Genomic DNA, 228,058 nt, shown 5'->3' with positions numbered 1-228,058 from the left:
GGGCGCAGACGTGGCGGATGGTCATGGTGCCATGTTGAAGTCGCAGGACTACCGCCAATTCGCAGCCCAGGACCATGCCCTGTTCACTCACCTCGAGCCGTAGGCTGGACATCTGCGCGGCGGATGTGACCCTTCTGAAGACGATCTGTCGGTCGCTGCCTTGGAGCGTGAAGCTCTTCTCCATCGGTGCCTGGCGTAGTCCCAGTTGCCAGGTGATCCATGGGCTGATGATTATCCCGCTTCCCCTCACCACGTCTTTGTCCACGGTGAGGCGGAATGCCAGCAGGCCCAGTTCCTCGTCGTGGACGGCGTTGTCGGGGCGCCGCGGTTCCTTCTCCTCCGTGCTGAGCGCGCCGTGTTCGACGAGGCCGATCCGTCCGTCGGGGGTGAGGCCGATTCGGGAGCTGATCAGGCATTGCTGGACTCGGGAGTAGCTGACGGGGTAGCGGCGGCGTACTTCGTTCGTCAGCTCGCGGCGCGGTAAGGGGCCCAGGTCGGCCAAGACCTGGATCATCACGTCTAGGGCGTTGGTGTGCTCGCTGACGCCATCGAGAGGCCAGTCCGTGAGCGCCCACGTGCCTTCGGGGCGGACCTGACGGAACCGGTTATCCCGCCGAAGCGCTTCGGCCGTCGCGTGCGAGTTCAGCGCGATGGCTTCGGCGATCGCCTCCGCTCGTCTCGGTTCGCCCTGGTCAGCAAGCCATAGGTAAGCGGCGTCCCTCTTCTTGGCGGTCCTTCGGACCCAGGAACCTGACTCGTCCAATACCAGCGGGCTCTTGCCGGCGGACATGATCGAGTCGATGTCGAGGGACTCGGGGAGTCCGATGTTCGCCGCGTGGTCACGCAGCTCGTCCTTTCTGCACGGGGCTTCTTCCGCCAGCTCACGCAGGAGACCGTCCAATGCCTCCGGGCTGAGCGACCAGTGATCGGTGAGTTCCTCCGACCATGCCTTGGGATGGCATAGGCCTTCCGCCATCAGCAATGACGCGCGTACGAGCCCGCTGTCGTCGCGAAGGGTTTCTGACAGGTAGTCGTCGGAGACAGCGGCCCGTGTCTCCAGGAGTTCGAAGATTCCCGTGGCCCACTCAGGTGCCGCGCACCGCGCCTTCTCGGACAGCTGACACTGGGCGTTCCTGATGACCTGCCGGGCCCTCTCGCGGCTGACACCGTACGCGCGACCGATGGAGTCGAGCGTACGGTTCTTCGCTCGCATCGTGAGCATGTCCCGTGAGCGCTGGTCGAGCGTTCGCCAAACGTCAACCAGCCAGTCGCCTTCCAGCGCTCCGTCGCCTGTCTTCTCCATCAGAGATCGTCCACGTGAACGATCTCCAGCTGGCAGCGCGCGCCGATACGGCGGTCTGCCGCCCGCTCGTCGGCCGGAATGGGCTTTTCGAAAGAACCCACCACACACAGCACCCATGGCCTGGCATCCCCGGATGCCTCAGCCTTTATCGCGACCCAGGCGAGGTGCTTGAGCTGCCCAGACGGCGCCCATGCGAAGTGGCGCTCATCCTCCCCGCGCCGGATGAGCACGCGCAGGGGCTTGATCTTCCGGCTTCCCGGAACGACCTCCCAGTTGGGCCCCAAGGCCCGTTCCACAAGATCTCTCGCACCCGCGGCGGGGTTCTCGACGTACTGAGCGTACTTGCCGACTCCGTATCGGGCGCGAGCATACTCCTTCATGGGCCCGTCCTTGATCCAGACGCGGGCCTTCTCGTTGCTCAGGAACTCGCGGAGGCGACCGCCCACCTCCGGGTCGTCCATCCACTGGCTGTAGGCCGCGCTGCGCTGGTCCCCGGTCAGGTATGACCAGCCGAGCGCCTCGGCGTCGGCGAACAGCTTCTTGGCGATCTTGTCTTCGAGGTCTTTGCTCATGGACATGTTGGGGGGTCCTATCATTCGGGGAATTGGAGGCGTACTTCGTCGGCGGCGGTCTCGAGGCTGGCCGCGTCCTGGATCCAGTGGTCAAGCAATGTGCCCGCGGTCTCGTCGCTGAACTCGATCCGGGATCCATGGGGGAGACGCATCCGAAGGTCTTCGTGTTCGATGGCCTCCAGCGTGCGCCGCAGGTCCAAAGTCGCCGCGACACGGCGGATATCGGTCACGAAGTCCAGAACCTTGAGGGCTCTCTTGCCTGGGCTGAGCCGCAGCCCACGGCCGAGTTGCTGGACGAAGATCCGTCGGCTGTGCGTCACCCGGAGGAATGCGATCAGGTTGACGTCCGGAACGTCGACGCCCTCGTTGAACACGTCGACGCAGGTGATGATCGGAACCCGTCCGAGCCGGAACTCGTTCAGGAGGATCTGACGGCGCTGGCGGGCAAGGCCGCTGTGGAGGTATGAAGCCCGCCGCCAGGCCCCGTCGGCGGTGGCCAGCATGGTGGCCATCCGCTCCGCGTGCTCGATCGTCTGGCAGAACAGGATCGCCCGAGGGTCGGGGGTCTCCCGCCAAGCCTCCCGTAGCCGCTCGATGATCTCCTCGTCCCGCTGGGGGAGGAACAGCGTCTTGTTCAGCTCCTTGATCGAATAACCATGCTTGCTGCTGTCACGGACGGTCTCCCAGTCGAGGTTGTCCACGAACAGCCGGTAGTCGACCGCGGAAAGGTAACCGGCGGCCATTCCTTCCGCGATCCCCATCGTGAAGCTCGGCCGACCGAACCTCGCGGTGATGTCGAACTTGTCCCCTCTCCAAGGCGTCGCCGTCACCCCGAACTGGCCAGCTTCGCCGCACAGGTCGAGCAACTCGGCGAAACGCCCGTTCTCGCCCACATGATGCGTCTCGTCGATCATCACGAGACCCGGAGACCATCCGGCGCGGACCGCGCCGAGCACCGACTCCACGGTGCCTACCAGGACGCCGTCCAACGACGCCGGCTTCGTGTCTCCCGTCAGTAGGCGCGTGGGAACCTTCTTGTCGAGGTGGCGCCATAGTGCTCGTTCGAGCTGCTCCACCAATTCCTTCATGTGCGCGGCTACCAGCACGCGGGCGCCGGGCTTGGCTTCCAGGAGCCGGCGGATCACTTCCCCACCCACCACTGTCTTACCGAGGCCGGTGGCGAGCACGAGCAGCGCGCGGCCGGTATTCGACAGGTCCGCCCACACGGCGTCCGCCGCCTTGAGCTGGTAGTCCCGAAGGGCGTATTCCGTTGGGGCCCGGTCGGGCATCCTCTCCCAGATCGCGGCCAGAGTGGGACCGTCCCACACCGTGATCTTGATACCGACCGATTCGAGGGCGCGCCGTCGCTCCTCCGCGGAGCGGTTCAGTCCGAGATTCGTCACCAGAACCGCGCGATCAGCCTTATAGCGAGTCCGGGCACGCTCGATGTCGTCGACTCCGCTGCGATCGATCGCTTTCCTGCTCGACCACTTGCATTGGAAGACCCACTGCTCCCGGTCCCTCACAGCCAGGAGATCAGCGCCTTGGTCGTTCGCGCCGTCCACCACGCGGACGTCCACGAATCCCAGGTGCCACAGTGCCCTTTCCACCGCGTGGGGGAGCCCGCTGGGTCCGCCATCGAGGAGTGCCCGCGCTGACAGAAAACCGCCGCTCATGTCTCGCTGGCGATCTCGTCGGAGAGCAGCTTGATGCTCAAGCGGGTCCGTAGCAACTGCTGAGGACCAGGATCGGCGGCGTTAAAGCTGACCAGGGTGGCGATGTCGGTCAGGTACCCGACCACCTTGGCGAGGCTGAGCCGGCGCGCCGACATCGACGACACTGAGGCGTACGGCCCGACGAACACGTTGCCGTCCATGAACGCTTCCGGCCACGACTCCAGAAGTTTCACCGTGAACAAGGGCGGGGCGTACAGGAGGAACTCGCTGGTCTCGCCCAGCTTCCCGGTCAGACCGACCTGGCCGTTGGCGATCATTTCGTTCTCGGTCGCGGTGAGTTCGTCCGGGGATAGGTATTGGTAAGCGCGCGCCGGATCGACGTCGACTCTGCTGGCCATCCGGACCCGCAAGTCGGCCAGCAGCTCTCTCGCCTGGCCAGCGACGACGTCGGCCTTCAGTGCGTGATCAGGAAGGCATCCCGCACGAAGATCGGCGACCAACTGGGCGTGTGTCAGCCCCGTCTCCGCCTTCACCTTCAGGATCGTGGCTAGCTCAACGAGCAACAGGTCGACTGGCTCGACTCCGAGCTTGGAGAAGACCTCATGACTCCCGTTGATGAAGGCGGTCGCCTTACCGCCCGCGCCCTGGACCACGAGCACCGGTGTGGGGAGCCCTTGGTCGTCGGTGAGCTGGCCGGCTTCCAGAAACCTGGTCTCGACGTGCAGGAAGCCCACTCTTGGAGATCCGAAGTCCCGCGACAGCTCGGGCATAGCCCGGGAATCCGCCCGATACCGCGCCAAACGATCCTGCGTGGTCTCCTTCTTGATCGTGGGGGTTACCCCGTCGGGAGAACCACTTACGTCGTCGTCCCCAGGGTTGGACGCGGAAGGCTGCGCGCCCTTCGGGGTGACGCCGAGTGCGTCGAGCACGGCCGCCTCGTCCGGTTGGATGGGGGAGTTGTTCTGAGCGACGTCGAGCTTGGCCTTCTTTCCCTGCGCGTCGTGAGCGACCACGGCGTCCCACCAGAGCTGATCGCTCTGGTACTCGGCGTCCCCCCGGTGGAACAAGTCCGCCCAGCGCCGAGTGGTGTCATGGATCGGCCGGGTACCGTCGCCAGGAACCAGGTAACGAAGTCCCGCGTCATTACGCCGGTAACCCTTGAACAGCTTGGCGAGTGGACTTGCGTTCTCCAGATATCCCAGGCGCTTGGCCTTCTCGGGCAGCAGAGGACCCGGACCCCTGAGGTAGTCCACGGCAGCCCTCCAGCTGCGGTCCCCGTACTCGAACGCGTTCTTCTGGTAGGTGACCGGAACATGGTCGAGATGGATCTCCCCGATGATTCGACCGCCCTGGTGCGCCATATCGACTGGGTACTCGATGTCGACAAGACCCTGCGGATCGTTGGGGTTGGACCATTCGAATAGTCGCTTGTCCCACTGAAGGATCTTGCGACCGTTCCTCAGGAAGTCGATGCCGTACTCGCGCTTGTGGAGGTGCCGCTGTATCCCCAGCCATCCGTGGATACGGCGCTCGCGCAGCGTCAGCCGCTGACTATCGCACTGCTCGCACTTGCCCTTGTTCGGGACCTGCCAGTTTCCGCAGTCGGCGCAGGCCTCTGCGGGCTCGAACCGCTCATCGATCTCGATGTATGCCGGGATCTTCTCCGAAGACGCCCCGCTCCCGAAGATCACATATCGGTCGTCGCCCCAGCGGCAGTGCCGCCGCGGCTTGACCCTCTGTCCGCCCACCCACAGCTCGTAGCCGTTGTTCTCCAGGATGTAGGAGTACGTGCGACCGAGTGTGGTGCGCAGATTGGCCGCGTTCCTGCGCAGCCAGTCCGCCCTCTCGGCGTGGAGCCGCGAGATCTCAATCTTGGTTCCGTGCTCGTTCGGGTCGGCCTTAGGCTCGACGATGTCTTCGGCCTCGAAATCATCCTTGATGCGATCAAGGTCGATCTCGACCCCGATCCAGTGAGGGTCGCCGGCGCGTGTCGTGAGCACCCTGGTTCGCCTGCCCAAGCGCGCGGTGCTGACGTTGAACCCCATCCCGAACAGGCCCAGCTTGTCGAACCGGTCGTTATTCGACCAGCCAGCCCGAACGGCCAGCTCCAGTTCCTCATAGCTCATCCCGCGACCGGTGTCCTGGATTACCACCTTCGCCTCGTGGGACTTCGCGCCATTTGACGGCAAGCTCACGCTCACCTTGAAGCCGCCAGCCCATGGCACCCCGGACTTCTTGATCTCCGTGAAGTCATCAAAAGCGTTGTCCACAAGCTCGGCGATGCACTGCCACTCATCGAACTCGATCTCGCCCAGCATCTTCAAGATGCGCGACGAAGGAGTGATCTTCAATATTCCTCCGTACCCGAATCTGCCAGCAGACGCGCCGAACTGGACGAGGTATCAACCTCGTCGCAGCGTGATGGCGCGCCCTTAACGCGGTGTTGATCACTTAACGACTCAGGGTACGTCGGGATGACATCTCGACGGCCCGAAACTTGCATATTTATGCAACTTGTGTTATGAGCGAGGCCTAGGGAATGCTGACGGGTGTGGCTCCCGCGGGAGGAGTCCGGCTTGTGGATCAGCTGACGGCCCTCTCTTAAGTATCAGTCGGGGACGGTGCGCCGGCTACCGTGTGCGGCACGACGGTCAGTACGGAGGAGTGTGAATGTCGGACGCTGGGAGTCATGTTCAGAGCTTGGGCGACATCCAGGTGTCGGAACTGGTCTGGGAAGCCGCTCGAGCCCGAGCCGCTGAGGACGGCATAGGGCTTGACGATGCGGTCCGGATTCTCCTACGGGCCTACGCCTATGGGCGGCTGTCCGTCGTCTCCGCAAGCAATGGAAAGCCCCATATCGTCGCAGCCGTCGAAGTTCCCTAACCGGGCCATCACCCCTGTTCGGAGTGTGACGGGTAGTTGTGGTGAACTGGGGAGACTGCACCGTCAACCGGCCGAGGGCTACAGCCGGCGACCTTCAGATTTGCGAATCCGTCCCGTAGTCCGCAAGTTCCACCTGGCCACTCGGGTTCGCGTACTTCGCCGCAGGCGCCCATCTCCCTGGAATGTGGCGCGATGGGAGTCACCCACGCTGCAGCAGGGCTGTGGAGGCTCTACCTTTCACTCTGAGAGCGGATGTTCCCGAGCCGGACACGCATCGCGGTAAGTTCTTCGTCGGGCATAGCCATCCACCCGACGCGGACCGCGTACACGATAAATCCCTCCACGGCCGCTATGCCTCGACGGACATCCTGAGTCTCCTTCTGTGACCCGTCATCGGAGTGCTTGAGCTTCTGCAACCGCCCTCGCGTAGCTACAAGACCCGCAGCCGCCATCTCGTTGAAGACGAACAGATCGTCGCCCGGTGCCCGCCCTCCGTACACAAAACAGAGGGTCTGGGCTCGCTTAGTTGGGCGAACGCGGCCCGAGTCCTTGTCCGCGTACAGCAAGTCGCCCTCCTCCGGGTGGGTGCTGTTCACCCAGTTGATCACGGTCCTATCGTCGTAGGCTTCTCGCAACAGGCGATCGATGAATTCGACGAGAGAGTTTGCAGCCTGCGACACACCGTCAGCGGAGTGGTCGAGGGCGTCACGCGCTCCGCGGACCTTCCGACTCAGTCGGCCACTGAGATCTAGGAGAACCTCGTTCGACTGGCCTGTGATCACTCCGTGAAGCTGGTCAGCGACGCGGGTGATGTCTGCAGCCGTGTCTTCGACCAGCGGCTCCAATTCTTCAATGCGTTCAGTGACGGACTCTACTGGAAGATCTAGATCGAACACCTTGTCCATCGCCTGATCCAGCAGCAGGACCATGCGAAGCAACGACTCATTGAACTGGGTGAAGCCCTTGATCTGGGAGAACTGCTCGGCGGTCACGAAGGTCATGCAGTTGTCGAGAGCAAGGGCGAGGGGCATCAATTTTCGAATGCCCCTGCGTGCGCCAACCGCGAGCACGGCACCGTCGGTCTTGATCGCGCTGCTGAGTCGGTGAAATGTTGCTTCTCCCAGAAGTCGGTGCGCGAAGTCCCGGAATCCGGGGGACTTGACTCTCCGGAGGACGGCGTCAGGGTCTCTGACCAGCTGTTCCATGCCTTCGAGAGCGTCAACTAGCTGTGGCTGCCATGCTTCAATCAGATCCTCTAAGTCAGAGAGGCGGTCAGGCCATGGCCGTTCGTCTGTGTCGTCAATCAGCAGGCGGGCGATGGCGATACAAAGATCCACGACAAGAATCGCGCCATCGAATACACCTAGAGCGCTTCTGAGCCGGGGGTCGAGCGTCGCCAACTCGTTGGCGAACTTGGACCTTCCCGACAGCATGAGAGTACTCGATCTTTGACGAACTTGCTCGGCGATGGTGCACCTCCAGACCCCGTCTCGCATTGTGCACGCACCAACCGACAATTCGCCCCCGTCGTGATCAACGCTCCGCCGAGGAGAGCCTCTAGGCGAATGGAACGGAGAACGGTCATGCCAGTGCAGCGTAGCCACAATCGAGGCGCATCGCCTCGCCGTAAGCAGGTCAGCGTTTTAGCTGCCGTCGACTTGATGGTCTCTACGATTGGCCCTATGCGGTGGGTTGGCGTGCACGGCTGGACGGTCGAGGGCCGTCCTGCCTGAACGGGCGCCAACTGCTGAGGGTGCGGCACATCGAGTACCACATCGCGTACTGCGCCAGCGTTTGAGAGGTGGCCCAGTTGGTAGACCTCGCCGACCTGGTCGAAGTGGTCACCTTGCCAGGGCGGTCATGACCCCAAGGCTCGACGAAGTTGGTCCCGCAACTCTACGATTTCCGTCTCGGTCACTTGCAGCGCCCGCGTACTCCTGACGAACCGGAAGTAGCGGAACAAGTCCCTGAAGGTGGGGTCCGGCTCCGGTAAGGTCTCCAGAAGACCCGAGTCCCCTCTCCTTACCTTCTGCACTGCATGATGGCGTGCAATTAGGTTGTCGCCGCCGATGCTGAACCGGTCGTACGACAAGGTGCTGACGGAGTTGCCCTGTAGGTCAAGGTGGGCATCCAGAAGGCCCTCACGCGACACCCTGACGATGGCAAGGTCCATTGGATGGCGGGCTGCAATTCTGAGGAAGACGTCGCCGCTCGGAAGGTCGACGTCCGTGGGGAGCCTTTCCGCCAGCACCCTAACCTCACGAAGCTCCTCCGAGTCCACGATGGTGTCGGTGCCGAGCATCATCACGCCGACTAGCCATATGAGGCCGATCAGGGCGCCAGCCACTCCTAGTGGTATCCAACTGTCGAGAGCATCTGCAACGACTGCGGCCAGGGCGAGTAGCGCAGCGCTAACGGTGGCCGCGCCTAGGAGCAGGCGCTTGTGGGGGTCCTTGGGCACAGCCACACTGTGCCTTCACCTCCGTATCTCCGGTAGGCGCCCGCCGGTGAGGAAAGTGTCAGGTCCTCGAGGCTCGCTTGAGCGCCGTGCCAGGGGCGTGGTGGTTGTCCACCAGAACGGGTGGCGGTGGAGTTCCTCGACGAGGCGGAGCCTCTCTGCTCTCGCGTCCTTCAGCACCTCGCGGTGCTCATCCCCCCCGATAGTTCCTGCACCTTGCCGTCGCCTGTTCATAGGCGCGCTGCAGCGCGAGCAGGTCGTCAGGGGTGTCGTTGCCGGCCATCAGTCCCCCGGGTGGTGCGCTGTCACGGGGCGATCCTAGGGACACGACCCGGGGAACCCGCCGTGGGCCCCGGGACGTCCCACCTGCATCAGCAACACCAGCGATGGGAGCGTCAGCGTGGACGCAGAGCAGATTAGGGACCGGGCTGAGGCCGCTCTCACGAAGGCCGGGTTCTTCGTACGGGAGAACGATGAGGGCATCCCCCGGGACACACCCTTCCCGGGAGGAGTCTGCCTCTTCGTGCAGCAGGACCAGGCCCGCGTGTATCTCTACCCGTTTGGGTTCTCCCTGGAGAAGAAGTCGGAGGCGGCCAAGCTCGCTGCGGAGGCTCTGACTGGCGAAGGGCTTCAGGTCCGGGCCCTTGCCGGTGAATCTCCGGAGAACGAACTGACTGCGGCCGACCGCCTGCTCGGGGGCACCTGCGCCCTTGAGGGTTAGAGTCCTGCCCTAGTGGGATGTCCACTTAGGTTCGCCGGGTGGCGACACACCGGGCCGCTTCCGGGCCTTTGATCGGGTTTGCCTCCACTGTCGGTACCAGTGATCGGTACCGACGGTAGGAGGAGCGGATGGCCGAGCCCGTACGAGCGCGGCGATTGACCGACCACGAGGGTCAGACGCTGCAACGTCTGGTCCGGCGGGGCAAGCACGGCTCGATCCGGGTCCGCCGGGCTCTGATCATTATGGCCTCGGCCAGCGGTACGCCGGTGCCGGCCATCGCCCAACTGGTGGCCGCCGATGAGGACACCGTGCGGGATGTCATTCACGCCTTCAACGACCGGGGGCTTGATGCGCTGGACCCTAAATGGGCGGGTGGCCGTCCCCGCCTGATCACCAGCGACGATGAGGCGTTCATCATCGCGACGGCCCGCACGCGCCCGGAGAAACTGGGCCGCCCGTTCACCCACTGGAGCCTGCGCAAGCTGGCCGGCTACCTGGAGGGCAACCCCGCCCACCGCGTCCGGATCGGGCGGGAGCGGCTGCGGCAGATCCTGCACCACCACAAGATCTCCTTCCAGCGGACCCGCACGTGGAAGGAGTCCGCCGACCCCGACCGCGAAGCCAAGCTGAACCGGATCGAGGAGGTCACCACCCGCTTCCCGACCCGGTGTTTCGCCTTCGACCAGTTCGGACCGTTGTCGATCCGGCCCTGCCACGGCACCGGTTGGGCGCAGCGGGGCCGGCCCGATCGACTGCCGGCTACCTACCGGCGCACGCACGGCATCCGCTACTTCCACGGCTGCTACAGCCTGGGCGATGACCTGCTGTGGGGCGTCACCCGCACGCGCAAGGGCGGTGACCACACTCTGGCTGCGCTGAAGTCCATCCGTGCCGCCCGCCCCGACGGCGCCCCGATCTACGTGATCCTGGACAACCTGTCGGCCAACAAGACCCCCGCGATCCGCGCCTGGGCCGCGGCTAACAAGGTCGAGTTGTGCCTCACCCCGACCTACGCCTCCTGGGCCAACCCCATCGAGGCGCAGTTCGGGCCGCTACGCAGCTTCGTGATGGGCAACTCCAACCATCCCAACCACACCGTGCTGGCCCGCAAGCTGCAGGCCTACCTGCGCTGGCGCAACGCCAACGCCCGCCACCCCGACGTGCTCGCCGCCCAGCGACGCGAACGCGCCCGCATCCGCAGCGAGAAACAACGCCGCTGGGGACGACCCGCCAACGAAGCCGCCTGACCAACCCGGCGAACGTTCGTGGTCACCGCACCTAGTACTACAGCCTGATTTCGTGATGTCTGAGCCAGCGTCGCCAGTAGTGGCTGTGGCGGGCGCGGGTCTGATGGTCGCGTCGGTGGGTTGACCAGGCCAATACAGACTCAAGAGCGCGTGCGGCAGGGACGATCACGTGTGCCAGGAGACGGCGGATTTCTGCTGGTGTGAGGCGGACCAGGCCGCCTGGGCTTTTGGGGAGTGTGCGGCGGTGACGGCGAGGTAGGCGTGGGCGAGCATCGCGAGGGTGATGTGGCGGTGCCAGGCATCGAACCGGCGGACCTGGTAATGGTCCAGGCCGGTCTCGTTCTTGGCGGTCTGGAAGCATTCCTCGATCGCCCAGCGCGCTCCGGCCACGCGGACCAGGTCGTCCATCGTCGTTCCCACCGGGCCGTAGCACAGGTAGTAGGCGATCTCCAGTTCACCTTTGGCGCCGGGGATCAGGGAGCGCCGGGCTAGCAGCCAGCGCTGGTAGCCGGGCTCGGTCTCGTAGTGCACGGTGGCCAGCGCCCAGTCATACAGCCGGGGCCCTTTTGCGCCATCGCCGCACGAGCGGCGCTTCCACGCCTCCGGCGGGGCGTCCGCGACGAGGGTATCGGCGCGTACGGTGGCACCCGCGACGATCTGACTCTTCGGGACGGCGACCACATAGCTGACACCGCGCCGCTCCAGGAAAGAGCGGAACTTGTAGTCCATGCCATAGGCCTCATCGGCCGTCGCCCAAGACACGGGCAGGCCAGCGTCCAAGGCCCGGGCCAGCATCTGCCGGGCGAGCATCGGCTTGGTGGCGAACTCCACCTCCTCAGGGATGCCGGCCTGCGCACACCGCTGGCGGTCGGCCAGCCAGGACTTCGGCAGGTACAACTCCGCATCGATCAACGCCCGGCCCAGCGGTGAGGCGTAGGCCAGGAACACACCGAGCTGGCAGTTCTCGATCCGGCCCGCCGTGCCGGAGTACTGACGCTGCACCCCGGCCGACTTCGTGCCCTTCTTGATGAAGCCGGTCTCGTCCACGATCAGCACCGCATCCCGGTGCCCGAGGCGTTCCACCACGTACGCCCGCAGATCCGCCCGTACCCCCAGGGAGTCCCAGCGGGCGCTGACCAGCAACCGCTGCATCCGATCCGGTGTCGCGTCCCCGGCCGCCTCGGCCAACTGCCAGCCGTTCTTCCGCTCCACCGGAGCCAGCAAACCGGTCAGATACGCCCGCGCTTGACGCCGCGGCTCCACCCGCCCGAACCGACCCGCCACCCGCGCGAACAACGCATCCAGCCCGGCCACCCACTCCTGAAGGTCGCCCGCAGTCACACCACCCGACATGATCCAGAACTATAGATCACAAAACCTGGCTGTAGTACTAGGGCGTGTATTTGGTTGTGATCAGGGGGTGGTCCGGGTGAGGTCTTTGATCCAGATCATCGCGGCGCGGAGGTGGAGGCCGGCGAGGTAGCTCGCGGGGGTTTTGTCGTAGCGGGTAGCGATGCCTCGCCAGGCCTTGAGCTTGTTGATCAGGCGCTCGACGGTGTTGCGCTCTTTGTACAGGTCGGCGTCGTGGCTGATGGGCCGGCCGCCCTTGCTGCCCTTCTTCTTCCGGTTGGCGGCCTGGTCCCTCTTTTCCGGGATGACCACCTTGATGCGACGTCTGCGTAGGTAGGCGCGGTTGCCGCGGGAGGAGTAGGCCTTGTCGCCGGCGACCGCGTCGGGCCGGGTGCGGGGACGGCCGACGGGCACCCGGACGCGTACTTTCTTGAGCACGGGGATGAACTGCGGGCTGTCGGCGGCCTGTCCCGCGGTCAAGACGAACGCCAGCGGGCGGCACTTGCGGTCGGCGGCAAGGTGAATCTTGCTGGTCTGCCCGCCCCTGGACCGTCCGAGCAGGGCGGCTTTCAACCGGAGCCTGCGCCGATGCCGGATATGTCGCCGTTCTTCTGCTCCGGGGTCGTTTACGGCGTTCTGCTCCTGTCGTCCCTCCGAGTCGCCCCCTTTTGCCGGGCCTTCTCCTCCTCGGCGGCCTTCTCCAGCGCGGTGAAAAGCTCGTGGCCGAGGTGCATCCCCGCAGCGTCGTGGTGCGCCCGGGCGGTGGTGGAGTCCACACTGACCAGGGACAAATCCACCTCGCCGCGCCTGCCGGCTTCCGCGATCGCCCCTTCCAGCAGGGCGTCGAAGACGCCGGCATCCCTCCACTGCCGGAAGCGGTTGTGGACGGTCGGCCAGGCTCCGAACTCCTGCGGCATCTCCCGCCACTGCCCGCCCGTCCTGAACCGCCAGATCACACCCTCAAACTGCTGCCGCAGCCGCTCGGGGTACGGGCCGAACCTGCCGATCGGCAGATAAGGCTTGATGAACTCCCACTCCTCATCCGTCAGTTGAGCACGCGTCATACACGCCGATCTACCGGATCAGGCCACGGCAGACAGGCGAATCCCACAGATTGATCACAACCCGATACGCGCCCTAGTCGCGCGAAACGCCGCCTTCCGGGTCGGGAGGCGGCTTTCCGGTTTCGAGGATCCTGCATACCGGATGGCGGGGCTCGCGTGGAGGCGTCAGGATGGCCGGCATGAGGAAGACCGCCGACGACCGCCTATACGCCGATCTGGTGTGAGTCACCCGGGAGCAGCGGCGGCGCAGGGACTGGGGGTATGACGAAAGCGCCATCCCCCGTGTGGGAGACGGCGCTGATGGGACCGAGCGGACCCAAGCCGGACAGCAGACCTAGTCACCGACAGAACGACGTAGAGGCCGATACCCCTACTTCTCCTTTTGCTCCTTTGTGTCCTTCGGCTCCTTCGACGACGCCCTGCCGCCCAGGAAGGATTTGATGAGCATCACGACAGGGAACGACAGGAAGACGCTGCCCGCGATCAAGTTGCCGATGGCGAAAAACGATGGACGCGGTCATCGCCACGAGGGTGAGAAGCCGGGCAATCGCCTGCCCGGTCTCCGCGGTCTCGATCTCCGCGTTGATCAGCTTCGGCTCGTTGCCGATGTGACCCGTCGCGACCTTCTCGGTCATAGCGAGAATGCGCTCGGCGGCTCCCGGAAGTACCGCCTCGTACCGGGCGAACACCTAAGGGGGCGGCAGCGGGCCCTGGAAGAATCTTTCCAAGACGAACTGACTGGCCTCGGGCTCTTCTACTTCGAGGCCCTTAGTCATAGGCGGTCGCTTTGCTACTAACGTCGGATAGCTGCGCGTCGCCTATAGGTCTCACCACGGCGAGGCCCTTGATGATCACTGAGCTACTGCTGGCCAGTGCGGCTACGAGCTTGCGCATGAGTGCCTCCGGCAGCTGTCCACGTTCCAGTCCGCTTATCTGGAGAATGCGCGTGAGAGCGACGGCGCCATTCTCTCCCAGCGACGTCGCGAATCCGGGGTGCCCGAGCAGTTCTCGGGCGGCATAGCCATCCTGGGACGCCACCACCCGCCTGATCAGTACGTCGGCCACCGCGCGTCCCTCCGGACATTCCACGCCGCCGAGGGCGTCGATTACTGACAGACCAAGCCGGGTACGGAACATGACCAGGCCGGGCGCAGCGTGGTCGAGCCTCCGATAGCGGTCCAGCAGCGTGGGGAGGACCTCGCTCTCCGAACCTTGAGGTCGGCAGAGCACGGCCAGGCATACGGTTACGGCGTCTTCCCATGGCTCGCCGGGCTGGGTGGCCTCCAGCAATTCCGTAGCCGGGACGAGCTCGCCGGTCATGGTGTGCGCGATGACGGCGACCTGGCGGCCGTCGAGCATGCGCTGGCCGATGCCGTTGCGGTGGCGCAGGTGATCGAGGGCGTCCTGCCATCGGCCTGCGGCCGTCAGGGCGCGAGTGCCGTCGGCGAGATGGACGGTCCACAGCCACTGGAGGAGCTCCCGATGATCGTTCGCTGTGGCGGTGAGCTCGGATATGGGCACGTGCAGCCCATCGATGACGGTGTCGGTGCTCGTCGTGACAGCTTCGTACAAGCTGTTGAGCATCTCGAACGCGTCGGTGCCTTCGCCGGCGCGGATGCGCAGACGGACGAGGTTGACGAGGGGTTCGAGGGCGTGGCGGGCGGCCGTACCGTCGAGTGGGCGCGCACGCAGGTAGATGTCGGCGTGCTGGTGGCACCAGTCCCGGGCCAGTTCGGGGAGGCCGAGGTCGCTGGCCAGGAGGGCGGCCTGGTTGAAGACGGTCGAGGCTGTCGATCGATCGTTGCTGCGTTCGGCTGAGCGGGCCAAATCGCACAGGTGCCGTACGCGTGCTTCGAGTGGGGCGCAGGCCGGGCGGGGCCGGGCGACGAGCGGAAACCGCGCGAAGGTCTCTGTCTGATTCATCCGTGCCTATCCCCGTCTCGGGAGAACCTGTTGAACACCGTGTGGATCGCGAGCGCGGCGATAGCGGATTGATCGCTGCTCGTTAGTCCCGCCCGGTTCGCATGGAAGATCACATGGTGGGCGAGGACAGCGCGGAGGCCGCGCAGCAGCCGGCCCTGAGCGGCGAGGTCGGCCAGGGCTTGCCCGGCTTCCTCGAAGGCGGTCACCCACAGGCGGTAGGCGGCCAGCGGAGCGTCCTCGGCGTCACACATAGCTTGCACGTCCGCGGTCAGTAAGCGGTGCATGGCCTGGGACAGTTCGGCCTTGCGCTCTGGCGGCCAGGACGCCTTGCCGGGCCGGTGCTCGGCGACCTTGGCCCAGACGTCGCCCTGCTCGTACCAGTCGAGGCCAGCGGCGCGCATCAGCACGGCGGACAGCAGAATCGCCGTCTCCCGACGTCCGAGTGCGGGGGAGGGGTGGGCGGCGCGAGCCAGTACGTGGCGGCTGTCGCGATGAAACAGCTCGTGGGCGACCTGCATGGCCTCTGGACCGCCGAAGGCGTGGGTTTCCGGTTCGTAGACGAGGTGCCTGACGTCGTCGATGTGCCGCTTGCTCTTGAGGTCCTCAAGACGACGACGCAGGTGGGCATCGGCCTGAGCAGCGTCACGGCCGGGTAGGTAGCGCACGCGCCAACAGGGTGCTTTGCGGATGAAGAACCAGGCGGTGATTAGCCCTTCGGTCTCCGCCTCGGTCATCAAGGGACCGAGGTGGGACACGGCGGTCTGCTCGGCTGTGGCCCAGTCTGGAAAGGCGACGTTGACCTGACGCCATGGGCAGAGGTCCATCGGGGTCAGCTCCTGTGTTCAGGCCAGCAAGAGGAAGGCGTCCCAGTCCGACGCGACGGCGTCGGAGCCGACGGTCTGCAGGGCGAGTGCGGCCCCCGCGGCCCCATCGAGGAGTTCGGGGTCGGACAGCGGACGGCTCAACTGAGCGGCGAGCTGGGTTGCCAGGCGGGGGAGTTCGGCAGCGATGTGTGGGGTGAGGGCGTCGGCGGCCATTCGCCAGGCGGCTTGAAGTAGCCCGGCCTTCCCGTGACAGAGCCCGATCTCGGGGAGCAGATCGAGTTGTGCAGGATCACGCATGGCGGCGAGCATCGCGTCCTCCGCGGTCTGCTGCCGCGTGGTGTCTCCGAGCGCCATGCCGGCCAGTTGCTGCGCGCGGGCGGTACCGGCGATCCCGTAGCACCACGAGGGCCGGGGGCGCAGCGACGGCTGAATGTGCTGCTCGCGGATCTGGTCGATGGTGATGAAGCCGGGCCACCACGGTCCCGCATCGTCTTGCTGTCGCCAGAGATCCGTCCACGCGCAGATCCGCTCGATCGCGTCGGTCATCGCCGCGACGGGCACGTTGCGCAGTACGGCCAGCGACAGTAGGGCCAGGACCGAGCCGATGCCGTGGGACAGGCCGAAGTTCCCGTGCCCTTGCGGGTATTCCGGGTTCGGCTTACCGTTGGGCGCGACGTTCGTCCACCATGGCGGAAGCTCAGTCCTCGAGGGCAGCGGTTCGGTCAGACGCACCAGGTAGGACAGTACGTCCTGGGTGATCGGGTGGTCCGGGTGGCGTCGCAGGTGGTAGGCGCCCAGACCGGCCAGTCCGCGGATCAGGTCGAACTCCTTCATCACGGGCTGGTCGCCTCGGTCGGTGCGTGCGTGCGCCGCCGCCAGGCGCGTACGGGTGATGGTGATGACCGCCTCGTCCAGGGTGGTCAGTGCCCGGCGGTATCTGCCCGACGAGCCGGCGGCTGCGTGAGTGACGAAGGCGAGGGCTGGGGCGCCGAAGAACAGGCCCGCGTTGGCCGCCGCGGTCAGCTCTTGGGAGGCGGCCACCGACAGCCAGGCGTGGGCAGTGCTCCAATCGCCGAGGCCGGAACGAGCGCGTTCGATGTGCAGCAGGGCGATGCCCGCCGCGCCACCGGCCAGCGACTGCGGCCACGCCCGCCCTCCGATCGGAGAGGAAGCGGTCCACACGTTCCCCGGGTCCGACAGCGCGTCGGCTACGGCCTCGCCCACGGCCATAACGTCGGAGTGGGTTCCAATCATGATCGTCTCCTTGCTCGGGCTGTCCAACTCAGGGCTGCGGCACGGGCCAGATGTAGGCAGACGCGCTCGTCCTGCAGGGAGGTCCCGGCCATGCGGACGTGGTGCAGATGCAGAAGCTCGGGCAGCAGAACGGCCGTTGGGCTCGTCCCGGTTTCCTCGAGTGCGCACCGGTAGGCGGCCAGCGCTTGCCGCCGCCGAGACCAGCAGGAGACGACCTGTACGCCTCCGGGCTGAGCGGCCAGGCCCCGGTGATCCTGTGGGTTGGCCAGCGCGAGGGCCTGGTCGTAGAGCGCGCGGGGCGGGGCAGAGGGCTCAGCCGCGGCGTGTTCGATCAGCCAGCGCAGCGACTCGGCAGTGTCGCCGATCATTGCGGTGACGATGTCGAACATGCTCGCCGCGGTCAGAGCGCGTACGTCGGGGTCGCCTCTCTCGGCGCTGGCGCTCAGTTGCGCGAGGGCCGCGGCCGAGTCCGCGGCGAAGTACGTCTCGGCCGCTGCCAGTGCCGCTTGGCCGCCAAAGCGGGCCGTCTCGGGGAAGTCGGTGTCCCACTGCACGCGCGCGATCAGCCCGGCGCGGCGAAGCGTACGAGTCCAGTCGCCTACAAGCGCGAAGCTGTCGGCGGGCACCGTCAGCCGCAGGCGCAGGTGCTTTTCCGGGTCCTGGTAGCGCAGGAACCACCATTGGGCCTGGTCACCCAGCTCTTCGAGCAAGCGCGGCAAGTGGTGGATGAGGATTCTGGCTTGCCGGTCCGGGTGACCGTACAGCTTGAGATAGAGGCGTCCCTCGTAGCCAGGAAGGTGGCCGTGGTCGCGAGTGACGACTTCTGCTCTGCCGAGCCATTCCGGCGTCCTCGCGGGCTTCCGAACGGAGACCAATGGCACGACGATCTCGTGCACATGACTGCCGATCCATCCCGCCGCGTCCGGGTGGGGGCTGGCTCGTAGCACCGCGGTGCCGGTTCGCTCCAGTTGGGCGCGCAGCAGTGACCGGTGGGCGGGTTCGGACAGGTCCAGGCTGAGGCGTTGATCGCCATCGCCGAGGTAAACCCTCTGCGGCAGGCCGACCTCGGATCGCCAGACCTTCAGAGCCGTCTCCCAGTCCCGCCCTTCGCGCAGGTCGGCGGCGGTGAGCAACCAGCGGGCGGGGGACAGGACCGTACGTCCGTAGCGCAGCGCTGGGAGGAACGGCAGGCCGGTGGCGGCTCCCCAGTCGAACGAGACGCACGGAACACTGAGCGCGTTCGTGACCTCGGTCAGGAACCGGACCAGCGGATGAGTGCGCTTGACCGGCTCCACCGCGTTCAGCACGAAAGGTTCCACCGGGCGACGCTGACAGCGAGAGACAAGGTAGAGACGGTGGATGTCCGCGGTGAGGGCGAGGTCCTCCAGCGCTATGAGCCCTTCGCGGTCGTCGTGGTACTCGCCCAGAGGGAGCAGATGTGTCGCTACGCGAGGGGCGCGGGCGACGTTCTCTGTCTCTATGTGTAGAGCGGGAGAAGAGATCTGCGCTCTGAGCGCGCCGCGGACCGCGGTGGGCAACTCCGTATAGAGCGCGCACATCCGCGCGCGTTCCTCGTCGTCGAACAGGTGCAGGAATCGCCCGGTCGTGGTGCCGGCCGTACGCGACACACCGATGATCGCGAGGGTGAACTCGCCTTCGCTCAGGGAGCGAACGCTTGGAGTGTGGACGCGAACGGTTAGTTCGGTAGTGGGCTGAATGGGCCCCTCAGAACCTGCGACCTCCAGATCTGCCACCGTCGACTCATCCAGCAGGATCTCGTGTTGGCCGCACAGCGCGGCCTTCTGCGCCAGCGTCAGCAGCTTCACGTCCCGCCCGGACAGCGCGGCCGAAGGCGGCGACGGTGCGCCCAGGTAGCCGGCCGGGTATCCGAGTCCGATATCCGGATCGACGGCGTCGAGGACGGGGACCAGGGCCCGCGGCCCGTAGCGCTCCAGGAAACGGCCATGCCAGGCGACCCAGCCGGGGCCGAGGTCTGGGCGACGGGCGAGCCGTACGAGCACGCCGGCGGCCTTCGCCGCCTCGGCGGCCATCGACTGCGGCACCGCAAGGTCCAGGTCCATCCGCAGATCGACGCCGAGTGCGGACCCCGTTACAGAGGAGACGGCGGCCATGTCGGCGGCAAGGCGCGAGCGATGGCTGCGCGCTATCGCTGAGGTGGGAGCATCGTCGTGCTGGGCCAATTCCGGAGCGAGCTGGCGTAGACGCCCGACAGTCTCGGCCACCTCAGCGAGCTCTCCGGCTGCCATCTCCTCGAGTTCAGACAGGAGATGGCCGAGGGGATCGGCTGCGGTCATCGGGGGGCGCAAGTTGGTGACGAGCAGGCGTTGTGCCACCAGGTCCGCCAGCAGGCGGTCCACGACAGTGGCAGGGACGCCCGGGAAGTCAGCCACAAGCTTCTCCGCCAGCTCCCCCAGCCGGATCGGGCTGCGGGACAGGCTCATAGCCGTCCGGATCGGCGCGGTGGCGCGTACGCTCACGTGGGTCGGCTGGTCGCGAGTCGCCTCGGCGGGACGGTGCTCCAACACCAGCTGGCCGTCACGCTCGGACACGAGATTGTTGGCCATCACCTTCACATGCGGTCGCAGCGCCGGTTCGGCCTCCAGGCGCTCGACGACACCCGCCAGCCACGTGGCGTCGACCCTGGTTACGGCGCGATGGGCGCCACCGACGTGGGCCATGGGTAAGGCGGCGATGCGAGCCGGGGCGATACCGGCGAACAGGCCGAACGGCGTCGCACGTCCTGAGGCACGAAGCAGGTAGCGCATAACCGAGAGCACCGCCCGGCGCATGGCAGGCTCAGAGACGTCCCGCCCCTCACAGATCTCGGTCACTCGGTGCGTCAGAACGGGGCTGGCCTGCTCCAACGCGGCCAGGAAGCCGGGCATCCGCATGGTCTCTCGCAACCACTGCCGCCAGGACTCTGGTCCGGCTGCTTTTCCATTCATGTCTGGCCATGAGCCGGGCGTGCGGTGCGCCGGCCAGACGGCGGCTCGCGCCACGACAGCGTCGAGATACTCGTACATGTGCCGCTCCCGGAGACGGAAAGCGCCCGGTCGGCGCGGCGACCGGGCGCCCGGGGTTCAGAGGGTCGAGGCGTCAGGCGCTTACGGGCAGGTGGTCGAGCAGGCGGACTGGCAGGTTGTCCCGCAGCCGTCGTCGGTCATCCGGATGAGCTTGTCGGCGGCCGGGCCGGACTCGACGATCGAGACGTCCAGGTCCCACTCCCCGAAGTCCTCCTCTCCGGCCTGCGTAGCCGGTGCGTTCTCGATCTGAATGGACATGAGAACCTCCTTCGTGGTGGTGCAAGATTCCCGGTTCTCCCTGCTGGGAGCCGGGCGCTTCAGGGCCAGGAGACGACGACGTCTCCGTGCCGCTTGCTGATGAGCCCTCGGGAGGGGAGGCTCGTACGGGCAGCCTTCGGGATGTACTGGATGCGCGCGGCGCCGCGGCGGCGGTAGTCGCTTGCCCATCGCCGCAGCAGTTCCAGGTACTTCGCCGCGACGGCCTCGGCTTCGGGGCCGTGAGCGAAGACGCCGCTTTCGAAACCGCCGGTCTCCTGGTTCGGCCGTTTCGTCCGGTAGGCGAAGCTGCCGCCGCTGATGAGGGCAGGAACGCCTCTCGTCGCCGAGGGGGCGAAACGCCCCTGTGCGACGAGTTCCTCGCTGGCGTGCAGCATGGCGACCTGCGGCGCGTTGGTGAGGAGGAACAGCTCCAGCTCGTCGGGCAGGTCGAAGGCCGCCCCTGACCAGCGTTCCAGCCTGGGGGAGTCGAGTGCCTGCCGCAGCGCCTCGACGTCGAACCGCTGTGGCTCTTCATCGACCTGTAGCACGACCCCTTCGGCGAGCTGCACGATGTGCTCGCTGAATGAACCGGACCCCTGCATCGGCACGAAGGCCGACAGGCAGTAGCTGCGGCTCACCAGGACGTCGTCGCTGCGGTCGAAGGCGATGGTGCGGGTCCGCCCTCTCACCCGCAGCGGGACGACGATCCTGCCGACTTTGGAGAGTTGGTCCACCCACGCCGGGGGAATGTCCCAGGCCCCCGCGGTGACGATGATCCGGTCGTACGGCGCTTGCTCCGGCACGCCGTTCTCGGCGTCGGCCAGCACCACCTCGACACGGCCGTAGCCGGCTGTCTTGAGGCAGGCGCGGGCGCGCTCGACGATGTCGGGGTCGATGTCGATCGAAACGACCTTTCCCTCGGCTCCGACGAGTTCCTGAATCAGAGCGGCGTTGTAACCGCCCGAGCCGATCTCCAGAACCCGCATGCCGGGTTCGATCTCGGCCTGCTGCAACATCACCGCCTGGATGTGGGCGGCCGACAGAGAGCTCAGAGCGAGGCCACTCGCGTCCCGCTTGATCACCAGGGCACTGTTCGCGGCGTACGCCGCCTCCAGCGGCTCCCCCAGGGCGAACAGGTGCCTGGGTACGGTGGCGAGGGCCGCGGCCACGGACTCCGATGTGACCGCGTCCATCTCACGCAGCTCGCGCACCATGGCGGCCCGCAGCGAGGCAGGGATATCGGCCGCGTCCATGTGCGGTGTAGTCATCAGCGCTTCCTTCGGAGGTTGACGAGGCGACGGGCTCGCCGCCCCGGTGATCGTGGTCCCTCGGCACAGGTCATGTGGCCTCCTCGCCAAACTTCTGAGGCCGTAGGCGGCCGGTCTTGCGGGGGCGCCGGTACGAGCTGACGCCACGTCGTCCACGGCCCGGCCCAGGCGTTGCATGCGGGTACGTTCTGGGCCGGGCCGGATGCTCGACGGTGCGGGAGACGGGGGCTGCCCCTGTGGGCGAGGGGCACTCGACCGCGCCGCCGAGGGCTATGGGGTGGCGATTCCGCTCGTCGGGGCTCGGCTGGATATCGACGCGATGTCGACGTTCACGCCGGCGAACTCCCAGCCAGTGTCAATGAGCTCCTGCACGCGCATGTCACACCACTGCATCGGGAGGTCGTCCATGAGGGCGGCTCCGTCATGCAGTACGTCGTCGCCCTGTGTCCAGCGTTCGCGTGTGCCGGTATCGGCGACACTCAACCGGTACTCCTGCGGCTGGCTGTCGGCCCCCACCCGTCGGAACCGCAGCGTCGTGGTGGCACCCGCCCGAGGTGGCCAGATGCCCTTGAGGCACAGCACAAGCCAGAGCAGCGACACGTTCACCCGATCCGTACCGCGTGAAGGCCAACGTGTCCGCGAAGTTCCCGGTAGCGCTGGGCGATCTTGACGGCCGCCTGTGCGGTCTCGTGCAGGAGGAAGGCGGTCGTCTGGGGCTTGCCGTCCGCACCGAGCTCTCCGGTGCTCCAGGAGATCTTCCCCGCACGGAACCAGACGGACAGGTCGCCGAGGCGGAGGAGCGCGACCCCTCGGTACGTGTGGATCTGCCCGCCACGGATGTTGTGCGTGGCCGCGAGGTGGGTGTCCACCTGCCGAGCGGCGGACTCTTCACGCCCCGGTGGTCTCGAGGCAGTCAGGTATGCCATGTAGTTCTCCTGAACAGGTACGGGCGGACGAGGCGAGGCCTTCGGGGGCGTCGGCTCCAGGCGCGCCGCCGGTGTTTCGGCCGACCTCGGCGAGGACGCGTTCGATGCGATCGGCCGCAGTCGGGATGTCGTCGACAGCAGCGATGAGCGCCGGCCACGGGAACCAGTAGTGCCAGGCTCCGTCTGAATCGGGCTTGGCGAGAACCTGCTCCGTAAGCGCCGGAGCCGCGGGGTTTATCACCTGAAGCCGGGGGATGCGATTGAGAGGGGCGACGAGTCGAGCGGAGAAGTTCCGGCTTCGCAACTCCTCAGCCAGCGCCTCCAAGGGCTCCGCCGCGGGGTGGGATGTTGACATAGACGATCTCCCATGGACGTGTCAGACGCCGGGGGCTGGCTCTGCTCCCATCAGGCCGAGGGGTGCGGATAGCGACGGGCCGGCTGAGCCCGTCGAGTGAACGGCAAGGGCGATGCCTCGCCGTTCTCGTCCAGCAGCGAACTGCTGTGCGTGTTGTCCATGACTCACAGCCAACCGCGCGGGAACGGCGCCCGGGAGCGCTCAGCGACTCTGCATCTGTGCAAACCGCTGTGCATTCGAGCTGCCCGCCACCAGGGCCTTACTGCAGGGACGGAGCCCCAACTACGCTGCGGCCTGTGGATCGTCAGTCCGGCACTCGGGCTCGCCGACGTCATCGAAATGGCTGGCGTCCCCACCTCGGCCTGGCCAGTCGCCGCGAGCAGTGCGTGCGGTGAGCGGAACGAAGGAAAGCATCTGATGGGTGGTCGCCCTGTTGTTCGCTGATATCGCTGTCAAGGCCGCGCGTGAGGCTGCCCGGCGCGCCGGGTTTGGTGATCAAGAACCAGAGGTTGTCCGTATCGGGGATCGCGCCGTGTTGCGGCTGGCCGACGGACACATCATCGCCCGCGTTGCCAGGAGCATCGATCGGCTGGATTCGTCTCGTCGTGAGGTTGAGGTCGCTCGGTGGCTGACGGCTGAGGGGCTCACGGTCACTCGGCCCCTGGAGGGTGAGCAACCGTACATCGCAGCCGGAACGGTGGTGTCTCTGTGGCACGCGGTGGAGGGCGACTGGACTGTCCCGGCTGACCTCGCCGCGGTGTTGCGACGCTTACACGCCCTTCGGCCTCCGCCTAACCTCGCGTTGCCCGAGTTGGAACCGCTCGAGCGAATGGATGAGCGCATAGAGTCCGCGCCCACTCTCACGGCAGCCGATCGTCTGACGTTGCGGACGCTGACCCGTACCCTTCGCGAGGATCTCGCCGATGTGACGTACGTGCTACCGCGAGCGGTGATCCACGGCGACGCCAACATCGGCAACGTGCTGAAGACGTCTTCCGGCGAGGTGGTGCTGTTCGACCTGGAAGGGCTGTGCTGGGGACCGCCTGAGTGGGACCTGGCGATCACGGCCGTTTACCGGGATCTGGGGTGGCACACCGACGCCGAGTACGAGCGGTTCTGCGAGGTGTACGGATTCGACGTGACGCGACTGCCCCGGTACCAGCTGCTGCGCGCTGTCCGAGAACTGCGCATGACATGCTGGTTGGCGCAGAAGGCCGGCGACGGCGAAGAGATCGCTACCGAGGTACGCCGCAGGATCGCCGACCTGAAGGAGCCGGACAGGCCGCGGCGCTGGCACCCTTACTGAGCTGCGCGCAGCCGACGACCTCGCAGCACAGGCCGAGCCTGCTCGGTGAATTCGATGACCGCTGGATGATCGGTGTGAGCACTCATGCGGTTATGCAGGTCACGAAGGTACGCAGTGCAGCGGACCGACGCGGTTTCTTGGATCCGGGGCAGGACTCGTACGGCGATGTGGCATGCCTGCTCCACGTCACCCTGATCGACGAGACTGGTGGCGAGCACGATCCGCGAGAAGATCCGGCTCCGTGCGTAGCCTCCGGCGGCTGGACTGGCTTCGGAGACGGACAGGCAGTGGGTGGCATGGCGGTATGACTCCCTGGCGTCCCCCAGGTCCCGGAAGCAGTGCGCGAACTCGTCGGCCAGCTCGGACTCGTCGAAGTACGCGATCCACTCAGGCTCCTCACCGGGCTTGTGCTCGTTGAACGCCCTGGCGGCGGTATCGAGAGCCGTGAGGCACTCCCCGGCTCCATCGGGGAGATTGGCGGCGGCGCGGGCTTCCATTGCGGCGAACTGCGCTCTGAGCAGTGCGGGAGCGCGGCCTTTCACATCGTGCTGCGCAGCGCGAGCAAGATGGAGGGCCTCTCGGTATTCGCCCAGGTAAGTGGCCTGATGGGACATCGCGGACAGGATGCTGGCACCGAGCATCCGATCGTCGGCGTGATGAGCCAGAGAAAGCGCCTGCAGGAAGTAGCGGCGGGCGAGGCCGTGCCAGCCACTGTCGTAGGCCATCCACGCCACGGACAGGCAGAATTCGGCGACCGCGCTGAACAGCGACCGTCCGACGGCGGTGGTGTACGTGCCGTTCAGCAGCGGGACGATCTGGTCGAGCAGGTATTGAAGGGCGGCCGAGCGAGCGTGCGCGCCGCCGAAACGGTTGTCCAGATCGGCGAACATGGTCGTGGTGGAGCGGATCGCTTCGACGTCGCTCATCCCCACCCTGTGACCCGCCGATCCACTCGGAGGCTGGGCCGAGGTGGACAGTAGCCATCCGAAGGCCGCCTGGGTGAGGGCCCCTACATTCACCGCGCTTCGCAGGAATTCTCGCCGCTGTGCGTCAGCGGTGACCAACTGAGCCAACGTGTCGACGAGGTCGGCGGGGACGTCAGAGAAGTTGAGCCCGATCTCCGGTGAGGTGGTGCTGCCTTCCAGCCCGATGTCCGCCAGGGTGACCCGGCGACCCAGCTTGCGGCTGAGCGCTTCAGCGATCAGAGCAGCGGTGACGCCTCGTGGCTTCTGGCCTTCGACCCATCGTGCGATCTGCGTATGGGAAGGCCGCACAGGCACGCGCCATTCCTTTGCGACCTGGCCGATACGGCTGGCCAGGCCGAGGTGAGAGACACCGGCCTGGTCGATGACGTCCGCGAGCCGCGTGTTGGGCTGACGCTCCATATAGCGCAGCGTAGTTGGGCGAGGTCTTTGCAGTAAGGCCATGACGGTGAGCAGGGCGAAATGCACAGCGCTTTGCACAGATGCAGACCAAGTGGGCGCTCCCCGATGGCGTCGCCGCGCGGTTGGCTGTCATGGACGGCACGGGCAGTAGCACTGCTGGACAAGAACGGCAGGCGTGCCGACCCTGCCGTTCACGCCAGGGCCCCACGCCATCAGCGCACAGGACCTGAGCGCCGAGCCGAGGGTGACCTCGAACCCATTGTTTCTCGGGCAGAGAGGCAGATGCACGATAGTTGACGGCATCGGCCGATAAGGACATTTTCCCTGGTAGAGGTCGCTCGCTGCGGCTACCTCAATGTGTCCTACTGGTTAGTTCTCTCCTCTGGCCTCGCTGAAATTCGCCATCTAGCCTGTAGCTCTCCGCAATGATCTGATTGCTCTGAGTAAATGGCGCTGGTGGTGGTGACAGTCTGTCGATATTCGAAACGGCTTGCGCTGGTTGTTCTCGCGCTGTCGGCTTCGGCTTGTGCGGCAGATGAGGGGGCAGTGCCGCAGCCGTCACCCACGGTTTCGACGACTGTCTCACCGCAGCCGGGTGCTACGCCTACCGGAAAGGCGGAGGAGGCGGTGCTTGCCGCCTACAAGGGCATTTACTCCGCGGGTCGGCGTGCCGAACATACCCCTGACGGGCAGCGCAAGCCGATGATCGCCCCGTTCGCGACCGAACCCCTGCTGAGCAGAATGCTCCGCGGCATCGTCGCCCTTCGGGCCGGCGGAAGATTCACATGGGGGACGCCGGTATTCCACCCCTTCGACATCAAGATCGAGGGGCAGAAGGCCACACTCCACGACTGCCAGGACAACCGCAATAGCGGACAGATGGACGAGAAGACCTCGAAGCGGGTCCTTCACGGGAGTGAGAACACCCATCTCGTCGCGACGCTGCTCTTGGTTGAGGGGGCGTGGAAGGTCTCGACTCTTGAGCATGTGAGGGAAGCGTGCTCAGTCGGAGCCTGATCGCGGGCGTGCTGCCCGCTGTGTCGATGCTCACGCCCTCGCCCCCGCTGGACAATAACGGGGTTCAGACATCGCCTTTGGGCTATGTCCTGACGGCCGACAAAGATCCGCACTCAGGACAGCAGGTCACAAGCGCCAGTGCGGCTCATCGTGGGTCCGGTGTGACCTGTTCCTACACGCCCTGGCATGCCGATGGCATGAAGAACGGCGGCCTGGAATGGGTCGATCCGGCGTCGAGCCCCGGAGGCGTACCGAAGGGCAAGGGCGCCTACTACCTGATCGAGTGTTCCGACGGCTTCCGCGACGTCCGCTGGGTTCCCGATCGCGCGCCCGGCGCTCCTCGCGTGACGCCCGCTCAACTGGCTCGGAAGGCGTGGGCGATGATCCCGGTGCGCGAGCCGAAGGTCCTCACCGCTCCGCCGCGCGGCTCCACCGGCCTCGTTGGCCTGGACGAGTGGGTCTACCTGGCCAAGGGAGAGTGGAGCCCGAAGCGTAAGCGGGTGGAGACGGCCGGCGTCTGGGCAGAGGCGACAGCGCGCCCTCAGAAGATGACCGTTGACCCGGGTGACGGTGGCAAACCCGTTACCTGCCAGGGGCCCGGCACGCCGTACAACCCGGAGCTCCCCGCGAGCCGCCAGAAGCCGACCTGCGCGGTGAGGTACCTCCAGCCGTCGCTCCGTCAGGGGCAGGGGAACGCCTATCGGGTCACGGTAACGGTCACGTGGAGCGGCACGTGGACCGGCTCGGGCGGGACCGGTGGCACGTTGCCGCCGATCACGCGATCGACCTCGTTCCCCCTCCGCGTCGCGGAAGCCCAGGCACTCATCACCAAGGACTGATGCATGCTCCAGCGATCTTTAGCGGCCACGAACAGCCCACCCACCGCACGGCCCGTGCCAGGTAAGCGCCGCCCCGCGATGGCCGTCGTCGGCGTTCTGGCGGTCGTGTTGAGCGCGGTCACGGTGCTGCAGGTGTATCAACTGGCCGCGCATCGCACGCAGGTCTTGGTCATGGCCCGTGACGTGCCGATCGGCCAGGTCATCGAGGCTCAGGACCTGTCGAGCCTCGGGGTGGGCGTGGTGCCGGGGATGCAGTGGATCCGCACAAGGGACCGAGACGGCGTGATCGGCAAGCGAGCCACAGCCGACCTCAAGGCTGGGACGCTCCTCGCACCCTCCCAGTTGGGCACGGCCCTCACCCCCGATGACGGCCAGCAGATCGTGCCGATCGCGCTCAAGGCGACTCAGCTCCCCGCACGCGGGCTCAAGCCCGGCGACCGGGTCGTCGCGGCAGCCGTTCCGGAGGAAGGGCGGCAAGGCGTTGAGTACCGCGCGCTGGTCGACAAGGTCGGGCAACCCGACGCCGATGGGACCGTGGTCGTGGACTTCCTGGTGCCGGCCACGACCGGTACGGCTCTGGCCCGCCTGGCGGCGGAGGGGAAGGTCGCGATGGTGCTCGCGTCGAGAGCCGCTCAAACTCGTACCCCCACCTGTCAGCCGGGGGCGCCGTGCTGACCGTGATGTGCTCGGGCGGGCATGCCGCCGGTACGACCACCAGCGCGCTCGCGCTCTTCCTTGAGTGGCCGCGCCCTGCGCTGCTGGCCGAGGCGGATCCCGGAGGCGGCACGATCCTGTCCGGCTACCTGGCAGGCACGCCGCGCGATCGCGGCCTGGCCGAGTGGGGTGTGAAGATTCGCAGGGGAGTCGCCGCAGCCGAGGCGCTGTGGGACCAGCTCTACGCCATTCAGGATGGCAGGCTGATTCTCCCCGGCCTTTCGGAGCCCAAGCAGGCTACGGCCCTCCAACCACTCTGGCCGGAGATCGCGGGTTGCCTGGCCGCCCTGGATGAGGATGTGGTCGTCGACCTGGGCCAGGTGGGCCGGCCGGACACGCCGAATGACCTGCTGGTCCGGGCCGACCGCGTGTTCGTCGTCACCCGGCCCACGCTGGTCCACCTGCACGCCACAACCTCCGCCATCCGCGATGTGCAGGAACTGCGCGGGCATCTGCCGGATGCCGAGCTCATCGTGGTGGGGGACGGCCAGTACCAGCTCAAGGAAATCGCCAAGACGCTCGGTGCCACGGTCGCGGCATGGTTGCCGGCCGACAAGTGGTCCGCGCCGGCGCTCGCGCACGGCGTCGGTCGCATCCGACCGATGTCGCCCCTGGTGCGTAGCGCACGGGCGTTCGCCGCCGCTCTCGTCGAGCAGAGTGAGCAGGTGATGGCGTGATGGACGACCAGGACTTCCGCCGTGCCGTACGCGAACTGCAGCAGCAGGTCAACAAGGCGCTGGATGAGTCGGGCGTCACGGGGGCGGAGGCGACCCTGCAGTACGGCAAGGCCGTCATCACGAACGTCGTCCGCACCTACGCCGACAACCTCGCCCTGCTCGGCCGGCCCGCTCCGACTCTGGACGAGGAGGAGCAGCTCAAGAAGGCCGTCGAGAACCGGATCTTCTACCTGGGTGATTTGCAGCCGCTCGTGGACGATCCCGCGGTCGAGAACATCGACGTCAACCGGTACGACCAGGTCTGGGTGACCTACACCGACGGACGCAAGGTGGCTGGCCCACCGGCCGCCGACAGCGAGGACGAGCTGATCGAGAACGTCCGCCGCTGGGGCATCTACCAAGGGCAGAACGCCAGGGACTTCTCCACCGCCAGGCCGATCCTGCACAAGGCGCTGTCCAACACCGTACGGCTGGCCGCGGCGACCGGTATCACCCCGCACACGGCGTTCTCCATCCGCAAGCACGGCATGCTCGACGCCACGATGTCGGACCTGGCTGCCCGGGGAACCATGTCCTGGCCCGTCCGGCATTTCCTGCACGCGGTGATGAACGTCCCGATGAACGTGATCGTCGCGGGCGCGATGAACTCGGGCAAGTCCACCCTGGTCCGCGCTCTTGCTGGCGATATCGACCCGTTCGAGCGGCTCATCACCGTCGAGAACGAGCGCGAGCTGTTCCTGCACCTGATGCCTGAGCGGCACCACGACGTGCTCAGCTTCGAGGCGCGCGCCGCCAACTCCGAGGGCGAGGGCGCGGTCACCATGCGCCAGCTGATCGACGACGCGTTCCGCTTCAACGGCCGCCGCATCCTCGTCGGCGAGGTCCGCAGCGACGAGTTGGTCCCGATGCTGGTCGCGATGAACTCCGGCGGTCGCGGGTCGATCTGCACCATGCACGCCGACTCGGCGGAGGAGATCTTCCCTCGGATGGAGATCCTCGCCGGGACCATGCCCGCTGACGCGCTGTTCCGTCTGGTCGGCAAGGCCGTCGATTTCATCGTCTACCTCCGGCACGAGGTGAGCCACGACCCCGACGCCCCGATAAACGTCCGGTACATCTCGGAGATCTTCGAGGTTCTGCCGCCGACTGACTCGGTCGTCCCGGCCGTCAACCGGGTCTTCGTACCAGGGCCGGACGGGCGGGCCGTACCGAACGTCACTCCCCAGTGCATGGACAAGCTGGTCAAGGCGGGCTTCGACGCCACCATGTTCGTCCCGAGAGCGGGTGGGCTGTGGAACTGATCGCAGCCCTCGCCGGAGGCGTGTTCGCCGCTGGGATCATTCTGGTGATCGTGGGCCTGCGCCGGGTGCCGGTACGGCAGTCCCGCCGCGCTCGGCGACGCGTGCCCAAGGTCGCCACCATTCCGCTTGCGCTGGCTCTTGGAGCCGCGGTCATCGTGTTCTGGCTGACGGGATGGCCGGTGGCCGCCTTCGCGGCCGGGGCCGCCGTGCTGCTTCTGCCGCGAGTCCTGTCCGGCCGGGAAGTGGCGCGGAGGATCGCCCGGCTGGAGGCCATCGAGACCTGGATCCGCCAGCTCGCCGACGCCCTGTCCGGGAGCGCGGGCATCGAAGAGGCCCTGGCCATCAGCGCCCGCAACGCACCGGAGCCGATCGCCGCCGAGGTCGCCGCGCTCGCCCGCCGACTGGCCCTTCGTGTGCCGGCCGACAGCGCCTTGCGCGCCTTCGCCGATGAGCTTGACGACCTGGTCGGCGACATGGCAGCCGCCTCCCTGATCCTCGCCGCGGAGTCCCGGGGTCGCGGTCTGCGGGAGGTGCTCCTGGGGCTCGCCCGGACCATCGGCATGGATGTGTCCGCTCAGCGTGAGGTCGAGGCCGAGCGGTCGCGGCATCGCACCACCGCCCGCTGGGTCATCGGCGCGCTGCTCGGCTACACCGGTTTCGCCCTGTTGAACCAGCAGTACGTGGCACCGTTCGGCAGCTTCTTCGGACAGCTCGTCCTCGCCGGGGTCGCCGGGCTGTACGCCGTGACGTTCTGGTGGATCCACCGCCTCGGCAGCGCCCCGGAGACGGACCGTTTCCTGAACGAGGAGGCCACGGGATGACCTGGGCGGTGCTCGCCGCCGGAGGCACGATGGGCCTCGGCCTGTTCCTGATCCTGCTCGCCGTACGGCCCGGCCCGCCCGAGCTGGCCGCCTCGCTGGCGCGCCTCCAGCCCGGCGGTGGCCCAGTTGAGGTGCACAGCGTGCCGGAGCGCGTCCGTCGTACGACCATCGGTGTGCTCGGCTCGTCCTGGCTGGGGAGCCGCGCGAAGAATTCCGACCTGGCGATCGTCGGCAGGAGCCGGGAGACCCACCTCGGCCGCAAGGCGCTGCTCATGGCAACCGGCTTGTGCGGGCCTGCTCTCCTGTGGACGTACGGCTGGCTGCTCGGCGTCACCTTCCCCGCGATCATTTTGTGGGCGGCGTCCGCAGTTTTCGGCGCTGTGATGTTCACCGCGCCCGAGCTGTCGCTGCGGGTGGAGGCCGCCACCGCGCGGCGGCGATTCCGCCGGGCGCTGGTCTGTTATCTGGACCTCGTCGCCCTGTGCCGGCTGGCCGGGCGCGGGCCGGCCGACGCGCTGGACTCCGCCGCCCGCGTCGGCAAGGGGCAGACATTCAAGCGGCTGTCGTCCGCGCTCGACCCGGCCTTCCGTGGCACCGGCTCCGCCTGGGACGAGCTCACCCGCCTGTCGCGGGAGCTCGACGTACCAGAGCTGGGCGAGGTCGCCGCGATCGCCAAGATGGCCGGCACTGAGGGCGCCAGCATCCTCGACACCCTCAAGGCCAAGGGGGCCAGCCTGCGCGAAAGCGAGATGGCCGCGCTGCTGGCGCGGGCGAAGAGCCGGACCGAGACCATGACCGTCCCCATGTCCCTGACCGTCGTCGGCTTCATGATCTTGCTGGGCTACCCGGCCCTGGCCCGGATGACCGGTGGTGGATGACCGTATGAGAGAAGGGTCCTTCGCATGCTGCACATCTACGGTCGCATGTTGGCGGTCGGCGCGTGGATCAACGCCAAGGTCCCGCTCCTTCGGCGGCTTCTCCCCAAGGCCGGGGCGGACGCAGGCGAGGGCCCGCTGGGCTTCATCGTCCTCGCCGCGGCGATATTCCTGCTCGCCGTCGCGGTCGCAGCCAAGATCACGCAGGTTGTCAACGACTACATGGGGAAAATCAAGTGACCGCGGGTCGGCGCCGTTGGAGGCGGCCATCCTCTACCCGGTGGTCCTCACCCTGACCCTGCTCCTGGTCAACACGGCGCTGTGGTTCCACGCCCGCAACGTCGCACTCGCCGCCGCCCAGGAGGGCGTACGGGTCGCCCGGGCGTACGGCTCCAACCTCTCGGCCAGCACGGTCGTCGCCGAGCGGTTCGCCCAGCGGGTCGGCGGGTCCTTCCTGCTCGCACCGCACGCCAGTGCCGGCCGTACGGGCGGCACCGTGTCGGTGACCGTGCAGGGGGAGGCGCTCGCGTTGGTGCCGCTGCTCAAGCTGACGGTGACCCAGGTCGCCCACGCTCCGATCGAACGATGGTCGACTCCCACCTGATGCGCGTTGGAGGCAGATCGCGAATGAGACCAGCCCGGCGCCGTGTCCATCGCGCCGAACTGGAAGACGTACGCGTGGGCCCCCGAGCCACCGCCGAGCGCGGGTCGATGACAGTAGAGCTGGCTGTTCTCGCACCCGCGCTGGTCCTGGTGCTCGTGGCGATGGTCGCTGCTGGGCGGATCGTCATCGCGCATGGCTCGGTGGAGGCGGCGGCCCGCGATGCCGCCCGGCAGGCGTCCATCTCGCGTGACCCCTCCTCGGCGCGCATCGCAGCGCTGACGAGCGCGCGAGCGGCACTCGCTCGTGAAGGGCTTGAATGCGCGCCGACGGTCTCGGTGGACACGGAAGGGTTCTCCGCTCCTTTGGGACGGCAAGCCACGGTGTCGGCGACGGTGACCTGCGAGGTACAACTCAGCGACCTCGCCCTACCCGGCATCCCCGGCTCCAAGGTCCTGACCAGCCGGTTTACCAGCAGCCTTGATCCGTTCCGCGCCCGAGGAGACCGGTGATGCTCGACGGCGACAGGGGATCGATCTCGGGATTCGTCGTGGTCGTCATGCTGGCCGCCCTCGTATGCCTGGGCCTGGTCGTGGACGGCGGGCAGAAGATCCGCGCCTATCGCGAGGCGTACGCGGTCGCGGAGGAGGCGGCACGAGCGGGGGCTGGCGCCCTCGACGTCGACCGCGCGTACGCCCAGGGCGGCCGGTTCGAGCTGGACACCGCCAGCGCGTTGGCTGCGGCCCGCGCGTACCTCGCCTCGGCGGGACATCAGGGGAGCGTCGCGATGGCGGGCGGACGGACGCTGCGGGTCACGGTGAACATGTCCCGGCCGACCGTGCTGTTGTCACTCATCGGCGTCGGCGACGTGACGGCCACCGCGAGCGCCTCCGCCCGGATGCTGCAGGGAATCGAGCAGGGAGAGTAGATGCACAGCCATCGCCCGACCGCTGCCGCCGTTTACTCGGCACTGGCTCTGGTGGCGCTGATCGTCGGGCCGCCCGTCGTCCTGCTCGGCTTCCTCGATCCGCCGCATATTCCTACCGGGGCGGAACTGGCCACGCCAGGCGATCCGGCTTTCCTCGTGAACGCGCTGCTGGCCACGGCATGGCTGTGCTGGCTGATGTTCACCTGGTCGGTGCTCGCCGAGGTGGTGCGCCGTCTGCGGAACGTGCATGAACGGGGTGTGCTCCGGACGCCGTTCCAGCGGCTCGCGGCGCATCTGATCACGACGATCGCGATCTCGGCTGTCGCCCCGGCTCCCCAGGCGGTCGCCGCCACGGTTACTGTCACCGCCACCCCCGTGGATGCTCCGAAGGCCGCGCAGGAGGGCGATACCTCTGAGGCTGTTCGGCACACGACGTACCGGGTCAAGCCGCACGACACCCTGTGGGAGATCGCCAAAACGCATCTGGGTGACCCCATGCGATACCGGGAGATCGTGAAGCTGAACGAAGGCCGGCAGATGGCGGACGGAGCCACCTTCACCTCCGACGGCTGGATCCGCCCCGGCTGGGTCATTCGGATGCCGTCGGATGCCAAGGAGCCGGAGCCGCGGCACGCGCGGGTCCACGTCGTACGGGAAGGCGAGAGCCTGTGGGACATCGCCGAACGACACTTGGGGGACGGCAAGCGCTACAAGGAGATCTTCAAGCTCAACAAGGGCCGACCCCAGCAAGACGGCGGGCGACTCACCCATCCAGGGGAGATCGAGACTGGCTGGCGGCTGCGGCTGCCGGAGCAGGCCCCGTCGGACAGGGCTGCCGAGCGGGCCAATGTCAGAGAGCCCGCTCCCGCGCCCCGAGAATCTGTGACACCGCATGCCATCGAAACCCCGGCGGCACTGCCAGCACACGCCGCACCGCGGGTGAGCATCGCCCTACCGGAGGGAGGAGTGGTCGGTCTGTCGTTCGCGGCGGGCATCGCCGTCGCCCTGGCCGCCGTACGGGTCCGGCAACGCGTCCGGCGACCGATCCCGGGGGCGTCGGAAGCCGTTCAGGTCGCGGCCCTGCCGAAGCCGGAGCCAGCGGTCCAGGCGGTTGACGGAGAGTTCCGGCAGGCCACCGACCCGGTTCCGGACGATTACGACCTGGTCAGGGATTCCTTCACCACCAAGCCCCCTGCCATGCTGGATGTCGGCGTACGCGCTGACCAGGTCGTCGCGGTGAACCTGCCCGGCCTGAACCTCTGCCTGAGCGGGGACGGCGCCGAAGACGTCGTCCGGGCGCTGTTCACGGCGCTCATCGCCCAGGCCGAAGCACATCGCGTCGAACTCGTCCTGCCCTCGGACGACGCGGCCGAGTTGTTCGGCGACGACTGGGACGCCCTTGCCATGCATCTGCCCGGCCTCACACTCACACCCACCTTCGACGACGCCGTCACGCACGTCGCCAGCGAGCACATCCACCGCACCGAACTGCTGCAAGATGCCGAGGTCGGCGACCTCGCCGCGTTTCGAGCCAGCAGGCCGGATGAGCTGGTCCCGGAGTTGGTGTTGGTCGGCCGGCTGGCGGGGCGGGACTCGTCGTACCTCGAGTCGTTCATGGAGTACGCCCCGCGCCTCGGAATCGGCGCGATCCTGCTCGGCGACCGGCTCGCGGAGGCCGGATGCGAGGTTGGGACGGATTTCCGAGCCGTCGGCGGCGACCTGGACGGCGCGGACCTGTTCCACCTCTCGCAGCAGGAAGCGATCGTCTTCCAACGCAGAATCGCGCTGCAGCACGATTATGAGGAGCCCGCTGAAGACGAGCCCGCGGTCGAGATTCCCGTCGTGGAGAACGCCCCGGCCACGACCCGCGTCTGCCTGCTCGTGCTGGGAGAGGTACGCATGGAGATCGACGGCGAGCCGGTCGACATCCCGACCGCCAAGGGCATGGAGATGTTCGTGCTCCTCGCGGTTCATCCCAACGGGCGGACCCGGGAGGAGATCTGCGCCGAGCTATGGCCCGATGTCGGCGAGCCCCAGGCCGGGTACCGCTTCCACGCCGCGCTCAGCGATCTGCGCAAGCGGCTCTGGGCCGCCACGGGCACGACCCGCAAGGAGACGAACTTCGTCGAAGCGGAAAGCGGAACGTACCGGATCGACCGTCAGCACGTCTGGATCGACCTTTGGGAGTTCCACCGCGCGCTCGCCGAAGCACGGAAAGCTACAGTCCCAGAGGCCAAGGCCGCCGCTCTGGACAGAGCCGCTGAGGTCTGCCGAGGTCACCTCGCAGATGGCACGCCTTATCCCTGGATCGACCTCGACCATAGAGACCCGCTCACCCTCGCCTCCGTACGAGCGCTCCTCCAACTCGGAGGCATCCATGAGAAGGCCGGAAGACCGAAGCGGGCTCTGGAAGTCATGGAACAGGCGCTGACGCTCGACCCCATCAACGAGGCCGCCGCGGCGGCCGTCATCCGCCTGCTCATCGGACTTGGCCGCCGAGACGAGGCACGCCTACGCGCCCAGCACCTCAACGCCCACCTCGCCAGCCTCGACCTCGAACCCGCCCCCGAGACCCAGACTGCCCTCCGGCAACTTCACACCCACCCCAGATCTTGACGGGAGACGAGAACTCACACATCACCACGTCCGGCGGCCGGTTGATCCCACATCTTCGCGGCCCCTGGCCGCGTCCATCCGCGACTCCATCGTCGTCGGCACCGATGAGGGCCTGGCCACCGCCGCGCACCAGCTTCTTGGCGCGGGGCACACTATGGGCGCAGCGCGGGAAGAGCTGTTGTCCGTTAAGACAAACGTTGTCAGGGATAGATAGGCGGATTTTGTCTATCCGAACTAGACTCTCCTCGTGCGATCACCTCACGAAGCGGTCTTCGAGGCCGTCGAGCCCGCCACCGACGTCGCCAGCCCTGACGAGTTCGCTCGCGTACAAGCCACCACCTACCACGGCACCGGTACCCGCACCGGCAAGCAGTGGACCGTCACCGTCCACGACCTCCCCGGCGGCCTCGTCAAGGCTCAAGGCGCCACGTGGCGCGACGCCCAGATCAACGCCCTTACCTGCGTCGTAGACCTGCTTCAGGCGGCGCCCGGCACCGTCTGCCTCGCCGTCACCCCCGACGACCCCCAGGCCGCCGCTGCTCTCGACGCCGTCACCGCAGCGCGCGTCGCCCGTGCCGAAGCCGAACAAGCGGAACGCGACGCCGTCCGCCGCGCCGCTCAGATCCTGACCGGGCAGGGCTGGACCTACCGCGACGCCGGTACGGCCCTTGGCCTATCCCACCAGCGCATCGGCCAGATCCTCGCCGACGCGTGATCCAGAGCGAACGCGATCGCGTGTGTGGATCGCGAGGGCGGTGCCTGCCCGAGAGCACGTCAACGGAGGGCGCAGGGCCACGACAGATCCCTCCTGATTCCACTCGATTCTTATTTCAGCTAGGTAGAATAAGGGCATGGAAGGTCTCCAACGCATCACCCAGCCCACGCTGGATGTGCTCGAAGTCCTCCTGCACGCTTTCAACGACGACACCCAGCTCCATGGCTGGGCGATCATGAAGGCCACCAAACGTGCAGGCCCTACCGTGTACAAAGTCCTCGACCGGCTCGAAGACGCCCGCTGGATAGTCGGCGAATGGGAAACGCTCGCCCCCGACCAGCCGGGCCCCCGCCGTCGCTTTTACCGGCTTACCGGAGAAGCCGCGCAGGCCGCCCGATCCCTTCTCGCCGAGAGACGCCCCGCCGCTGTCAAAGTGCGGCCAGCACTGGGGTTCTCGCTCGGCCGGCTCGGCGCCCTGCTGGCAGGTGACCGATGAGCAGCTCACAAATAGTCTCGATCATCGTGGGCCTGATCGTCGCCGAGTGCACCGACACAGCACCCTGGCTGGCGAAGAAGCTTGTGCGCTGGTCCGCTCGGCTGCACTACCTCGACGGTACGCGCGCCGCGATGCGCGCCGAGGAACTCGAAGCGGTCATCGAGAGCAGACCCGGCAAACTGTTCAAGCTTGTCACCGCACTGCTATTCACCCTGCAAGCGGGCATGTCCTGGACGCGCCGCGCTGTCCACTGGTGGTTGCTCGCTAGGGAGATCCGCAAGGGTTCCGCGAGCACTCCGACTAGATCCGAACAGACGACAGCAGAGCCTAGCCATCTCCAGACCGACAACGCCCCATCCAACCAAGCAGCCGCGGCTGCATCTCCCCCGCGTCCGCGCCGCCGCCCCGATGCCAGACTCGCTGGCATGGTGCTGCCTGAGCTGCAGAAGATGGCAACGGACCTGGGCATCACCGGGACCGGGCGCATGCGGAAGAGTCAGCTCATCGTCGCCATTCAGGAGAAGCAGGGTATAGAGGTTCCGACCGACCGGGCCACACCGTGGGGCGCCAATAGACCGACTCGGTAGCGTGACACCGCTCATCCGCACGCTAGTTCCCCGGTCCGTGAGAGACCGGGAACTAGCCTCGGGCTTTCGCGGCGTATTTGAGCGGGCTTGATCGTTTACATGAGAAAAGTGCCTTTGAGCTGGGAGGATTGGGCTTGTCTAGAGTCCTGTCCGCACCAGTTCAGAAGGCACTTTCCGAGTGAAGACTATCGCGTCGCAGCGCAAGATCGTGGTGTCCGCGGACGGGTCGGGACTCATCTCGCAGGCCGGTGGGCTGCTGTTGCTGGAGACGTTGCGGGTCACCGGCCTGGGCCGGGAGCTGTCGGCGCAGTTGGAGCGGTGGCGTCCGTCCCGAGCCGTGCACGATCCGGGCAAGGTCATCGCTGATCTGGCTCTCACGCTGGCGTTGGGCGGGGACTGCCTGGCCGACATCGCGATGCTCCGCGCCCAGCCCGAGGTGTTCGGTCCGATCGCCTCCGACCCGACCGTGTCCCGGCTGATCGACCGCCTGGCCGCCGACCCCGTCCGTGCACTGAAGGCGATCCGCACCGCCCGTGCCGCCGCCCGGCAGCGGGCCTGGACGCTGGCCGGCCCCCACGCCCCCGGCGCCGATGGGGAGCCGATCTGCCTGGACATCGACGCGACCATCGTCATCGCCCATTCCGACAAGGACCAGGCCGCGCCGATCTGGAAGAAGACCTTCGGGTTCCACCCGATGACGGTCTTCGCCGACCATGGAGCGGGCGGGGGCGGGGAACCTTTGGCCCTGCTGCTGCGGCCCGGCAACGCCGGGTCCAACACCGCCGCCGACCATATCGACGCGACCCGGCTGGCCTTGGCCCAGCTCCCCAAGCAGCAACGCCGGCAGGTGCTGATCCGCACCGACTCCGGCGGCGGCACCCACGAGTTTCTGTCCTGGCTGTCCCGGCCCGGGCGGCGGTTGTCGTACTCGATCGGATTTGCCCTCACCGAACAGGTCCAGACCGCGATCCAGGCTCTACCCGCCCACGCGTGGACACCCGCCTACGACGCCGACGGGCGGGTACGGCCCGGCGCCTGGGTGGCCGAGCTCACCGGCATGGTCACCTTGGAGGGCTGGCCCAAGGGGATGCGTCTGATCGTGCGCAAGGAGCGCCCGCACCCGGGCGCGCAGCTACGCTTCACCGACATCGACGGGCACCGCTTCACCTGCTTCGTCACCAACACCAAGCGGGGTCAGCTCGCCGACCTGGAGTTACGCCACCGCCGCCGCGCCCGGTGCGAGGACCGCATCCGCGGCGCCAAGGACACCGGGCTGCGAAACCTGCCGCTACACGACTTCACCCAGAACCAGATCTGGGTGGAGACCGTCGCCCTGGCGTGCGAGCTCATCGCCTGGATGCAGATGCTCGCCCTCGATGGACCGGCCCGCCGCTATGAGCCCAAACGCCTGCGGCTTCGCCTGTTCGCCGTCGCCGCCCGCCTGGCCCGCGGCGGGCGCCGGCTCCGCCTACGCCTGGCCGCATCCTGGCCCTGGGCCGGCCAACTCCTCGCCGCCATCACCCGGCTCCAGGCACTCCCGGCCCCGACCTGACCAGCGCCAAGCCGCCCCGACAACCAGGAAGGACACCCCGCGGGCCCGTGGAACCCCGCCCACCCGGCGCGACAGCCGGGCCGACGCGTTGACCACGACCCCAAAATCACACTCCAGCCGAATAGCTCAGCCAGCCACCGGATGGGCACGAAAGATCGAGGTTAGGACGTTGTGGCGGTCGGCGCCTGGCTCAAGGGCGGTCAGCATGGAGACAGGATGCACGGGTCAGTGCGTCGCCACCACCAGTTTCCCATCTCATATCGGATGTGCTACGTCTAGGCCAATCCGGTTCGCATCATCGTCAGCTCTGAGAAAAGGCGCGACTCTCGGAAGCCGGAGGGCCTGCGTTCATGCTCCGAGGCGTCTTCGGGGTCGCGCCATAGCGATAGGTGTGCTCACAGGGGGCGGCCAATCGTGTGGCCAATGCTCGACCAATGGTTCGCCACTTATGATTGGTCATGATCCCCATCGCGTTTCTCCTGGTCAGCGGCTTGCGGTGCGGCCTCTTGTCGACCCGACTGCATAGGCGATCCCTATGATCGAAGGGTTGGGAGGGGCGCCGTGCTGGTTGATTTGACACGGCGATATCTTTACAGCATTTGCTGGGCGCCATTTGTTTGATTGGATTTATCGCCCCCTTGTCGCTTCGGTGCGAGTTATTGTCTCCCTTTGGCATTCTCCTTGTCGCTCGCACGTTCCTCTTGGCGCTTTCTCAATGACCCACTCCCTCCTCTTGGCCAGGGAAAACATGGTAAAGGCGCGTGCGATTTCATTGCGCCGGTCTCCGCCTCGTGTTTCAATTGAATTGCCAAAAGAGAAGGGCGGCGCGAATGACGCGTCGCGGAGATCGGAGGAAACATGTCGAACGGAGTTCCCGGTAAGTGCGTCCCTTCCAACGTTCCGGGGGAGAAGCTCACGCCGGAAGACATGCCGCGCGTGACGCCGGACGATTGGGCGGAGATTCAGCGGCTCGCACGCGGCTACTGCCGTACGGTCGACGCCACCCGTTCCCGTAAGCGCATGGATGGAAGCGCGACCATCGTTAAGCAGGGGCACGCGCCGTACGGGACGGACGACGTGTCAGACGACGTCACGCAGGACGCGGTACTTCTGTTCGCTCAGCGTCTGCGCGACGTGCTCGCGTCCTGTGCCCCTACCCCTGACAGTGGCCCTACCCGGGACACTCAGGCGTGGGTATACGTCCGCAGGGACGGCGGAGAGTTGACCATCACGCGGACGACCCTGCAGCGGTGGGCGGTTCGCGATGCCGCCGCGCGCAACGGCTACCGGATCGATGTTCCGGCCGATGAGATCGACGCCACGCCGGGGGCTCAGCTCATGCGCGGTGTCCCGCGTACGGAGACGGTCACGGGGGCCGCCGTCGCGTTCTGTGTGTCTCAGCACAGCGCGGAGATGTTCCGTCAGGCGTTCGGGGATGGTCGGGACTTCCCGACCATCGGGCGCATGATCGATGTCGGGTCCAATGCCGAGGACCTCGGGCGGGCGGGCATCTTCAGCAGCGTTGCTCAGGCACGTTACGGGGGGGCGTACGGGTCGCGCCGGGCCGTGATCCGGGTGCGTGAGGCGGCGCGCGCGGAGTGGCGGGAACTGTCGGAGCGTCTTGACGACGTCAGGAGCACGATGGTCCACGGCGGCATATGCAGCGCAGAGGACTAAGGAAAGCTCGCGAGAGGGCCCCAGAGAGCGTTCTGGGGCCCTTTCTTATTGCCGTGAGAACGCATCATCGCCCACCTGAGACGACAAAGAATCTTGAGAGGAGTGGACGCTTGGACCGATGCGCGCCCCGTATTTAAGTGAGAACGGAATCCGCCGGTGCGTCTCTGACGCGTTCGGTGTGATGTTCGCTCTCACCTCTGTTCTTCGTTGTGCGCTGTCACATGCCAGAACGGTTGCGGGCCGGAGCCTGCCGACTGTTCGCACAGTGTGCGGTGACGTTGGTAAAACGTCGCCGGGCACGGACGGTCGGGCCCTTCCGGTCGCCGTATTTAGGTGAGAGCGAAATTCGCCGGTGCGTCTCTGACGCGTTCGGTGCGATGTTCGTTCTCGCAATGTCGTTCTGTGGCTCACGTAGCCGTGTCACAGGACGGCAAGGGGGCCGGAACGGTCGGGCTGTCGGTGCGGCGCGCGCGGCAATGCTGCGGAAATGTTGCCGCGTGCGGACGGTCGGGCCGTTCCGGCCACCGTATTGAAGTGAGAGTAATTCGCGCCGCGAGAGCGCCGGACACGGCGGAATCCGCCATACGTGGAAGCGCATCCTGATTCCCGCATCCGCCGGACCGTACGAAGGCCGCCGGACAGGCGCCGCGAAAAGGGAGGCAACCGTATGGAGGTGAATTCTGCCGTCCGGGCCGGCTGGTCCGTGGGAGACCTGACGGTCTGTGGCGGGGGTCGCGTGATGCGGGTGGCCGCGTTGGGTGAGGTTCGCCCGGACACCGCGACTTTGGTGCCCGCCACCGATCCCGGCGGCGCGCGTGAGTACGTGGTGACGGTGGCGCTCACGCCGATACCCAAGGGCGCCGAGGTCATCACCTGTCTTGGCTGTCTAGCCAAGACGCATCTGTGGATCGACGCCACGCACACCAACCGGGCATCGGGGGCGCGTGTGCGGCTGATCCGCTGCTCACGCTGCTACACCGATGCCCTGAATTTCCGGGACTGCGAGATCCACGTGGTCAGCGCGACCGTACGACCGCATCACCTGAGCCGCCGTCGCCGGTGCTGACGGCCGCCATTTCACCTTCCTGAACCTTTGGAGTCGCCATGGCGATGACGCATGCCCTGACCCTGCCGCCTGGATGGATCATCAGCTCACGGCTGGTGCCCGCATGGCAGATCGACGCGGATCACCTGTTGGAGGTGGAGGCCGCCGGGCGAACCGATGAGGGCCGGATCCGCTGGCGATACCGGCCGTCTCGGCGCCGCCGGACCATCTTCAGCGGGTCCGACATCTGCTCGGGCGTCGGCGCGGTTCTGACGCCTGATGAGCTGATCAGCGCGGCCCGGACGGTCCTGCACTACCTCACGCTGCGGCCGGGCGACACCGACGCCGACTATTTCGACTCCTACACCAGGGCGCAGCTGGAGTGGCGCGACCGGTACGCCGAGGAACTGTCGATCTACGCGATGGACGAGTGGTGCGGCTACTGCGGCGGCGACCACGCCTCGCCCGGCTGCCCATCCCGCTGCGGGGTATGAGCGTGGCGCGTTGGTACGGGCTCTGGCACGGCGGCAACGGGTACGGCCCACCACAGCCGGATGACCTGGAGGAGTTCTCTTCCCTAGCCGATGCCCGGCGCAAGCTGGTCGACCGGCACCGGTACGGCTACTGGCAGTGCTCGCACTTCGCGTTCACGCACCGCGCGCCTACCGACGTGCTCACCCCGTGCGTGGGTGACGACTGCGAGATCACGCTGTACAGCTCCGCCGACGGGCTCGACTATCCCGATCGGCGGATCTTCCTTGGACCGCGCGACGGCGTGCGCATCGAACGCTGCTGACTCCGCCCTTCTTCATCCCACTGCCCTCGGCTGACCGCGCCGGGGGTTTCTTCATTTCAGGAGGACACTTATGACCTCTGGTCTGGATCACACGGTACGGCTGAGCCGTCCGGCGGACTTCATCGCGATCGTGCCCTACATGCTGGGGTTCCATCCACAGCGCAGCATCGTCGCGATGGCGTTCGAACCCGCCGCCGACCCTGACAGCACCGCCCAAGGGCTGCGGTTCAGCATGCGTTTTGACCTGCCGGACAACTCCGAGGACACTCCCGACCTGGCCCGGCGCTTCGCCGAGTTGCTCACCCGCAACGGCACTGAGCGGGCGATCCTCATCGGCTACGGGCCCGGCTGGCACGTCACACCCGTGATGGACGCCATACGCGGCGTCCTGTCGGATGCGGGGATCGACACGATCGACGCACTGAGGGTCGAGGACGGCCGCTACTGGTCGTACACATGCCCCGATCCCGACTGCTGCTCACCCGACGGCGTCCCGTACGACGCGGGAACCAACCCGGCCGCCGCGGCGGCGGTGTTCGCCGGATACGTCGCCCGGCCCGACCGCCCAGCGCTCACGGCCATGCTCGCCCCGGTGGGCGGCGAGGACCGGGAACAGGTGCGGGGCACCACACGGGAGGCCTGTGCTCAGGCGCGGAGCCTGCTCGCGGCTGGGGGTGATCACGACTGGTATCACGAGGGCCTTGCACAGGTCGCCGCCGCACTGGACCGCACCCAGGCCGGACAGGACCTTTCCGCCGACGAGGTCGCCTGGCTCGGCGTGCGGCTCACCGCGATCTTCGTAAGAGACGCGGCCATGACCTTGATCGGCCGATACGACGACGACACCCACATCAGGCTGTGGACCCAACTCACCCGCAGGGTGGAACCGGACTTCGCCGCCCCTCCCGCCGCGCTGCTGGCGTTCCTCGCACTGCGCACCGGAGACGGGCCGCTGGCGCGCGTCGCCGTGGAACGGGCGCTGTCGGTCGATCCCCGCTACAGCCTGGCGCACCTGATCCGCACCGCCCTGGACTGCGGGCTACCGCCGGAGACCGTCTGCGGCATGGACTTCGCCGGGATGGCCGACGAGATCGCCGACAAGGCCGCTCAGCGCCCGGACGGGACCCGCCCGGTGCTGCCGGTGGGGTGGTGAGGCATGGGCTACGCCTCAACCCGGTCGCTCGCCCTGACCGGCCTCACCGCCCACATCGTTGACATCGAGGCCGATGCGGCACCAGGGGACTCGGAGTTGCATCTGGTCGGCCTGCCCGAGTTGTCGGTCTGGCCTGTCCGCGCACGGATCCGGGCCGCGATCCTCAACAGCGGAACGGCCTGGCCGGACGCGCGGATCACGGTGAGCGTGACACCGGTGATCCCGCCGGTCTACGACGCGGCGGCCGATCTCGCGCTGGCCGTAGCGGTGCTGGCCGCCGCCGGTGTCATCCCGCCCGAACGGATCGCCGGGCGGGTGTTCCTCGGTGAGCTGGCGCTGGACGGCGGGATACGCCCCATCAGAGGCGTCCTGCCGATGGTGGCTGCCGCTGTCCGGGCCGGAATCAGCAGCGTCGTCGTCCCCGCCGACTGCGCGCGGGAGGCGGCGCAGGTGCACGGCGCCGTGGTGATGCCCGCAACCCGGCTGGCCGACGTGGTAGATCAGCTCCGCCACGGGGCATTCCGCGATCATCACGAGCAGGAGCCGGAGCCTGCGCTGTCATCGTCATTCGCCGTGGACCTGGCCGACGTGCCCGGCAACCAGGCGGCCCGCCGCGCGCTGGAGGTCTGCGCGGCGGGCGGGCACCACCTGTTCCTGTCCGGCGACGGCCCGGCCACGATGCTCGCCGAATGCCTTCCGGTCATCCTGCCGCCGCTGACGGATGAGGCCGCCCGGGAGGTCGCCGAGATCTACTCGCTGGCCGGACGCTCCCACTGGGCGCCGGGGCTCATGCCTCCGCTGTCCGCGCCGCACCATTCGGAGACTCCCGCGGCGCTCTTCGGCAGTGTGGCGGGCAATCGCCCCGGTGCGGTCTCGCTCGCCCATCACGGTGTGCTGCATCTGGCCGACGCGCCGGAGTTCGCCCGCCCGGTCCTGGACGGCCTGTGCCGGCCAATGGACAGCGGACAGGTCCACCTCGCAGGCCCGGGCCGGAGTGTCCGCTACCCGGCGCGGTTCACTCTGATTCTCGACGCCTGCCCCTGCCCATGCCTCGAACAGCGGGAGTGTGCCTGCACACCGGAGGTCAGGCGCCGCTACCGGGCGCGTCTGGCTCTGCTCCTGTCCCGCTTCGCCGTGCGCGCGCCTGTCGAGTGGGGGGACCGGGGAGCGCGGACGGGTGAGCCGAGTGCGACGGTGGCCGCGCGGGTGCTCGCAGCTAGAGTGCGGGCGGCTCACCGGCTGGCCGACACACCGTGGCGGACCAACGCCGAGGTACCCGCGTCAGACCTGCGCACGCGCTTTCCCGTCGCACCGGAGGCCGCCGAGCTGCTCGGATCGGCGGTCAGCACCGGGCTCTGACGGCTGACGGGCTGCCTCGGCTGCTGCGCGTGGCGTGGACACTGGCGGACCTGCGTGGTGTCGACCGTCCGCAGCTCGACGATGCGGCGGGTGCCCTGGAGTTGTGGAAGGGGGCGAACGGCGATGGAGCCAGGTGACCGCGTCCTGGTCCGGCCCTCCTTCCACATCCCGGTGCGGCCGTGGTGGACGGAGTCTTATCAGTCTCCGTTCTACTACCCGGGCAGGGTGACCAAGGTCAACGAGCAGCGCGGACGCGTTCACGTGGAACTGGACGAGTCGCTCTATCCCACACCGTGGCAGGCCCGCGTCCAGGTTTTTCACATCAGTGACATCCACAGGTACGGCTGTCGCTGCCAGGAATGCGCCAAGCCAGGCCGAGACATCTACCGATTCCGCGCTGAGCAAGAACGTTTGCGCAACGAAGAGCAGCCATAAAGCCAACTTCGGGCCGGCGGGCGCTGTCCCGTTTCAAAGCGCTCGCCGAATCCGTTACATCCGTGCCGTCGCTGCAGACCAGCGCGGGTGACGGTCTCGGTGGGCGGACGTTCGGGCCGTACCGTCGCCCGTATTTAGATGTGAGCTTCGATCGAAGCGATAAAGCTCGGTCGGCAATCTCAAATGCTTCCTGCAGTGCCAGATTGCCCGCCTTCAACTCGTCAACCAATCATTTGAAAGGAGTCCGGGGTGAACGAATGGGAAGTCGAGGAATTGGTGATCGAGGTCGCCGAGCATTTGGAGGGCTACAGCCCTCTGGTGCGGCCCGGCCATCCGGCCTACCTCACGGGACCCGCCGGTGCCCGCCTCGTCGTACATCCGATCTGGAACCAGCGGGGACGGATCAGGGTGCTCGGTGTCTACCCCGGCGGCAGCAGGGGCATATGTCCTGAACTGCGACGGCATGAGATCACGGTGACAGCGGCGCGAGGGGCGAAGTTCGTCGCGAAGAGGATCGAGCGCCGCCTACTGCCCGACTACCGACGGGACCTGATCACCTGCTGCGAGCGGTTGGCGAAGAGGGCGACCGAGAGCGGCGCACGGGCCGAGATCGTCGAAACCCTGGTGGAACTGCTGCCGGAGGCCTCGCTCACCGAGAAAGAGCGAGAGACCGTCGTCCGGTGGCGACTGGAGGCCGCGTCCGGCTCGTTCACCGTTCACGGCGACAGCACGAGCACTATCGAAATTCGCGTAGCCGACCGTGAACTGATTGAACGCGTGGCCTACGCCGTACAGCAACGCTCCACATGAGCTCGCCCGAACTCCGGCGCTCTCGCTGGAGAATGCGGAAGATCTGGTAATTCTCCTTGCCAACATCACGCACGACATCGACGGCACCGGCTACGGCCGGTGCCTTTCTCATTTCCACGGAGGGGAGACAGGCATGTCCAGGGAGTCTCTGGAGTGGCTGAACGCCAACACCTTGATCGGCTTCACGGAGAAGCGCGGCACGGCCTGGCACTACCGCGCGAGCATGCAGGCCGAGGAGCCGAATCATTATCCCGGCCCGATCCCTGTGGACGACGTTAAGAGTCGGCTGTTCGACTGGGAAGCGCTCAGCAGCCCGGTCTACGTGGAAGACCCCCGGGGCGGGCTGGCCCAGGTGCCCGGACGACAGGCCATCCTGCGCAGCGACAACGGCCATGTCATGGGCGTCTTCTCCGATGGGTACGAGCCGCATCCATACGTCGAGTGGCTGATCAATACCGTCTCCAGGCTTCTGGACGCCGATCTGTCGATTGGATCCGCCGGGCTGCTCAAGGGGGGAGCGGTCGCCTGGGTGTCGGTCGAGGTACCCGAGAACGTCGTCACGCCGGAAGGTGTCGAGTTCCGGCCTCACCTGTTCGGGGCGACGTCGTTCGATGGCTCGCTGGCCACAACGTTCAAGCGGGCGGTGACCAACATCGTCTGCGACAATACGATGGCGGCCGGCCTTGCCGAGCGCGGACAACAGGTCAAGATCAAGCACTCCCGGCATTCGAAGTTCCGGCTCGCCGAGGCCCGCGAGGCGCTGCACATCGTGTACGCACTGGCCGACGAATTCTCGACGGCGGTACGCGACCTGTGCCGGGTCGAGGTCACCGAGCGGCAATGGCATGCGTTCATGGACGCCCACATACCGATGCCCAGCGCGCGAGGCCGCAGCCGCACCATGGCGGAGAACAAGCGAGACATCCTGGCCAAGCTCTGGAACCACGACCTACGGGTAGCGCCGTGGCGCGGCACGGCCTGGGGCGTGCTCCAGGCGGTGAACACCTTCACCCACCACGAGCAGAACGTACGCGGCGCCGAGCGAGCCGAACGCAACATGCACCGCGCGGTGACTGGCGGCATCGAGGAACTCGATAAAACAACCTTGCTCACTCTGTCCAAGGTGCTCGGCGAGAGGGCGCAAGCACAGATGGTGGATTAACCCGGATACCTGCGCGATCAGCCGTTCCACGCTCGCATCAAGCTGAGGGATCGTCTCGGTCTCTCGTACCACATCCCGCATCACAGCGCGCTCGTCGAAGGACGGGCGCCCGTCATCGATCTGCGACAACCCGGAGGTGATCCCACGATGCCAGCAGGGTTAGTCCAGAATCCTTCTGAATGCCTGCACCGGGCGGGTGCCGAGGACGATTTCGGTGGCGGCGCCGGGCCGCCTGGGCAGCAGGGAGTGTCGTAGGGGTGATTCTATGGCGGTGCCCTTCGGTGAGGCCAGGCCGGCCCTTTTGATCCTTGCGCGGTGTTTCCGTTCTCTGTCGCACATGATCGGCATCTTCACTCCCTGTCCAGACCGCAGAGTCGGGTCGCGCCGAGGTTGCGTTATCGAGGAATTTTCGGCCCATTGAGTACCCGATGGGCCCTATAAACGAATTTCTCTGACAGATTCTGGAATTATGTCCTGGGATCACACACTCCCGGCCAGTAGGCTTGGAAACCTCGGGCGGTCATCTACTTCTGGATACGTCGATGGCATTGGTGTCACGAAGGCTCAACACCGGCCTGAAACTGGTCTTCGTGAGCGGGTTGCTGCTGTTCGCGGTCGTGCCGCCTGCCATGCCCGTCGTGTTTCCTCCGCTCGCCTCGCCGGACGCGGCCGTGGAGGTCACCGACGAGGGGTCGGTTGCCGGGCGCCTCGGCGAGACCGTGCTGTGGACGACCGACATTGGGACGTCCCCGGACACCGTGCGAGTGACCACGCGAACCGGCTCATACGTCGTGACTGAATCCCTGCCCGACGAGGCCACGGCGCCCACCGGCAACGGCAGGCGGGTGATCAGCGCACGCAGCGTGCTGACGGGCCTGCCTGCCTGGCGCATCATCTCGGGGCATCCGGACGACGGATCCTTCGATCCCTTCTACTACCTGCTCGGAGCGGTAGCGCAACGAGTGATCATCGATATCCCCTCCCTGCGTATCGTTCGGGGATTGGATGTCGCCACTGGCCGAATCGGATGGGAGACGCGTTTGCCCGACGGGTGTCTCAGCCTGAGAACGACGAACGAGATATCCGACAGCGACACTGATGCGTATGGCAATGGAAAGACCTGGGGGCCCGTCACCGAGCGGATCGCGGGGCTGCTGACCCGCTGCGCGGACACCGGGACGACGTTGCTGGGATTCGACGTTCTCACCGGGGCACTCCGATGGAGGCGAGCCGCCGATCCCGCCGATGAGGTGGCGCTGGGCCTCCATAAGGGCGTCTTCGTGGTCGACGGGCAGACCTCGCTCACCGTCGTTGGAGACGACGGCCGCGTGCTGTTCGACGAAGCCGCGTGGTACCCCGAGGTCACCGTCATGGAACACGCTGTGGCCATCTACATCGGGACGAGCGACAACGAGCTGCGCTCGATCGACCGGCGTACCGGCCGGATCCTGTGGCGGCGGCCGGCCCCGGCAAGATTCAGCGGGATCAGCGAGTCAGATGGGCACGTCGTCGTGAGCCAGTATCTGAACTTTCCGCTCACGGGCCAGGGCGTGCCCAGCCTGGAAACGGTCATCGACCCGATGACGGGCCGGACTCTGCCCAGCCCGACCTGGGTCGAACGGGGGATCATCGATCCCGACGCGTGGCCCGACCCCTGCGCTCTGGTCACGGAGGCCGACCTCCGGTCGAGATCGGCGAGATCGTACTCGGTGACCACGGCCCCGGCGCCGCCGCAGTTCGGGCTGCCCACCCCCGAAATCTGCCGGATCGGCTTCGACTCCGGGATATCGATCAGCATCCGGCTGGTCTGGGCCGCCCGCAGCGAGCACGCAGCCAAGGCCCTGCTGGGGCAGTTGCACGGCGTGATGGGCGAGAGCGAGGCGCACGGGATCGCCGACACGGCGTACTTCTACGACGGCAACCGGGACGGGATCCTCCTGCGTCAGGGAACGGTCATCCTGAGCGTCCGCGCCTCCGGGGACGCGCCGCTCGCACAGTGGGCGGCCAAGACGGTGGCCCGTCATCTACGTGGGACGGAGGACGGATGACGGCGGAGTCCGCGACCCGGGAAACCGGCGAGAGGGAACCGGAGGAGCAATCGCCCCGGAACCCGGTCATAGGTGTCCTGAAGAAGCCGATGACGTGGGTGGTCACCACAGTGGCGGGCGCGCTGGCCACGATTCTCAGCGGTGGAGTGGCGGATCTGTGGTCGCGGTCGCAGGACACATGGGCCGACGTGCGGGACAGGCCGGTCATCGAGGGAGTGGCTTACTCGCCGATCAACGGCGGTCAACGCTACGCGTTCACCGAGGCGATCTCCGGCGGTCCCGGCAGGCGGCTCCTCCGCGAAGACGCCGGCCGGGACGACCTCATCGCGCTGGTCAAGGCGAAGAAGGGATACCGCCTGGGGCAGATGGACATCAGCATCGTCGTACGTGGCATGCGACACGAGCCCGTGCGCATCCTGGACGTGCGACCGCACATCATCTCCGTCAAGCCCCCGCCGTCCGGCACCTGCTTCAGCATCCCGACCGCGGGCGGAGACGGGGTCTTTCCCATCGATGTGGATCTTGACCATCCCTCTCCCGGGTACGGGACCAAGCACCCGCGTGACAGGTTCCTCAAGAAGAACATCAACCTGGTGTACGGCGAGCGCGCCACGATCGAAGTGACGGCTCACGCCGAGAAGCGTTCGTACGATTGGGAGATCCAGATCGACTACCTTCAGGGCGACGGGACGAGCGTCGAGCACGCCTACGTCCGTGACGAGCGGGGGGAGCCGTTTCGGTTGTCCGGCTGGGCGCGCCGATACCGGTATATCTATGAGGCCGCGGTGCTGACGGAGGACTTCCGCCTCAGCCGCAGCCACACCAAATGCTGACCGGGGTCCGGCCGCTGGCCGCGTTCGCACTCCTGGCCGCCGTGCTGACGGCGGCGGCGCCGGACGCGACCACGGGCCGGGAGTTCACCCGCGCCTGGGTGACGGACGTTCCCGCGGGCTTCGCCGCGCCTGGGGTCCTGGCCGTGGACGACGATCTGTTGCTGCGCGACGGCACGTCGGTGTCGGCACTGGATCCCCGGACCGGGGCCGCCCGGTGGCGGCACGTCTTCACGCGCTCCATCCCCACCGATTGGGTCGCCTCGGGAGCGGCGCTCGTCTCGCGTTCCGGCGGGCCGACCCCGAAGGGTGACACCACGTACCTCACCGGGCTCTCGCGCGCTGATGGAACGGTTCGCTGGGAACGCGCCGGGATCGACGGCGCCGGCACGTGGCGCGGGCCGTACGGCGGCGGGCGGGTCGCGGCCATCCCGGCATGGGACGGGACACGTCGGGAAATCGTCGGGCTGTCCCCAGAATCCGGATCCTCAAAATGGACGGCGAGACTACCCGGCGGGTGTGACCGCGTCATGTCTTCGGGCTCCGCCACCGTGGCGGTCGTGTTCTTGGCCCGTTGCGCGGACGGGGACAGGCTCCTGGCGCGGGATCCGGAGACAGGGGCACCCCGCTGGAGCGCGGAGGTCGGCCACGGGACAGATCTCCAGGTGGACGGGAACAGCGTGGTGCAAGTGCACGACTACCGGCTGACCGTCTACGATGCCACGACCGGACGGACGGTGGTCGAGCGCGCCGGATGCTGGGACGCCTGCGCCTACGCCGTTGTCGCCGATCTGCTCGTGCTCGCTTACAGCGCCGGTTCCGACGAGGTGATCGAGGCGTTCGACCCGACCCGCGGGTCGACGAGATGGGTCCATCGCCAGCCGGGCTCCGCTGGCCGCTATACGCGTCTCCTCATCGCCGGGGATCGCCTCTACGGCGTGCTCGACGCCGGCCAGCCCGCTGCCGTGGACATCATCGATCCAAAGTCCGGAACAGGCCGGCGGTCGCGGCTTCCGCTCCCCGGCGACCCGGTCGCCGCTGTCGGGTCCCTTCTTCTGACGGCCCGGTACGCCGACGGGGTCGGGCAGGCGGCCCGGTTGCGCGTCGCCGCCTTCGAGCGTGATGACGGCGCCATGGAGCACGGTCCAACGGATGGTTGGCGGGCCAGGTCCGCGTGCGATCTGTTGGCCGCTGAGGATCTCACGACGCTCGGTCCCGCCTACCGCTCGATACCGGACGACCTGCCGTCGGCGGCAGGATGCCGCTACGCCGGGAAAGGCATGGAGATCGAGGTACGCGTCTGGACCGAGCCCTCAGCCCGCTTGGCGGAGGAGTTGTTGGGTGAGTTCAAGAACATGACGGGCGGCGTGCGTACATCGGCCCTGGCCGACGGCAACTTCACCTCGGGGGCGGACACTCGGGCGGTCTACGCGCGGGAGGGCCGCACCGTCATCCGGGTGAGCTCCGCGTACATTCCCCTGCGCGGCCATCTACGGGCCATGGCGAGAGCGGCCGTCGGACGCGTGGACGGCAGCGCGGTCACCTACGAGCCGTCCCCACTCGCATGGCGGGCGGACACGGCCGCCGCCCCCGCCGGCGACGTGTTCGTCACGTTGCCGGGAACCTCCGTGACCATTCACGAACCGCCTGGGTCGCCGCTGACCTTGGCCGCCTACAACCCCTTTTTCGATGGCCCCACCCGGCTCCGGCAGAATCCGGGCGGGGTGTTCTCCTCTACCGCCAGCCGGTATACCAGCCTGTCCCCAAACGGCCGTTGGGGGCTGATCTTGCCGGACCACCCGCCCAAGAAGGGCGGATATGCGGTGTCGCTGACCGATTTGCGGACGGGCAGGATCCTCAAGAGGACCCTTCCGGTTGCCGCGTCAAGGCGGGTGACCGCACCATTCTGGTCCAGCGACAGCGGCAGGCTACTGTTCACCGTCCGGAGCACGGACGCGCAAGTCGGCTTCGTCACGATGGACGTTCCTTCGGGGAAATCGACGTTCGTCTCCACATACGCCGACGAGGACGTTGGCGAGTTCGACGTCTTCTGGAGCCGGGACGAGACTGGAGTCGTGTCGGCCTTCGGCGTTGAGGAGTCGGAGAACCAAGACGAGGATGACACGTCCTACGACACCTACGCGTTGCGTCTGATGGACATGTCCGGCAGGTCGACAGGAACCATCGACAACGTGGGCGACCCGGACCTCGGCATGCCAGATCCGTACTCCCCCTCGCGTTCCCGGTTCGTGACGCACTGCCCACGCCGCTGGGATGCGCTGTGCGTCACCGACGCTGTGACCGGGACGCCCTTGATTCGTATCGACCTGTACACCGAGCGGCTCCTCGGCTGGTACGACGACGATCACCTGGTGGTCTGGCGGCGGGAGAACGGGGGCTATCGGGCCGATGTCGTCGATTTCAGCGGAGCGGTTGTCGGCCGACTCGCCGACTCCACGTCGGAACGCGAAAGCGACGCCGAGCTGTTCTACATCCGCCAGCCGCCCCTGTAAAACGCGATCAGATGTGATGCCCGCTCTGGCTCCGTTCCGGCCCTTGGAAGCGCCGCCTCGACACGGGGCACGGAGACCCTCGCCCTGGATAGGGCTGTCAGGACCGAGTCGGTCGTAGGGTGTTCTTGGCGGTGGTCCGCGTGTACATAACGGGAGGACAAACGGGTGAACTCCGAGACGGCGAACCTGCTCTTCGACGTGGTTGAGCGCCTGGAGAAGAGCATCGTCGCTCGTGACTGCCCTGCAGTCGTCCTGCTGGATGGAGAGCGCCGTCTCGTCCTCAGCGACTACGACTACCTGCGCGATCGTAAGACCGCCGTCGCCTTCGAGCGTAGAGCCGCCGCGAAGGCCGGTGAGATCGGCGTGAGGCGCTGGGTCCTCGCGGTGCCGCAGGTGTGGATCTTCGAGCCGCCGAGCACCGTGGCCACGCGCGCGGTCTCGAACCATGCACTGCGCGAAGGCGAGCAAGAGGCGATCACCTGGATGAGCTTCGACCGTGATGACGGCGTCGACTACGGCCGCGTGGCCTATGTGCGCCGCCCCAGCGGGGAACCGGTCTTCGAAGAGCCGGAGATGTTCGAGGTCGGCGTACGGCCAAGGGAGATTATGCCGGGGTTCACGCTGCTGCGGGAACTCCTCAACGAGTAGCGGGGCCGCCCCCGAAAGGGAACGGCCCCTGACCGGTTTCACTTCCTTCGCCAAAAGAGAAGGTGAGATCGGCCATGTCCAGCCTACGGCCCCAGCGTCGGCGGTGGAGAACATTCGGCGGTCACGTCGCGAGGACAGCCACAAGGCAGCCGGCGAACATGAACGGTCCATACGGTATGAGGGTGGATACGGAGCCCCTCCGGCTGATCAGCATGGCCACCGCGTATAGCGCCGCCAGTATGAGCCCCGCGCCGATGCCGACGACCCACGCGTGTACGCCGATGGTCCCAAGGATCCCGCCGACAAGACCGGACGCCTTGACGTCCCCCGGCCCAAGGGCGGCGTTCATCCGCCGGAAGCACCAGTAGAGCGAGAAGGCGCCCAGCGCACCGAGGACCAGGCCCACGGTGACCGCTTCGTCCCTGCTCACTATCCCGCCAACGGCCACGAGCGCCAGGAGGACGACGTACGAGGGCAGCGTGAGCGCGTCCGGCAGTCGTCGCGTCCGCAGGTCGATCACGCTCAGCGCTACTCCAGCAGCGGCCATATAGAGGTATGCGAAGAGAAGCGGAGCAAGACCGATCCGCCAGCCGAGCAGCCCGAACACCGCCGCAGTGATGATCTCGGTTGAGTACGGCGTGACTTTCCGGGAGGTGAAGTGGCCGACGATGATCCGGACAACTCGTCCGGTGAGGAGGCCGACGGCAGCAGTTACCAGGGCAACGCCGATCGTCGACACAACACCCCCCTCAACAGTGCTCGTATGAACTGCTCTGTCAACGCAGCGAGAGCAAAGAATAGCTATGGGTGATCAGGCGTGGCCAAGTTATTTGCTGAGACGGTCGTACAGCACCGACGTAGTCGCTGCGGGGCATCGTGCGATCTGCACGTGGCTGCCGGTGTGCGGGGCGTGGACCATCGTCCCTTGCCGATGTAGAGGCCCACGTGGTGAATTTGACTCGGGTGCCAACCGGTCGTGTTCTTGCTAAGGTCTAACCAGGCAGAATCTGTCGGACGAGGGTCCGCTGCGGTATGCCGTCAAACATCCGCGGTTCCTGGTCCCCGGAATAGCAGATGTAAAGCTCTCCGCGCGTCCTCGTGACGAGCACGTAGTACTTCATCTTTAAATCCGCGCTGGACGGATCGTCCGTGTCGAGATGCGCATCCGGGACGATCACAGTGTCGAAATCCAGGCCCTTGACGCTCGCCCGATTCACCAGTCGGAGACCCGAACGATCTGGGTCGACTTTCCGGTACCTCGCGTCTCCCGCGGCACTGACATAGATCTGCGGTCGCAGGCCGGGGCGCACCCGCTCGATCTCCGCCAGCAACTCTCCCTGCTCGCTGCTGTGCTTGACCACCACTCCGATCTTGAGTGTGCGATGGGTCTCGGCATAGTGGGCAAGCCAGCGTGCGAATGGACGGCGCGCTTCCGGGCGCCGCAGCAGCACCGGAACCGGCCCGTCCCGGTGCGGCAGCGGCGGCTGGTGCAGCCCCGGGTAGAAGTGGCGGGCGAGTTCCGCGACCGGGCGAGGGTTCCTCAGATTGGTGCTGATTTCCAGCCGTCCGCACCCGCCGAGGGCCTTCTCGATTTCATCGAGCGTGGATTGGGTACTGGTGATCCGCTGGCACTCGTCGGCGAACGCGACCACGTCCATTCCGAGGACTCTGCACAGGCCGAAGAACTCCTGCGGGAGGTCCTGCGCTTCGTCGACGACGAGAACATGTCCTCGTCGTCCGGTGTCGTGCAGGGCCGCAGACATCAAGCGGGTCCAGTCGAAGGCGCCGATCCTCGCTCCGCCGAGTGGCGAGCCGGTGGCCTCCCGGTACCAGGCGTGCACCCAGCCGTGAAAGGTCATGATCGGCAACGACACGCCGAGTTGCGCACCGCCGGCAGTCAGATGCTGTCCGAGCAGCTTCGAATGCGCGATCAGCGTCACGGGACGGCCGACGATCTCCAGCGCGGCGGCGTGGTGGATCGCGAGCAGGCTCTTGCCGGACCCGGGTGGTCCGCTGACCAGGTGATGGCCGGGCTTGGCGAGTTGGTCCAGCACGTGGCGCTGCTCGGGGTGCAGGTCGAGATAGCCGATGGTCACCATGCACCGACCCGGTGCGCCGCCTCTTCCCGAGCCGACTGGACAACGGGCTCGAAGAACCCCGGAACCCCTGAGCCGCCGACCACCATCACCCGGTCGAGCAGGATGTTGCCCACCTCGCAACTAGTCTCGGGGATGAGCGCGCAGGCGTGGCACGCCGCCCGGTTCAGATTGCCGTACCCTTGGCCGCCGTGCTCCGAGCACAGCGGGTCGGCCGAGCACCAGGCGGCCTGTTCCAGGAGCCGTAGCAGAAGCTCGGGAAGCAGGTCGGGTTCGCCTTGACGCGCGAGACCGCCCAGGGTGCCCTCCGCATCGCCGGAGGCGGTATAGACGAGCAGTCCGTACTGGTGATCATCGCCCTCCACAGAACGCGCGTACACCCGCTCGCGCAGTGACGCGGCGCTGTACCCGGACTCGAAGGACAGTTGCCGGACGAGAAGATGCCCCAGTGTGTGCAGTAAAGGGAGCCGGGGCAGCAGCCGGGGACCGGCGAAGGCTTCGATCCGGTCCCGCTGGAACGACTTTGCCAGGTCTGCCTGCATTCCCGCGGTGCGGGTGCGAACTTGCGGAAGGGCCTCCCACTGCCTGAGCAGTTCCTCGTTCAGCGTCAGGAAAATCCCTTCGCCGAACACCTCGATGGCGGGCAGCCAGCGTCGGCGTCCCGATGGGTCCACCGGAATCATCCGGCCCTCCGGGGAGACCCGGCTGAAACCCTGGAGCGCACGGACCTCACGGATTCGTTCGGCCACGACGACCCGCGCAATCCTCGCCTCCAGCTCAGTCCACGGAAGCTCTCGTGACGAGCCCAGGTTGACCTCGCGGGTGACGAAATGGGCGCTGCGCGCGGGTTTGGTCGCGGTGAAGGCGGCCCACTCGCCCCTGCTTAGATCGGGCCCCTCCCCGGTGGGCGCTGCCTCGGGGCTAGCGGCCCGCCCGGTTTCCTCCTCCACCAGCCGTTTGACGAGCGATGGGTCGGCCTCGGTCACCTCCGCGATGAGCACGATGAGCCCGTCCGCTCCCGGTGCGTCGGGCGACTGGCACAGCATGCCGAAGTATGGGTGCTCCCGAATCCGCCGCGTTGCCTCGTCGTCGGCCACCACGGGCGCTGCGGGGGCTGGAATGTCGAGCGCCGAATGGACGACGGGATAGTAGACGTTGCCTGCGGTCCGCTGCACGATCTGGATTTGCTCCCCGCAGTCCTTCCGTTCGCTGAACCGTTCCCAGGGATTGCGCCCGCAGCAGCGCATCTTCTGCGTGCCCAGGATGTCGAGCAGGTCTCTCTGGGCCGCCGCGCACTCCTCGTGCCGGCATCGCACCGTCAACGCCTCAAGCCCGGTGGCGTTCTCTCCTGCCTCGAAGCTCAGCGCTGTCGACCCTGGGCATCTGTCGCGTTCCTCGGGCGTGAGCTGGGAGTGCGCCCAGTACCACCAGTCGACGTCCCCCAGGTGCCCGGCCTCGCAGATCTGGACGAACCGCATCGGGGTGAGTTTGTGCCGCGGACTACAGAAGGCGCAGTAAGGCGGATGCCCGAACTTCTCGTCCTGGATCCGCCAGTGCGTCATCCGACGGCACGATCCGCAGAAGAGCCAGGCCGGGAAGCGGATAAACGCCGGCCCCGACGCGTCGGGGACGTCGTAGTCGGCAACCGGTGCTTGCAATGGCGCCCACAGGCCCGTGACCTTCAGCTTCCGCTCCAGCCGGGGCGCGTGGATCGGTTCCAGGTTCCGTGGCGACGGCCAGTCGGCGATGCCGGCTGCGACGAATGATTCGCCTTGGACGTCGAACACCGCGCCCACTCCGAAAGGTACGACCGTCTGTGCCTGCCGGACGCGTAGCTTGCGGCTGCTCATTCCCCGGCCCCCTTCACGACGACCTGGCATTCACGGTCGACGCTCCGCATGGAATGCTGCGTCTCCCACATGCCGCCGGGCCGGTCGAAGTTCTTGAGCAGGCTCGCCTGCGCCTTTCCCGCGGGTTTGTAGTACAGGCGTTTGCCCGCCTGCCTCGCATGCTCCGCCGCGTCCAGCCAGGCCCGGCGGAGTCCGTCGAGGTCGGCGCGCACCTCATTGACAGCGGACGGGTCCGCCTTGGCCACCCAGCGGACCAGCCGGGACGTGGCCTCGGCCAGTTCGCCGGCGTGGTGGAGGACGTCGCCGGCTTGATCGTCCGCCGACAGCCCGAGGCCGTGCCGGACAAGGATCACCAGCGCGGCGTGCAGCGCCCGGCGGCGGGACGGGATCGACCACGGGGTCACGCTGGTCGGCTCGACATGCTGGTAGAGCGCCTTATGGAATATGCCGAACGTCTCGTAGTGCGAGCGGTCACGCGACCGGGTCGCGTTGAGGAAGGTGACCACGAGCCCGGGGACGCCGTGCCGCCCGACACGGCTGCTCGCCTGGATGTATTCCGCTGTCGCCTTCGGCTGGCCGAGCATCAGCATCAGCGCAAGCCGCTTCACGTCCACTCCGACCGACAGCATGTTGGTGCAGACGACCATGGAGACGCTGTCAAGATCCTCGTAACTCAGCTCAAGGCGGTCCAGCAGTTTTGGCTGCTCGGATCTGTCGAGGTTGCTGGACAGTTCCTCCACCTGGCGTTCTGTCAGCACACGACGGCGTCCCGGCGAGCCGAGGCCGCGCAGATGCGCGGGGATCTCGTCACCGGCGGCAGTACGGGTCCGGCCAAGCTCCCGCATGCTGTGGTGGTAGGCGACGAGCGTCCAGTAGTCGTCGCGGCGCTCCTCGGGCAGCTCCATGGGCGCGTGCAACATGGCGGCCGCCGTCACCGCCGTTGCGCGGCCCGCGGTGTGGCCCTGCGCCATGACGCCGACGTACTTACGCCCGGGGACGGTGTCATCCGGTTCGGCGAAGTATGAGTAGCGGGCGTCCAGGCCCGCCGAGGGAAACAGCTGAACGTCCCGGCCGTACAGCGCGCGGATCTGCTCGCTCGCGCGCCGGATAGTGGCGGTCGACGCGACGACCTTCGGCCCGTGGGCTCCACTCCACGAGCACAGTTCGAGCACGGCTGCCTCGTACAGACCCACGGTGGTTCCGAGCGGGCCGGTGAGCAGGTGCAGCTCGTCCTGGATCACCAAGGACGGGGGCAGGTACTCACCGCCGAACAGCCGTCCCGCGTCGGGCTCCCAGGCCAGCCGGGCGAACTTGTCCACGGTCCCGAGGACGAATGTCGGCGGGTCCGCATAGAGGTGCTCGTCGACCACCGCGACCGGCAGCCGTTCGTGGAAGTGGCACTCCTCCCTAGGGCACAGGAACTGGAAGGACGTCTCGGTCGTCCGCACCCCGTAGTCGCCGATGTCGGGGGACTTGGCGGTAGGCATTATCTGCGTGCCGCACCAAGGGCAGCGGTCGAGGATGAAGACGTCCTTCGGCCTGGCGGCCTCGCGCTGCTGCCGGAACATCTCGTGCGCCTCGGCGTACTTGTTGGGGGTGGTGCCGCCGCCGACCCACAGCCCGATGCTGAACGGGCCGCCCGGAATCACCGGGTCCTCCTTTAGGCGGAGGTACTCCAAGGCGCAGACGGTGGTCGCGGCGCGCTGGAACTGCTGCGTCGTCAGCAGGCTCAGCGTGTACCGGCTGAGCACGGCGGTTCCGCCGCCGTCGTCTCCATGCCGCAGCCTACGCAGGATCATCTCGAAGGCGGCAAGGAAGAGGTACGCCTCCGTCTTGCCGCCGCCCGTGGGGAACCAGAGCAGGTCCACCACCTCGCGGTCAGGGTGTGACTCGTCGATCAGCCCGCAGACCGACAGCAGGAAGAACCCGAGCTGGAACGGGTGCCATGCCGCGTCGGGCGAGGGATCCGGGTCCAGCGTGACGGCCTCGGAACGCTTACGGCGCCGTCCCCCGAGGTCTCGCCCCGAGTGCCGCATCTGGAGTGCCATTGCCCGGTTGGCCAACCGGAAGGCACGAAGTGCGTGGCCGGAGGAATCAGCGAACAACGCATCGGCCCCGAGTTCCATCCTGCGAACGGCGGTGTCCAACCTGTCGAGGATGCGCTCGGCCGCTTCATGCGCTCCTGGGGGCAGGTCGGCCGTGCGCTGCCCTTGGCACCAATTTCGATAGCCGCGGATGAAGTCCATGATTTCCCTGTGCAGCCGGGAATCCGCCACGTCCGGATCGGACAGGTATGCGAGCTTCAGCACGGGTAGCCCGGACGGCCCGGCGGGCCTGATCGCCGGCACCTCGGCCTCCGGCATCATCTGGGTCCGGAGCCCAACCACCCGGCCGTCCTCGGCGATCTCGTCCACCGCGCAGCTGTGGCCGACGGCGTGTGTCACCACGTGTCGGTACTGCAGGCGCAGCTCCTGCTCTTCCAGGTCGCGGCTGGTCAGCCGGATGCTCGGGTACCGCAGCAACTCACCGTCGACCGGCCTGACCTCCAGCGAGACCTGAAAGAGCATGTCGTCCCATTGGGACCCGTGGTCCCCCATGGCCTTCTTGGTGTTGACCAGCGCGACAGTCACCAGCCGGTTACCCGCGAACGAACGCCACCGCAGGCGTATCTGCGCACGGCTGTCCCAGATGTCCCTCTCGACCTCTCCGGCCTTGAAGGTCTCCTCGAAGTCCTCCAGCGGGATGCGCTGCCAATTTCTGACCTTGCCCCGCCGCGTCTCGTAGCGGGCGCCTCGGCAGATCAGCGTCAGCTCTTCAGCGTCGGTGTAGAAGGAGATCCCCATCGAGGACGGCAGCCAGGCGTTGGCGTCCGGGACGGTGTCGTCCGCGAAGCGCGTCTCCTCGGACGGATCCTCAGGAGCGGCGCCCGGCTCGGTGTCCTCGGCACCCTTGGTCAGGCTCTGCTGCCGGTCGGTGTCCTGTGGGTAGAGCGTGCCCATGAGGTAACGCCGGTTGGGTGGTTCCTCGATTAGCTCTGTGAGTTCCCCGACTGGCCCGATCAGTTGCTGACGGAGGTACCCCAGTAGCTTCTCGCGTGGCGACATTCGCCCCTCCCGCTCCATCCGGACACCCGGATGCTAACAACGCTCAAGGACACAGACGCTTGCCCCGGAAATTTGGTTGTCTTGAATGTCGGTGGCTTATGGGAACGTTCTAATCATGACCGTTGACACGCCATTGGCACGCCTGGGCGAGCCGGGCCTCCACCAAGTCGTGGCACGCGTCCTGCGGCAGCTCAGGAGCAGCGCCGTCAACGGCGCCGTGCCCCCCGGGGTCTTCGAGGATGCCGCCGAGCAGATGAGGCTGACCCCGGAAGCGCGCGAGCGCGTCGTGGCGGCGCTGGCCGATATGGGCCTTCGGGTCGTCGTCACCAGGCCCACTGCGACAGTCGCGCGGTCCGAGCGGTCGGAGCGCGCGCTGGCGCTGGTACGCCAGCACATCCCCACAGGCCATGTCACGCGAGAGCAACTGAGTCGTTTCGGCAGACTGGCCGGGCTGGACGCCGAAGAGATCGCGTCACTCCCCGAGCGCGCGAAGATGGCCGGCATCGTCGTCCTGCACGACGAACCGGTTTCCTCGAGGCCAGAACCAGCGTCCCCTCCAGGACGTGAGCCCGAACCCGCCCCCGAGTCCGACGGCAGGACGTACGACTTCCCGCAGGCCGTCGCAGTGGCCCGCCACCTCATCAACGGCGACCGGCTCCGCACCAACCCCGGTAGGCGCCTCCTGAGCGCGACTGAGGAGGTGGGGCTGAGCATCCTGCTGCGCGGCGGCGTCGACCGCGCGGGGGTCGAACCGACTGACGAGGAACTCTCCGCATTGCCCGCCGACGACATCCGCAGGGTCGCTCGCAACGCCTTCGTCCTGCACAACACGCGGCTGGTGTACAGCATCATCGTGGGTTACCTGGGGCAGGGGCTCGAGGAAGAAGACCTCGTCCAGCACGGGATCCTCGGTCTCATCCGCGCCGCCCGGAAGTTCGACCCACGGAAGGGCCACAAGTTCTCCACCTATGCCACGTGGTGGATCAGACAGACAGTCATCCGGGCGATCGCCGACGAGGGCGCGGCCATCCGCATCCCCGTTCACATGCACGAGAAGATGCGCATGGTCGCGGCCACGGAGTCAGCGCTGCGCCGGGCCGGCAAGTCCGCCACCGCGGTCGATGTGGCGCTGGCCACCGGCCTGGACGTCCGAGCGGTGGAGGAGGCGCGCGCCCTGAGCAAGGTCACCGACTCACTGGACCGAATCATCGGGGACGGGGCCAACCTGGGCGATTTCCTGTCCCTGCCCGACCCCACGCCGGGGCCGGAGGAGAGGCTGCAGGAGATGCTCTCCGAGGAGGCCGTCGAGGAGTGGCTGGCCCCTCTTTCGGAAAAAGAAGCCGACATCCTCCGCAGGCACCTGGGCCTCGATGATGACGAACCCCAGACCCTTGAACAGATCGGCCACCACTACGGCGTGACCCGTGAGCGCATCCGGCAAATAGAGGCGAAGGCCCTGGAGCAGATCCGCGAGCGACTCCCCGAGGAACTCCGGGAGCGAATCCCCGCGCACCTTCGCAAGCGTTCCAAGAAGAAGGCATAGAAGAGCCCGTGGGTAGATACAAGTAACCGGTCAAGAGGAGCACGAATCGTTCCGCTACGAAGGCCGCACGGCTCCGGCGTAGTCGCTTCGCGACATTGGGGCGACCTGCACGTGGCTGCCGGTATGCGGGGCGTGGACCATCTTCCCCTTGCCGATGTAGAGGCCCACATGGTGGATCGTGTCGGGATCTCCGGGGTTGTAAGCGAAGAAGACCAGGTCGCCTGGTTGGAGCTGGGAGCGGTCGACGTGCTTGCCCGAGTGCCACTGGGGGTCGGTGGAAGAGCCGATGCTGACTCCTGCCTTGCTCCATGCGTACTCGGTGAGGCCGCTGCAGTCGAAGCCCTTGGTCCCGGCCCCGCGGCCGGTGCCGAAGCTCGGCCCGCCCGGCCCGCCGCCACCCCAGGAGTAGGGCACGCCGATCATGCGCAGCGCGGCTCCGACAGCGATCGCACCTCGCCCAGCGGGGCCCTCGATCAGCGCGTTTCCGTCAGAGGTCGTCTCGTCGGCAGGGTTGTTCGCCCTGAGTTTCAGTTCCTTGCAGAGCTGGCCCGCGACCGTGGTCACGATGTCGTCGGCGCGCTTCCTGATCTCGTTAGGGTCGAATTGCTCGCCTGAGTTCTGGCCGGCCAGGTCCGCCGCGATGTCGGCCACCAGTGCGTCACGCGGTACGCCGAGCCCGGCGGCGGCTTGAATGCTGACCCGCATGTCGTCGCTCGTGGCCGTGTCCACGGCCGCTCGCCTGGGCGATCCGCCCTTCCACAGCAGGGCGACCAGTGCCTTGGCGCGCGGTTCGTGCTTGGCGTAGGCGTCGCGCAGGTCCCCACGGGGGCGCTGGACGAGCGCCGCGGCCTGGGTGAGTGGCATGTGCTCCCAGCCGGGGATCTCGACCAGGCGCGTGTAGAAGGAACGAGCCGCGTGGGACGGGTCGGTGACCTGCTGCTTGGTCCCCCAGCCTTGCGACGGTTGCTGCTGAAACAGCCCGTACGACCCGGTGCCGGTCCTTAAATTGGCAAGACCGCTTTCCTGAATCGCGGCGGCGAGGGCAATCTCGGCGGCTCGCCTGGGCAGCGCCAGCTTGGCAGCGACGTTCACGATCTCCCGGGCGTTCGCGATCTGCTGGGAGGAGAGCCCGAAGGGGGCAGCGGGCAGCGGCCGTATCGCGCCAGGTGGAGCGGCGTAGACGCAGATCGCAGCTCGGAGCTTGGCCGTGTCGCGGGCGGTGAAGGCGTACTTGGCTCCGCCGCCGATCCCGGCGATGACGACGACGCCGCATACCAGGCAACCGCCGGTCGCGATGAACTTGCCGACCCCGAGCTCTGCGATCAAGGGCGCGCCTCCTGGCCGAAATGGCGCGCGAGTTCGGCGAGGCGGAGCCGTCCTTCCGTCCGGTTGCCCGGTAGCCACATCGCCTCGTGCGGTTCCTGGCCCTCGGTGGCGGTCGCGACGGGTACCGACACGAGAGCCCCTCGGAGGCGCAGCCGGTCATGCAGGTTGGCTTCGCGCCGCGAGGTGCTGGTCAGGAACAGGACGGGGGTATCGATCCCGCTGGCGGCGGCCAGTGAGGCGTACCCGCCGAGTTTCGCGGCGACTCGGTCGAGTGTTTCGGTGCCGGTGTCGTATTCGAGGAAGAAGTCCAGGGTGAGGCCATTGTCGGTCCATCGGCCGTAGGCGTCGGGCCGCACGTGCTTGCCCCAGATGGCCTTGCACTGGGCCTCGGTCCACCAGGCGTCCAGGCGGCATTCAGCCGAACGGCGGGCGTGGCCGGAGAGGGCGGCGAAGACGCCGTTCACGCCGATGGTGTGTGCGAGCCGCTGGCCGTAGGCGATGGACAGGGCCTGGCCGCGCCGGTATCCGAACTCCGACAGGGTGACCCCGTCTTCCAGGGCCAGGACGGCGGCGCCGGCCTCTCCCAGGACGTAGTGCCAGGGTGCGGAGCCGAGAGGGGGCCGGGGACGGAAGCGGTCGAGCGCGCCGAGGCGGTTCAGCTTGACCAGGCGGTGGCGGCCGGTGTGGTCGTTGTCGAACGCAGCCTGGAGGAGCTGGTGGGTGGTCAGGACCTCGTGGGTCCAGACCATGCGGAGCAGGCGCCGGTCGTGGCTCGTGAGCCGCATGACAAGCGAGTCGAGGACGCGAGGCGTGTAGTGCTGGTTCATTCGTCTCCTTTTGGTTGGGTGCGGGGGTCTCCTTCCGGCAGGGGGTCACTCGCTGCGGGGTGCCGGCCGTGGGCGCGGGCGGCGGCGAGCCGTACGCGCGCGGCGAGGTCGGCATCGGGCTCGGGCAGCGGGCGGGTGCGCAGGGTGAAGGGCGGGGCCTCCGCGGAGCGCACCACGAGCCGGGCGGCGGCCTGGAAGGCGCCGAGATTGGCCAGGTCGTGCCGGGTCAGGTACGGGCTGAAGTGGTGCTCGACCTCGCGGGCGTCCTCCGGTGATAGCGAGAAGTAGACCTTGTTGCGGGCATCGGAGCTGATGGCCTGGCACAGGTCCCGGGGGAGCTGGGCCAGATGCTGGTGAGCGAGCACCATCGACAGCCGGTACGCGCGGGCCTCGGCGAGCATGTCCGCCAGCGCGTGCGGAAGGTTGAGGAAGTTCTGCGTCTCGTCCACGTACAGCGCGGAGGGCGAGCGGGCGTGTCCGAGCCGGGCGCGGTGGGAGGCGGCCTGCCAGACCTGGGCCAGTAGGAGCGAGCCGAGCAGGCGGGCGGTGTCGTCGCCGAGGACGCCCTTGGGTAGCCGGGCGAGCAGGATCTTGCCGTCCAGGACGTCGCCGACGTCGAAGGTGGACCGGGCGGAGCCGAGGATGTCCCGGACGAACGGGCGGAGCAGGAACGCGCGCAGCTTGTTCATGATGGGCGCGGTGACGTGTGCCTGGGCCTGCTCGGACAGGTGCTCGTACCAGTTCCAGAACCCCAGCAGGAAGGGATCGTCGAGCCGTTCGGTGAGGTCCTTGCGGAAGAGGGGATTGCTGAGCAAGGCCGGGATGTCGGCCAGGGTCCCGCCGTTGCGGGAGAGTGTGAGGGCGCAGCCGCGCAGGATGTCGTCGCTGCGCGGGCCCCAGGAGTCGGCGTAAATCTTGTGGAAGATGCCGACGAGGTTGTCCGCGAGGGTTTCCCGGTCGGGGCCGCTTAGCACGTTGAGCGCCGGCCGGGGATGGCGGTCATCCGGGTCGATCAGAGCTACGCGCTCGCCCGCTTCTTCGGGGATGAGGCCGAGCAGGTCGGTAACCAGGTCGCCCTTCGCGTCGACGACGGCGACGCCATGGCCGGCCTCGATGTCGGACAGGATCATCTGGGCCAACAGCGTGCTTTTGCCGGTGCCGTTCGGGCCGAGGACGTGCACGTGGTGGAAGGAGTCGGCCACGCGCAGCGCGACCGGCCGCACGTGCCCGGCGTCGCAGAAGCCGAGCACCTTGCCCTTCGCGGCGACCTGCGGCGCGGGCGGCACCGACCTGGCCCCGGCACGGCTCAGACCCGGTACGGCGGCGTCGAGGGGAAGGTGTGCGAGAGCGGCGATCTCGGGCACCGACAGCAGGAACCCGCGCCGGAGCATCCGGGAGGCCACCCGCTCGGCGGGCAGCGCGAGCCGGTGCCGTTCCAACCGGTTGTGTCCGGCGAACAGGGCGAACGATGAGGCGATCGCGTGCGCCCGGCCTCGGATGGCGCTGCGCCGGGCCTCGCGGGCCTGCTTGCGGTCGCGCTCGTCCCCCGATGTGGGGTCGTCTGCCTGTACGGCGTAGCGGATCGCGACCTCGTACCGTGGACGCTGGGCCTTGTCGCGAATGGCCCGTGCTTCGGCCGATTCCTCCAGCCGGGCGGCACGATTGGTGGGGTTGAGATGCGCTGGATGGAGCCGGGGGTGCATCGGGCCGGGGGTGACGAAGTCCAGAAAGGCGCGCACCAGCCCGAGCGGTACGGCCAGCCCGCCCCTCGTGGTCGCTCCGGTGGGGCCTCCGCTGATCAGCTGCGCGAGGCGGCGGCCGGTCGCGGGCCGGGCGAGGATCTGGATGGCGGCGTGCTGCCAGGCGGGCATGCCCACGGCGGCTCCGAGCAGGGCGCGGAGCGGGTCGTGGTCATGGGAGTGGCGGATCGGCAGCAGCTCGCTTCGGGCGATCACCAGGTGCCCGCCGGTCGCCTGCCCGGTCAGCGGGACCGACGGGGCCGCCTCCACGACCGCCGTGCGCGCCGACGGCCAGGCCGACTCGATCGCGTGCTCCACCAGGTGCTGCGGGACGGTGCCCGGAACCCACAGCCGGATCCGTACGCCGCCGACGCCGAAGACGTACTCGAAGGCCAGGTGCGGCTGACCGAACAGGGCACGCTTCCAGGCCGGGCGCAGCAGCCCCATCAAGTTGGTCCACAGCGCCTCCGACCCCGCCATGTCCGCCACTGGAGGCGCGAGGATCTCCACGCACCGCGCCCCTTTGGCCGCGGCGCGGTGGCGCAGCCGTACGACCAGGGCGCTGAGCAGTTCAAGCACGATCGCAGCGGCCGAAACCCCGAAGGTGAGCCACCAGACATGGGTGCTCACCCAGGTCAGGAGCATCTCGATGAAGGCATCGGGGCCATAGGGAAGGTTCTGGAGCATCAGAACTCGTCCTCCTCGTCTGCCGTGAGGTCTCCATAGGCGGCCAGCTCGGAGGGTGATGACGTGGCCAGGCGGTGTTCCTGCTCGCTGGCCAGGACCTGGAAGGTGACTCGCGACGCGCCGGAGTCGGCGGCCAGGAGCCCGAAACCGCGCTCGGCCGACAGCAGGAGCTGGCGTTCGCCATCGGACAGGCGGAAGGCCTCGGCGACTCTGTCGATCGCCTGGGGTGCCTGGCGGAGCAGGATCTGGGTGGCGGAGTTGGCGATGATCGCCTGCCCGATGTCGGAGCCGAGCAGGTCGGCGGCGTCCTGGGTGACCACCGACAGCCCGGCCCAGTGCTTGCGGGCGCTCTTGGCCATCCGCAGCAGGAACTTCGCACCCTCCGGGTCACGCATGAGCAGCCACGCCTCGTCGACCACAACGAGACGAGGGCGGCGATTGCCCGGGTCGGAGATCCGCCGCCACACCGCATCCAGGGTCAGCAGCGTGCCGACCGCCTTGAGCTCGTCCGGCAGATCCCGCAAGGAGAACACGATGAGGTGGGAGTCGGGCCGCGTGGTGGTGTGGCCGTCGAAGAGCCGGCGGTGGCTTCCGGTGACGTACGGCGCGAGCCCGGCGGCCAGCTCCCCGGCCTTGGGGTCGTCGTCGATGGCCAGCGCGTCGGCGAGATTGCGCATGAGCGGCGGGCGACGTTTCCAGGTCCGCCGGTCGAAGGTGATCCCCGCGCTCTTGTAGGCGGCGATGATGGCCCGGTCGAGCGCGGCCTTGCTGGCCTTGTCGAGCGGCTCTCCGAGCATGACCGCGACCAGGGTATGCAGGAACAGCGAGCGTCTGGTGAGCGCGTCGCCCTCCCGCTGATCCGGAGGCGGCAGGTCGAAGGGGTTGAGCCGGACGTTCGCCGCGCCGAGCTGCAGGTAGGCGCCGCCGACGGCCGCGCACAGGCGGGCGTACTCGTCTTCGGGGTCGATGACGGCGACCTCGACGCCGGTGTAGAGCGAGCGCAGTGCTTCCAGCTTGGCCAGGTAGGACTTGCCGCCGCCGGAACAGCCCAGGATTGTCGAGTTGTGGTTGGGCTGGGCGAACCGGTCCCAGGCCACGAGAGAGGAGCTGGCCGCGTTCGCGCCGTACAGAACCGTGGTGGGTCCAAGGTCGGCGGTCAGGTCGGGAGAGGTGAAAGGGAAGGCCGCCGCGAGCGCCGGGGTGTCGAAGGTGCGGCGCATCTGCAGGTTGTCGTACGCCATAGGCAGCGCCGACACCCAGCCCTGGAGTTGCCGGAAGGTCACCACACGCGCGTCCAGCAGGAGCGACCCGGCCAGGGCCCGGACCTGGGCGCAGGCGTCCTCCAATTCCTCGGCTGTCGTGGCGTGAACGGTGAGGTAGATCGAGGTGCGGAACAGCTTGGCCTGTCCTCGCGCGATGCGTGAGGCCAGCTCCTGGGCGTCTTCGGCGGCGACCTCTGCGCTGGGGTCGATGAGCCGGCCGTGCTGCTGGTCGCTGCGCAGGCCGGATTCCAGGCGGGCGAGCTGTTTGCGGAGCCGGTCGGAGGCGACCAGGGACGGCACCGGGTCGACGTGGAAGGACACATCCAGCCGCCCGGGGTAGGTGAGCAGGGGTTCCAGCCAGCCGGGTGTGACCTCGCGCGGGTAGCCGGTGACGGCGAGCGTCGCGCAGTGGTTGTCGCTGACCTGCAGTTGCCGGGGCCGGACTTCGACCGCGTCGGGGCCGAATCCATGCCCAAGTCGTGAGTTACGGCGCGAACTGAGTTTCACCAGTTTTCTCCCCTCGTAATGACCTGATCCGGGGCCGCCATTTGGGCGCCGGGCAGCGGCGGCGCCGCAGGGTCGAAGCAGGCGGTCAGCAGGCGGGAGGCTGCCGCCTCGTCCAGGAGCCGTACGGTCAGCCCGCATGCGGACAGCAGCCGGGATGCCTCTTCCAGTCGCCGCAGGGCACGGGCTGCCGCGGCCTCCCGCGCCTTTCCTGTCGCGGACTCGCGCACGATCAGGAGGACCTGGCGGCGCAGCAGGTCGTGCCGCTCGGCGAGGCCGGCGAGGAAGTAGGCGTGCTGGAGCGCGGCAGCCGACAGTGCCGGGTGTGGGAGTTGGCGGGCGTTGTGCTCGAGGGAGGTGATCGTCTCGGCGAGGTCGAGCCGTTCGGCGCGTACGAGGATCTGGACCGGACCCGAAAGCGAGTTGAGCCAGCGCCCGAACACCGCGACCAGCGCGCCCTGCTCTTCGGGGGCTCGCAGGGCGAAGCTGACCGTGGACACGTCCGCGATGGCCGCGATGCCGTCCGGGCCGAGGTCGAGTAGCCCGTCCCCGGCCATCCCCTGGACGGGAAGGCGTAGCTGCGCAGGAGCAGGGCCGGGCCTGGCGCCGATCCAGGTGGGAAGCGGTGGCACCTCCTGCGAAGCGGAGACGAGGCGTTTGGGTGCGCGCAGGTGGCGGACGACGGCGAGCAGGTAGCGGTCGAGCGACAAACCGTCGTGTCGGGCGGTCGCGAGTAGGATCCCGGCCACCGCGATCGGCAGCGCCACCGCGGCGCAGACCACGAGCGGCACCCGGTCACCGACGAGCACGTACGCGGCGTAGAGCAGAGCGCCGGTGCCGACCAGGATGACCACCTGGCGGGCGGTGAACCCCGCGACGATTTTGTCTTCCTGGTCCACGTCGGCGGGGATGCGAACCGGCTGCACCCAGCTCATCGGCCCTCATCTCCTGTGGGGTTGGGGGGCGGAGTACGGCGATCCGCTGCGTCGTGCGCGCCTCTGGCGACGCCCTGCGAGGGGTAGACGGGAGGCCGGAACATCACCGGCGGGACCGGTGGGCGGGCAGGCCGTGATGGGCTGTTCTGGGTGCGGAGCCGGTACATTTGGGCCAGCCCGGCCGGGCCGTTTGCGTAGTAGGTCTCGCGCGGGTGGCCGTACACCGGCGTCGTCGGGGGAACCGGACCGGACGGCCGCGGCGGCCTCCGGTACTTGCCCTGGACGGCAGGAGCGGACGGAGCGTGCTTGACCGGGGCGGCCTCCCAATCCGCCGGGTTCACCGGACGGCGGGCGGCCACGGGCGCGTGTTTGGCAGGGCCGGGCCCACCTCGGGCCGCAGAGGCGGCGGTTCCGGTCACTGCAGTCGCGCCGGCAGCGGTAGCCGTACCAGCAGGACCGGCGGCGAGCGCCGGAAGCGCTCGGCTGGCCATCGTTCTCCCGGCCATCGCGTGGGCGGCGGCCATGTGCCCGGCGGCCCGAGGCGTGCTGCTCCGGCGTCCACCCGGGCGGAGGTGCAGGGCGGCCAGGACGGGCGAGGTGAGCTTGTAGGCCAGGGCGTACTTGACCATCCGGCCGATCGTCGAGTGGCCGCCGACCCCGGCGAAGATCCGGCGAGAGATCCAGCCAGGAATGCGGATCAAGATGATCAGCAGGCACAGGGCGAGCACCAGGTTGACGAGCTGGCCGGTCGGGACGATGCCGAGCAGTAGTCGGCCGTCCTGGTTGAAGAAGATCCGCACAGCCAGGACGAGCGTGAGCGACTGGGTGACCTGGATAAGCAGGAGCCCGGTGAAGGCCCGCCACCAGAACCGGGCCAGCCCCTCCGTGTACGGCAGGGCCAGGCAGGCCAGCGCGAGCGGCGAGGCGACCGTCAGCAACAGCACCAGCGCCGCCCGCATGACGAACGTGATGAGCAACAGCAGCAGCAAGACGACCGCGACCAGGGCGAGCAGGACGTAGAAGATCTGCTGCGAGGCGCCCGGCGCGACGATCAGCAGCTGGAGGGTGGCGGCGGCGCGGCGGCCGTCGAAGTCCTGCCCGAGCAGGGCCTTGGACAGGGCGTTTGCGATCTCGATGACCTTCCCGCACAGCAGGAAGCTGGTGTTGGCGGCCAGGACGGCGATGAACAGCCGGGGCAGGACCTCCTTGACCGCGTAGCGCGTCTGCACGGTCTGGTGGCCCATCGCGCTGATCGCACCGATGGTGGCCAGCAGGACGAACCCGGTGTTGGCGATCGCGGCGGTCGCCTTCCACAGGTCGAAGACCCGGCCGCTGCCGGACACGTCCGGGGTGGCCAGCAGCGTCACCGCCAGCAGGTCCAGCAGCGGCTTGATCGCCAGGTACACCAGGCCGGCGAACCAGGAGTTGATCTGGCCGGTGATCCAGTCCCCGATGCCGAAGCCGACCCCCGTCCCCTCCGGCACCGGCAGATCACCGGGAGCGGACGGGGACGCCCCAGGAACAGGGGAGGGCAGGGGAGTCGGCGTCGCATGAGCCGAGGCCGCGGTGACGACCACCACGGCGCACAAGCCGATGGTCACGCCGGCAGCGGCAACGACACGCATTGCCACCCGGGAAGGAGTCCCAACCGGTCGCCTTGCCGCGCTGTCGACCGACGCGGCGTGCCGCGCAGGTGCGGCTGCCGCGTGCGGTCGGTCCCGGTCAGCTACGGCGAACTGTTCGTAGCTCGGGGTCATGTGGTTCACCCCACGATGCGCTTGAGGATGCTCACGAACAGCGGGGCCAGGATGGCCAGCGCGTAGCCGAAGGCGGCGGCCTTCAACGCCGCCTTGGCCTTCTGGACCTCGCCGGGGTCGCCGCCCGCCACCAGGTAGCGGAGCCCGCCGAGGGTCAGCATCAGCGTGGCCAGCGTCGCCAGCAGGCCGATCAGCCAGTTCCGCAGGTTGGTGAAGACCGTGTTCAGATCCGACGGAGCGGCGATGACCGACGAGGCCAGGGCGCTGGTTGCCGCGGCGGCAACGAACGGCACCGCGCCGGCCAGCATCGGCAGGACGCGGAAACCGATCACTCGTGCCGCCCGCTGCCGCAACCTGCCGTACGGCAGCACATTCCAGCGGCGAGCGGCCGGGGTGGTACCGCGAGCGGCAGAAGGCTGAGGGCGGGAGGAAATCCGCGCGGAGCCAGGGGTAGTGTCCCTGCCTCCCTTCGGGTCGGTTGCGGTTGATGCATCCGGAGTTCCCTGGCTCCGCGCGGAAGCCGTAGGCGCTTCCTCAACCACTGAGGAAGCAGGGGGAGGGGGAGTCGCGCCGGGCGGTTGCCGCAGCGGCATGCCGCCCAGCCGGGTCAGGAGGATCAGTTCGGCGTCCTGCTCGCTGAGCACGCCGAGGGCCACCGAGTCGGCCAGCACGAGCTCGGGACAGGGCTGGGGACGTTGGCGCGGAGGAGACTCCTCCGGTAGTCGCCGCCGCTCGGCCGCCGAGACGATGTGCCGTACGGCGCGCTCGCCCGCGCATCGCGCGGCCTGGCACAGCCGGGCGCGTACGTCCGTGGTGTCCAGGTCCAGCCGGCGGAGGGCACGCAGGTAGCCGGACAGGACTTCGGAGTCGACGTCGGCAGGGTCCCCGTAGGGAAGGTCACGGGTGAGCGCCGCGGCGATCACGCGCAGGGCGGGCATCGCCATGCCGACGGCGGCGACCGTCCACGCTCCCTTACGCACCCGTGCTCGTGTGACCAGCTCCCGCCAGACGGCGTCACGCGTCTCGCCGCTGACATGCCGGCTGGTGAGCAGCATCCGCAGCTCCGCGAGGTTCATTTCGCCTCTGGGGAGTGCGGGGGCGAGCGTGGTGCAGTTCAGGGACAGCGCGCCCGGCCCTGTCGTAAGCAGCCGGAACGAGGTCTCCGCGGTGTCCAGCGGGGAAGCGGTGACGGGATGGGTGCTCATTTCTTGCTCCAGTCCGAGCGGAACCGTTGGTCTCGAAAACTGGTCTACGCACCGCCTCAGAATTTGCTCATAGCTGATTCAGGGTTCCGCCGCAGAGTTTTCGCATAATCCGCCGCCCGGGACCTCTGAGTTGTTCAGTGTCGGCGTCTCCCGGCTCAGATCCGGCTCTGAGGGATCGCCATCTGAGGGCTCTCTGAGCCGCTGGTTATCCCTAGTCATGCGCCTCGGACCGCCCGGCGGACCGGTGGCGTACGCATCCGGAGAAACGTGTTCCGACTAGACGATGGAAAGCAGGAATGACAAGAAGACAATCGCCAACGAGTGCGAGGGCCTGAACAGCCCGGAGCGTCTGGAGAATCGCGGGCTGGTGATTTCGCCGGTGCCAATTCAGACCGCGCGGGCATTCATCGCCTGGACCCAGCCCCACCTCGCTTCGCCGGCCGGTGCCGCGTTCGTTCTCGGTGCCCAGAGCGGTGACGGCACGCTCATTGGTGTCGTGCTCATCGGCTGGCCCACTGCGTGGGCCTTCGACGACGGCGACACCGCCGAGGTCCTCGCCCTGGCCACCGACGGCACATCCGATGCCAGTCGAGCGCTGCTCGGTGCCGTCTGGCCTCTGGTCCGCGAGATGGGTTACCGGCGCCTGATCGCCTACACCCATATCGAGGAGTCCGGCACCGACCTGTGGGACGCCGGGTTCCGCGTCGTTCCCAGGCCCTTCGGGTGGTGGGACACCGCCGGTCGAGCCGGTGACGTCGCCCGCGTCCTGTGGGCGATCCGGGCCGTCGGGGGACGCCGATGAGCGGGCTACGTGAGCCGTACTGGCATGACGGGCACGCGGCGCTCTACCACGGGGACGCGCGCGAGGTGCTGGCCGAGATGGACGAGGGCTCGGTGGACTGCATCGTCACCAGCCCGCCCTACTGGGGCCTGCGGAACTACTGCGAGGGCCAGTACAGGCAGGAGCCCACGCCGGAGGACTACGTCGACACCCTGCGGGCCACCTGCGCCGAGGCCCGCCGGGTACTGGCCGAGGACGGCACCTTCTGGCTGAACCTTGGAGACTGCTACGCGGCCAACTCCGATGGGTGGTCCCGCGGCAAGGACTACAACCCGCGCCAGCCCGAGGTACGACCCAAGGCCCGGCTGACCGTGCCGCCGAAGAACCTGCTCGGCATGCCGTGGCGGGTCGCCTTCGCCCTGCAGGAGGGCGGCTGGATCCTTCGCAACGCGATCGTGTGGAGTAAGCCGAACGCGATGCCGCAGTCCGTCCGCGACCGGGTGTCCAACCGGTACGAGCTGATCTTCCTGCTCGTCAAGCAGCAGCGGTACTGGTTCGACCTAGATCCAGTCCGTCAGCCCTACACCGGCGACCGCCCGGTCAGCAGACGGGCACGAGCCGGGGGCAACAAGCCGAACAGCATCACAACGGCCTGGCCCCCGACGGGCAAGTACGGGGAAGACTCGGCCGGCCCGCAGCATGGCACGGCGATGCGGCCCACGGGTGAGCGGCATGCCGTGGCGCACCCCAACGGCAGGAACCCCGGGGACGTCTGGTCGCTCCCCACCCGGCCACTGCGGGCGGCGCACTTCGCGGCATTCCCGATCGACATCCCGTTGACGGCGATTGCCGCCGGCTGCCGTCCTGGCGGCACCGTCCTGGACCCGTTCACCGGCAGCGGCACCACCGGCATTGCCGCCCGGCAACTCGGCCGGAAGTTCGCCGGTATCGAACTGCACGCACCGTTCATCCAACTTGCTGGCGCGAGGATCCGAGAGGCTGGAGCGGCATCGGGAGGCATGCGATGAAGTCGATGACATTCCGCGATCTACAGGACCTGCCGCCCACGATCGACCTGATGACCGCTGCCCGTGCCCTCGGCATCGGCCGGTCGAAGGCCTACCAACTTGCACGTGACGGAGAGTTCCCCGTTCGCATCATCCGTATCGGCGACCTCTACCGTGTCTGCACCGCCGACCTCATGAAAGTTCTCGGGGCGGAGACGGGCGATCGAGTCAGTTGATCTTGGGAGTCGCGTCCATGCCGGCGCGCATGGACGCGACTCCCATGCATCGTGGCCGCACCCGCGCAGGTTGCAGAGCTGCGTGCTGGGGCCGGGTGCTACGGCTCCTGAACTCCGTTGAGTTGCCGGTACACCAGTGTCTCCAGTGCTTCCCGAAAGTCCTCATAGTCTGCGATCGGCTCGATCGGTTCGTCGTCGAGTTCGAACTGGCGCCGTATCTTCCGGATCTGCCCTTTGACTTCCTCGGCTTCTGCCGAGTTGTCGAGTCCCGCCTCGATATCCTCAAGCAAAAGCGCGGCCTGCTCGCGGGTAGCACCTGTTGGGTGATCTATCAGGAATGACCGTTTTAGGCGTTTGATCTTGGCGCTGATCCGCTCTGTAGCGATCTCTCGCGTCGCCTGTCGTTGCCGACGGCCGAGTTCACGAAAGAGGACCCGGAAATTGCCGTCCATAATTGCTGCCGCTTCGGCGAGCTTGTCGTCGTGGCCGATGACGTCCACGACACTTCGGGCGAAGCCAACCTTGTCTAGGTGAAATCCTTCGACCCTCGCTGCAGCCGCCTTCTCCAAAGCGTCGTGGGTTCCGGAACAGTCCTCGAAGATCACGTCATCGGGATCAAGGCTCCCCAACGCAGCCGCCTCCTTGGAGTCCAAGAACTCCTCGGCATAGTGCTTGACCGCCGCGATGGCGATGGGAAGTGGAACGAGGTCCTCAATCGCCACCACACCACTTGGGAACGTGCTCGTGAGAGCCTCCTGCGGCAGCTCGCCCAGCTGCAGGATGAATCTGTCATCAATTACCGGTTTGCCGTTAGGGCCCTTCTTGAGCGCCTTAACCGCCTGATCCCCGGAAGCGTCGCTGTCAAGCATGACAATCACTGCGGGCCGATCAACATCCCGGCCCCGAGCGAGATACACGAGGTAAGGGATGTGAGGGGCTGACCCAGCCGGTACGAGCGTCAACGTGTTGAGGTCGAGGTTGTCCATTGACGTAGTCGTCTGCCGGCGCAGCCGCGCGGACATACCAGCCAATATGACCTGATCAGACATGCCCTCCAGCATCAGATTACAGTTGCTGATGAAGGTCGTCTCAGCCACAAAGCTGCCAAACGCCGAGCGCAGTGGCTCGTAGTGATTTCGGGCGGCGTTGCGTACGACACGGGTACCCTCGTCGCCCTCGCCTTTCTCGAGAACACGGATACGCTCACCATGATTTTTATCGATCAGAAACGGCGAGTGCGTCACGTAGACGACTTGGCACGGTTGACGATCGGGATTTTGAGGGTTGGCGAAGTCCTCGAAGATGCGCAGTAGATCCTGTTGACCGGTGCTCGACAGATAGGCATCCGGCTCATCCATCAGAAGTATCTCGCGGACGCCCGACTTCGGCGGCTCGTGGGCGAGATACTGCACGAAGTAGCTCAGGAAGTATTTCAGTCCGCCGCTGCGCTCGTCGGCAGAGTACTCCGTGCCGGTGCGGTCCCGGATAGTGAAGACGAGATCTTGGTCCCGTAGGGTGAGCAGCAGTCGGAAGTGATGGTCCTGGGACCACCACTTGGGAAAGTTGAGCGATGCGGCTAACGCACGGTTCATCTGCTCGACGACGCCGTTGGCGAAGCCGTCTCGACCGGCTTCAACGGCCTTCATGAGCTCCTGGAAGGCCGTTCGGTTGATTTTGGCTACCTTCAGCAGTAGGTCGTCTGCAAGGGCGAGTTGACGATCATGCTCATCGGTCGGCTCGCTCGCAGCTGCGAAAGCGGTCGTGAGCGCGGGCGGGGCTGGGGCGACCTGCTCGACGGAGCCGCCGAACAATGATTGGGCATTCTCCATAACCAGGTTGAGGAACGAATAGCGCTGCTTGCGTGGTCCGGTCTGCACCGAGGTTTTTGCCTCGGCTAGGTACTTGATTGGTACGCTCTCTGGCAGTGCGACACTCGCGTCAATTTCGAACCATCGAGGCAAGATAGCGTTGAATGCCTTACGGTCCTGAACGGGGTGCAGAGCCCACTTGCCATCCTGGGGGATGTAGACGACCGGATCTTTGCCGTTGATCCGAAACATCGTGAAGGTGTTAACTTCTTCATCGAATGTTGTCTTGCAAGACTTGGCCAACGTGTCCCGTTCGTTCTGGTTCAGTCCCTTGAATTCGAGTCCGAAGTCGGGAAATGCCATTGACTTGTTCACGGTAAAAAACTGCGAGTAACGGCAGAAGTCTCCGCGCTCAATTCCTTGCCCGGTGAGCGCGTGTTTGATCGCGGAGAGCAATTGACTCTTGCCTGACTCGTTGGCTCCGACCACGGTGGTGACAGTCGCTTCGAGCGGCACCTTCACGAAGGGGTACTGCAAGTCATCTGACTCCAGGGCATCCCATGGATCTGGGCTGAAGCCCTCGTGAGCCTTGCGCAGGTAGTCGAAGTTGAACGAGCGGAAGAAGCGGATGAAGACGGCGGTGATGAGCATCCATTGCCTCTTTCCGACTGGAAGCACTGTCGGCCATGGTAATGCTCAGGTACGACATTATGCCGGTCTCCACCTACGTCAGTTGGATGAGCTGGAAGCGCGCTCGGCCGGTCAATCCAGGATCCAGGCTGAGAGCAGGCTTGATGGTGCCGTCGCCTGGGTCGTTTAGAGGAACCGTCGTCATGGACGAGCACGTCCTTCAGCAGACGTACGGCAGAGTGTCTGATCTTGCTTGAGGGACAGCGATCTTGTTTGGGGCCTGTTCAGATCGACCTGGGAAGCCATATCGCCGCTGTTCCGCACGCGGTCCCCTGCGCCCGGCTGGAGCGAAGGTGGGCAGGCTCCGGGACAGCTGCCAGACAACAGCGTAGACCGTACGTCCCACAAAGACGTCGGCGACGAGGATCTATCCACCTGCGAGTTGGGTCGGGCAGCGCCGGCATGACCGGGCGGCGCGGGCAGGCCTGTAGAGCTAACGGATCTCGCATCGGAGGCCTGGGAGCCGAGGTTCAATCGGGCGTAGGGCCGGATGATTCTTAGGGCTGCCTGGGGTTGCTAACGGCTACGTGATCGGGTTCAAACCACTAACGCCACGCTAACGAACGATCAAGGGCCTGATCGCTATCTCCAGCGATCAGGCCCTTGACCTGCAACTACATGGTCGGGGTGGCGGGATTTGAACCCACGGCCTCTTCGTCCCGAACGAAGCGCGCTGCCAAGCTGCGCTACACCCCGGTCGCTTGGACTTTTCGTCCTGCGCCTCGGCAAGTCTAGCGGACTTTGCGGCTGCTTGTGTCATCCGGCACGACAGGGCGGCGGGGGACGAGCGTCAGCAGGGTCGCCTCGGGCGGGCAGGCGAAGCGAGCGGGCGCGTACGGCGAGGTTCCGAGTCCCGCCGAGACGTGCAGCCAGGCGCTCTCGTGCCTGCTCAAGCCCTTGACGCGGGCGCGGTCGATGCCGCAGTTGGTCACCAGGGCGCCGTAGAACGGAATGCACAGCTGTCCGCCGTGGGTGTGCCCGGCCAGCAGCACTTGATACCCGTCCTGGGCGAAGCGGGACATGTTGCGCGGCTCGGGCGAGTGCATGACGCCGAGCCGCAGGTCGGCGTCCACGGGAGCCTGGCCCGCGATCTCGTCGTATCGGTCCCGGTCGATGTGGGAGTCGTGGATGCCGCCCACATGGACGTCGAGATCGGCCACCTTAAGGCGGGCCGTCGCGTTGTTCATGTCCAGCCAGCCGGCCTCCCGCATCGCCGCGCCCAGCTCATCCCATGGCAGGTTCGGCACGTGCTGCCGGGGGTCCCCCTTGGACGTGCGCCACAAATAGCGGACGGGGTTCTTCGGCCGGGGGGCGTACATGTCGTTGGAGCCGTAGACGAACAGACCCGGCCGGTCGAGCAATGGCTCCACGGCGTACATGTACGACTCGACCGCGTCGGGGTGTGCCAGCGTGTCGCCCGTGTTCACGACGAGATCGGGGTCGAGGGAGGCCAGCGAACGCACCCACTCGATCAGCCGGTGGCGCCGGGGGGTGAGGTGCAGGTCGGAGATCTGCAGGATCCGGACCGGCCGCTGGCCGGGAGCCAGGACGGGGACGTCGAACCGGCGCAGCCGGAACCAGTTTCGCTCGATCACCGAGGCGTAGCCGATACCGGCCACGCCGAGGCCGAGGATGGACAGGGGAATCGCGGCTGCTTTCCTCACACAGCCATGATGCCCGACGTACGGCCCGTCTCCCGCACAACCTGGCGAAGACGGGAGCCCGGGCACGGCAAGATGGACGCATGAGTGCGTTGAAGGACAAGCTGAAGGTCGACCTCGCGACCTCGATGAAGGCTCGTGACGAGGTACGGGTCCGGACCATCCGGATGGCTCTGGCCGCCGTCAACGTCGAGGAGGTCGCCGGCAAGGAGGCCCGCGAGCTCTCCGACGACGAGGTGATCAAGGTGCTGACCCGTGAGGCCAAGAAGCGCCGGGAGGCGTCCGAGGCGTTCGCGGGCGCCGGGCGGGCCGCGCAGGCCCAGGCGGAGCTGGACGAGCAGGCGGTCCTGGAGGAGTACCTCCCCGCCCAGATGAGCGACGAGGAGCTGAACGTGCTCGTCGACGAGGCGATCGCCGAGAGCGGCGCGCAGGGCCCCAAGGCCATGGGTCAGGTCATGAAGATCCTGAACCCGAAGGTCGCGGGCCGCGCCGAGGGCGGCCGCATCGCCCAGGCCGTACGCGCCCGCCTGTCCGCCTGACGGCCGCGGCTGTCCGGCCGAGGCCGGGAACTCAGCCTGACGGCGGAGGGCTGAAACGCCGATGGGCCGCTCCTCGGCGAGAGGAGCGGCCCATCGGGAGAAGGATCATCCAAACGGGTTGAAGGGCGCGTCACCGCCACCGTGGCCGCCGCCCCGGCCGCCACCGTGTCCGCCACCGGGGCCACCGCCCCTGCCACCACCGGGGCCGTCCCCACCGGGACCGCCGTCAGGGCCGTCTCCGTCGCCCCGGTCGGACTTCGGCTTCGGCGGGGGAGCGCACTGGTGGGCGCAGCCGCCGAATCTCGACATGTCCGGCTTGGTGAACGACGAGGCGTCGACGCCCTTGAGCGCTGACAGGAAGGTCGCCTTCCAGATCGGGCCCGGGATGCTGGCGCCGAAGACCGAGCCGTACGACCGGCCGCCGATCACGCGGTTGCTGAGCGGGTAGCGGACCGGGCCGCGCGGGTCGCCGAGGCTGACCGCACCCGCCAGGTCGGGGGTGAAACCGGCGAACCAGACGGTCCGGGAGACGTCGCCCGTGCCGGTCTTGCCGGCCGCGTCCCTGCCGATGCCGCCGACGGCCGACATGGTGCCCTTGGTGAACACCCCTGACAGGATGTTCGTGGCCGCGTTGGCGACCTCTTCCTCGACGACCTGCTTGCACTTCGGCTTGAACGAGGTCACCTTGTTGAAGCGGTCGGTGATCTCGGTGATGGCCATCGGTGTGCAGTACTTGCCGCGGGCGCCCAGCGTCGCGTACGCCGTGGCGACGGTGACCGGGTCCATCTCGTTGAAGCCGAGCGTGAACGGCTCGAACTCCTGGAGCTTGCCGCCGTCGGCGCGCTTGATGCCGAAGTCCTTGGCGGTCTTCACGACGTCGCAGAGGCCGACCTTCTGCTCAAGGGTGAGGAAGAAGGTGTTCACCGAGCCCCAGGTGCCGGTCTGCAGGGTCAGGAACCCGCCGTGGCCCTCCGCGTTGTGCAGCGGGGTCTTGATGTCGCCGACGTTGTTGCCCTTGCAGTCCTTGAACGCGGAGTAGCTGGGCGCCGTGTATGTGCTGCCGACGTTGAAGCCGTCGTTGAACTTGTAGCCTTCCTTCAGCGCCGTCACCAGCGTGAACATCTTGAAGGTCGATCCGGCCTGGAAGCCCGTGCCGCCGCCGTGCAGTCCGTCCGCGACGACGTTGATCGACATCTCGTTCTTCTTCCTGCTGGTGCCGAACTTCCGGCTGGAGGCCATCGCCCTGATGGCTCCCGTGCCGGGCTCGACGAGCGCCTCGGAGGCGACCGGCTTGTCGCTCGGGAAGACGTACTTCTTGATGGCCTTCTCGGCGGATGTCTGCATCTTCCGGCTCAGCGTGGTGCGGATCGTCAGGCCGCCGCGGGCCAGGAAGTCCTGACGGGCCTTCTTGGTCTTGCCGAACTGCTGGTCGTTGAGGATCTCGTTGCGCACGTACAGGCAGAAGTACGGGTAGTCGCTCTCCTCGCAGCCGCCGGGGATCTCCTTGTCCTTCCACCCCAGCTTCTTCTTCTTGGCCGCGTCGCGCTCTGCCTCGGTGATGATGTGCAGCTGCTGCATGCGGTCGAGCACGACGTTGCGCCGGCTCAGCAGCCGGTCGCGGAACTCCTTGCCCCGGTTGGGGTCGGTGGCGTTCGGGTCCTGTACGGCTCCCGCCAGCGTCGCGGCCTCGCTCAGGCTCAGCTCGGAGGCGTGCTTGCCGAAAAAGCGCTTGGACGCCGCCTCGATGCCGTACGCGCTGGCGCCGAAGTAGGCGATGTTGAGGTAACGATTGAGGATCTCGTCCTTGCTGTACTTCTGCTCGATCCCCATCGCGTAGCGGATCTCGTTGAGCTTGCGACCGACGGTCGGCGCGACGGCGGCGGCCTTCTGCTCGTCGGTCTCCGCCTTGTTGTACAGCACCTGCTTCACGTACTGCTGGGTGATGGACGAGCCGCCCTGGGTCACCCCGCCCGTGGTGAGGTTCCTGACCAGGGCGCGGGTGGTGCCCTCGACGTCGAGCGGACCGTGCTCGTAGAAGCGGAAGTCCTCGATCGCCACGATCGCCTTGAGCATGATCGGCGCGATACGGTCCATCGGGACCGATTCCCGGTTCTCGAAGTAGAACTGGGCGATCTGCTTGCCGTCCGCGTCCAGCAGGACCGTCTTCTCGGGCAGCGGCGGTTCGTCGAGCTTCGCCGGCTTGAGGCTCAGAGTGTCGATGCTCGACTTGACCGTCACGCCGGCCCCGCCAACGGCGGGTAGTGCAATCGCCGCCGCCAGCACTCCCGCGACGCCTGACGCGCCGATGAGGCGCAGGGCCGCACCTGTCCGGGATGCCAGAGTTTTGCCGTGAGCTTGCACGGAACCAAGGGTACGTCCGTTTGGCGGCTCTCCCGGCATCGACGTCACGGGTCGGCATTACCCGCCGGAGGGGGGGACTAGTCATTCCCGGCCACATGGCCTGACATGACCATGCAAGAATTTGGTCCCCCCGGGGTATGTCGGTTCGATCGTTTCGTTGCGTACTTTCTCCTCTGCGGCTACTGCAAACCAGGAGGCCCGACGCCCGCGCCCGTCGGCCGAAACGACGACTGACCACCTAAGGGGAGTGGGGTCGAACATGTGGATCACGGATTGGACCTCCCGTGCCGCCTGCCGAGGTGCGGATCCTGACGCACTCTTCGTGCAAGGCGCCGCCCAGAACCGGGCCAAGCTCATCTGTCGTGGATGCCCCGTCCGTACCGAATGCCTCGCCGATGCGCTGGACAATCGCATCGAGTTCGGGGTGTGGGGCGGGATGACGGAAAGGGAAAGGCGTGCACTGCTCAGGCGCAGGCCGGACGTGGAGTCCTGGCGCGACCTGCTGGAGTCCGCCAAGGAAGAGTACGAGCGGACCAACGAGTTGATCGCCGGCTGAGCCGGGCGCGGCGTCCCGCGGCGAAGCGGGACGCCGGATGTCGCGTCTTCAGGACACGGGTCGCGTCTTCAGGACACGGAGCGCGTCTTCAGGACACGGAGCGCGTCTTCAGGACACGGAGCGCGTCTTCAGGACACGGAGCGCGTCTTCAGGACACGAGTCATGTCTTCAGGACGCGAGGAGTCGCCCGATCTGGCGCAGTCCGGCCAGATCGTGCACATCCTCGGGCATCGCGGGCACCTGCGCGATGGGCACCGTCGGGTGGGCCGAGGTGAAGTGCTCCTGCTGGCGCTGCTCCCGGGAGGCGAGCTGCATCCTTCCGGCGTGCAACCGCAGCACGGCCGCGGTGAGCTCGTGCTCGCCTCTGGCGTCCAGGTCCTCGGCGGCGGCGGAGCTGCGCGCCGCCGACAACGACGGCGCCAGCGGCCGGTGTACGCGGTTGACGACGAGCCCGGCCAGCGGCATGCGCTCGTCGGCCAGCCGCTCCACGAAGTAGGACGCCTCGCGCATCGCGTCGCGCTCCGGCGCGGCGACGACGACGAACGCCGTGCCGGGGGCCTGCAGCAGCCGGTACGTCTGCTCGGCGCGCTGGCGGAAACCGCCGAACACCGCGTCGAGGGCGGTGACGAACATCTGGATGTCCCGGAGCACCTGGGCCCCGATCACCTTGGTCAGGATGCCCGCGACCATCCCGAAGCCGGCGTTGAGCAGCTTGAACGCGCTGCGCCCGCCGGCCTTGGCCGGTGCCGTGAGGATGCGGATCAGCCTGCCGTCGAGGAACCGGCCGAGGCGTTCGGGAGCGTCGAGGAAGTCGAGCGCCGACCGTGACGGCGGGGTGTCCACCACGATCAGGTCCCACTCGTTCGAGCGGCGCAACTGGCCCAGTTTCTCCATGGCCATGTATTCCTGGGTGCCGGAGAAGCTGGACGACAGCGACTGGTAGAAGGGGTTCGTCAGGATCTGCTGGGCACGCTCGGGGTCGGCGTGGGCCTCGATGATCTCGTCGAAGGTCCGCTTCATGTCGAGCATCATCGCGTGCAGCTCGCCGCCGGCCTCCCCGGCGCCGTCCACACCGTGTACGCGCCTGGGGGTGTTGTCGAGCTCGGTCAGGCCCATGGCCTGGGCCAGCCGCCTGGCGGGGTCCACGGTCAGGACGACCGCCGAGCGGCCCCGCTCGGCGGCGCGCAGCCCGAGAGCCGCGGCCGTCGTGGTCTTGCCGACACCGCCCGAGCCGCAGCACACGATGATCCGGGTGTCCGGATCATCCAAGATCGCGTCCATGTCCAGCGCGGGCGCCGTCCTCGTCACAGCTCAGCCTCTCACTCGGTCGAAGTTCACACCGCACCGTCCACACCGCATCGGTCCGCGCCGCACCGTCCGCGCCGCACCGGTCCACGCCGCACCGGTCCACGCCGCACCGTCCGCGCCGCACCGTTCACGCCACACACTGGGCCCGCAGCGCGTCGGCCAGCTCGTAGAGACCGGCCAGGTCGGCGCCGTCGGGCAGCAGCGGCAGGTCGTACCGCGGCACGCCGGCCTCCTCCAGCGCGACGCGCTCGCGCTTTTCCAGCTCGGTCCGCAGGGCGTGCTCGGTCACCTCACGGGCGAGCGCCTCGGCGACCGCCGTGGTGTCGGCCGTGGCGTCGGTCAGCCCGGCCGTCTTGAGGCCGAGCGCGAGCTCGGCGGAGTCGAACCGCCCCCGGGCGGCGGCTTCGAGCACGCTGCCGGGCAGCCCGGCAGGGCGCACCATGTTGACGAACACGCCGCCCACCGGCAGGCCGGTCGTGCGCAGCTCGTCGATGCCGTCCAGCGTCTCCTGGACGGGCATCTCCTCAAGCAGCGTCACGAAGTGGACCACGGTCTCCGGGGAGGTGAGGACGCCTCGCACCAGGTCGGCATGGTTCTTGATGGGCCCGACCCGGGCCAGCCCGGCGACCTCCTGCGTCACGTTCAGGAAGCGGGCGATCCTGCCGGTCGGGGGGGCGTCCATGACGATCGCGTCGTACACCCTCCGGCCCGACTTGTCGCGGCGCCGTACGGCCTCGCTGGTCTTTCCGGTGACCAGGACGTCCCGCAGGCCGGGGGCGATGGTCGTGGCGAAGTCGACCACACCCATGCGGGTCAGCGCCTTGCCCATGCGCCTGATGCCGTAGAACATGTCGAGATATTCGAGCATGGCCTCTTCGGGGTCGACGGCCAGCGCGTACACGTCCCCGCCGCCGGGCGCCACGGCGATCTTGCGTTCCTCGTACGGCAGCGGTGGCAGGTCGAACGCCTGGGCGATGCCCTGCCGTCCCTCGACCTCGACGAGCAGCACCTTGCGCCCGCCCGCCGCCAGAGCCAGCGCGAGCGCGGCGGCGACCGTCGTCTTCCCGGTGCCGCCCTTGCCGCTCATTATGTGCAGGCGCACGCCGTCCCAGTCGGTGTCACGGGCCTCCCCGTTGCTCCCGCCGCGACTGCTGGTCGGCTGACTCACCGTGCCTCCTCGGGACGGCCGGCGAGATCGCGTGCGCGGGTCGTCGCGCGGTGGTTCCCGTCGGCGTGCCTGCTCCACTCGCCCACGTGAGGAAGGCTACCCAAGGGTCACCTGCCGATTCGCGGGGGTCGTCCGGAGTCGCAACCAGAGGTACGGCTTGCGCGTCGATCGGGTAAGGGTTCGCCGATGTGCGTTTGCCCGATCCGGCCGGCGGAGGAGGCGCCGGCCGTGGAGCCGGTGCTGTTGACGCCGGTCTGCAGCTGATCGTGCCGATCGTCGAACCGGATACAAAAAGTGAACATTCGGATCGTCAGGATGGGGGTGCCCGCGCAGGAGGGCATCACCGGGGCGACGTTTCCGTCCGCGCGCCCCGGCCGGAACCGCGTTCCTGAGCATCCCCGGCGGGCCGTGCCTCGATAGCCTTTGCCCATGACCAAGTGGGAATACGTCACGGTGCCGTTGCTCACGCACGCCACGAAGCAGATTCTGGACAATTGGGGCGAGGACGGGTGGGAGCTCGTCTCGGTCATCCCGGGGCCCAACCCCGAGCAGCTGGTCGCCTACATGAAGCGGCCGAAGTGATGGCCACCCCGGAGGAGCGGCTCGCCGAGCTCGGGATCACGCTGCCCGAGGTCGTGCCCCCGCTGGCCGCGTACGTGCCCGCCGTGCGGACGGGCGGCCACGTCTACACCTCCGGCCAGCTTCCGCTGGTGAAGGGTGAGCTGGCCGTCGCCGGCAAGGTCGGCGCGGAGGTGTCGGCCGAGGAGGCCAAGGAACAGGCGCGCATCTGCGCGGTCAACGCCCTGGCGGCCATCAAGGCGCTGGTGGGCGACCTGTCGCAGGTCGTGCGGATCGTGAAGGTGGTCGGGTTCGTCGCGAGCGCTCCCGGCTTCACGGGGCAGCCGCAGGTCGTCAACGGCGCCAGCGAGCTGCTCGGCGAGGTGTTCGGCGAGGCGGGCAAGCACGCGAGGAGCGCGGTCGGCGTGGCGGTCCTCCCGCTCGACGCGCCGGTCGAGGTGGAGGTCGTCGCGGAGGTCCGCTGACCGTCCGCAAGGCCGGAACCGGTGTTTGCGGTTCCGCCAACGCGTGGGGGAGCATGGGGGCCGGTTGACCCGATCCTTGTTCTGGAGGGCCTCATGGGGTTTCCACTGCCCGGCGAGGTCGGCGAGCGGGCGCGGGAGATCCTGGCCGGCCGCCTGGCTCCCGTCCCCGCCAGGGACGCGGCCACGGTGGTGCTGCTGCGCGACGACCCCCTGGAGGCGTACCTCCTCAGGCGCAAGGCCACGATGGCCTTCGCCGCCGGCGCCTACGTCTTCCCCGGCGGATCGGTCGACCCGCGGGACGCCGACCACACCGTGGCCTGGGCGGGCCCGCCGCCCGCCGCGTGGGGCGAGGTCTTCCGGGCCGACGAGAACACGGCCCGGGGCCTCGTCTGCGCCGCCGTACGGGAGACGTTCGAGGAGTCGGGCGTGCTCCTGGCCGGGCCGGACGGGGACACGGTGGTGACGGACACGACGGGCCCGGACTGGGAGGCCGACCGCCTCGCCCTGATCGCGCGCGCGCTGTCGTTCGCCGAGTTCCTCGACCGGCGCGGTCTCGTGCTCAGGTCCGACCTGCTCAAGGCGTGGGCACACTGGATCACGCCGGTCGTGGAGCCCCGGCGCTTCGACACCCGGTTCTTCGTGGCGGCGCTGCCCGCCGGGCAGCGTACGCGTGACGTGGGCGGGGAGGCATCCGGGGTGGCCTGGATGCGCCCGAGTGCGGCGCTGGCCGCCGCGAGGGCGGGAGCGGCGCACCTGCTGCCGCCCACCTTCCGGACGCTGGCCGAGATGGCGGCGTTCGAGTCGGCCGGCGACGTGTTCGCCTGCCCCCGGTCGATCACGACCGTCCTGCCGGAGCCCGCCGAGGTGGACGGGCAGATGGTGCTGATGATCCCCGAGACAGGAAAGGCAGCCGAGTGAGCGGCCTGCGCATCCCCGGACCGGACGGCGTCGTCGGTGGTGACGGCGTCAACGGTGGCGTCAAGAGTGGCGTCAACGGTGACAGCCGCGGCGGCCTTGACGGCGCGGGCACGGCGAGCGCCGTGAACGTGCTGGCGCCCAACCCGTCGCCGATGACCCTCGACGGCACCAACACGTGGATCGTCGGCGGGGCGGACGCCGTACTGGTGGTGGATCCCGGCCCGGACGACGAGGCGCACCTGCGGCGGGTCGCCGAGCGGGTGGACGGCCGCCGGGTGACCGCCGTCCTGCTCACGCACGGCCACCCCGATCACAGCGAGGGCGCGGCGGCTCTCGCGCGGATGCTCGGCGCGCCGGTGCGGGCACTCGACCCGCGCCTGCGCCTGGGCGAGGAGGGCCTGGCCGACGGCGACGTGGTGGCGGCGGGAGACACGGAGGTGCGGGTCGTCGGCACGCCCGGCCACTCGTTCGACTCGCTGTGCTTCTGGCTGCCCGGCGACCGGGCGATGCTGACCGGCGACACGATCCTCGGCCGGGGGACGACCGTCATCGCCCCCGACGGGGACCTCGGCGACTACCTGCGCAGCCTGGACAGGCTCAGGCAGGGCGCCGAGATGCTGGAGGCCACGGTGCTGCTGCCGGGGCACGGGCCGGTCCTGCCCGATCCGTCCGGGGTGCTCGACGCGTACATCGCGCACCGGCGCGTGCGGCTGGAGCAGGTCCGCGAGGCGATCCGCAGGGGTGCCAGGGACGCGCGCGAGATCGTCGAGATGGTGTACGCCGAGGTGGACCGGTCGCTGTGGCCCGCCGCCGAGATGTCGGTGGCGGCCCAGCTCAACTACCTCAAGACGCTCTAGCGCCGCTTCAGCGGGAGCGGTTGAAGAGCCGCTCCCTGTCCATGATCACCACGGCCTTGGCCTCGATGCGCAGCCAGCCGCGCTGGGCGAAGTCGGCCAGGGCCTTGTTGACCGTCTCCCGCGAGGCGCCCACGAGCTGGGCGAGCTCCTCCTGGGTGAGGTCGTGATGCACCCGGATGCCGTCGTCGGTCTTCTGCCCGAAGCGGTCGGCCAGGTCGAGGAGCTGCTTGGCGACGCGGCCGGGCACGTCCGTGAAGACGAGGTCCGCGAGCACGTCGTTGGTGCGGCGCAGCCGCTGGGCCAGGGCGCGCAGCAGGTGCAGCGCCACTTCGGGCCGTCCGGTCAGCCACGGCCGCAGGTCGTCGTGCCCCAGGCCGGCGAGCCGTACGTCGGTCAGCGCGATGGCCGAGGCCGTACGCGGACGGGGGTCGAACAGCGACAGCTCACCGAACATCTCGCCGGGGCCGAGCACGCTGAGCAGGTTCTCCCGGCCGTCCGGGGCGGTGCGCGCCAGCTTGATCTTGCCTTCGAGCACCACGTAGAGCCGGTCGCCCGTCTCGTTCTCACTGAAGAGGGTGCGGCCCTTGGGCAGCTCCACCTCGGTGATGCTCGTCCGCAGAGCCGCGGCGCTCTCGCGGTCGAGCGCGGAGAAGAGCGGCGCCTTGCTCAGTACTTCTTCGGTGCTCACGGTGCCTCCTTGCTGCGGGCGCGCTCGGTCGCCGGCTCCGTGCTAGCCATTGTGACCCACGCCTTCCACGACGCATTGCGGGGTGTCCCGTTACGTCGCATGGGCGTAGGCTCCCGGCTCGCACTCGTCTGTGTCGTGCCTCGCGAAACAACACAATCTTGGCGGAAACCCATCCTTACGCCCACTGCGCGCTCGACCGGCTCGGGCAGCCGGTCGTCCCCCTATGGGCACAGTGTATTGCGCAGCGTAGGGACAAATTGGCAAATACAGGCTGGATATGTGGCATGTGTGGCAAGCCATGACCTGGGAGCGGGCCAGGGATGCGAGGCCCTACGCTTGCGGCATGGCGACGAACACGGCCGCTCCCCGACGGCGACAGCGCCAGGCCGAGACCCGCCTGGGGCTCGTGCGCCGGGCGAGGCGAATCAACCGGATCCTGGCCGAGACCTACCCCGACGCCCACTGCGAACTCGACTTCGGCAACCCCCTGGAGCTGCTGGTCGCCACGATCCTGTCGGCGCAGTGCACCGACAAGAGGGTCAACATGGTCACTCCGGTGCTCTTCGCGAAGTACCGCACCGCGGCCGACTACGCCGGAGCCGACCGCGCCGAACTCGAGGAGATCATCAAGTCGACCGGGTTCTTCCGGGCGAAGGCCAACAGCATCATCGGCATGGCGCAGGGTCTCTGCGAACACCACAAGGGGGAGGTCCCGGGCAGGCTGGCCGACCTGGTCAAGCTCCCCGGCGTGGGCCGCAAGACCGCGAACGTCGTGCTCGGCAACGCCTTCGACGTCCCCGGCATCACCGTCGACACGCACTTCCAGCGGCTGACGAGGCGCTTCGGCTGGACGACCGAGACCGACCCCGTGAAGATCGAGCACGAGGTCGGCGAGCTGATCCCCAAGTCCGAGTGGACGATGCTGTCGCATCGGCTGATCTGGCACGGCCGGCGCATCTGCCACGCCAGGAAGCCCGCCTGCGGCGTGTGCCCGCTCGCCGCGCTCTGCCCGTCGTACGGCACCGGCCCCACGGACGCGGACGCGGCGCGCGCACTGGTGCGGCCGGGTCCGTTCTCGTGACCATGCGGTGATCGGGAAGCTCGGGCGCACTTTCGTGGTTGTAGGGCACGCCTGGGCCCGCGCGTGCCGGGTGGGACGATGCGGTGTGACGATGTGGAGGTGGTCGTGACTCCCCCTTGGTTGACGGAGCTGGCCGCGAAGGCCGCGCACAGTCCTGTTCCCACCGCGTTGCGGCCGCCCGCGAACGGCGCCGGCCGTTCGGCCGCGGTGCTGCTGCTGTTCGGCGATGGGCCCGAAGGGCCCGACATCCTGCTCATCCAGCGCAGTTCGAAGGGCCGGGTGCACGCCGGCCAGCCCGCCTTCCCCGGCGGCGGCGTCGATCCCGGCGACGACGGCCCGATCGGCGCGGCCCTGCGCGAGGCCCGGGAGGAGACCGGGCTCGACCCCTCGGGCGTCGAGGTCGTCGGGACCATGCCCGAGCTCTACGTCTGGCGCAGCGACAACCGGGTGACTCCCGTGCTCGGCTGGTGGCACACGCCCTGCGCCGTGCACGCCGCGTCTCCCGACGAGGTCGAGACCGTCGAGCGGGTCCCGGTCGCGGAGCTGGTGGACCCGGCCAACCGGTTGCGGCTGCGCCACCCGCGCGGCATCGTCCCCTCCGTGGCGTTCCGCGTACGCGGCCTGCTCGTGTGGGGATTCACCGCCGGCGTGCTGGACGGCGTGCTGACCGCGGCCGGCTTCGAGCGTCCCTGGGACCGCTCACGGATCGAGGATCTTCCTCCCGAAGTCCTCGACCTGGCCGCGCGGGGCTGAGCCGGCGGGGTGCCCGTACGCCGCGTATGGCGGCGAGACCCGGCAGACGCCCGCACACGACGAGTGGCATGCCTATACCGTGGAAACTGTGCGCGGCGATCTTCTGGATCTCATCCTGATCGGCCTGGTGATGGCCTTTGCGGTATCCGGTTACCGGCAGGGCTTCATCATCGGGGCTTTCAGCTTCATCGGATTCATCGGCGGGGCCCTCCTGGGCCTGTTCATCGCGCCGCCACTGGCCGGAGCGATCGTCAGCGGCGACATCGAGAGGGCCCTGTTAGCCATCGTCATCGTCTTCCTGGCGGCGACGATCGGGCAGTTCGCGTCCTCGACGATCGGCGCGGTGGCCCGCAGCCACGTCACGTGGGAGCCGGCCAAGGCCGTCGACGCCTTCGGCGGCTCGGTCGCCAGCGGTCTGTCGGTTCTGGCCATCGCCTGGCTGATCGGCTCCCTGATGGTCTCGATGAGCATCGGCCAGCCGCTGGTCAAGGACCAGATCAACGGATCAGTCGTGTGGCAGACGGTCGACGACGCCATCCCGGACGGTGTAGGGGCGCTGCAGAAGCAGTTCAGGGACTTCGTCAACACCTCGGAGTGGCCGCAGGTCATCACCTCCATCGGCGGCCAGAACGTCCCCCCGCCGGACCAGACCCTGATCAACGGCAGCCCCGCCCTCGTCCGGGCCCGCAGGGCGATCGTCAAGGTGCAGGGCACGGCCCCGAGCTGCCGCAAGCGCATCGAGGGGACCGGGTTCGTCTACGCGCGGGAGCGCATCATGACCAACGCCCACGTCGTGGCCGGGGTCACCGAGGGGCTGCGGGTCACCGACTACGCGGGCAACGAGTACGACGCCCGGGTCGTCCTGTACAACCCCGAGCGCGACATCGCCGTCCTGTTCGTCCAGGGCCTCCCGATCAACGCGCTGCGCTTCGACATGAACGCCGACAAGGGCGACAGCGCGATCATCGCCGGTTACCCGAAGGGACACCCCTTCACGCCGCTCGCCGCCCGCGTCAGGATCAAGCAGCGCGCCGAGTCGTACGACATCTACAACCAGCGCAGGGTGGAGCGTGAGGTCTACGCCATCCGGGGCAAAGTCCAGCCGGGCAACTCGGGCGGGCCGCTGCTGAGCCCGGATGGCCGGGTGTTCGGAGTGATCTTCGCGGCCGCCACGGACCAGGCCGAGACGGGCTACGCCCTCACGGCGAAGGAGGTCATGCCCGACGCCAACGACGGCAGCAGCACCGTCGCCCGCGTGGACACCCAGGACTGCGACTAGGGTGCCGAGCCCAGACCCGGTGCAGGCCCGGTGCAGGCCCGGCGGCGGCCCTGAGGCGGCCTGTGACAGGCGCGGGGAGGGCCGCGCGAGCAGCAGCGGCACGGGTCGGGGGGCCACGGCGAGCCCAGCAGCGGCACGGGGGCCGCGCGAGCAGCGGCGGCACGGGGGCCACGGCGAGCCCGAGCGCGCCGCCGCTGACTAGCCTGCGGGGGTCAGGCGGGCCAGGATGGCGGCGATGGCGGAGCCGGCGTCGGCGTTCCCCTCGTCGATGGCGGTCGTGACCGCGTCGGCCTCGACGGCCAGGGCCCGCAGGTCCAGCCGGTAGGGCCGGGTGGAGCCGTACGCGCCGAGCCTGGCGGACCCACGGGTCAACAGGGCGGCGGCGCCGGAGAGGTTGCCGCGCTGGATGTGCGTCAGACCGACGCACATCTGGGCGAGCCCCTGCCACAACTCGCGTTCCTCGGCCGGGCCGGTCTTCCACCGGGCCTCCAGCACCTCGTGGGCGTGGAACGGCCGGCCTGCCGCGAGCAGCTTCCTGGCCTCCTCCAGCGCCTCCTCGGCGGAGGGGGCGTAGTCGTCGGGCACCCGGGGCACTCCCTCTGTGCCTCGTGGGAGCGGCCTGCCGTACTCGTCGCGAGGGCGTGCATTGCGGGGGCGACCCGCTTCGTCACGGTCACGCATGGTTTCTCCGCAGGGCGCGTGGGCGGTTCGGAGCGGCCGGAACGCCGGTGATCTCCCGGATCCACTCGGAGATCAGCCAGGAAGTCAGGCCACTCCAGGGCACATTTCTACTACCTACTGCGAGATCACGGGTACCGATCCGGCAGCCGGGGCGGTCGCACTGGGGCGACCCAGGTGTGTGAGGCGGGTATGTGAGGCCGATGTGTGAGACCGGTGTGTGAAGCCGGCGACGGCGGGCCACGCCCGGCGCCGGGCGGCACGTCATCGGCCGGGTTCATCGGTCGTTCATCGATTGTTCATCGGTCGGGTCAGCGGTGGCGTTCCGGGGCTGGGTTGAGCGGTCGGGTCAGCGGTCGGGTTCCGGGGCAGGGTTCATCGGTTGGGTTCCGGGCTGGGTTCATCGGTCGGGTTCGGGGTCGGAGAGCCAGGAGATGAGCTCGGCGTTGAACTGCTCGGGGCGCTCCTCATGCGGAAAATGCCCGGCGCCCTCGATCAGCCGCCACCGGTACGGCGCGGCCACGAACCTGCTGGAGCCCTGGGCGGTCCGCGGCAGGATGCACGGGTCGAGCGCGCCGTGCAGTTGCAGCGTCGGCGCCTCGATCTCCGCGCGCATCTGACGGGCGTAGCGGAAACCGTCGGGGCGGAGCTGGGACCGGGCGAACCAGCGGTAGTACTCCAGTGCGCAGTGCGCCACGGTCGGAAGCCGCATCGCCTCCCGGTACACCCGCGTCACGCCGTCGCCCGGCCACTGCGGGCCGGCCCACCTCTCGACCAGCCTGCCGACCGCGGCGCCGCCCTTGCGGGTCAGCTTCCGCTCCGGCAGGAAGGGGAGCTGGTATCCCAGGGCGTAACGGCTGGCCTTGAGCTGCCCGAGCGGATCGGTGAACAGCGCGGAGCGCAAGCGCAGCGGATGCGGCGCCGACACCGGCACCAGCCGCCGCACCACCTTCGGATCGAGGACGCTCATCGTCCAGCCCAGCAGGCCCCCCCAGTCATGGCCCACCACGATCGCGCTCGTCTCACCAAGCGCGCGCACCAGCCCCGCCGCGTCGACGGCCAGCGCGGGCAGGTCGTAGCCGCGTGGCGGCTTGTCGCTGGTTCCGTAACCGCGCAGGTCGACGGCGACGGCGCGGTAACCGGCCTCCGTCAGTGCCGCGAGCTGGTGCCGCCAGGTCCACCAGAACTGGGGGAACCCGTGCAGCAGCAGGACCAGCGGCCCGTCCCCGGCCTCGGCCACGTGGAACCGGACACCGCCCGCGTGCACCGTCCGGTGTGTCCAGGGGCCGTCGACCTCGATCAGCGTCTCGTCAACCGGCATCGCTCACGGACTCCCGGTGGGCGCCCACCTGCCCGGCGGTCGGGCCCGTGTACGGCGGCGGCGCCGGGGCCGCGGACCGCGGTGCGGTGCCGGCCGGGATCCTCTCCGGCAGCTCCTCCTCCGCCTCCTCCGGGCCCGCCAGGCCGCGCAGGCTCCGCCTAGTGCGCTTCATTCCGGTCAGTCCCTTGAGCCGGCGGTAGCCGACGAGGACCAGCAACCCGGCCATCAGGAGGTAGAACACCGTGACGATCGTGAACGCGAGCCAGGTGGCCAGCCCCACGGCCACGAGGGCGTACGCGATCGCGAACGAGGCCAGGATCAGGCACAGGTGCCCCATGAAGGCCGCGGCGCCGAACAGCCCGGCGGCCACGCCGACCCGCTTCGCGTCGAACTTGAGCTCGGCCTTCGCCAGCTCGATCTCCGACCGTACGAGGGTCGAGATGTGATGGCTCGCCTGGGCGACCAGCGCACCGAGCGATTCGTCCTCGGGCATGAGCGATCTCCTATCTGCGACTATCAAACATCATCCCGTGCCCGTCCGCGCGCGTGCACGGAAGCCCCGCGCCTGTGGATAACCGGTTCGAAGAACGCGACACGCGGAGACCTGCCCCCCGACGGCCCGAATATGACGGCTCAGGCGATCCGTACGCGCCGCGACCCGCCCTCGGCCGGCGCGGAGACGCGGAAGGCGTGGACGCCGTTCGTCCACGCCTTCCTCACGAGATCGGGCGGCTCGTGATCAGTCGTCGCTCTTGGCGCTGGGCAGCTTCTCCGCGATCAGGTTCATGACCGAGCTGTCGGTCAGCGTGGTGACGTCGCCGAGCGAGCGGTTCTCCGCCACATCGCGCAGCAGCCGGCGCATGATCTTGCCGGAGCGGGTCTTCGGCAGCTCGGGCACGACCAGGATCTGCCGCGGCTTGGCGATCGGGCCGAGCGTCTTGGCCACGTGAGCGCGCAGCTCGGCGGCGACGTCGTCGCTCTCCTCCGCGCTGCCGCGCAGGATCACGAAGGCCACGATGGCCTGGCCAGTCAACGGGTCGGTGGCGCCCACGACGGCCGCCTCGGCCACCTTCGGGTGGCTGACCAGCGCGCTTTCGACCTCGGTCGTGGAGATGTTGTGCCCCGAGACGAGCATGACGTCGTCCACCCGGCCGAGCAGCCACAGGTCGCCGTCCTCGTCGCGCTTGGCGCCGTCGCCGGGGAAGTACATCCCCTCGAACCGCGACCAGTAGGTGTCGACGTAGCGCTTGTCGTCGCCCCAGATGGTCCGGAGCATGGACGGCCACGGCTCGCGGACCACGAGGAAGCCGCCGCCGCCGTTCGGCACCGAGTTGCCCTGGTCGTCGACCACGTCGGCGGAGATTCCCGGCAGCGGCTGCATGGCGGCGCCGGGCTTGGCGGCCGTGACGCCTGGAAGCGGGCTGATCATGATGCCGCCGGTCTCCGTCTGCCACCACGTGTCCACCACCGGGCAGCGGCTGGCGCCGATGTGCTCGCGATACCAGACGTACGCCTCGGGGTTGATGGGCTCGCCGACCGAGCCGAGCACTCGCAGGGACGACATGTCGTACTTCGCGGGGATGTCGTCGCCCCACTTCATGAACGTACGGATCGCGGTGGGGGCGGTGTAGAGGATCGTGACCTTGTACTTCTGCACGATCTCCCAGAAACGCCCGCGGTGCGGGGTGTCAGGAGTGCCCTCGTAGATCACGCTGGTCGCACCGTTGGCGAGCGGGCCGTACACGATGTAGGAGTGCCCGGTGACCCAGCCGATGTCGGCCGTGCACCAGTAGATGTCGCTGTCGGGCTTGAGGTCGAAGACCGCGTCGTGGGTCCAGGCGACCTGGGCGAGGTAGCCGCCGGTTGTGTGCAGGATGCCCTTCGGTTTCCCGGTCGTGCCGCTGGTGTAGAGGATGTACAGCGGGTCCTCGGCGTCGTGCGGCACCGGCTCGTGCTCTGCGGGCTGGCGGTCGACGAGGTCGTGCCACCAGACGTCCCGCTCGGTGACGGCGACGTCCTGGCCGGTCCTACGCACCACGACGACGTGCTCGACGCCGGGGCACTCGGCGACCGCCTCGTCGACCGTCGGCTTCAGCGCGCTGGGCGCGCCGCGGCGGAAGCCGCCGTCGGCGGTGACGACGACCTTCGCGTCCGCGTCGTGGATGCGGCTCTTCAGAGCGGAGGCGGAGAAGCCGCCGAAGACCACCGAGTGGATCGCCCCGATTCGGGCGCAGGCCAGCAGGGTGATCGGCAGCTCGGGGATCATCGGCATGTAGACCGCGACCCGGTCGCCCTTGCGCACTCCCAGCTCCTGCAGCGCGTTGGCGGCCTTCGAGACCTCTTTCTGCAGGTCGGAGTAGGTGATCGTACGGCTGTCGCCGTCCGGCTCGCCCTCCCAGTAGTAGGCGACCTTGTCGCCCCGGCCGGCCTCCACGTGGCGGTCGACGCAGTTGTAGGCGACGTTCAGCTTGCCGCCGACGAACCACTTGGCGAAGGGCGGCTCCCACTCAAGCGTGGTGTCCCAGCGCTCCGCCCACGTCAGCCGCTCCGCGACGCGCTCCCAGAACGCGAGCCGGTCCTGTGCGGCCTCCTCGTAGGCCTCCGCCGTGACGTTCGCGGCCGAGGCCAGGTCCGCAGGGGGTTCGAACCGGCGCGTCTCGCTCAGCAGGTTCGACAGCGTCTCCTGGGTTTCCTGACCGGGGGTCTCGGTGGCCACTCCGTACTCCTTCACAGCGTCTAAAAGGTTGTCTCTCGTTCGGCCGCCTCGGCCAAGCTGGGGTATGTCGTGTCCCACTTCACCAGGCGAGCGGTGTCAAGTACAAGTAATCGGGGTGGGGGCGTTTTGTCCGGTTACCGCCTATAACTTGCCAACTTAACGATAGGTGAGGAACTGACCGAGACCGGCGTCGTCTTTGTGCGCTGAACGGCCGTACCTCCTCGGCGAACGACCTTCAACGTGGCAGGTATGGTCGGGGGCTGTGAGCGATCCCCTGGCCGTCATCGCCGGGTTGCCCGGCGTGCCCGAGGCCGTACAGGAGGCCCGAGAGGCCGTCGACCGGCTCTACCGGCACCGGGTGCTGCGCCGGCGCAGTCCCGAGGTGTCGGCCGAGTCGGCCCTGCGCGGCGCGCGCGCCTCCGCCGCGATCGAGGGCGTCGACGTGCCGCTCGAGTCGCTGCGCGGGGGCGAGGTGACCGATCCCGTCGTGCAGGGCGCGCTGCGAGCCTCGGCCGAGGTCGGCCGGCTGGCCCCGACGTGGCGCTCGGCGCCCCGGCAGGTCCTTGCCCGGCTGCACGCGCTGGCGGCGGCAGGGATGACCGTCGACCCCGGCAGGCCCCGGACCGCGTCCACGACCACCGATCCGCTGGGGCTCGGCCCCGCGCCCGGGCCGGAGGAGACCGCCGCCCGCATGTCGGCCCTTGCCGGGCTCGTCACGGGTTCCACCGCGGCGCCCGCCCTCGTGCTCGCCGCGATCGTGCACGCGGAGCTGGCGGTGCTGCGTCCGTTCGGCGTGGCCGACGGCCTGGTCGCCCGCGCCGCCGAGCGGCTCACGCTGGTCGACCTCGGCCTCGATCCGAAGTCGCTCGCCGTCGTCGAGGTGGGGCACGCCGACCTCGGCGACGCGTACGCCGAGGGCCTCAGGGCGTATCTCAAGGGGACGAGTGAGGGCGTCGGCACCTGGGTGAGGCACTGCGCCTCGGCGGTCGTCCACGGTGTCCGCGAGACGACGGCGATCTGCGAGGCCATGTCCCGCTGATCCGCCCCTGCGCGCCACCGTACGCGGTGCCTGGGTGTGGTCCGCTGGGCCGAGCCGCCGGGTCTGTGGTCCGCGGGGCGCGTGCCGGTCTGCCGGGCCTGCACGGGCGGATGTGGTGCGCTGCGCCGTGGCCGGGCCGCCATGTGCGGCAGCGGTGTGCGCGGCAGCGGTGTGCGCGGCAGTGGTGTGCGCTGCGGTGGTGCGCGCGGCGCCTGTTGTGAACAAAGCAGACGGCGTCCCTGGTGTGGGACGCCGTCGCCGGTACGTGTCATCGGGCTACCAAGCGTGCACCCTGATTTGTCGGACGGGTCAAGCCCGTCTCGACACGCCTCCCGCGGCTGGTCGCGCGTGGGTACCCGATGCCGTACGTACACGGACCCGCAGGTCCGTAATCCCTTTTTACGTCCGTTTCCCCGAGATGGAAACCCCCAAGGCCAAGAGCTTTACCGAGTCGCATGGGTCATTCCTATGCTTATGTCCCCATTGGTGCCGTATGTCGGCATGGGGAAGTGGGGACGGTGACTCCTCGTGGCCCGCTCCACTACCCGTTGCGACGGTGTCTGTCGACATGCCACACTGACTCTGGGGAAAAGTTTTACTCAGATTGGTGAGAGTGCTCGACGTACCTCTCGTGATCAGGCAAGATACGGGTGTGTCTCTCGATACGGAACGGCGTGCGCGGCTTGATGGCGCAGGAGCCCTTGCCATGTCCTGGTCCGTTGTTTAAAGCTTTCTTGTTATAGGGGACCGGCTCTACCCCCCCAGAGCCGGACCGCTAGGCGACCCCCGCTCTCCCCCCCCCGGCGGGGGTCGCCCTTTTTCATTGATCAACCTGCCTGTGGCCAATAGTGGACAACCCGAACTATCCGGTCTTGTCCACAGGCCGGGCTTCGTCCACAGAACGCGGTTCGCTCGCCCGCCCCGGTCGCGGCCTCTCGCATCGTGGTCCTCCCGAACACCGAGTCGTCCGGGACGACAGGGAGACACCGATGCCACGCCCACTGGCCATAACCGACGATCAGGAACTCCTCGACGATCTGCTCCGCATAGCCGCCGCCGCGGGCGTCGAACTCGACGTCGCCCACGCGGCGGCCCACGCCCGGCCGTACTGGATCCGGGCCCCGCTGGTCGTGGTCGGCAGTGACCTGGCCGACGACCTGGCCGCCACGGGCCCGCCGCCCCGGCAGAACGTGGTCGTCGTGACACGGACGACCGACGACCCCGACATGTGGCGCAGATGCGTCGCGGTCGGGGCGCACACCGTGCTGGAACTGCCCGAGGCGGAGCGGCTCCTCGTGGAGGAGTTCGGCGACACCGCCGAGCCCGTGACCCGGGCAGGCACGGTCCTGTGCGTCGCAGGAGGGAAGGGCGGCGCCGGTGCCACCGTCCTCGCGGCGTCCCTGGCGCTGACGGCGTCCCGCGGCGGGCTGCGCACGCTCCTCGTCGACGCCGACCCGCTCGGCGGCGGCATCGACGTGCTGCTCGGTCAGGAGGATGCCCTGGGCGCCCGCTGGCCCGACGTCGTCGGGAGGGAGGGCAGGGTGAGCTTCGCCGCCCTCCAGGAGGCGCTGCCCACCTTCGGGGAGCTGACGGTGTTGTCGGCGCATCGCGGCGAGCCGGTGCGCATCCCCCGCGAGGCGATGCGCGTCGTGCTCGACGCCGCGCAGCGCGGCTGCGACCTGGTCGTGGTCGACCTGCCCCGGCACGTCGGCGAGGGCGAGGCCGAGGCCCTCGCCAGGGCCGCCGCGACGATCGTCGTCGTTCCCGCGGACCTGCGGGGAGCGCTCGCGGCGGCCCAGACGGTGACGCTGCTCCGGCCGGGGACCGGCGACCTGCGCCTGGTGATGCGCGCCGGGACGCTCGATCCGGAGGTCGTCGCGGCCTCTCTGTCGGTGCCGTGCGCGGGTGTGCTCCCGGAGACGCGCGGACTCGTGGAGACGGTGGACCGGGGAGACCCGCCGCCGCTGCGCCGGTCCCCGTTGGGCCGCTTCTGCGGTGAGCTGCTCGAGTCTCTCTTGGGCGGGCTCTCCCAGAGCGGCAGGTCCGGCCGTTCGTCCGCCGGGGCAGGTGGCCCGTGACGCGCCCAGGACCGGCGACCGTTCCCGGGGTCGGCGCGGAGCTGGTCGAGGCGGTGCGCGTACGGCTGTCGCATACCGGCGCCGCCCCCAGCGAGGCCCAGGTGGCGGCCGCCCTGCGCGCGGAGCGGGCCGTGCTCGGCGACTCCGAGATCCTGGCCGTCGCTCGGACGCTGCGCGCCCATCTCATCGGCGCGGGCCCGCTCGAAGCCCTGCTGGCCGAGCCGGGTGTCACGGACGTCCTGGTCAACGGGCCGCGCGAGGTGTGGGTGGACGACGGGGACGGCCTGCGCAGGACGAGCGTGACCTTTCCGGGAGACGACGAGGTCCGCAGACTCGCTCAGCGTCTGGCCGCGGCGGCCGGGCGTCGTCTCGACGACGCCTGCCCCTATGTGGACGCCCGGCTCGCCGGCGGCGTGCGCCTGCACGCGGTCCTCCCGCCGATCGCGGCGGAGGGGACCTGCCTGTCCCTGCGGCTGCCGTCACGCCGGGCGTTCGCGGTGGAGGAGCTCGCCGCGGAGGGCGGAGCCGCCGTGCTCCGCGCGATCATGGCGGCCCGGCTGGCGTTCCTGGTCACGGGCGGCACCGGCACTGGAAAAACGACGATGTTGAGTGCCATGCTCTCCCTCGCCGGCCCGGCGGAGCGTCTGCTGCTGGTCGAGGACTCCGCCGAGTTGCAGCCTCTGCACCCCCACGTCGTACGGCTGGAGGCCCGGCCGCCGAACCTGGAAGGCGCGGGCGGGGTCGGGCTGCGCGATCTCGTACGGCAGGCCCTCCGGATGCGACCCGACCGTCTGGTGGTGGGCGAGGTGCGCGGAGCGGAAGTCGTCGACTTGCTGGCGGCGCTCAACACCGGTCACGAGGGCGGCTGCGGCACGCTGCACGCCAACAACGCCGCCGACGTGCCGGCGCGGCTGGAGGCTCTGGCCTGTGCGGCGGGGCTGACGCGGGAGGCGGTGCACAGCCAGATCGCCGCCGCGCTCGATCTCGTCATCCACCTCGTGCGGGAGGCCGGTGGCGGCCGTCGCCGCGTCGCGGAGATCTGCGTGCTCGAGCGCGGCCCGTCCGGCCTGGTGACGGCGGCTCCGGCCCTGACCTTCGCTGCGGACGGCCGGGCGCGCCGCGGCCCGTCCTTCGAGGCGCTACGAGCACGTTGCCCGGTCTCGTGGCCGTCATGACGCCGCCGGGCGGACCGGTGGCGGGGCTGGTCGCGATGCTTGCCGCCGCCCTCGCCGGCTGGATGTGGGCCGGGCCGGATGCCGGGACGACACGGCTGGCGTCGCTCACACGGAACCGGCGGTCAAAGGACGCACGCAGGTCCTTGGTTGTGCTGGCCCGCCGCCCACGGCCAGGGGCGACGGCGGCGGCCTGGCGTGCGGCGTCCGTGGAGCTGTGCCAGAGCCTGGCAGCCGAGCTGTCGGCGGGCAGGACCCCCGGCGACGCCCTCGCTCGGGCGGTCTCCTCGGTCAGCCCACCCGATCCGGCCGCGCTCGCCCCGGTGGTCGCCGCCGCCCGGGATGGCGGCGACGTCGCCGCGGCCCTGATGAAGGCCGCGCCCGCGCGCGGCGGCGAGGGATTGGTCCGGCTGGCCGCGTGCTGGCGGGTGAGCGTGGCCGTGGGCGGCGGCCTGATCGCAGTGGTGGAACGGGTATGCGCATCTCTGCGGGAGGCGCAGGCACATCGAGAGGACGTGGCCGCCCAGCTTTCCGGACCCCGGGCAACCGCCCGGATGCTGGCGGGCCTGCCCGTGCTCGGCCTGCTGATGGCCACAGGACTCGGCATGGATCCGCTGGCGTTCCTGTTCGGCGACCCGGCGGGGTTCGTCTGCCTGGTCGTCGGGCTCGCCCTCGACGCCGCAGGTGTCTGGTGGACCCACAGGCTCGTCACCCGGGCGGAGGAGCTGACGGTGCCGTGATCGGGCCGCGCCTGGATCGGGCGGTGCCGTCATCGACCGGACGGCCGTCGTCGTGGGGAGACGCCGCCGACTGTCCTACTGCGGCTGTCCTGCTGCAGACGGTTGTCCTACTGAAAGGGGGCGAGGCATGATCGCCGTACTGGCCGGGCTCCTGACCACACTGGCGATGCTGACGTGGCCGGTTGCCCGTTCGCCGGCCGTGCGGCTGAATGCCGTCGCGGTGTCGGCGGCACCGGCCCGGGGATCACCAGGCGCCGCGCCGATGGGCGCGAGCGCGTCACGTCGAGGGGTGGCCGTCGCGGCACCCGTGGGAGTCGCGCTGTTCCTGCTTCTCGGTGGTCTGGTGGGGGCGTGTGCGGGGACGGCGACGGCCATCGGCCTGTTCGTCGCCGTTCGCAGGCGGGAACCGGCCGAGGTCAGGCGCCGCCGGGAGCGTATGGGCGCAGACCTTCCGTTCGCCGTCGATCTGATCGTCGCCTGTCTCCGAGCAGGGCAACCGATGAGCGGGGCCGTCGAGACGACCGCCGACGCGATCGGGGGTCCGATGGGCGAGCGCCTCTCGTGGGCCGGTGCTCAGATGCGCCTGGGCGCTCCTCCTGAGGAGGCGTGGGCCGCTCTGTCCGATGAACCGGCGCTCGCCGCTCTGGCCAGAACGATGATTCGGGCCGCCCAGAGCGGCGCGCCGGTCGCCGACGTCCTCACCCGGCTCGCCGACGACGCCCGGCGTGCGGCTCAGGCGACGGCCTCGGCTGCGGCGCGCAGGGTAGGTGTCCACGCCGTCGCACCGCTCGGGCTCTGTTTCCTGCCGGCCTTCGTCTTCCTGGGGATCATCCCCATGGTCGCGGGTCTGGCGGGCCAGATCCTCCTGCCATGAACAACCTGTGGACAGCCTCATCCACAACTGTGGACAGCAGGCGGGGCAAAGGGTACAGACGCTCAACAATCGCTGATCGTCGATCCACAGACGAGAGCGCTGTAGTTGTGGAAAACCGCGGTGGCAGGGCTCTTGTGCACAGAACCGCGCTCGGCCCGAATTCCTCCGTCCGTGATCCCGCAGTCTGGCCCCAGCACGGGCGGAGGGGCCGCCCGAGCGGGTCAGGAGGACCGATGAGCAAGCACGCCGCGACCGGCCGGAGGAATCAGACGGGCGCGACTCTCCGGCGGCGAGACGGTGACGCCGTGGGCCGTCACAGGGCGCGGCCGTCACGATGGGGGGCGCTCGTGCGCTCGGCACGCAGGGCGCTACTCGGCCGCTCCGGGCGCACATCCGTGTTCACCCGCTTCGGACGGTGGGCAGGATTCGGCGCTTCCACGGCCTCGGGGTCGTCGTCGCTGTCCGGGTGGGAGCCGAAGCCCGGCAGCCCGCCACAGCGCTCGATCGTCGGCCCGCGCCCGATCGTCGGCCCGCACTCGATCGCCGGCCTGCGCTCGATCGTCGGCCCGCACTCGATCGCCGGCCTGCGCCCGATCGTCGGCCCGCGCGCGATCGCGGGCCGGTGGGCGGTTGTGGGCCACGGGGCGGGAGGCAGGCTGTGGACGGAAGATCGTCGCCGCCGATCCAGTGTGAGCGCACTGGGAAGCGTCCTCGCTCTCAGCGCCCTGGCCGGCTTCCCAAAGGCGGGCGCGCTGCGGAGGTCGCCCGCCGCGCTGGGGCGATCGGCCGCCCGGGCCTCGTGCCGAGTTCGAGAGCTGAGCGTTCAGTGGGCGGTGCAGGCCAAAACGAGGGCCGACGCGGGCATGTCCACCGCGGAGTACGCCGTCGGCACGATAGCCGCCTGCGCGTTCGCGGCGCTGCTCTGGAAGGTGGTCACCAGCGGAGAAGTGAGGTCGATGCTCGCCGCGCTCATCCAAAAGGCGCTGAAGCTGGCCGCCTGAGGCCTGCGGTGGTGCGCTGCTGTGCCTGGATGTCGCGTCGGGTGGTGGACGTGCCGCCCCCGCGGGAGCGAGGCTCCGTGACCGCGGAGACCGCTGTCGCACTTCCGGCCCTCGTGGTCGTGCTGATCGCCTCACTGTGGGCGGTGACGGTCGTGGGCGCGCAACTGCGATGCGTCGACGCGGCCCGGGCCGGCGCACGCGCCGCCGCACGGGGCGAGGCGGCCGAGGAGGTGAGCGCGGCGGTCCTGCGACTGGCTCCCGAGGGTGCCACGGTGTCCATTCGCGTGGGAGCGGACACCACCCGGGTCGAGGTCGTCGCGACCGTCCGGCCGCCCTTCAGATCGCCGCTCCCGCCTGCTCGCCTCCGGGCCGCCGCCGTCTCCGCCACCGAACCCGGCGTTCTTCCGGCGATGTCGGCGGGTTGCGGAGGCGACCCGCTCTGCGGGCCTCGGGCGGACCTCGTCGCTCCGGCACCAGGCGGACGCGAATGACGAGCGGTTCGGAAGCGATATGAACGCGGCCGGCAGTCGCACTGAACACGGTCGCACTGAACGCGGTCGCACTGAACGCGGTCGCCCTGAGTCCGGAGGAGCGGGAGGAACGGGGGATCGCGGGAGCGGGGCACGCGAATGAGGAATCATTCCCGGCCGGCAGGCGCGGGAGCGGTGCATCCGGCGGGACATCCCGCGGGAGTCGGGTGAGCACGGCCGCCGGACGGGCCCGGAGCCGGTTGAGCGCCGGGACCACTCCGAACAGCCAGGACGTGTCATGGCTGATCGTCGCGGACATGAGGGCAGGCAGAATGAGGAGATTTCAGGCATGCGAAGGTGGAGCGTGCTCCAGTCAGGAGCGCGGCTCGGCGACAATCTGGACGATCGCCCTCATGACCGCCGTTTGGGCCGTGGCGATGGTGGCCGTCCAGGTGGGTGTCGCTCGCGTCGCGCGGCACCGGGCACAGAGCGCCGCCGACCTCGGCGCGCTCGGGGCCGCTCGCGTGGCGCTGGCGGTCCCGGATGAGGCGTGTGACCGTGCCCAGGCGATCACGGCCGCCAACGGGGCTTCGCTGCGGTCGTGCTCGCTGTCGGACGGTGTCGCCGAGGTCGCGGTAGCGGTGCGGTTCGTGGTCCCCCTCCTCGGTCCCGCGACGGCCACCGCCTCCGCATCGGCCGGTCCCGTCGGCGCCGCCGCATGAGGGGGTGGTCGCGGCGGGCGGATCATTCCGGCGGAGAAGGACACGGCAGATCCCGCCGCCGACCCCCGTCGAGCCGGGATGAGTATTACCGGCCGCTGCGGGCGCGACCGGGCAAATGGCGTATTTCTGATCTTCCGCAATGTGAGACTACTTCTGTCGCAATAGAATCACGACTTCTTAGACATTCGGTCCAAGAGTGGACGGCTGGCGTAAAGTGCCGCGTACTCTCAGTCGCCGTACGTGTTCCGCCGAGGCGGCCGGGGGCGGACGGTTCTCCACGAAGGGATACGTCGTGACCAGGGTTCGTCGGCTGGGCACAACGGCCATGATCGTTCTGATGGCTCTGGCGTCCACGCCGATGATCGGTGTCACACCCGCGAACGCGGCCGACGCCGAGATCCTGTCCCCCGCGGACGGGGAGGTCGTCAAGTCATCCGGTGCGGTCGCCGTCTCCGCGAAGACGGACTGGTACCAGATCAGCATGGCCCTGTACGTCGAAGGCCCCTCCGTATCCCGGCAGAAGATCGCGTCCGGCGGCGCGAACCAGACGATCAGCGGATCCTTCGACCCCCGCGACGCCCCCAACGGCACACTCACGGTCAGTTTGTTCGGTGAGGTCACACACAAGACCTACGCCACCTCCACCTTCGTGCTCAGCCGTCCGCCGGAGGCTCCCTCAGGGGTCGAGGCACGGCTCAAGAACCCCTCGACGATCCTGGTCGGCTGGGCGAAGGGCGCAGAGCCCGATCTGCAGTCGTACGAGATCACCTCGGTCAAGGCCGGCAAGTCCTGGTCCATGTCCGCCGACTCCGCCTGCTCCGGTTCCACCTGTCAGACGAGCCTCGCGCTTCCGGCCGGTATGGGTGGACAGAAGGTGGACGTCTCCGTTCGCGCGTTCCGATCGGACGGCACCGGCGGCTCCGTGGCATCTCAACGGTCCGCGGCCGCGTACGTGACCGTTCCCGCCCCGAAGGCGTCCGCGAGCCCATCTCCGTCTCCGTCGCGGAAACCGGCCGCCCAGTCGGTGGGCAAGTCGCGCGCCGCCGAAACTCCGAAGACGCATCGGTCCACCGCCGTGCCGAACGCGGAACCGGCACTGCCGCAGAACGCCACGCTGCCCAAGGACACCGAGCTGCCGAAGGACACCGAGCTCACGCTGCCGCAGGCGAACGGTGGCAGTGACCAGACCGAGCCGGTGGTCGCCCCGGACAAGACCGACGATCCGAAGATGACGGCGCAGTCCTCTTTCCTGCCGCTCGGCGGGCTGAGCTTCGGCGTGTACGTCGCGCTTGCCGTCGTCCTGCTGCTCACGGGCGCGAATCTGGGCGCCTGGCTGCGGCGCAAGGGCCTGACGAGCGACAGCGCGGGTGAGGGACGATCCGGGAGCTCGCAGCCGCAGCCGGTGACAGGAAGGACAGGCGCCTCGCCCGAGGCTGCGACGGTGGCGAGCGGCGCGGCCGCGTTCAGCGGCACCGCCACGGCGAAGGCCAGAGGGAACGCGCCGCTACGACGTCCCTCCGTGATCCTGGCCAGGCCGAAGGCCCGCGAGAATCTCCCGGATCCGGAGGCCGACACCGAGATCCGCCTGGGCGCCGTCTCCCCGACGACCGAGGACACGACCACGGACACGGGCGCGAGCGTGTCCGCGAACTCGAATACAGACGCGGGCGTGATCAAGGGCGCGAGCGTGGCCGCGACGACGGATACAGACGCGAGCGTGGACGCGACTACAGGCATGGCCACGACCTCGAATACGGACACGGGCGTGACCACGGACACGGGCATGGCCGCGACCACGGATACAGACGCGGGCGTGATCGCCGACACGGGCGCGGGCGCGACCACGGACACGCGTACGGGGACCAGGTTGTCCGATCAGGAGCCGGCTGCTTTCCTCGACCGGCCGGACCAGCAGGAGCCGCTGCCGGCAACCGCGCAAATCGGCCCTACCGCTGACATCGGGTCCACCGGCGAGATGCCGTCTTCGGGGGCGCTGCCCGGACAGATGCCGGCGGTTGTGGCGCCGGCGAGGCTCGCGGGTAGGGCGCCGGCGGGGCCTGCGGGTGCGGCGATCAACGGCCAGATGCCGGAACGGCCGCTTCGGCAGCCCGAGCCGGACGTCTGGACGGAGGACGACGAGAGCCTCCGCTCCGCCCGCCGGCCCGACCTCTGACGGCCGCGTGGTCCCGGCAAGGGCCGGGTGGTCCCAGCATTGGCCGGGTGGTCCCAGCATGGGCCGGGTGGTCCCGGCATGGGACCCGTGTTTCCCCACAAGGGACTTGTGCCTGCGGCGCCTGCCCGCTCCGTCTGCCTCTGTTCGGCCTCCCTTTGTTCGGCTCGCAGGTGTCCGGCCTGCCTCCGTCCGGCCTGCCTCCGTCCGGCTCGCGGGGCGGTGGGATGAGGGCGCACGCCTGCCCGCCTGCCCGCCTGTCGGGAGGGGCCCGTAGCCGGCCTGACGTTCCGCGCGCCGGATCGGGTGTTCAGCCGGATCAGGCGCGCAGGAGGATGTCGAGGAGGCGGATCGCCCCGGCCTTGTCGAGCGGCTCGTTGCCGTTTCCGCACTTGGGGGACTGGATGCAGGACGGACAACCGCGTTCGCATTCGCACGAGGCGATCGCCTCCCGCGTCGCCGTCAGCCAGTCGGACGCCCGGGCGTACCCGCGCTCGGCGAAGCCCGCGCCTCCGTCGTGGCCGTCGTAGACGAAGACCGTGAGCAGACCCGTGTCGGGGTGGAGTTCGGTGGACACGCCGCCGATGTCCCAGCGGTCGCAGGTGGCGAACAGGGGCAGCAGGCCGATCGAGGCGTGCTCGGCCGCGTGCGCCGCCCCGCCGAGATCCGCGGGGTGTCCGGGCTCGATGAGCTCGGCGAGTGCGGGCGTGGGCAGGGTCCACCAGACCGCACGTGTGCAGAGCGTGCGCGGCGGCAGGTCGAGGGGCTCCTCGCCGAGGACCTCCCCGGTCTGGGCGCGCCGTTTGAGGTACGAGACGACCTGCCGGGTGACCTCCACCGAGCCGAAGTGAATGGTCCCCGGCCCGAAGGGCCGCGAACGCAGCGACTCCATCACCCGGATGTCGGTGACGTCCCGCGCGAAGGTCGCGTAGTCCGGTTCGGCGGCGGTGACCAAAGCGACCCCCGCGTCCAGATCGAGCACGTCGACCACGAACGTCTCGCTCTGGTGCAGATAGACGGCTCCGTGATGGACCATGGTGTGCGCCGACGGCTCGTCGACCGTGCCCAGCAGGCGGCCGGTGGACGCCTCCACGACCTGCACCGGGGCGCCGCCCGAGCCACGGATGTCGGCCAGATCGGCCGCGCGGTCCCGGCTCGTCCAGAACCACCCCGTGGAGCGCCTTCGCAGCAGTCCCCGGCTCACGAGGTCGTCGAGCACGCCGCGGGCCGCCGGGCCGAAGATCTCCACGTCGCCCTCGGTGAGCGGGATCTCCGCGGCGGCGGCGCACAGGTGGGGCGCCAGCACGTACGGGTTGTCGGGGTCGAGGACGATGGCCTCCACCGGCCGTCCGAACACCGCCTCCGGATGATGGACGATGTAGGTGTCGAGCGGGTCGTCCCGCGCGATCAGCACGGCCAGCGCGTCCTGGCCCGCGCGGCCGGCCCGGCCCGCCTGCTGCCACAACGATGCGCGGGTGCCGGGCCATCCGGCGATGAGCACCGCGTCGAGACCTGAGACGTCGACACCGAGTTCGAGCGCGTTGGTGGTGGCCAGGCCGGTCAGTTCGCCCGAGCGCAGGGCCTTTTCGAGCACCCGCCGGTCGTCGGACAGGTAGCCCGCCCGGTAGGCCGCCACCCGGTCGGACAGCCGCCCTCCTCCGCGATCTGTCCGGCCTCCCGCGTCGATCTCAGCCGGCTCTCCGGCCTCCGTGGCCTTCGCGGGGGACCGCCCCCGCCCGCCGTTTCCGTCGAGGGCCTCGTCCGGAACGCCGCCGAAGGCGTCGCGAAGAGCTCCGCCGTCGTCCGGTCCGCTCACTTCCTCCGGCCCGCCCTCGGCGTACTCCCCGTACGGCACGGGCTCCTCGTCGAGAAGGGCCTCGACCTCCTCCAAGGTGCGGCGGGCGGTGAGGGCCACGGCCTCCGCGGCGCGGCGGGAGCGGACGAACGCGAGAGTGCGCACGTCCTCGATCACGAGGTCCGCCAGGAGGTCGGCCGCCTCGGCCGTGGCCGTACGGCGGACCGGGGCCCCGCTCTCCCCGCGTAAATCGGTCAGGGGCGGCTCCCACAGGGCGAAGGTGGTCGAACCCCTGGGAGAGGCGTCCGTGGTCACCTCGGCCATTTCAAGGCCGGTCAGACGCACTCCCGCGGCGGCGGGGTCGCTCGCGGTGGCCGACGCCAGCAGGAACACCGGGGAGGAGCCGTACCTGGCGGCGACCCGGCGCAGCCGGCGCAGGATCTGGGCGACGTGGGAGCCGAAGACGCCCCGGTAGCCATGGCACTCGTCCACGACCACCAACTGCAGCCGTCGCCAGAATGACGACCAGGACGAGTGCCGGGGCAGGATCGACCTGTGCAGCATGTCCGGGTTGGTCAGCACGTAGTTGGCGTTCTGGCGGACCCATCGGCGTTCCTCGGGCGGTGTGTCGCCGTCGTAGGTCGCGGCGCGCACCTGCGTCAGCCGCAGCGTGCGCAGGGCCCTGAGCTGGTCGGCGGCGAGCGCCTTGGTCGGGGTGAGATACAGCACGGTGCCACCGGAGAAGATCTCCGTGACGGCCGGCACCAGGTAGGCCAGGGATTTTCCGGACGCGGTTCCTGTGGCAATGATCACGTTTTGGCCACGTTTAACCAGCTCGGCGGCCATAAGCTGGTGTTCCCACAGGCCGGAGACCCCCTGTGCGCGCAGCCGCGAGACCAGCAGATCAGGGGCCCATTCCGGCCACCGTGTCTCACCTGCCTGACGTGCTGGAACATGCTCCACGTGAGTCACGCGCCCCCGGCGTGCGGGAACGGCGAGCAGACGGGTGAGAAGGTCGCCTGTTCGGGCAGAGGACGAAGAAGTCGGAGTCACTGGTTTCCAGTTTGGCATCTGCGGGGAGAGTCGCCCGGAGTCGTGATTTCGTATAGACACGGAGTCGTAGCGTGGTTGAATGCCGCGCATCGGGTCGTGCCTCTGGACTACCAGGATGCATGACCTGTATCGAGACCTACGCAAGTAAGGCGCTGGAGGATCTGTGGATCTGAAGTTGGACCACCATTCCGAGGACAATCTCACCATCGTCGATGTCGAGGGTGAGATCGACGTCTACACCGCGCCCCGACTGCGTGAGCTGCTGATCGACCTGGTCAACAAGGGCAACTTCCACCTGCTCGTGAACATGGAGAAGGTGGACTTCCTCGACTCGACCGGCCTTGGCGTGCTGGTCGGCGGCCTCAAGCGGGTGCGGGCGCACGACGGCTCCCTGGAGCTCGTCTGCACACAGGAGCGCATCCTGAAGATCTTCCGTATCACCGGTTTGACGAAGGTCTTCGGGATCTACGCCTCGGTCGAGGAGGCCAAGGAAGCCCACGGCCGGGACAAGTGACGGTCGAGGATTCAGCCACATGGCCACCGTCGAGCTGACGTTCAGCGCTCTGCCCGCCCACGTGCGTACGGCACGGCTGGTCGCCACGGCCATCGCCCGGCGCACGGGAGTGGCGGAGGCGATCCTGGACGAGGTGCGGCTCGCCGTCGGAGAGGCGTGCTCGCGGGCTGTGGAGGCGCACCGCCTCCACTGCCCGGGGGAGCCGGTTCGCATCGAGTTACGCGACGACGCGGGGCGTTTCGAGGTAACGGTCACCGACGCCGCCCCGGGTGAGGACGTGACGCCCCAGGTGCTGGAGGCGGACGGCAGCCTCATGCCCGAGATGGACAACCTGGGCATCGCGGTGATCGCGGGACTGGCCGACGACGTCGAGGTGCTCCCCGGGCCGAAGGGCATGCGCATCCGCATGAGCTGGCCCGCGTCGCCCCACGGCATCGCCGCCCTCTGACCTCCGGGAGCCTCCGAGAACCTCCGAGGAGATCAAAAGGACCTCCGAAGAGATCAGGAGCCTCCCAAGAGATCCCTGAGCCTTGCCAGATGTCCCTCAGCCTCCGAAGACGGCCCCCAGAGCCTTCGGAGCCTCCCGGGGGCATCCGAGGAGGACCTTCAAGGACCCCCGACGACTCCGACGCCCCTTTGGCGCGAGGTCTTCGAGGGGAGACTTCGAGCAGATCGAGTGTCGCCCCCAGCGTGACACTCGATCTTTTGCTGTGCCCAGCCTAATTTCGGGGAGACCGAAACTAAGGACAAGGGAGTACCGTAACCAGGGCGACCCTTGCCGCCGTGCCCCTGACTGTGCTGGTCAAACCACCTTCATAGCGCCGCAAATGTTCGCTCATTACTGGACGCCGCCTCGATTGCGAGGCACGAGGGCCTTCATATCCGTGGCATCGCTGCGTAGACTCCCGGCACCGGCCAAGGTATTGCGGATGCAACCGGAAGCGGCACTTGCCAACCGCCCGGAAGTGCGCCGCACGGCCAGTCGGATCGTCGGCGCCGTCCGGGCAGGACCGAAACCCCGTCTGGCCGAGGAGGACGGATGTCTGCCTATCACGCCGCTGGCGAGAGCGCAGCGGTAGCTTTGAATGGTTCCCATCTCACCCTTGTCATAGTCGTCGCCGTAGTGGCGTTGCTCGCTCTTGCCGTCGCGGGCGGCCTGGTGCGCGAGGTGCTCGCCGCCGGGCAGGGCACCGAGCGAATGCAGAACATCTCGCGTGCCGTGCAGGAGGGCGCCGCCGCGTATCTCACGCGGCAGTTCCGGACGCTTGCGATATTCGTCGTCATCATTCCGTTCCTGCTCCTGCTGCTCCCGGCGGGCTCGACCGGCGAGAGAATCGGCCGGTCCGTCTTCTTCGTGGTCGGCGCGGTGTTCTCCGCACTGACCGGTTTCATCGGCATGTGGCTCGCCGTACGCGGAAACGTCCGAGTCGCGGCCGCCGCCCGCGAGTCGGGTGAGAAGACCGCGATGCGCATCGCGTTCCGCACGGGCGGCGTGGCCGGCATGTTCACGGTCGGCCTGGGCCTGCTGGGCGCCGCGATCGTCGTGCTGGTCTACAAGGGCGACGCGCCGAACGTCCTCGAGGGGTTCGGCTTCGGCGCCGCGCTGCTCGCCATGTTCATGCGTGTCGGCGGCGGCATCTTCACCAAGGCCGCCGACGTCGGCGCCGACCTGGTCGGCAAGGTCGAGCAGGGCATCCCCGAGGACGACCCGCGCAACGCCGCCACCATCGCCGACAACGTGGGTGACAACGTCGGCGACTGCGCCGGCATGGCCGCCGACCTGTTCGAGTCGTACGCGGTCACCCTGGTCGCGAGCCTGATCCTGGGCAAGGCCGCGTTCGGCACCGAGGGCCTGGTCTTCCCGCTGATCGTCCCGATGATCGGCGTGATCACGGCGGTCGTCGGCATCTTCACCACGGCTCCCCGCTCCGGCGACCGGTCCGGCATGGCCGCCATCAACCGCGGCTTCTTCATCTCCGCCGCGATCTCGGCCGTGCTGGTGGCCGTCGCGGCGTTCGCCTACCTCCCGTCGAGCTTCGCCGAACTGTCCGGCGCCTCCGCGAACGTCGCCGGGCTCGCCGCCGACCCGCGCCTGATCGCCATCGGCGCGGTGCTCGTGGGCCTGGTCCTGGCCAGCGCCATCCAGGTCCTCACCGGCTACTTCACCGAGACCAACCGGCGCCCGGTGCGGGAGATCGGCGAGAGCTCGCTCACCGGACCCGCCACCGTCATCCTGTCCGGCATCTCGGTCGGCCTGGAGTCCGCGGTCTACTCGGCGCTGCTGATCGGCGGCGCGGTCTACGGCGCCTTCCTGCTCGGCTTCGGCAACGTGACCGTGGCGCTGTTCGCCGTGGCCCTCGCCGGCACCGGCCTGCTGACCACGGTCGGCGTGATCGTGTCGATGGACACCTTTGGCCCGGTCTCCGACAACGCCCAGGGCATCGCCGAGATGTCGGGCGACGTCGAGGGCGAGGGCGCCCGGGTCCTCACCTCCCTGGACGCGGTCGGCAACACCACCAAGGCCATCACCAAGGGCATCGCGATCGCGACCGCCGTGCTCGCGGCGACCGCGCTGTTCGGCTCGTTCCGCACCGCGGTCGAGAGTGAGCTCGCCAAGGCGACGCAGGGCGTGAAGGACGCCCTGGGCTCGTTCGCCGACTTCAGCCTGTCGGTGGACGCCCCGAACGTCCTGGTCGGCCTCATCATCGGCGCGGCCGTGGTGTTCCTGTTCTCCGGCCTCGCGATCAGCGCCGTCGGCCGCGCCGCCGGCCGTGTCGTGTACGAGGTGCGCGAGCAGTTCCGCACCAAGCCCGGGATCATGGACGGCACCGAGCTGCCGGACTACGGCCGTGTGGTGGACATCTGCACCCGCGACTCGCTGCGCGAGCTCGCGACCCCCGGCCTGCTCGCCGTGCTGACCCCGATCGCGGTCGGCTTCGCGCTCGGCTACGCACCGCTCGGGGCCTACCTGGCCGGTGCCATCGCGGCCGGAACGCTGATGGCGGTGTTCCTCGCCAACTCCGGTGGCGCCTGGGACAACGCCAAGAAGCTGGTCGAGGACGGCCACCACGGCGGCAAGGGCTCGGAGGCGCACGCCGCCACCGTGATCGGCGACACCGTCGGCGACCCGTTCAAGGACACCGCCGGTCCGGCCATCAACCCGCTGATCAAGGTGATGAACCTGGTCGCACTGCTGATCGCCCCGGCCGTCGTCACGTACGCCGACAACGTCGCGGTGCGCGTCACCGCGACGGTCGTCGCGGTGGCGGTCGTGGTCGGCGCCGTTGTGGTCTCCAAGCGCCGCGCCACGGGCATCGCCCCGTCCGGCGAGGCCGACGAGGCCTCCCGTGCCACGGAGCCCGTCGCCCACTGACGCGGCCCGCACCACGGCCCGAAGGTCCCTCGCTCGTGGAGCGGGGGACCTTCTCCATACACTGAGCACTTATGGACAAGCCGAACGGGGGCAGGACGCTGGCGCTGATCCTGCTGACCATGGCGGTGATGATCGCCGTGATCGTGGGTCTCGCTGTCTGGGCCATGCCGTGAGCGCCCGGACGCTCGTCGTGGTCAGGCACGCCAAGGCCGGTCACGCGCCCGGCCTTCCGGACGGCGAACGTCCGCTCACTGCCGGCGGTGAACGGGACGCCCGGGCGGCCGGGGAGGAAATCCGGCGAATCGTCCCCGGGCTCACCACAGGGCTCACCACAGGGCTCACCACAGGGCTCACCGCAGGGCCCACCTCGGCGCTCGTCCTGTGCTCGCCGTCGGTCCGCACCCGCAGGACCGCCGAGCTGCTCGGCCTCGACGCCCCCCTTGAGATCGAACGTGACATCTACGAGGCCTACCCCGACGACCTGCTCGGCGTGCTGCGCCGTACGGACGGCGAGATCGCGTCGGTGGTGCTCGTCGGCCACAACCCGGGCGTGCACGAGCTCGTCGCCGCCCTGACCGGCACCAGAGTCGACGGCTTCCCACCCGGCGCGTACGCGGTGATCGAGCTGGACGTGCCGTGGGAGGACGTCGTCCCCGGCACCGGACGGCTGGTCCACGTGAGCCGCACCTGATTGCGGCCCGGCACGGCGGGTAGTAAGGGCGCCTGCCGCTCAGGAACGTCGTGCTCGCCAGGGCGCCGAGGCTGGAGGATCCACGGCTCGCGCTCGGTTTCGGCCTGACCGGGGCCGCCTGCCTGCTGATCCCGCTGCTCGTGGGCCTGCTCACCGGGCACCCCGCGGGCGGGGCGACGGTCGGCCTCGGCGCGTGGCTGGTCGCGGCGCGGGCCATCACGAACCCCGCGGGCGTGCGCACGCTGTACATGCTCGGCGTCGTGCTGTCGGTCGGCGTGGGGACGTCGCTGGGGATCCTGCTGTCGGGCAGCGGCGGGGCCATGGTTCTGGTCGCCTCGGCCCTGGCCGGGCTGGGCGGCCTGGTGCGCCCGATCGGCGTCACCCCGGCGCTCACGCTGCTGCTGACCGCCGCCAACCCGCTGCCGCTCGATCCCGTGCCGCACGCGGGCCTGCAACTGCTCGGCGGTCTGCTGGCGGCCGTCCTGCTCACCCTGCCCTGGCCGTGGCGGCGCACCCGCCCCATCGTCGCGATGCTGGGGGAGACCGCCGACACCCTGGCCGGGTTGGTCGGGGCCGTGGCCGATCCCGCGGTGGGTCAGGACGAGTGGGACGAGCGCCGCAGGAAGGCCGCCGACGCCATCGCCGAGGTCCGCACGGCCCGAGCCCGCCGTGTCTGGTGGGAGCGGTCGCGGGCGGCAGGGGACGTCGCGCTCGCGCTGCGCCGGGTGTTCCACGAGATCATCGCGTTGCGCGGGCTGTGCGACACGCTGGCCCGGCGTGCGCCCGGCGGGGCGGACGAGGCGGGGCTCGGCGACCTCGTGGCCTCGCTGTCCGCGGCGCTGAGCGCCTACCTGGCCGACTGCCCGCCCACGCACGTCCCCGTCATGGATTTCGGCGATCGGGTCGACCGGCTGCGCGACCGGGCCGCGGGCGGCGAGCGCGAGATGGTCGTGCTCGTCCTCCTCCGGCAGATCGCCCACAGCGTCACGCGGATCCAGGAGGCGCTCGACGGCTCCACCGAGGCGGCCCGCCGTCTGTGCACGCACGGCCTCGATCTGACCACGCTGGCGGCTCCCCCGTCGCTCGCCTTCGACGATCCGCGCGTACGGCACGCCCTGCGGGTCGTGCTCGGCACGGCCTTCGCCTCGATCATCATCGTGCTGGTCAAGCCAGCGTTCCCGCACTGGCTGGTGATCGCGGTGCTGGTCACCATCCAGCCGACGTACGGGGAGACGCGGGCCAAGGTGTGGGCTCGGGTGAGCGGCAGCACGGCCGGGGGTCTGGTCTCGGCCGCCGTCCTGACCGTCGCGCCGGGTCACTGGACGCTCGTCGCGCTGATCGGGGTGTCGGCCGCGCTGGCGTTCGGCCTGGCCCCGACGCACCAGGCCTACTGGGCGACGTTCATGACGATGTGCGTGCTCCTGCTGCTCGACTTCCAGATGCCGCAGACCGCACGGATCGCCGAGTCGCGGGTCGTGCTGACGGTCGTGGGCGGCGTCATCGCCATCGCCTGCGCGCGACTGCTGTGGCCGCGGGGGGAAACGGAACGGCTGGCCGAGCGGGTCGGCCGGATGATCGACTCGCACGCGGCGATCGCCCGGACGCTGGCGCAGCTGGCCAGGGGGAAGGCGGGTGTGGAACGCGCCGAGGAGCGGGTCAGGAAGGCCGCGGTGGACGCCGAGATGGTCGCGGAGGCGCTCGGCTACATCGCCGAGGAACCCGGCGGCACGGCGCCCGAGGCCGTCGGCGAGGCCCTGGACGCCGCCCAGCGGGTCCGCGACGACCTGCTGACGCTGATCTCGGTGCTGCGCGACGAGCCCGCGGGCGGCGGGCCGGTCCCCGACGTCCTGGACGCCGTGGCCGGCCACCTGCGGACCGCCGCCCGGGGCGTGCGGGGGCGGGAGCCGTACGAGCCGGCGGCGGAGGTGAGCCGGGGGCTCGCGGACAACGCCGTGTGGGTCGGCGCCCAGGCCGAGCGCCGCCTCAGCGAACTGGAGGCGGACGTGACCGAGCCGGGCTCGGGGCGGGCGCTGCTGCGCACCGCCGCCGTCGACCAGGCGCTGCGGTCGCTGGGCGCCGACGCCGTACGGCTGTGCGCGGCGGCGGCCGGCGCCTTCGCGAACCGGCCCTGAGGTCTCAGGTCATGGTGGGCGGCATGCCGTCCTCGGCGTCGGCCGCCTCCACGTCCTCGCGGGAGATGCCGAGCAGGTAGAGGATCGAGTCGAGGTAGGGCACGTTGACCGCGGTGTCGGCGGCCTGCCGCACGATGGGCTTGGCGTTGAACGCGATGCCGAGCCCGGCGACGGCGAACATGTCGAGGTCGTTGGCGCCGTCGCCGATCGCGACGGTCTGGCTCAGCGGGATGCCCGACTCGGCGGCGAAGCGCTCGAGCGCGCGGGCCTTGCCCGGCCGGTCCACGATCTCGCCGACGACCCGGCCGGTGAGCCGGCCGTCGACGACCTCAAGGGTGTTGGCGGCCGAGTAGTCGATGCCGAGGTCGGCCACCAGGGAGTCGGTGATCTGGGTGAAGCCGCCGCTGACGATGGCGAAGCGGTAGTCGAGCCGTTTGAGGGTCCGCACCAGCGTGCGCGCGCCGGGGGTGAGGACGACCTCCTTGACGACCTTCTCGAAGACCTCCTCCGACAGCCCTTCGAGCAGCGCGACCCGCCTGACCAGCGACTCGGCGAAGTCGAGCTCGCCGCGCATGGCCTCGTCGGTGACCCGGGCGACCTCGTCGAGACACCCGGCGTGCCGGGCAAGCAGCTCGATGACCTCGTTCTGGATCAGCGTCGAGTCGACGTCCATCACGATGAGGCGCTTGGCGCGGCGATGCAGGCCGCTGCGCTGCACGGCCACGTCCACCTGCTGCGCCGCCGCCTCCGCGGCCAGCTCCGCGCGCATCGCCTGCGGGTCGGCGCCGGACACGGCGAGCTCGATGCATGTCACCGGATAGCTCGACAGTCGCTCGATCCTGTCGATGTTCGCGCCGCTCGCCGCGATCCGGGCGGAGATCCCGGCCATGGCGGCGGGCAGCAGCGGCGCGCCCAGGACGGTGACGTGCAGCCGTCCGCGTCGCCGCTTCTCCTTGGAGATCGTGCCGGTGGCGATCTCCAGGTCCATGTCGAGGTCGGCGGCGACCTGCTCGACGGCCGTCCACAGACCGCCGAGCGTGCCCCCGGTGCCGGTGGGCGGACCCCCGGCGTAGGCGACGAGGACACCCAGGGTGAGGCGGCCTCGGATTACGACCTGCTCCACGTCGGCCACGACGACCGGGAACCCGGCCAGCACGGAAAACAGCCGCGAGGTGACGCCCGGGCGATCCGGACCGGTCAGCGTGATCAGAAGCGTGCGCTGGTTCACGTTGTTTGAGGTTACTGCGCCGCTTGTCGTGAGCGCGCACGAGGTTCACGATGCGGACGCCTTCATGCCCCCGCTCCGAGGCTCCGCTGTCATTTCCGCATGTCGTCATGGTGGTGGGCCCCGAAGAAGGCCAGGCCGGGACATCCTGCGCCGTCCGCCTCATCGTGGCCGGCACCCCCCGGAGGAAGGACGCGACGCGCATGACGATCTCTCTGCAGTCTCAACACTCCCTTGGCTCAGGCCGCTACACCGTCGGGTTCGCCGAGAGCGCCGCGGACCTGCGCGCCGCCCAGCGCCTGCGCTACGAGGTGTTCGCCGGGGAGATGGGCGCCCGGCTCGACTCCCCCCTGAGCGGGCTCGACGCCGACCCGCTCGACGCGTACTGCGACCACCTCCTCGTCCGCGAGGGTGACACGGTGGTCGGCACCTACCGCCTGCTGCCGCCCCGCCGCTCCGACCGGCTCTACGCCGACTCCGAGTTCGACCTCGGCGGGTTGAAGGGCCTGCGCGGCGACCTGGTCGAGGCCGGGCGCACGTGCGTGCACCCCGACCACCGCGGCGGCGCGGTCGTCGCCCTGATGTGGGCGGGGATCGCGCACTACATGACCAGTCGCGGCCACGCGTGGCTGGCGGGCTGCTGCTCGGTGCCTCTGGACGACGGGGGTGCGGTCGCCGCCGGAGTCGTCGACCGGGTCCGGCTGGGGCCCGAGGAGTATCGCGTCACGCCGCACACGCCCTGGCGGGACGCCGGGGTCCCCCGGCCCGGCAGGTTCGTGCTGCCGCCGCTGCTGCGCGGTTACCTGCGGCTCGGCGCGTGGATCTGCGGCGCTCCCGCCCACGATCCGGACTTCGGCACCGCGGACTTCTTCGTGCTGCTCTCCGTGGCCGACGCCGACCCCCGCTACCTGCGGCACTTCCTCGGGCAGACGCGGTGAGCGCCGTCACGCACCTGCCGGCGGCCTCCTCCGCCTGGCTGCCGACGTCTCCCTGCGTGCCGGATGTCTGCCTGCGCGCGCAGGCCCGCAGGGCCGGCCCCCTGCGGCGGGCCGCCCGTATGGCGGGCGCGGCCGCCGTGCTGCTCGCCGGTCTGCCGATCGCGCTCGCGCTGGGCCGTACGGCACGGCGCGGGGTGGCCACCATGCTGTGGTCGCGGCTGCTGTTGCGGGCCCTCGGCGTCAGGATCGTGACGCACCGGGGGTTCTCCTTCATCGGGGGCTCGGCGCGGGTGCGGGCCGTGCCCGGGGAGGACGGGCCGGCCCTGCTCGTCGCCAACCACGTCTCCTGGCTCGATCCCCTGGTCATCACGGCGACCGCCGCCTGCCGCCCGCTGGCCAAGGCGGAGGTGGGCAGATGGCCGATCATCCGTACGCTCGCCGGCCGGGGCGGCGCGCTGTTCATCGATAGGGACAGGCTGTCGGCTCTACCGGGGGTCGTGGCGGACATGACCGCCGCGCTGCGGCGCGGCGAGAGCGTGGCCGCGTTCCCCGAGGGCACGACCTGGTGCGGACGCGAGATGGGGCGTTTCCGGCCCGCGGTGTTCCAGGCCGCGCTCGACGCGGGGGTGCCCGTACGGCCGGTGGCGCTGCGTTTCCTGGAGGGCGCTGGAGCCGGCCGAAACGCTGGCCGAAACACGGGGGCCGGCCGAAACACTGGGGCCGGGCGATTGACCGGGGAGCGGGCCGCCCTCTCCACCCGGCCGTCGTACGTCGGGGACGACACTCTGCTCGCGTCCGTCCTGCGGATCGTCGCCACCAGGGACCTCGTCGCGGAGGTGACGGTCTTCCCCGCCGTACGGCCGGTCGGCCCGGTCGCGCTCGGCGGGCCGGTTCAGCGCAGGCAGGCGCGGACGGCGCTGGCGCGGATCGCGGAGGCTCAGGTCAGGACGGGGCTCGTGACGGGGCTCGTGGAACCCGGGGAGCAGGTCGTGGCGGCCTGAGCGGGGACTGCCGGACACGATCGCCGGCGTCTGCCCGGCGCCGGACGGACGCCGGACGGACGCAGTGGATGACGGACGGAACTCAGCGGGTGATCGTGCTCTTCGACTTCACCCAGCCGATGCGCTCGCCGAACTCGGTGAACAGCTCCCTGGGGTCGGTGTTCGTCGACGTGTCGATGACCGCGCCGCCGAAGTAGCCGTAGAGCTTGCCGCGGGCGGACCCGCTCACCTGGGCCTTCGCCCAGAACGTGTAGCTCCCGCCCTTCTTGAGGCCGGGCAGCACGCACAGCGCGCGGGTCCGCTCCCGCGTGCAGTGCTCGTGGTACTTGGAGCCGTGCGGCACGTAGACCCGGGTCTTGGTGACGTTCTTGGGGAACTTGACCGCCAGGAAGATCTCGTCGGTCCTGGTCTTGAGGTTGTTGACGAGCTTGACCTTGTACGACACCACGCGCCCGGCGCGGACGCCGTAGGGGTAACTGACCTGGATGCGGACGGGCGCCGAGGCCGCCGTGTTCGCCGTGGTCGCCGCGGACGAGGTGGTCGCGGCCGACGACGCGGCGGAGGCGGGCGCGCCGGACGCGACCAGCGCGCCCGCGGCCAGTGGCAGTGCCAGCAGCGCGGTCGGCTTGCCGATGAGGGTACGCATGCGATCAGCCTTGACGATCGAGATCACAGTTGGATCACGTATCAGAGGATGAGATGGCTGTCGCCGAACTCGTGCCAGAGGTAACCCTCCTCCAGCGCGGCCTCGTACGCGCGGGCCAGCACGCCGGTCCCGGTGATCGACGACAGCATCATCAGGTGGCTGGAGCGGGGCTCGTGCAGGCCCGTGACGAGGCCGTCCACCGCTCGCACGCCTTCCGCCGGCGTGACGACGTGTGAGGTCCAGCCCGACGTCGCCCGCACCGTGCCCGGGGCGGGGGCGTCGAGGGCGGCGGTCTCCAGAGCCCGTACGACGGTCGTGCCGACGGCGATCACCCGGCCCCCGTGCTCGCGGGTGATGTTCACCAGCCGTGCCGTCCACGGGGAGACCGAGAACCACTCGGGATAGGGCGGTTCGTCCTTCTCCGGAGACGCGACCCCGGTGTGCAGCGTGATCGGCGCGACGCCGATCCCCCGGCGGACCAGGTCGGTGACGAGCTCCGGGGTGAACGGCCGGCCGGCGCTGGGCATCTCCGCGCTGCCCGGCTCGACCCCGAAGACCGTCTGGTAGTCGGCGAGCGGCCAGTCGCGTCTCACGTGGCCGTACCGGATGGGCACGCCGTGCACGGCGAGGTAGGACAGCACGTCGCGGTCCAGGTGGGCACGCCACAGGCGCGGCGTCTCCTGCGCCGGCAGGCGCAGCGTGGCCCCTCCCGGGAGCGGCAGCCACTCGCCGGGCGCGACGCCGGAATAGGGCTCCGTCGCCGTCGCCGTACGGCGGCGCAGCTCGACCAGCCACTCGCCGGACGCGAGGCGGCCGGAGAAGTGGACGGCCAGCCGGTCGAGCCGCACCGCCGCGGGCAGGGTGGCGGAGTTGTTGACCACCAGCAGGTCGCCGGGGGACAGCAGCGACGGCAGGTCGGCGAAGACGTGGTGGGTGACCTCGCCGGTGACTTCGCCGGTGTCTCGGCGGGACACCAGCAACCTGACCTCGTCGCGGCGCAGGCCGCGCGCCTCCGGCGGTTCGTGCGCCTCCAGCGGCGCCGCCAGCGCGAACTCGAACGATTCCCCCGCGCCGTACGGCCTGACCCCGGCCGGCGTCGCGTCCACCCCGTCCGCCCGGCCGGGGGCGGTCTTCGCGGGGGGCTCGGTCCGGGGCGGGACGGCGGTGTGCGGGTTCCGGGCGGTCATTCCAGTTCTCCTCGCGTGAAGCGGCCGGGGGCGGGGCGGGCGCCCACGAGGTGCAGCAGCGCCGGGACCACGCTCTCGGGCGGCGGCGCCGCCGCGGCCTCCTCCGGCCCCACGGCGTCCGCCAGCATGCGGGTGCGCATCTCGCCCGGGTCCACCCACCAGACCGCCACGTCGGGCTCCTCGGCGGCGAGAACGTTCGACATCTGGTCGAGGGCGGCCTTGGTCGCGCCGTAGCCGCCCCAGCCCTCGTACGCCTCGACGGCGGCGTCGGAGGTGATGTTGAGGATCGCGCCCCGCCGCTTGCGCAGCGCGGGCAGCGTCGCCTGCGCCAGCGCGAGCGGCGCGATCACATTCGTCTCGAACAGCGCGCGCAGCGCGTCCGGCGGATAGTCGGCGAGCCTCGGCAGCGGGGCGGGGCCGAGCCCGCTCGCATTGTTGATCAGCAGGTCCAGCTCGGGCGCGGACTCGGCGAGCCTGGCCACGTGCGCTGGGTCGGCGACGTCTCCGGGGATGGCCAGGGCGCCGAGGTCGAAGGCCGCCGACATCAGGTCCTCCTCGCCGCGAGCGGTGAGGAGGAGCGACCAGCCGTCGCCGGCGAGCGCCTTGGCGAGAGCGAGTCCCAGCCCTCGCGACGCTCCGGTGATGAGTGCGTGCTTCATGTGCTTCACGCTAGAAATCAGCACGTCGGGCGCGCATCGGACCGAGGTCCGGCCGCCGCTCGGCAGTTGGGTCTAGGTCCTGCGGCCGACGCGGAGCGTTCGGCGGTGGACCTACTCTGTGTCCGTGCCCGAGCCTGCCGACCCCGCCGCCGACCCGGCCGCCGGCCCCGCCACCTCTGCGCGGGACCGCGACGCGGTGCTGCACGCGGTCAGCTCGGCCGTGCTCGCCGTCACCCGCCACCTGTCGGTCCGCGAGGTCCTCCAGGTGATCGTGCGGTCGGCGGCGCGGCTGCTCGACGCGAGATACGCCGCGCTCGGCGTGCCGGATGACGACGGCGCTTTCGCCGAGTTCGTGGCCGAGGGCATCTCCGACCAGCAGTGGGCGGCCATCGGGCCCACCCCCCGCCAGCACGGCATGCTGGGCGCGATGCTCCGCGAGGGGACGCCGGTGCGGCTGCCCGACATCCGCAGGGATCCCCGGTTCGGGTGGTGGCCGAAGGCCCACCCCATCCTCAAGGACTTCCTCGGTGTGCCGATCACGGACGGCGACACGGTCCTCGGGATCATCTTCCTGTCCAACAAGCGGACGCCCGGGGGGTTCGGCGAGGCCGACGAGGAACTGCTGACGTTGTTCGCGGCGCACGCCGCCATCGCGATCACCAACGCCCGGCTGTACGAGCGGGGGCGCGAGCTCACGGTCGTCGAGGAACGCACCCGGATGGCCCGCGAGCTGCACGACGCCGTCAGCCAGAAGCTGTTCTCGCTGCGGCTGACCGCGCGGGCCGCCGCCGCGCTCACGCGTACGGACCCCGAGCGGGCGGCCGAGGCGATCGAGCGGGTCGAGCGGATGGCGGGAGAGGCGCTGACCGAGCTGCGCGCGGTGATCGTGGAGCTGCGCCCGGCCGAGCTGGACCGGCACGGCCTGGTGGAGAGCCTGCGCAAGCAGGCGGCCCTCCTCAACCGCCTGCACCCCATGACGGTCGCGTTCTCCGCCGAGGGCGACCCGCCGGGCGACCGCGGCCTCGGCGGTGCCCCCGATCCGGCGCCCGAGATCGAGGTCGCCGTGCTCCGGGTCGCCCAGGAGGCGCTGCACAACGCCGTACGGCACGCCAGGGCCGCCCGCATCGACGTACGGCTCGCGCATCGGGAGGACGCGCTGGTGCTGGAGGTGACCGACGACGGCGCCGGATTCGACAGCGCCGGGCCCAACGGTGCGGGCGTGCACGGCTTGGGCCTGCCGTCGATGACCGACAGGGCCCAGGCCGTCGGCGGCACGCTGACGGTCTCCTCCGCGCCCGGCCGCGGCACGACCGTGCGACTGGAGGTGCCCGCGTGATCCGCGTGCTCATCGCCGACGACCACCCCGTCGTACGGCAGGGCCTGCGTACGTTCCTGGAGATCCAGGAGGACATCGACGTCGTGGGGGAGGCGGCCGACGGCGCCGAGGCGGTCGAGCTGGCCGGAGCGCTCACCCCCGACGTGCTGCTGCTCGACCTGAAGATGCCGGTGCTCGACGGCCTCGGCGCGCTCGCGGAGCTGTCCGGCCGGGACGTGCGGGTGATCGTCCTCACCTCGGTCAGCGACCGCGGCGACGTGGCTCCGGCCATGCGGGCGGGCGCGGCGGGCTTCCTCTACAAGGACGTGGACCCCGGCGCCCTCGTCCAGGCGATCCGGGCCGTGCACGGCGGGCAGGTCCTGCTCGCGCCGGAGGCCGCCGAGGCGATGCTGGCCGGTCCGGCGGACCGCGAGCGGGACGCGGCGGGGTCCGCGCTGACCGACCGGGAACGCGAGGTGCTGCGACTGCTCGCCGCCGGCCGTTCCAACCGCGAGATCGCCCGCGAGCTCACGGTGGCGGAGAAGACCGTGAAGACGCACGTCTCCAACGTGCTCATGAAGCTCGCCGTGCAGGACCGGACCCAGGCCGCGCTTTACGCGGTGCGCCACGGCCTGTCCTGACGGGACGGTAGTTCGTCTCGCGAATTGGTTATTCTGGACCGGTGAGCAAGGATGCCGGCGGCCGGATCGGGACGGTGGCCGCACTGGTGCGGTCCACGTTCCTGGTGAACGCCGTGTATGCGAATTCCGCCCGCGAGTACGGCCTCACCCAGCAACAGGGCCAGTTGTTGTGCGTCCTGATGGCGCAGCCCTACGGCATGAGCGAGTTGGGCGCGGTGCTCGGCCTGGCCAAGTCGAGCCTGACCGGTCTGGTGGACCGCAGTGAGCGCAACGGTCTGGTCCGGCGCACCTCCGACCCTCAGGACTCCCGCGCGGTGCGGGTGTCGCTCACCGGGCAGGGCGCCAAGCTGGCCGACGAGTTCTACGCCGAGACCTGCCGCCGCGTGGAGGAACTGGCCTCGGGTCTGGCGCCGGCGGAGCGCGACACGCTCGCCGCCCTGCTCGGCCGCGTCGTGACGGACAACAAGGTCCCCAGCGTCTTCGTGGAACCGGATTCGATGCGCTGAACCCCGAAGGAATTGTGGTTCGCAATACGAACTAATATGGTTCGTAGTGCGAACGTTTGTCCCTGTGGAAAGGCGGAACGTTGTCAGCACATGACGTCGTCTTCGGGTTTGGCGCGCACTCCGGCATCGAGGACCTACCCGAGCTGCTGCCGATGGTCCAGCAGGCCGACCGCGACGGGCTCGACATCTTCACGTTGTCGGACCATCCCTACCTCGGCGGACGTGTGGACGCCTATGCGGCCCTCGGCTTCATCCTCGGGCGTACGCAGCACATCGCCGGCTTCGCCAACGTCACCAACCTGCCGACCCGGCCCGCGCCCATGCTGGCCAGGACGGTGACGTCGTTGTCGGCGCTGTCGGGCGGCCGGATCGTGCTCGGCATGGGCGCGGGCGGGTTGTGGGATCGCATCGCCGACATGGGGGTGCCGCTCCTTTCGCCCGGCGACGCCGTGGACGCCTTCGAGGAGGCGATCGTGCTGGTCAAGCTGCTGTCCGGCGGCGGCCCTCCGGTCACCTACCAGGGCAAGCACTACCAGGTGAACCAGATCGAGCCCGCCCCCGTGCCCGCGCCGCCCGTGTGGACCGGATCGGTCGGCCGCAAGTCCCTGGCCGCCACCGGCCGGGTGGCGGACGGCTGGATCCCCGGCCACGCGGCCGACTGGCTGAGCCGGCGCTACCGCACGTCGCGGCCGGTCATCGACGAGGCGGCGGCGTCCGCCGGGCGTGATCCGCGCGAGATCCGCACGATCTTCAACTTCCCCGGCCGCATCACCGACCGGCCGATGCCCGCCACCCGTGACGCGGAGGGCCGCTGGATCGGCGGCTCCGTCGGCCAGTGGGTCGAGGAGCTGACCGGGGCCGTGGTGGAGCACGGCGCGTCGGGCTTCACGATCTTCTCCGCCGACCAGGGCGCCCCCGGCCGCACCCTCCTGGCCCGCTGGGCCCAGGACGTCGTGCCGGCCGTCCGCGAGGCCGTCGCGAAGCAGTGAGCCCGGTCCGGGCCCGGCAGACTGGGCGCGTGCGGCGGACCGGTGCGCGTGTCACACCGGTCGCGCGTCGGACCGCTCGCGTGTCGGACTGGTCGCGGGTCAGACCTGGGACTCCGCGATCGCGTTGTGCGCGGCCACCCTGGCCCGCCGTACGGCGCGGTCGAGGTCGCGCAGGGCCTGCCCGCGCGCGGCGACCTGCCCGGAGGTGAGTCCCCGCTCGTCGGCCAGGCGCAGTGCGGCCGTCAGCCGGGCGGCGAGGGCGCCGACCCGGTGCGCCCTGCCGGGATAGCCGGGGGCGAGGGCCTCGCCCGCGCGGTCGAGCGTGTCCGGGGTGGGGAAGCCCTGCGCCGGGCCGCCCACGCCCAGCAGCGCCTCGGTGGCGGCCATCATGGCGGTCCGCAGCGCCTGCTCCGCCTCGGCCAGCGACGGCACGTCGGGCGGGACGGCCGACGCCTCGGCCACGGTCCAGCGGATTCCGGAGTACGACGAGCCGCGCCGGTCGGCGGACGGCACGAGACCGAGGCACCGGCCGGACAGCACGGCCACGACGGCCTGGCCCGCGTCGATCGCGGCGCCGTTGAAGGCGGGCGGGCCGGTGAGCCCGAGCGGGTCGCCGGGCACCGGCAGGGCCAGCCGGAACGCGTCGAGGCCCTCGATCCGCCGGTCGACGAGGTAGGCGAGCAGGGGGGTCTCGACGCCATCCGCCGCCACCACCTGGGGCCCGGCCTCGCGCTCGACGCGGTCGAGGGCGTGCTCCAGGCTCACGTGTCCCCCGAGCCAGGCATTGCCCCAGGCGACGAGCGTGGCGGAGATCGGTGAATCGATGCGCACCCGATCCACGATATGTGGTCGGACTGCCATAGTTTTATCTCAGCGAACCACGGAGGGGGACCACATGGGCGGTCAGGTGCTTCAGCTTCAGGACGTGACCGTCCGTAAGGACGGCGCTGCCTTGCTGCGCGGCATCGACTGGAGCGTCAGGGAAGACGAGCGCTGGGTGGTGATCGGGCCCAACGGCGCGGGGAAGACGACACTGCTCCAGGTGGCCGCGTCGCTGCTGTTCCCGTCCGAGGGCTCGGTGGAGATCCTCGGCGAGCGGCTCGGCCAGACGGACGTGTTCGACCTGCGGCCCCGGATCGGCCTGGCCAGCGCGGCCCTGTCGGAGCGCATCCCGCCGGACGAGAAGGTCATCGACCTCGTGCTCACCGCGTCGTACGCGATCCTGGGCCGGTGGACGGAGGAGTACGACTCCCACGACGTCACCCGGGCGGTCGAGCTCATCGACCAGCTCGGCTGCGCCCACCTGATCCGGCGGCGTTTCGGCACGCTGTCGGAGGGCGAGCGCAAGCGGGTGCAGATCGCCCGGGCGCTCATGCCGGACCCCGAGCTGCTGCTGCTCGACGAGCCCGCCGCCGGGCTCGACGTGGCGGGCCGCGAGGACCTCGTACGCCGCCTCGGCGCGCTGGCCCAGGACCCGAAGTCGCCCACGATGGTGCTGGTCACCCACCACGTCGAGGAGATCCCGGCCGGGTTCACCCATGTGCTGCTGCTGCGGCACGGCTCGGTGGTCGACCAGGGGCCGATCGACTCGGTGATGACGCCGGAGAACCTGTCCGCGACCTTCGGCGTGCCGCTGCATCTCGACCGCGGCCAGCAGGGCCGCTGGTACGCCCGTCCCCTCTGATCCCCACGCGGAGCCCGGCGCCTACCCTTGGCGGATAGCCGTACGAAGGAGATGTGCGAGTGACGCCGTGGGAGGCGGTCGCGGTCTTCGCGGCCGGTATCGGGGCCGGGGCCATCAACGCGGTCGTGGGATCGGGTTCGCTCATCACGTTCCCGACGATGCTGGCCGTCGGCTTCCCTCCGATCGTCGCGAACGTGTCCAACAACGTCGGGCTCGTGCCGGGCGGCGTGACCGGGGTGCTCGGCTACCGCGCCGAGCTCAAGGGCCAGCGCGAGCGGCTGCTCCGGCTCGGCGTCGCGTCCGTGATCGGCTCGCTCGCCGGTGGAGTGCTGCTCCTGCGCCTGCCCGCGGAGGCGTTCAAGGTCATCGTTCCGGTGCTCATCGCGGTCGCCTGCCTCCTCGTGGTGTTCCAGCCGAGGATCAACGAGTGGCTGGCCGCACGGCGCAGGCCGCACCCGCACGGCGGGCCGTGGCTGTGGCTGGGCGTCCTGGGCGCGGGCATGTACGGCGGCTACTTCGGCGCCGCCCAGGGCATTGTGCTGATCGGCCTGCTCGGCAGCTTCCTCGACGAGGACCTGCAACGGGTGAACGCGGCGAAGAACCTGCTGTCGCTGCTGGTCAACGCCACGGCGGCGGTGCTGTTCGCGTTCATCGCGCCGGTGGACTGGGCCGCCGTGCTGATGGTCGCGCTCGGTTCGGCCGTCGGCGGCTTCCTCGGCGCCCGCCTCGGCCGCCGGCTGCCCGCACCCTTGCTGCGGGGATTCATTGTTGTCGTGGGAATCGTGGCGATAGTGAAGCTGGTGTCCTGAAAGGGTATGTCTGCCCTTGTGAAGGGCGACCGGGTGGAGATCGTCATCGATGCGGGGGGCACCCCGCGCACCTACGAAGTCATCGCGACCAGGGCGGGCCGCCGGATCGAGATCACGACGGGCCGGGGAGTGGTCGAGGTCACCGAGGTCACGCGGGCGGGCACTCCTGTCCGCACCGCGAGGTTCATGTCCAACCGTGTCCTCGCCCTGGTCGAATATCCCGCCGACGACCGCGCCCCGGACACCGGCTGACCCGGGCCCGGGCGCGGGACGCGCCGCAGTGGTGGAGTCACTGTGGTGGAGTCCCTCTGGTGGAGTCGTCGTGGTGGAGCCGCTGCGGGATCACTCCGCGGGGCGGACCTGGATGACGCCGTCCTGCCGCAGCCGGGTTTGGAAGGCCGGCTGTCGCGACGTCGCGGGACCGTGCATGACCCGGCCGTCGGAGATGCGGAAGGCGCTGCCGTGCCACGGGCAGACGATGCAGGCCTGGCCTTCCTCCATGGCGACCCGCCCCTGGTGGAGAGGGCCGGCGAGGTGGGAACAGTTGTCCGCGAGCACGCTCACGTCGTCGCCGAGGCGCAGGACGAACAGGTCGATGTAGCCGAGCCGCCGCCGCACCGGCCGCCCGTTGGGCAGGTCCTTGAGCGCGCACAGGTCGTGCCAGCCGAGCGGCATGAGGTGGCCGACCGACTCCGCGTGGTTGGCCCCGGCGGCCTGGCGATAGGACATGTGGCCGCCGAGGTTCGCACCCGCGGAGGCCGCCGCCAGTCCCGCGTACCCCAGCATGCGTCCGGCGCGTTCGCGTCCCGTCACCCGTAAGAAGACAGAGCCCGAGTAGCAGAGCGCCGCTACGGCGTTCGTCATGGCGTGCACCAGGCCCACGCGCTGCTGCTCGCGATGGAGGGTGGACCAGTCGGTGAGGCCGGCCGCCACCGTGGGAACGGCGCTGCCCAGTCCCACCAGGATCAGCGTCCGCGCCGCGCGTGAGCCCGTCCTGGTCATGTCCACCACGCTCGCCGACAGCCAGCAGCCGAAGGTCGTCATGGCGAGGGCCGGGTGCAGCGGGTGTCCCATGGGCACGCCGTGCAGGACGTCTCGGAGCTTGCCTGGGCCGAGTCTGCGGCGGACCTTCTTGGATATGACGGCGATCGGCCGGTCGAGCGCGGTGGCCCGCTCGAGCCCGTCGAGGAGCTCTGCCGAGGGGACCCTCCGTGCCGTCCGGCCCGCATGCGGCCTGGTCGTCTCTTCCATTTCTCGCCCCCTAACACGGGATCACGTACCCCCGCGTCACAGGTGTGAACATGGACAGGCATGAGACGGTATGTGCGAGTTTCGGCCGGGACGTTCCCGGTCAGGGCGCCAGATGCCCCTGGGCGACCGAGCCGGCGACCAGCCGCGCGGCGTACTCGCCGAGTGTGGGCGACCCCTCCTCGATGAGCCGCACCTTCTCCATGACCTGGCGGGCCGTCACCTTGTAGAGCGGCCAGGTGCCGCCCTCGTTGTGGTGGTTGGCGATGATCGGTGCGAGCCGGTCGAGCGCCCTGGCGAACCTCGCCTCGGGTGTGCGCCGCTCCTCGAACTCGTCCCACAGCCCGCGCAGCCGCGCCCCCTGGTCCTCCGGCAGCAGCCCGAAGATCCGGTCGGCCGCCGCGCGTTCGAGGGCGGCCTGCCCCTCGACCGCGACGGGATCGTAGATGAAGGTGTCGCCGGCGTCGACCTCCACGATGTCGTGCACGAGCAGCATCGCGACCACCCTGGAGATGTCGGTTTCCGGGGGCGCGTGCTCGGCCAGCGTCATCGCCATCATGGCCAGATGCCAGGAGTGCTCGGCGTCGTTCTCGCGGCGCGAGCCGTCGATCAGCGAGTTCCGGCGGATGACGCGCTTCAGCTTGTCGATCTCTGTGTGGAAGGCGAGCTGGGACTGCAGCCGTTCGTGGATGAGCGCGGTCGTCACCCGTGCAAGCCTAACCGGTCACGATCAGTTCGTCCCCGATCCGGCGCCGCGTGCCGTCCAGGTCATGAGACGCACGCCCTTCTCCCGTCCGGCCCCTGGACCTGTTTCCCGGAGGCGAAGAGGGCGCCGAACGGTGAGCCGGGCGTCAGACGGTGAAGAGGCGGCCGACCTCCTCCAGCTCGCGTACGAGGTCGAAGCGGGGGTCGCGATAGTGGCGGGCGCCGAAGCCGGTGCGGCTCACGGTCCACTTCAGCTCACGCGCCCACCGGTCCTGGTCGGCGCACAGCGCCATATCGGCCATCGTCATCCGGATTTTGATCAGTGATAACCAGGCGGCACCGGGGGGATTCACCAAGAGACTCCTTTCGGAGGGGTGCCAAGCGGAGATCTCGTCGTCCTGAATTCGTCGTACGGAGGGCGCGTTCCATCGCCGGAACGGCCTATTCGATGTTCGCTTCTTGTGCGATGCGAGCGTTGTGACGCCCGCCGAATGTCGAAATCCCGCTGGCCCGGATGCCTCCCGTTGTCACGCACACCCGAAGCGGCCGGCGCCCTCGCCGGGCGCGTGCCTCGGATGGGGAAGCGGGTCCGGAGTATTTCGCCGGCGATCGCCGGCGCCCCCACTCTCCAGAAGACCCTTCCCGTATCGATCGTGACTCAGGACGCAATGCCCTGCAATACTTGACGAAAAGAAATCCGCAAGAATCTTGTGCCGATACGCTGCAAATCGCGGTGCAAGTTGCACGAGCGGGCGCGGTAATCTTCGAACAGGGCGCCCCTCACCCGTGCGCCCGGTCCGCCAGGGCGCGCCCATCGTCCGTGCGTCCACCGCAACCACCGGATTCACCGGATGAAGGAGGTCGGCAGGGGTGCCCGAGCACGGCAGTCCCACCGTCCGCCGCCGTCGGCTGGGGCAGGAACTGCGCCGGTTACGCGAGCGCGCCGATCTGACGGGCGACCAGGTCGCCGTCCGGCTCGGCTGGTCCGCAGCGAAGATCAGCAGGATCGAGACGGCGCGCACCTCGCCTCGCACGAGCGATGTTGAGGCACTTTTATTGATCTACATGGTAGATTCCCGCCAACGCCAAGAGCTGCTCGCCCTGCACCGGGACGCGACCCGGAAGGGCTGGTGGGAGGATTACCGCGACTCCCTGCCCAAGGAATACACGACGTTCCTTGGCCTGGAGGCCGAGGCCACGGCGGCACGCGACTGGGAACCCCAGGTCGTGCCGGGTCTGTTCCAGACAGAGGCGTACGTCCGAGCCATGATGGAGAGCGGACAACGGAGCACCCTTGAGGCGCCGGGCGGCGTCCGCAGCCGGATCGAGGTCCGGATGGCGCGCCAGCAGGCGGTTCTCAGGACGGACAGCCCGCTGGCCATCTCGGCTGTTCTGGAGGAGTCGGTCCTGCTGCGCCGGTTCGGCGACCACGAGGTGATGCGGGAACAGCTCAGGCGGTTGATCGAGGTTTCAGAGAGGCCGAACGTCGAGTTGCGGATCCTGCCGCTCGACGCGGACCATCCGATCAACACCGGGGCGTTCTGCCACCTCAAGGTGCCCGAGTTCCATGACGTCGTGTACCTGGAGGCACTCCTGGGCGGGCGTCTGGTCGAGGACGAGGCGATCGTCTACCGGTACGAGGTGGCATTCGACTACCTGGAGACGAAGGCCCTCGACGTGGACGACTCCCGCCGGTTCTTGGAGAAAACTGTCCGTCACTGGCGTTAGCCAGCTCTAGACCGCCCCGGAAACCCGCGCGACATGATTTCCGGGGGGAGAGAAACATTGTCCAAGAACTCGAGTGACCTGTCCGGCGCCATCTGGTGGAAGAGCAGCCGGAGCGCCAACAACTGCGCCTGTGTTGAAGTGGCCGTGCTGTCAGACGGCCACGTGGGTGTGCGCGACAGCAAAAACCAGGACGGTCCCGCTCTCGTCTTCACTCCCGCGGAGTGGGACGCGTTCATCGGTGGCGTGAAGGACGGCGAGTTCGACCTTTAGTCCTTGGCCTGGCCGACCTGTCCGGCGGCCAGGCTCTTCTTTTTCCTGGACATCCCTGTCGCCCAGCAGATGGCGGTGGCGGCCACAACAGCTCTGTATTCCTCGCCCAGGATCTTCCGGAATCGGCGCCGACGTGCGTTGTTCGCGACCGCGAGGCGATCCGTGCGTACGTCCGTCCAGAAGTCGTATCCCCATCGCTTTTTTCCTGCCGCGCGGCCTGCCTGGCCTGTGGCATCAGGGTGGCTGCGACTCCCGGTCCACGTACGCGGAGGCGGCGATCGTGAGACAACAGGCGCGTACGGCCCGCGCCTGAAAGGGGCGCGAGCCGTACGCGAGGGGAAGGGGGTCAGGCGACGCCGAGCCCCTGCGCGACGCGCTGTCCGAGGTCCTTGTGAATGTTGGTCCAGTAGTCGACCACGCGCTTCTTCATGTCGGCGGTGACCTCGGGAGCCGAGGCGTGGCCGACGATGTTGCTCACCATGTGATCGCGATCGACGTCCGAGAGCACGTTCTCCCACAGCGCGCGCGGCTGGACGTAGTCGTCGTCCTCGCGGTGCCTGACGTAGGCGCTCCGGATGATCTCACCGGTGACCTGGTAGTTCTCGCCCTCGTAAAGCGACGGGTCGGCCGCGGGGCCGTTGACGCTGTTCGGCGCGTAGACCGGGTCACCCGGGTTGCGGTAGCGCATGTGACCGTCGACGTTGTAGCTGTGCACCGGCACCTTCGGAGTGTTGACCGGAAGCTGCAGGTAGTTCGGCCCGATGCGGTAGCGGTGGGCGTCCGGGTAGGAGAACAGGCGGCCCTGGAGCATCTTGTCGGGGGAGGGCCCGACGCCCGGCACCAGGTTCGCCGGCTCGAAGCTCGCCTGCTCGACCTCGGCGAAGTAGTTCTCCGGGTTGCGGTTCAGCACGAACCGGCCAATGGTGATCTCCGGGTAGTCGGAGTGCGGCCAGACCTTGGTGAGGTCGAACGGATTGAACCGGTAGTCCGCCGCGTCCTCGAACGGCATGATCTGGATGTTGACCTTCCACGCCGGATGGTCGCCGTTCCTGATGGCGGTCTGCAGGTCGCGAAGATGGAAGTCCGGGTCCTCCGCCACCAGCGCCCTGGCATCGGCGTCGGTGAAGTTCTCGATGCCCTGCTCGGTCTTGAAGTGGTACTTGACCCAGAACTTCTCGCCGGCGGCGTTGTACCAGAGGAAGGTGTGCGACCCGAAGCCGTGCATGTGCCGCCACGAACGCGGCGTGCCGCGGTCGGTCATGAGGAACGCCACCTGGTGGGCCGACTCGGGCGACAGCGTCCAGAAGTCCCACTGCATGTTGTGGTCGCGCGTGTGGGTGTCGGCGCGGCGCTTCTGCGAGTGGATGAAGTCGGAGAACTTCGACGGGTCGCGGATGAAGAAGATCGGCGTGTTGTTGCCGACGATGTCGTAGTTGCCGTCCTCCGTGTAGAACTTGATCGCGAAGCCGCGGGGGTCGCGTACGGTGTCGGCGCTGCCCCGCTCTCCGGCGACGGTCGAGAACCGCAGGAAGAGCCCGGTCTCCTGGCCCTTCTGGAACAGCTTGGCCTTGGTGTACCGGCTGACGTCCTCGGTGATCCGGAGCACGCCGTACGCGCCGCCGCCCTTGGCGTGCACCACCCGCTCGGGGACCCGCTCCCGGTTGAAGGCGGCCATCTTCTGGATCAGGTAGTGGTCCTGCAGCAGCAGCGGGCCGTTGGGGCCGACCGACAGGGAGAACTCGTCGCTGGGAGCGGGAATCCCGGCGTCAGTGGTGGTGATGGGCCTGTCGGTCATGGGGTTGCCTCCGGGGTCACTTCATGGAACTGCGTGCGGAAAGCGATGGAACAAGCACGGGACTCAGACGCGGGCGGAGTCGGGCTGGGCGCTGCCGGCTTCGGCCCGGCATGGGGGGCACAGGCCCCAGTAGATGACGTCCGCCTCGTCCACCAGGTAGCCGGCGTCCGACGCCGGCTCCAGGCAGGGCGCGTGTCCCACCGCGCAGTCGACGTCCGCGACTCTTCCGCAACTGCGGCAGACGAGGTGGTGGTGGTTGTCGCCCACCCGCGTCTCGTACCGCGTCGGGCTGCCCGCGGGCTCGATGCGGCGGAGGAGTCCGCCGCGCTGCAACGCGTTCAGCGAATCGTAGACGGCTTGCAGGGACACCTGGCCGACCCGTTCGCACACACCGCGATGGATGGCTTCCACGTCGAGGTGGTCGCCCCCGCTCACGGTCTGCATGATCGCCAGCCGCGCCGCGGTCACCCGCAGTCCGGCCTCGCGAAGGCGCCCGGGGTCGTTCACAACCCCCACGTTAGCAGCAAACTTGAATGATTCAAGTAAAGGAACTCTCCCAGTTATTTGCCCCAGGATCTCCCACAGCCTCCCCGTCCGCCGACGGAGATGGCATGCTCGGGTGCCGTGAGACGTCAGCCCCTCGCCCTGTCCCTGTTCGCCCTCCTCGCGGCTCCCCTTCTCGTCGCGGGGTGCAGCCCGGCGGAGAGTGAGCCCGTCCCCGGCGCGTCGCAGTTGGAGGTCAAGACCGCGAAGCCGTCTCCCAAACCGCCGCAGCGGCGGCCCTTCACGATCTCCTTCGCCGGCGACGTGCACTTCGAGGGCGTCCTGCGGAGCCGGCTCGACGCCGACCCGCGTACGGCGCTCGGCCCGATCGCCGCCGTCCTGCGCAGGTCCAACCTCACGGCGCTCAACCTTGAGACGGCCATCACCACCGCCGGCACGCCCGCGCCGGGCAAGCAGTTCACCTTCCGCGCCCCCGCCACGGCGTTCGCCGCGCTCAAGGCCGCCGGGGTGGACGTCGTCACGATGGCCAACAACCACGGCATGGACTACATGGAGAGCGGCCTGGCCGACACGCTCAAGGCGATCAGGTCCTCGAAGTTCCCCGTCATCGGCATCGGCGCGAACGAGACCGAGGCATTCCGTCCCTATCGCAGGACGGTCAACGGCAACCGGGTGTCGATCATCGGCGCCACCCAGGTGCTCGACTCGCAGTTCATCCAGTCCTGGACCGCCTCCGGCAGCAAGGGCGGGCTCGCCTCCGCCAAGAACGAGCCCCGCCTCATCCGGGCCGTACGGCAGGCTCGAAAGAACTCCGACACCGTTATCGTGTTCCTGCACTGGGGCACCGAGCTGGTCAAGTGCCCGACGCCGGTGCAGCGGAGCCTGGCGGACAAGCTCGTGGCCGCGGGGGCCGACGTCATCGTGGGCAGCCACGCGCACATCCTGCTGGGCGGCGGTTTCTCCGGTCAGGCGTACGTGCAGTACGGCCTGGGCAACTTCGCCTTCTACAACTGGGGCCCGGACACCGGGACGACCGGCGTGCTCACCCTGACGATCAACGGCAGGAAGGTGCTCAAGGACCAGTGGACCCCCGCCCGGATCAACGGCGGCGTGCCCATTCCCGTGACGGGCGGCGCCAAGCAGCAGGCGCTCGGCGCGTACCGCGCGCTGCGCGGCTGCACCGGCCTGTCGGCCGCACCCGCCGACTCCTGAGGGCGGTGCGACGGGATTCTTGACAGCGGTGCGACGGGATTTCTTGCTGTAAATCAGACGACTGGTCGATAAGCGCTGACCGCGGCGCGTGAAACAGGCAAGATGAGTGGGTGTCCAGCTGGTATGTGAGGGAAGCAGACGGCCCCGCTTTCGCCGTCGAGCACTGTGCTGCCATTGAGACCCGTGCCGCCGTCGAGAAATGGGGCAATGGGGGTGGTGAGGGAATGCCGCCGCGCTCGTCGCATCCCGGTGAGCCGCTGCGGCGGCGTCCTTCGCAGCGTCGCAGCGCCCGCAGGGTGGAGCGGATGCTCGACGCCTGCGCCGAGCTGCTCGACGAGGGCGGGTACGACGCACTGACGACCACCCGGGTGGCCGAGCGGGCCGGGGTGGCGATCGGCTCGGTCTACCAGTTCTTCCCGGACAAGCGGGCGCTCAGCCAGGCCCTGACGCGGCGCAACGTCGAGTTGTTCGTCGCGCGTGTCGGGCGTCGCTTCATCGCCGAGGACTACGCGGGCTGGTGGGACGCCGTCGACGCCATCATCGACGAGTACGTCGAGATGCACCGCAGCGTGCCCGGGTTCCGCTCGCTGCACTTCGGTGAGGTCTTCGATCTCGACCTTCTCGATTCCGTGGCCGACAACAACACCGTGATCGCCGGTCGGCTGCGCGCGTTGCTGCTCACCGAATTCGGGCTGGCTGACAGTGAGGATTTGGATCGTGCCATTCTCGTCGCCGTCGAGGCCGGGGACGCGGTGCTGAAGCTCGCCTTCCGGCACGACCCGAACGGCGACCCCGGAATCGTGGCCGAAGCCAAACAGCTCGTCCGCGGATATCTGTCCCGGCAACTCGCCTCCGCCGTCTCGCGCCGCGCGTGACGGCGGGCGTGTTCGCGCCGGGCGGTTCACTCGTGCGGGTGGCGGAGATCGCCCGGCGCCTGCGGGCCGGGTACGGCATGGGGGACGCCGATCGAGGGCCACAACCCCGGTGCGGTGCTCCGGACGTAGGCGGTGTTCTGCCAGGACCTGGTGCGGGTGCGCGGCGGGATCGTCAGCTCCCGCGTGTCGTCCTCGTCGGTCAGGCTCGGCTGTCGCTGCCCGCTCGTGTCGGCGCGGCATCGCAGATCCGCCGCCGGCTCGACTCTCAGCTCCATCATCTGCAGCTTGGTCTGCAGCCGGGACAGTTCGGCTCGGGCCCGGTCGAGCGCCTCGTACTGGGCCGTGACGAAGCCGGCGAACCCCGGAACCACGGCGGCGAGCACTGTTGTGGAGGCGAGAGTCAGTATCACCCGCTTGGACATGCTGTAACGCTCCTCGCCGAGCTTCGATTGGCACAGGCATGGTGCGATATGCCCGACTATCTGCCGAGAAAAGCGTATGGTAGTCAAACGTGTACTAACTGTTGCTTCGGCAATGCCTGGTGTTGTCCTGCGAAAACAGACCGGGATCGGTAGCCTCGGCTCTGTGGCACATGTGACAAATGAGCAGGTGGACCGACTGCTCGAACAGGCCCTGCTGCTCGATGACCACGGTGCCCTCGCCCGCCGCCTCGACGCGCTGGCCCAGGGGTACGAGTCGGGAGAGATGTCCAGGGCGGCGATCCTCGTGCTCGCCGCGGAGGAGTGGCGCCAGGCCGGTCAGCCCGCGACCGCCCTCGACCGCTACCAGAGCGCTCTGGAGGACGGCGGGGAGGTGCCGGTGGACCCGCGTGCGGGCATCGCCGACACGCTGTTCGAGCTCGACCGGCCCGAGGAGGCCAGGGCGCTGATCGCCGCGGTCGGGTCGGGAGACTGGAACCCGGCCACCGCGCTGACCGTCGCCGAGACGCTCATGGCGTACGGAGACCTCGACGCGGCGCACGAGTGGGCCACCGACGGCGCCCGCGCCTGCGGCGCGGTGGGGTCGGGCATCCGCGACTCGCTGCTGCGCACCCGCTACCGCATCCGGGTCGATCTCGGCCTGCCGGAGGACGACCTCGACGCCCTCCTCGACGCTTCCCGCTGAGCCCTCTCGGCACTTCGGGCACGGCTGAGGGCCTCCACCCGGCGAGATGGTGTGCGGGCATGGAAAAAGGGGCCGTGGATCACGGCCCCTTGGTCACATCGTCTTCGGTTCTGTTGTCTTCGGTTTCGTTGCCTTCGGTCTCGTCGTCTTCGCAGTCTTCGTCTTCGCTGTCTTCGGTGTTCCGGCGGACGAGACCGGATGCCGACCCCGGGGGAGCGGGGCGTCGTACGGCGGGGTTACGGCAGGAGCTTCTTGCCGGCCGCGGCGGCGAAATCGGTCACCGCGCGCGTGCCCGTCGCCTTGGTGAGGGCCGCCGGAGCGGTGATGTCACCGTTCTGCCGGTGCGATGCCGCCTTGGGGTACTCGCGCAGCCGCGGCACGTGCCGGCCGTCCGCCGCGTCGGGCAGCACGCCCATGGCGGTTCCCTGCCCGCTCGCGCCGTCGTTGCGCTGACGCTTGTCCTTGGCCCCCTTCTTGCGCTCGCCCTCCGGCAGGGAGGCGTTGCGCGTGCCGGTCAGGGGCCGGCCGGCCTGGCCGGCACTCTGGTTGGCGGCCTGGCCAGGCGCCATGGCCCCGGGCTGCTTGCGAGGGTGGTGCGCCTTGCGGTGGCGGCGGTCCTTCACCGGGAAGGTCTTGGTGCTCTGCTCCTGGCCCGACGCGCCGCTCTGCGAACTGTGGCTGTGGGACTCGCCCTGGGACGCGAGAGAGCCCTGGGCGCCCTGGTTCGGCGCTCCCGGGTTCCGCGCCTCGGGGTTCCGTGCCTCCGGGTTACGCGCTCCCGGATTCCGTGCCTCCGGGTTTCGCGCGCCCGGGTTCTGTACGCCCGGGTTCTGTGCGCCCGGGTTCTGCGGCACCGAACCCTGGGCGGAGTCGCCTCGCGACGCCGAGCCCGCCGGTTGGTCCTGCGGCTTGGGGTTCCGGTGGCTCTTCTTCTGATGTCCCTGCGCCTCGGGGTGCTTGCGCTCCTGGGCGGCCGGCGCGGTCCGCAGTGCCTGCGGCGCACATGCGTTCGCGGTGCCGGGCTTGGCCGGTGCGGTGGCGAGGAGGGGCACGGTGCTCCTGGCCGGGAACAGGGTCCTGGCGTCCGCCGCGGGAGCGGCGGGCGCGCGGCGCGGTTCGGAGACGGCCGTGGCGCCCGCCACGGCGTTCTGCACCGGGGTGGAGATCGCCTTCGCGGGCGCCGAGAGGGTCGTGGCGTCGGCGGGAAGCGTCTTGACGCCCGCCGGTGCGGGCAGTGCCGTCGTGGTGCGGGGAGCGGCGGGAGCGGCCTTGGCCACGCTGGGAGCCGCGCCGGCTGCCGCACCGGATGCCGCGCCGGGCATCGTGCCCGGCAGCGCACGGGGGCCGGGCACGGCCGGCAGCGCCGTGGGCCCCGGGATGGTCCTGGTGAGCACGGCCGGGCCGGTGGGAAGCGAGTTGTGCCCCTGCCCGGCGGCCGCTCCGGCCGCGTCGGCGATGCTCAGCACACCCGCCGCCGGCAAGGTGGTCACTCCTCCCGACAGGTCGCGGCCGGTGACGTCGTGGCTGGTGACGTCGCGGCTCTGGGCCCGGCAGGCGTCGGCGAGCGCGCCGTCCTTCGCCATCGCCGGGCCCCCGGTCAGCCAGCTCACTCCCGCAGTGACCGCCGCCAGCGCGACGCACCGCCCTCGAATACTTCGTGATGTCCTGGACATCCACGTCCCCCTGATCGCGTACGGTAGTCCGACGAACGCCGAACGTAGCAGCGAGGGAAAAGGGCGGGGCGCGCTTGCCCCAATGGTGGAGAAGACCTTACCGAGCGGGCCGGATCGTCAACGTGTCACCTGCCTCGTCAAAGTCGACGATTACCTCGTCGCCGTCCCTGATGGTCCCCGACAGCAGCTCCTTGGCGAGCTTGTCGCCGATGGCCGACTGGATCAGGCGGCGCAGCGGGCGGGCGCCGTACAGCGGGTCGTAGCCGGTCAGCGCGAGCCAGTCGCGGGCGGCGGGCGTGACGGTCAGCTTCAGCCGCCGGTCCGACAGGCGCCGCGCGAGCCGGGCGACCTGCAGGTCCACGATCTGCGACAGCTCCTCGGTGCCCAGCGCGTCGAACACGATGATGTCATCGAGCCGGTTGAGGAACTCGGGCTTGAACGACGCCCGCACCGCGTTCATGACCGCCTGGCGCTTGGCCTCGTTCTCCATCGTGGGGTCCACGAGGAACTGCGAGCCGATGTTCGAGGTGAGGATCAGGATCGTGTTGCGGAAGTCGACCGTGCGGCCCTGCCCGTCGGTGAGCCGGCCGTCGTCGAGCACCTGCAGCAGGATGTCGAAGACCTCGGGATGGGCCTTCTCGATCTCGTCGAGCAGCACCACGGTGTACGGCCTGCGCCGCACGGCCTCGGTGAGCTGGCCGCCCTCCTCGTAGCCGACGTAGCCGGGTGGCGCGCCGACCAGACGGGCCACGCTGTGCTTCTCGCTGTACTCGCTCATGTCGATGCGGGTCATGGCCCGCTCGTCGTCGAACAGGAACTCCGCGAGCGCCTTGGCCAGCTCGGTCTTGCCGACACCGGTCGGGCCGAGGAAGAGGAACGAGCCGGTCGGCCGGTCAGGGTCGGCGATGCCCGCCCGGGCACGCCGTACGGCGTCGGAGACGGCCTGGACGGCCTGGCGCTGGCCGATCAGGCGCTCGCCCAGCTCGTCCTCCATCCGCAGCAGCTTGGCGGTCTCGCCCTCCAGCAGCCGCCCGGCGGGGATGCCGGTCCACGAGGAGATGACCTCGGCGATGTCGTCGGGGCCGACCTCCTCCTTCACCATCGGCTCGGCCTCGGCCTCCGCCGTCTCGGCGGCCTTGGTGGCCTCGGCGAGCTCCTTCTCCAGGCGGGGGACGTCGCCGTACATGAGCCGCGACGCGGCCTCGAAGTCGCCGTCGCGCTGGGCCCGCTCGGCCGCGCCGCGCGCCTCGTCGAGCCGCTTCTTCAGCTCACCGACCTTGTTGAGGCCGGCCTTCTCCCGCTCCCACCGGCTGACCAGGGCGTTGAGGTCCTCCTGCCGGTTGGCCAGCTCCTCGCGGAGCTTCTCCAGGCGCTGCCGGCTGGCCTCGTCGGTCTCCTTGGCGAGCGCGAGCTCCTCCATCTTCAGGCGGTCCACGCTGCGCTGGAGCTGGTCGATCTCCACCGGCCGAGAGTCGATCTCCATCCGCAGCCGCGACATCGACTCGTCCACCAGGTCGATCGCCTTGTCGGGAAGGAAACGAGCCGTGATGTAGCGGTCGGAGAGCGTCGCGGCGGCGACCAGGGCGCTGTCGGAGATCTGCACCTGGTGGTGCGCCTCGTATCGGCCCTTGAGCCCGCGCAGGATCGCGATCGTGTCCTCGACGGTGGGCTCGCCGACGTAGACCTGCTGGAACCGCCGCTCCAGGGCCGGGTCCTTCTCGATGCGCTCGCGATACTCGTCGAGCGTGGTGGCGCCGATCATGCGCAGCTCGCCGCGGGCCAGCATGGGCTTGAGCATGTTGCCCGCGTCCATCGCGCCCTCGGCGGCGCCCGCGCCGACCATCGTGTGCAGCTCGTCGATGAACGTCACGACCTGGCCGTTGCTCTCCTTGATCTCGTTGAGCACGGCCTTGAGGCGTTCCTCGAACTCGCCGCGATACTTCGCGCCCGCGACCATCGCGCCGAGGTCGAGCGCGACCAGGCGCTTGTTGCGCAGGCTCTCGGGCACGTCGCCCGCGACGATCCGCTGGGCGAGGCCGTCGACCACGGCGGTCTTGCCGACGCCGGGCTCGCCGATCAGCACGGGGTTGTTCTTGGTGCGGCGCGACAGCACCTGGATGACCCGGCGGATCTCGCTGTCGCGGCCGATCACCGGGTCGAGCTTGCCGGCACGCGCCTGCTCGGTGAGGTCGACGCCGTACTTCTCCAGCGCCTGGTAGGTGTCCTCGGGCGTCTCGCTGGTCACCCTGGCGTGCCCGCGGACCTTCTCGAACGCCTCAAGCAGTGCGTTAGGGGAGGCGCCCGCGGCCTTCAGCAGGTCGGCGACCTGCCCGCCGTCGGTGGCGAGCCCGACGAGCAGGTGCTCGGTCGAGACGTACTCGTCCTCAAGCTGCTTGGCCCGCTGCGCCGCGGTGTTGAGCACGGTCAGCAACTGGCGGGAGCTCGACGGCGCGCTCACGGTGGAGCCCTGCGCCTTCGGCAGCCGGCCGAGCAGCTCCTCGGCCTGCGTGCGCAACTGCCGGGGGTCCGCGCCGACGGCCTGCAGCAGCGACCCGGCGATGCCGCCGTTCTGCGCCAGCAGGGTCGTCAGCAGATGCGCGGGCGCGACCTCGGGGTTGCCGTCGGCCGCGGCGCGCCGGACGGCCGCGGACAGAGCCTCCTGGCTCTTCTGAGTGAACTTGTAGTCCATATGTGAATGCCTCGTTTCGCCGATCAGGCAGGTGGCAGTTCGTAGCGGACCAGTGCCCGCAGCATGGCGAGCTCACCCCTGAGCCGGGTGACCTCCTCGTGCAGGCGCATGTTCTCGGTTTCGAGTTCGAGGATGCGCTTGATGCCGGCGAGGTTGATGCCGTGCTCCTGGGAGAGCCGCTGGACCTCGCGCAGAAGCACGATGTCCCTTGTCGAGTACAGCCGCCCCCGCCCTGCCGTACGGCCGGGGCTGACGAGCCCGAGCCGGTCGTACTGGCGGAGCGTCTGCGGGTGCAGCCCGGACAGCTGGGCGGCTACGGAGATCACATAGACGGGGGTGTCGTCGGAGATGTCGAAAAACCTGGCATCCATCGGCTCACTCGCTTCTGGCCTGCTTGATCAGCTCTTCGCGAAGGTCCTGGCCCTCCGTGGCGTTCCTGAACTCCTCAAGGGCCGCGCGGGCCTTGTCGTCGAGGGTCTGGGGCACCGTGACCTGGACGGTGACCAGCAGGTCGCCCTTCGTGCCGTCTTTGCGGGAGGCCCCTCGGCCGCGCACCCGGAACGTCCGTCCGTTGGGCGTTCCCTCCGGGATGCGCAGGGTCACCGGCATCCCCCCGAGCGTTGGCACCTTGATCTCGGCGCCGAGCGCGGCCTCGGGGAAGGTGACGGGGACCGTGACGGTCAGGTTCTCCCCGCTGCGCCCGAACACGGGGTGCGGCTTGACGTGGACCAGCACGTAGAGGTCGCCGGCAGGACCGCCGTTCTCACCGGGCGCGCCCTTGCCCTTGATCCTGATGCGCTGGCCGTCGCCGACCCCGGCGGGGATGCGGGCCTGGATCGTACGGGTGCTCTTGCCGCGCCCGCTGCCCTCGCAGACGGGGCAGGGGTCGTCGACCACCAGGCCCCGGCCGCGGCAGTCGCGGCACGGCTCGGAAAAGGCGAAGTTGCCGAGGTTGCGGCTGGCCGCCCCGGTTCCCTCGCAGGTCGGGCAGACCCGTGGGGTGGTGCCCGCCTTCGCCCCCGTGCCGCCGCAGGCGGTGCAGGCGGCCGAACTGGTGAGCCGGAGTGACACGGTGGTGCCGTCGACCGCCTCGCCGAAGGCGAGCGTCACCTCCGACTCGACGTCCTGGCCGCGCCGTGGGCGGGCGGTGGTCGTGCGCGTGCCCGCTCCGCCCCGGTTGAACAACCCCCCGAACAGGTCCCCGATCCGCTCACCCGACCCCGAGCCGCCGAACAGGTCGCCGAGGTCGAAGTTGAAGTTGCCGCCGGCCCGGGTCCCGCCCGCGCCCGCGTAACCGCCGAGCCCCGACCCGAAGAGCGTGCGCGCCTCGTCGTACTCCTTGCGCCGCTTGGCGTCGGAGAGCACGTCGTACGCCTCGGAGACCTCCTTGAACTTCTCCTCGGTCTCCTTGTTCCCCGGGTTGGCGTCGGGGTGGTACTGGCGGGCGAGCTTGCGGTAGGCCTTCTTGATCTCCTCCGCGCTCGCGGTCTTGGGCACACCAAGGACGGCGTAGTAGTCCTTTTCCAAGTAGTCCTTGGTGCTCATCTATTGCTTCCTTCGCACGAAAGGGGAGTGATTCAGTGTGCCCGCGGCTGTCGTCGCGGGCGCCCTCGCGGGTCTCTCCCGATCTTCGCCGATCGGGAGAGACCTCCGCGCTTTCAGTTCTGGTCCGGTCCGCCGGACTCGCCGGAGCCGGCCGCCGTCTCCTCCGTCGCCGTCTCCTCGCTCGGCTCGGCGACGGCGACGCGGGCGGCGCGCAGGATCCGCTCGTTGATCCGGTAGCCCGGCTGGAGGATCTCGACGCACGTCGGCTCGGTCACCTCCGCCGAGTAGCTGTGCAGCAGGGCCTCGTGGACGGTCGGGTCGAAGGGGTCGCCCTTCGCGCCGTACGCGGTCAGACCCAGCTTGCCGACGGCTGCCTCCAGCGACTCGCTCACCTTCGCGAAGCCGCCGGTGAGCTCGCCGTGGTCGCGGGCTCGGCCGATGTCGTCGAGCACCGGCAGCAGCTCGGTGAGCACGCTCGCGACGGCCTGTTCCCTGACGGCGATCCGGTCGCGCTCGACCCGCTTGCGGTAGTTGCTGAACTCCGCTTGGAGCCGCTGCAGATCGGCGGTGCGCTCGGCGAGCAGGTCCGTCGCGGACCCGTCGGCGGCCGCCGCCGTCGTCTGCGTGCCCGGGTCGCCGGGGGCGCCCTCGGGCGCGTCCCCGGCGGAGTCGCGGGCCTGGCCGGTCTCCGGGTCGATCTTGCGGTTGTCGCGGATCACCGGCTCCTCCTCGGAGCCGTTCTCACGCGGGCTCACTTGCGGCCGCCCTCCCGCTCATCGTCGACGATCTCGGCCTCGACCACGTCCTCGTCGGCCTTCGCCTGCGCGCTGTCCGCGTCCGCGCCGGCCGGGGCGCCCTCGGCGCCGGCCTGCGACTGGGCGTAGATGGCCGAGCCCATCTTCTGGCTGACCGTGGCGAGCTTCTCCGCGGCGGTGCGGATGGCCGGGATGTCGGTGCCCTCCAGCTCCTTCTTCAGCTCGGCGAGCGAGTCGTTGACCTCGGTCTTCACGTCGGCCGGGACCTTCTCGTCGTTCTCGCGGAGGAACTTCTCCGTCTGGTAGGCCAGCGCGTCCGCGTTGTTGCGGACCTCGGCCTCCTCGCGGCGCCGCTTGTCCTCCTCGGCGTAGGAATCCGCCTCGCGCATCATGCGCTCGATGTCGTCCTTGCCCAGGGCCGAGCCGCCGGTGATGGTCATCGACTGCTCCTTGCCCGTGCCGAGGTCCTTCGCCGAGACGTTCACGATGCCGTTGGCGTCGATGTCGAAGGTGACCTCGATCTGCGGGATGCCGCGCGGGGCCGGGGCGATGCCGGTCAGCTCGAAGGTGGCCAGCTTCTTGTTGTACGCCGCGATCTCACGCTCGCCCTGGTAGACCTGGATCTGCACCGACGGCTGGTTGTCCTCGGCCGTGGTGAAGACCTCCGAACGCTTGGTCGGGATCGTCGTGTTGCGCTCGATGATCTTGGTGAAGATCCCGCCCTTGGTCTCGATGCCCAGGCTGAGCGGGGTGACGTCGAGCAGCAGGACGTCCTTGACCTCGCCCTTGAGGACACCGGCCTGGAGCGCGGCGCCGATGGCGACGACCTCGTCCGGGTTCACGCCCTTGTTGGGCTCCTTGCCGCCGGTCAGCTCCTTGACCAGGTCGGACACGGCCGGCATACGAGTGGAGCCGCCGACCATGACCACGTGGGCGATGTCGGAGATCTTGACCCCCGCGTCCTTGATGACCTGGTGGAAGGGGCCCTTGCAGCGCTCGAGCAGGTCGGCGGTGATCCGCTGGAACTCCGCCCGGGTCAGCTTCTCCTCGAGGTGCAGCGGGCCCTCGGAGGAGGCGGTGATGTAGGGCAGGTTGATCGAGGTCTCGGTCTGGGCCGACAGCTCGATCTTGGCCTTCTCGGCCGCCTCGCGCAGGCGCTGGAGGGCCATCTTGTCCTTGGCCAGGTCCACGCCGTGCGCGTTCTTGAAGCGGGTCACCAGCTCGTCGACGACCCGCTGGTCCCAGTCGTCGCCGCCGAGGTGGTTGTCACCGCTCGTGGCCTTGACCTCGACGAACCCGTGCCCGTCCTCCTGCCCGACGTCGAGCAGGGACACGTCGAAGGTGCCGCCGCCGAGGTCGAAGACCAGGATGGTCTGGTCCTTCTCCTTGTCGAGGCCGTAGGCCAGCGCCGCGGAGGTGGGCTCGTTGATGATGCGCAGCACGTTGAGGCCCGCGATCTGGCCGGCCTCCTTGGTGGCCTGCCGCTGGGCGTCGTTGAAGTACGCCGGGACGGTGATCACCGCGTCGGTGATCTTCTCGCCCAGGTACGCCTCCGCGTCCTGCTTGAGCTTCTGCAGGACGAACGCGCTGATCTGCTGAGGCGTGAACTTCTTGCCGTCGATCTCGATCGACCAGTTCGTGCCCATGTGGCGCTTGACCGAGCGGATGGTCCGGTCGACGTTGGTCACCGCCTGCCGCTTGGCGACCTCGCCGACGAGAACCTCCCCGTTCTTCGCGAACGCGACCACGGACGGCGTGGTCCGCGAGCCCTGAGCGTTCGCGATGACCGTGGGCTCGCCGCCCTCGAGAATCGAGACGACGGAGTTGGTCGTCCCCAGGTCGATACCTACCGCACGTGCCATGAGTACGTCCTTGTAGTCAAAGTTGAGTCGGTCAGACTCAAATACTAGCCCCGCCGAGGGGTCTGTCAAACAGCTTGAGTCTATGGGGCTCAACCCTGGAGCGCGCGGATTTCATCCCGTCGTCGCGACTTGTGTGGACTGTTTTGTCTGCCTCGTCCGGGGCCGGAGCCCGGGCGGTGGGCGTGCCCCCCGGCCGCGGCCGCATCCGGCTCGGTTCGGCTCGGTGGCCTACTTCGCGCCGTCCACGACCTTCCGGCCGCCGAGGGGGGCCTTGAGGTGCACCTTCGTGGTCTTCAGGACGGCGATCGCGATGCAGACGGCGTCGGGCGAACGCCGGTCCTGTCCCTCGTACAGGGTGACGGTGACCTCGCGCGCGGTCTCGGTCACCTCGACGTGGTCGAGCACGTTGCAGGGCTCCACCCCGGACCACCACACGACGTCGAGGGACCGGCCGTCGCCGGCGGGGGTGGCGCTCTCCCACGGGACCGTGTGCGGGTTCAGCGTGGGCCCCGCCGGGGTCACGGGAGACGGGGTGCCGCTCGGCGCGCCGGACGGGGCCGCCGGTGCGCCGGTGGCCGTACCCGGCGACTGGGCCGGCGGACGGGAGGGGTGGTCGACCCCGGCGCCGGAGGGGGAGCCCTCGGGCTGCTCGGGTGAGGCCGAGGTGGAGGAGGTCCCTCCGCAGGCGACCACCAGGAAGAGGAGGGCCACGAGCCAGAGCTTTCTCATGCCCCTTACACGGCTGTGAAGGCTCTCCGGTTCACCCGCCGTGATCGCCCTGGGCGCCGCTCCCGGGTCCCGCTTCCGAGGCCCCTTTACGCGGTCGGACGGGTACGTGATCATGTGGGGAGCCGCTGGACGGGCCGCATGCCACGGCACGGATTCGAGAGGGACGCGGATGCGCAAGGCCACGGGGGCCGCAGCTCTGCTCGCAGGGCTGGCCGCCGTCGTCCTCGCCGCGCGCTGGATTGACGTTCCCGGCCTTCTCGCGCGCCTACCGCCCGGCGGCGTGCTCGCCCTCGGCGGGCTGGTCCTGTTGCTGGCCGGGCTCGTACTGCTGGCCACGAACTCGAGGTCCACGCGGACGTCGCCCTCCCCGATGCGGGTGCTGTCGGTCTGGTGGATCGTCGGCGGCCTCATCGGCGTCGCGGTCTCGACCTGGATCGCCACGACCGCCCTCACGGCGATCGCGGGAGCGGATCCCGCACTTCGGCTGGACGCGATCAAGAGCGGCTTGACGGTGGGCGCGGGAGCTGCCGGAGGCGTGGCGCTCCTCCTCGCCGTCCGCCGCCAGTGGCTGGGTGAGCGCACGCAGGTCTACCAGGAGTACGACGCGACGGAGAAGCGGGTCACCGAGCTCTACTCGAAGGCCGTGGACCAGCTCGGCTCCGGCAACCCGGGCGTGCGCATCGCAGCCATGTACGCCCTGGAGCGGCTGGGCCGGAACAACCCTGAGCACCGCCAGGCCGTCATGGATGTGCTCTGCGCGTACCTGCGGGCCCCCCTGCCGGGAGGCGCGGCGGGTGACGCGGCGGACCGGGCACGCGAGCCGGCCGGGGGCGCGGGCGACATCGGGGACCACGCCCCGGGCCAGGAGCACTCGCCGGACCTGGAGGCCCGTCTCACCGCACAGCGGATCGTCGTCCGCCATCTGAAGTCCTCCGGTGGCGCGTCCGGCGAAGGCGACGACGGCGATCACTGGCCGGGCGTCGCCGTCGACCTCACGAGAGCGTCTCTGGTCGACTTCGACGTGAGCGGCAGCGAGGTCGAGGCGGCGAGCTTCGAGCAGGCGGTCTTCTCCGGCAGGACGGACTTCACCGGCTGCCGCTTCCGCAGCAGGGCGGTCTTCACCGGCGCCGAGTTCCGGGGCTTCGCCGACTTCGGCGCCGCGGCGTTTTTCGGAGCGGACTTCACGGGAGCCGAGTTCCGGGGCGGGGCGGGCTTCGCGTACGCGTTGTTCAGGTTCGACACCGACTTCCGTGAAGCGACGTTCACGGACGCCGACTTCAGCGGGGCCCGCTTCGGCACGGCGAGGTTCACCGACGCGAGCTTCGATGGCGGCCTCACGAGCTTCGAAGACAGCGAGTTCTTCCTGGGGCACTTCGAAGGCGTGGCCTTCGAAGGCAGCTTGAACTTCGGCTTCGCGATCTTCCGCTGCGGTGTTCGTTTCCGCTATTCGGACTTCGCCGGTCCCGCCTCCTTCGAAGGGACGTTCTTCGGCCGGGCCGGTTTCCGGCACTGCGCGTTCCTCGACGACGCGTCCTTCGCCGGTACGGCGTCGCGCGGCATCGCGTACAAGACCGACCCCGGGGCGGCCGCCGTGCATTTCGAAGCGGAGCACGAAGGCGTGTCAGTCGTCCGGCGCAGCATCAGAGCGCTTACGGTTCGGGTTCAGGGAAGGGAACCGCGCGGCCTCCAACGTCTGGACGTGGCGGACACGCACTTCAAGGGCTCTGTGAATTTCGACGGCGCCGACATCGGCGGCGGTGACCTGTCCGGTGTCACCTTTCCGCGCACCACCGCGGTCGCGCGCGTCTGGCCTCCGGCATGGTGCGAGATACCGGATCCGGCGGACCCCACCCGTGGCACTGTGGCCCGATCCGCCGGTGCGCCGCGACCGTAGCCGGACTCCTCGCGATCGACGGCCCTCACCGGTGTGATCCGGTCGGCAGAGGAGGCTTCTCGACCGGGCGCCGATGATCCCGTGCGCCGCCACCGAGCAGCCGATCACGCGTTGACGCGCCCCTGTCGCGGGTCTAATTTCATCACATGATGAATTTATCGGATCCCGCGATCGCCGTACGGGATCTGCGGGTGGTCAGGGGCGGGGCGGAGGTCCTGCACGGCCTCACCTTCGAGGTGCCCCGAGGGCAGGTCACCGGCCTGCTCGGGCCGAGCGGCTGCGGCAAGACGACGCTCATGCGGGCGATCGTGGGCGTCCAGATCGTGTCCGGCGGCGAGGCGAGGGTGCTCGGCGAGCCGGCCGGGAGCGCGGGCCTGCGCCGCAGGATCGGCTACTCGACGCAGAGCCCGGCGGTCTACCGGGACCTGACCGTGCTGGAGAACCTGCGCTACTTCGCCGCCGTGCTCGGCGCGCCGAAGGACGACCCCGAGCGGGTGCTGGCCGAGGTGGGGCTCGCCGGTGCCGCCCGCCAGCTCGGGTCCACGCTGTCCGGCGGCCAGCTGGGCCGCGCCGGGCTCGCCGTGGCGCTGCTCGGCCGTCCGGAACTGCTCGTGCTGGACGAGCCGACGGTCGGGCTCGACCCCGTGCTGCGGCAGGAGCTGTGGACGCTCTTCCACCGCCTGGCAGAGGGCGGCACCACGATCCTGGTCTCCAGCCACGTCATGGACGAGGCCGCGCGGTGCGAGCGGCTGATCGTGCTGCGCCAGGGGGAGATCCTCGCCGACGAGACCCCCGGTGCCCTGCGCGCGCACACGGGCACGGCCGACCTGGAGGAGGCGTTCCTGCGCCTGATCGAGGAGAGGGCGGCGGCATGAGTGTCGCGATCACCCTCGCCACCGCAAGGCGGATCATGACCCAGCTCCGCCACGACCGGCGGACGGTGGCGCTGATGGTCCTGGTGCCCACGCTGGTGATGATCCTGCTCTACTACGTGATGGACGACGAGCGGTCGTTCGGCCGCTGGGCGCCGATCCTGCTGTGCGTCTTCCCCTTCCTGGTGATGTTCCTCATCACCTCGATCGCGACCCTGCGCGAGCGCACGTCGGGCACGCTGGAGCGGCTCATGGCGATGCCGCTCGGCCGGCTCGACCTCCTCCTCGGCTACGGCCTCGCGTTCGGGCTGGCGGCGTGTGCCCAGGTGGCGCTGGCACTGGCCGTCTCCCTCACCTGGCTGGGCCTGGACCTGCCGGGCCCGCTGTGGCCGCTGGTGCTCGTCGCCCTGCTCAACGCCCTGCTCGGCACCGCGCTCGGCCTGCTGTGCAGCGCGTTCGCCCGTACGGAGTTCCAGGCCGTGCAGTTCATGCCGATCGTGATGATCCCCCAGATCCTGCTCGGTGGGATCCTCGTGCCGCGCGGGCAGATGGCGACCGTGCTGGAGTGGATCTCGGACGTGCTGCCCATGTCGTACGCGATCGAGGCGATGGCGCACGCGGTCGCGGACGCCGACCCGGGCGGCGAGTTCTGGCGCGACGTCGTCGTGGTGGCGGGGTCGGCCGTGCTGGCCCTTCTGCTCGGCGCCGCCACGCTGCGCCGCCGGACCTCCTGACCGAATCCCCTTGAGCGCCGCCGTACGCCTCAGGTAACGAGGCTCAGCTAACGAGGCTCAGCGCGTTCGACGGCGCCAGGCCGAGGGGCTGGTTCCGTGGGCGCGCTTGAACGCCACGCTGAAGGCGAACGCGTCCTCGTAGCCGACCTCGCGGGCCACGGCGGCGACGGTGGCGTCGGTGTCGCTGAGCAGATCGGCTCCCAGGGCCATCCGCCAGCCGGTGAGGTAGGTGAGCGGGGGCTCGCCCACCATGCTCCTGAAGCGCGCGGCGAAGGCGGCGCGGGACATGCCGGCCCCGGCCGCCAGCTCGGCGACCGTCCACCGATGAGCGGGACGGTCGTGCAGCAGGCGCAGCGCCTCGCCGACGGCGGGATCGGCCAGCGCCCCGTGCCAGGAGGGGAGCGGAGCCTCGGGCCCGGCGCACCAGGCCCGCAACGCCAGCACGAGCACGAGGTCGAGCAGCCGGTGGAGGACGGCGTCCTGGCCCGGTTCGTCGCGGGCGACCTCGGTGGCGAGCAGGTCCAGGGCCGCCCGGGTGCGCGGCCCGGACGGCACGACCGCCAGCGGCGGCAGCATGCGCAGCAGCCGGACGCCGGCCTCGCCGCGCACTTCGCAGGCGCCCCTGAGCATGATCGTGGCCCCGGGCAGGCCGTCGCCGTAGGTGCGCGGGCCCAGACTCCGCTGCGCCCCGACCGCCCCCACCCCGGCCGCCCCCTCGCCGCCGACGACGTGTTTCCTGTCCCCGTGGATCACGGCCTGCGGCGGGGTGGCCGGACTGTCGGCGATCGTGTGCGCGTGCGGGCCGCCGATGAGGGCGATGTCGCCCGGGGCCAGGCGCACCGGGGTGACGCCGGCGTCGTCGAGCCGGACCGACGCGTGGCCGCCGAGCGCGGCCACGACGGTGAGGGGAGGGGCACCGGTGAAGGCCAGCGCCCACGGCGGCCGCTGGATCAACTGCCTGACCGTGGCGTTCCTGGCGTGAGCCCGGTGGAGCAGATCGCTCAGCACGTCCATGCCGTCACGGTAGACGATCACAAATGGATGATGGATGTTCTCCCATGGATCGTCTTGGCTTCCCCCGGTTTGCTTGAGGCATGGAGAAGATCCTCGTTCTCGGCGGCACCGGCAAGACCGGTCGTCGCCTCGTCCGGCGCCTGAAGGCCGCCGGTATGCGGGCCCGTACGGCATCCCGCACCGGCGGGGACGTGCCCTTCGATCTGGGCAGACCGGAGACCTGGGGTCCCGCGCTCGGCGGGGCCGCCGCCGTCTACATCGTCGAGCCCGACCTGCGGCCGGGCCTGGACCGCCGGGCGCGCGTCCCCGCTCTCGTGGCCGAGGCGGTGGCCGCGGGCGCACGGCGGCTGGTGCTGCTGTCCGCCCGCGGTGTGGGCGAGGCCGGTGACGATCACCCTCTGAAGTCCGCGGAGCAGGCCGTGCGCGACTCGGGCGTCGGCTGGACCATCCTGCGGCCCGACTGGTTCGCGCAGAACTTCAGCGAGGCCTTCTGGCGGCAGGGCATCCTCGCCGGGGCCCTGGCCCTGCCCACCGGCGACGGGCGCACCCCGTTCGTCGACGCCGAGGACATCGCCGAGGTCGCCTCGGCGGCGCTGACGCACGAGCGCCACAGCGGCCGGATCTACTGTCTGACCGGCCCGCGGGCCATCGCCTTCGGCGAGGCGGCCGGCCTCATCGGCAGGGCCACGGGGCGCACGATCCGGCACGTCGACGTCGATCCCGAGGTCTTCGTGGAGCGTCAGGTCGCGAACGGCGTCCCGTCCGACGTCGCGCGGCTGCTCACGGGCCTCCTCCTCGACATCCGCGACGGGCGGGGCGCCGCGCCTTCCGACGGCGTGGAACACGCCCTCGGCCGGCCGCCCAGGCGGTTCGAGGACTACGTCGCCGAGACCGCCGCAGCGGGACACTGGGACTGACCCTTTCGGCCGGCGCGTGGCGCAGCGCGTTCGGCTCCGCGAGGCAGGGTCGGTAAGCTGCGGGCAGATCCCGGCAGATCCCGGCACAGCCCAGAAGAGGTGCAGCAATGATCGCGATTCTCGGGACCGGAAAGATGGGCGAGGCCCTGCTCTCCGGGCTGGTACGCGCCGGTCTGCGGCCGGACGAGATCGTGGCGACGGCCCGCAGGCCAGAGCGGGCCGAGGCGCTGCGCGAGCGGTACGGCGTGCGGGTCGCGAGCAACGCCGAGGCCGCCAAGCTGGCCGACACGGTGATCCTCGCGGTCAAGCCGCAGGACATGGGCGCACTGCTGACCGAGATCTCCCCGCACGTGGCCGCCGACCGGCTGGTCATCTCGGTGGCGGCAGGCATCACGACCGCGTTCGTGGAGGCGAGGCTCGGGGACGGCGTGGCGGTCGTCCGCGTCATGTCCAACACGCCCGTCCTGGTGGACGAGGCCATGAGCGTCATCTCGGCCGGGGCGCACGCCTTCGAGGAGCACCTCAAGCGCACCGAGGAACTGCTCAGCCCGGTGGGCAAGGTGCTGCGCATCCCCGAGTCGCAGCAGGACGCCGCCACCGCCCTGTCCGGCAGCGGCCCGGCGTACTTCTTCTATCTGGTCGAGGCCATGGTCGACGCCGGGATCCTGCTGGGCATGCCGCGCGCCGCCGCCCTCGACATGGTCACCCAGTCGATCGTCGGCGCCGCGATCATGCTGCGCGACTCGGGGGAGCACCCGGTGATCCTGCGCGAGGCCGTGACCTCGCCGGGAGGCACCACGATCTCCGCCATCGCCGAGCTGGAGCGCCACAAGGTGCGGGCCGCGTTCCTCGACGCGATCGAGGCGGCCTGCGAGCGCAGCCGGCGTCTCGCCGCCGGCTGACCTCGGCGCTCCCTCCCGGAGCCGCCCCGGTTGCCGCACTATGCCCTGCGGTGACCGGCGTTCCCGGGACGGCGGATGACCACCGCTTTACGATTGGCGGGTGACGTCTCGTCGCGGGGTCGTCCCCCTTCTCGCCGTCCTGCTCGCCGCCGGATGCACGTCCTCGGAACCACAGAAGGCCCCGGTGGCCGAGGTCACCAGAACCACCGTCAGCGAGGTCGTCGAGGCCCCGGCGACGGTGGGCGCGCGTGCGACGGCGACCCTGACCGCCCCCGCCTCCGGCACGGTCGCCCGCCTGTACGTCCAGGACGGCGACACGGTGAAGAAGGGCCAGATCCTCGCCAGGATCAGCTCTCCGCAGGCCAGACAGCAGCTTTCGGCCGCGCGGAAGGCCGACAGGCAGGCCGCCCGGCCGGTGTCCTTCGGCAGCGGCGCTCCGGTCGGCGTACGGCTGCCGCGCCTGCGGCTGCCGAGCTCGCTCGACGCGCACGTCGCCCGGTCGTTCGCGCAGGCGAGGAAGGCGGCCAGGTCGATCGGCGACCGCACGGCCAGGGCCCGGCTGCTGGCCGCCGTCGACGCCGCGGACAAGGGTCAGCGGGCCCGGCGGCGGGCGCTCGACGAGGTGCTCGACGGGCTGACCCGCTCGCTCGACCAGACGCTGTCGCAGGTGAGCGGCCAGGTGAGCGCGGGGATGAGCGGGCTGAGCGCGTCCATGGCGTCCCTGCGGGCCGCGTCGAGGTCGCAGACCAGGGCGGCCGTGCACGCGGCCGAGCGGGCCGTGGACGCCCTGGTCGTCAGGGCGCCGTTCGGCGGCGTGGTCACGCTCGGCGGCGCGTCCTCCGCCGCGGGCGCGGGCGGCCTCGGCGCGCTGGTCTCGCAACTGCCGGCCGGGCCGGCGAGCCAGGCGGCCGCCGCGGCCGCCGCTCCCGCCGGCCGTTCCGGGGGGACGATCGCCACCGGGGTCCCGGTGGCCGCCGGCGATCCGATCGTCACGGTGACCGACGTGTCGGTGCTCACGTTGTCCGCCGACGTGGACGAGACCGACGTGCTGCTGGTGCGCAGGGGCACACCGGCCGAGGTCGAGTTCGACGCGGTGACCGGCGCGACGTACACCGGCAGCGTGACGGGCGTGGGGGTCACCCCCAAGGAGGGCGCGACCGGCGGGGTCAGCTATCCCGTACGGCTGCGCCTGGGCCGGGGCGCCTACGACGACGGCGGCGCGGCCCCCGCGCCCAAGCCGGGGATGAGCGCCGTGGTGCGGCTGGCCGTGCGCCGCTCGGAGAACGCCGTCGCCGTGCCCGCGTCGGCGATCGTGACGAGCGGCAGGGAGACGATCGTGTGGGCGGTGCGCGGCGGCAGGGCCGAGCGGCGGGTCGTCCGGCTGGGCGCGCAGGGCGACGCGGTCGTGGAGATCCTCAGCGGGGTGTCCCCCGGTGAGCGGGTGGTCGTCAGGGGCGCCGACGCCGTACGCCCCGGTCAGTCGCTGTCGTGAGCCGCGACGAGCGCGCCGCCGGGCCCGCCGGCGCGTCCACCGGCGCGTCTGCCGCCGGGCCGGCCGCGGCGGCGACGCCGGGGGCGACCGGCGAACCCGTCCCGGCGTTCGAGGCGATCGGCCTCACCCGCTCCTACCGCCTGGACGGCGGGGTGCTGGTCGACGCGCTGCGCGGGGTGAGCCTGCGCATCGGGCAGGGGGAGTTCGCGGCGATCGCAGGCCCGTCGGGCTCGGGCAAGTCCACACTGATGCACCTGCTGGGCTGCCTCGACCGGCCGACCTCCGGCACGCTGCGGGTGAACGGGGTGGACGTCGCGACGCTCGACGACGCCGGACTGGCCGAGCTGCGCAACCGCACGATCGGCTTTGTGTTCCAGTCCTTCCATCTGCTGGCCCGCACGTCCGCGCTCGACAATGTTGCGCTGCCGCTGGTCTATCGGAGCGTGTCCCGCGCCGAGCGCAGGGAGCGGGCCGGGGCGGCGCTGGAGGCGGTCGGGCTCGGCCACCGGCTCACGCACCGGCCGTCCCAGATGTCCGGCGGTGAGCAGCAGCGGGTGGCGATCGCCCGGGCGCTGGTGGGCGATCCCCGGGTGCTGCTGGCCGACGAGCCCACCGGCAACCTCGACACCCGCAACGGCGAGGAGGTGATGGGCCTGCTCGAACGGCTCAACGAGGGCGGCGTCGCCGTCGTCCTCGTCACCCATGACGCCGAGGTCGCCGCCCGGGCCCGTCGCCGGATCCACGTACGCGACGGCCGGATCGAGCGCGACACATGAGGACGGCGTCATGAGGACCGCCGAGGCGCTGCGGATGGCGGTGGAGGCGCTACGGGTCAACCGGCTGCGCAGCACGCTGACCATGCTCGGTGTGATCATCGGCGTGTTCTCGGTCGTGATCCTCGTCGCCATCGGCACCGGGGCCAAGAACGCCGTCGAAAAGGAGATCTCGGGGCTCGGCAGCAACATCATCCTCGTGGTCCCCGGCCAGGTGGGGCTGGGCGCGGCCCCCACGCAGAGCCGCCTCGACCTGTCGGACGTCGCGTACGTGCGGCGCGTGGTGGGCGACCCGTCGAGGGTGACGGTCGCGGTGAACTCCGGCGAGCCGGTCCGGGTGGGCCGCGTGGAGGTGTTCGCCACGCTCACCGGGACCGACGAGAACATGCCCCACGTCTTCGACCGGCCGCTGCGCCGGGGCCGCTATCTCAGCGAGACCGACGTGGACACGCGGCGGCGCGTGGTGATCCTCGGCTCGGAGGTCGCGGCCAAGCTGTTCGGGGACGTCGATCCGATCGGCCGCCAGGTCACGATCGCGGGGGTGCGGTTCCGGGTGATCGGCGTCTACGAGACCGTCGGATCCACGTTCGGGGTGGCTCGGGACCAGGAGGTGCACCTGCCGGTCACCACCGCCCAGCGGCTGATCGGGCTGCCGAGGATCAACGGCATCGCCGTCGGCGCCTCCGGCCCGGACGAGATCGAATCGCTGCGGCAGCGGGTCGTGGCCGCTCTGGACGCCCGCTACCCGGGCGAGACGTTCTCGGCCGTCACACAGACCCAGCTCCTCGGCACGATCGGCACGGTCCTCGGCATGCTGACCGGCGTGCTGGCCGCCATCGCGGGGATCTCCCTGCTGGTCGGCGGCGTCGGGGTGTCCAACATCATGCTGGTCGGAGTCAGGGAGCGCACCAAGGAGGTCGGCCTGCGCAAGGCCCTCGGCGCCCGTGGCCGCGACATCCTCGGGCAGTTCCTCATCGAGGCCGTGCTGCTGACCACGATCGGCGGTGTGATCGGCATCCTGACCGGGGTCGGCGGGGCGCTGCTGATCCAGGCGGTCTCGCCGGTGCCCGCGTCGATCACGTGGTGGTCGATCGTGCTCGCCTTCGGGGTCTCCGCGGCCGTCGGCGTCTTCTTCGGCGTGGCCCCCGCCCGGCGGGCGGCCAGGCTCGATCCCGTCGTCGCCCTGCGTACGGACTGATCGGGGCACGGACTGATCGGGGCACGGACCGAACGGCCGGGTGAACGCCGGTGACGGCCTTTGCGGTACCGTCGCCGCATGAGTCAGGCGGTGCGGGTCGTCTGGGACGACGCTCTGGTTTCGTACGATTTCGGGCCCGGCCATCCGCTCGCGCCCGTACGCGTGGAGCTCACCATGGCGCTCGCCCGCGACCTGGGCGTGCTCGACGGCACTGAGACGACCGGCTGCGCCCCCGCCACCGAGGACGAGATCGCGCTGGTGCACAACCGGGACTACATCGAGGCGGTCAAGAACGTCTCGAAGGACGGCCGCCCGGACCTGCGCTACGGGCTCGGCACCGAGGACAACCCCGCCTTCGTGGGCGTTCACGAGGCGTCCGCCCTGGTCACCGGCGCGTCGCTGGCCGCCGCCAGGGCGGTGTGGACGGGTGAGGCCGAGCACGCGGTCAACGTCGCGGGCGGGCTGCACCACGCCATGCCCGGCGCCGCCAGCGGCTTCTGCGTCTACAACGACCCGGCGGTCGCCATCGCGTGGCTGCTGTCGCAGGGCGCGACGAGGATCGCGTACGTGGACGTGGACGTCCACCACGGCGACGGCGTGCAGGCCGCGTTCTACGACGACCCGAGGGTGCTCACGATCAGCCTGCACGAGAGCCCGCGCACGCTGTTCCCCGGCACCGGTTTCCCGCAGGAGACGGGGGCGGAGGGCACCGCGGTCAACGTGGCGCTGCCGGCCGGATGCGGCGACACCGGGTGGCTGCGCGCCTTCCACGCGGTGGTCCCGCCGCTGCTGCACGCCTTCGCGCCGCAGATCCTGGTCACCCAGCAGGGCTGCGACAGCCACGCCCTCGACCCGCTGGCCCATCTCATGCTGAGCCTGGACGGGCAGCGAACGGCGTACGCCGCGCTGCACCGGCTGGCCCACGAGACCGCCGGCGGCCGGTGGGTCGCGGTGGGCGGCGGGGGATACGAGCTGGTCCAGGTCGTGCCGCGGGCGTGGACGCATCTGATCGCCGAGGCGCTGGGGCGCCCGGTCGAGCCGTCGACCGCCACGCCGGACACCTGGCGGACGTACGTGGGCAAGCGCACCGGGGAGGTGCCCCCTCTGACCATGACCGATGGGCGGCACCCGCAATGGCGGGACATTTCGGAGGGGTACGATCCAGCCGACGCCGTCGACCGGGCCGTCATCGCGACGAGGAAGGCGGTGTTCCCCTTCCACGGCCTGGACCCCATGCCCTGAGAAGTACGGAATCACGCCGAGCAGAGGAGCGCTGTACCTGCCGTGACCCCTCCCAACCGAGCCGAGTTGCGCGAACATCTCGTCCGGACCGCCATCGCGGGTGACGTGGCGACCAGCCGCGAGAACAACCTCGATCACTACCGGTCGCTCGCGCTGCGCGACCCGCACTACCTCTTCGGGCTCACCTTCGAGGGCGAGTGGTCCTACCGCGAGGTGCTGGCGCTGATGGCCGACAAGGTGGGGGTGGCGGCCGACCCCGGCCACCGCGAGGGCCCCGACACCATCGACCCCGAGCGGACGATCGACGCCGTCGAGGAGATGGGCGAGCGGATCGCCAAGGTGCTGCGGCGCGGCGCGCCCCGGATCGTGCTGGCCACCGGTCACCCGACCGGCCTGCTCACCGTCCACCTCGCGCTGGCGCGGTTCCTCGCGGACAACGGGGCGACCCTGCTCTTCCCGGCCGAGGGGTGGACGTACGTCGGCGGTCTCGGCCGCCGCAGGGAGATCCGCTACCTCGACGGCGTGGCGATGCTGGAGGACCGGGGCACGTTCGTGCACACCCACGAGGCGGCGCCGATGGAGGCGATGCTCGCCGAGGAGCGGCCCGACTTCGTGATCGCCGACCACGGCTGGGCGGGGGCGGCGGGCGAGGCCGGGATCGAGACCGTGGGCTTCGCCGACAGCAACGACCCCGCACTGTTCGTGGGCGAGGCGGAGGGGAAGATCGCCGTCGCCGTGCCTCTGGATGACAATGTGCTTCCCCGCTTCTACGCTCCGTTGACGGCGTACCTGATCGGCCGGGTCGCCCGCAGCCTCTGACCCCCCTTCCGGACCTCCCAAACCGGGATTTTCGCGCCCGTTTTTGCGCGGGTGTGTCGACCGTTTGCCAACTTTTTCGTGTGCCTGGGCGACTCTAATGTGAGAGAAGTTGGTCCGTTCCAAGGTTGAGGCGAGGGGCACGGTCCGGCTGCTGCCAGCGACTTTCCCGATTTTCGGGGGATACGGCTCCGTTGGTTGACCGAATGAGGGGTTTGCCTACTCGGAGTCCGGACTTACGCTGACGGCAGTACACGTGCGTGAGCAATGGCACCAGTGGGGATAACCCGGAAACACGTGCGGAAGAGGCGTCCGATGGCTGCAGGCGAAAGACCTCTCAGCGAGGTGAAGTTCTTGACGGTGGCCGAAGTCGCGACCGTCATGCGGGTGTCCAAGATGACCGTGTACCGGCTGGTGCACTCCGGGGAGTTACCGGCCATCCGTGTCGGCCGGTCCTTCAGAGTGCCCGAGCAGGCGGTCCACGACTACTTACGGGACGCGTTCATCGAAGCAGGGTGAACGCGCCCGGGTGACCACGCTTGACGGCGGCGTGGCCGACTCCCGGTCGACGCGGGGTCCCCCGGGGGAGCGATCTACCACGGATCGCCGGTAGTCTGTTGTGCCGGTGTGCGCTCGCGCGCCGATTTGACAGACACACCTTCACCTGGGGGTCCCGTGGGCTCTGTGATCAAGAAGCGCCGCAAGCGTATGGCCAAGAAGAAGCACCGCAAGCTGCTGAAGAAGACCCGCATCCAGCGGCGTAACAAGAAGTAGCCGAGACGGAGCGCGCACCGGTCCTCAGGGACCGGGCGACCGTGAACACGCACACCCCCGGCGAGGCGTCGATGGCTCGTACTGTGCTGGTCACCGGTGTCTCCGGTCACATCGGCGCTCGTGTGGCGATCGCGCTCACGGCCGACCCGGAGATCGACCGGGTCATCGGCGTGGACACGGCGCCGCCGCCATCCCCTGCCGGGGAGGACGGCGCGGTGCTCGGCCGCACGGAGTTCGTCCGGGTCGCGTTGCGCAGTCCCGACCTGGTCCAGGTCATCAGGGACGCCGACGTCGACACCGTCGTGCACCTCAGTCTGGTCAGCGGCCCCGGCGGCGGCAGGCCGGCCATGAAGGAGCACAACGTCATCGGGACGATGCAGCTGCTCGCGGCGTGTCAGCGCTCCGCCACGGTGCGCCGGGTGGTCGTGCGGTCGACCACGGCCGTGTACGGCTCCTCGCCGCACGCTCCCGCCGTGTTCACGGAGGACACCGAGCCCGTCGAGGTGTCGCACTCCGGGTACGCCAGGGATGCCACCGAGGTCGAGACGTACGTGCGGGGCTTCGCCCGGCGCCGGCCCGACGTGACGACGACGACGCTCCGGTTCGCCACCTTCATGGGGCCGGGCGTCGACTCACCGCTGACGAGTTACTTCTCGCAGCCGGTGCTGCCCACCGTGCTCGGCTTCGATCCACGCCTGCAGTTCGTCCACGAGGACGACGCGGTCGAGGTGCTGTGCCGTACGGCGGGGGCCGACCACCCGGGCGTGTTCAACGTCGCGGGCGACGGCGTCCTGCTGCTGTCGCAGTGCGCGCGGCGCACGGGCCGGCCGGTGATCCCGATGCCGTCCCCCGCCTTCCGCTTCGTCAGCGGGCTCGCCCGGGGCGCGCGGCTGGTGGACTTCTCGCCCGAGCAGCTCGCGCTCATGAGCCACGGCCGGGCGGTGGACACCACCAGGCTCGCCGCCGAGCTCGGCTGGCGGCCGAAATACAGCACCGCGGCGGCGTTCGACGACTTCCTCAGGTCGCGCGGCGGTCCCGGCGACCTGCCGCGCGCTCTGGTCGACTGGCTGGCCGACTTCGTCCGGCCGATTTCGTGACGGGACGTTGATGGACGACTTCCAGGGCCGGCGTACGGGCGAAAGCGCGAGCGAACGCATGGGCGAAGGCACCGACGGGAGCGCGGGAGGAAGCACGGACGGGAGCGCGGGGGGAAGCACGGCCGACGAGCGGCTCGCCGAGCTGTTCGCGTTCCTGCGGCGCAGGGTCACCGGCGAGTACGAGGTCGACGAGTTCGGCTTCGACCCCGAGCTCAACGAGAAGGTGCTGCTCGAGGCGCTGCGCCCGCTCTACCGGCGCTGGTTCAGGACCGAGACCCTCGGGCTCGGCAACGTGCCGGCCGACAGGGGCGCGCTGATCGTGGCCAACCACTCCGGCACGCTGCCCGTGGACGCGCTCATGCTGCAGGTCGCGGTGCACGACGAGCTGGGCAGGCCGCTGCGCCTGCTCGGGGCGCACCTGGTCTATCAGCTTCCCGTGCTCGGGCACCTGGCCCGCAAGTCCGGGCACACGCTCGCCTGCCCGGAGGACGCCGACCGGTTGCTGCGCAAGGGCGAGGTCGTCGGCGTCTTCCCCGAGGGCTTCAAGGGCATCGGCAAGCCGTTCTCCGAGCGTTACCGGCTCCAGCGGTTCGGCCGGGGCGGGTTCGTCGCGTCGGCGATCAGAGCCGGTGTGCCGATCATCCCGTGCACCATCGTGGGGGCGGAGGAGATCTACCCCAAGATCGGCGACATTCCGGCGCTCGCCCGGCTGCTCGGCCTGCCCTACCTGCCGATCACGCCGCTGTTCCCCTGGCTCGGTCCGCTCGGCCTGCTTCCGCTGCCGTCCAAGTGGCTGATCGAGTTCGGCGAGCCGATCCGGACCGACGAGTACGCCCCGGAGGAGGCCGACGACCCCATGGTGGTCTTCGACCTGACCGACCATGTCCGGGAGACCGTGCAGCGGCAGCTCGACGCGCTGCGGCTGCGCCGGGGCCCGGCGTTCCCCCCGATCGTGCTGTGACACCACGCTGCCCCACGGCGGAGCCGTAGAGCGGAGCCGTGGGGTCGTAGAGCGGACCGGCGGTGCCTGTAGGCGGAGCGGCGGAGCCAGGGGCCGGAGCGGCGGCGTCAGAGCGCGGAGCGGCGGTGCCGGAGACCGGAGCGGCGGCGTCTCAGAGGGCGGAGCGGTAGTGGCGGCGCAGGGCGATCCCGGCGGCGACGCCGCCCGCGATGGCCCCCGCGGTCGCGGCGATCGGCAGACCGATCATCGTCGCCTTCCTGCCCGTGCGGAAGTCGCGGACGTCCCAGCCGTTCTCCCTGGCGTGCTCGCGCAGCTCGCTGTCGGGGTTGATGGCGTGCGGGTGCCCTACGAGGGAGAGCATCGGCAGGTCGTTGGCCGAGTCGCTGTAGGCCGTGCAGCGCGCCAGGTCGAGGCCCTCGCGGCGCGCCAGCGCCCGGACGGCCTCGGCCTTGGCCGGGCCGTGCAGCAGGTCGCCGACGAGCCTTCCGGTGTAGGCGCCGTCGGCGGTCTCGGCGACCGTGCCGAGCGCGCCGGTGAGCCCGAGCCGCTGCGCGATGACGCGGGCCAGCTCCACCGGCGTGGCGGTGACCAGCCACACCCGCTGCCCGGCGTCCAGGTGCGCCTGGGCCAGCGCGCGGGTGCCCTGCCACACGCGGTCGGCCATCACGTCGTCGTAGATCTCCTCGCCCAGCCGGACGACCTCGTCCACCTTCAGCCCGGCGACGAAGGCGAGGGCCATGTCCTTGGCCTTGGCGATGTGCTCGGGGTTCTCGTTGCCCCGCACGCGGAACCAGGCCTGCCCGAGCGCGAACTTCATGAGGTCACGGCTGGTGAACAGGCCGCGCGCCGCCAGTCCCCGGGCGAAGTGGTAGATCGAGGCGCCGCGCATCATGGTGTTGTCGACGTCGAAGAACGCCGCCGCCGTGAGGTCGGGGACGACCTCGGGGACGGACACCGCCGCGGCGGCCGCCACCTCGCCGGCGATCTCCGCCTCTTCCCGCCGTCGCAATAGCCGCCTCATGACTCATCAGCTTAACCGCCGGAGAGTGCACGGAACGGGAGCAGGACATGACGTGTCAACGTCCGGAACCGGTGAACGACTCGATGTAACTCAGGTATTGGTTGGCCTTGTCGCGATTTTCCCGGTCGAGCTTCGGCAGCAGCGGCTCCACGAGATTGCGCTGCTCACGGGCGAACTCGCGCGCCCCGCCGTCGGTGCGCCCCTGCCGCGTCACCCGGCTCAGCGCGGCCCTGGTGGTCGTCTCCATGTCGTCGAGCGTCTGCCCGATGAGCCGGCGGCGCTCCGGGGTCGCCTTGTCCACCAGCGAGGCGGTCTCGGCCGCCCGCTGCCGCGCCGCGACCATCTGCCGCTTCGCCCGCTCCTCCTCGTCGTGCGCGAGATCGAGCACCGTCGACTCCGCCATCCTCTTCAACGGGTACAGCACCTCGCCCGGTACGGCGTGGTAGGTGCGCACACCGGTGCCGAACATCCCCGCCAGCAGCGCGCAGAAGACCATCAGGGGGCGCAGCCGCACGAGCAGGGACCGGCGGGGCCGCGGCGGCGCGGCGGGGGGCGCCGCGTGCTTTCCCGCCGTGTGCCTGCCCGCGGCGCGCTCGGCGGCGTGGGCCCCCATCAGCTCGGCTCGCAGCTTTTCGCGGAACTCCGGTCTCGGGCCGCCGCCCAGCAGGGAGCGCAGGCCGGCCACGCGCGCGGCGACCCCGCGGGCGCGGGCCGACGCCCGCCGGCGCAGCAGGAAGCGGCGAACGGCGTCCCAGCGGGTGTGGGCCGACGCCGGGCCGCCCGCGCGGCGCGAGGGTCGCCACCAGCCCATCACGCTCCCGCCATCCCCCCGCCTGACGCGCAGCGGAGATCCGTTCGCGGGGCCCTGGAAGCCTTCGCCGCCTCCCGGCCGGCCCGCGAGATCCGCCTGAAGATCCAACCTGCCACATGCCCAACGATGGGGTACGGGTAATGGTTACGGGGGGTCAGCCGAGATCGTCGGGTAACGCCCGGGCGAGCGCCCTGATCGCCCGGAACTGGAGCGCCTTGATCGCCCCGGATTTCTTGCCCATGATCACCGCCGTCTCCTCCAGCGACATCCCGTGCAGGAAGCGCAGGATCACGCATTCCTGCTGCTCCGCGCCGAGTTGCTTGATCGCGAGCATCACGTGCTCGTTGACCATGTTGGCGACGACCGCGTTCTCGGGGATGTGCGGGCCGTCCAGGGGCGTGTCGAGTATCTCGGCGGTGGTCACCTCAAGGCGGTTGCGGCCCGACTTGTAGTGGTCGGTGACGAGGTTGCGGGCGATCGTGACGAGCCAGGCGCCGAAGTCGCGGCCCTGCCAGGTGAACTCAGCGATGCCCCTCAGCGCCCGCAGGAACGTCTCGCTCGTCAGGTCCTCGGCGAGCGCGTGACCGCCGACCCGGAAGTAGACGTACCGGTAGATCAGCTCCAGGTAGTGGTCGTAGAGCACGCCGAACGCCTCGCTGTCGCCGGTCTTGGCGCGCAGCACGAGGTTTCGCATCTCGTCGTGCTCGTGCTCGCGGTCGGTGAGATCGGCAGAACGCGCGGCTTGCGCTGCTCCTGCTACGACCGGAGGGGAAAGCCCGGTTAACGGCCACGTGTTCGGCATCCGTTATCCCATGGGGGAAGGGGAGTCGGCGTGCTCGAACACTCTAGAAATCAACGGGAGATAACACAATCCGTTCGGGTGGAGGAATCCATTTCAAGAGTGGAGACGGGGGTGGTGGCATTCCCGGACAGGGCGACCGGCTACCGGTGGGAAGCAGATGTCCGGCAGCATGGGAGCCACCATGGAAGTCCTCGTCGCTCTCCTCGCGTTCGCCGGCGCACTGCTCGCCGGCATCACCACCGGCGTCCTCGTCGGGCGTCTCCGTGACGAGCCGGCCGGTTGGCTGATCGCGTGGAGCATCGCCACAGGCGCGCTCGCGCTGTCGCTCGGAGCCATCGCCGTCGGCCACCTCACCGGGTTCGGGCCCGTGACGTTCCGGGTCTACCAGATCACCGGCTCGCTGCTGGCGCCGCTCTGGCTGTCGATCGGCGTCATCCAGCTCCTCGCGGAGAAGGGCGGCGCCCGCTTCGCCGGCTGGCTCCTCGGCGCCGCGCTGACGGTCGTAGGCACGGTGATCATGGTGCTCGACCCCGTCGTCACCGCCGGCTTCGGCAAGTCGCTGCCCGATGGGCCGGCCCACTGGGACCTGTGGCCGGAGTGGCTGCTGCGTGGCGTCCACGGCCTGGTGATCTTCATGCTCCTGCTCCTGCTCGCCATGGCCGTGATGGCCTGGCGGGACGGCGACGAGTACGACGTCGACAACATGAACGCGACCGTCGTGCTCGCCCCGGCGGGAATGGCGATGTCGGGTGTGCTCGAGTTCGGGCTTCCCGGGCTGATCGTCGTCGTGGTGCTGGCCGCCTCCGCCGGAGGCGTCTGGTACGCCGTGGCCCGGCCGCTCGCGCCGTACGACGACGAGGGCGAGGACGACGAGGTCCCGGAGGAGGAGTGGCAGGGGAGGCGCGCCGGACGGGCCGGCGGCGCCCTGCGGGCCGAGACCCGCGTGCCCTCCGCGCCCTCCGGGCCGCCCGCGCCGCCGCGTGGAGCTCCGGGCGGCCGCCCCGGCGGACCGGGCGCGGTTCCTCCCGGGATGCCGGGAGCGGCCGGCACTCAAGGAGCTGGGGGTCCGGGAGCCGGGATTCCGGGAGCCGGGGGTCCGGGAGCTGGGATTCCGGGAGCCGGGGGTCCGGGGGCTGGAGGTCCGGGAGCGCCGCGCCGTTCCGGGCTCGGCGATCTGGTGGCCGAATACCGGGCGGGAGAGCAGGGCGAGGTCGACTACGCCGCGCGCATGCGGCCCTCGGACGTCCCCTCGCACGCCGACGGGTTCGGCGGGCCCGCCACCGGCCAGCTTCTCGCCGCGGACCAGTACGGCCAGCCCCGCCGGCCCGAGTACGGAATGCCCGCGTCCCCGGTCGAGCCCGACCGGGCGATGCCCGCCACGGGAGCCCTCTATCCCGGCGCCGAGATCTCCGACCCGGCCGACCTCGCCGCCAGCTTCGGCGTGGGGTTCGGCGGCAGGTCCCGGCCCGTCATGGGCCGCGAGGGCGGCGGGCAGGCGGGCCGGCCCGCAGGCCAGGGGAGTTCGGTGAAGCCGGCCCCCGGCATCTACGGCCTGCTGACCGTCTTCACGCTGCTCGACGGCTCGGGCGAGGCGTTCGACAAGCTGGCGGAGGAGACGGTGGAGGCCGTTCAGCGCAACGAGCCCGACACGCTGCTGTTCGTCTGCCACGCGGTCAAGTCGGCCCCGCTCCAGCGCATCGTCTACGAGCTCTACCGCGACGAGGTCGGCTACGGCGAGCACCAGCGGCAGCCGCACATGGAGCGGTTCACGACCGAGCGGGTGAGGTACGTGCTGGCGGCCAACGTGATCGAGCTCAGCGTCAACGCCGCCAAGGTGGCCCCCCTCCCCACCCGCCAGATCCGCTAGCCGGACTCCGGCCGCATCGGCTCCGGCCGCGACCTCAGCGCCGCAGGGCCTCGCGGAGGCGGTTCTCGTTGACCCGCCAGTAGTCGTGCTGCACGCCGTCGATCAGGACGACGGGGATCATCTCCCCGTACTCGGCCTGGTCCTCCGGTGAGGCGGTGATGTCGCGTTCCTCCCAAGGAACGCCCAGCTCTGCGGCCACGCGCTCGATCACCGCGCGGGCGTCGTCGCACAGGTGGCAGCCGGGCTTGCCGAGCAGCGTGATCCGGTGGTCTTGAGGCGCCATGCTCTCGATTATCGCGATCCCTCCGGCCCGGAATGGAGACCGCCGCCCCCTCCTGGGACCCTTGAACACGAGGAAGCCGAACACGATCGACTTTGTGCATTGCTTCACAAAGGCACTAACCTGGTACTCATCCGTCGCATCCGCTGTGCGGCCGGGGGCGCAACCGGCCGTCCGTCCCCCTGGAGCCCCGGCAAGTGATCCGTCGTATCCCGCAGGCCCGCGATCGCGGCATTCCCGACGCCACCGTGGCGAGGTTGCCGCTCTATCTGCGTGCGCTCAACGGGATGGCCGAACGAGGCACGGCGACGGTGAGCTCGGAGGATCTCGCGCTCGCCGCCGGGGTGAACTCCGCCAAGCTCCGCAAGGACCTGTCCCACCTCGGGTCGTACGGCACCCGGGGCGTGGGCTACGACGTGCAGTACCTCATCTACCAAATATCGCGTGAGCTTGGTCTCACTCAGGATTGGGCCGTGGCCATCGTCGGCGTGGGAAACCTCGGCCGGGCGCTGGCCAACTACGGCGGGTTCGCCTCCCGCGGGTTCCGGATCGCGGGCCTGCTGGACGCGGATCCGCACGTCGTGGGCGATCGAATCGCGGGTCTCGTCGTCGAGCACGCCGACGAGCTGGAGTCGGTGATCAGCAAGCGCGGAGTCTCGATCGTGGTGATCGCCACCCCTGCGACGGCGGCGCAGCGGGTCTGCGATCGTGTCATCGCGGCCGGCGTCACCAGTATTTTGAACTTCGCCCCCGTCGTCCTGGCTGTGCCTGACGGCGTGGATGTCCGTAAAGTCGATTTATCCATCGAACTGCAGATACTTGCGTTCCACGAGCAGCGCAAGGCTAATGGAGGGCCCATCATGGCCGAGGAGTGGCCGGACGGGGTGGTCATGTGAGTGAGCCATCGATCGGAGCGAGCTCATGAGTGTCCTCGTCGTCGGCCTGAGCCACCGGACCACACCGGTCGCGCTGCTCGAACGCGTCACGGTCAGCGGGGACGCCCTCGTCAAGCTGCTGCACGACGTGCAGTCCGACGAGAACGTGTCCGAGGCGCTGGTCGTCTCGACGTGCAATCGCGTCGAGGTCTACGCCGTGGTCGACCGGTTCCACGGCGGGGTGATCGCGGTGACGAACATGCTCGCCGCGCACTCGGGGCTGCCGCAGGAGACGCTCGCCCGGCACCTGTACGTGCACTACGAGGACCGGGCGGTCCAGCACCTGCTGAGCGTCGCCTGCGGGCTCGACTCCATGGTGATCGGCGAGGGGCAGATCCTCGGCCAGATCCGGGCCGCGCTGCGCCTGGCGCAGGAGGAGGGCACGGCCGGGACCACGCTCAACGAGCTGGCCCAGCACGCGCTGCGCGTGGGCAAGCGCGCGCATGCCGACACGGACATCGACCGGGCCGGCGCGTCGCTGGTCGGGGTGGGGCTGACGCTCGCCGAGCGGGTGCTCGGCCCGATCACCGGCAGGCGGGCCCTGGTCGTGGGCGCCGGCTCGATGAGCTCGCTGTCCGCCGCGACGCTGTCCCGCGCGGGCGTGACCGACATCGTCATCGCCAACCGCACCCGCGAGCGGGCGGAACGGCTCGCGGAGGCGGTCGGCGGGCGGGCCGCGGACCTGGCCGACGTCCCCGCCGAGCTGGCGGAGGCCGACCTGGTCATCTCCTGCGTCGGCGCGGGAACCCGCACCATCACCGCGGAGACGATCGGGGACCGCGGCAGGCCGCTGTTCGTCCTCGACCTCGCGCTGCCCCACGACGTGGACCCCGGCGTACGGGACCTGCCCGGCGTGACGCTGGTCGACCTGAAGTCGATGCAGCAGGACGGCGTGGGCGACGACGTCTCCGACGGCGGCAGGGCCGAGGCGATCCGCGAGGTCAGGCGCATCGTGGCCGAGGAGGTCGCCGCCTACCTCGACGCCGCGCGGGCCGCGCTCGTCACCCCCACGGTCGTGGCCCTGCGCAGCAAGGCCGCCGGGGTGGTCGACGCGGAGATGGGCCGGCTGCTGTCCCGCCTGCCGGACCTCGACGGGCGGATGCGGGACGAGATCACCCAGACTGTTCGGCGGGTCGTGGACAAGCTGCTCCACGAGCCGACCGTACGGGTCAAGCGACTGGCCGCATCCCCGGGCGGCGACCAGTACGCGGAGGCGCTGCGCGAGCTGTTCGGCCTCGACCCGAAGACGCCCGAAGCCGTCGCGAGCCTGGAGGTGGAACAGTGACCGTCCCCCTGCGGCTCGGCACACGCAAGAGTTTGATGGCGACCTCGCAGTCGCGGATCGTCGCCGACCGGCTGACCGCCCTGACCGGCCGGGAGGTGGAGCTCGTCGGCGTCACCACGTTCGGCGACGTGTCCCGGGCCCAGCTGACCCAGCTCGGCGGCACCGGAGTGTTCGTCAGCGATCTGCGCGGCCGGCTGCTCGCCGGCGAGGTCGATTTCGCGGTCCACTCGTTGAAGGACCTGCCGACCAAGCCGGACGAGCAGATCGCGATGGCCGCGATCACCCGGCGGGACGACCCGCGCGACGCGCTCGTCGGCCCGGTCAAGCTGCACGACCTGCCCGCCGGCGCCCGCATCGGCACCGGCTCACCGCGCCGGGTGGCCCAGCTACAGCTGCTCCGGCCGGATCTCGAATACGTCCCCATCAGGGGCAACGCGGACACCCGTATCGGCAAGGTGACGTCGGGCGAGCTCGACGCCGTCGTGCTGGCCGCCGCAGGGCTGGTCAGGATCCGCCGGGACGGGGAGATCGCCCAGGTGTTCGAGGTCGACGAGATGCTGCCCGCTCCCGGGCAGGGCGCCCTCGCCGTCGAGTGCCTGGCCGGCCGTGACGACCTCATCGAGCTGCTGAGCGCCGTCGACGACCCGCTGACGCGGGCCGCGGTGGACGCCGAGCGCTCGGTGCTCGCCGCCCTCGAGGCCGGTTGCGCGGCCCCGGTAGGTGCTTTCGCCTCCGGTGACGGGCACATTCTCAGTCTGACCGCCGCCGTCGTCGCCGTCGACGGCGCACGGTCGGTGCGCAAGTCCGCCTCCGGACCCTCTGCGACGGCCGTGGAGATGGGCCGCGAACTCGCGGCAGCCATGATCGCCGAGGGGGCCGACACGTTGATGGGGGAGCAGGCCCGTTGAGCCCCGCGAATCACAGCACGCAGACCCGGTCCGGGTTCGTCGCCTTCGTCGGCGCCGGCCCCGGTGACGAGAACCTGCTCACGTTGCGCGGCGCCGACCTGCTGGGCAGGGCGGATGTCGTCGTGCTCGACCGGCAGGCGTACGGCGCGCTGCTGCGCCACTGCCGCGAGGACGCCGAGGTCGTGGACAGCTCCGCCGACGCGGCGGAGAACTCGGTGTCGCTGAAGACCATCCAGGCCGCCAAGGCGGGCCGCACGGTCGTGCGGCTGTGCTCGGGCGACCCGTCCTTCTTCTCCTCCGTCACCGACGAGGTGGCCGCCTGCGCGAAGGCGGACGTGGACTTCGAGATCGTGCCCGGTGTGCCGCCGGCCACGGCCGTGCTGACCTACGCCGGAATCCCGCCGGCGGCCTCGGTGCCGGAGTTCCGCATCGTGGACGCCGCGCAGGTGGACGACTGGGCCAAGCACGCCGCGTGCGAGGGCACGCTGGTGATCTACAACGGCGTCGCCGACGCGGTCCCGATCAGCAAGGCGCTGATCGCGGGTGGCAAGCCCGACTCGACGCCGGTGGCGGTGACCAGCGACGGCACGACCACCGAGCAGTACACGGTGGTCTCCACGCTCGGACGGCTCGGCCCCGACCTCAAGCACGCCGGGATGACCGAGCCCGCGCTGGTCGTGGTGGGCGACGCCGTCGGCATGCGCGACCGCCTGTCCTGGTTCGAGACCAAGTCGCTGTTCGGCTGGCGGGTGCTCGTGCCGCGCACCAAGGAGCAGTCCAAGGGGCTGTCGGAGCAGCTGCGTTCGTACGGCGCGGTGCCCGAGGAGGTCCCGACGATCTCCGTCGAGCCGCCGCGCACGCCCCAGCAGATGGACCGCGCAATCAAGGGCCTGGTGACCGGCCGCTACGAGTGGGTCGCCTTCACCAGCGCCAACGCGGTCAAGGCGGTGCGCGAGAAGTTCGAGGAATACGGCCTGGACGCCCGGGCGTTCGCCGGGCTCAAGGTCGCCGCCGTGGGCGAGGCCACCTCGCGGGCGCTGGTGGAGTTCGGCGTGAAGCCCGACCTCCTGCCGACGGGCGAGCAGTCGTCCGAGGGCCTGCTGGCCGAGTGGCCGCCGTACGACTCGATGCTGGACCCGATCAACCGGGTGCTGCTGCCGCGGGCCGACATCGCGACCGAGACGCTGGTGGCGGGGCTGACCCAGCTCGGCTGGGAGTGCGACGACGTGACGGCCTACCGGACCGTGCGCGCCGCGCCGCCGCCCGCCCCGATCCGCGAGGCGATCAAGGGCGGCGGGTTCGACGCCGTGCTGTTCACCTCGTCCTCGACCGTCCGGAACCTCGTCGGCATCGCCGGAAAGCCGCACAGCGTCACGGTGATCGCGGTCATCGGGCCGCAGACGGCGAAGACGGCCGAGGAGTTCGGCCTGCGGGTCGACGTGATGGCCGACGAGCCGTCCGCTTCGGCTCTCGCCGCCGCGCTGGCGGACTACGGTGCGAAGATGCGGCACGCCGCCGTCTCGGCGGGCGAGGTGCCCCGCCGTCCGTCGCAGATGCGCAGGGGCGCGCGGCGACGCGTGAAGTGAACTGATTGTCCTGCGGCCCGCCGGGGCATCCGGCGGGCTCGCGCGATCCGGAGCGGGGAGACCATTGTGAACGCCCAGTACCCGGTGGCGCGGCCCAGGCGGCTGCGCCGTACCGCCGCGATGCGCCGGATGGTCGCGGGGACGCGGCTGCACCCGGCCGAGCTCGTCCTGCCGATGTTCGTCAAGGAGGGCATCGCCGAGCCGCAGCCGGTGGGCTCCATGCCCGGGGTCGTCCAGCACACCCGCGAGTCCCTGCGCAAGGCGGCCCACGAGGCGGCCGAGGCAGGTGTGGGCGGGCTCATACTGTTCGGGATTCCGGCGCACAAGGACGCCCGGGGGTCGGGCGCAGACGACCCGGACGGCATCGTCCAGGTGGCGCTGCGCGACCTCGCCTCCGACCTGGGGGACGCGCTGGTGCTGATGACCGACACCTGCCTGGACGAGTTCACCGACCACGGCCACTGCGGCCTGCTGACGCCGGACGGCGAGGTGGACAACGACGCGACGCTGGAGCGCTACGCGTCGGCGGCGCTCGCGCAGGCGGCGGCCGGCTCCCGGATGATCGCGCCCAGCGGCATGATGGACGGCCAGGTGGGCGCCATCCGGGCGGCTCTCGACGCCGGGGGCTTCGCCGAGATCCCGATCCTGGCGTACGCCGCCAAGTACGCCTCCGGGTTCTACGGGCCGTTCCGCGACGCCGCGGAGTGCGCGCCGCAGTTCGGCGACCGCAGCGCCTACCAGCAGGACCCGGCCGGTCCGATCGGCGAGGCGCTGCGCGAGGTGCGCCTCGACCTGGCCGAGGGCGCGGACGCCGTCATGGTCAAGCCCGCCCTGGCCTACCTCGACATCCTGCGGCAGGTGCGCGACACCGTCGAGGTGCCGGTCGCCGCCTACCAGGTGAGCGGGGAGTACGCCATGGTCGAGGCGGCGGCGGCCAACGGCTGGATCGACCGGGAGCGGGTGATCATGGAGTCGCTGGTCGCGATCCGCCGCGCCGGTGCCGACATGATCCTCACTTACTGGGCCACCGAGGTCGCTCGCGGACTATCCTGACACCTCATCAGGGGGGTCCTGCCGCGTCGCAATCAGGCAGAAGGCATTATCAGGTACGTACCGCGAGCATCTTGCGTATCGCAGGAGGGCAGCGGGGTGACGCTTGTGGGGAGGAGCGCCATGGTGGGGGTACCGCTGGCCCGACGTGCGAAACGGCGTGCGCATCACGCACCGCGGAAGATGACGTCGGTGCTCGAGTACGCGCAACTGGGCTGGGCGAGCTGTCTAGGCGCGCATCCGCTGAGCGAGGGAGGCAGGGCGTGCTCCTGTGACCGGGTCGGCTGTCCCGACCCCGGCATGCACCCGCTGTCACCCGCGTGGCAGATGCAGGCCACGACGGACACGGCGCTGCTCACGCGGTGGTGGAAGCAGGATCCGGACGCGAACGTGATCCTGCCCACCGGCAGGGTGTTCGACGTGTTCGACGTACCGGCCGCGGCGGGCCGTCCCGCCCTGGCCGCCATGGACGCCGCAGGCTTCGACACGGGCCCGGTCGCCGAGAACGGCGACCGGGTGCTTTTTTTCGTGGCGACGCGTGGGGCCCCCGAGGACGAGGACGAGTGGTGGTCCTGCAGCCTCGACGCGGGACCCGAGACGATCGACAGCACGCCGGGGCTGCGCTGGCACTGCCGGGACAGCTACGTGCTCGCGCCGCCGTCCACCGCGCCCTCGGGCGAGGTCGTGAGCTGGATCAGGCCCCCCGACGGGCGTCCGCTGCCCGACCCGCTGCGCGTGCTCGACCTGCTCGCCGACTTCTGCGAGTAGGTCGTGGCTCGTAGTCGTTTCGCCTGTCTCGTTACGGCGTGAGATCACGAGCCGCTCCCCGTTCCCGGTAGGGGCTCCGGACGGGTGGCCCCGTAACCTGGAGGGCGTGACTCGCACGCAGACCTCCGAGGACCTGTTCGACCGCGCCCGCCGGATCGTTCCCGGCGGCGTCAACTCGCCGGTGCGCGCCTTCGGCGCCGTGGGCGGCACGCCCCGCTTCATGGCCTCCGGCGAGGGGCCGTACATCACCGACGTGGACGGCAACCGCTACGTCGACCTGGTGTGCTCCTGGGGCCCGATGATCCTCGGCCACCGCCACCCCGCCGTCGTGGAGGCCCTGGAGGAGGCCGTCGCGCGCGGCTTCTCGTTCGGCACCGCGACCGAGGGCGAGGTCCTGCTCGCCGAGGAGATCGTCTCCCGGGTGGCCCCCGTCGAGAAGGTCCGCCTGGTCAGCTCCGGCACCGAGGCCACCATGTCCGCCGTACGGCTGGCCCGCGGCTTCACCGGGCGCGCGAAGGTCGTGAAGTTCGCCGGCTGCTACCACGGGCACGTGGACGCGCTGCTGGCCTCGGCCGGGTCCGGGGTCGTCACCTTCGGCCTGCCCGACACCCCCGGCGTCACCGGCGCCTCGGCGGCCGACACGATCGTCCTGCCGTACAACTCGGTGGAGGCGGTCGAGGAGGCCTTCCGCAGCTTCGAGATCGCCTGCGTGATCACCGAGGCGTGCCCGGCGAACATGGGCGTCGTGCCGCCCGCCGAGGGCTTCAACCGGCGCCTGCGCGAGCTGTGCACCGAGCACGGCGCGCTGCTGATCGTCGACGAGGTGCTGACCGGGTTCCGCGTGTCCGCCTCCGGCTGGTACGGCATCGACCCCGTCGAGGCCGACCTCATGACGTTCGGCAAGGTCATGGGCGGTGGTCTGCCCGCCGCCGCGTTCGGCGGGCGGGCGGAGGTCATGGCCGCCCTCGCCCCCGAGGGGCCCGTCTACCAGGCCGGCACGCTGTCGGGCAACCCGCTGGCCTGCGCGGCCGGGCTGGCCACGCTGCGCGCCTGCGACGACGACGCCTACGACAGGATCGACGCGTCCGCGCTGGTCATCGGCAGGGCCGCCTCCGACGCGCTGGCCGCCGCCGGGGTCCCGCACCGCCTCCAGCGGGCCGGGAACCTCTTCTCGATCTTCTTCACCGACACCCCGGTCACCGACTTCGACTCGGCCCGGACGCAGAACACCGACGCCTACCGCGCGTTCTTCCACAGCATGCTCGACCAGGGCGTCTACCTGCCGCCGTCGGCGTACGAGGCGTGGTTCCTGTCGGCCGCCCACGACGACGAGGCGCTCACCCAGGTGGCCGAGGCCCTGCCCCTGGCCGCCAAGGCCGCCGCTCAGGCCGCCGGGGTCTGACTCACTTCACCAGCTGGTCGAGATCCACCTCGAACGGGAAGGGCACCTGCACCGCCAGGTGCCCGTGGTGGATCCCGGTCGGCGTGTACGCGCCGGTGGCGGGGTCCCGTTCGTACACGTAGACGACGGGACGCCCGTCGCTCTCCTCCACCCGCCAGAAGTGCGGGATGCCCGCCTCGGCGTACCGCAGCGGCTTGAGCTTGCGGTCGCGCTCCACCGACTCGGGGGAGACGATCTCGATCACGAGACGGGCCTCCCGCGCCTCGTTGTCTCCCCATCGGCAGGCGGAGGGTGAGGATCAGCGGGATGCGGGGAGGGAGTGCCTTTTGCGGGCGGGGGCCGTACGGGGGCGCGTGTTGGCGAACAGGAGGCCGGCGAGGATGAGGGCGCCCGCGGCGACCGTGAGAGGGGAGATCGGCTCTCCGGTGAACAGCGCGGCGGAGGCGATGCCGAAGACCGGCACGAGCAGACTGTACGGCGCGACCACCGAGGCGTCGTAGCGCGTCAGCAGCCACCCCCAGACGGCGAAGCCGCCGAGGGTGGACAGGAACGCGGTGTAGAGCACGGCCCCCACGCCCTCCGCCGTGAACGACGTCAGCGAGGACGGTCCCTCGGTCACCAGGGACAGCACCAGGAGGGGCGGCGCCGAGACCGCGCTGACCCAGACCATGAACCGCAGGGAGTCGGGCGGCGCGGCCTTGCGGGTGGCGACGTTGCCGAGCCCCCACCCGGCCGCCGCGCCGACGCACAGCAGGAACGCCCCGAAGGGGATCGCCCCCGACTTCGCGGCGACGCCGGCCGCGATCAGGGCGAGGCCGCCGAAGGCCACGGCCATCCCGGCGATCCGCCGGGGGCTGAGCCGTTCGCCCAGCAGCGCGGTCGCGAACAGCGCGGTGAACACGGCCTGCACCTGGATGACCAGAGAGGTCAGCCCGGCGGGCATCCCGGCGCGCATTCCCAGCAGGAGCAGGCCGTACTGGGCGACACCCAGCGACGCGCCGGTGGCCACCACCCACCGCCAGGGCACGCGCGGCCCTCCGGCGACCAGTACGGCGGGGAAGGCGGCCAGCAGGAACCGGAGCGCGGCGTACGTCAGCGGCGGGTAGTGCTTCAGGCCCGTCTGCATCACGACGAAGTTGACGCCCCAGACGGCGGCGAGTGCGACGGCGAGAGCGAGGTGGCGGGGGCGCATGAATCAGCGGGAGATCAGTGCGAGGGACGGCGTTCGCGGGTCTGCCTGGCCTGCCTCGCCAGAGTCTCCAGGTAGGAGGTCTGCTCGGAACGTAAGGGCTTTGTGAAGAACTTGTTGAAGATTCGCATGCCTATATGGTCGCATCACTAAACAGTTGAGCACAAACAACTTTTTCTAAGGAGAACGGTTTAGACTGGCTACATGTTGGACCTGAACCGGTTGAAGGCTCTGCACGCCGTGTCGGTCTACGGCTCCGTAGGCGCGGCGGCCGAGGCGCTGATGGTCACCCCTTCCGCGATCTCCCAGCAGCTCGCCAAGCTCGAACGGGAGACCGGCGCCGTCCTGATCGAGCGCAACGGGCGCGGCGTCAAGCTGACCGACGCCGCCGGGCTGCTCGCCGAGCACGCCGAGCGCATCCTCGCGCTAGTGGAGACGGCGGAGGCCGACTTCGAGGCACTGCGCGGCGCGGTGGTCGGCAGACTGACGATGGCCGCCTTCCCCACCGCGGCCCGGGGCATCGTGCCGCGCGCCCTGACCACCCTCAAGAGGCAGCATCCCGATCTCGACCTGCTCGTCTACGAGAGGGAGCCGGAGCGGCAGATCCGCGAACTCGCACGCGGCGACCTCGACCTCGCCCTGCTGCAGGACTGGCTCAACCGGCCGATGGCGCTGCCCGAGGGCCTGTCGCGCACGACGCTGCTCGACGACGTGGCCGACGTCGTCGTTCCGGCCGACCACCCCCTGGTGAAGGCCGACCGGGTGCGGCTGAGCGACCTCGCCGGCGACGACTGGATCAGCTCGACCCCCGGCACGGTGTGTCACGACTTCCTGGTGTTCCTGCTGCGTTCCGAGGAGCGGGAGCCGCGGATCGTCTGCATGGCCGACGAGTACCCCACCCAGCTCGCACTGGTCGCCGAGGGCCACGGCTGCGCGCTCATTCCCCGGCTGGGCCGGGGACCGCTGCCCGAGGGCGTCGCCGTCCTGGCCGTCCAGCCGCCGCCGGTGCGGCGCATCTACGCGGTCTGGCGGACCGACGCCGCCCGGCGTCCCGCGATCCGCGCCGCCGCCGACGCGCTGCGCGCCGCCGCCGACGCGTTGCGTCCTGCCCCCGACGCGTTGCGCTCTGCCCCCGACGCGTTGCGTCCTGCCCCCGACGCGCTGCGCCCCGCGTGCTCAGAGCCGCTCGGCGGGTAGGCTGTCCAGGTCATGACAGAGATGACCATCGTTCACCTGCTCCGGCACGGTGAAGTTCACAATCCCCGTGGGGTCCTGTACGGCAGGCTGCCGGGCTACCACCTGTCCGAGACCGGCCGCCGGATGGCCGAGCTGGTCGCCAAGGCCGTCGAGGGCAGGGACATCGTCGCGCTGTGGAGCTCGCCGATGGAGCGCGCCCAGGAGACCGCGGCCCCGGCCGCCCTGGCTCTCGGCCTGGAGGCGGCGACCGACGAGCGGCTGATCGAGGCGGGCAACGTCTTCGAGGGTCTGCGGATGGCCGGGAGCGACAACGTCTTCCGCGACCCCCGCTCCTACCGCCACTTCAGGAACCCGTTCCGTCCGTCGTGGGGCGAGCCGTACACCGAGGTCGTGGCGCGCATGAAGGCGGTCGTGGACGACGCGCGGGCGGCGGCGCGCGGCCACGAGGCACTGCTTGTCAGCCACCAGCTGCCCATCTGGATCATCCGGCTGGCGGCCGAGGGCAGGCGGCTGTGGCACGACCCGCGCCGCCGCCAGTGCGCGCTCGCCAGCCTCACCAGTTTGACCTTCGAGGGGGATCGGCTCATCAGCGTCGGCTACAGCGAGCCCGCGGGAGCGCTGCTCAGAGCCGGTACGCCGCCGCAGGGCGAGGCCGCGCTGTTCGACAAGGCCGACGAGGCGCTCCCGGAGGTCCTTCGGGCGGGCTCGGAGGACGAGGAGACGCCGGGCTCGCGATCCGTCCCCGGCGTGTGACCCGGCGAACGGGCCACCCGCACCGGTCGGTAGGCTTACAGCTCTACCGGTTGTAGTACAAGGAGATTCTCCTCCCGTGTCCGCCAAGCGCCCGTCCGCCTACCGCGTGACCGCCAACCGCGCCACCGCCGCCCGCGCCACCGCCAAGCGCCTGACCGCGCTCGTCGTCGCGGCAGCGGCCGCGACGGTCCTCGCCGGCTGCGCCGGCGGCCAGGCGGCCCAGCCCCGCTCCGGCGACACGCGCTTCGTCGCGGGGGACGGCCGTGTCGAGTTCTTCGCCGCCGCGCAGCGTCACAAGGCCCCCGTGATCGAGGGGCAGACCCTCGACGGCGGCGCGGCCTCGCTGACCGCGGGCAAGGTCCACGTGCTGAACTTCTGGGCCTCCTGGTGCGCGCCCTGCCGGGCGGAGGCGCCCACGCTCAAGGACATCGCGGCGACCACCAAGTCCAAGGGCGTGGAGTTCCTCGGCGTCAACTTCAAGGACCTGGAGGCGTCCGCGCAGGCCTACGACCGCGCGGTCAAGCCCGGCTACCCGAGCATCTACGACCAGAGCGGCAAGGTGCTGCTGCAGTTCCAGGGCACGGTGCCGCCCGCCGCCATCCCCTCCACGCTGATCATCGACGCCCAGGGCCGCATCGCCGCCCGCGCGCTCGGCGCGGTCAAGTACGACGACCTGCTGTCGGCCGTCACCAAGGTCAGCGATGAATGACCTCGGCAGCACCGTCGCGACCGGGTCGCTGCTGCTGGCCGCGCCGATCGCGGCGGTCGCCGGGCTTGTGTCGTTCGTCTCGCCGTGCGTGCTGCCGCTGGTCCCCGGCTACCTGTCGTACGTCACGGGCATGAGCGGCGACCCGAAGCGGGGCCGGATGGTGCTCGGCAGCGCGCTGTTCGTGCTCGGGTTCGCGGCCGTGTTCGTGCTGGGGGGTGCGCTGTTCGGCGGCCTCGGCGCCGCGCTGCACGGCAACGCCGACGTGATCACCAAGGTCCTCGGCGTGGTGACGATCGTGCTCGGGCTGGCCTTCGTGGGGATCCTCCCCGGCCTCCAGCGTGACGTGCGCATCCATCGGCTTCCCTCGGCGGGGATCGCGACGGCGCCGCTGCTCGGGGTCGTCTTCGGCCTCGGCTGGACGCCATGCATCGGCCCGACGCTGGCGGTGGTGATGACGCTCTCGGTGAACCAGGGCAGCGCGCTGCGCGGCGCCGCCCTCGCCTTCGCGTACGCGCTGGGCCTCGGTCTGCCGTTCGTGCTGGCGGGGCTGGCCTACCGCAAGGCGCTCCGCACGTTCAAGGCGGTGCGCCGCCACACCCCGCTGATCACCAAGGTCGGCGGGGCGATGCTCGTGGCCGTCGGCGTGCTGCTCGTGACCGGGCAGTGGTCGCAGATCATCGTCCACCTGCAGGTGTGGGTCGGCGGCTTCAGGCCGGTGATCTGATGAGCCCCCCCGACGACCTCGCCTCCGCCGTACGGGACGAGCCGGCGCAGGAAGAGACCGAGCGGCAGGCGCAGGAGCGGACGAAGCCGGTCGGACTGGGCCCGGCCGGCTGGATGCGCTGGACCTGGCGCACGCTCACCTCGATGCGCACGGCCCTGATCCTGCTGTTCCTGTTCGCGCTCGGCTCGGTCCCCGGGTCCATCTACCCGCAGCGGAGCGTCGATCCGGGCAGGGTCGCGCAGTATTTCAAGGACAACCCGGCCCAGGCGAAGTGGCTCGACCGGTTCTGGCTGTTCGACGTCTTCAGCTCCCCCTGGTTCGCCGCGATCTACCTGTTGCTGTTCATCTCGCTGGCCGGGTGCGTGTTCCCGCGTGCGCTGTCGCACATCAAGGAGATCCGGCGCCGCCCGCCCGCCGCGCCGCGCAACCTCCTGCGCCTGCCGCACAGTGAGACGCTCGAGGGCGGGCTCACGCTGGAGCAGGCCGCCGCCGCGCTCAGGCGCAGGCGGTTCCGGGTGGTCACCGGCGACGGCTGGGTGTCGGCCGAGAAGGGCTACCTGCGTGAGACGGGCAACCTCCTGTTCCACGTCGCGCTGCTCGTGCTGCTGTTCGCCGTCGGCGCCGGAGGCCTGTTCGGCTACCGCGGCAACGTGCTGGTGGTGGAGGGCGACGGCTTCTCCAACGCCGTGGCCGCCTACGACCGCTTCATGCCCGGCAGCCGGGTCACCGCCGAGTCGCTTGAGCCGTTCTCCTTCACCCTCAAGGACTTCCAGGCGAGCTACGTGGCCGCGGGGGAGAAGCAGGGCCAGCCCCTCGACTATCTCGCCAAGCTGACCGTGCAGGACTCGCCTACGGCCGCGCCGCGCGAGGTCGACCTCAAGGTCAACGACCCGCTGGACGTGAACGGCACGCTGACCTACCTGATCGGGCACGGCTACGCCCCCACGTTCCGGGTGACCGACGGCAAGGGCCAGGTGGCCTACGACGGCCCGGTGCCGTGCCTGGCCGACGACCAGGCCACGTACACGTCCGAGTGCGTGATCAAGGTGCCCGACGCCCAGCCCACCCAGCTCGGGTTCCTGGCGCGCTTCCTGCCCACGACCGTGCCGAACGGCGACGCCTGGGTGTCGATCTTCCCGGGGGCGGCGAACCCGACCGTGCAGGTCTTCCCGTTCGCCGGCGACCTCGGTCTGAAGTCGGGGCAGCCGCAGTCGGTGTACCAGCTCGACACTTCCGACCTGAAGCCGCTCGGCAAGATGTCGGCCCAGCCGACCCCGCTGAACGTGGGCGATACCAAGGAACTCGCCGACGGCGCGGGGAAGATCCAGTTCACCGGCGTCAAGGAGTGGATCAGCCTCCAGATCACCTACGACCCGGGCCGGGAACCCGCCCTCCTGGCGGCGGCCGCCGCGGTGATCGGGCTCGTGCTGTCCCTGACGATCCGCCGCCGCCGCGTCTGGGTGCGGGTGAAGGACGGGACGGCCACGGTGGGAGGATTGACCCGCTCCGAAGGCGGTGGCGCGGCCTTCGCCGAGGAGTTCGCCCAGATCGTCACCGCCCTGCGCGGCAACGCGTCCGCTGACACACCGTCCGCTGACACGCCGCCCGGCGACGACCCGTCCCCGGATGAGCCGCCCGCGGACGACCGGTCCCCGGGTGATCCGCCCGCGGGTGACCAGGACGGCGATCGGGGCGGCGAGCCGGACGAGTCCGGGATCACCGGGCACGTCGCGCCGGACGCGCCCACCGGAAACGCTGCTCCGGGCACCCGCCCGGACGAGGAGTGAGTGATGCCCGCCGAGGTCAATGAGAGTCTCGCCACGCTGAGCGACCAGCTCATCCTGGCCACCGTCCTGCTGTATCTCGTCGCGATGATCTGCTACGCGCTGGATCTCGCCTTCGGCCGGGCCCGCACGGTCGTGGCCGTACGCCGGCGGCAGCTGGTCGGCGCGGGCGGTCCCGCGGCGCCGGAGGACACGACCGGGGACGCCACGGAGGATTCCGGCCCGCAGCCGGCCACGTGGGCGGTCCGGGCGGGAACGATCGGCGTGGTCCTCACCTGGATCGCGTGGGCCGGCAACCTCGGCGGCATCCTCACCCGTGGCATCGCCGTCGACCGGTGGCCGTGGGCCAACATGTACGAGTTCGTGGTGGCCATCTGCTTCGCCGCCGTCACCGCGTTCCTCGCGCTGCTGATCCGCCAGCCGATCCGCTTCCTCGGTGCGTTCGTGACTGTGACCGCGGCGCTCGGGCTGGGCTTCGCCGTGCTGTTCCTGCACGTCCAGGCGGGCCCGGTGATGCCCGCGCTGCACTCGTACTGGATCGCGATCCACGTCACGGCGGCGATCGTGGCCAGCGGGCTGTTCATCCTGGCGGGCGTCTGCGCGATCCTCTACCTGATCCGCAGGGACGGGCGGCCGTCGGTGCTGCCGAGCAGGGAGGGCCTGGAGCGCGTCGCGCACCGCGCGATCGTCATCGCCTTTCCGATCTGGACCTTCGCCGTCATCGCCGGCGCCCTGTGGGCCGACCGCGCGTGGGGCCGCTACTGGGGCTGGGACCCCAAGGAGGTGTGGGCGTTCGTCACGTGGGTGGTCTACGCCGCCTACCTCCACGCCCGGGCGACGGCCGGGTGGCGCGGCAAGGCCGCGATGATCGTTTCGCTGATCGCCTTCGGCTGCCTGCTGTTCAACCTCATCGGCGTCAACATCTTCTTCTCGGGACTGCACTCCTACGCCGACGTGCCCCAGTAAGACGGGCGGCGCCCGGGGGGCGGGCGGCGTCTGAGGGAGAGGGCGCCCGGGGGAGAGCGCGCCTGGGGAACGGGCGGCGTCTGGGGGGAGGATCAGTCCTCGTCGTGCAGGCGCCGCTCCAGGCTGCGCAGGAACTCGGGGTCGTCGTCGGGGCCGCGGGGCACGTCGGCGCTCTGGGTCCACGAGCCGCCGCCACCCGCCGCGTACATCGCGTACCGGGCACGGGGCCGACCCACGAGGAGCCAGGTCAGTGCGCCCACGTCCGCCAGGAAGATCACGATGAGGACCCACATGAACTTGGGGAGGTTGCGCACGTCCTCCTCGGGGGTCGTGATCACGTCGAACAGGCAGTAGAGCCAGAGGGCAAGCAGCGCCAGACCGATAATCACGCTAGGCATGCCCACACGGTAAGCCATAACGGCGACTGATGGTGTCGGCCTTCGGGGTGACGGGGACAGCCCGGCATCGTACGGTGGACCGGTACACGGCATGCCGGGAACGCTGAGCCTGACAGAGGGGTGCGATGGCGGAGCCGGGCGACAGGGGCCGCCATCGGCGGGGGTCGCGGTGGTGGCAGCGAGGGCCCAACTGGTCCTCCCCCCGCCGCAACGATCTCCCCGAACGCCCTCCCGATCGTGCCGTCGACCGTGCTTCCGACCGTGCTTCCGACCGGGCTTCCGACCGGGCCGCTGACCGGGGCGCCGACCGCACGGCGGAGCGGACACAGGACCGGCCCACGGAATGGCCCACCGAATGGCCCGCGGATCGGCAGCAGGGCCGTCGCGCCCAGTGGGACGCACGACAGCGGGATGCGCGACAGTGGGATACGCGACAGCGGGATACGCGGTGGGGCGCCGACTGGCCCGGATGGCCGCCGGAGCAGCCGGTGGACCGGGTCCACGCCGTGACGGCGCCCGTGGCGGACGACCGGCCGCACTACACCTGGCAGGACTTCGAGCTCGACGACCTCTCGACGCGGGCCGCGCCCCACCCTCCCGACGCGCCCGACCTGCGGGACGGCAGACGGCACTGCGGGCCGCTGGAGCGCATCCTCCACCGCGAGTGGGACGCCGCCGAGGGGCCGCCCTCCGCCGACGCCGTACGGGCCGTGGACAGCCTGGCGAGCCTGCCCGACCAGCTCAAGACCAAGCTCGCCATCGGGCTCGAAGGCGTCTACGTCGGGCGCGGCGGGGTGCCCGACCTGGACGACATGGGCTATCTGCGCGGGGCGCCGCTGCCGTCGGGACGGGCCACCTGGGACATCTGCGCCGGCGCGTACGGCGACCGCAAGATCGTGGTGGGGGACCGGCCGTCGCCCACGCCGGACGTGATGATGCACGAAGTCGGACACGCGCTGGACGACGTGGACGCCGGTCCGGGAGAGTGGGTCTCGGACTCTCCCGAGTTCGCGGCGCTCTACGAGGAGTGCCTGCCGCTGTTCGCGTCGTCGTTTCACCGGCAGCCCGGCGGCCTGGGGTGCAAGGAGTTCTTCGCCGACGCGTTCGCGGCGATCGCGTCCCGGCAGCGTCCGGCCCTGGTCGACATGCTGGGCGGCGACACGCGGGCGGCCCTCAACGTCATGCTCTTCTTCAACCGGCGTTACGGAATCTAGGTGATTCGGATGTACGTGATCCGGCTCGGCGACGGCACGCTGCGCGTGCCCAGGTCACTCACCACCGACGACGGGCGCATCATCGGCAACGCGTACGTGGAGGTCGCGCCCGGCGAGCCGGACTACGAACGCTGGCTGGCGGAGTCGATCACCGAGGAGGAGGACGCCGAGCGGCGGCGCCGCTGGCGTGAGGGCGACGATGCGCTGGAGCAGGCGTTCTTGGCCTTCAAGGCGGAGCAGGACTGACGTACCCGGCAAGGGAGCAGGACAGGCCGGGACGCAGACATGACATGGTGCTGACTTCGGTGACCCTGCGACGTCCGGGTAGCGCGCAGGATCACCTGGTGCTGGTACTCGTCAGACTCGCGGGGAGTCGCCGTTCGGCCGTTCGGCCGTGAGGACGTCCTCACCACGAAGGAGGGCGTGCACTTCCGATTCACGGAATCGCCTGTGCCCCCCGGGGGTACGGATGCTGCTGATACGCCCGGCCGCGGCCCAACGGGTCACGGTCTTCGGGTCTACCCTGAAGAGAGCGGCAACCTCTCCAGGAGTCAGCAGTCGCTCGCTGCTACTCTCCACAATCTCTCCCCCTCGCGTCCCGCGTCCTGCAGCGGGCGGACAGGTAACCAGTGTGCCGAGCGAAGCCTGATTTATCCGTGGTTTTCGGAGAAGATCACGGGTTGTTACCGGCTCAGTGCCCGATTGTTATATGATAGAGCCTCTTTGGGGCGCTCATGGGTGTTTCTTTACAAAAGCGCCTTGTTGTGAACACTAGCAGTGCTCGCAGCAGATGCGAAGAGAGACCGGCGCGTCGGAAGAGTGACGTAACCTCGACGCTGTGCATCCGGTTGTCGTTTACACCCTTTCGCGCCTCGGCCTGTTCGCCGTGGCCCTCGGCGTCCTGTATCTCGTCGGCCTGCGGTCGCTTCCGCTGCTCCTGCTCGCGGTCCTGGTCAGCGGTCTGGCCAGCTATGTGCTTCTGACCAAACAGCGCGACGCGGTGAGCGAGCGCATCGCCGGGAAACGGCGTGAGACGGGGAAGAACTAGGTCGCCGGGAACATGCCGACGCGGGCATGGTACTCATGCCCGAGCTCCGTCGTGTCGCTTCCCACCAAAAGACCTGTCTTTACGGTCAGGAAGGCCTTTACCCCGATACCCCTTTCCCGCGTCGGGTTCCAGCGCAGCGCCCTGCCCGTGACCGGGTCGATCGCCCCGATGCCGGGCCGGCTGACCGCTCCTGGGCCGGCCGTGTCGGCGCCCCGCGGGTTGTCCAGCCAGCGCTGGTGTCCGCCCACGTAAACGGCGGACCCCGTGACCGCGACCGCGTACAGGGAGTCCCCTCCGGTCGGGTTCACCCAGGTGGGCCGGACCGCCTCGCCCTTCGCGTACGTCTCGAACCTGGCGGCGGAGTCGCACAGCTTCGAAGCGCCGCGCACCGGCCCGCCGGTCGTGACGACCACGAAGTAACGACCGTCGGGAGACAGGTCGACCCCCCGCACGTACGACGGGAAGTTCGGCTTGCACGCCGGGGCGTACGCCTCGGTGCGCCAGTCGGCCACCCGCCCGGTGGTCAGGTCGATCACGCCGAGCTGCGGGCGGCGCAGGCCGTCGAGGGTGGAGAACGAGCCGTCCACGACTAAGCGGTCGCGGACGGCCGCCATCGCGTAGATCCGGGGATCGCCGCGCCGCCCGTCGCCGGGAGTGACCGTGAACCGGGGGTCCACCGCCCCGGTCTCGGCGTCCACGCGGGCCAGTGCGGTGCGCGGGCTGCGGCCGATCCTGCTGAAGTCGCCGCCGACGTAGAGCGTGGGGCCCAGCGCGACCAGGCTGGTGACCTCCCCGCCGTAGACGGGGGCGGAGAAATCGTCGACGGGAGCGCCGTCGGACACGCGGAGGCGGGCCAGGCCCCGATAGGGAGCGCCGAAGGCGCCGCCCACGTAGACCGTGCCGCCGGGACCGGCGGCCAGCGCGGCCACCGGCCCGTCGAGGTCCGGCGCGAAGTCGCGCAGGACGCGCCCGGTGTGGAGGTCGAAGGCGAAGATGTTCGCCCGCGGCAGGTCCTCCCCGCCCCGGGCCTCGCGGACCGCGCTGAACTCTCCGCCCACGATGACGGTGCGGCCGACCAGCGCGAACGCGGTGACGATGCCGTCCAGCACGTGCGGAGTGGTGTTCACCGGGTTCTCCGAGACCACGCGGGGCTGCGCCATCCCGGCGGACGCCGGGACGACGGGGACGAGGGCGGCGTATGTGACGAGCGATGCGACTGGGAGTAGTGCGGTGGTGACGCGCATTCCCCAATTTCTAGCAGACGCAGCGTAATCGATGAACTACGTTCCGCTCATCCGGTGGCGGCGATGAGGGGGCATGCCCGTCGCGGCCTAGGCTTGCGTGCATGACGCGCGCATCGCTGGACAAGCAGCCGCACGAGGTCGCCGCGATGTTCGATCGCACGGCCCGGCGCTACGACCTTGTCAACGACGTTCTCTCGCTCGGCCAGGACCGCCTGTGGCGGAAGGCGACCGCGGCGGCGATCGACGCGGGGCCCGGCGAGCTGGTCCTCGACCTCGCGGCGGGCACCGGCACCTCGACCGACACGTTCACCGCGCTCGGGGCGCGGGCGATCGCGTGCGACTTCTCACTCGGCATGCTCCGCACCGGCGTCGAGCGGCGCGGCGGCTCCGGCCTGTACGGCGGGGGCGTGCGCGGCGTGACGTTCGTCGCGGGCGACGCGCTGCGCCTGCCGTTCCGCGACGGGACGTTCGACGCGGTGACGATCTCCTTCGGCCTGCGTAACGTGGCCGACACCGGGCACGCGCTGCGCGAGTTGCTGCGGGTGACCCGTCCGGGCGGGAGGCTGGTGATCTGCGAGTTCTCCCGGCCGACGCCGAAGTCGTTCGACCTTGTCTACTCGCAGTACCTGATGAAGCTGCTGCCGCCGGTGGCCCGGATGGTCAGCTCGAACCCCGACTCCTATGAGTACCTCGCCGAGTCGATCCGGGCCTGGCCCGACCAGGAGGCGCTGGCGGGGATCATCCAGGAGGCCGGCTGGCGGAAGGTGGCCTGGCGCAACCTCACGCTCGGCATCGTGGCCCTGCACCGGGGGGTCAAAGCGTAATGAGACGTACTTGGCCATACCCCTCTGACACTGTGTGCCGGATAGGGGTTAGACTGCGGCGCGACAGTTTGTGAAGTTGTTCACAAAGGCACGAAGGTCTAAACCAATTCGAGGCCTTCCTTCCCTGGAACGGACAGGTCCCCCGTGAGCGAGCAAGCCCGCGTGACGCGGAGAGAGGTCGACACCGACGTCATCGTCGTCGGTGCGGGGCCCGCGGGCGCGACGACGGCCTTCCACCTCGCCCGCGCCGGTCTCGACGTGCTGTTGCTGGAGAAGACGCGCTTCCCACGTGAGAAGGTCTGCGGTGACGGGCTGACCCCGCGTGCGGTGAAGGAACTCGTCGCCATGGGCGTCGACGTCGACGCGCCCGGCTGGGTCAGGAACAAGGGGCTGCGCGTCTACGGCGGCGGCGTGAGCCTCGAACTCGACTGGCCGGAGCTGTCGAGCTACCCCGACTTCGGCCTCGTGCGCACCCGCGCCGACTTCGACCAGATCCTCGCCAGGCACGCCGAGCGCGCGGGCGCCCGGCTGCGCGAGGGCGTGAACGTTACAGGCCCGGTGCTCGACGAGCGCAGCGGCCACGTCGTGGGCGTGACGGCCAAGGCGGACGGCGAGGAGGTGACCTACCGCTCGCGGCTCGTGGTGGCGGCCGACGGCAACTCGACCCGGCTGTCGCTCGCGCTGGGCCTGCACAAGCGCGAGGACCGCCCGATGGGCGTGGCGGTGCGCACCTACTACAAGAGCCCCCGGCACGACGACGACTACCTGGAGACGTGGCTCGAGCTGTGGGACGGCGACCGCCTGCTCCCCGGCTACGGCTGGATCTTCCCCGTCGGCGACGGCACCTCCAACGTCGGCCTCGGGCTGTTGAACACCAGCGATGCGTTCAAGAACATCGACTACCGCGACCTGCTGCGGCGCTGGATGAAGAACACGCCGGCGGAGTGGGGCTTCACCGACGAGAACATGACGGGCCCGATCAGGGGCGCCGCGCTGCCGATGGGCTTCAACCGGCAGCCGCACTACACTCGCGGGCTGGTTCTCGTGGGCGACGCGGGCGGGTCGATCAACCCGTTCAACGGCGAGGGCATCGCGTACGCCATGGAGACCGGCAGGACGGCGGCCGAAGTGATCGTCCAGGCGCTGTCCCGCTCGACGGCCGCCCAGCGTGAGCGCGTGTTACTCGCCTACCCGCGTATCCTCAAAGACGCGCATGGGGGATACTTCACCCTCGGTCGCCTGTTCGTCGAGGCGATCGGGAGGCCGGGAGTGATGAGCTTCGCGACCCGGCACGGGATGCCCCATCCCACCCTGATGAGATTCGCCTTCAAGCTGCTCGCTAATCTCACAGATCGTCGGGGCGACGTCCCCGACCGCATAATCAACGCCCTGTCGAAGGTGGCTCCGCCATCATGACCGAAGCCAGCATGACGCGAACCCGCATGACCGAAGCCCGCGAGACGACGCGCACATCGCCGCCGGCCCCGCAGACGGCGCCACAGGCGGCGGCCGCCCGACCGGCCGCGTTCTCCGGCATTCTCGTGATCGCCCAAATTCACCGAGTTAGCGAGGACATGTAGCCATGGAGCTGTATGTGCCGATCGTGGTGCTCGCGGTCCTCGCGGCGGGATTCGCCGTGTTCTCCGTGAGCATCGCGCCCTTCACCGGGCCGAAGCGCTGGAACCGCGCGAAACTGGACGCCTACGAGTGCGGCATCGAGCCCACTCCGCAGCCGGTCGGCGGCGGGCGCTTCCCGCTGAAGTACATGATCACAGCGATGCTGTTCATCGTGTTCGACATTGAGATCATCTTCCTCTATCCGTGGGCGGTGGCCTTCGACAGACTCGGCGTGTTCGGGCTCGTCGAGATGGTGCTGTTCATCGTCACCGTTCTCGTGGCGTACGCCTATGTCTGGCGGCGTCGCGGCCTCGATTGGGATTAGCCATGGGTCTTGAAGAGAAACTCCCGAGCGGGTTCGTCCTCACCACCGTCGAGCAGGTGGCCGGCTGGGCCCGGAAGAACTCCGTCTGGCCGGCGACCTTCGGTCTCGCCTGCTGCGCCATCGAGCTGATGGCCACCGGCGGCCCGAAGCACGACCTGGCCCGCTTCGGCATGGAGCGCGCCTCCGCCTCGCCGCGGCAGGCGGACCTGATGATCGTGGCCGGCCGGCTGTCGCAGAAGATGGCGCCCGTCCTCCGCCAGATCTACGACCAGATGGCCGAGCCCAAGTGGGTCATCGCGATGGGCGTGTGCGCGTCCAGCGGTGGCATGTTCAACAACTACGCCATCGTGCAGGGCGTGGACCACGTGGTGCCGGTCGACATCTACCTGCCCGGCTGCCCGCCGCGCCCGGAGATGCTGATCGACGCCATCGTGAAGCTGCACGACAAGATTCAGAACATGAAGTTCGGCGCGCACCGTGAGAAGCAGATCGAAGAGCTGGAGCTCCGGGCGATGCGCACGCTGCCGCTGATCGACCAGGGAGCCGGGAAGTGACCACCGAGAACCTGCCCGGGCTGCCCGAGGAGCCCGTCGCCCGCAAGGGCATGTTCGGCGTCAAGGACAGCGGCGACACCTCCGGCTACAACCGCCTGGTCGTCCGCCGCCCGCCCAAGCTGTTCAGCAGCCGGCCGTACGGGTCGTACTTCGACGAGGTGGCCGACGCGCTGGAGCCGACGTTCGCCGACGCCATCGAGCGCGTGGTCGTCGACCGCGGCGAGGCCACCTTCCACGTGCGGCGCGAGCGGCTGGCCGAGGTGATGCGGCACCTGCGTGACGACGCCGCGCTGCGCTTCGAGCTGTCGCTCGGCGTCTCGGGCGTCCACTACCCCGAGGAGACCGGCGCGGAGCTGCACGCCGTCTACCACCTGTGCTCCATCACGCACAACCGGCGCATCCGGGTGGAGGTCTCCTGCCCCGACGCCGACCCGCACATCCCCTCCACGGTTCAGGTCTACCCCACGCACGACTGGCATGAGCGCGAGACGTACGACTTCTTCGGAATCGTCTTCGACGGCCACCCGGCGCTGACCAGGATCGAGATGCCGGACGACTGGGAGGGGCACCCGCAGCGCAAGGACTACCCGCTCGGCGGAATCCCGGTCGAGTACCGCGGCGCCGAGGTCCCCGCGCCGGACCGGAGGAGGTCGTACTCGTGAGCATCAGCGGCGACCTGCACGAGTGGACGAGCGCAGCGAGGAGAGCGTCGTGAGCACCACCGAGACCGCCACCGAGACCCAGGGCCGGATCTACGACGTCGCCGGTCAGGACTGGGACGAGCTGGTCAAGACCGTCAGCGAGTCGTCCGACGAGCGCCTGGTCGTCAACATGGGCCCGCAGCACCCGTCGACCCACGGCGTGCTCCGGCTCGTGCTGACCCTCGACGGCGAGACCGTGACCGACGCCCGCACGGTGATCGGCTACCTGCACACCGGCATCGAGAAGAACATGGAGTTCCGGACGTGGACCCAGGGGGTCACGTTCGTCACCCGCATGGACTATCTCGCGCCGATCTTCAACGAGACCGCCTACTGCATGGGGGTCGAGAAGCTTCTCGGGATCACCGACCGGATCCCGGACCGGGCGCAGGCCATCCGGGTCCTGACGATGGAGCTCACCCGGATCTCCTCGCACCTCGTCGCGATCGCGACGTTCGGCCTGGAGCTGGGCGCGACGACGCCGATGCTGTTCGGCTTCCGCGAGCGCGAGATGGTGCTCGACATCATGGAGTACATCACCGGCCTGCGGATGAACATGGCGTACGTCCGGCCGGGCGGCGTCAGCGTCGACCTGCCGGCCGGTGCGGTCGACAAGATCGGTGAATTCCTCAAGGTCATGCCGGACCGGATCAAGGAGATGCGCAAGCTCCTCGACGCGAACCCGGTCTACACCCGGCGCACCAAGGACGTCGCCTACCTCGACCTGACCGGCTGCATGGCGCTGGGGGTCACCGGGCCCATGCTGCGCGCCGCCGGCCTGCCGTGGGACCTGCGCAAGTCGCAGCCCTACTGCGGCTACGAGACGTACGAGTTCGAGGTGCCGACGCAGAACACCTGCGACGTGTACGGCCGCTATCTCGTCCGGATGGACGAGATGGAGGAGTCGCTCAAGATCATCGAGCAGGTGCTCGACCGGCTGTCGGGCCCGCTCAAGACCGGTCCGGTGATGATCGAGGACAAGAAGATCGGCTGGCCGTCGCAGCTCGCGCTCGGCCCCGACGGCCTCGGCAACTCGCCCGACCACATCGCGCACATCATGGGCAGCTCCATGGAGGCCCTGATCCACCACTTCAAGCTGGTGACCGAGGGCTTCCGGGTGCCGGCCGGCCAGGCGTACGCCTCGGTCGAGTCGCCGCGCGGCGAGCTCGGCGCGCACGTGGTCAGCGACGGCGGCACCCGGCCCTACCGGGTCCACTTCCGCGACCCGTCGTTCACGAACCTGCAGGCGGTGCCCGCGACGTGCGAGGGCGGCATGGTCGCCGACGTCATCGCCGCGGTCGCCTCGATCGACCCGGTCATGGGAGGTGTGGACCGATGAGCGGCGAGCCGACGAGTGAGCGGAGCGGTGGGCCGAGGGCCCAGGCCGCCCGCGTGGCGAATGAGGAGGGGAGCGCGACCATGAGCACGGGTTACGCGCCCGAGGTCCGCGAGCGTCTGGCGACGGACGCCAAGGAGATCATCGGCCGCTACCCCCGGCCGCGTTCGGCGCTGCTGCCGCTGCTGCACCTGGTGCAGTCGGAGGACGGCTACGTCTCCGACGCTGGCCAGGAGTTCTGCGCCGAGATGCTGGGCCTGTCCAAGGCCGAGGTCGTCGGTGTGGCGACCTTCTACACCATGTACAAGCGCGAGCCGTCCGGCGAGTACAACGTCGGCGTCTGCATCAACACGCTGTGCGCGGTCATGGGCGGCGACCAGATCTGGGAAGAGCTCACCGAGCATGTGGGCGTCGGCCACGACGAGACCACCGCGGACGGCAAGATCACGCTGGAGCGGCTGGAGTGCAACGCCGCCTGCGACTTCGCGCCGGTCATGATGGTCAACTGGGAGTTCTTCGACAACCAGACCCCGGAGTCGGCCAAGCAGCTCGTCGACGACCTGCGCGCAGGCACGGAGGTCTCGCCCACCCGGGGCCCGCGCCGGCTGTGCACGTTCAAGGAGGCCTCCCGTGTCCTCGCCGGGCTGCCCGACGGCCAGGCCGGTGACGGCCCGTCGGCCGCCGGCCCGTCCTTGGAGGGCCTGAAGGTCGCCAAGGCCAACGGCTGGGAGGCCCCCAAGGCCGAGGGGAGCGAGAAGTGACCACGCGGAGAGAACCCGACGCAGTGAGCGGAGCGGTCCGCGAGGTACGAGCGGCCCGCGCAGCGAACGAGGAGCGGTGAGCGACCAATGACAACGCTGACGCCTGTTCTCACCAAGAACTGGGACCGGGCCGACTCGTTCACCCTCGACGGGTACGGCGAGTACGCGGCCGCGAAGAAGGCCCTGGGCATGGACCCCGACGCCGTCATCCAGGCGGTGAAGGACTCCGGCCTGCGCGGCCGCGGCGGCGCGGGCTTCCCGACCGGCATGAAGTGGGGCTTCATCCCGCAGGGCGACGGCAAGGCCCACTACCTCGTCGTCAACGCCGACGAGTCGGAGCCGGGGACCTGCAAGGACATCCCGCTCATGATGGCCAACCCGCACGCGCTGGTCGAGGGCGTGATCATCTCGTCCTACGCCATCCGGGCCAACCACGCGTTCATCTACGTCCGCGGCGAGGTGGTCCACGTCATCCGCCGGGTGCAGGCCGCGGTCCAGGAGGCGTACGAGAAGGGCTACCTCGGGACGGACATCTTCGGCTCGGGCTACGACCTCGAACTGGTCGTGCACAGCGGCGCCGGGGCGTACATCTGCGGCGAGGAGACCGCGCTGCTCGACTCGCTGGAGGGCTACCGCGGCCAGCCCCGGCTCAAGCCGCCGTTCCCGGCGGTCGCCGGCCTGTACGCCTCCCCGACCGTGGTCAACAACGTCGAGTCGATCGCGAGCGTGCCGAGCATCATCGCCAACGGCGCCGACTGGTTCGCCGGGATGGGCACCGAGAAGTCCAAGGGCTTCGGCATCTTCTCCCTGTCGGGCCACGTGACCCGGCCGGGCCAGTACGAGGCCCCGCTGGGCATCACGCTGCGCGAGCTGCTCGACATGGCGGGCGGCATCCGCGAGGGCCACGAGCTGAAGTTCTGGACGCCGGGGGGCTCCTCGACGCCGATCTTCACGGCCGAGCACCTCGACGTGCCGCTCGACTTCGAGTCGGTGGGGGCCAAGGGCTCGATGCTGGGCACCCGCGCCCTGCAGATCTTCGACGAGACGACCTGCGTGGTCCGCGCGGTGATGCGGTGGACCGAGTTCTACGCGCACGAGTCCTGCGGCAAGTGCACCCCCTGCCGTGAGGGCACCTTCTGGCTCAAGCAGGTGCTCAGGCGGCTGGAGAAGGGCCAGGGCTCCGAGGAGGACCTGGCCACGATCACCGACATCGCCGACAACATCCTCGGCCGCTCGTTCTGCGCCCTCGGCGACGGCGCGACGAGCCCGATCCACTCGTCGGTGAAGCAGTTCCGCGACGAATACCTCAAGCACTTCGAGATCGGCGGCTGCCCGTTCGATCCCGCCGCTTCCACGGTGTGGGGGTCCAAGTGACAGTTCAGACGACGCAGCCGGAGCAGCCGGTCGTGGACATGGTCAGCCTGACCATCGACGGCTTCCAGATCAGCGTCCCCAAGGGGACATTGATCATCCGGGCCGCGGAGCTGCTGGGGATCCAGATCCCCCGGTTCTGCGACCACCCGCTGCTCTCGCCGGCGGCCAACTGCCGTCAGTGCCTGGTCGACATCCCCGACGCGGGCAACGGCCGCGGCTTTCCCAAGCCGCAGCCGTCCTGCGCGATCGAGGTCGCCGAGGGCATGGTGGTCAACACGCAGCTCACCTCGCCGGTGGCCGAGAAGGCCCAGCGCGGCGTGATGGAGATGCTGCTGCTGAACCACCCGCTCGACTGCCCGGTCTGCGACAAGGGCGGCGAGTGCCCCCTGCAGAACCAGGCCATGTCGAACGGCCAGGGTGAGAGCCGGTTCGTCGAGGAGAAGCGCACGTTCGACAAGCCCGTTCCGCTGTCGAGCGAGGTGCTGCTCGACCGCGAGCGCTGCATCCAGTGCGCGCGCTGCATCCGCTTCTCCGAGCAGATCGCCGGTGACCCGCTCATCGACTTCTTCGAGCGCGGGGCCAAGGAGCAGGTGGGCGTCGCCGACGGCGAGCCGTTCCAGTCCTACTTCTCGGGCAACACCATCCAGATCTGCCCGGTGGGCGCGCTGACCGGCGCGGCCTACCGGTTCCGCTCCCGCCCGTTCGACCTGGTCTCCACGCCGAGCGCGTGCGAGCACTGCGCGTCGGGCTGCTCGCTGCGCACCGACCACCGCCGCGGCAAGGTCACCCGCCGCCTGGCCGGGGACGACCCGCAGGTCAACGAGGAGTGGAACTGCGACAAGGGCCGCTGGGCCTTCACGTACGCCACCGCGCCCGACCGCCTGCGGTCGCCGCTGGTCCGTGACGAGAGCGGCAAGCTCGTCCCGACCTCCTGGCCGGACGCGCTGGCCGTCGCCGCCGAGGGCCTGCTGCGGGCCCGCGGCAAGGCCGGTGTGCTGGTCGGCGGGCGGCTCACGGTCGAGGACGCCTACGCCTACAGCAAGTTCGCCAGGATCGCCCTCGGCACCAACGACATCGACTTCCGCTCCCGCCCGCACTCGGAGGAGGAGACGCGGTTCCTCGCCCACGCCGTGGCCGGCAAGGGCATCGAGGTCTCCTACGCCGACCTGGAGACGGCCCCGGCCGTGCTCCTGGCCGGGTTCGAGCCCGAGGAGGAGTCGCCGATCGTCTTCCTGCGCCTGCGCAAGGCGGCGCGCAAGCGGGGCACGAAGGTCTACTCGCTCGCGCCGTTCGCCACGCCGGGCCTGGCCAAGATGAAGGGCACGCTGATCCGCACGCGGCCCGGCGCCGAGGCCGAGGCGCTCGGCGACCTCATCGGCGGCGACCTGCTGCCCGCGGGGACGATCGTCCTCGCCGGTGAGCGGCTCGCCACCGTCCCCGGCGCCCTGTCCGCGCTCGTACGGCTCACGCAGGCCACGGGCGCCAGGTTCGCCTGGGTGCCGCGCCGGGCCGGTGAGCGCGGCGCGCTGGAGGCGGGCGCCCTGCCGGGGCTGCTGCCGATCGGCCGCCCGGCCGCCGACGAGACCGCCCGCGCGGAGGTCGCCAGGGTGTGGGGCGTCGCCTCGCTGCCCGAGGCGCCCGGCCGCGACACGGCGGGCATCCTCGAGGCCGCGCTGAACGACGAGGTCGACGCACTGGTCGTGGCGGGTGTGGACCCCTACGACCTGCCCGACCCCGCGAGGGCCCTGGCGGCGCTGGAGAACACGCCGTTCATCGTGAGCCTGGAGATCCGCGCCAGCGCGGTCACCGACCGGGCCGACGTGGTCCTGCCGGTCGCCGCGGTGGCCGAGAAGTCCGGGACGTTCGTGGACTGGGAGGGCAGGGGCCGCTCGTTCGGTGTGGCCACGGCCGTGCCCGGTCTGATGAGCGACCTGCGCGCCATCGCCTCGATCGCCGACCAGATGGACGTGCACCTCGGCCTGCCCGAGCCCGCCGCCGCCCGGCGTGAGATGGCCTCGCTAGGCGCCTGGAAGGGCGCCCGCCCGGTCGCGCCCGCGGTCACCGGCCGTCCGGTGCGGGAGCCGCAGGCGGGCGAGGCCGTGCTGGCGACCTGGCACCTGCTGCTCGACGACGGCCGGATGCAGGACGGCGAGCCCTACCTGGCGGGGACCGCCCGCACGGTGGCGGCGCTGCTGTCGGAGGCCACCGCCGCGGAGATCGGCGCGGTGGACGGCGGGAAGATCGCCATCGGCGACGACCTGATCGTCCCGGTGCGGATCGCGGACCTGCCCGACCGGGTCGTGTGGCTGCCGTCCAACTCCGCCGGCCTGTCGGTCACCCGCGACCTGCGCGCGGTGGGCGGCGACATCGTAACGATCGGGAGCGTGTCGTGAACAACGTACCCACGCTGGACGACTTCGGCCATGATCCATTGTGGATCAGCATCATCAAGGCCGTCGCGATCTTCGTGTTCCTGATGCTGGGCGTGCTGATGGGCGTGTGGACCGAGCGCAAGCTCATCTCGCGCATGCAGCACCGCTACGGCCCCAACAGGGCGGGCAAGTTCGGCCTGCTGCAGTCGGTGGCCGACGGCCTGAAAATGGGGCTCAAGGAAGACATCATGCCCCGCACCGTGGACAAGGTGATCTACTTCCTGGCCCCGGTCATCATCGCCGTCCCGGCCTTCCTGGCCTTCTCCGTCGTGCCGTTCGGCCCGATGGTGTGGATGTTCGGCCACAAGACGCCGCTGCAGCTCACCGACCTGCCGGTCGCGGTTCTGCTGGTCCTGGCCACCGCGTCGATCGGCGTCTACGGCGTCGTGCTCGCCGGGTGGGGCTCCCGCTCGCCGTACGCCGTGCTGGGCGGTCTGCGCTCGGCCGCCCAGGTGGTGTCGTACGAGATCGCGATGGGCCTGTCGTTCGTCGCGGTGTTCCTCCAGGCGGGCACACTGTCCACCTCGGAGATCGTGGCGAAGCAGGCGAGCGGCGGCACCTGGGACATCCTGGGGCTGTCCATCCCGGCGCCGTCCTGGTATGTGGTCTCGCTGATCCCGTCCTTCCTGATCTACGCGATCACGATGCTGGGCGAGACGAACCGCGTGCCCTTCGACCTCCCCGAGGGCGAGGGCGAGCTGGTCGGCGGCTTCCACACCGAGTACTCCTCCTCGCTGAAGTTCGCGATGTTCATGCTCGCCGAGTACGTGAACGTCTTCACGGTCTCGGCCATGGCGATCACGTTGTTCTTCGGCGGCTGGCGCGCCCCGTGGCCACTGTCGCTGTGGGACGGCGCGAACTCCGGCTGGTGGCCGATGCTGTGGTTCTTCCTCAAGCTGGTCATCGCGTTCGGCTTCTTCGTCTGGGTCCGCGCCTCGCTGCCGCGTGTCCGGTACGACCAGCTGATGGCCTTCGGGTGGAAGGTGCTGATCCCGGTCAACCTGGCCTGGATCCTGCTGGCCGCCACGTTCAAGGCGCTGCGCATGCCCGAGGCCGACCGGGCGATCATCCTGAGCATCGGCGCGGTCGTCATCATCGGCGCCTTCGCGATCTGGCTGCGGTTCGACACCGTCAACCAGCGTCGCAGGGAGGCCAAGGCGGCCGCGATCGAGGAGGAGTTCGAGCAACTGCGCGAGGAGCCCGCCGCGGGCGGCTTCCCGGTTCCGCCGCTCGACGCTCCGCACTACCACGGAGTCGTGCCCGCCGCGCGTCTCAATTCCGACGCCGCCAAGGAGGTGACCAGTGGGAGCAACTGATTGGCTGAACCCGATCAAGGGATTCGGCGTCACCTTCCACCACATGTTCAAAAAGCCGGTGACCGTCAACTATCCGGAGGAGAAGCGGCCCACCGCGCCGCGTTTCCACGGGAGGCACCAGCTGAACCGGTGGCCCGACGGGCTGGAGAAGTGCGTCGGCTGTGAGCTGTGCGCCTGGGCCTGCCCGGCCGACGCCATCTACGTGGAGGGCGGCGACAACACCGACGAGGAGCGTTTCTCGCCCGGTGAACGGTACGGCCGCGTTTACCAGATCAACTACCTGCGCTGCATCCTCTGCGGGTTGTGCATCGAGGCGTGCCCGACCCGGGCGCTCACGATGACCAACGAGTACGAGCTCGCCGACTCCAGCCGCGAGTCGTTGATCTACACCAAGGAGATGCTCCTCGCACCGCTCGGACCGGGCATGGAGCAGCCGCCTCACCCGATGCGCCTCGGCGAGACCGAAGAGGACTACTACCGGTTGGGTCGAAGCAATGGGTGAGTCCATCACGTTCTGGGTGCTCGCGGTCGTTTCGGTGATCGCCGCGCTCGGACTCGTCTTCAGCCGCAGGGCCGTCTACTCGGCCCTCATGCTCGGCGTGGTCATGCTCTCGCTGGCGGTGCTGTACGCGGTCCAGGACGCTCCGTTCCTGGCCGCGGTGCAGATCATCGTCTACACCGGCGCGGTCATGATGCTGTTCCTGTTCGTGCTCATGCTCGTGGGCGTGGACTCGTCCGACTCCCTCGTGGAGACGATTAGGGGACAGCGGTTCTGGGCGATCCTGGGCGGGCTCGGCTTCGCCGTCCTGCTCGCCCTCGGCATCGGCAACGCGGTCGTCGGCTCGCCCAAGGGGCTGGCCGCCGCCACGCGGTCGGGCAACGTGCCCTCCCTGGCCGAGCTGATCTTCACGCGCCACGTGTTCGCCTTCGAGGTCACCTCGGCGCTGCTGATCACCGCAGCGCTCGGCGCGATGGTGCTCGCGCACCGGGAGCGCGCCGAGGCCAAGCCGACCCAGAAGGACCTGTCCCGGCAGCGCTTCGTCACCTTCGGCAGGACGGGCAAGAACCCGGCGCCGCTGCCCGGCCCCGGCACCTACGCCCGGCACAACGCCATCGACATGCCGGCGCTGCTGCCCGACGGGTCGGTCTCGCCGCTGTCGGTCAACCGGTACATCGCCCGGTACGAGGAGTCCCGGGGCACCCTGTCTCCCGAGGTCGCCCAGGTGCTGGAGCAGGAGGAGGCCGCGCTGCGCGCGGCCGGGCACAGCACGCCCACCGTGACCGAGGAGGTCAGGGACGGCGGCCCCGACACCGAGCCGATGCCCGACGACGGCGACAGTGTCGTGGCGGGCCGGGTCGTCCGCCCGCGCGGTGAGTCTCCGATGGAGTCCCTGAGCGAGGAGGACGGCAAGTGACCACGCACTACCTGGTGCTCTCCGCGCTGCTGTTCGCCATCGGCGGCGTCGGCGTGCTCGTACGGCGCAACGCCATCGTGGTGTTCATGTGCGTCGAGCTCATGCTCAACGCCTGCAACCTGGCGTTCGTCACCTTCGCCCGGCAGAACGGCAACCTCGACGGCCAGCTCATCGCGTTCTTCGTGATGATCGTGGCCGCCGCCGAGGTGGTCATCGGCCTGGCCATCATCGTGACGATCTTCCGAACCCGCAGGTCCGCGTCGGTCGACGACGTCAGCCTGCTGAAGTACTAAGAGGTGGCCGTGGAACCCGCTGAGATCATCCAGCACTCCGGCGGAGCGATCGGAGCAGCCTGGCTCATGATCGCTCTGCCCCTGGTGGGAGCGGCGGTCCTCCTGCTTGGCGGCCGGAGGACCGACAAGTTCGGCCACCTGCTGGGCGTGCTCATGGCCGTCGCGTCCTTCGTGGTGGCGGCGCTGTCGTTCGCGCAGCTGCTCGGCTTCGCTCCCGGTGAGCGCCGCCGCGGGATCGAGCTGTACGACTTCATCCCGGGCCTCGCGAAGGTGGGCCTGCTGGTCGACCCGCTGTCGATCTCGTTCTGCCTGCTGATCACCTTTGTGGGCTCGCTGATCCACATCTACTCGATCGGCTACATGGCGCACGACCCGAACAGGCGGCGGTTCTTCGCCTACCTCAACCTGTTCGTCGCGGCGATGCTCCTGCTGGTGCTGGCCGACAACTACGTGGCCCTGTTCGTCGGCTGGGAGGGCGTCGGCCTCGCGTCGTACCTGCTGATCGGGTTCTGGCAGCACAAGCCCTCGGCGGCGACCGCGGCCAAGAAGGCGTTCATCGTCAACCGCGTCGGCGACTTCGGCCTGCTGATCGGCATCTTCACGATCTTCGCGACGTTCCACACGCTGGCCTTCAACGACGTCCTCGCGAACGCCGACAAGGCGTCCTCGGGCACGCTCACCGCGATCGGCCTGCTGCTGCTGGTCGGCGCCTGCGGCAAGTCGGCGCAGCTCCCGCTGCAGTCCTGGCTTCTCGACGCGATGGAGGGCCCGACCCCGGTCTCGGCCCTCATCCACGCCGCGACCATGGTCACCGCCGGCGTCTACCTGATCGTCCGGTCCGGCCCGATCTTCCAGGGCGCCGGGACCGCGCAGCTCGTGGTGACGATCGTCGGCGTCGCGACGCTGCTCGCCGGTGCGATCATCGGTACCGCCAAGGACGACATCAAGAAGGCCCTGGCCGGTTCGACGATGTCGCAGATCGGCTACATGGTGCTCGCCGCGGGCATCGGCCCGGCGGGCTACGCCTTCGCGATCGCCCACCTGATCACGCACGGCTTCTTCAAGGCCGACATGTTCCTCGGCGCGGGCTCGGTCATGCACGCCATGAACGACGAGGTCGATATGCGCAAGTACGGCGCGCTGCGCAAGGTCATGCCGGTCACGTTCGTGACGTTCCTCGTCGGCTACCTGGCGATCATCGGGTTCCCGCTGCTGTCCGGCTACTTCACCAAGGACGGCATCATCGAGACCGTGATGGAGCACAACGCCGTCCTCGGCTGGCTGGCCGTGCTCGGCGCGGGCATCACCGGCTTCTACATGTCGCGCCTGGTGTTCATGACGTTCTTCGGCGCCAAGCGCTGGGAGCCCACGGCCCACCCGCACGAGTCGCCCGCCGTCATGACCTGGCCGCTGATCATCCTGTCGGTCGGCGCGATCGGCCTGGGCGGCTTCCTGGTGCTGGGCAACCGGTTCATGACCTTCCTGTCGCCGGCCGTCGGCGCGCCGGAGGAGATGCCGTCGTTCCACCCGTTCAGCCTCACCGGTCTGGTCACGCTCGCGCTCGTCGCGATCGGCGCGGCCCTCGCCTGGGCCAAGTACGGCAGGGCCGAGGTGCCCGCGGTCGCCCCGCGCGGCTCCTTCCTCACCGCCTTCGCCCGTCGTGACCTGTACGGCGACGCCCTGAACGAGGCGCTGTTCATGCGCCCCGGCCAGTGGCTGACCCGCCTGGCCGTGTTCTTCGACAACCGCGGCGTGGACGGCCTCGTGAACGGCCTGGCCGCCGGCATCGGCGGCACGTCCGGGCGACTGCGCAGGGTCCAGACCGGGTTCGTCCGCTCGTACGCGCTGTCGATATTCCTGGGCGCCGCCATCCTGGCCGGTGCCTGGCTCGTCGTAGGGAACCTGTGATGCCCTGGCTTTCAACCCTGATGGGCGTGTCCGTACTCGGCGCGCTGGGCGTGACCCTTGTCCGCAACGACAAGCTCGCCAAGCAGTTCACCCTCGTGGTGTCGCTGATCGTGCTGGCGCTGACCGTCGCCATGGCGGTCCAGTTCAGCCCGAACGGCGACAAGTTCCAGTTCGCCGAGACGCACGACTGGATCCCCGCGTTCGGCGTGCACTACGGCGTCGCCGTGGACGGCATCGCCCTGGTGCTGATCCTGCTGTCGGTGATCCTCGTGCCGATCGTGGTGCTCGCCTCCTGGCACGACGCCGAGGCCGGCAAGCGCTCGGTCCGGACGTACTTCTCACTGCTGCTGGTGCTCGAGGCCATGATGATCGGCGTCTTCGCGGCGACCGACGTCTTCCTCTTCTACGTCTTCTTCGAAGCCATGCTGATCCCGATGTACTTCATGATCGGGTCGTACGGCGGGGCGCAGCGGTCGTACGCGGCCGTGAAGTTCCTGCTGTACTCGCTGTTCGGCGGGCTCCTGATGCTGGTGGCGGTGATCGCGCTCTACTCGATCGCCGGCAAGGGCACGTTCATGTTCTCCGACCTGGTCGGGACCATCCAGGACGTGACGACGCAGAAGTGGCTGTTCCTCGGCTTCTTCATCGCCTTCGCGATCAAGGCGCCGCTGTGGCCGTTCCACACCTGGCTGCCCGACGCCGCCGCCCAGGCCCCGGCCGGCGCGGCCGTCCTGCTCGTCGGCGTGCTGGACAAGGTCGGCACGTACGGCATGCTGCGCTTCTGCCTTGAGCTCTTCCCCGACGCCGCGAAGTTCTTCACGCCGTTGGTCATCGTGCTGTCGGTGATCGGCATCGTGTACGGCGCGATCGTGGCCATCGGGCAGACCGACATGAAGCGGCTCATCGCGTACACCTCGGTGTCGCACTTCGGCTTCATCGCGTTGGGTGTGTTCGCGATGACCACCAGCGCGGGCTCGGGCGCCACGCTCTACATGGTCAACCACGGCTTCTCGACCGGCGCGCTGTTCCTGATCGTGGGCTTCCTCGTCTACCGCAGGGGCTCGCACTTCATCGCCGACTACGGCGGTGTGCAGAAGGTGGCGCCGATCCTCGCCGGGACGTTCCTGGTGGCGGGTCTGTCCAGCCTCTCGCTGCCCGGTCTCAGCACGTTCGTCAGCGAGTTCATGGTGCTGACCGGCACCTACCAGCGCTACGTCGTCCCGGCCGTGATCGCGACGGTCGGCGTCATCCTCGCCGCGATCTACATCCTGTGGATGTACCAGCGGACGATGAACGGCCCGACGGCCGAGTCGGTCAAGTCGCTGCCCGACCTCAACGCCAGGGAGAAGTGGGTGGTGGCGCCGCTCGTCGCGCTGCTGCTGGTGTTCGGCTTCTATCCCAAGCCGCTGCTCGACGTGATCAATCCCGCCGTGAAGGACACGCTGTCGAGCGTCTCCGTCACGGACCCGAAGCCGGCCGTACCCGTTGCTCAGGAGGGCCAGTAGTGAACGGCACCATTCAGGCGCCGAGTATCGAGTACGCCCTGCTGGCGCCGGTACTCGTCGTCTTCGGCGCGGCGATCGTCGGCGTGCTGGTGGAGGCATTCGCCCCGCGCTACCTGCGCTCGGCGATCCACCTGCCGCTCACGTTGCTGTCGCTGGCCGGCGCGTTCGCGCTGGCCGTGTGGCAGGCGGTCAAGGGTGTGCCCACCAAGCCCGCCGCGATGGGCGCGGTGGCCGTGGACGGCCCGGCCCTGTTCATCTGGGGCACGATCCTCATCCTCGCCTTCGTGAGCGTGCTGCTCATCAAGGACGAGGAGCACTTCGTCGGCTCCGCGGCGGCCGTGCCCGGCTCGGCCGAGGAGGAGCAGTCGCTCGTCGAGCGGGCCGCGCACACCGAGGTCTATCCGCTGGTGCTGTTCGCGGTCGGCGGCATGCTGCTGTTCCCCGCGGCCAACGACCTGCTCGTGGCGTTCGTCGCCCTCGAGGTCATGTCGCTGCCGCTCTACCTGCTGTGCGGCCTGGCCCGGCGCCGCCGCCTGCTGTCGCAGGAGGCCGCGGTCAAGTACTTCCTGCTCGGCGCGTTCTCCTCGGCCTTCTTCCTGTACGGCACGGCCCTGCTGTACGGCTTCGCGGGGTCGGTCGACCTCGCGAAGATCAACCAGGCGCTGGGGGCGGTCGGCGGCCAGGACACGCTGCTCTACATCGGCGCGGCCATGCTCGGCGTCGGCCTGCTGTTCAAGATCGGTGCCGCGCCGTTCCAGGCGTGGAAGCCGGACGTCTACCAGGGCGCGCCCACGCCCATCACCGCGCTGATGGCCTCCGGCACGCTGGTCGCCGCCTTCGGCGCGCTGCTGCGGGTGTTCTGGGTGGGCCTCGGCGGTCTCGACTGGGACTGGCGCCCGGTGCTCTACGGTGTGGCGATTCTCACGATGGTGGTCGGCGCGATCCTCGCGATCACGCAGACCGACATCAAGCGGATGCTGGCCTACTCGTCCATCGCGCACGGCGGCTTCCTGCTCATCGGCGTCATCGCCACCGGCCAAACCCAGGCGGAGAACACCTCGGCCCTGTCCGGTCTGCTGTTCTACCTGGTGGCGTACGGCTTCACCACGGTCGGCGCGTTCGCCATCGTCACGATGGTGCGCGACCCGGGCGGTGAGGCGTGGCACCTGTCCCGCTGGGCCGGGCTGGGCAAGCGCTCGCCGCTGCTGGCCGGGACGTTCGCCTTCTTCCTGCTGGCCTTCGCCGGCATCCCGCTGACCAGCGGGTTCTTCGGGAAGTACGCCATCTTCCAGGCGGCCGTCGCCAACGGCGCCATGCCGCTGGTCATCATCGGTGTGGTGGCCTCGGCGATCGCCGCGTTCTTCTACGTCCGGGTGATCGTGCTGATGTTCTTCAGCGACCCGGCCGCCGACGGCCCGTCCGTCGTGCTGCCCTCGCGGGGGACCGCGGCTGTGGTCGGTATCGCGGCATTGGCTACCGTAGTTCTCGGGGTGTACCCCCAGCCTGTGCTGGACCTCGCGCACACGGCTGCACAATCCCTGTTCGTCCGATAGGAGATCTCCGTATGGCCGCGCCGCCCGTTGTGGACATTCCTCTCGTCGACGAGCGGCTGGCCGACGACCTCGCAGGCGGGCTCGCGGCGGTGGAGAAGCTGCTGCGCTCGTCGGTCGAGAGTGAGGACGCCTTCGTCACCCAGACGTCCAGGCACCTCATCGAGGCGGGTGGCAAGCGGTTCCGGGCCATGCTCGTGCTGCTGGCCGCCCAGTTCGGCAACCCGGACGCCCCGGGCATCGTGCCCGGGGCCGTCGTCATCGAGCTGACCCACCTGGCCACGCTCTACCACGACGACGTGATGGACGAGGCTCCGGTGCGCCGGGGCTCCCCGTCCGCGAACGCCCGGTGGGACAACACCGTGGCCATCCTCACCGGCGACTACCTGTTCGCCCAGGCGTCGGAGATCCTGGCCGACCTCGGCAGCGAGCTCATCCGGATCCAGGCGCGCACGTTCTCCCGCCTGGTGCGCGGTCAGATCCGCGAGACGATCGGGCCCGCCGAGGGCCGCGACGCGATCGCCCACTACATCAGCGTGCTGGCCGACAAGACCGGCTCCCTCATCGCCACCTCGGGCCGCTTCGGGGCCATGCTCGCCGGCGCCTCCGCCGATGTGGTCGAGCGCCTGACCGACGCCTGCGAGGCGATCGGCGTGGCCTGGCAGCTCGGCGACGACCTCATCGACGTGGCCGCGCCCACGGCCGACTCGGGCAAGACCCCCGGCACCGACCTGCGCGAGGGGGTCCGCACGCTCCCGGTGCTGCACGCCCTGGCCTCCGACGACCCCGGCGACGCCCGGCTGCGCACCCTGCTGTCGGGGCCCGTGGCCGAGGAGGACGTCGATGAGGCGCTGACGCTGCTGCGGGCCAACCGGGCCATGGAACAGGCCCGTGAGGAGCTCACCCGCTGGATCGACCGGGCCAAGGAGGCCCTCGCCGGCCTGCCCGAGATCCCGGCCCGTACGGCCCTCGTCGCCCTGTGCGACTACGTCGTCGAGCGCACGGGCTGACCATCCTGTAGGGGATCATTGGCCGGGTGAGGATCCCCCGGCTCGCGGCCCTGTGCCTCCTGGCGGTGGCGGCCTGCGGCACACGTGCGGGCACGCCCGCCGCCGTCCCGACCCTGGCGGATTCGGCGCCTGTGGACTCCGTCGTGGTGGACAAGGACCAGGCCCTCGCGTGTGGTGAGGGCGAGGGAGAGGGCCCGGCGCAAGCCCTGTGCGACGCCATCGCCACAGCGGCTTCGCCCAAGCCGGCTTCGGGCGCGTCGGCACGCCCGTCCCCGAAACCCTCTGTGGAGCAGGTTTTTAACCGCATCACCGAGGCCGCGTACGCCAGGGCCGAGGCGGCGCCGACCTGAGGCCTCCGTGACCCGTCACCGCCCTGAGTGGCCGGCGGCCGGGCACGAGGTCCGAAAGGTGGCGCCGCTCGCGCTGCCGGTGTCTACTTCTGGTCTGCGAGCCACTCGTCGAAGGTGGTCGGCGCGATGCGGGCGCCTTCCCTGGGCAGCAGCACGTCGCCGGCCATCGTCGTGTCGAAGATTCCCGACCAGGTCGGCACGAGCTTGACAGCCCGGCCGCGCGCCGCGAAGGTGCGCCGGGCCATGTCAACGAGGTCCTGTGGCTCGGGACCGGCCACGTCGGTGTAGCGGCCCCGCGGCTCGCCCACCGCGATCTCCGCGAGGACGTCGGCCACGTCCGCGGGCGCGATCGGCTGCACCAGCAGCGGCGCGATCGTGGCGACGCCGTCCTGCTCGACCCACCCCGCCACCATCGCGGCGAAGTCGTGGAACTGCGCGACCGGGACGATCGTCCACGGCACCGGACCGGCGGGCACCAGGCGCTCCTGCTCCCGCTTGCCGGCGTAGTGGGCGTTGCCCTCCACCTGGTGGATTCCGATGATCGAGAGCAGCACGTGGTGGCGGACGCCCGCCCGCTCCTCGGCGGCCAGCAGGTTCCTGGTGGTCGTGCCGAAGTAGGCCACCGACTCGTCCCGGTCGGTCGCGTTCGAGCTGATCGCGTCCACGACCGCCTCGACGCCGTCCAGGGCCTTGTCGAGACCCTCGCCCGTCATCAGGTCCACACCGAGAGAGCGGCTGACGGGGACGATGTCGTGCCCGTCCCGTTCGAGGGCGGCGACGGTGAGCTTTCCGATGTTTCCGGTGGCGCCGGCGACTGCGATGCGCATGGTCTTCTCCTTCGCTAGACGCCTCGGATGCTATCTCGGACAAAATAGATCTGCAATCTCTCCAATACACTGGAGGGCATGAAGCTGCCTGCGAGCACCGAGTGGGTGTTGCACTGCGCCGCCACGCTGGCGCAGCTGGAGCCGGGAGCGACCGCGTCGGCGGCGCAGCTCGCGGAGTATTTCGACGTTCCGGCGCCCTACCTGGCCAAGCAGTTGCAGGCGCTCGTCAGAGCCGGTGTGCTCGCCGCGATGACGGGTCCGCGGGGCGGATTCCGGCTCGCACGGGCGGCTCCCGACATCACGTTGCTGCAGATCGTCGAGGCGGTCGACGGCGCCTCCTCGCCGTACGAGTGCCGTGAGATCCGCCAGCAGGGACGAGGGGCCCTGCCTCCCGAGGACTGCCGGAGCATCTGCATCATCGCCGAGAAGATGGCCGAGGCGCACCGCGCGTGGCGCAGCAGCCTCGCGGGGGTCTCGCTCGCCGACCTCCTCACCACGCTGCCCGCGTCGACGCCTGCCCGCACGCGGTCACGCCTGTCGGCCACCCGCTGACGTCAGCGGCCCGCGAGGAGTTCGACGACGGGAGCGAGGGCGTCGGCGAAAGCGCCGTTGACGGTGATGTAGGACAGGCCCAGCTCGTCGCGGCGGCGCAGCAGCGTGTCGGCCATCTCGCGAGGTGAGCCGCGCAAGATGGCGGCGGCGTCCGCCGAAATGGTCCTGAACCCCTCCGGCAGCCACGGGGGCGGCTCGTCGCCGATCTGGAAGAGGTTCATGCTCAGCTCGATGTCGTCGAACCTCGCCCCGGCAAGCTCCCGCAGCGTGCCGACAGGCCCGCGCAGGCCCTCCTCCGGCGTGTCGGCCTGTACGGCGAGCGCGACGATGTCCGCCTCCTGCGCGGCCAGCGCCAGCATGCGCGGACCGGCCCCCGCCACGAGGATGGGCGGCCCCTGGCGTTGCACCGTGGTCCGGCTCCCGGCGAAGGCCGCCCGCACTTCGCCGATCACCGAACGGACCAGCGCGACGCGTTCGCCCGCCGTGCCGTACGGCATGCCGAGCGCCAGGGCATCCTCCCCGGCGGCGGGACGTCCGGCCCCCACGCCGACCTCCAGCCGTCCGCCGGACAGGAAGTCGAGCCCGGCGAGCTCGTGCGCGAGCAGCCGGGGGTTGCGGTAGGGCGCGGCCAGCACGAACGTGCCCACGCGAAGCGTCGTCGTGACGGTGGCCGCGGCGGTCATCGCGAGCAGCGGCGGCAGCGTCCCCAGGGTGTCGGGGACGAGCAGGGTCGAGTAGCCGAGGTCCTCGGCATGGCGGGCCGTCTGCGTCCACGCGGCGGCGTCGGGGGCCAGACCGGCGACGATCCCGAAACGGAATTCCTTGCTCATGCCACCGATCCTCGCCGTTCCGGCCGGCCCCGTCGTCGTACCGTCGGAGGCGGACCTCGTACGCCGGGAGGCGTATCAGACGGTCTCGAGCGCCGCCGTGCGTTCCTGCCGGGACGTGTGGGCGGAGCGGATGCTGTCCCAGGTGAAGGCGCTCAGCGCGAGCCAGACGACCACGAACCCGGCCCACCGGCTGGCCGGCATCGTCTCGTGCACGATCAGCACACCGCACAGGAACTGCAGCACGGGGGCGATGTACTGGAGCAGGCCGATGACCGTGAGCGGCACCCGCAGCGTGGAGGCCGTGAAGAGCATCAGCGGCACCGCGGTGATCAGGCCGGCCGCCACGAGCAGCAGCGCGTGGCCGAGACCGTGGTTGCCGAAGGTCCCGGTGCCGTTCGCCTGCAGGACGAGCAGATAGCCCAGGGCCGGCACCAGCAGCACGAGCGTCTCGATGGTCAGGCTCTCCGCACTGCCCACCCCCGCCGCCTTCTTGATCAGTCCGTACGTGCCGAAGCTGAAGGCGAGCACGAGGGCGATCCAGGGGAGGCGCCCGTAGTCGAGCGCCAGGATGAGGACCGCGAGCGCGCCCAGCGCGACGGCGATCCACTGCCATCGGCGCAGCCGCTCACGGAAGATCAGCACTCCGAACAGCACGCTGACCAGGGGATTGATGAAGTAGCCGAGGGCGCCTTCCACAACGTGGCCGGCGTTGACAGCGTAGATGTAGACGCCCCAGTTGACCGATACCGCGACGGCCGCGAGGGCGAGGAGGAGGAACTGCCGGCCCGTTATCGTGCGGATCCACGACCAGTGGCGCCGTACGGCGAGGACCGCGATCACCACGACCAGCGACCAGACCATCCGATGGGCGAGGATCTCGACGGCGCCGGACGGCTTGAGCAGAGGCCAGTAGAGAGGGAACAGGCCCCACATCGTGTAGGCGGCGACGCCATACAGGACACCGCGGCGCGTATCAGGCATGACGCCCATCTTTGCTGCTTACCTAGATTCAGCACAAATAAGGGTCACTATGCCCGGGTTTTAGAGGCGCTTATGTCAGGAACAAGGCCGCCCGCTGTCTGGTTGTGCATGGCAGATCGGAAGGAAGGGTACGTGATGGGCTGGCTGTTCGGCACAGACAAGACGACGATGGTGGACTCCGCGAAGGCGCTGCCGGGCCGGGCCGAGGTCATGCCGGTGGCCACCCGCCACCAAATTCTCGGCGCGCCGCTGGCTCCGCCGTACCCCGAGGGCGTGGAGATCGCCGAGTTCGGGCTGGGCTGCTTCTGGGGCGCCGAGCGCAAGTTCTGGCAGACCCCCGGGGTGGTCTCGACCGCCGTGGGCTACGCGGGCGGCTATACGCCGAATCCGACATACGAGGAGGTGTGCTCCGGTCTGACCGGGCACGCCGAGGTCGTCCGGGTGGTCTTCGACCCGGCCGAGGTGTCGTACGAGGAGTTGCTCAAGGTGTTCTGGGAGGCCCACGACCCGACCCAGGGCATGCGCCAGGGCAACGACGTCGGCACGCAGTACCGGTCGGCCGTCTACACCTACGGCCCCGAGCAGGCCAAGGCGGCCGCAGCCTCCAGGGACGCGTACCAGGAGGTGCTCACCAAGGCCGGGTTCGGCGAGATAACGACCGAGATCGCTCCGGCCGGCCAGTTCTACTTTGCGGAGGATTACCACCAGCAGTACCTCTTCAAGGTGCCGAACGGCTACTGCGGTATCGGCGGCACCGGCGTCTCCTGCCCCGTCGGTCTGACCACCGGCGAGAGCTGATCAGTCGCCGGGCAGGATCATGAGTCGTTGCCCCTTGGGAAGATGACGAGGGGCAACGACGAGATAGTCCCGCTGATCCAGTGTGGCGACTTCGTGAAGGTCGAAGCGCTCGGCAGGGCTATCACGCAGGCGTCCACAGCCTGTAGGCGGAGCGAGGCGTAGGCCGAAAGCAGCTCAGACATTCGCCGATAGTCGTGGGGCGTCACTTCGATCACGCGAAGTTCGTCGTCGGCGTGTCGTGCGGGGACGGCGGGCCGGAGTGCGGCGTGCAAGTCGACCTCGACACCGGGAGCAGCCGTCTGCGCGACACGGCGGTGACCGTGGTCACCGCCCGGGGAGGCGCCTACGGCCCCGGCACCCCACGGGAGGGCTTCGAGTTCCAGACGCCCTACCTGCGGACCTAATTCCAGGATCTCGGGGTGGCCGAGGAGAACCTGCACGTCGTGCAGGCCGAGATGACCCGTGCCGGGGATGTCCCCGCGCTGGCCCGTTTCCGGGAACTGGGCGACAGGTCGCGCGCCGAAGCGTGCACCGCGGTGAACGCGCTAGCCGGGAGGGGACGTTGATCGCACGCTTCCGCGGCCCCTAGGATTGCGGCCGTGACGTTCACGTTCTTCTTCCACCTCCGCTAGCCGCCGCCGGCGAAGCGAGGACCTGCCCGTCGCCGACGAGGCGGGACGGCGGTGTGCCGTCCCGGGCCGACGCGGAAGAAGAACGGTCACGATGCGCGTACGCGCTGTCGCTCTCACCGCTCCGCGTCCCAGCGCTCTCTCCGTCCCATGACGGCGGCGAGCCTGGTGGCGCGGTGCGTTCACGGGCTTGAGCCGACGGTCGCCGCAGAGGTACTGCGGCGCGGGCTCGGCGTCATCACTCACATCGGGCATCGCGAGGTGCGCTTCCGGGTGGCGCGGTCGCCCGCGCCGCCCGGCCTCATAGGGGACCTGCGCACGGCGGACGACGTGTTCCTGCTGGCCGCGCAGGGTTCCGACGTCGGCGTGTCGCGGAAGGGAGCCGCCGCGCTCGCGGGCCTCGCGGGGGCCGCCGACCTTGCCGTCCTGGCACGGCTGCGCCGCCACTACGGCGGCCTGGGCGCGATCACCGGCGTTGAGGTGTCAGCGTCGTTCCTCGGCAGGCGCAACTTCACGAGGTACGACGTGGAGGACGCGGTCGGGCACGCCCTGGCTGCCCGCCTGGGGGTCGCTTACCACTCACGGCGCGGCGGCGCGCCGCCCCCGGGTCACAGCGGCTGGCGTGTCACCCTCGACGGTGAGCGGGCCACGCTGCTGCTGCGGATCGCCGAGCGCCCCCTGCATCGGCGGGCGTACAAGCGGCGGTCCGTCCCGGGGACCATGCACCCCCCGGTCGCCGCCGCCATGGTGGCCATGGCAGGCATTGAACCCGGCGACACGGTCCTAGATCCCTGCTGCGGCGCTGGGACGCTGCTGATCGAAGCTGTGCGGCAGCGGCCGGGCATCCGCGCCCACGGGTTCGACCTGGCCTGGCAGGCGGTGGCGGCCGCGCGGGAGAACGCCGCGGGGCTGCCCGTCGCCGTCACCTTGGCCGACGCCGGCCGTCTGCCGGTGCCGGACGGCGTCGCCGACCGCGTGCTGGCCAACCCGCCCTGGGGCGGGCAGGTCGCCCCGGGCGGTCTGCTGGCGGCGTCCGCCGGACGCTGGTGGGCGGAGCTGCGCCGGGTGCTCGCGCCCGGCGGGACCGCCGTGGTCCTGCTTCCCGGCGTCGGCGAGCTGCCGCTCGGCATCAGTCAGGGCCTCACGCCCGTGCACCTGCAACGCGTACGGGTCGCCGGGGCGGAGTCGTTCCTCGTCCGGTGGACGGCGCCCCGGCTGGGGTGAGCGGGGCCACTCCGCCGGGAGCGGATGCTTGTCTACTCCCGGCGGAGGGGCGGGCGGCGGGCCCACCCATGCCCGGGGTGGTGACGACGAGGCCGTCCTCACGGAGCTTGGCGGTCATCGTGCGTATGGTCACGCGGGCGACGCCGAACTCGCTTTCCATCTGGAGCTCGGAGATGAGGTAGGAGGGCGGATACTCCCAGGACCTTGGCTATCGCGATGCCTGAGGTCACAAGCGGAGGCCGCGTCCGGTACGTCGTCGACGACGGGACGCGCACTGTGTGGGTGATCTAGGCTTCGCCTCGCTATCCGAAAGACACGGACGCATGATCAAGCTGACGCGCAGCGCTCGAAGGTTCTGCGGTATCGGTGCGCGCGGAGAGTAAAGCAGCGCTGACCGCGCCCGCATCGCCCGCGCCGGTGCTTCAGGGAGCACGTCTTCAATCAGTGGTTGCGGAAACCCATGAGCTCAGTTAGGGCTGGTCAGGTAGCGGGCCAGCCTGGGAAGCCTACGGGCGACCTCGGCATCATCGGCGATATCCCAGTCTGCCTCGCCGAATTCGGCCGCCAGAAGCGGAAATTCACGTTGGAATCCTCTGGCTTCGGCGGCGGCATAGAGATCGTCGGCAGCCTTGCCGGTGACCTGCTCATAGGCGTCATCCGCTATATAGCCAAGGAGTTCGAAGGCCGGGTGCTCCTCGTCGGACCACGGGAAGCCGCGACGTCGTTCGGCAGGCCCGTGTCGCTTCAGGTCGAGGAGGTGTACGACCTGCGGCAGTTCCATGACGCGATGCGGGCAATCGGCGACTTGGTCCGTACGCTTCTCGACCCAAGCTAATGAGCCAATAGATTTCCCACCATATGTGGAGATCAATGATTTCGTCGGCGGAGAGTTGGCAGAGCCGGGTGTTCAGCCAGGCCAGGCGCTCCTTCCTTCTGTGTGTCTCTCTGTCGGAACGCTCAATTAGTTCCCAGAATCGGTCCTCGTCCACGAGAAGCGATAATGGCACGGCGTTCACGCCATAGTTCAGTGGAAGCGTTCACCGTGACCTGTGCACATCCGGGAGATGCGCAAGCCGCGTCAAATGACGCGGTCCGGTGTCATGATCGCCATAACCGGACGACGGGGCGTCTCCTGTCTATTCTGTATAGATTGCTGTACAGTGGTTGTATGACCGTGCTGCATGAAGCTGCCGAGTTGAGTGTCACAGAAGCGGCCCAGCGTGGGGTGGCGCGTCTGGTCGCCGACGCCGAACGCGGGACCGATCTGGTGGTGACCCGTCGGCATCAGCCGGTGGCGGCGGTCGTCGGCATCCGTCGCCTGGAAGAGTTGGAGGAGGCCGCGGCCGATCTCCGGGACTTGGCGCTCGTGCTCGCACGCTCGGTAACGGACACCGGAGAGCGTGTCTCGCTCGATGACGTGCTCTCTGCTTTCGGGCATACGCGGGAGTCGCTGGCCGCGCTGCCGGACGACGAGTAGCCCGTGTCCGACGTCGTCTTCACGGCTCCGGCGGTCGATGATCTGCGGCGGATCGGTCCGGACGCCGCGCCTAAGGTACTCAAGAAGATCCTTCTCCTGCTCGACAATCCCGAGGCGGGCTATCCGCTGGGCGGGGAGCTGACTGGCTTTCGCAAGCTTGTGGTCGGGCGTAACACCTGGCGGGTCGTTTATCGCATCACGGACGAGAAGTCGATCGAGATCTGCGAAGTATGGGCTGTGGGCGAAAGAGCCGACGGTGAGGTCTACGCCGAGGCCACATCCAGGGTTCGTGCCGCCGGCGAGGGGCGTCCCGAGGTGGTGCAGCTTGGGCAGATCATCGAACGCCTGGGCGCGCTGGCCGATCACATCCGCGTGGAGCAACCGCCTCCCAGGGAGCCGGTGCCGGATTGGCTAGCGGATCGCTTGATCTTCACCGTCGGTATGTCTCGCGAGGTCGTGGCCGCCCTCGACTTGCAGCAGGCGGTCGACCTCTGGGCTGACTTCCGCTCCAGCCCACGCTAGCCGCTTCAAGGTGCCGAACGGCTACCGCGGCATCGGTGTGAGCTGCCCCGTCGGCCTGACGGCTGACGAAGCCTGAGGGTGGGTCTCGTCGGCCCGGAGACACCAGGCTTCCCGCCTGAAGGCCCTGGGCCGACAGCCTCGGCAGCGGCGCGGTTCGCGGAAGTGAAGCAGAGATGCTACGGGACTGTCCGTAGCAGCCCGACTGATTACATTCGATGCATGAGCGTGATGCGCGAGGAACTCGACCACCTGGTGGATCGGCTGCCGGAGGAGAAGGTGGCTCCTCTGCTCCGGCTTATCCGGGATCAGCTCGAAGAAGCGCCTGTGGTGCGTAGCTTGCCGTTCATCGGCCTGCTCGAAGCGGAGCCTGATTTCGCGGAACGCTCGGAGGAGATCCTGCGTGCGGAGGACAATCACTCCTTCTGATCGTCATTGACTCGGGTCCGTTGATCGCTGCCTCAACATCCGCGATCGCTACCACGAGGCCTGTGCCCACCTTCTGCAGACCCATCCAGAGCCACTGCTCGTCCCCGCGACCGTGGTCACCGAGGTGTGTCACCTCGTCGAGAGGCGGCAGGGGAGCAAGGCGGAGGCGGCGTTCCTGCGGTCTTTCGGGTCTGGCCTTACTTGGTGGAGCTCGCGGACCGTGATCTTCAGCGAATGAGCACTCTGGTTGAGACGTACGCCAGCCTTCCCCTCGGCGCGGTGGATGCCTCCGTCGTCGCCGTCGCTGAACGACTCGGTATCACAGAGGTGGCCACTCTCGATCGCCGCCACTTCACTGTTGTCCGCCCACAGCACACCGGAGCGTTCATGCTCCTGCCGGAGCGGCTCTGAGCGCTGTCCCGCCCGCCAGTACGGAGAGCGGTGTCCCCTTTGGTTGAGGGTCCTGACAGGGCGGGCGCGAGCCTTGCGATTTGTTGCCTGAAGCGAAGGTCTACCACCAGCAATATCTCTTCAAGGTGCCGAACGGCTACTGCGGTATCGGCGGCACCGGTGTCAACGCAGGTGCCCCTTCGGCTTGGTGCCCGACTGGGCTGACGACCTCTTCAGAGCAGGAGCCGGGATTGCTGAGACCTCAGGGTGGGGGTCAGGCCTGCTCGGAGGTCTCGTCCTTCTGACCCCACGAGGAGCCCATACCAGGGGGGCCGCTGTCACCATGCCTTGCCGATGAGCCCACCTCGTAGCACGCCTCGGCACGGTCAGTCCGGCAGCCCGAGAGCGCGGCGGCGCGCGTCGATGCCATCGAGCATGCGCTGCAACCCGTACTCGAAGACCACATCCAGGTCGAAGTCGAACTGCTCCCGCACGATGTAGCCAAGTCCGGGGTGATCGGCGGACGACGCCCACCGCCGCAGGCCGCCGCCCTGGAGGCGCATCCAGTCGTCAGCTGACACTCCAGTGTCCTCCTCTGCCTGTGACTCCACGAGACGGACCAGCGCCATGCTGCGCACGTGCCCGAACAGGTTGATATGCGCGCACACAATGTCGTGGGCGTCGAACCCCATCGCGCGCAGCGTGCTGAGCGACCACTCGGCGATCGGCAACACGTTGGGCATGAGCTGCGGGCGGCTCAGCGAGAACACCTCGGCGGCCCACGGGTGGCGGCCAAAGACCGTCCAGAACAGACGAGAGACCGCCTCGAGGCGTCGCCTCCAAGCCGCCATGGGGATCTCGGGCACCTGGGCTCCGGCGAACACGTGGTCCGCCATCCGCAGCGTCAGGTCACTCCTGTTCGGGACGTGACGGTAGAGCGCCATCGTTGACACGCCCAGGGACACGGCCACTCGCCGCATCGTGACGAACGGCAGCCCTTCGGCGTCGGCGATCCGCACGGCGGCCTCGACGATCTCGCGCTGGGTCAGCCCGGCGCGCCGGGACCGTTCGCCGGTAACTCGCGGGGCCGTCCCGGCTGGCCGCTCATCCCGCCGCCGCACGATGGTCCCGCTGCCGGGGATCGTCTCGACCAGGCCCTCCGCGCGCAGGGCGCCGATCACCTTGGTTGCGGTGGCCATCGCGACACCCCAGTCCCGGACGATTCGCCTGGTAGAGGGCACCGGCCGACCTTCCGCCAGCCGCCCGCTCCGGATGTCGTCGGCGATCTCGTCGGCAATGCGCAGGTAGAGCGCTTGATCTGTCATAACCCCTCAAGTGCACTAGTGCGGTCGGTCGGCAGCGCGTTTCTGTACCGTTTCATATGCTGCGGCTATAGATGAAGTGCACTACTACTGCGTGCACTGTGGCACCCGATCAAGGGCCGTTGCGTACATTGTAAGCACGGTCCGGGCGGGTCCGGGCAACGGGAGAAACGAGAGCACCATGTCTGATCTGCATCTCGCCACCCAGGTGGTGACATCGGCGGATGGCACGCCCGTCGAGTACCTCAGCGCGGGGCACGGGCCCCACGTCATCGTGGTCCCCGGAGCGCTCGCCATAGCGTCCGACCTCACCGCCTTCGCCAGGCTCTTGGCGGCCCGGCACACCGTGCACGTCGTGCAGCGGCGCGGCCGTGGTGGCAGCGGTCCGCAGGGCGACCGGTACGGCATCGCACGGGAGTGTGAGGACATCGAGGCGGTAGGTGCGCGAACCGGCGCGCGGCTGATCTTCGGGCACAGCTTCGGCGGACTGGTGGCACTGCGAACCGCGTGCGGCAACCCGGCGTTCGACGCGGTCGCCGTCTACGAGCCCGGAGTGTCGGTCGGCGGGTCGATCCCGGTCGGCTGGATCGATCGAGCGCGCCGCGAGATCTCCGAGGGCGCGAACTTCGAGGCGTTCATCACCTTCGTCCGGGGGGTCAACCCGGATCAGACGGGACGGGTACCGCGGCGGCTTCTCCGGATCATTCTGCGGCACGCGATCTCCCCTGCCGAGATGCGGCAGAACACCGCGCTCATGCCCCAGGCGATCAGCGAGCACGTCGAGGTAGGGCGGTTCGACGGCCGGTTGGCCGACTACCGCGAGATCGCCGCGGCAACTCTGATCATGCGCGGCAAGGGCCGTAACACCGGCCGGCAGGCCGTCGCCCTCACCCGGCTGGCCGGGACGATTCCCCGCTCCGAGACCGCGACCTTCCGCACGCTAGACCACTTCGCGCCGGAGAAGAAGCCCGGCGAGATCGCGGACGCTGTCCTGCGGTTCTTCGCCGCGCACGCCCGGACGGGCACGCGGATCGGGGGATGACCTGCGCTTGTGGACGCACTACGCCGGCCAGACATGGCGCAGTGTGCCCGGGTGAGGATGCCGTTGATGCCATGGCCTGAGGCGGCCACGGATCTTTACCTCCGCTGTGAACGGAGAGGGAGCACCACCCGAACATCGCGCCGGCGTCCACCGGCACGGCCGACGTCTCGTGGCCGGGCGCTTGTGCCCCGCAGAGTTATTGCCTCAAGCGAACCGCTATCACCAGCAGTACCTCTTCAAGGTGCCGAACGGCTACTGCGGTATCGGCGGCACCGGTGTGAGTTGCCCCGTCGGCCTGACCACCGGCGAGAGCTGACCTGCGGTAACTGACTGATCCTGGCCCTTGGTCGCCCGGCAAAGCCCGGTGCCGATCGAGGGCCGGTGTCGTTTTCGGCGATACAAGGTCAAGGCGAGCCGCCTGCGGCGGCTCGCGGGACGCCCGGGCGGCCAGCGGGCCAGGCGTGCGGCTCTCCGGCCGGTTCCGACGAAGCGCAGAGTTTTTGATGCTCGGGCCGGAATGCTGCGAGGAGGGGCGCTGAGCATGAAGCCTGAGATGGGTCCCGCGTTTTCTGGACAGCCGCTTGACGGTTGGTTCACGCTGCGAACTGCCGGCGGGGGATGCGGTTTAAGCTCGGGAGCGATTCGGCGACAGGGGTTCGGATGTTCTTTCGACGGCTGCCACCCATCCTCGCCGTGCTGGTTCTGGCCGGGTCCGTGCCGCTGGCCTCGGCCGGGTCGACCGTCGTGAGTTGGCCCCGGGCGGCCACCACCTGCCAGGAGACGTCACCCGGTGGCGTTCCCGCCTCGTTCGCGGCGCCCGTCGCGATGGACATGGGCGGTCACTCGGACGTGACCTCGGTGGCCGTGGGTGCGCTGGACGGCCGGCTCGTCGCGATCAGCGCGGGTGCCGAGCACACCATCCGGATCTGGGACAGGGCCACTTTGAAACCGATCGGCGATCCGATCCCCGGCGACGGCCCGGTAGCGTACGGCACCGTCGACGGCAGACCCGTCATCCTCGGCCGGAGCCACGGGGCGCTCCAGAGGTGGGACGCGACCACTCGGCTGCCCATCGGCGGACCACTCCCCGCCGGGCGGTTCCGTGCCGTCGCGTTCGGCGAGCTCGACGGCAGGCCGATCGCCGCCGCGGCGGGCACCGACGGCGCCCACGTGTTCGATCTGGCGACCGGCCGCCGGATCGGTCCGCCCATCGGCACCAGGATCTTCAGTGCCGTCGCGCTGACACGCGTCCACGGCGTCCTGCTCGTGCTGACCGGAGAGGCCGACGCTGTGATCGCCTGGGATCCGGTGTCCGGAAAACCCGTCGGGAAACCGCTCACTCTTCAGAGCGAGTTCATCCAGGAGATAAACACGATCGAAACGACCACGATCGGCGGCCGTCCGGTGGCCCTGATCCCCACGGCCGATCTCGGGGTGATCCGCTGGGATCTGGTCACGCGTGAGGCGACCTACCACTCGCTGGAGGGGGAGTTCGGCCCTTCGTCGCTCGCAGTGCTGAACGGCCGTACCGTATTCGTCTCGGTCGAAACCGTCGGGGGCATCGCCACCGACCCTTACGGATCGAGGCTCCGAAGCTCGATCGCGGTCATCGATCCGGCCACCGGTGAGAGGGTATCGTCCTTCGAGATCCCCGGGCATGTCACGTCGCTGGCGGTCGGTGACCTCGGCGACCGTCCCATGATCGTGACCGGCGGGCGCGACAACGCCGTCCGCGCCTACGATCTCGCCACCGGCCGGGAATCCGCTCCTCCCGCCACCGGGGGGCCCAACGGTGACATCTACGGGGTGAACGGCGAGCTGCTCGGCAGGCCGATCGTGGTGGCCCAAGGGAACGGTGACGACACATTCCCCCGCGTGTGGGATCTCGGCAGCGGCAGGCCGCTGGACACGCCGGTCAGGCTGCCCGGGCGCATCACCTCGTTCGCGACCGGCGAGTACGGCGGACGAGCGGTTCTGGTCGCCGGGATCGGTCTCGGAGACTCATCGATCCGGATATTCGATCTTGCCAGTCGCATGCCGATCGGCGAACCCCTCATCGGCTATGACGGCTTCGTCAACGGGGTCGCGCTGACCGAAGCCGATCGCCGGGCGCTTGTGGTCGGAGCGGTCGACGAGGACGACGCGGCCGGCGACTCTTCTTCTCGGGGCGCGGTACGCATCTGGGACTTTCCTTCGGGAGAGCTGCTGCACGATCTCGCCGTCGGAAACGGCCCAGTCGGACAGCTGGCCCTCATCCGCCTCGTCGGCCGGCCGGTCGCGGTGACCTTCAGCGCCACCCGCGCCCGGCTCTGGGACGTCGGCGCGGGAAAACGGATGGCATCGTTCCGCATCGCGAAGACCGAGCGCTCGGCCCCCGTGGAGATCGCCTTGTTCGACTGTACGACGGTCGCGATCGTGGCCACAGGCAGGACCGTGAAACTCTACGACCTCGCCACGGGCAAGCAGGTCGAGCGGCCGTTGCTCGGCCACTCCAAGCAGGTGAACAGCATCGCCTCCGGACGGGTCGCTGGTGTCCCGATCGCGGTCACCTACTCGCCACAGGACAGGAGCATGCGGGTCTGGGACCTCACGACCAGCCAGCAGGTCGGGACGCTTCAGCGCCCTTCCCGCTACCTTGGCTCTCTCTCGATTAGCTACCTCGACGGCCGCGCCGTGCTTGTCGGCGGTGGTCGCGAAGCGCTGTGGACCTGGGATCTGGGGCCTGCCGCGTAAGACAGGAAGACCGTCCGATGATCATCGGAGCGTCGTCGATGCCGTAACGAGCGCCACGTCCTACCGTCGGCGCGGCGTCCACGCCACCGGCCGAGACACTCGCGTGGACGCCGGGTTCGCCGCTGCCCTCTTCGTGCGGGCCGCCTCGCCAGAGCGGCTCCTGCCCCTCGCCGATGGTGAGGTCTACGCCGAGGCCACGGCCAGGGTTCGCGCCGTCGGCAAGGGGCGTCCGGAGGTGGTGCAGCTTGGGCAGATCATCGAACGCCTCGCTGGCCGATCACATCCGCGTGGAACAACCGCCTCCCAGGGAGCCGGTGCCGGGATTGGCTCGCGGATCGCTTGATCTACACCGTCGGTATGCCTCGCGAGGACGTGGCCGCCCTCGACTTGCAGCAGGAGGTCGACCTTTGGGCTGACTTCCGGTCCAGTTCACGCTAGCCGCGAACTATTGCCTGAAGAGAACTGCTACCACCAGCAGTACCTCTTCAAGGTGCGGAACGGAATCTCGAGTGGAGTCCGCGGTTGAGGGTCGAGTCAGCGGACCCGCTCTCGACCTGGCTTCGGCTGAGGAACAAAGCCCCAGACCGGCGATCGCCCCCAATCATATGCAGAGGTCACCCGAAGCGAGACGATCGTTAGGACTGCCTGTAAACGATGACATAAAGCATTGTTTGAGCAATTGGCCGGCGACTGTGCACTCGAATGTGCTAAAGGGTGTCTGTGCCTACATCGCGCCTCATTATTTCAGCCAGTCGAGATGCGTGGCTGTCGAGAACCTCGGCCAGAATCCATTTTTTGCCATTGCGCTGCCGTATCATGTGTCCATCTTTCAATCCTTCATACAGGAGGGCTGAATGGATAAAATAGACATCGTCGACGAGCTCGCTGACCTTGCTCTGTGATTCATTTCCACAAAAGCATCTTATGCAATACAGGGAACGTAGTGCTAGTCGGAGTGTGGCGCTTATGCTTTGCTCGCATGCCCGCTTTTGGGCGTCGTCCGAGAAATCCCCTGTCGCTGCGTCAAGCGACCCGGCCTCCATTAGCCGCTCAATACCATCAAGATAATGCTTGATTTTTTCGATGTGCATCTGTCGAGATCGTTCGCCGGCATCTTGTCGGCGCCACTCCTGCTCGTTTTGCTCTCGAATTTCATTCGATTTCACCTCCTCTGCTTGTCTATTCCTCTCCCACTGTAGCGCGTCTCGATCGCGCTGCTCGGCCCATCGTGCAAGCTCTTGACGCCATTGCATACGAGAAACAAGCAGCGTTCCCAGGATCGAAGCAACGCTTCCGATAAGGGCTCCAGCGAGCCCCAGCCATGCGGAGTCCATGGTGGGACTATACGTCGACGGACCTTTCCGAGTAACCTCCGCTTGCTTTCAGTAGTCATGTGAAACGAGGCGGCCGTGCTCCAATTGCAGCAGAACGAGTACCGCAGCGGCGAATCAGATAATGCGGCTAGGGTCGAGGCCGACCCGGAAGAGAGCCCTCAATGTGGCCTTGAGCAGGGCGTTCGCTCGTTCGCCGACCCCGTGAATGCCGCGGATGACCACGTTAAAGCTCGTTCGGCTTCGTTCGTGATCGTCCGCTCGGGTGGCTCCCAAGGTGGCTCCCGAAACCGGGTCGCGCTACCGACTCATTGGCCCAGACACGGTCACGGTAGGTGCCGAGGAGTTCGCCCGCCTACCTTCATGGTCAGCCTTCCAGCAGCGCGTCAGGGCATCGGCGCGACGGTGTCTTGGAACTCGTGTGCTCCCTTCGCCCGCTGATCCGGGCCGATGCGAGCAAACGGCGCAACGTTGTCGGAACCCAGTGACGGCCGGAAGGGGTCTTTACGTCCCGCCGCTGGAAGTCCTTGCACACGCTCGCCAAGGATTCGCCGGCCAGCACACGCCGGGCGGCTTCGCGGATGACGTCGGCCTCTTCGGCGATGACGGTGATGCGGTCCTCGGCGTTACCGTAGGGACGCATCCCTCCGCCGGCCACCTTGCCGGCCTCGGGACCGCCGACCAAGTTCCACGAACGTCGGGACATCCTCATGGGCTGCGCGGGATGGCCGAACGGGTCGATGCCGCCGGGGGCGAGCTGCGGCCAACTGGCGCCCGGCGGCGGATTCGCCCTGCATGCCCGGCTGCCGCTCGGACCGGCGTGATCACTGCGGCGCCTTCCGTACAGATCGGCAGCGGTAGCGCACAACCTAAGCGCGCCAGGCAGCGCTTCGAGAACGTCAGTCAGGTCTTACGTTCGTTCGCGCTTCTCAACCGTAGCCCTGCGCGTGGCATGCGCCTTGCCGTTCCTGCGCAGCAGGGCGGCCTGGTCTAAAGCGACGTCCCTGGCCGTGCCGGCGAAGTCGGCGACAAAGCGGAGCTGGTCGTCGGTGCAGGCGCTCAGCCGCTCCTGGAGGAAGGCGGCCATCGGCCGGTAGAGCTCGGCGAGCTCGGCGAGTCTGTCGGGTAGTTGGCTGATGATTACGCGCCGACGGTCGCCGGGGTCGTGCTCGCGCCGGATCAGTCGCTGATCCTGCATCCGGTCGAGCATCTTTGTGACGGCGCCTGTGGTCATGCCCATGCGCTCCGCGAGCTGCGTGGGTGTTACGGCCTGACCCGAGCTCACCAGGTTCAGGCAGTGTAGGTCGTTGACGGGCACGCCGAGCTGGTCCGCCACGGCGTTCTGGAACAGAGTCGTCGCACTAACGAACTGCGGGATCTCCGCGAAGGCGGCGGCCTCCAACTCTCCTCGCCCTGTTGACATCTGATTCTCTCCAAGTTAGCTTTCCAAAGAAGTAATCATCTTCAAGAAGTTACTTACCGAAGTGCAGGTTTGGCCTGAAGGGTAGACCATGAAAGCTGTGATCATCGGTGGCGGTGTCGCGGGACCGGTGGCAGCCATGGCGCTGCAAAAGGTCGGCATCGACTCAACCCTCTATGAGGCGCATCCCATCAGCGCACACGGTGTGGGCGCCACGATGGGGCTGTCCACCAACGGGCTGGCGGCGCTCCAGATTCTGGGCGTGCACCGTGCTGTCGCCGACGCCGGGTTCCCCTGCCCGCGAGGTGTGATGTGGCTCGGCGACGGCCGGCGGCTCGGCGAGGACGTCCCGACCCCGCTGCCGGACGGCATCACGGCCATCCAGCTTCTGCGCGCCGACCTGTACGCCGTACTGCACGAGTGCGCCACTACCAGCGGTGTGCGCATCGAGCACGGTAGGCGTCTCGTCAAGGTCGACCACCGCGGAGACCAAGTCGTTGCGCGCTTCGCTGATGGCGGTGAGGCGGTAGGCGATGTGCTCATCGGCGCCGACGGCATGCGTTCGGCGACCAGGCAATTCGTCGCTCCCGGCGCGCCCCGTCCCCGCTACTGCGGCATCTTCGGCACCAGCGGGTTCGCGCACGGCCTCGACCTGGACACCGAGCCCGGCACCTTCCACATGGTGTTCGGCAAGCGAGCGTTCTTCGGCTACGTGCAGCGCGAGGACGGCTGCGTCTGGTGGTTCGTCAACGTTCCCGCCACCAGGGAACCCGCGCCCGCCGAGCTCGCAGCGATCCCTGCCGAACAGTGGCGGCATCGGCTGCGCGAGCTTCTGGTGGTCGACGCCTCACCCGCCGCCCGGATCATCCAGGCCACGCCGCCCGGCTACGGCTGGTTTGTTTCCCATCAGATGAAGGCGCCCAAGACCTGGCACCGGGGCCGGGCCGTACTGATCGGTGACGCCGCCCACGTCACCTCCCCCAGCTCGGGGCAGGGCGCCGCAATGGCCATCGAGGATGCCATGGAGCTTGCCCGTTGCCTGCGGGACCTGCCACTGGCCCAGGCCCTCCCGGCCTACCAGCAGCTACGTGAGGGGCGCCTGCGCAAGGTGCACGTCGGCGCCCAGCAGGTCAACCGAAGCAAGTCCGCCACAGGTGTGGGCCGCGTGCTCCGCGACGCGATGTTCCCGGTGCTCATGAAGCGGTTCGGTAGTCCCCAAGCCCTGGCCTGGCTGTACGACCACCGCATCGACTTCGACAGCACGGTCGTGCCCGGAACGGGATGACGTGACCGTAGTGGTGAGCTCGTGGCCGGTCCAGCACCTGACGAATCAGCCGCGTGCCTCTGCCGCCCAACCATGAATTACTGCCGGAGAGTCGCGACTTCACGAAGATGGAAGCGCTCGGCCAGGGCTGTCACACAGGCGCCGACGGTCTGAAGACGGAGCGAGGTGTAGGCCGAGAGCAGCTCGGACATGCGGCGATAGTCGTGTGTCTCGCGCCTATTGCCTGAGCTGAATTGCTATCCAGCAGCACCTTGTACAAAGTCCCCAACGGCTACCGCGGCACCGCCGGCACAGGGACGACCTGCCCCATCGGCCTCACCACCGGCGCCTGTTATGTCCCCTCTCGGCACAGGCGGGTGCGTTTCTGCTACCACGGATCTCCAGACGCGCCGATGGCCAGGTGTCGCTGATAAGCGGCCACCTTGTTGTTGATGAGGTCGAGACAGGCGTGCAGCTGTGCGAGCTGGTCCGCGATGCGGTGCTGGTGCTCGCACAGCAGTTCAAGCCGTTCCGCCTCGTTCCCGGTGCCCTCGCGGACAAGCCGGGCCAGCCGGCTGATCGTCGCCAACGGCATGCCGGAGGAGCGGAACTTCACGCAGTTGGCCAGCCACTCGACATCCCATTCGCTGTACAGTCGCCGGCCTTTCTCGTCACGGCGCACCTCGCCGGCCAGGAGCCCCTCGCGCTCGTACAGTCGTAGGGTGTGCACGCTCAACCCGGTACGGCGTGCCACCTCACCTATGCTCAGATCCGCGGTCTCCATCTTCTGGATCATAGGGCGTTGACCTAGACCTCGGTCTAGCACCTAGCCTTCCCGGCATGGCAGATCGCACGACTACTGGCGCCAACGACGACGGATTCGGTGCTACGAGTACCGCCGATGATGTTCTGGCCGGCATCGATCTCAGTGGCAGGACCGTGGTCGTGACCGGTGGTTACTCCGGTCTGGGGCTGGCGGTGACCCGTGCGCTCGCCAGGACAGGGGCTCTGGTGGTCGTGCCGGCTCGGCGGCCCGATGCGGCGCGGCGGGCACTCGCCGACGTGAAAGGGGTCGAAGTCGACAAGCTTGACCTCGCTGACCTCGACTCTGTCCGGATGTTCGCCGAGCGGTTCCGCCGCGGCCACAACACCCTCGACATCCTGATCGCCAATGCCGGGATCATGGCCTGTCCGGAGACGCGGGTGGGGCCGGGCTGGGAGGCGCAGTTCGCTACCAACCACCTGGGCCACTACGCACTGACGAACCTGCTGTGGCCCGCTCTCACGGCCGCCGGCAGGGCCCGGGTCGTCGCGGTCGCCTCTGGGTACAACCCTGACTGGAGCATTCGCTGGGATGACGTGCGGTTCGATCGTGGCTATGACAAGTGGGCCGCTTATGCTCAGTCCAAGCTCGCGAACATCCTGTTCGCCCGCCACCTCGACAAGGTCGGACGAGCGCGCGGGGTTCACGCCTTCTCAGTCAACCCCGGCTGGATCCTCACTTCTCTACAGCGACACCTTACGGTCGGCGAAATGGTCGCAGCCGGCTGGATCGACGCCGACGGAAACCCGGTGCCGGGCCTGTTCAGAACACCTGAGCAGGGGGCGGCGTCCCTGGTCTGGGCCGCGACCTCACCCCTGCTCGATGACCATGGCGGTGGCTACTGCGCCGACTGCCGCATCTCGCGGGACGGCCCGACGGACAGCGGTGAGGCGGCCCGTCTGTGGGCGCTCTCGGCCCGTCTCACCGACCTGGATGTCGCCGCTGATGATTCGCGGCAGGACGGTTGATCTCTGGGGTGCGTTCGATCGACCTCGCGCCAGCCGATCATTGCCTCGAACAAACCGCTACCACCAGCAGTATCTGTTCCGTAACCCGAACGGCTTCCGCGGCATCGGCGTCCTGTGCCCGGTCGGCCTCACGGCGGGCGAGGCCTGACAGGCTCTGCAGGTCGTATGGCGAACCGAGGTTCACAGCCAGCCCGCGTCCTCGGCGATTCGGATGGCGTCGATCTTGTTACGGGCGCCGGTCTTGGTGATCGCGCCGGTGAGGTAGTTGCGTACGGTGCCTGCCGACAGGTGCAGCCGGGCGGCGATCTCCTCGGCGGACGCTCCTCGGGCGGTTTCGCGCAGGACCGTGGCCTCGCGAGGGGTGAGAGGGCTCTCTCCGTACTCCATCGCCGAGGCCACCAACTCCGTGTCCAGCACCCGCAGCCCGGCCGCCGTACGCCTGATGGCGTCGGCCAGGCGGTCGCCGGGTGCGTCCTTGACCAGGAACGCCTCGATGCCTGCCGACAACGCCCGCCGTACCTGACCCGGCTGGCCCATCGCGGTCAGCACCAGGATGCGGCAGGTGGGGAGCACCTCCCGCAGGTGCGCGGCGGCGGTGATGCCGTCCAGGACGGGCAGGTCGATATCGACGATCGCCACGTCCGGCCGCACCCGCAGCGCGGCGGGGACGATCTCGTCCCCGCGCGTCACCTCGGCCACCACCTCAAGGTCGGACTCAAGGCGCAGCAGGGCGGTGAGCGCGGCCCGGATCATGTGCATGTCCTCGGCCAGGAGGACGCGGATCACGTGGGCACCTCCATCGTCAGCCGGAACCCGTCCTCGGACGTTCGCCCGGCCTCAACCGTGCCCCCTACCTGCGCGGCTCGCTCCACCAGCCCGATCAGCCCGCCACCAAGAGGCTGGGCACTCTCGGGCCCGTCATCGACCGGGTCGGTAGCGGTCTGCGCGGCATCAGATTGGAAGCCGTTGTTGACGATCTCCAGGTGGGTGCGTCCCGCGCGGTTCGAGGTGGTGATCGAACAGGTGGTAGCGCGGCTGTGCCGCAGAATGTTCGTGGCACCCTCGCGCACGGCCCAGGCGAGGGCCTCGTCCGCCTCGCGGGACGGGGTGATCTCGGCGAGGTTGACCTGGCAGCCGATGCCGGAGGATTCCAGCAGCGCCACGGCCCGGTGCACCTCATCGGCGAGCGTCATCCGGCGGTAACCGCGAGCCACCTGACGTACCTCCTGCGCGGCCTCCCTCGCCACTTGGACCAACGCGCCGACCTCGGTCTTCGCGGCGGAGAGATCGCGGTCCATGAGCCGGGCGGCCAGGTCGCCCTTCAACACGATCGCGGTGAGGTTGTGGCCCAGCCCGTCGTGCAGGTCGCGGGAGATCCGCAGCCGCTCCTTCAGTACGGCAGCCTCCGCCAGGTCGGCCCGCGCCTGCTCCAACTCGGCGGTGACCCGGCTCAGCCGCACGACGACGTAGATCATGGAGCCGGTGATGACAATGGTGAGGGCGTAGAAGAACGAGCCGGTCACGTTGTGCCAGATGCCCTGAAGCCACCAGAACTCCACCGTCGCCATCGTCATCACCATGACGCCGCCCCAACGCAGTGGGAGCAGCAGGAGCACCGGCCCGGCCAGGAGCGGCGCGGTCCCGGCCGACCAGTTGGTGAACCCGACGGCCTCCGGCAGGTAGGTGGCGACCACCTGCACCGCCAGTGTCGCGCGGAGCCACCGGGATCGGGTTCCCGTGAACGCCTGCCGTACATGAAGGAAGTGCGGCCAGTAGAAAGCGGTCAGCACCATGAGCAGCCGGGCGTTGAGCGACGCGGAGGTGGTGATGAGGGAGACCACGAGGGGGATGATCGTGTAGCCGACGCTGACCAGGACGATCAGCGCGATTCCAAGCCGCCGCGCGGAGGTGGAGTTCATGATCGCCCCATTATGACCGTCTGGATTCCCAGCGGAACCACCTCCTGATCGACAGGAGCGCGACCCCCGCCCACACCGCCAGAATCAGAGTCGGTAGGGCCGCCGCCACCAGGTCGGAGCCGAGTGTGCCGGGCCCGTAGGAGGCGCGGACCGCGTCCACCACCGCGCTGGTGGGCAGGGCGGCGAGGAATGGGCGCAGCCAGGAGGGCAACAGGTCCTTGATCGAACCCATCGCTCCGGACGCGAGGCCGGCCAGGAAGAAGAACGGCAGAGTCATGGGCGCCGCGAGCTCCCCGCGCGGAATCGCGGCCGTCCAGGCCACCCCCAGCGTCGCCAGCACCGCCGAACCCGCGACCGCGAACACCGCGAACAGCACGGGATTCCTCGGCAGCGGCACAGCGGCCAGGAGGTGTACGGCCACGGCTGACACGATCATGAGGGCGACCGTCTGCGTGACGGTGTTCGCCACCTCGCCGAGGAGAATCTGCCGGTCGGTGAGCCGGGTGGTGCGCAGCCGTTTGAGCAGGAGCTGGTCACGGCGCATGGTCAGGGCGACGGTGATGTTCAGGAACGCGGTCCCCGAGAGGATGAGCGCCAGCGTCCCCACGAACATCTGCGCCGCTGCCGTGACACCGTCGGCCTGAACGTTGCGGATCAGCGCCGGCATCCCGATCGCCAGCCCCAGCGGGGTGATCACGGAGGCGGGCAGCATGCCCTTGTCGCGCCAGAACAGCAGGGCGCTCAGCTTGTAGGTGGCCGCGAGGCTCATCGACGTGGGTCCCATCGGAAGAGGAAGCGGACCGCGACCAGGCCGAGGAGGGCCCAGACGGTCAGGTTCAGAACGGGCCCGGTCAGCGTCGTGAGCTCGCCGCCCCGGTAGGCGAGCCGCGCGATCTCGACCATGGCTCCGGTCGGCAGCAGGTCGAGTGTCCACCGGACCCAGCCGGGAAGGAGGCCGGTGACGAACGGCCCATATCCTCCGGCCCCGACCGTGGTGGCCAGAATGAACGGGATCGTGGCGGGGGCGTTCAGGTCAGGGCGGCGGGTCACGATCGAGAAGACGGCGCCGATCGTCGCCAGCACCCCAGCCACCGCGACGACGCACGCCGCGAACAGCAGCGGCAGCTCGGGCGGCGGTAGGTAGGTGAAGGTGTAGAGGATCACCGAGACGACGGCCGACAGGAGAGTGGCCTGCGCCACGATGTTGACCAGCTCACCGCCGATGATGGCCCGCCCGCGCAGGCCCGAGGCGCGCAGCCGCTTGAGAACCAGCATCTCCCGACGGGTCGACAGCGTCACGGCCGTCTGGGTGGTCGCGACGATGGTCAGGACCATGGCGAGCATGCCGAGATGTATGCCGAGCACCACCTCCACGTCGCGGCTCCTGAGCGAGGCGGCGATCAGCAACGGCAGGCCCGCGCCCAGGCAGACGCCGAGCACCGCGACGCCGCCGACGGCCCGCCCGTCGCCCCAGAACAGCCGCCCGCCCAGCCGCGCCACGGCCAGCACGTCACGCACGGGCGCCACCCCTTCGGGCAGGGCGGTCGCTTTGAGTTCCATGGTCGCTTCGGGCAGGCGCGTTATTTTGCGACATTTCGTCGTTTCGGGCCAGCTCTAGGAACAGGTCCTCCAGCGAGGCCGTCCGGACCTCCAGGCCGCGCAGGCGCAGGCCGCGTTCGCTCGCCCACCCCAGCAGCGTCTGGGCGGCCAGGTCGGGATCGGCGGCCTGGGCAATGGCGAGCCTGCCCCGCACGGTCGCGGGAAACGGTAGCTCCCCGGAATGAATCATGGACGGGAGTTCGAACGAGACCCGCCCCACCCGTGCGGCCAACGTCTCGGCCATGCCGCCCTCGACGACGATCTCACCCTTGTCCATGATGGCCAGGTTCGTCGCCAACTGCTGGGCCTCCTCCAGATAGTGGGTGGTCAGCAGCACGGTCGTGCCCCGGGCGGCGAGGTCGCGGACGACCTCCCAGATGTTGCGGCGGGCCTCGGGGTCCATGCCGGTTGTCGGCTCGTCCAGGAACAGCACGTCGGGTCGGCCCAGCAGGGCCAGCGCCAGGTCCAAGCGGCGTTTTTCACCGCCGGACAACTGCCGGACCTTCGTCTTCGCTTTCGCCGTCAGGCCCGCCAACTCCAGCGCCTCGCCCGCGGCGCGCGCGGCGGGGGTGAAGTCACGCCAGATCTCGACCGTCTGCCCGGCCGTCAGATCGGGGAAGAATCCGGC

Annotated in this window: 215 protein-coding genes, 1 tRNA gene and 3 pseudogenes (2 of these 219 cut by a window edge); 135 read left to right on the top strand and 84 right to left on the bottom strand. The window is 69.4% G+C overall.

Features of this window, described 5'->3' with window-relative positions; genetic code table 11:
• From FLX07_RS02240 to FLX07_RS02215, 6 genes are all read right to left on the bottom strand, one after another.
• Positions 1-1,303: the 5' portion of a sigma factor-like helix-turn-helix DNA-binding protein gene (locus FLX07_RS02240; RefSeq protein ID WP_167748081.1), read on the bottom strand. The gene continues 23 nt to the left of window position 1, outside the view; 1,303 of the gene's 1,326 nt are visible here — the first part of the coding sequence; its start codon is at positions 1,301-1,303; the stop codon falls past the left edge of the window.
• On the bottom strand, positions 1,303-1,875 hold the full coding sequence (locus FLX07_RS02235) for a hypothetical protein (protein ID WP_142567719.1): 573 nt from the start codon (positions 1,873-1,875) through the stop codon (positions 1,303-1,305). The genes FLX07_RS02240 and FLX07_RS02235 overlap by 1 nt, the downstream gene beginning before the upstream one ends.
• Before the next feature lie 20 nt (positions 1,876-1,895).
• Entirely contained in the window at positions 1,896-3,551 is a 1,656-nt protein-coding gene (locus FLX07_RS02230) for a DEAD/DEAH box helicase family protein (protein WP_142567718.1), read from the bottom strand.
• Positions 3,548-5,902, bottom strand: coding sequence for an ATP-binding protein (locus tag FLX07_RS02225; protein ID WP_142567717.1), 2,355 nt, complete (start codon positions 5,900-5,902; stop codon positions 3,548-3,550). Before FLX07_RS02225 ends, FLX07_RS02230 begins: the two co-directional genes overlap by 4 nt.
• Positions 5,903-6,664: 762 nt before the next feature.
• Positions 6,665-7,867 (bottom strand): hypothetical protein, encoded by a 1,203-nt coding sequence (locus FLX07_RS02220; protein ID WP_142567716.1) that lies wholly within the window; start codon positions 7,865-7,867, stop codon positions 6,665-6,667.
• Between the two features lie 425 nt (positions 7,868-8,292).
• Complete coding sequence (locus FLX07_RS02215; RefSeq protein ID WP_142567715.1) at positions 8,293-8,895, bottom strand: hypothetical protein; 603 nt, start codon at positions 8,893-8,895, stop codon at positions 8,293-8,295.
• Positions 8,896-9,292: 397 nt separating this feature from the next.
• Here FLX07_RS02215 and FLX07_RS02210 point away from each other — a divergent pair, with 397 nt between their 5' ends.
• Together FLX07_RS02210 and FLX07_RS02205 are read left to right on the top strand one after the other, a co-directional pair.
• Positions 9,293-9,613 (top strand): hypothetical protein, encoded by a 321-nt coding sequence (locus FLX07_RS02210; protein ID WP_142567714.1) that lies wholly within the window; start codon positions 9,293-9,295, stop codon positions 9,611-9,613.
• Between the two features lie 128 nt (positions 9,614-9,741).
• Positions 9,742-10,860 (top strand): IS630 family transposase, encoded by a 1,119-nt coding sequence (locus FLX07_RS02205; protein ID WP_142567713.1) that lies wholly within the window; start codon positions 9,742-9,744, stop codon positions 10,858-10,860.
• A gap of 165 nt (positions 10,861-11,025) precedes the next feature.
• Here the strand turns inward: FLX07_RS02205 and FLX07_RS02200 are convergent, their stop codons facing one another.
• The 11 genes and pseudogenes from FLX07_RS02200 to FLX07_RS02150 all read right to left on the bottom strand — a co-directional run bounded on the left by FLX07_RS02200 (position 11,026) and on the right by FLX07_RS02150 (position 22,771).
• The gene (locus FLX07_RS02200) at positions 11,026-12,213 is read right to left on the bottom strand and encodes an IS701 family transposase (protein ID WP_142567712.1); all 1,188 of its coding nucleotides are present in this window, start codon (positions 12,211-12,213) and stop codon (positions 11,026-11,028) included.
• 60 nt (positions 12,214-12,273) lie between these two features.
• Positions 12,274-13,274, bottom strand: a pseudogene (locus tag FLX07_RS02195) (IS5 family transposase).
• Between the two features lie 338 nt (positions 13,275-13,612).
• Positions 13,613-13,963 (bottom strand): DUF2335 domain-containing protein, encoded by a 351-nt coding sequence (locus FLX07_RS02190; RefSeq protein ID WP_142567711.1) that lies wholly within the window; start codon positions 13,961-13,963, stop codon positions 13,613-13,615.
• A gap of 79 nt (positions 13,964-14,042) precedes the next feature.
• The gene (locus tag FLX07_RS02185) at positions 14,043-15,197 is read right to left on the bottom strand and encodes a hypothetical protein (protein ID WP_189104856.1); all 1,155 of its coding nucleotides are present in this window, start codon (positions 15,195-15,197) and stop codon (positions 14,043-14,045) included.
• On the bottom strand, positions 15,194-16,021 hold the full coding sequence (locus tag FLX07_RS02180; RefSeq protein WP_142567710.1) for a thiopeptide-type bacteriocin biosynthesis protein: 828 nt from the start codon (positions 16,019-16,021) through the stop codon (positions 15,194-15,196). The genes FLX07_RS02185 and FLX07_RS02180 overlap by 4 nt, the downstream gene beginning before the upstream one ends.
• Before the next feature lie 18 nt (positions 16,022-16,039).
• On the bottom strand, positions 16,040-17,275 hold the full coding sequence (locus FLX07_RS02175; RefSeq protein ID WP_142567709.1) for a lanthionine synthetase C family protein: 1,236 nt from the start codon (positions 17,273-17,275) through the stop codon (positions 16,040-16,042).
• Complete coding sequence (locus FLX07_RS02170; protein ID WP_142567708.1) at positions 17,272-20,319, bottom strand: lantibiotic dehydratase; 3,048 nt, start codon at positions 20,317-20,319, stop codon at positions 17,272-17,274. The genes FLX07_RS02175 and FLX07_RS02170 overlap by 4 nt, the downstream gene beginning before the upstream one ends.
• Positions 20,320-20,400: 81 nt before the next feature.
• A complete protein-coding gene (locus FLX07_RS02165; protein WP_142567707.1) occupies positions 20,401-20,577 on the bottom strand; it encodes an FxLD family lanthipeptide in 177 nt (58 codons plus the stop codon).
• A gap of 59 nt (positions 20,578-20,636) precedes the next feature.
• A complete protein-coding gene (gene fxlM, locus FLX07_RS02160; protein WP_142567706.1) occupies positions 20,637-21,845 on the bottom strand; it encodes a methyltransferase, FxLD system in 1,209 nt (402 codons plus the stop codon).
• Positions 21,846-22,115: 270 nt separating this feature from the next.
• Positions 22,116-22,451 carry a hypothetical protein gene (locus FLX07_RS02155; protein ID WP_142567705.1) on the bottom strand — a complete coding sequence of 112 codons (336 nt, stop codon included), beginning with the start codon at positions 22,449-22,451 and terminating at the stop codon, positions 22,116-22,118.
• The gene (locus tag FLX07_RS02150) at positions 22,448-22,771 is read right to left on the bottom strand and encodes a hypothetical protein (RefSeq protein ID WP_167748080.1); all 324 of its coding nucleotides are present in this window, start codon (positions 22,769-22,771) and stop codon (positions 22,448-22,450) included. The genes FLX07_RS02155 and FLX07_RS02150 overlap by 4 nt, the downstream gene beginning before the upstream one ends.
• A 776-nt stretch (positions 22,772-23,547) precedes the next feature.
• On the opposite strand from FLX07_RS02150, the gene FLX07_RS02140 reads away from it, so the two are divergent.
• On the top strand, positions 23,548-24,432 hold the full coding sequence (locus FLX07_RS02140) for a phosphotransferase family protein (protein ID WP_142567703.1): 885 nt from the start codon (positions 23,548-23,550) through the stop codon (positions 24,430-24,432).
• On the opposite strand, the gene FLX07_RS02135 is transcribed toward FLX07_RS02140, so the two are convergent.
• Positions 24,426-25,817: an NsdA family TPR-like regulatory protein gene (locus tag FLX07_RS02135; RefSeq protein ID WP_142567702.1), complete on the bottom strand. Its 1,392-nt coding sequence runs from the start codon at positions 25,815-25,817 to the stop codon at positions 24,426-24,428. The genes FLX07_RS02140 and FLX07_RS02135 overlap by 7 nt on opposite strands.
• 447 nt (positions 25,818-26,264) lie before the next feature.
• Here FLX07_RS02135 and FLX07_RS02130 point away from each other — a divergent pair, with 447 nt between their 5' ends.
• The 28 genes and pseudogenes from FLX07_RS02130 to FLX07_RS02000 all read left to right on the top strand — a co-directional run bounded on the left by FLX07_RS02130 (position 26,265) and on the right by FLX07_RS02000 (position 54,032).
• Entirely contained in the window at positions 26,265-26,834 is a 570-nt protein-coding gene (locus FLX07_RS02130) for a hypothetical protein (protein WP_142567701.1), read from the top strand.
• On the top strand, positions 26,816-27,673 hold the full coding sequence (locus FLX07_RS02125) for a hypothetical protein (RefSeq protein WP_142567700.1): 858 nt from the start codon (positions 26,816-26,818) through the stop codon (positions 27,671-27,673). The genes FLX07_RS02130 and FLX07_RS02125 overlap by 19 nt, the downstream gene beginning before the upstream one ends.
• Positions 27,674-27,751: 78 nt before the next feature.
• Positions 27,752-28,348: an SAF domain-containing protein gene (locus tag FLX07_RS02120; protein WP_167748079.1), complete on the top strand. Its 597-nt coding sequence runs from the start codon at positions 27,752-27,754 to the stop codon at positions 28,346-28,348.
• Positions 28,342-29,064, top strand: a complete 723-nt coding sequence (locus tag FLX07_RS02115; RefSeq protein WP_142567698.1) for a CpaE/TadZ family protein — start codon at positions 28,342-28,344, stop codon at positions 29,062-29,064. The genes FLX07_RS02120 and FLX07_RS02115 overlap by 7 nt, the downstream gene beginning before the upstream one ends.
• Positions 29,064-30,365 carry a TadA family conjugal transfer-associated ATPase gene (locus FLX07_RS02110; RefSeq protein ID WP_142567697.1) on the top strand — a complete coding sequence of 434 codons (1,302 nt, stop codon included), beginning with the start codon at positions 29,064-29,066 and terminating at the stop codon, positions 30,363-30,365. The genes FLX07_RS02115 and FLX07_RS02110 overlap by 1 nt, the downstream gene beginning before the upstream one ends.
• Positions 30,356-31,186, top strand: coding sequence for a type II secretion system F family protein (locus tag FLX07_RS02105; RefSeq protein WP_167748078.1), 831 nt, complete (start codon positions 30,356-30,358; stop codon positions 31,184-31,186). The genes FLX07_RS02110 and FLX07_RS02105 overlap by 10 nt, the downstream gene beginning before the upstream one ends.
• Positions 31,183-32,064 carry a type II secretion system F family protein gene (locus FLX07_RS02100; RefSeq protein ID WP_142567695.1) on the top strand — a complete coding sequence of 294 codons (882 nt, stop codon included), beginning with the start codon at positions 31,183-31,185 and terminating at the stop codon, positions 32,062-32,064. Before FLX07_RS02105 ends, FLX07_RS02100 begins: the two co-directional genes overlap by 4 nt.
• Positions 32,065-32,088: 24 nt before the next feature.
• On the top strand, positions 32,089-32,301 hold the full coding sequence (locus FLX07_RS37395; protein WP_167748077.1) for a hypothetical protein: 213 nt from the start codon (positions 32,089-32,091) through the stop codon (positions 32,299-32,301).
• The gene (locus FLX07_RS37390; protein ID WP_223852894.1) at positions 32,270-32,665 is read left to right on the top strand and encodes a TadE/TadG family type IV pilus assembly protein; all 396 of its coding nucleotides are present in this window, start codon (positions 32,270-32,272) and stop codon (positions 32,663-32,665) included. The genes FLX07_RS37395 and FLX07_RS37390 overlap by 32 nt, the downstream gene beginning before the upstream one ends.
• Positions 32,666-32,772: 107 nt before the next feature.
• Positions 32,773-33,174, top strand: coding sequence for a TadE/TadG family type IV pilus assembly protein (locus FLX07_RS02090; RefSeq protein ID WP_208762029.1), 402 nt, complete (start codon positions 32,773-32,775; stop codon positions 33,172-33,174).
• The gene (locus FLX07_RS02085; RefSeq protein ID WP_142567692.1) at positions 33,174-33,590 is read left to right on the top strand and encodes a pilus assembly protein TadG-related protein; all 417 of its coding nucleotides are present in this window, start codon (positions 33,174-33,176) and stop codon (positions 33,588-33,590) included. The genes FLX07_RS02090 and FLX07_RS02085 overlap by 1 nt, the downstream gene beginning before the upstream one ends.
• Complete coding sequence (locus FLX07_RS02080; RefSeq protein WP_142567691.1) at positions 33,591-36,206, top strand: AfsR/SARP family transcriptional regulator; 2,616 nt, start codon at positions 33,591-33,593, stop codon at positions 36,204-36,206.
• Between the two features lie 247 nt (positions 36,207-36,453).
• A complete protein-coding gene (locus FLX07_RS02075) occupies positions 36,454-36,921 on the top strand; it encodes a hypothetical protein (RefSeq protein ID WP_142567690.1) in 468 nt (155 codons plus the stop codon).
• Between the two features lie 136 nt (positions 36,922-37,057).
• Positions 37,058-37,417: a PadR family transcriptional regulator gene (locus tag FLX07_RS02070; protein WP_142567689.1), complete on the top strand. Its 360-nt coding sequence runs from the start codon at positions 37,058-37,060 to the stop codon at positions 37,415-37,417.
• A gap of 26 nt (positions 37,418-37,443) precedes the next feature.
• On the top strand, positions 37,444-38,004 hold the full coding sequence (locus FLX07_RS38650; RefSeq protein ID WP_308424366.1) for a Rho termination factor N-terminal domain-containing protein: 561 nt from the start codon (positions 37,444-37,446) through the stop codon (positions 38,002-38,004).
• 178 nt (positions 38,005-38,182) lie between these two features.
• A complete protein-coding gene (locus FLX07_RS02060; RefSeq protein ID WP_142567688.1) occupies positions 38,183-39,556 on the top strand; it encodes an IS1380 family transposase in 1,374 nt (457 codons plus the stop codon).
• Between the two features lie 858 nt (positions 39,557-40,414).
• Positions 40,415-41,233: a hypothetical protein gene (locus FLX07_RS02055; RefSeq protein ID WP_142567687.1), complete on the top strand. Its 819-nt coding sequence runs from the start codon at positions 40,415-40,417 to the stop codon at positions 41,231-41,233.
• 736 nt (positions 41,234-41,969) lie between these two features.
• Entirely contained in the window at positions 41,970-42,299 is a 330-nt protein-coding gene (locus FLX07_RS02050; RefSeq protein ID WP_142567686.1) for a hypothetical protein, read from the top strand.
• Between the two features lie 38 nt (positions 42,300-42,337).
• On the top strand, positions 42,338-42,772 hold the full coding sequence (locus FLX07_RS02045; RefSeq protein WP_142567685.1) for a hypothetical protein: 435 nt from the start codon (positions 42,338-42,340) through the stop codon (positions 42,770-42,772).
• Complete coding sequence (locus FLX07_RS02040) at positions 42,769-43,074, top strand: hypothetical protein (protein WP_142567684.1); 306 nt, start codon at positions 42,769-42,771, stop codon at positions 43,072-43,074. The genes FLX07_RS02045 and FLX07_RS02040 overlap by 4 nt, the downstream gene beginning before the upstream one ends.
• Positions 43,075-43,144: 70 nt before the next feature.
• The gene (locus FLX07_RS02035; RefSeq protein ID WP_142567683.1) at positions 43,145-44,227 is read left to right on the top strand and encodes a DUF4192 domain-containing protein; all 1,083 of its coding nucleotides are present in this window, start codon (positions 43,145-43,147) and stop codon (positions 44,225-44,227) included.
• Positions 44,228-44,230: 3 nt separating this feature from the next.
• Positions 44,231-45,723, top strand: a pseudogene (locus tag FLX07_RS02030) (YifB family Mg chelatase-like AAA ATPase).
• A 547-nt stretch (positions 45,724-46,270) separates the two neighbouring features.
• Positions 46,271-46,831, top strand: coding sequence for a hypothetical protein (locus FLX07_RS02025; RefSeq protein ID WP_142567682.1), 561 nt, complete (start codon positions 46,271-46,273; stop codon positions 46,829-46,831).
• Positions 46,791-47,993: a DUF932 domain-containing protein gene (locus FLX07_RS02020; protein WP_208762028.1), complete on the top strand. Its 1,203-nt coding sequence runs from the start codon at positions 46,791-46,793 to the stop codon at positions 47,991-47,993. The genes FLX07_RS02025 and FLX07_RS02020 overlap by 41 nt, the downstream gene beginning before the upstream one ends.
• Before the next feature lie 542 nt (positions 47,994-48,535).
• A complete protein-coding gene (locus FLX07_RS02015; protein ID WP_142567681.1) occupies positions 48,536-50,041 on the top strand; it encodes an outer membrane protein assembly factor BamB family protein in 1,506 nt (501 codons plus the stop codon).
• An 89-nt stretch (positions 50,042-50,130) separates the two neighbouring features.
• Positions 50,131-50,874: a hypothetical protein gene (locus FLX07_RS02010; protein ID WP_142567680.1), complete on the top strand. Its 744-nt coding sequence runs from the start codon at positions 50,131-50,133 to the stop codon at positions 50,872-50,874.
• A complete protein-coding gene (locus tag FLX07_RS02005; RefSeq protein WP_142567679.1) occupies positions 50,868-53,384 on the top strand; it encodes an outer membrane protein assembly factor BamB family protein in 2,517 nt (838 codons plus the stop codon). The genes FLX07_RS02010 and FLX07_RS02005 overlap by 7 nt, the downstream gene beginning before the upstream one ends.
• A 165-nt stretch (positions 53,385-53,549) precedes the next feature.
• Positions 53,550-54,032, top strand: coding sequence for a hypothetical protein (locus FLX07_RS02000; protein WP_142567678.1), 483 nt, complete (start codon positions 53,550-53,552; stop codon positions 54,030-54,032).
• 121 nt (positions 54,033-54,153) lie between these two features.
• Here FLX07_RS02000 and FLX07_RS01995 read toward each other — a convergent pair whose 3' ends face one another.
• From FLX07_RS01995 to FLX07_RS01980, 4 genes are all read right to left on the bottom strand, one after another.
• Positions 54,154-54,771, bottom strand: a complete 618-nt coding sequence (locus tag FLX07_RS01995; protein WP_142567677.1) for a prepilin peptidase — start codon at positions 54,769-54,771, stop codon at positions 54,154-54,156.
• 253 nt (positions 54,772-55,024) lie between these two features.
• Positions 55,025-56,131 carry an AAA family ATPase gene (locus FLX07_RS01990; RefSeq protein ID WP_142567676.1) on the bottom strand — a complete coding sequence of 369 codons (1,107 nt, stop codon included), beginning with the start codon at positions 56,129-56,131 and terminating at the stop codon, positions 55,025-55,027.
• Entirely contained in the window at positions 56,125-57,978 is a 1,854-nt protein-coding gene (gene drmB, locus FLX07_RS01985) for a DUF1998 domain-containing protein (protein WP_142567675.1), read from the bottom strand. The genes FLX07_RS01990 and drmB overlap by 7 nt, the downstream gene beginning before the upstream one ends.
• On the bottom strand, positions 57,975-60,977 hold the full coding sequence (locus tag FLX07_RS01980; protein ID WP_223852893.1) for a helicase-related protein: 3,003 nt from the start codon (positions 60,975-60,977) through the stop codon (positions 57,975-57,977). Before FLX07_RS01980 ends, drmB begins: the two co-directional genes overlap by 4 nt.
• A 190-nt stretch (positions 60,978-61,167) precedes the next feature.
• Between FLX07_RS01980 and FLX07_RS01975 the strand changes: the two genes are divergently transcribed.
• A complete protein-coding gene (locus tag FLX07_RS01975) occupies positions 61,168-62,625 on the top strand; it encodes a sigma-70 family RNA polymerase sigma factor (protein WP_142567673.1) in 1,458 nt (485 codons plus the stop codon).
• A gap of 54 nt (positions 62,626-62,679) precedes the next feature.
• Here the strand turns inward: FLX07_RS01975 and FLX07_RS01970 are convergent, their stop codons facing one another.
• The 7 genes from FLX07_RS01970 to FLX07_RS37375 all read right to left on the bottom strand — a co-directional run bounded on the left by FLX07_RS01970 (position 62,680) and on the right by FLX07_RS37375 (position 72,867).
• A complete protein-coding gene (locus FLX07_RS01970; RefSeq protein ID WP_142567672.1) occupies positions 62,680-63,951 on the bottom strand; it encodes a C40 family peptidase in 1,272 nt (423 codons plus the stop codon).
• Positions 63,948-64,778, bottom strand: a complete 831-nt coding sequence (locus FLX07_RS01965) for a replication-relaxation family protein (RefSeq protein ID WP_142567671.1) — start codon at positions 64,776-64,778, stop codon at positions 63,948-63,950. Before FLX07_RS01965 ends, FLX07_RS01970 begins: the two co-directional genes overlap by 4 nt.
• Complete coding sequence (locus FLX07_RS01960; protein ID WP_142567670.1) at positions 64,775-67,204, bottom strand: type IV secretory system conjugative DNA transfer family protein; 2,430 nt, start codon at positions 67,202-67,204, stop codon at positions 64,775-64,777. Before FLX07_RS01960 ends, FLX07_RS01965 begins: the two co-directional genes overlap by 4 nt.
• Positions 67,204-68,973, bottom strand: a complete 1,770-nt coding sequence (locus FLX07_RS01955; protein ID WP_229689451.1) for a VirB4 family type IV secretion system protein — start codon at positions 68,971-68,973, stop codon at positions 67,204-67,206. The genes FLX07_RS01960 and FLX07_RS01955 overlap by 1 nt, the downstream gene beginning before the upstream one ends.
• Positions 68,970-69,905, bottom strand: coding sequence for a PrgI family protein (locus tag FLX07_RS37380; RefSeq protein WP_142567669.1), 936 nt, complete (start codon positions 69,903-69,905; stop codon positions 68,970-68,972). Before FLX07_RS37380 ends, FLX07_RS01955 begins: the two co-directional genes overlap by 4 nt.
• Positions 69,902-71,506, bottom strand: coding sequence for a conjugal transfer protein TrbL family protein (locus FLX07_RS01945; protein WP_142567668.1), 1,605 nt, complete (start codon positions 71,504-71,506; stop codon positions 69,902-69,904). Before FLX07_RS01945 ends, FLX07_RS37380 begins: the two co-directional genes overlap by 4 nt.
• Positions 71,507-71,667: 161 nt before the next feature.
• Positions 71,668-72,867, bottom strand: a complete 1,200-nt coding sequence (locus tag FLX07_RS37375) for a hypothetical protein (RefSeq protein WP_223852892.1) — start codon at positions 72,865-72,867, stop codon at positions 71,668-71,670.
• Between the two features lie 379 nt (positions 72,868-73,246).
• Between FLX07_RS37375 and FLX07_RS01935 the strand changes: the two genes are divergently transcribed.
• The 3 genes from FLX07_RS01935 to FLX07_RS01925 are packed head-to-tail and all read left to right on the top strand — an operon-like array spanning position 73,247 to position 74,891.
• Positions 73,247-73,669 (top strand): XF1762 family protein, encoded by a 423-nt coding sequence (locus FLX07_RS01935; RefSeq protein WP_142567667.1) that lies wholly within the window; start codon positions 73,247-73,249, stop codon positions 73,667-73,669.
• The gene (locus tag FLX07_RS01930; protein ID WP_142567666.1) at positions 73,666-74,676 is read left to right on the top strand and encodes a DNA-methyltransferase; all 1,011 of its coding nucleotides are present in this window, start codon (positions 73,666-73,668) and stop codon (positions 74,674-74,676) included. The genes FLX07_RS01935 and FLX07_RS01930 overlap by 4 nt, the downstream gene beginning before the upstream one ends.
• Positions 74,673-74,891, top strand: a complete 219-nt coding sequence (locus FLX07_RS01925) for a helix-turn-helix domain-containing protein (RefSeq protein ID WP_142567665.1) — start codon at positions 74,673-74,675, stop codon at positions 74,889-74,891. The genes FLX07_RS01930 and FLX07_RS01925 overlap by 4 nt, the downstream gene beginning before the upstream one ends.
• Before the next feature lie 98 nt (positions 74,892-74,989).
• Here FLX07_RS01925 and FLX07_RS01920 read toward each other — a convergent pair whose 3' ends face one another.
• The 3 genes from FLX07_RS01920 to FLX07_RS01910 all read right to left on the bottom strand — a co-directional run bounded on the left by FLX07_RS01920 (position 74,990) and on the right by FLX07_RS01910 (position 79,053).
• The gene (locus FLX07_RS01920; protein WP_142567664.1) at positions 74,990-77,350 is read right to left on the bottom strand and encodes an AAA family ATPase; all 2,361 of its coding nucleotides are present in this window, start codon (positions 77,348-77,350) and stop codon (positions 74,990-74,992) included.
• Between the two features lie 658 nt (positions 77,351-78,008).
• Positions 78,009-78,085 (bottom strand) — tRNA-Pro (locus FLX07_RS01915).
• A 35-nt stretch (positions 78,086-78,120) separates the two neighbouring features.
• A complete protein-coding gene (locus FLX07_RS01910) occupies positions 78,121-79,053 on the bottom strand; it encodes a metallophosphoesterase (RefSeq protein ID WP_142567663.1) in 933 nt (310 codons plus the stop codon).
• 80 nt (positions 79,054-79,133) lie between these two features.
• On the opposite strand from FLX07_RS01910, the gene FLX07_RS01905 reads away from it, so the two are divergent.
• Positions 79,134-79,589, top strand: a complete 456-nt coding sequence (locus FLX07_RS01905; protein ID WP_142567662.1) for a GatB/YqeY domain-containing protein — start codon at positions 79,134-79,136, stop codon at positions 79,587-79,589.
• A 105-nt stretch (positions 79,590-79,694) separates the two neighbouring features.
• On the opposite strand, the gene FLX07_RS01900 is transcribed toward FLX07_RS01905, so the two are convergent.
• Positions 79,695-81,827, bottom strand: coding sequence for a transglycosylase domain-containing protein (locus FLX07_RS01900; RefSeq protein ID WP_229689449.1), 2,133 nt, complete (start codon positions 81,825-81,827; stop codon positions 79,695-79,697).
• A gap of 382 nt (positions 81,828-82,209) precedes the next feature.
• Here FLX07_RS01900 and FLX07_RS01895 point away from each other — a divergent pair, with 382 nt between their 5' ends.
• Entirely contained in the window at positions 82,210-82,506 is a 297-nt protein-coding gene (locus FLX07_RS01895) for a WhiB family transcriptional regulator (RefSeq protein WP_030506755.1), read from the top strand.
• 168 nt (positions 82,507-82,674) lie between these two features.
• Here the strand turns inward: FLX07_RS01895 and bagB are convergent, their stop codons facing one another.
• Both bagB and bagA read right to left on the bottom strand, forming a co-directional pair.
• Complete coding sequence (bagB, locus tag FLX07_RS01890; RefSeq protein ID WP_142568080.1) at positions 82,675-83,787, bottom strand: ATPase BagB; 1,113 nt, start codon at positions 83,785-83,787, stop codon at positions 82,675-82,677.
• 154 nt (positions 83,788-83,941) lie between these two features.
• Positions 83,942-84,982, bottom strand: a complete 1,041-nt coding sequence (gene bagA / locus FLX07_RS01885) for an ATPase BagA (protein WP_229689448.1) — start codon at positions 84,980-84,982, stop codon at positions 83,942-83,944.
• Between the two features lie 429 nt (positions 84,983-85,411).
• Between bagA and sp36 the strand changes: the two genes are divergently transcribed.
• The 4 genes from sp36 to FLX07_RS01865 all read left to right on the top strand — a co-directional run bounded on the left by sp36 (position 85,412) and on the right by FLX07_RS01865 (position 87,800).
• Positions 85,412-85,564, top strand: coding sequence for a Sp36 family protein (gene sp36, locus FLX07_RS01880; protein ID WP_076440089.1), 153 nt, complete (start codon positions 85,412-85,414; stop codon positions 85,562-85,564).
• Positions 85,564-86,025: a RidA family protein gene (locus FLX07_RS01875; protein WP_142567660.1), complete on the top strand. Its 462-nt coding sequence runs from the start codon at positions 85,564-85,566 to the stop codon at positions 86,023-86,025. Before sp36 ends, FLX07_RS01875 begins: the two co-directional genes overlap by 1 nt.
• 93 nt (positions 86,026-86,118) lie before the next feature.
• Positions 86,119-86,943 (top strand): NUDIX hydrolase, encoded by an 825-nt coding sequence (locus tag FLX07_RS01870; protein WP_142567659.1) that lies wholly within the window; start codon positions 86,119-86,121, stop codon positions 86,941-86,943.
• A gap of 122 nt (positions 86,944-87,065) precedes the next feature.
• Positions 87,066-87,800: an MBL fold metallo-hydrolase gene (locus FLX07_RS01865; RefSeq protein WP_229689505.1), complete on the top strand. Its 735-nt coding sequence runs from the start codon at positions 87,066-87,068 to the stop codon at positions 87,798-87,800.
• A 7-nt stretch (positions 87,801-87,807) separates the two neighbouring features.
• On the opposite strand, the gene FLX07_RS01860 is transcribed toward FLX07_RS01865, so the two are convergent.
• Complete coding sequence (locus FLX07_RS01860) at positions 87,808-88,488, bottom strand: Crp/Fnr family transcriptional regulator (protein WP_030506761.1); 681 nt, start codon at positions 88,486-88,488, stop codon at positions 87,808-87,810.
• 343 nt (positions 88,489-88,831) lie between these two features.
• Between FLX07_RS01860 and nth the strand changes: the two genes are divergently transcribed.
• The 3 genes from nth to FLX07_RS01845 all read left to right on the top strand — a co-directional run bounded on the left by nth (position 88,832) and on the right by FLX07_RS01845 (position 91,601).
• Positions 88,832-89,569 (top strand): endonuclease III, encoded by a 738-nt coding sequence (nth, locus tag FLX07_RS01855; protein ID WP_142567658.1) that lies wholly within the window; start codon positions 88,832-88,834, stop codon positions 89,567-89,569.
• A gap of 78 nt (positions 89,570-89,647) precedes the next feature.
• On the top strand, positions 89,648-90,322 hold the full coding sequence (locus FLX07_RS01850) for an NUDIX hydrolase (protein ID WP_142567657.1): 675 nt from the start codon (positions 89,648-89,650) through the stop codon (positions 90,320-90,322).
• An 88-nt stretch (positions 90,323-90,410) separates the two neighbouring features.
• Entirely contained in the window at positions 90,411-91,601 is a 1,191-nt protein-coding gene (locus FLX07_RS01845) for a MarP family serine protease (protein ID WP_142567656.1), read from the top strand.
• 198 nt (positions 91,602-91,799) lie between these two features.
• Here the strand turns inward: FLX07_RS01845 and FLX07_RS01840 are convergent, their stop codons facing one another.
• The 4 genes from FLX07_RS01840 to acs all read right to left on the bottom strand — a co-directional run bounded on the left by FLX07_RS01840 (position 91,800) and on the right by acs (position 96,316).
• The gene (locus tag FLX07_RS01840; protein ID WP_229689447.1) at positions 91,800-92,186 is read right to left on the bottom strand and encodes a DUF309 domain-containing protein; all 387 of its coding nucleotides are present in this window, start codon (positions 92,184-92,186) and stop codon (positions 91,800-91,802) included.
• 493 nt (positions 92,187-92,679) lie between these two features.
• A complete protein-coding gene (locus FLX07_RS01835) occupies positions 92,680-93,600 on the bottom strand; it encodes an alpha/beta fold hydrolase (RefSeq protein WP_142567654.1) in 921 nt (306 codons plus the stop codon).
• A complete protein-coding gene (locus tag FLX07_RS01830) occupies positions 93,590-94,093 on the bottom strand; it encodes a phage holin family protein (protein WP_142567653.1) in 504 nt (167 codons plus the stop codon). The genes FLX07_RS01835 and FLX07_RS01830 overlap by 11 nt, the downstream gene beginning before the upstream one ends.
• Before the next feature lie 246 nt (positions 94,094-94,339).
• Positions 94,340-96,316 (bottom strand): acetate--CoA ligase, encoded by a 1,977-nt coding sequence (acs, locus tag FLX07_RS01825; RefSeq protein WP_142567652.1) that lies wholly within the window; start codon positions 96,314-96,316, stop codon positions 94,340-94,342.
• A 262-nt stretch (positions 96,317-96,578) separates the two neighbouring features.
• Here acs and FLX07_RS01820 point away from each other — a divergent pair, with 262 nt between their 5' ends.
• The 9 genes from FLX07_RS01820 (at position 96,579) to FLX07_RS01775 (ending at position 106,585) form a co-directional block, all read left to right on the top strand.
• Positions 96,579-97,355 carry a Fic family protein gene (locus tag FLX07_RS01820; RefSeq protein WP_142567651.1) on the top strand — a complete coding sequence of 259 codons (777 nt, stop codon included), beginning with the start codon at positions 96,579-96,581 and terminating at the stop codon, positions 97,353-97,355.
• A 989-nt stretch (positions 97,356-98,344) separates the two neighbouring features.
• Positions 98,345-99,433, top strand: a complete 1,089-nt coding sequence (gene ssd, locus FLX07_RS01815) for a septum site-determining protein Ssd (protein WP_142567650.1) — start codon at positions 98,345-98,347, stop codon at positions 99,431-99,433.
• Complete coding sequence (locus tag FLX07_RS01810) at positions 99,430-100,608, top strand: TadA family conjugal transfer-associated ATPase (RefSeq protein ID WP_142567649.1); 1,179 nt, start codon at positions 99,430-99,432, stop codon at positions 100,606-100,608. Before ssd ends, FLX07_RS01810 begins: the two co-directional genes overlap by 4 nt.
• Positions 100,605-101,345, top strand: a complete 741-nt coding sequence (locus FLX07_RS01805; protein WP_142567648.1) for a type II secretion system F family protein — start codon at positions 100,605-100,607, stop codon at positions 101,343-101,345. Before FLX07_RS01810 ends, FLX07_RS01805 begins: the two co-directional genes overlap by 4 nt.
• A gap of 127 nt (positions 101,346-101,472) precedes the next feature.
• A complete protein-coding gene (locus FLX07_RS01800; RefSeq protein ID WP_142567647.1) occupies positions 101,473-102,219 on the top strand; it encodes a type II secretion system F family protein in 747 nt (248 codons plus the stop codon).
• 347 nt (positions 102,220-102,566) lie between these two features.
• Positions 102,567-103,220, top strand: coding sequence for a DUF4244 domain-containing protein (locus FLX07_RS38645; RefSeq protein ID WP_308424364.1), 654 nt, complete (start codon positions 102,567-102,569; stop codon positions 103,218-103,220).
• Between the two features lie 29 nt (positions 103,221-103,249).
• Positions 103,250-103,711: a TadE family type IV pilus minor pilin gene (locus tag FLX07_RS01785; RefSeq protein ID WP_223852891.1), complete on the top strand. Its 462-nt coding sequence runs from the start codon at positions 103,250-103,252 to the stop codon at positions 103,709-103,711.
• 296 nt (positions 103,712-104,007) lie between these two features.
• Positions 104,008-104,412 (top strand): Rv3654c family TadE-like protein, encoded by a 405-nt coding sequence (locus tag FLX07_RS01780; RefSeq protein ID WP_142567646.1) that lies wholly within the window; start codon positions 104,008-104,010, stop codon positions 104,410-104,412.
• A gap of 292 nt (positions 104,413-104,704) precedes the next feature.
• Complete coding sequence (locus FLX07_RS01775; protein ID WP_142567645.1) at positions 104,705-106,585, top strand: hypothetical protein; 1,881 nt, start codon at positions 104,705-104,707, stop codon at positions 106,583-106,585.
• A 316-nt stretch (positions 106,586-106,901) separates the two neighbouring features.
• On the opposite strand, the gene FLX07_RS01770 is transcribed toward FLX07_RS01775, so the two are convergent.
• Positions 106,902-109,190, bottom strand: coding sequence for a DEAD/DEAH box helicase (locus tag FLX07_RS01770; RefSeq protein ID WP_229689446.1), 2,289 nt, complete (start codon positions 109,188-109,190; stop codon positions 106,902-106,904).
• 403 nt (positions 109,191-109,593) lie between these two features.
• On the opposite strand from FLX07_RS01770, the gene FLX07_RS01765 reads away from it, so the two are divergent.
• The 5 genes from FLX07_RS01765 (at position 109,594) to FLX07_RS01745 (ending at position 116,140) form a co-directional block, all read left to right on the top strand.
• The gene (locus tag FLX07_RS01765) at positions 109,594-109,944 is read left to right on the top strand and encodes an STAS domain-containing protein (RefSeq protein ID WP_030506779.1); all 351 of its coding nucleotides are present in this window, start codon (positions 109,594-109,596) and stop codon (positions 109,942-109,944) included.
• 19 nt (positions 109,945-109,963) lie between these two features.
• On the top strand, positions 109,964-110,392 hold the full coding sequence (locus tag FLX07_RS01760) for an ATP-binding protein (protein ID WP_142567643.1): 429 nt from the start codon (positions 109,964-109,966) through the stop codon (positions 110,390-110,392).
• A gap of 591 nt (positions 110,393-110,983) precedes the next feature.
• Positions 110,984-113,317 (top strand): sodium-translocating pyrophosphatase, encoded by a 2,334-nt coding sequence (locus FLX07_RS01755; RefSeq protein ID WP_142567642.1) that lies wholly within the window; start codon positions 110,984-110,986, stop codon positions 113,315-113,317.
• 169 nt (positions 113,318-113,486) lie between these two features.
• Positions 113,487-114,008: a SixA phosphatase family protein gene (locus FLX07_RS01750; protein WP_223852890.1), complete on the top strand. Its 522-nt coding sequence runs from the start codon at positions 113,487-113,489 to the stop codon at positions 114,006-114,008.
• 50 nt (positions 114,009-114,058) lie between these two features.
• Positions 114,059-116,140: an FUSC family protein gene (locus tag FLX07_RS01745; RefSeq protein ID WP_142567641.1), complete on the top strand. Its 2,082-nt coding sequence runs from the start codon at positions 114,059-114,061 to the stop codon at positions 116,138-116,140.
• 4 nt (positions 116,141-116,144) lie between these two features.
• On the opposite strand, the gene serB is transcribed toward FLX07_RS01745, so the two are convergent.
• A complete protein-coding gene (gene serB / locus FLX07_RS01740; RefSeq protein ID WP_189104852.1) occupies positions 116,145-117,368 on the bottom strand; it encodes a phosphoserine phosphatase SerB in 1,224 nt (407 codons plus the stop codon).
• A 200-nt stretch (positions 117,369-117,568) separates the two neighbouring features.
• Between serB and FLX07_RS01735 the strand changes: the two genes are divergently transcribed.
• Both FLX07_RS01735 and FLX07_RS01730 read left to right on the top strand, forming a co-directional pair.
• Positions 117,569-118,303, top strand: a complete 735-nt coding sequence (locus FLX07_RS01735) for a GNAT family N-acetyltransferase (RefSeq protein ID WP_142567640.1) — start codon at positions 117,569-117,571, stop codon at positions 118,301-118,303.
• Positions 118,300-119,304: a lysophospholipid acyltransferase family protein gene (locus FLX07_RS01730; protein ID WP_208762025.1), complete on the top strand. Its 1,005-nt coding sequence runs from the start codon at positions 118,300-118,302 to the stop codon at positions 119,302-119,304. Before FLX07_RS01735 ends, FLX07_RS01730 begins: the two co-directional genes overlap by 4 nt.
• Before the next feature lie 82 nt (positions 119,305-119,386).
• On the opposite strand, the gene FLX07_RS01725 is transcribed toward FLX07_RS01730, so the two are convergent.
• From FLX07_RS01725 to FLX07_RS01715, 3 genes are read right to left on the bottom strand one after another with little or no spacing between them, the layout of a single operon-like run.
• Entirely contained in the window at positions 119,387-119,950 is a 564-nt protein-coding gene (locus FLX07_RS01725) for a hypothetical protein (protein WP_142567639.1), read from the bottom strand.
• Between the two features lie 41 nt (positions 119,951-119,991).
• Positions 119,992-121,137 (bottom strand): S-adenosylmethionine:tRNA ribosyltransferase-isomerase, encoded by a 1,146-nt coding sequence (locus FLX07_RS01720; RefSeq protein WP_142567638.1) that lies wholly within the window; start codon positions 121,135-121,137, stop codon positions 119,992-119,994.
• Positions 121,134-121,796, bottom strand: coding sequence for an SDR family NAD(P)-dependent oxidoreductase (locus tag FLX07_RS01715; protein WP_142567637.1), 663 nt, complete (start codon positions 121,794-121,796; stop codon positions 121,134-121,136). Before FLX07_RS01715 ends, FLX07_RS01720 begins: the two co-directional genes overlap by 4 nt.
• Before the next feature lie 124 nt (positions 121,797-121,920).
• Between FLX07_RS01715 and FLX07_RS01710 the strand changes: the two genes are divergently transcribed.
• The 4 genes from FLX07_RS01710 to FLX07_RS01695 all read left to right on the top strand — a co-directional run bounded on the left by FLX07_RS01710 (position 121,921) and on the right by FLX07_RS01695 (position 125,247).
• Positions 121,921-123,132, top strand: coding sequence for a GAF domain-containing sensor histidine kinase (locus tag FLX07_RS01710; RefSeq protein WP_142567636.1), 1,212 nt, complete (start codon positions 121,921-121,923; stop codon positions 123,130-123,132).
• The gene (locus tag FLX07_RS01705; RefSeq protein ID WP_142567635.1) at positions 123,129-123,752 is read left to right on the top strand and encodes a response regulator; all 624 of its coding nucleotides are present in this window, start codon (positions 123,129-123,131) and stop codon (positions 123,750-123,752) included. The genes FLX07_RS01710 and FLX07_RS01705 overlap by 4 nt, the downstream gene beginning before the upstream one ends.
• A gap of 41 nt (positions 123,753-123,793) precedes the next feature.
• On the top strand, positions 123,794-124,258 hold the full coding sequence (locus FLX07_RS01700) for a MarR family winged helix-turn-helix transcriptional regulator (RefSeq protein ID WP_142567634.1): 465 nt from the start codon (positions 123,794-123,796) through the stop codon (positions 124,256-124,258).
• An 80-nt stretch (positions 124,259-124,338) separates the two neighbouring features.
• A complete protein-coding gene (locus tag FLX07_RS01695; RefSeq protein WP_142567633.1) occupies positions 124,339-125,247 on the top strand; it encodes an LLM class flavin-dependent oxidoreductase in 909 nt (302 codons plus the stop codon).
• 99 nt (positions 125,248-125,346) lie between these two features.
• Here the strand turns inward: FLX07_RS01695 and FLX07_RS01690 are convergent, their stop codons facing one another.
• Positions 125,347-126,072: a hypothetical protein gene (locus tag FLX07_RS01690; RefSeq protein ID WP_373292443.1), complete on the bottom strand. Its 726-nt coding sequence runs from the start codon at positions 126,070-126,072 to the stop codon at positions 125,347-125,349.
• A gap of 70 nt (positions 126,073-126,142) precedes the next feature.
• On the opposite strand from FLX07_RS01690, the gene FLX07_RS01685 reads away from it, so the two are divergent.
• The 3 genes from FLX07_RS01685 to FLX07_RS01675 are packed head-to-tail and all read left to right on the top strand — an operon-like array spanning position 126,143 to position 127,992.
• Positions 126,143-126,931 carry an ABC transporter ATP-binding protein gene (locus FLX07_RS01685; RefSeq protein ID WP_142567631.1) on the top strand — a complete coding sequence of 263 codons (789 nt, stop codon included), beginning with the start codon at positions 126,143-126,145 and terminating at the stop codon, positions 126,929-126,931.
• A gap of 59 nt (positions 126,932-126,990) precedes the next feature.
• Positions 126,991-127,740 carry a sulfite exporter TauE/SafE family protein gene (locus tag FLX07_RS01680; protein ID WP_142567630.1) on the top strand — a complete coding sequence of 250 codons (750 nt, stop codon included), beginning with the start codon at positions 126,991-126,993 and terminating at the stop codon, positions 127,738-127,740.
• Between the two features lie 6 nt (positions 127,741-127,746).
• On the top strand, positions 127,747-127,992 hold the full coding sequence (locus tag FLX07_RS01675; RefSeq protein ID WP_223852889.1) for a hypothetical protein: 246 nt from the start codon (positions 127,747-127,749) through the stop codon (positions 127,990-127,992).
• 90 nt (positions 127,993-128,082) lie between these two features.
• Here FLX07_RS01675 and FLX07_RS01670 read toward each other — a convergent pair whose 3' ends face one another.
• The 3 genes from FLX07_RS01670 to FLX07_RS01660 form a co-directional block, all read right to left on the bottom strand.
• Entirely contained in the window at positions 128,083-128,991 is a 909-nt protein-coding gene (locus FLX07_RS01670; protein ID WP_142567629.1) for a Rieske (2Fe-2S) protein, read from the bottom strand.
• Positions 128,992-129,091: 100 nt separating this feature from the next.
• Positions 129,092-129,694, bottom strand: coding sequence for an HD domain-containing protein (locus FLX07_RS01665; RefSeq protein ID WP_142567628.1), 603 nt, complete (start codon positions 129,692-129,694; stop codon positions 129,092-129,094).
• 145 nt (positions 129,695-129,839) lie between these two features.
• Positions 129,840-130,046 carry a hypothetical protein gene (locus tag FLX07_RS01660; protein ID WP_142567627.1) on the bottom strand — a complete coding sequence of 69 codons (207 nt, stop codon included), beginning with the start codon at positions 130,044-130,046 and terminating at the stop codon, positions 129,840-129,842.
• A gap of 517 nt (positions 130,047-130,563) precedes the next feature.
• Here FLX07_RS01660 and FLX07_RS01655 point away from each other — a divergent pair.
• Together FLX07_RS01655 and FLX07_RS01650 are read left to right on the top strand one after the other, a co-directional pair.
• Positions 130,564-131,421, top strand: a complete 858-nt coding sequence (locus tag FLX07_RS01655; protein ID WP_142567626.1) for a helix-turn-helix domain-containing protein — start codon at positions 130,564-130,566, stop codon at positions 131,419-131,421.
• Between the two features lie 57 nt (positions 131,422-131,478).
• Positions 131,479-131,691, top strand: a complete 213-nt coding sequence (locus FLX07_RS01650; RefSeq protein ID WP_425280119.1) for a DUF397 domain-containing protein — start codon at positions 131,479-131,481, stop codon at positions 131,689-131,691.
• Between the two features lie 346 nt (positions 131,692-132,037).
• Here FLX07_RS01650 and FLX07_RS01645 read toward each other — a convergent pair whose 3' ends face one another.
• The gene (locus tag FLX07_RS01645) at positions 132,038-133,486 is read right to left on the bottom strand and encodes a catalase (protein WP_142567624.1); all 1,449 of its coding nucleotides are present in this window, start codon (positions 133,484-133,486) and stop codon (positions 132,038-132,040) included.
• A gap of 63 nt (positions 133,487-133,549) precedes the next feature.
• Positions 133,550-133,993: a Fur family transcriptional regulator gene (locus FLX07_RS01640; RefSeq protein WP_142567623.1), complete on the bottom strand. Its 444-nt coding sequence runs from the start codon at positions 133,991-133,993 to the stop codon at positions 133,550-133,552.
• Between the two features lie 117 nt (positions 133,994-134,110).
• Between FLX07_RS01640 and FLX07_RS01635 the strand changes: the two genes are divergently transcribed.
• Entirely contained in the window at positions 134,111-135,202 is a 1,092-nt protein-coding gene (locus FLX07_RS01635) for a CapA family protein (RefSeq protein ID WP_229689444.1), read from the top strand.
• Between the two features lie 224 nt (positions 135,203-135,426).
• Positions 135,427-136,077 (top strand): TetR/AcrR family transcriptional regulator, encoded by a 651-nt coding sequence (locus tag FLX07_RS01630; protein WP_142567621.1) that lies wholly within the window; start codon positions 135,427-135,429, stop codon positions 136,075-136,077.
• 26 nt (positions 136,078-136,103) lie between these two features.
• On the opposite strand, the gene FLX07_RS01625 is transcribed toward FLX07_RS01630, so the two are convergent.
• A complete protein-coding gene (locus FLX07_RS01625) occupies positions 136,104-136,499 on the bottom strand; it encodes a hypothetical protein (RefSeq protein WP_142567620.1) in 396 nt (131 codons plus the stop codon).
• 163 nt (positions 136,500-136,662) lie between these two features.
• Between FLX07_RS01625 and FLX07_RS01620 the strand changes: the two genes are divergently transcribed.
• Positions 136,663-137,202, top strand: coding sequence for a YfgM family protein (locus tag FLX07_RS01620; protein WP_142567619.1), 540 nt, complete (start codon positions 136,663-136,665; stop codon positions 137,200-137,202).
• Positions 137,203-137,438: 236 nt separating this feature from the next.
• Here the strand turns inward: FLX07_RS01620 and FLX07_RS01615 are convergent, their stop codons facing one another.
• The 7 genes from FLX07_RS01615 to FLX07_RS01585 all read right to left on the bottom strand — a co-directional run bounded on the left by FLX07_RS01615 (position 137,439) and on the right by FLX07_RS01585 (position 146,455).
• On the bottom strand, positions 137,439-138,812 hold the full coding sequence (locus FLX07_RS01615; protein ID WP_142567618.1) for a hypothetical protein: 1,374 nt from the start codon (positions 138,810-138,812) through the stop codon (positions 137,439-137,441).
• 160 nt (positions 138,813-138,972) lie between these two features.
• Positions 138,973-141,564, bottom strand: coding sequence for an ATP-dependent chaperone ClpB (gene clpB / locus FLX07_RS01610; RefSeq protein ID WP_142567617.1), 2,592 nt, complete (start codon positions 141,562-141,564; stop codon positions 138,973-138,975).
• Between the two features lie 23 nt (positions 141,565-141,587).
• A complete protein-coding gene (locus FLX07_RS01605) occupies positions 141,588-141,935 on the bottom strand; it encodes a heat shock protein transcriptional repressor HspR (RefSeq protein WP_142567616.1) in 348 nt (115 codons plus the stop codon).
• Positions 141,936-141,939: 4 nt separating this feature from the next.
• Positions 141,940-143,109: a molecular chaperone DnaJ gene (gene dnaJ, locus FLX07_RS01600; RefSeq protein WP_142567615.1), complete on the bottom strand. Its 1,170-nt coding sequence runs from the start codon at positions 143,107-143,109 to the stop codon at positions 141,940-141,942.
• Between the two features lie 113 nt (positions 143,110-143,222).
• Positions 143,223-143,864 carry a nucleotide exchange factor GrpE gene (gene grpE / locus FLX07_RS01595; protein WP_142567614.1) on the bottom strand — a complete coding sequence of 214 codons (642 nt, stop codon included), beginning with the start codon at positions 143,862-143,864 and terminating at the stop codon, positions 143,223-143,225.
• Positions 143,861-145,726 (bottom strand): molecular chaperone DnaK, encoded by a 1,866-nt coding sequence (gene dnaK / locus FLX07_RS01590; RefSeq protein WP_142567613.1) that lies wholly within the window; start codon positions 145,724-145,726, stop codon positions 143,861-143,863. The genes grpE and dnaK overlap by 4 nt, the downstream gene beginning before the upstream one ends.
• A gap of 228 nt (positions 145,727-145,954) precedes the next feature.
• Positions 145,955-146,455, bottom strand: coding sequence for an RAD23 family protein (locus tag FLX07_RS01585; protein ID WP_142567612.1), 501 nt, complete (start codon positions 146,453-146,455; stop codon positions 145,955-145,957).
• 169 nt (positions 146,456-146,624) lie between these two features.
• Between FLX07_RS01585 and FLX07_RS01580 the strand changes: the two genes are divergently transcribed.
• The 3 genes from FLX07_RS01580 to FLX07_RS01570 all read left to right on the top strand — a co-directional run bounded on the left by FLX07_RS01580 (position 146,625) and on the right by FLX07_RS01570 (position 149,955).
• Positions 146,625-148,349: a pentapeptide repeat-containing protein gene (locus FLX07_RS01580; protein ID WP_142567611.1), complete on the top strand. Its 1,725-nt coding sequence runs from the start codon at positions 146,625-146,627 to the stop codon at positions 148,347-148,349.
• Positions 148,350-148,495: 146 nt separating this feature from the next.
• Positions 148,496-149,224 (top strand): ABC transporter ATP-binding protein, encoded by a 729-nt coding sequence (locus FLX07_RS01575; RefSeq protein ID WP_223852888.1) that lies wholly within the window; start codon positions 148,496-148,498, stop codon positions 149,222-149,224.
• The gene (locus FLX07_RS01570) at positions 149,221-149,955 is read left to right on the top strand and encodes an ABC transporter permease (RefSeq protein WP_142567610.1); all 735 of its coding nucleotides are present in this window, start codon (positions 149,221-149,223) and stop codon (positions 149,953-149,955) included. The genes FLX07_RS01575 and FLX07_RS01570 overlap by 4 nt, the downstream gene beginning before the upstream one ends.
• A gap of 57 nt (positions 149,956-150,012) precedes the next feature.
• On the opposite strand, the gene FLX07_RS01565 is transcribed toward FLX07_RS01570, so the two are convergent.
• Complete coding sequence (locus FLX07_RS01565; protein ID WP_142568071.1) at positions 150,013-150,969, bottom strand: AraC family transcriptional regulator; 957 nt, start codon at positions 150,967-150,969, stop codon at positions 150,013-150,015.
• Positions 150,970-151,049: 80 nt separating this feature from the next.
• Between FLX07_RS01565 and FLX07_RS01560 the strand changes: the two genes are divergently transcribed.
• From FLX07_RS01560 to FLX07_RS01510, 11 genes are all read left to right on the top strand, one after another.
• Positions 151,050-151,886, top strand: a complete 837-nt coding sequence (locus FLX07_RS01560) for an NAD(P)H-binding protein (RefSeq protein WP_142567609.1) — start codon at positions 151,050-151,052, stop codon at positions 151,884-151,886.
• A gap of 107 nt (positions 151,887-151,993) precedes the next feature.
• A complete protein-coding gene (gene proC / locus FLX07_RS01555; RefSeq protein WP_142567608.1) occupies positions 151,994-152,788 on the top strand; it encodes a pyrroline-5-carboxylate reductase in 795 nt (264 codons plus the stop codon).
• Between the two features lie 100 nt (positions 152,789-152,888).
• A complete protein-coding gene (locus FLX07_RS01550) occupies positions 152,889-154,280 on the top strand; it encodes an efflux RND transporter periplasmic adaptor subunit (protein WP_142567607.1) in 1,392 nt (463 codons plus the stop codon).
• Positions 154,277-155,056, top strand: coding sequence for an ABC transporter ATP-binding protein (locus FLX07_RS01545; RefSeq protein WP_142567606.1), 780 nt, complete (start codon positions 154,277-154,279; stop codon positions 155,054-155,056). The genes FLX07_RS01550 and FLX07_RS01545 overlap by 4 nt, the downstream gene beginning before the upstream one ends.
• 10 nt (positions 155,057-155,066) lie before the next feature.
• Positions 155,067-156,251 (top strand): ABC transporter permease, encoded by a 1,185-nt coding sequence (locus FLX07_RS01540; protein WP_142567605.1) that lies wholly within the window; start codon positions 155,067-155,069, stop codon positions 156,249-156,251.
• A 78-nt stretch (positions 156,252-156,329) separates the two neighbouring features.
• Positions 156,330-157,493 (top strand): acetoin utilization protein AcuC, encoded by a 1,164-nt coding sequence (locus FLX07_RS01535; RefSeq protein WP_142567604.1) that lies wholly within the window; start codon positions 156,330-156,332, stop codon positions 157,491-157,493.
• A 42-nt stretch (positions 157,494-157,535) separates the two neighbouring features.
• Positions 157,536-158,312: a phosphatase gene (locus tag FLX07_RS01530; RefSeq protein WP_142567603.1), complete on the top strand. Its 777-nt coding sequence runs from the start codon at positions 157,536-157,538 to the stop codon at positions 158,310-158,312.
• A 312-nt stretch (positions 158,313-158,624) separates the two neighbouring features.
• On the top strand, positions 158,625-158,828 hold the full coding sequence (locus FLX07_RS01525; protein ID WP_114029719.1) for a helix-turn-helix domain-containing protein: 204 nt from the start codon (positions 158,625-158,627) through the stop codon (positions 158,826-158,828).
• 156 nt (positions 158,829-158,984) lie between these two features.
• Positions 158,985-159,083, top strand: a complete 99-nt coding sequence (locus tag FLX07_RS01520; protein ID WP_018654693.1) for a 30S ribosomal protein bS22 — start codon at positions 158,985-158,987, stop codon at positions 159,081-159,083.
• Between the two features lie 71 nt (positions 159,084-159,154).
• Positions 159,155-160,180, top strand: a complete 1,026-nt coding sequence (locus FLX07_RS01515; RefSeq protein ID WP_142568070.1) for an NAD-dependent epimerase/dehydratase family protein — start codon at positions 159,155-159,157, stop codon at positions 160,178-160,180.
• 10 nt (positions 160,181-160,190) lie between these two features.
• Positions 160,191-161,141 (top strand): lysophospholipid acyltransferase family protein, encoded by a 951-nt coding sequence (locus tag FLX07_RS01510; RefSeq protein WP_142567602.1) that lies wholly within the window; start codon positions 160,191-160,193, stop codon positions 161,139-161,141.
• Positions 161,142-161,292: 151 nt separating this feature from the next.
• Here the strand turns inward: FLX07_RS01510 and FLX07_RS01505 are convergent, their stop codons facing one another.
• From FLX07_RS01505 to FLX07_RS01495, 3 genes are all read right to left on the bottom strand, one after another.
• Entirely contained in the window at positions 161,293-162,162 is an 870-nt protein-coding gene (locus FLX07_RS01505) for an HAD family hydrolase (protein WP_142567601.1), read from the bottom strand.
• A gap of 55 nt (positions 162,163-162,217) precedes the next feature.
• The gene (locus tag FLX07_RS01500) at positions 162,218-162,973 is read right to left on the bottom strand and encodes a DUF5667 domain-containing protein (RefSeq protein ID WP_142567600.1); all 756 of its coding nucleotides are present in this window, start codon (positions 162,971-162,973) and stop codon (positions 162,218-162,220) included.
• A gap of 154 nt (positions 162,974-163,127) precedes the next feature.
• Positions 163,128-163,667, bottom strand: coding sequence for a sigma-70 family RNA polymerase sigma factor (locus FLX07_RS01495; protein WP_223852887.1), 540 nt, complete (start codon positions 163,665-163,667; stop codon positions 163,128-163,130).
• A 289-nt stretch (positions 163,668-163,956) separates the two neighbouring features.
• On the opposite strand from FLX07_RS01495, the gene FLX07_RS01490 reads away from it, so the two are divergent.
• Positions 163,957-165,642 carry a putative quinol monooxygenase gene (locus FLX07_RS01490; RefSeq protein ID WP_142567598.1) on the top strand — a complete coding sequence of 562 codons (1,686 nt, stop codon included), beginning with the start codon at positions 163,957-163,959 and terminating at the stop codon, positions 165,640-165,642.
• Between the two features lie 34 nt (positions 165,643-165,676).
• Here the strand turns inward: FLX07_RS01490 and FLX07_RS01485 are convergent, their stop codons facing one another.
• Entirely contained in the window at positions 165,677-165,925 is a 249-nt protein-coding gene (locus FLX07_RS01485) for a glutaredoxin family protein (RefSeq protein WP_142567597.1), read from the bottom strand.
• Between the two features lie 194 nt (positions 165,926-166,119).
• Here FLX07_RS01485 and FLX07_RS01480 point away from each other — a divergent pair, with 194 nt between their 5' ends.
• The 7 genes from FLX07_RS01480 to hemL all read left to right on the top strand — a co-directional run bounded on the left by FLX07_RS01480 (position 166,120) and on the right by hemL (position 173,856).
• Positions 166,120-166,818, top strand: a complete 699-nt coding sequence (locus tag FLX07_RS01480) for a redox-sensing transcriptional repressor Rex (RefSeq protein ID WP_142567596.1) — start codon at positions 166,120-166,122, stop codon at positions 166,816-166,818.
• 25 nt (positions 166,819-166,843) lie between these two features.
• Positions 166,844-168,142: a glutamyl-tRNA reductase gene (locus FLX07_RS01475; RefSeq protein ID WP_142567595.1), complete on the top strand. Its 1,299-nt coding sequence runs from the start codon at positions 166,844-166,846 to the stop codon at positions 168,140-168,142.
• 35 nt (positions 168,143-168,177) lie between these two features.
• Entirely contained in the window at positions 168,178-169,050 is an 873-nt protein-coding gene (gene hemC / locus FLX07_RS01470) for a hydroxymethylbilane synthase (protein WP_229689501.1), read from the top strand.
• Entirely contained in the window at positions 169,047-170,636 is a 1,590-nt protein-coding gene (locus FLX07_RS01465) for a bifunctional uroporphyrinogen-III C-methyltransferase/uroporphyrinogen-III synthase (RefSeq protein WP_142567593.1), read from the top strand. Before hemC ends, FLX07_RS01465 begins: the two co-directional genes overlap by 4 nt.
• Before the next feature lie 66 nt (positions 170,637-170,702).
• Complete coding sequence (gene hemB / locus FLX07_RS01460) at positions 170,703-171,689, top strand: porphobilinogen synthase (protein WP_142567592.1); 987 nt, start codon at positions 170,703-170,705, stop codon at positions 171,687-171,689.
• Positions 171,690-171,809: 120 nt separating this feature from the next.
• Positions 171,810-172,454: a bifunctional DNA primase/polymerase gene (locus FLX07_RS01455; protein WP_142567591.1), complete on the top strand. Its 645-nt coding sequence runs from the start codon at positions 171,810-171,812 to the stop codon at positions 172,452-172,454.
• Positions 172,455-172,560: 106 nt separating this feature from the next.
• The gene (hemL, locus tag FLX07_RS01450; protein ID WP_142567590.1) at positions 172,561-173,856 is read left to right on the top strand and encodes a glutamate-1-semialdehyde 2,1-aminomutase; all 1,296 of its coding nucleotides are present in this window, start codon (positions 172,561-172,563) and stop codon (positions 173,854-173,856) included.
• 1 nt (position 173,857) lies between these two features.
• Here hemL and FLX07_RS01445 read toward each other — a convergent pair whose 3' ends face one another.
• On the bottom strand, positions 173,858-174,100 hold the full coding sequence (locus FLX07_RS01445) for a Uma2 family endonuclease (protein WP_142567589.1): 243 nt from the start codon (positions 174,098-174,100) through the stop codon (positions 173,858-173,860).
• 54 nt (positions 174,101-174,154) lie between these two features.
• Positions 174,155-175,048 carry an EamA family transporter gene (locus tag FLX07_RS01440; protein WP_142567588.1) on the bottom strand — a complete coding sequence of 298 codons (894 nt, stop codon included), beginning with the start codon at positions 175,046-175,048 and terminating at the stop codon, positions 174,155-174,157.
• Between the two features lie 201 nt (positions 175,049-175,249).
• Here FLX07_RS01440 and FLX07_RS01435 point away from each other — a divergent pair, with 201 nt between their 5' ends.
• The 6 genes from FLX07_RS01435 (at position 175,250) to ccsB (ending at position 181,178) form a co-directional block, all read left to right on the top strand.
• The gene (locus FLX07_RS01435; protein WP_142567587.1) at positions 175,250-176,242 is read left to right on the top strand and encodes a LysR family transcriptional regulator; all 993 of its coding nucleotides are present in this window, start codon (positions 175,250-175,252) and stop codon (positions 176,240-176,242) included.
• Between the two features lie 12 nt (positions 176,243-176,254).
• Positions 176,255-176,995, top strand: coding sequence for a histidine phosphatase family protein (locus FLX07_RS01430; RefSeq protein WP_142567586.1), 741 nt, complete (start codon positions 176,255-176,257; stop codon positions 176,993-176,995).
• 76 nt (positions 176,996-177,071) lie between these two features.
• Positions 177,072-177,704, top strand: a complete 633-nt coding sequence (locus tag FLX07_RS01425; protein WP_308424362.1) for a TlpA family protein disulfide reductase — start codon at positions 177,072-177,074, stop codon at positions 177,702-177,704.
• The gene (locus tag FLX07_RS01420; RefSeq protein ID WP_142567585.1) at positions 177,697-178,428 is read left to right on the top strand and encodes a cytochrome c biogenesis CcdA family protein; all 732 of its coding nucleotides are present in this window, start codon (positions 177,697-177,699) and stop codon (positions 178,426-178,428) included. Before FLX07_RS01425 ends, FLX07_RS01420 begins: the two co-directional genes overlap by 8 nt.
• Positions 178,428-180,215: a cytochrome c biogenesis protein ResB gene (gene resB, locus FLX07_RS01415; RefSeq protein WP_142567584.1), complete on the top strand. Its 1,788-nt coding sequence runs from the start codon at positions 178,428-178,430 to the stop codon at positions 180,213-180,215. The genes FLX07_RS01420 and resB overlap by 1 nt, the downstream gene beginning before the upstream one ends.
• 3 nt (positions 180,216-180,218) lie before the next feature.
• Positions 180,219-181,178 carry a c-type cytochrome biogenesis protein CcsB gene (gene ccsB, locus FLX07_RS01410; protein ID WP_142567583.1) on the top strand — a complete coding sequence of 320 codons (960 nt, stop codon included), beginning with the start codon at positions 180,219-180,221 and terminating at the stop codon, positions 181,176-181,178.
• Between the two features lie 92 nt (positions 181,179-181,270).
• Here the strand turns inward: ccsB and FLX07_RS01405 are convergent, their stop codons facing one another.
• On the bottom strand, positions 181,271-181,576 hold the full coding sequence (locus FLX07_RS01405; RefSeq protein ID WP_167748073.1) for a PLD nuclease N-terminal domain-containing protein: 306 nt from the start codon (positions 181,574-181,576) through the stop codon (positions 181,271-181,273).
• Positions 181,577-182,064: 488 nt separating this feature from the next.
• Here FLX07_RS01405 and FLX07_RS01400 point away from each other — a divergent pair, with 488 nt between their 5' ends.
• Both FLX07_RS01400 and FLX07_RS01395 read left to right on the top strand, forming a co-directional pair.
• Positions 182,065-182,790: a hypothetical protein gene (locus tag FLX07_RS01400; RefSeq protein WP_142567581.1), complete on the top strand. Its 726-nt coding sequence runs from the start codon at positions 182,065-182,067 to the stop codon at positions 182,788-182,790.
• Positions 182,791-182,799: 9 nt separating this feature from the next.
• A complete protein-coding gene (locus tag FLX07_RS01395) occupies positions 182,800-183,036 on the top strand; it encodes a hypothetical protein (protein ID WP_142567580.1) in 237 nt (78 codons plus the stop codon).
• Positions 183,037-183,147: 111 nt separating this feature from the next.
• On the opposite strand, the gene FLX07_RS01390 is transcribed toward FLX07_RS01395, so the two are convergent.
• Positions 183,148-183,369: a BldC family transcriptional regulator gene (locus FLX07_RS01390; RefSeq protein WP_079315524.1), complete on the bottom strand. Its 222-nt coding sequence runs from the start codon at positions 183,367-183,369 to the stop codon at positions 183,148-183,150.
• Positions 183,370-183,628: 259 nt separating this feature from the next.
• Between FLX07_RS01390 and FLX07_RS01385 the strand changes: the two genes are divergently transcribed.
• On the top strand, positions 183,629-183,838 hold the full coding sequence (locus FLX07_RS01385; protein ID WP_142567579.1) for a DUF4229 domain-containing protein: 210 nt from the start codon (positions 183,629-183,631) through the stop codon (positions 183,836-183,838).
• Here the strand turns inward: FLX07_RS01385 and FLX07_RS01380 are convergent.
• Entirely contained in the window at positions 183,835-185,082 is a 1,248-nt protein-coding gene (locus tag FLX07_RS01380) for a hypothetical protein (protein WP_223852886.1), read from the bottom strand. The two genes, FLX07_RS01385 and FLX07_RS01380, sit on opposite strands and share 4 nt — an antisense overlap.
• A gap of 101 nt (positions 185,083-185,183) precedes the next feature.
• On the opposite strand from FLX07_RS01380, the gene FLX07_RS01375 reads away from it, so the two are divergent.
• The 19 genes from FLX07_RS01375 to FLX07_RS01290 all read left to right on the top strand — a co-directional run bounded on the left by FLX07_RS01375 (position 185,184) and on the right by FLX07_RS01290 (position 204,353).
• Positions 185,184-185,906 carry a demethylmenaquinone methyltransferase gene (locus FLX07_RS01375; protein WP_142567578.1) on the top strand — a complete coding sequence of 241 codons (723 nt, stop codon included), beginning with the start codon at positions 185,184-185,186 and terminating at the stop codon, positions 185,904-185,906.
• Positions 185,907-186,068: 162 nt separating this feature from the next.
• Positions 186,069-187,322, top strand: coding sequence for a geranylgeranyl reductase family protein (locus FLX07_RS01370; RefSeq protein ID WP_208762024.1), 1,254 nt, complete (start codon positions 186,069-186,071; stop codon positions 187,320-187,322).
• Positions 187,319-187,486 carry a hypothetical protein gene (locus FLX07_RS36230; protein ID WP_167748072.1) on the top strand — a complete coding sequence of 56 codons (168 nt, stop codon included), beginning with the start codon at positions 187,319-187,321 and terminating at the stop codon, positions 187,484-187,486. The genes FLX07_RS01370 and FLX07_RS36230 overlap by 4 nt, the downstream gene beginning before the upstream one ends.
• Positions 187,487-187,488: 2 nt before the next feature.
• The gene (locus tag FLX07_RS01365; RefSeq protein WP_142567576.1) at positions 187,489-187,848 is read left to right on the top strand and encodes an NADH-quinone oxidoreductase subunit A; all 360 of its coding nucleotides are present in this window, start codon (positions 187,489-187,491) and stop codon (positions 187,846-187,848) included.
• 2 nt (positions 187,849-187,850) lie between these two features.
• On the top strand, positions 187,851-188,402 hold the full coding sequence (locus FLX07_RS01360) for a NuoB/complex I 20 kDa subunit family protein (protein WP_142567575.1): 552 nt from the start codon (positions 187,851-187,853) through the stop codon (positions 188,400-188,402).
• Positions 188,399-189,064: an NADH-quinone oxidoreductase subunit C gene (locus FLX07_RS01355; protein ID WP_142567574.1), complete on the top strand. Its 666-nt coding sequence runs from the start codon at positions 188,399-188,401 to the stop codon at positions 189,062-189,064. Before FLX07_RS01360 ends, FLX07_RS01355 begins: the two co-directional genes overlap by 4 nt.
• A 49-nt stretch (positions 189,065-189,113) precedes the next feature.
• On the top strand, positions 189,114-190,442 hold the full coding sequence (locus tag FLX07_RS01350) for an NADH-quinone oxidoreductase subunit D (protein WP_142567573.1): 1,329 nt from the start codon (positions 189,114-189,116) through the stop codon (positions 190,440-190,442).
• A gap of 53 nt (positions 190,443-190,495) precedes the next feature.
• A complete protein-coding gene (gene nuoE, locus FLX07_RS01345) occupies positions 190,496-191,200 on the top strand; it encodes an NADH-quinone oxidoreductase subunit NuoE (protein WP_268239432.1) in 705 nt (234 codons plus the stop codon).
• A gap of 87 nt (positions 191,201-191,287) precedes the next feature.
• Positions 191,288-192,574, top strand: a complete 1,287-nt coding sequence (gene nuoF, locus FLX07_RS01340; protein WP_142567571.1) for an NADH-quinone oxidoreductase subunit NuoF — start codon at positions 191,288-191,290, stop codon at positions 192,572-192,574.
• Entirely contained in the window at positions 192,571-194,967 is a 2,397-nt protein-coding gene (locus FLX07_RS01335; RefSeq protein ID WP_142567570.1) for an NADH-quinone oxidoreductase subunit G, read from the top strand. Before nuoF ends, FLX07_RS01335 begins: the two co-directional genes overlap by 4 nt.
• The gene (gene nuoH, locus FLX07_RS01330) at positions 194,964-196,322 is read left to right on the top strand and encodes an NADH-quinone oxidoreductase subunit NuoH (RefSeq protein WP_142567569.1); all 1,359 of its coding nucleotides are present in this window, start codon (positions 194,964-194,966) and stop codon (positions 196,320-196,322) included. The genes FLX07_RS01335 and nuoH overlap by 4 nt, the downstream gene beginning before the upstream one ends.
• On the top strand, positions 196,309-196,824 hold the full coding sequence (gene nuoI, locus FLX07_RS01325) for an NADH-quinone oxidoreductase subunit NuoI (RefSeq protein ID WP_139574090.1): 516 nt from the start codon (positions 196,309-196,311) through the stop codon (positions 196,822-196,824). Before nuoH ends, nuoI begins: the two co-directional genes overlap by 14 nt.
• On the top strand, positions 196,817-197,737 hold the full coding sequence (locus FLX07_RS01320; RefSeq protein ID WP_142567568.1) for an NADH-quinone oxidoreductase subunit J: 921 nt from the start codon (positions 196,817-196,819) through the stop codon (positions 197,735-197,737). Before nuoI ends, FLX07_RS01320 begins: the two co-directional genes overlap by 8 nt.
• Positions 197,734-198,030 carry an NADH-quinone oxidoreductase subunit NuoK gene (gene nuoK / locus FLX07_RS01315; RefSeq protein WP_030506864.1) on the top strand — a complete coding sequence of 99 codons (297 nt, stop codon included), beginning with the start codon at positions 197,734-197,736 and terminating at the stop codon, positions 198,028-198,030. The genes FLX07_RS01320 and nuoK overlap by 4 nt, the downstream gene beginning before the upstream one ends.
• Positions 198,031-198,096: 66 nt before the next feature.
• Positions 198,097-199,938, top strand: coding sequence for an NADH-quinone oxidoreductase subunit L (gene nuoL / locus FLX07_RS01310; RefSeq protein ID WP_142568067.1), 1,842 nt, complete (start codon positions 198,097-198,099; stop codon positions 199,936-199,938).
• On the top strand, positions 199,938-201,443 hold the full coding sequence (locus FLX07_RS01305) for an NADH-quinone oxidoreductase subunit M (RefSeq protein ID WP_142567567.1): 1,506 nt from the start codon (positions 199,938-199,940) through the stop codon (positions 201,441-201,443). The genes nuoL and FLX07_RS01305 overlap by 1 nt, the downstream gene beginning before the upstream one ends.
• A complete protein-coding gene (nuoN, locus tag FLX07_RS01300) occupies positions 201,443-202,996 on the top strand; it encodes an NADH-quinone oxidoreductase subunit NuoN (RefSeq protein WP_142567566.1) in 1,554 nt (517 codons plus the stop codon). The genes FLX07_RS01305 and nuoN overlap by 1 nt, the downstream gene beginning before the upstream one ends.
• An 11-nt stretch (positions 202,997-203,007) precedes the next feature.
• Positions 203,008-204,003, top strand: a complete 996-nt coding sequence (locus FLX07_RS01295; RefSeq protein ID WP_142567565.1) for a polyprenyl synthetase family protein — start codon at positions 203,008-203,010, stop codon at positions 204,001-204,003.
• A 26-nt stretch (positions 204,004-204,029) separates the two neighbouring features.
• The gene (locus tag FLX07_RS01290) at positions 204,030-204,353 is read left to right on the top strand and encodes a hypothetical protein (RefSeq protein WP_142567564.1); all 324 of its coding nucleotides are present in this window, start codon (positions 204,030-204,032) and stop codon (positions 204,351-204,353) included.
• 83 nt (positions 204,354-204,436) lie between these two features.
• On the opposite strand, the gene FLX07_RS01285 is transcribed toward FLX07_RS01290, so the two are convergent.
• Positions 204,437-205,180 carry an SDR family oxidoreductase gene (locus FLX07_RS01285; protein WP_142567563.1) on the bottom strand — a complete coding sequence of 248 codons (744 nt, stop codon included), beginning with the start codon at positions 205,178-205,180 and terminating at the stop codon, positions 204,437-204,439.
• Between the two features lie 78 nt (positions 205,181-205,258).
• On the opposite strand from FLX07_RS01285, the gene FLX07_RS01280 reads away from it, so the two are divergent.
• The gene (locus tag FLX07_RS01280; RefSeq protein WP_142567562.1) at positions 205,259-205,732 is read left to right on the top strand and encodes an RrF2 family transcriptional regulator; all 474 of its coding nucleotides are present in this window, start codon (positions 205,259-205,261) and stop codon (positions 205,730-205,732) included.
• 2 nt (positions 205,733-205,734) lie between these two features.
• Here the strand turns inward: FLX07_RS01280 and FLX07_RS01275 are convergent, their stop codons facing one another.
• Both FLX07_RS01275 and rarD read right to left on the bottom strand, forming a co-directional pair.
• Complete coding sequence (locus FLX07_RS01275; protein ID WP_142567561.1) at positions 205,735-206,562, bottom strand: TIGR03621 family F420-dependent LLM class oxidoreductase; 828 nt, start codon at positions 206,560-206,562, stop codon at positions 205,735-205,737.
• A 75-nt stretch (positions 206,563-206,637) separates the two neighbouring features.
• Positions 206,638-207,543 (bottom strand): EamA family transporter RarD, encoded by a 906-nt coding sequence (gene rarD / locus FLX07_RS01270; protein WP_142567560.1) that lies wholly within the window; start codon positions 207,541-207,543, stop codon positions 206,638-206,640.
• Positions 207,544-207,678: 135 nt separating this feature from the next.
• Here rarD and msrA point away from each other — a divergent pair, with 135 nt between their 5' ends.
• The 4 genes from msrA to FLX07_RS01255 all read left to right on the top strand — a co-directional run bounded on the left by msrA (position 207,679) and on the right by FLX07_RS01255 (position 210,194).
• Entirely contained in the window at positions 207,679-208,341 is a 663-nt protein-coding gene (gene msrA, locus FLX07_RS01265) for a peptide-methionine (S)-S-oxide reductase MsrA (protein WP_142568066.1), read from the top strand.
• A gap of 194 nt (positions 208,342-208,535) precedes the next feature.
• Positions 208,536-208,745 carry an NAD(P)H-dependent oxidoreductase gene (locus FLX07_RS01260; RefSeq protein ID WP_142567559.1) on the top strand — a complete coding sequence of 70 codons (210 nt, stop codon included), beginning with the start codon at positions 208,536-208,538 and terminating at the stop codon, positions 208,743-208,745.
• Positions 208,746-208,760: 15 nt separating this feature from the next.
• Positions 208,761-208,907 carry a hypothetical protein gene (locus tag FLX07_RS36225; RefSeq protein WP_167748071.1) on the top strand — a complete coding sequence of 49 codons (147 nt, stop codon included), beginning with the start codon at positions 208,761-208,763 and terminating at the stop codon, positions 208,905-208,907.
• Positions 208,908-209,120: 213 nt separating this feature from the next.
• Positions 209,121-210,194: a TRM11 family SAM-dependent methyltransferase gene (locus FLX07_RS01255; RefSeq protein WP_142567558.1), complete on the top strand. Its 1,074-nt coding sequence runs from the start codon at positions 209,121-209,123 to the stop codon at positions 210,192-210,194.
• Positions 210,195-210,660: 466 nt separating this feature from the next.
• On the opposite strand, the gene FLX07_RS01245 is transcribed toward FLX07_RS01255, so the two are convergent.
• Positions 210,661-210,975 (bottom strand): hypothetical protein, encoded by a 315-nt coding sequence (locus tag FLX07_RS01245; RefSeq protein WP_142567557.1) that lies wholly within the window; start codon positions 210,973-210,975, stop codon positions 210,661-210,663.
• 387 nt (positions 210,976-211,362) lie between these two features.
• Between FLX07_RS01245 and FLX07_RS01240 the strand changes: the two genes are divergently transcribed.
• From FLX07_RS01240 to FLX07_RS37365, 4 genes are all read left to right on the top strand, one after another.
• Positions 211,363-211,671, top strand: a complete 309-nt coding sequence (locus FLX07_RS01240; RefSeq protein WP_142567556.1) for a type II toxin-antitoxin system prevent-host-death family antitoxin — start codon at positions 211,363-211,365, stop codon at positions 211,669-211,671.
• Between the two features lie 3 nt (positions 211,672-211,674).
• On the top strand, positions 211,675-212,193 hold the full coding sequence (locus tag FLX07_RS01235) for a type II toxin-antitoxin system RelE family toxin (protein WP_142567555.1): 519 nt from the start codon (positions 211,675-211,677) through the stop codon (positions 212,191-212,193).
• A gap of 219 nt (positions 212,194-212,412) precedes the next feature.
• Entirely contained in the window at positions 212,413-212,619 is a 207-nt protein-coding gene (locus tag FLX07_RS01230) for a PH domain-containing protein (protein ID WP_142567554.1), read from the top strand.
• A gap of 234 nt (positions 212,620-212,853) precedes the next feature.
• On the top strand, positions 212,854-213,030 hold the full coding sequence (locus tag FLX07_RS37365) for a PIN domain-containing protein (protein WP_223852885.1): 177 nt from the start codon (positions 212,854-212,856) through the stop codon (positions 213,028-213,030).
• Between the two features lie 365 nt (positions 213,031-213,395).
• On the opposite strand, the gene FLX07_RS01215 is transcribed toward FLX07_RS37365, so the two are convergent.
• Entirely contained in the window at positions 213,396-214,334 is a 939-nt protein-coding gene (locus FLX07_RS01215) for a TetR/AcrR family transcriptional regulator C-terminal domain-containing protein (RefSeq protein WP_142567553.1), read from the bottom strand.
• A 178-nt stretch (positions 214,335-214,512) separates the two neighbouring features.
• Between FLX07_RS01215 and FLX07_RS01210 the strand changes: the two genes are divergently transcribed.
• Both FLX07_RS01210 and FLX07_RS01200 read left to right on the top strand, forming a co-directional pair.
• On the top strand, positions 214,513-215,373 hold the full coding sequence (locus FLX07_RS01210; RefSeq protein ID WP_142567552.1) for an alpha/beta fold hydrolase: 861 nt from the start codon (positions 214,513-214,515) through the stop codon (positions 215,371-215,373).
• Positions 215,374-216,033: 660 nt separating this feature from the next.
• Complete coding sequence (locus FLX07_RS01200) at positions 216,034-218,106, top strand: WD40 repeat domain-containing protein (protein WP_167748070.1); 2,073 nt, start codon at positions 216,034-216,036, stop codon at positions 218,104-218,106.
• Between the two features lie 707 nt (positions 218,107-218,813).
• On the opposite strand, the gene FLX07_RS01190 is transcribed toward FLX07_RS01200, so the two are convergent.
• From FLX07_RS01190 to FLX07_RS01180, 4 genes and pseudogenes are all read right to left on the bottom strand, one after another.
• A complete protein-coding gene (locus FLX07_RS01190; protein ID WP_142567550.1) occupies positions 218,814-219,440 on the bottom strand; it encodes a hypothetical protein in 627 nt (208 codons plus the stop codon).
• 114 nt (positions 219,441-219,554) lie between these two features.
• Positions 219,555-219,665: pseudogene (locus FLX07_RS37355) on the bottom strand (IS5/IS1182 family transposase); the annotation flags it as partial.
• A gap of 139 nt (positions 219,666-219,804) precedes the next feature.
• Entirely contained in the window at positions 219,805-220,143 is a 339-nt protein-coding gene (locus FLX07_RS01185) for a recombinase family protein (RefSeq protein WP_208762023.1), read from the bottom strand.
• 204 nt (positions 220,144-220,347) lie between these two features.
• Positions 220,348-220,839 (bottom strand): MarR family winged helix-turn-helix transcriptional regulator, encoded by a 492-nt coding sequence (locus tag FLX07_RS01180; protein ID WP_167748069.1) that lies wholly within the window; start codon positions 220,837-220,839, stop codon positions 220,348-220,350.
• Between the two features lie 109 nt (positions 220,840-220,948).
• On the opposite strand from FLX07_RS01180, the gene FLX07_RS01175 reads away from it, so the two are divergent.
• Positions 220,949-222,142 (top strand): FAD-dependent monooxygenase, encoded by a 1,194-nt coding sequence (locus FLX07_RS01175; RefSeq protein ID WP_142567547.1) that lies wholly within the window; start codon positions 220,949-220,951, stop codon positions 222,140-222,142.
• A gap of 367 nt (positions 222,143-222,509) precedes the next feature.
• Here the strand turns inward: FLX07_RS01175 and FLX07_RS01170 are convergent, their stop codons facing one another.
• Entirely contained in the window at positions 222,510-222,905 is a 396-nt protein-coding gene (locus FLX07_RS01170) for a MerR family transcriptional regulator (RefSeq protein WP_142567546.1), read from the bottom strand.
• 56 nt (positions 222,906-222,961) lie between these two features.
• On the opposite strand from FLX07_RS01170, the gene FLX07_RS01165 reads away from it, so the two are divergent.
• Positions 222,962-223,912: an oxidoreductase gene (locus FLX07_RS01165; RefSeq protein ID WP_142567545.1), complete on the top strand. Its 951-nt coding sequence runs from the start codon at positions 222,962-222,964 to the stop codon at positions 223,910-223,912.
• 180 nt (positions 223,913-224,092) lie between these two features.
• Here the strand turns inward: FLX07_RS01165 and FLX07_RS01155 are convergent, their stop codons facing one another.
• The 5 genes in view from FLX07_RS01155 to FLX07_RS01135 are tightly spaced (at most 10 nt apart) and all read right to left on the bottom strand, a layout consistent with a single transcriptional unit that may run on beyond the window.
• Positions 224,093-224,698: a response regulator transcription factor gene (locus FLX07_RS01155; protein WP_142567544.1), complete on the bottom strand. Its 606-nt coding sequence runs from the start codon at positions 224,696-224,698 to the stop codon at positions 224,093-224,095.
• Entirely contained in the window at positions 224,695-225,831 is a 1,137-nt protein-coding gene (locus FLX07_RS01150) for a sensor histidine kinase (protein WP_142567543.1), read from the bottom strand. Before FLX07_RS01150 ends, FLX07_RS01155 begins: the two co-directional genes overlap by 4 nt.
• 10 nt (positions 225,832-225,841) lie before the next feature.
• Complete coding sequence (locus tag FLX07_RS01145; protein ID WP_142567542.1) at positions 225,842-226,615, bottom strand: ABC transporter permease; 774 nt, start codon at positions 226,613-226,615, stop codon at positions 225,842-225,844.
• Positions 226,597-227,349, bottom strand: coding sequence for an ABC transporter permease (locus FLX07_RS01140; protein WP_208762021.1), 753 nt, complete (start codon positions 227,347-227,349; stop codon positions 226,597-226,599). The genes FLX07_RS01145 and FLX07_RS01140 overlap by 19 nt, the downstream gene beginning before the upstream one ends.
• On the bottom strand, positions 227,342-228,058 hold the 3' portion of the coding sequence (locus FLX07_RS01135) for an ABC transporter ATP-binding protein (RefSeq protein WP_142567540.1). 252 nt of this gene lie beyond the right edge of the window; 717 of the gene's 969 nt are visible here — the last part of the coding sequence; its start codon lies beyond the right edge, outside the window; it ends in the stop codon at positions 227,342-227,344. The genes FLX07_RS01140 and FLX07_RS01135 overlap by 8 nt, the downstream gene beginning before the upstream one ends.

Origin of the sequence: Microbispora bryophytorum (genome assembly GCF_006874465.1) — a bacterium.
GTDB lineage: Bacteria > Actinomycetota > Actinomycetes > Streptosporangiales > Streptosporangiaceae > Microbispora > Microbispora bryophytorum.
The sequence above is the reverse complement of the archived record's forward strand: the minus strand, read 5'-3'. Positions and strand labels throughout refer to the sequence as shown.

What these genes read in the sequence shown, in the direction of transcription:
- FLX07_RS02235 (WP_142567719.1), bottom strand. Translation starts at nt 1,875, where the DNA reads ATGAGCAAAGACCTCGAAGACAAGATCGCCAAGAAGCTGTTCGCCGAC.
- FLX07_RS02230 (WP_142567718.1), bottom strand. Translation starts at nt 3,551, where the DNA reads ATGAGCGGCGGTTTTCTGTCAGCGCGGGCACTCCTCGATGGCGGACCC.
- FLX07_RS02220 (WP_142567716.1), bottom strand. Translation starts at nt 7,867, where the DNA reads ATGCTGTCGGGAAGGTCCAAGTTCGCCAACGAGTTGGCGACGCTCGAC.
- FLX07_RS02205 (WP_142567713.1), top strand. Translation starts at nt 9,742, where the DNA reads ATGGCCGAGCCCGTACGAGCGCGGCGATTGACCGACCACGAGGGTCAG.
- FLX07_RS02200 (WP_142567712.1), bottom strand. Translation starts at nt 12,213, where the DNA reads ATGTCGGGTGGTGTGACTGCGGGCGACCTTCAGGAGTGGGTGGCCGGG.
- FLX07_RS02185 (WP_189104856.1), bottom strand. Translation starts at nt 15,197, where the DNA reads ATGAATCAGACAGAGACCTTCGCGCGGTTTCCGCTCGTCGCCCGGCCC.
- FLX07_RS02180 (WP_142567710.1), bottom strand. Translation starts at nt 16,021, where the DNA reads ATGGACCTCTGCCCATGGCGTCAGGTCAACGTCGCCTTTCCAGACTGG.
- FLX07_RS02175 (WP_142567709.1), bottom strand. Translation starts at nt 17,275, where the DNA reads ATGATTGGAACCCACTCCGACGTTATGGCCGTGGGCGAGGCCGTAGCC.
- FLX07_RS02170 (WP_142567708.1), bottom strand. Translation starts at nt 20,319, where the DNA reads ATGTACGAGTATCTCGACGCTGTCGTGGCGCGAGCCGCCGTCTGGCCG.
- FLX07_RS02165 (WP_142567707.1), bottom strand. Translation starts at nt 20,577, where the DNA reads ATGTCCATTCAGATCGAGAACGCACCGGCTACGCAGGCCGGAGAGGAG.
- fxlM (WP_142567706.1), bottom strand. Translation starts at nt 21,845, where the DNA reads ATGACTACACCGCACATGGACGCGGCCGATATCCCTGCCTCGCTGCGG.
- FLX07_RS02150 (WP_167748080.1), bottom strand. Translation starts at nt 22,771, where the DNA reads ATGGCATACCTGACTGCCTCGAGACCACCGGGGCGTGAAGAGTCCGCC.
- FLX07_RS02135 (WP_142567702.1), bottom strand. Translation starts at nt 25,817, where the DNA reads ATGGAGCGTCAGCCCAACACGCGGCTCGCGGACGTCATCGACCAGGCC.
- FLX07_RS02130 (WP_142567701.1), top strand. Translation starts at nt 26,265, where the DNA reads ATGGCGCTGGTGGTGGTGACAGTCTGTCGATATTCGAAACGGCTTGCG.
- FLX07_RS02120 (WP_167748079.1), top strand. Translation starts at nt 27,752, where the DNA reads ATGGCCGTCGTCGGCGTTCTGGCGGTCGTGTTGAGCGCGGTCACGGTG.
- FLX07_RS02110 (WP_142567697.1), top strand. Translation starts at nt 29,064, where the DNA reads ATGGACGACCAGGACTTCCGCCGTGCCGTACGCGAACTGCAGCAGCAG.
- FLX07_RS02100 (WP_142567695.1), top strand. Translation starts at nt 31,183, where the DNA reads ATGACCTGGGCGGTGCTCGCCGCCGGAGGCACGATGGGCCTCGGCCTG.
- FLX07_RS37395 (WP_167748077.1), top strand. Translation starts at nt 32,089, where the DNA reads ATGCTGCACATCTACGGTCGCATGTTGGCGGTCGGCGCGTGGATCAAC.
- FLX07_RS02090 (WP_208762029.1), top strand. Translation starts at nt 32,773, where the DNA reads ATGACAGTAGAGCTGGCTGTTCTCGCACCCGCGCTGGTCCTGGTGCTC.
- FLX07_RS02085 (WP_142567692.1), top strand. Translation starts at nt 33,174, where the DNA reads ATGCTCGACGGCGACAGGGGATCGATCTCGGGATTCGTCGTGGTCGTC.
- FLX07_RS02080 (WP_142567691.1), top strand. Translation starts at nt 33,591, where the DNA reads ATGCACAGCCATCGCCCGACCGCTGCCGCCGTTTACTCGGCACTGGCT.
- FLX07_RS02070 (WP_142567689.1), top strand. Translation starts at nt 37,058, where the DNA reads ATGGAAGGTCTCCAACGCATCACCCAGCCCACGCTGGATGTGCTCGAA.
- FLX07_RS02055 (WP_142567687.1), top strand. Translation starts at nt 40,415, where the DNA reads ATGTCGAACGGAGTTCCCGGTAAGTGCGTCCCTTCCAACGTTCCGGGG.
- FLX07_RS02045 (WP_142567685.1), top strand. Translation starts at nt 42,338, where the DNA reads ATGGCGATGACGCATGCCCTGACCCTGCCGCCTGGATGGATCATCAGC.
- FLX07_RS02040 (WP_142567684.1), top strand. Translation starts at nt 42,769, where the DNA reads ATGAGCGTGGCGCGTTGGTACGGGCTCTGGCACGGCGGCAACGGGTAC.
- FLX07_RS02035 (WP_142567683.1), top strand. Translation starts at nt 43,145, where the DNA reads ATGACCTCTGGTCTGGATCACACGGTACGGCTGAGCCGTCCGGCGGAC.
- FLX07_RS02015 (WP_142567681.1), top strand. Translation starts at nt 48,536, where the DNA reads ATGGCATTGGTGTCACGAAGGCTCAACACCGGCCTGAAACTGGTCTTC.
- FLX07_RS02010 (WP_142567680.1), top strand. Translation starts at nt 50,131, where the DNA reads ATGACGTGGGTGGTCACCACAGTGGCGGGCGCGCTGGCCACGATTCTC.
- FLX07_RS02005 (WP_142567679.1), top strand. Translation starts at nt 50,868, where the DNA reads ATGCTGACCGGGGTCCGGCCGCTGGCCGCGTTCGCACTCCTGGCCGCC.
- FLX07_RS01990 (WP_142567676.1), bottom strand. Translation starts at nt 56,131, where the DNA reads ATGGTGACCATCGGCTATCTCGACCTGCACCCCGAGCAGCGCCACGTG.
- drmB (WP_142567675.1), bottom strand. Translation starts at nt 57,978, where the DNA reads ATGAGCAGCCGCAAGCTACGCGTCCGGCAGGCACAGACGGTCGTACCT.
- FLX07_RS01980 (WP_223852893.1), bottom strand. Translation starts at nt 60,977, where the DNA reads ATGGGCACGCTCTACCCACAGGACACCGACCGGCAGCAGAGCCTGACC.
- FLX07_RS01975 (WP_142567673.1), top strand. Translation starts at nt 61,168, where the DNA reads ATGTCGGTGGCTTATGGGAACGTTCTAATCATGACCGTTGACACGCCA.
- FLX07_RS01965 (WP_142567671.1), bottom strand. Translation starts at nt 64,778, where the DNA reads ATGAACCAGCACTACACGCCTCGCGTCCTCGACTCGCTTGTCATGCGG.
- FLX07_RS01960 (WP_142567670.1), bottom strand. Translation starts at nt 67,204, where the DNA reads ATGCTCCAGAACCTTCCCTATGGCCCCGATGCCTTCATCGAGATGCTC.
- FLX07_RS37380 (WP_142567669.1), bottom strand. Translation starts at nt 69,905, where the DNA reads ATGAGCTGGGTGCAGCCGGTTCGCATCCCCGCCGACGTGGACCAGGAA.
- FLX07_RS37375 (WP_223852892.1), bottom strand. Translation starts at nt 72,867, where the DNA reads ATGAGCACCCATCCCGTCACCGCTTCCCCGCTGGACACCGCGGAGACC.
- FLX07_RS01930 (WP_142567666.1), top strand. Translation starts at nt 73,666, where the DNA reads ATGAGCGGGCTACGTGAGCCGTACTGGCATGACGGGCACGCGGCGCTC.
- FLX07_RS01925 (WP_142567665.1), top strand. Translation starts at nt 74,673, where the DNA reads ATGAAGTCGATGACATTCCGCGATCTACAGGACCTGCCGCCCACGATC.
- FLX07_RS01920 (WP_142567664.1), bottom strand. Translation starts at nt 77,350, where the DNA reads ATGCTCATCACCGCCGTCTTCATCCGCTTCTTCCGCTCGTTCAACTTC.
- FLX07_RS01905 (WP_142567662.1), top strand. Translation starts at nt 79,134, where the DNA reads ATGAGTGCGTTGAAGGACAAGCTGAAGGTCGACCTCGCGACCTCGATG.
- FLX07_RS01895 (WP_030506755.1), top strand. Translation starts at nt 82,210, where the DNA reads ATGTGGATCACGGATTGGACCTCCCGTGCCGCCTGCCGAGGTGCGGAT.
- bagB (WP_142568080.1), bottom strand. Translation starts at nt 83,787, where the DNA reads ATGGACGCGATCTTGGATGATCCGGACACCCGGATCATCGTGTGCTGC.
- sp36 (WP_076440089.1), top strand. Translation starts at nt 85,412, where the DNA reads ATGACCAAGTGGGAATACGTCACGGTGCCGTTGCTCACGCACGCCACG.
- FLX07_RS01875 (WP_142567660.1), top strand. Translation starts at nt 85,564, where the DNA reads ATGGCCACCCCGGAGGAGCGGCTCGCCGAGCTCGGGATCACGCTGCCC.
- FLX07_RS01870 (WP_142567659.1), top strand. Translation starts at nt 86,119, where the DNA reads ATGGGGTTTCCACTGCCCGGCGAGGTCGGCGAGCGGGCGCGGGAGATC.
- nth (WP_142567658.1), top strand. Translation starts at nt 88,832, where the DNA reads ATGGCGACGAACACGGCCGCTCCCCGACGGCGACAGCGCCAGGCCGAG.
- FLX07_RS01850 (WP_142567657.1), top strand. Translation starts at nt 89,648, where the DNA reads ATGCGGTGTGACGATGTGGAGGTGGTCGTGACTCCCCCTTGGTTGACG.
- FLX07_RS01835 (WP_142567654.1), bottom strand. Translation starts at nt 93,600, where the DNA reads ATGCCGGTTGACGAGACGCTGATCGAGGTCGACGGCCCCTGGACACAC.
- FLX07_RS01830 (WP_142567653.1), bottom strand. Translation starts at nt 94,093, where the DNA reads ATGCCCGAGGACGAATCGCTCGGTGCGCTGGTCGCCCAGGCGAGCCAT.
- ssd (WP_142567650.1), top strand. Translation starts at nt 98,345, where the DNA reads ATGCCACGCCCACTGGCCATAACCGACGATCAGGAACTCCTCGACGAT.
- FLX07_RS01805 (WP_142567648.1), top strand. Translation starts at nt 100,605, where the DNA reads ATGACGCCGCCGGGCGGACCGGTGGCGGGGCTGGTCGCGATGCTTGCC.
- FLX07_RS01800 (WP_142567647.1), top strand. Translation starts at nt 101,473, where the DNA reads ATGATCGCCGTACTGGCCGGGCTCCTGACCACACTGGCGATGCTGACG.
- FLX07_RS01785 (WP_223852891.1), top strand. Translation starts at nt 103,250, where the DNA reads ATGTCGCGTCGGGTGGTGGACGTGCCGCCCCCGCGGGAGCGAGGCTCC.
- FLX07_RS01780 (WP_142567646.1), top strand. Translation starts at nt 104,008, where the DNA reads ATGAGGGCAGGCAGAATGAGGAGATTTCAGGCATGCGAAGGTGGAGCG.
- FLX07_RS01760 (WP_142567643.1), top strand. Translation starts at nt 109,964, where the DNA reads ATGGCCACCGTCGAGCTGACGTTCAGCGCTCTGCCCGCCCACGTGCGT.
- FLX07_RS01755 (WP_142567642.1), top strand. Translation starts at nt 110,984, where the DNA reads ATGTCTGCCTATCACGCCGCTGGCGAGAGCGCAGCGGTAGCTTTGAAT.
- FLX07_RS01735 (WP_142567640.1), top strand. Translation starts at nt 117,569, where the DNA reads ATGACGATCTCTCTGCAGTCTCAACACTCCCTTGGCTCAGGCCGCTAC.
- FLX07_RS01725 (WP_142567639.1), bottom strand. Translation starts at nt 119,950, where the DNA reads ATGCGTACCCTCATCGGCAAGCCGACCGCGCTGCTGGCACTGCCACTG.
- FLX07_RS01720 (WP_142567638.1), bottom strand. Translation starts at nt 121,137, where the DNA reads ATGACCGCCCGGAACCCGCACACCGCCGTCCCGCCCCGGACCGAGCCC.
- FLX07_RS01715 (WP_142567637.1), bottom strand. Translation starts at nt 121,796, where the DNA reads ATGAAGCACGCACTCATCACCGGAGCGTCGCGAGGGCTGGGACTCGCT.
- FLX07_RS01685 (WP_142567631.1), top strand. Translation starts at nt 126,143, where the DNA reads ATGGGCGGTCAGGTGCTTCAGCTTCAGGACGTGACCGTCCGTAAGGAC.
- FLX07_RS01675 (WP_223852889.1), top strand. Translation starts at nt 127,747, where the DNA reads ATGTCTGCCCTTGTGAAGGGCGACCGGGTGGAGATCGTCATCGATGCG.
- FLX07_RS01670 (WP_142567629.1), bottom strand. Translation starts at nt 128,991, where the DNA reads ATGGAAGAGACGACCAGGCCGCATGCGGGCCGGACGGCACGGAGGGTC.
- FLX07_RS01645 (WP_142567624.1), bottom strand. Translation starts at nt 133,486, where the DNA reads ATGACCGACAGGCCCATCACCACCACTGACGCCGGGATTCCCGCTCCC.
- FLX07_RS01630 (WP_142567621.1), top strand. Translation starts at nt 135,427, where the DNA reads ATGCCGCCGCGCTCGTCGCATCCCGGTGAGCCGCTGCGGCGGCGTCCT.
- FLX07_RS01625 (WP_142567620.1), bottom strand. Translation starts at nt 136,499, where the DNA reads ATGTCCAAGCGGGTGATACTGACTCTCGCCTCCACAACAGTGCTCGCC.
- clpB (WP_142567617.1), bottom strand. Translation starts at nt 141,564, where the DNA reads ATGGACTACAAGTTCACTCAGAAGAGCCAGGAGGCTCTGTCCGCGGCC.
- FLX07_RS01605 (WP_142567616.1), bottom strand. Translation starts at nt 141,935, where the DNA reads ATGGATGCCAGGTTTTTCGACATCTCCGACGACACCCCCGTCTATGTG.
- dnaJ (WP_142567615.1), bottom strand. Translation starts at nt 143,109, where the DNA reads ATGAGCACCAAGGACTACTTGGAAAAGGACTACTACGCCGTCCTTGGT.
- dnaK (WP_142567613.1), bottom strand. Translation starts at nt 145,726, where the DNA reads ATGGCACGTGCGGTAGGTATCGACCTGGGGACGACCAACTCCGTCGTC.
- FLX07_RS01585 (WP_142567612.1), bottom strand. Translation starts at nt 146,455, where the DNA reads ATGAGAAAGCTCTGGCTCGTGGCCCTCCTCTTCCTGGTGGTCGCCTGC.
- FLX07_RS01580 (WP_142567611.1), top strand. Translation starts at nt 146,625, where the DNA reads ATGCGCAAGGCCACGGGGGCCGCAGCTCTGCTCGCAGGGCTGGCCGCC.
- FLX07_RS01575 (WP_223852888.1), top strand. Translation starts at nt 148,496, where the DNA reads ATGATGAATTTATCGGATCCCGCGATCGCCGTACGGGATCTGCGGGTG.
- FLX07_RS01570 (WP_142567610.1), top strand. Translation starts at nt 149,221, where the DNA reads ATGAGTGTCGCGATCACCCTCGCCACCGCAAGGCGGATCATGACCCAG.
- FLX07_RS01565 (WP_142568071.1), bottom strand. Translation starts at nt 150,969, where the DNA reads ATGGACGTGCTGAGCGATCTGCTCCACCGGGCTCACGCCAGGAACGCC.
- FLX07_RS01560 (WP_142567609.1), top strand. Translation starts at nt 151,050, where the DNA reads ATGGAGAAGATCCTCGTTCTCGGCGGCACCGGCAAGACCGGTCGTCGC.
- proC (WP_142567608.1), top strand. Translation starts at nt 151,994, where the DNA reads ATGATCGCGATTCTCGGGACCGGAAAGATGGGCGAGGCCCTGCTCTCC.
- FLX07_RS01540 (WP_142567605.1), top strand. Translation starts at nt 155,067, where the DNA reads ATGAGGACCGCCGAGGCGCTGCGGATGGCGGTGGAGGCGCTACGGGTC.
- FLX07_RS01535 (WP_142567604.1), top strand. Translation starts at nt 156,330, where the DNA reads ATGAGTCAGGCGGTGCGGGTCGTCTGGGACGACGCTCTGGTTTCGTAC.
- FLX07_RS01525 (WP_114029719.1), top strand. Translation starts at nt 158,625, where the DNA reads ATGGCTGCAGGCGAAAGACCTCTCAGCGAGGTGAAGTTCTTGACGGTG.
- FLX07_RS01515 (WP_142568070.1), top strand. Translation starts at nt 159,155, where the DNA reads ATGGCTCGTACTGTGCTGGTCACCGGTGTCTCCGGTCACATCGGCGCT.
- FLX07_RS01510 (WP_142567602.1), top strand. Translation starts at nt 160,191, where the DNA reads ATGGACGACTTCCAGGGCCGGCGTACGGGCGAAAGCGCGAGCGAACGC.
- FLX07_RS01505 (WP_142567601.1), bottom strand. Translation starts at nt 162,162, where the DNA reads ATGAGGCGGCTATTGCGACGGCGGGAAGAGGCGGAGATCGCCGGCGAG.
- FLX07_RS01500 (WP_142567600.1), bottom strand. Translation starts at nt 162,973, where the DNA reads ATGGGCTGGTGGCGACCCTCGCGCCGCGCGGGCGGCCCGGCGTCGGCC.
- FLX07_RS01495 (WP_223852887.1), bottom strand. Translation starts at nt 163,667, where the DNA reads ATGCGAAACCTCGTGCTGCGCGCCAAGACCGGCGACAGCGAGGCGTTC.
- FLX07_RS01490 (WP_142567598.1), top strand. Translation starts at nt 163,957, where the DNA reads ATGGAAGTCCTCGTCGCTCTCCTCGCGTTCGCCGGCGCACTGCTCGCC.
- FLX07_RS01485 (WP_142567597.1), bottom strand. Translation starts at nt 165,925, where the DNA reads ATGGCGCCTCAAGACCACCGGATCACGCTGCTCGGCAAGCCCGGCTGC.
- FLX07_RS01475 (WP_142567595.1), top strand. Translation starts at nt 166,844, where the DNA reads ATGAGTGTCCTCGTCGTCGGCCTGAGCCACCGGACCACACCGGTCGCG.
- hemC (WP_229689501.1), top strand. Translation starts at nt 168,178, where the DNA reads ATGGCGACCTCGCAGTCGCGGATCGTCGCCGACCGGCTGACCGCCCTG.
- FLX07_RS01455 (WP_142567591.1), top strand. Translation starts at nt 171,810, where the DNA reads ATGGTGGGGGTACCGCTGGCCCGACGTGCGAAACGGCGTGCGCATCAC.
- FLX07_RS01440 (WP_142567588.1), bottom strand. Translation starts at nt 175,048, where the DNA reads ATGCGCCCCCGCCACCTCGCTCTCGCCGTCGCACTCGCCGCCGTCTGG.
- FLX07_RS01435 (WP_142567587.1), top strand. Translation starts at nt 175,250, where the DNA reads ATGTTGGACCTGAACCGGTTGAAGGCTCTGCACGCCGTGTCGGTCTAC.
- FLX07_RS01430 (WP_142567586.1), top strand. Translation starts at nt 176,255, where the DNA reads ATGACAGAGATGACCATCGTTCACCTGCTCCGGCACGGTGAAGTTCAC.
- FLX07_RS01420 (WP_142567585.1), top strand. Translation starts at nt 177,697, where the DNA reads ATGAATGACCTCGGCAGCACCGTCGCGACCGGGTCGCTGCTGCTGGCC.
- resB (WP_142567584.1), top strand. Translation starts at nt 178,428, where the DNA reads ATGAGCCCCCCCGACGACCTCGCCTCCGCCGTACGGGACGAGCCGGCG.
- ccsB (WP_142567583.1), top strand. Translation starts at nt 180,219, where the DNA reads ATGCCCGCCGAGGTCAATGAGAGTCTCGCCACGCTGAGCGACCAGCTC.
- FLX07_RS01405 (WP_167748073.1), bottom strand. Translation starts at nt 181,576, where the DNA reads ATGCCTAGCGTGATTATCGGTCTGGCGCTGCTTGCCCTCTGGCTCTAC.
- FLX07_RS01395 (WP_142567580.1), top strand. Translation starts at nt 182,800, where the DNA reads ATGTACGTGATCCGGCTCGGCGACGGCACGCTGCGCGTGCCCAGGTCA.
- FLX07_RS01380 (WP_223852886.1), bottom strand. Translation starts at nt 185,082, where the DNA reads ATGCGCGTCACCACCGCACTACTCCCAGTCGCATCGCTCGTCACATAC.
- FLX07_RS01375 (WP_142567578.1), top strand. Translation starts at nt 185,184, where the DNA reads ATGACGCGCGCATCGCTGGACAAGCAGCCGCACGAGGTCGCCGCGATG.
- FLX07_RS36230 (WP_167748072.1), top strand. Translation starts at nt 187,319, where the DNA reads ATGACCGAAGCCAGCATGACGCGAACCCGCATGACCGAAGCCCGCGAG.
- FLX07_RS01365 (WP_142567576.1), top strand. Translation starts at nt 187,489, where the DNA reads ATGGAGCTGTATGTGCCGATCGTGGTGCTCGCGGTCCTCGCGGCGGGA.
- FLX07_RS01360 (WP_142567575.1), top strand. Translation starts at nt 187,851, where the DNA reads ATGGGTCTTGAAGAGAAACTCCCGAGCGGGTTCGTCCTCACCACCGTC.
- nuoF (WP_142567571.1), top strand. Translation starts at nt 191,288, where the DNA reads ATGACAACGCTGACGCCTGTTCTCACCAAGAACTGGGACCGGGCCGAC.
- FLX07_RS01320 (WP_142567568.1), top strand. Translation starts at nt 196,817, where the DNA reads ATGGGTGAGTCCATCACGTTCTGGGTGCTCGCGGTCGTTTCGGTGATC.
- nuoL (WP_142568067.1), top strand. Translation starts at nt 198,097, where the DNA reads ATGATCGCTCTGCCCCTGGTGGGAGCGGCGGTCCTCCTGCTTGGCGGC.
- FLX07_RS01305 (WP_142567567.1), top strand. Translation starts at nt 199,938, where the DNA reads ATGCCCTGGCTTTCAACCCTGATGGGCGTGTCCGTACTCGGCGCGCTG.
- FLX07_RS01295 (WP_142567565.1), top strand. Translation starts at nt 203,008, where the DNA reads ATGGCCGCGCCGCCCGTTGTGGACATTCCTCTCGTCGACGAGCGGCTG.
- FLX07_RS01285 (WP_142567563.1), bottom strand. Translation starts at nt 205,180, where the DNA reads ATGCGCATCGCAGTCGCCGGCGCCACCGGAAACATCGGAAAGCTCACC.
- FLX07_RS01280 (WP_142567562.1), top strand. Translation starts at nt 205,259, where the DNA reads ATGAAGCTGCCTGCGAGCACCGAGTGGGTGTTGCACTGCGCCGCCACG.
- FLX07_RS01275 (WP_142567561.1), bottom strand. Translation starts at nt 206,562, where the DNA reads ATGAGCAAGGAATTCCGTTTCGGGATCGTCGCCGGTCTGGCCCCCGAC.
- rarD (WP_142567560.1), bottom strand. Translation starts at nt 207,543, where the DNA reads ATGCCTGATACGCGCCGCGGTGTCCTGTATGGCGTCGCCGCCTACACG.
- msrA (WP_142568066.1), top strand. Translation starts at nt 207,679, where the DNA reads ATGGGCTGGCTGTTCGGCACAGACAAGACGACGATGGTGGACTCCGCG.
- FLX07_RS01255 (WP_142567558.1), top strand. Translation starts at nt 209,121, where the DNA reads ATGACGGCGGCGAGCCTGGTGGCGCGGTGCGTTCACGGGCTTGAGCCG.
- FLX07_RS01245 (WP_142567557.1), bottom strand. Translation starts at nt 210,975, where the DNA reads ATGGAACTGCCGCAGGTCGTACACCTCCTCGACCTGAAGCGACACGGG.
- FLX07_RS01240 (WP_142567556.1), top strand. Translation starts at nt 211,363, where the DNA reads ATGACCGTGCTGCATGAAGCTGCCGAGTTGAGTGTCACAGAAGCGGCC.
- FLX07_RS01230 (WP_142567554.1), top strand. Translation starts at nt 212,413, where the DNA reads ATGAGCGTGATGCGCGAGGAACTCGACCACCTGGTGGATCGGCTGCCG.
- FLX07_RS37365 (WP_223852885.1), top strand. Translation starts at nt 212,854, where the DNA reads ATGAGCACTCTGGTTGAGACGTACGCCAGCCTTCCCCTCGGCGCGGTG.
- FLX07_RS01215 (WP_142567553.1), bottom strand. Translation starts at nt 214,334, where the DNA reads ATGACAGATCAAGCGCTCTACCTGCGCATTGCCGACGAGATCGCCGAC.
- FLX07_RS01210 (WP_142567552.1), top strand. Translation starts at nt 214,513, where the DNA reads ATGTCTGATCTGCATCTCGCCACCCAGGTGGTGACATCGGCGGATGGC.
- FLX07_RS01200 (WP_167748070.1), top strand. Translation starts at nt 216,034, where the DNA reads ATGTTCTTTCGACGGCTGCCACCCATCCTCGCCGTGCTGGTTCTGGCC.
- FLX07_RS01190 (WP_142567550.1), bottom strand. Translation starts at nt 219,440, where the DNA reads ATGGACTCCGCATGGCTGGGGCTCGCTGGAGCCCTTATCGGAAGCGTT.
- FLX07_RS01185 (WP_208762023.1), bottom strand. Translation starts at nt 220,143, where the DNA reads ATGTCCCGACGTTCGTGGAACTTGGTCGGCGGTCCCGAGGCCGGCAAG.
- FLX07_RS01175 (WP_142567547.1), top strand. Translation starts at nt 220,949, where the DNA reads ATGAAAGCTGTGATCATCGGTGGCGGTGTCGCGGGACCGGTGGCAGCC.
- FLX07_RS01170 (WP_142567546.1), bottom strand. Translation starts at nt 222,905, where the DNA reads ATGGAGACCGCGGATCTGAGCATAGGTGAGGTGGCACGCCGTACCGGG.
- FLX07_RS01165 (WP_142567545.1), top strand. Translation starts at nt 222,962, where the DNA reads ATGGCAGATCGCACGACTACTGGCGCCAACGACGACGGATTCGGTGCT.
- FLX07_RS01150 (WP_142567543.1), bottom strand. Translation starts at nt 225,831, where the DNA reads ATGAACTCCACCTCCGCGCGGCGGCTTGGAATCGCGCTGATCGTCCTG.
- FLX07_RS01145 (WP_142567542.1), bottom strand. Translation starts at nt 226,615, where the DNA reads ATGGGACCCACGTCGATGAGCCTCGCGGCCACCTACAAGCTGAGCGCC.